The sequence below is a fragment of the Paenibacillus sp. OV219 genome (genome assembly GCF_900110075.1).
GTDB lineage: Bacteria > Bacillota > Bacilli > Paenibacillales > Paenibacillaceae > Paenibacillus_Z.
Genome location: NZ_FOCJ01000004.1, coordinates 1 through 230,686 on the forward strand (window position 1 = coordinate 1; position 230,686 = coordinate 230,686).

General features: G+C 52.2%; 188 protein-coding genes and 3 pseudogenes (1 of these 191 cut by a window edge). 35 read left to right on the forward strand and 156 right to left on the reverse strand.

The window, feature by feature from the left end:
* Positions 1–187 precede the first annotated feature (187 nt).
* The 19 genes and pseudogenes from BMY11_RS11865 to BMY11_RS11955 all read right to left on the reverse strand — a co-directional run bounded on the left by BMY11_RS11865 (position 188) and on the right by BMY11_RS11955 (position 25,224).
* Positions 188–439: pseudogene (locus BMY11_RS11865) on the reverse strand (CPCC family cysteine-rich protein).
* Positions 440–539: 100 nt separating this feature from the next.
* Positions 540–1,067 (reverse strand): GNAT family N-acetyltransferase, encoded by a 528-nt coding sequence (locus BMY11_RS11870; protein WP_090575759.1) that lies wholly within the window; start codon positions 1,065–1,067, stop codon positions 540–542.
* Positions 1,068–1,174: 107 nt separating this feature from the next.
* On the reverse strand, positions 1,175–1,831 hold the full coding sequence (locus BMY11_RS11875; protein WP_090575762.1) for an alpha/beta hydrolase: 657 nt from the start codon (positions 1,829–1,831) through the stop codon (positions 1,175–1,177).
* 572 nt (positions 1,832–2,403) lie between these two features.
* Positions 2,404–3,159 carry an alpha/beta fold hydrolase gene (locus BMY11_RS11880; RefSeq protein ID WP_090575764.1) on the reverse strand — a complete coding sequence of 252 codons (756 nt, stop codon included), beginning with the start codon at positions 3,157–3,159 and terminating at the stop codon, positions 2,404–2,406.
* Between the two features lie 931 nt (positions 3,160–4,090).
* Positions 4,091–4,900, reverse strand: coding sequence for a CPBP family intramembrane glutamic endopeptidase (locus BMY11_RS11885; protein WP_090575767.1), 810 nt, complete (start codon positions 4,898–4,900; stop codon positions 4,091–4,093).
* 142 nt (positions 4,901–5,042) lie between these two features.
* Complete coding sequence (locus tag BMY11_RS11890; protein ID WP_090575770.1) at positions 5,043–6,524, reverse strand: DHA2 family efflux MFS transporter permease subunit; 1,482 nt, start codon at positions 6,522–6,524, stop codon at positions 5,043–5,045.
* A gap of 210 nt (positions 6,525–6,734) precedes the next feature.
* On the reverse strand, positions 6,735–7,322 hold the full coding sequence (locus BMY11_RS11895) for a TetR/AcrR family transcriptional regulator (protein WP_090575773.1): 588 nt from the start codon (positions 7,320–7,322) through the stop codon (positions 6,735–6,737).
* Between the two features lie 190 nt (positions 7,323–7,512).
* On the reverse strand, positions 7,513–9,126 hold the full coding sequence (locus BMY11_RS11900; protein WP_090575775.1) for a glycoside hydrolase family 3 protein: 1,614 nt from the start codon (positions 9,124–9,126) through the stop codon (positions 7,513–7,515).
* Positions 9,127–9,165: 39 nt separating this feature from the next.
* Positions 9,166–10,839: a response regulator transcription factor gene (locus BMY11_RS11905; protein ID WP_090575778.1), complete on the reverse strand. Its 1,674-nt coding sequence runs from the start codon at positions 10,837–10,839 to the stop codon at positions 9,166–9,168.
* A gap of 2 nt (positions 10,840–10,841) precedes the next feature.
* Complete coding sequence (locus tag BMY11_RS11910; RefSeq protein ID WP_090575781.1) at positions 10,842–12,656, reverse strand: cache domain-containing sensor histidine kinase; 1,815 nt, start codon at positions 12,654–12,656, stop codon at positions 10,842–10,844.
* Positions 12,657–13,007: 351 nt separating this feature from the next.
* On the reverse strand, positions 13,008–13,904 hold the full coding sequence (locus tag BMY11_RS11915; protein WP_256217422.1) for a carbohydrate ABC transporter permease: 897 nt from the start codon (positions 13,902–13,904) through the stop codon (positions 13,008–13,010).
* A complete protein-coding gene (locus tag BMY11_RS11920; protein WP_090575785.1) occupies positions 13,904–14,785 on the reverse strand; it encodes a carbohydrate ABC transporter permease in 882 nt (293 codons plus the stop codon). The genes BMY11_RS11915 and BMY11_RS11920 overlap by 1 nt, the downstream gene beginning before the upstream one ends.
* A gap of 94 nt (positions 14,786–14,879) precedes the next feature.
* Positions 14,880–16,253, reverse strand: a complete 1,374-nt coding sequence (locus BMY11_RS11925) for an extracellular solute-binding protein (RefSeq protein WP_090575788.1) — start codon at positions 16,251–16,253, stop codon at positions 14,880–14,882.
* Positions 16,254–16,484: 231 nt separating this feature from the next.
* Positions 16,485–17,462: an aldo/keto reductase gene (locus BMY11_RS11930; protein ID WP_090575791.1), complete on the reverse strand. Its 978-nt coding sequence runs from the start codon at positions 17,460–17,462 to the stop codon at positions 16,485–16,487.
* Positions 17,463–17,755: 293 nt separating this feature from the next.
* Complete coding sequence (locus BMY11_RS11935; protein WP_090575794.1) at positions 17,756–17,953, reverse strand: hypothetical protein; 198 nt, start codon at positions 17,951–17,953, stop codon at positions 17,756–17,758.
* Between the two features lie 22 nt (positions 17,954–17,975).
* Entirely contained in the window at positions 17,976–20,912 is a 2,937-nt protein-coding gene (locus BMY11_RS11940) for a DEAD/DEAH box helicase (RefSeq protein WP_090575797.1), read from the reverse strand.
* Complete coding sequence (locus BMY11_RS11945) at positions 20,909–22,510, reverse strand: SWIM zinc finger family protein (protein WP_090575799.1); 1,602 nt, start codon at positions 22,508–22,510, stop codon at positions 20,909–20,911. The genes BMY11_RS11940 and BMY11_RS11945 overlap by 4 nt, the downstream gene beginning before the upstream one ends.
* 144 nt (positions 22,511–22,654) lie before the next feature.
* Complete coding sequence (locus BMY11_RS11950; RefSeq protein ID WP_090575802.1) at positions 22,655–24,403, reverse strand: sensor histidine kinase; 1,749 nt, start codon at positions 24,401–24,403, stop codon at positions 22,655–22,657.
* 146 nt (positions 24,404–24,549) lie between these two features.
* On the reverse strand, positions 24,550–25,224 hold the full coding sequence (locus BMY11_RS11955; protein ID WP_090575804.1) for a tetratricopeptide repeat protein: 675 nt from the start codon (positions 25,222–25,224) through the stop codon (positions 24,550–24,552).
* A 195-nt stretch (positions 25,225–25,419) separates the two neighbouring features.
* On the opposite strand from BMY11_RS11955, the gene glsA reads away from it, so the two are divergent.
* A complete protein-coding gene (gene glsA / locus BMY11_RS11960; protein WP_090575806.1) occupies positions 25,420–26,358 on the forward strand; it encodes a glutaminase A in 939 nt (312 codons plus the stop codon).
* A 61-nt stretch (positions 26,359–26,419) separates the two neighbouring features.
* Here the strand turns inward: glsA and BMY11_RS11965 are convergent, their stop codons facing one another.
* On the reverse strand, positions 26,420–27,889 hold the full coding sequence (locus BMY11_RS11965) for a DHA2 family efflux MFS transporter permease subunit (RefSeq protein WP_090575809.1): 1,470 nt from the start codon (positions 27,887–27,889) through the stop codon (positions 26,420–26,422).
* 233 nt (positions 27,890–28,122) lie between these two features.
* Here BMY11_RS11965 and BMY11_RS11970 point away from each other — a divergent pair, with 233 nt between their 5' ends.
* Positions 28,123–28,725 carry a TetR/AcrR family transcriptional regulator gene (locus BMY11_RS11970; protein ID WP_090575811.1) on the forward strand — a complete coding sequence of 201 codons (603 nt, stop codon included), beginning with the start codon at positions 28,123–28,125 and terminating at the stop codon, positions 28,723–28,725.
* 68 nt (positions 28,726–28,793) lie between these two features.
* Here the strand turns inward: BMY11_RS11970 and glpX are convergent, their stop codons facing one another.
* The 3 genes from glpX to BMY11_RS11985 all read right to left on the reverse strand — a co-directional run bounded on the left by glpX (position 28,794) and on the right by BMY11_RS11985 (position 31,304).
* Positions 28,794–29,783 (reverse strand): class II fructose-bisphosphatase, encoded by a 990-nt coding sequence (gene glpX / locus BMY11_RS11975; RefSeq protein WP_090575813.1) that lies wholly within the window; start codon positions 29,781–29,783, stop codon positions 28,794–28,796.
* 166 nt (positions 29,784–29,949) lie between these two features.
* The gene (locus BMY11_RS11980; protein WP_090575815.1) at positions 29,950–30,171 is read right to left on the reverse strand and encodes a helix-turn-helix domain-containing protein; all 222 of its coding nucleotides are present in this window, start codon (positions 30,169–30,171) and stop codon (positions 29,950–29,952) included.
* Positions 30,172–30,386: 215 nt separating this feature from the next.
* Complete coding sequence (locus tag BMY11_RS11985) at positions 30,387–31,304, reverse strand: phytanoyl-CoA dioxygenase family protein (protein ID WP_256217423.1); 918 nt, start codon at positions 31,302–31,304, stop codon at positions 30,387–30,389.
* A 141-nt stretch (positions 31,305–31,445) separates the two neighbouring features.
* Here BMY11_RS11985 and BMY11_RS11990 point away from each other — a divergent pair, with 141 nt between their 5' ends.
* Entirely contained in the window at positions 31,446–32,324 is an 879-nt protein-coding gene (locus BMY11_RS11990; protein WP_256217424.1) for an AraC family transcriptional regulator, read from the forward strand.
* A gap of 65 nt (positions 32,325–32,389) precedes the next feature.
* Here the strand turns inward: BMY11_RS11990 and BMY11_RS11995 are convergent, their stop codons facing one another.
* Positions 32,390–33,256, reverse strand: coding sequence for a YhcN/YlaJ family sporulation lipoprotein (locus tag BMY11_RS11995; protein WP_177182606.1), 867 nt, complete (start codon positions 33,254–33,256; stop codon positions 32,390–32,392).
* Between the two features lie 126 nt (positions 33,257–33,382).
* Positions 33,383–34,363 carry an aldo/keto reductase gene (locus BMY11_RS12000; protein ID WP_090575823.1) on the reverse strand — a complete coding sequence of 327 codons (981 nt, stop codon included), beginning with the start codon at positions 34,361–34,363 and terminating at the stop codon, positions 33,383–33,385.
* A gap of 601 nt (positions 34,364–34,964) precedes the next feature.
* On the opposite strand from BMY11_RS12000, the gene BMY11_RS12005 reads away from it, so the two are divergent.
* From BMY11_RS12005 to BMY11_RS12025, 4 genes are all read left to right on the forward strand, one after another.
* The gene (locus tag BMY11_RS12005; protein WP_090575825.1) at positions 34,965–35,957 is read left to right on the forward strand and encodes a ketoacyl-ACP synthase III; all 993 of its coding nucleotides are present in this window, start codon (positions 34,965–34,967) and stop codon (positions 35,955–35,957) included.
* Positions 35,958–36,092: 135 nt separating this feature from the next.
* On the forward strand, positions 36,093–37,013 hold the full coding sequence (locus tag BMY11_RS12010) for a hypothetical protein (RefSeq protein ID WP_090575828.1): 921 nt from the start codon (positions 36,093–36,095) through the stop codon (positions 37,011–37,013).
* A gap of 401 nt (positions 37,014–37,414) precedes the next feature.
* On the forward strand, positions 37,415–38,509 hold the full coding sequence (locus tag BMY11_RS12020; protein WP_090575834.1) for a glycosyltransferase family 4 protein: 1,095 nt from the start codon (positions 37,415–37,417) through the stop codon (positions 38,507–38,509).
* 106 nt (positions 38,510–38,615) lie between these two features.
* Entirely contained in the window at positions 38,616–39,332 is a 717-nt protein-coding gene (locus BMY11_RS12025) for a glycosyltransferase (RefSeq protein ID WP_090575837.1), read from the forward strand.
* A gap of 53 nt (positions 39,333–39,385) precedes the next feature.
* On the opposite strand, the gene BMY11_RS12030 is transcribed toward BMY11_RS12025, so the two are convergent.
* The 6 genes from BMY11_RS12030 to BMY11_RS12055 form a co-directional block, all read right to left on the reverse strand.
* The gene (locus BMY11_RS12030) at positions 39,386–40,177 is read right to left on the reverse strand and encodes a lipid II flippase Amj family protein (protein WP_090575840.1); all 792 of its coding nucleotides are present in this window, start codon (positions 40,175–40,177) and stop codon (positions 39,386–39,388) included.
* A gap of 33 nt (positions 40,178–40,210) precedes the next feature.
* Positions 40,211–40,681, reverse strand: a complete 471-nt coding sequence (locus BMY11_RS12035) for a GNAT family N-acetyltransferase (protein WP_090575843.1) — start codon at positions 40,679–40,681, stop codon at positions 40,211–40,213.
* Between the two features lie 130 nt (positions 40,682–40,811).
* Positions 40,812–43,292, reverse strand: a complete 2,481-nt coding sequence (locus BMY11_RS29595; protein WP_090575846.1) for a carbohydrate-binding protein — start codon at positions 43,290–43,292, stop codon at positions 40,812–40,814.
* A gap of 77 nt (positions 43,293–43,369) precedes the next feature.
* Entirely contained in the window at positions 43,370–45,400 is a 2,031-nt protein-coding gene (locus tag BMY11_RS12045) for a D-apionate lactonase family protein (RefSeq protein ID WP_143069252.1), read from the reverse strand.
* 42 nt (positions 45,401–45,442) lie between these two features.
* Positions 45,443–46,495 carry a Gfo/Idh/MocA family protein gene (locus BMY11_RS12050; protein WP_256217425.1) on the reverse strand — a complete coding sequence of 351 codons (1,053 nt, stop codon included), beginning with the start codon at positions 46,493–46,495 and terminating at the stop codon, positions 45,443–45,445.
* 131 nt (positions 46,496–46,626) lie between these two features.
* Positions 46,627–48,714, reverse strand: coding sequence for a helix-turn-helix transcriptional regulator (locus tag BMY11_RS12055; protein ID WP_090575853.1), 2,088 nt, complete (start codon positions 48,712–48,714; stop codon positions 46,627–46,629).
* Between the two features lie 191 nt (positions 48,715–48,905).
* Between BMY11_RS12055 and BMY11_RS12060 the strand changes: the two genes are divergently transcribed.
* Together BMY11_RS12060 and BMY11_RS12065 are read left to right on the forward strand one after the other, a co-directional pair.
* Positions 48,906–49,727, forward strand: a complete 822-nt coding sequence (locus tag BMY11_RS12060; RefSeq protein WP_090575856.1) for a stalk domain-containing protein — start codon at positions 48,906–48,908, stop codon at positions 49,725–49,727.
* Between the two features lie 78 nt (positions 49,728–49,805).
* On the forward strand, positions 49,806–51,008 hold the full coding sequence (locus tag BMY11_RS12065) for an outer membrane protein assembly factor BamB family protein (RefSeq protein ID WP_177182607.1): 1,203 nt from the start codon (positions 49,806–49,808) through the stop codon (positions 51,006–51,008).
* A 70-nt stretch (positions 51,009–51,078) separates the two neighbouring features.
* Here the strand turns inward: BMY11_RS12065 and BMY11_RS12070 are convergent, their stop codons facing one another.
* The 18 genes from BMY11_RS12070 to BMY11_RS12155 form a co-directional block, all read right to left on the reverse strand.
* Positions 51,079–52,533 carry a leucyl aminopeptidase family protein gene (locus tag BMY11_RS12070; RefSeq protein ID WP_090575861.1) on the reverse strand — a complete coding sequence of 485 codons (1,455 nt, stop codon included), beginning with the start codon at positions 52,531–52,533 and terminating at the stop codon, positions 51,079–51,081.
* A gap of 32 nt (positions 52,534–52,565) precedes the next feature.
* Positions 52,566–53,288 carry a glycerophosphodiester phosphodiesterase gene (locus BMY11_RS12075; RefSeq protein WP_090575863.1) on the reverse strand — a complete coding sequence of 241 codons (723 nt, stop codon included), beginning with the start codon at positions 53,286–53,288 and terminating at the stop codon, positions 52,566–52,568.
* 44 nt (positions 53,289–53,332) lie between these two features.
* A complete protein-coding gene (locus tag BMY11_RS12080) occupies positions 53,333–54,343 on the reverse strand; it encodes a LacI family DNA-binding transcriptional regulator (protein WP_090576710.1) in 1,011 nt (336 codons plus the stop codon).
* A 37-nt stretch (positions 54,344–54,380) separates the two neighbouring features.
* A complete protein-coding gene (iolB, locus tag BMY11_RS12085) occupies positions 54,381–55,199 on the reverse strand; it encodes a 5-deoxy-glucuronate isomerase (protein WP_090575865.1) in 819 nt (272 codons plus the stop codon).
* Between the two features lie 24 nt (positions 55,200–55,223).
* The gene (gene iolG / locus BMY11_RS12090) at positions 55,224–56,267 is read right to left on the reverse strand and encodes an inositol 2-dehydrogenase (protein WP_090575868.1); all 1,044 of its coding nucleotides are present in this window, start codon (positions 56,265–56,267) and stop codon (positions 55,224–55,226) included.
* Between the two features lie 28 nt (positions 56,268–56,295).
* Positions 56,296–57,759 (reverse strand): CoA-acylating methylmalonate-semialdehyde dehydrogenase, encoded by a 1,464-nt coding sequence (locus tag BMY11_RS12095; RefSeq protein ID WP_090575871.1) that lies wholly within the window; start codon positions 57,757–57,759, stop codon positions 56,296–56,298.
* Between the two features lie 26 nt (positions 57,760–57,785).
* The gene (gene iolC / locus BMY11_RS12100) at positions 57,786–58,799 is read right to left on the reverse strand and encodes a 5-dehydro-2-deoxygluconokinase (RefSeq protein ID WP_090575874.1); all 1,014 of its coding nucleotides are present in this window, start codon (positions 58,797–58,799) and stop codon (positions 57,786–57,788) included.
* 3 nt (positions 58,800–58,802) lie between these two features.
* Positions 58,803–59,708: a myo-inosose-2 dehydratase gene (gene iolE, locus BMY11_RS12105; protein WP_090575877.1), complete on the reverse strand. Its 906-nt coding sequence runs from the start codon at positions 59,706–59,708 to the stop codon at positions 58,803–58,805.
* 17 nt (positions 59,709–59,725) lie between these two features.
* The gene (iolD, locus tag BMY11_RS12110) at positions 59,726–61,591 is read right to left on the reverse strand and encodes a 3D-(3,5/4)-trihydroxycyclohexane-1,2-dione acylhydrolase (decyclizing) (RefSeq protein ID WP_090575879.1); all 1,866 of its coding nucleotides are present in this window, start codon (positions 61,589–61,591) and stop codon (positions 59,726–59,728) included.
* Between the two features lie 204 nt (positions 61,592–61,795).
* Complete coding sequence (locus BMY11_RS12115) at positions 61,796–62,011, reverse strand: hypothetical protein (RefSeq protein WP_090575882.1); 216 nt, start codon at positions 62,009–62,011, stop codon at positions 61,796–61,798.
* A gap of 632 nt (positions 62,012–62,643) precedes the next feature.
* Entirely contained in the window at positions 62,644–63,447 is an 804-nt protein-coding gene (locus tag BMY11_RS12120) for a glycosyltransferase family 2 protein (protein ID WP_090575885.1), read from the reverse strand.
* A 40-nt stretch (positions 63,448–63,487) separates the two neighbouring features.
* Positions 63,488–64,687: an NAD-dependent epimerase/dehydratase family protein gene (locus BMY11_RS12125; protein WP_177182608.1), complete on the reverse strand. Its 1,200-nt coding sequence runs from the start codon at positions 64,685–64,687 to the stop codon at positions 63,488–63,490.
* Positions 64,669–65,532, reverse strand: coding sequence for a dTDP-4-dehydrorhamnose reductase family protein (locus BMY11_RS12130; protein ID WP_090575891.1), 864 nt, complete (start codon positions 65,530–65,532; stop codon positions 64,669–64,671). Before BMY11_RS12130 ends, BMY11_RS12125 begins: the two co-directional genes overlap by 19 nt.
* Positions 65,529–66,512 carry a polysaccharide biosynthesis protein gene (locus BMY11_RS12135; protein WP_090575893.1) on the reverse strand — a complete coding sequence of 328 codons (984 nt, stop codon included), beginning with the start codon at positions 66,510–66,512 and terminating at the stop codon, positions 65,529–65,531. The genes BMY11_RS12130 and BMY11_RS12135 overlap by 4 nt, the downstream gene beginning before the upstream one ends.
* Positions 66,502–67,599 carry a non-hydrolyzing UDP-N-acetylglucosamine 2-epimerase gene (gene wecB, locus BMY11_RS12140; RefSeq protein ID WP_090576713.1) on the reverse strand — a complete coding sequence of 366 codons (1,098 nt, stop codon included), beginning with the start codon at positions 67,597–67,599 and terminating at the stop codon, positions 66,502–66,504. The genes BMY11_RS12135 and wecB overlap by 11 nt, the downstream gene beginning before the upstream one ends.
* Positions 67,600–67,642: 43 nt before the next feature.
* Positions 67,643–69,175, reverse strand: a complete 1,533-nt coding sequence (locus tag BMY11_RS12145; protein ID WP_256217450.1) for a glycosyltransferase family 4 protein — start codon at positions 69,173–69,175, stop codon at positions 67,643–67,645.
* Positions 69,176–69,413: 238 nt separating this feature from the next.
* Complete coding sequence (locus BMY11_RS12150) at positions 69,414–70,565, reverse strand: CgeB family protein (RefSeq protein WP_371262815.1); 1,152 nt, start codon at positions 70,563–70,565, stop codon at positions 69,414–69,416.
* A 41-nt stretch (positions 70,566–70,606) separates the two neighbouring features.
* Positions 70,607–71,698 (reverse strand): CgeB family protein, encoded by a 1,092-nt coding sequence (locus BMY11_RS12155; RefSeq protein WP_256217427.1) that lies wholly within the window; start codon positions 71,696–71,698, stop codon positions 70,607–70,609.
* A 241-nt stretch (positions 71,699–71,939) separates the two neighbouring features.
* Between BMY11_RS12155 and BMY11_RS12160 the strand changes: the two genes are divergently transcribed.
* A complete protein-coding gene (locus BMY11_RS12160; protein WP_090576719.1) occupies positions 71,940–72,146 on the forward strand; it encodes a cold-shock protein in 207 nt (68 codons plus the stop codon).
* Between the two features lie 412 nt (positions 72,147–72,558).
* Here BMY11_RS12160 and BMY11_RS12165 read toward each other — a convergent pair whose 3' ends face one another.
* The 15 genes from BMY11_RS12165 to BMY11_RS12235 form a co-directional block, all read right to left on the reverse strand.
* On the reverse strand, positions 72,559–72,861 hold the full coding sequence (locus BMY11_RS12165; RefSeq protein WP_090575903.1) for a hypothetical protein: 303 nt from the start codon (positions 72,859–72,861) through the stop codon (positions 72,559–72,561).
* On the reverse strand, positions 72,861–73,214 hold the full coding sequence (locus BMY11_RS12170; protein ID WP_090575907.1) for a hypothetical protein: 354 nt from the start codon (positions 73,212–73,214) through the stop codon (positions 72,861–72,863). The genes BMY11_RS12165 and BMY11_RS12170 overlap by 1 nt, the downstream gene beginning before the upstream one ends.
* A complete protein-coding gene (locus tag BMY11_RS12175) occupies positions 73,211–73,558 on the reverse strand; it encodes an alpha-helical endospore appendage domain-containing protein (RefSeq protein ID WP_090575910.1) in 348 nt (115 codons plus the stop codon). The genes BMY11_RS12170 and BMY11_RS12175 overlap by 4 nt, the downstream gene beginning before the upstream one ends.
* A 21-nt stretch (positions 73,559–73,579) precedes the next feature.
* Positions 73,580–73,867 (reverse strand): nucleoside-diphosphate sugar epimerase, encoded by a 288-nt coding sequence (locus BMY11_RS12180; RefSeq protein ID WP_090575913.1) that lies wholly within the window; start codon positions 73,865–73,867, stop codon positions 73,580–73,582.
* 111 nt (positions 73,868–73,978) lie between these two features.
* The gene (locus BMY11_RS12185; protein WP_256217428.1) at positions 73,979–75,340 is read right to left on the reverse strand and encodes a glycosyltransferase family 2 protein; all 1,362 of its coding nucleotides are present in this window, start codon (positions 75,338–75,340) and stop codon (positions 73,979–73,981) included.
* 30 nt (positions 75,341–75,370) lie between these two features.
* The gene (locus tag BMY11_RS12190; RefSeq protein ID WP_256217429.1) at positions 75,371–76,534 is read right to left on the reverse strand and encodes a GT-D fold domain-containing protein; all 1,164 of its coding nucleotides are present in this window, start codon (positions 76,532–76,534) and stop codon (positions 75,371–75,373) included.
* Positions 76,531–77,253, reverse strand: a complete 723-nt coding sequence (locus BMY11_RS12195) for a sugar phosphate nucleotidyltransferase (protein WP_090575916.1) — start codon at positions 77,251–77,253, stop codon at positions 76,531–76,533. The genes BMY11_RS12190 and BMY11_RS12195 overlap by 4 nt, the downstream gene beginning before the upstream one ends.
* 24 nt (positions 77,254–77,277) lie before the next feature.
* The gene (locus BMY11_RS12200) at positions 77,278–78,027 is read right to left on the reverse strand and encodes a glycosyltransferase family 2 protein (RefSeq protein WP_090575919.1); all 750 of its coding nucleotides are present in this window, start codon (positions 78,025–78,027) and stop codon (positions 77,278–77,280) included.
* Positions 78,027–79,094: a glycosyltransferase gene (locus tag BMY11_RS12205; RefSeq protein ID WP_090575921.1), complete on the reverse strand. Its 1,068-nt coding sequence runs from the start codon at positions 79,092–79,094 to the stop codon at positions 78,027–78,029. The genes BMY11_RS12200 and BMY11_RS12205 overlap by 1 nt, the downstream gene beginning before the upstream one ends.
* Before the next feature lie 8 nt (positions 79,095–79,102).
* Positions 79,103–80,242, reverse strand: coding sequence for a glycosyltransferase family 2 protein (locus BMY11_RS12210; RefSeq protein WP_256217430.1), 1,140 nt, complete (start codon positions 80,240–80,242; stop codon positions 79,103–79,105).
* Positions 80,243–80,480: 238 nt separating this feature from the next.
* Positions 80,481–86,609 carry a WIAG-tail domain gene (locus BMY11_RS12215; RefSeq protein ID WP_177182609.1) on the reverse strand — a complete coding sequence of 2,043 codons (6,129 nt, stop codon included), beginning with the start codon at positions 86,607–86,609 and terminating at the stop codon, positions 80,481–80,483.
* 142 nt (positions 86,610–86,751) lie between these two features.
* Positions 86,752–93,405, reverse strand: coding sequence for a LamG domain-containing protein (locus tag BMY11_RS12220; RefSeq protein ID WP_143069254.1), 6,654 nt, complete (start codon positions 93,403–93,405; stop codon positions 86,752–86,754).
* A gap of 120 nt (positions 93,406–93,525) precedes the next feature.
* A complete protein-coding gene (locus BMY11_RS12225; protein ID WP_090575930.1) occupies positions 93,526–94,770 on the reverse strand; it encodes an S-layer homology domain-containing protein in 1,245 nt (414 codons plus the stop codon).
* A gap of 308 nt (positions 94,771–95,078) precedes the next feature.
* Entirely contained in the window at positions 95,079–96,257 is a 1,179-nt protein-coding gene (locus BMY11_RS12230) for a glycosyltransferase family 4 protein (RefSeq protein ID WP_090575932.1), read from the reverse strand.
* A 112-nt stretch (positions 96,258–96,369) separates the two neighbouring features.
* Positions 96,370–96,663: a hypothetical protein gene (locus BMY11_RS12235; RefSeq protein ID WP_143069255.1), complete on the reverse strand. Its 294-nt coding sequence runs from the start codon at positions 96,661–96,663 to the stop codon at positions 96,370–96,372.
* A gap of 153 nt (positions 96,664–96,816) precedes the next feature.
* On the opposite strand from BMY11_RS12235, the gene asd reads away from it, so the two are divergent.
* Entirely contained in the window at positions 96,817–97,602 is a 786-nt protein-coding gene (asd, locus tag BMY11_RS12240; protein WP_090575938.1) for an archaetidylserine decarboxylase, read from the forward strand.
* A 65-nt stretch (positions 97,603–97,667) separates the two neighbouring features.
* Here the strand turns inward: asd and BMY11_RS12245 are convergent, their stop codons facing one another.
* Positions 97,668–98,453, reverse strand: a complete 786-nt coding sequence (locus tag BMY11_RS12245) for a helix-turn-helix domain-containing protein (RefSeq protein ID WP_090575941.1) — start codon at positions 98,451–98,453, stop codon at positions 97,668–97,670.
* A 230-nt stretch (positions 98,454–98,683) separates the two neighbouring features.
* On the opposite strand from BMY11_RS12245, the gene BMY11_RS12250 reads away from it, so the two are divergent.
* Positions 98,684–99,988 carry an aminotransferase class I/II-fold pyridoxal phosphate-dependent enzyme gene (locus BMY11_RS12250; protein WP_090575943.1) on the forward strand — a complete coding sequence of 435 codons (1,305 nt, stop codon included), beginning with the start codon at positions 98,684–98,686 and terminating at the stop codon, positions 99,986–99,988.
* Between the two features lie 143 nt (positions 99,989–100,131).
* Here BMY11_RS12250 and BMY11_RS12255 read toward each other — a convergent pair whose 3' ends face one another.
* The 9 genes from BMY11_RS12255 to BMY11_RS12295 all read right to left on the reverse strand — a co-directional run bounded on the left by BMY11_RS12255 (position 100,132) and on the right by BMY11_RS12295 (position 108,477).
* Positions 100,132–101,499: an LLM class flavin-dependent oxidoreductase gene (locus BMY11_RS12255; RefSeq protein WP_090575946.1), complete on the reverse strand. Its 1,368-nt coding sequence runs from the start codon at positions 101,497–101,499 to the stop codon at positions 100,132–100,134.
* Positions 101,500–101,532: 33 nt separating this feature from the next.
* The gene (locus BMY11_RS12260; RefSeq protein ID WP_090575949.1) at positions 101,533–102,012 is read right to left on the reverse strand and encodes a DinB family protein; all 480 of its coding nucleotides are present in this window, start codon (positions 102,010–102,012) and stop codon (positions 101,533–101,535) included.
* A 23-nt stretch (positions 102,013–102,035) separates the two neighbouring features.
* Positions 102,036–103,187 carry an amidohydrolase gene (locus tag BMY11_RS12265; protein ID WP_090575951.1) on the reverse strand — a complete coding sequence of 384 codons (1,152 nt, stop codon included), beginning with the start codon at positions 103,185–103,187 and terminating at the stop codon, positions 102,036–102,038.
* A gap of 16 nt (positions 103,188–103,203) precedes the next feature.
* On the reverse strand, positions 103,204–104,220 hold the full coding sequence (locus BMY11_RS12270; protein WP_090575954.1) for an LLM class flavin-dependent oxidoreductase: 1,017 nt from the start codon (positions 104,218–104,220) through the stop codon (positions 103,204–103,206).
* Positions 104,221–104,240: 20 nt separating this feature from the next.
* Entirely contained in the window at positions 104,241–104,993 is a 753-nt protein-coding gene (locus tag BMY11_RS12275) for an amino acid ABC transporter ATP-binding protein (RefSeq protein WP_090575957.1), read from the reverse strand.
* Positions 104,990–105,700, reverse strand: a complete 711-nt coding sequence (locus tag BMY11_RS12280) for an amino acid ABC transporter permease (protein ID WP_090576731.1) — start codon at positions 105,698–105,700, stop codon at positions 104,990–104,992. The genes BMY11_RS12275 and BMY11_RS12280 overlap by 4 nt, the downstream gene beginning before the upstream one ends.
* Positions 105,697–106,485: an amino acid ABC transporter permease gene (locus BMY11_RS12285; RefSeq protein WP_143069256.1), complete on the reverse strand. Its 789-nt coding sequence runs from the start codon at positions 106,483–106,485 to the stop codon at positions 105,697–105,699. The genes BMY11_RS12280 and BMY11_RS12285 overlap by 4 nt, the downstream gene beginning before the upstream one ends.
* Before the next feature lie 19 nt (positions 106,486–106,504).
* Positions 106,505–107,380 carry a transporter substrate-binding domain-containing protein gene (locus BMY11_RS12290; RefSeq protein WP_090575960.1) on the reverse strand — a complete coding sequence of 292 codons (876 nt, stop codon included), beginning with the start codon at positions 107,378–107,380 and terminating at the stop codon, positions 106,505–106,507.
* Between the two features lie 197 nt (positions 107,381–107,577).
* Positions 107,578–108,477, reverse strand: coding sequence for a LysR family transcriptional regulator (locus BMY11_RS12295; RefSeq protein ID WP_090575963.1), 900 nt, complete (start codon positions 108,475–108,477; stop codon positions 107,578–107,580).
* A 238-nt stretch (positions 108,478–108,715) separates the two neighbouring features.
* On the opposite strand from BMY11_RS12295, the gene BMY11_RS12300 reads away from it, so the two are divergent.
* Positions 108,716–109,252: a GNAT family N-acetyltransferase gene (locus tag BMY11_RS12300; protein ID WP_090575965.1), complete on the forward strand. Its 537-nt coding sequence runs from the start codon at positions 108,716–108,718 to the stop codon at positions 109,250–109,252.
* A gap of 86 nt (positions 109,253–109,338) precedes the next feature.
* On the opposite strand, the gene BMY11_RS12305 is transcribed toward BMY11_RS12300, so the two are convergent.
* The 4 genes from BMY11_RS12305 to BMY11_RS12320 form a co-directional block, all read right to left on the reverse strand.
* Positions 109,339–110,574: an ABC transporter permease gene (locus BMY11_RS12305; RefSeq protein ID WP_177182610.1), complete on the reverse strand. Its 1,236-nt coding sequence runs from the start codon at positions 110,572–110,574 to the stop codon at positions 109,339–109,341.
* Positions 110,558–111,367, reverse strand: coding sequence for an ABC transporter ATP-binding protein (locus tag BMY11_RS12310; protein ID WP_090575971.1), 810 nt, complete (start codon positions 111,365–111,367; stop codon positions 110,558–110,560). Before BMY11_RS12310 ends, BMY11_RS12305 begins: the two co-directional genes overlap by 17 nt.
* A 136-nt stretch (positions 111,368–111,503) precedes the next feature.
* On the reverse strand, positions 111,504–112,691 hold the full coding sequence (locus BMY11_RS12315) for an S-layer homology domain-containing protein (RefSeq protein WP_090575974.1): 1,188 nt from the start codon (positions 112,689–112,691) through the stop codon (positions 111,504–111,506).
* 176 nt (positions 112,692–112,867) lie between these two features.
* Positions 112,868–113,710, reverse strand: coding sequence for a phytanoyl-CoA dioxygenase family protein (locus BMY11_RS12320; RefSeq protein WP_256217431.1), 843 nt, complete (start codon positions 113,708–113,710; stop codon positions 112,868–112,870).
* A 127-nt stretch (positions 113,711–113,837) separates the two neighbouring features.
* On the opposite strand from BMY11_RS12320, the gene BMY11_RS12325 reads away from it, so the two are divergent.
* Together BMY11_RS12325 and BMY11_RS12330 are read left to right on the forward strand one after the other, a co-directional pair.
* Positions 113,838–114,677 carry a helix-turn-helix transcriptional regulator gene (locus BMY11_RS12325; protein WP_090575977.1) on the forward strand — a complete coding sequence of 280 codons (840 nt, stop codon included), beginning with the start codon at positions 113,838–113,840 and terminating at the stop codon, positions 114,675–114,677.
* 92 nt (positions 114,678–114,769) lie between these two features.
* Positions 114,770–115,213: a hypothetical protein gene (locus tag BMY11_RS12330; protein WP_090575980.1), complete on the forward strand. Its 444-nt coding sequence runs from the start codon at positions 114,770–114,772 to the stop codon at positions 115,211–115,213.
* A 306-nt stretch (positions 115,214–115,519) separates the two neighbouring features.
* On the opposite strand, the gene BMY11_RS12335 is transcribed toward BMY11_RS12330, so the two are convergent.
* From BMY11_RS12335 to BMY11_RS12345, 3 genes are all read right to left on the reverse strand, one after another.
* Positions 115,520–117,046 (reverse strand): DEAD/DEAH box helicase, encoded by a 1,527-nt coding sequence (locus BMY11_RS12335; RefSeq protein ID WP_256217432.1) that lies wholly within the window; start codon positions 117,044–117,046, stop codon positions 115,520–115,522.
* 30 nt (positions 117,047–117,076) lie between these two features.
* Complete coding sequence (locus BMY11_RS12340) at positions 117,077–117,850, reverse strand: SDR family NAD(P)-dependent oxidoreductase (protein WP_090575982.1); 774 nt, start codon at positions 117,848–117,850, stop codon at positions 117,077–117,079.
* Between the two features lie 94 nt (positions 117,851–117,944).
* The gene (locus BMY11_RS12345) at positions 117,945–118,406 is read right to left on the reverse strand and encodes a chemotaxis protein CheX (protein WP_090575985.1); all 462 of its coding nucleotides are present in this window, start codon (positions 118,404–118,406) and stop codon (positions 117,945–117,947) included.
* Positions 118,407–118,559: 153 nt separating this feature from the next.
* Between BMY11_RS12345 and BMY11_RS12350 the strand changes: the two genes are divergently transcribed.
* Positions 118,560–119,561, forward strand: a complete 1,002-nt coding sequence (locus BMY11_RS12350) for a zinc dependent phospholipase C family protein (protein ID WP_090575988.1) — start codon at positions 118,560–118,562, stop codon at positions 119,559–119,561.
* Here the strand turns inward: BMY11_RS12350 and BMY11_RS12355 are convergent.
* Positions 119,556–120,554, reverse strand: a complete 999-nt coding sequence (locus BMY11_RS12355; protein ID WP_090575990.1) for an HRDC domain-containing protein — start codon at positions 120,552–120,554, stop codon at positions 119,556–119,558. The genes BMY11_RS12350 and BMY11_RS12355 overlap by 6 nt on opposite strands.
* A gap of 275 nt (positions 120,555–120,829) precedes the next feature.
* On the opposite strand from BMY11_RS12355, the gene BMY11_RS12360 reads away from it, so the two are divergent.
* Positions 120,830–121,126 carry a DUF3055 domain-containing protein gene (locus BMY11_RS12360; protein ID WP_177182611.1) on the forward strand — a complete coding sequence of 99 codons (297 nt, stop codon included), beginning with the start codon at positions 120,830–120,832 and terminating at the stop codon, positions 121,124–121,126.
* A gap of 50 nt (positions 121,127–121,176) precedes the next feature.
* Entirely contained in the window at positions 121,177–121,437 is a 261-nt protein-coding gene (locus BMY11_RS12365; protein ID WP_090575993.1) for a hypothetical protein, read from the forward strand.
* 302 nt (positions 121,438–121,739) lie between these two features.
* Here the strand turns inward: BMY11_RS12365 and BMY11_RS12370 are convergent, their stop codons facing one another.
* The 19 genes and pseudogenes from BMY11_RS12370 to BMY11_RS28865 all read right to left on the reverse strand — a co-directional run bounded on the left by BMY11_RS12370 (position 121,740) and on the right by BMY11_RS28865 (position 139,212).
* Complete coding sequence (locus BMY11_RS12370; protein WP_090575996.1) at positions 121,740–124,223, reverse strand: glycoside hydrolase family 38 N-terminal domain-containing protein; 2,484 nt, start codon at positions 124,221–124,223, stop codon at positions 121,740–121,742.
* A gap of 169 nt (positions 124,224–124,392) precedes the next feature.
* Positions 124,393–126,384, reverse strand: coding sequence for a right-handed parallel beta-helix repeat-containing protein (locus BMY11_RS12375; protein ID WP_177182612.1), 1,992 nt, complete (start codon positions 126,382–126,384; stop codon positions 124,393–124,395).
* A gap of 88 nt (positions 126,385–126,472) precedes the next feature.
* Positions 126,473–127,459, reverse strand: coding sequence for a LacI family DNA-binding transcriptional regulator (locus tag BMY11_RS12380; RefSeq protein ID WP_090576003.1), 987 nt, complete (start codon positions 127,457–127,459; stop codon positions 126,473–126,475).
* Positions 127,459–127,860, reverse strand: coding sequence for a D-ribose pyranase (gene rbsD, locus BMY11_RS12385; RefSeq protein WP_090576006.1), 402 nt, complete (start codon positions 127,858–127,860; stop codon positions 127,459–127,461). The genes BMY11_RS12380 and rbsD overlap by 1 nt, the downstream gene beginning before the upstream one ends.
* Positions 127,861–128,071: 211 nt before the next feature.
* Positions 128,072–128,986 carry a 5'-3' exonuclease gene (locus BMY11_RS12390; RefSeq protein WP_090576009.1) on the reverse strand — a complete coding sequence of 305 codons (915 nt, stop codon included), beginning with the start codon at positions 128,984–128,986 and terminating at the stop codon, positions 128,072–128,074.
* Between the two features lie 37 nt (positions 128,987–129,023).
* Positions 129,024–130,238, reverse strand: coding sequence for an aminotransferase class I/II-fold pyridoxal phosphate-dependent enzyme (locus BMY11_RS12395; RefSeq protein ID WP_371262818.1), 1,215 nt, complete (start codon positions 130,236–130,238; stop codon positions 129,024–129,026).
* Positions 130,239–130,272: 34 nt separating this feature from the next.
* Positions 130,273–130,635: a Spx/MgsR family RNA polymerase-binding regulatory protein gene (locus BMY11_RS12400; protein WP_090576015.1), complete on the reverse strand. Its 363-nt coding sequence runs from the start codon at positions 130,633–130,635 to the stop codon at positions 130,273–130,275.
* Positions 130,636–131,268: 633 nt separating this feature from the next.
* Positions 131,269–132,324, reverse strand: a complete 1,056-nt coding sequence (locus tag BMY11_RS12405; RefSeq protein WP_371262819.1) for an RluA family pseudouridine synthase — start codon at positions 132,322–132,324, stop codon at positions 131,269–131,271.
* 19 nt (positions 132,325–132,343) lie between these two features.
* Positions 132,344–132,904 (reverse strand): annotated as a pseudogene (locus tag BMY11_RS12410) (cob(I)yrinic acid a,c-diamide adenosyltransferase); the annotation flags it as partial.
* A gap of 68 nt (positions 132,905–132,972) precedes the next feature.
* The gene (locus BMY11_RS12415) at positions 132,973–134,145 is read right to left on the reverse strand and encodes an MFS transporter (RefSeq protein ID WP_090576021.1); all 1,173 of its coding nucleotides are present in this window, start codon (positions 134,143–134,145) and stop codon (positions 132,973–132,975) included.
* Positions 134,146–134,344: 199 nt separating this feature from the next.
* Positions 134,345–134,557, reverse strand: a complete 213-nt coding sequence (locus BMY11_RS12420) for an aspartyl-phosphate phosphatase Spo0E family protein (RefSeq protein WP_256217433.1) — start codon at positions 134,555–134,557, stop codon at positions 134,345–134,347.
* 135 nt (positions 134,558–134,692) lie between these two features.
* A complete protein-coding gene (locus tag BMY11_RS12425) occupies positions 134,693–135,910 on the reverse strand; it encodes an aminotransferase class I/II-fold pyridoxal phosphate-dependent enzyme (RefSeq protein ID WP_177182613.1) in 1,218 nt (405 codons plus the stop codon).
* A gap of 16 nt (positions 135,911–135,926) precedes the next feature.
* On the reverse strand, positions 135,927–136,418 hold the full coding sequence (locus tag BMY11_RS12430; protein ID WP_090576028.1) for an Lrp/AsnC family transcriptional regulator: 492 nt from the start codon (positions 136,416–136,418) through the stop codon (positions 135,927–135,929).
* A 169-nt stretch (positions 136,419–136,587) separates the two neighbouring features.
* A complete protein-coding gene (locus BMY11_RS12435) occupies positions 136,588–137,058 on the reverse strand; it encodes a spore coat protein (RefSeq protein WP_256217434.1) in 471 nt (156 codons plus the stop codon).
* Between the two features lie 31 nt (positions 137,059–137,089).
* Positions 137,090–137,314 (reverse strand): hypothetical protein, encoded by a 225-nt coding sequence (locus tag BMY11_RS12440; RefSeq protein WP_090576031.1) that lies wholly within the window; start codon positions 137,312–137,314, stop codon positions 137,090–137,092.
* Positions 137,315–137,433: 119 nt separating this feature from the next.
* On the reverse strand, positions 137,434–138,102 hold the full coding sequence (locus BMY11_RS12445) for a DUF2642 domain-containing protein (RefSeq protein WP_090576034.1): 669 nt from the start codon (positions 138,100–138,102) through the stop codon (positions 137,434–137,436).
* A 20-nt stretch (positions 138,103–138,122) separates the two neighbouring features.
* Positions 138,123–138,425, reverse strand: a complete 303-nt coding sequence (locus BMY11_RS12450) for a hypothetical protein (protein ID WP_090576037.1) — start codon at positions 138,423–138,425, stop codon at positions 138,123–138,125.
* Positions 138,426–138,520: 95 nt separating this feature from the next.
* Positions 138,521–139,075: a hypothetical protein gene (locus BMY11_RS12455; RefSeq protein ID WP_143069258.1), complete on the reverse strand. Its 555-nt coding sequence runs from the start codon at positions 139,073–139,075 to the stop codon at positions 138,521–138,523.
* On the reverse strand, positions 139,054–139,212 hold the full coding sequence (locus BMY11_RS28865; RefSeq protein WP_177182614.1) for a hypothetical protein: 159 nt from the start codon (positions 139,210–139,212) through the stop codon (positions 139,054–139,056). The genes BMY11_RS12455 and BMY11_RS28865 overlap by 22 nt, the downstream gene beginning before the upstream one ends.
* A 301-nt stretch (positions 139,213–139,513) precedes the next feature.
* Between BMY11_RS28865 and BMY11_RS12460 the strand changes: the two genes are divergently transcribed.
* Together BMY11_RS12460 and BMY11_RS12465 are read left to right on the forward strand one after the other, a co-directional pair.
* A complete protein-coding gene (locus tag BMY11_RS12460; protein WP_090576043.1) occupies positions 139,514–140,191 on the forward strand; it encodes a dermokine domain-containing protein in 678 nt (225 codons plus the stop codon).
* Positions 140,192–140,295: 104 nt separating this feature from the next.
* Entirely contained in the window at positions 140,296–141,369 is a 1,074-nt protein-coding gene (locus BMY11_RS12465; RefSeq protein ID WP_090576046.1) for a CotH kinase family protein, read from the forward strand.
* 8 nt (positions 141,370–141,377) lie between these two features.
* On the opposite strand, the gene cysK is transcribed toward BMY11_RS12465, so the two are convergent.
* The 5 genes from cysK to BMY11_RS12490 all read right to left on the reverse strand — a co-directional run bounded on the left by cysK (position 141,378) and on the right by BMY11_RS12490 (position 147,258).
* Positions 141,378–142,298, reverse strand: a complete 921-nt coding sequence (gene cysK / locus BMY11_RS12470) for a cysteine synthase A (protein ID WP_090576049.1) — start codon at positions 142,296–142,298, stop codon at positions 141,378–141,380.
* Positions 142,299–142,319: 21 nt separating this feature from the next.
* Complete coding sequence (locus BMY11_RS12475; RefSeq protein ID WP_256217435.1) at positions 142,320–143,651, reverse strand: MFS transporter; 1,332 nt, start codon at positions 143,649–143,651, stop codon at positions 142,320–142,322.
* A gap of 93 nt (positions 143,652–143,744) precedes the next feature.
* A complete protein-coding gene (locus BMY11_RS12480; RefSeq protein ID WP_090576052.1) occupies positions 143,745–144,323 on the reverse strand; it encodes a hypothetical protein in 579 nt (192 codons plus the stop codon).
* Between the two features lie 136 nt (positions 144,324–144,459).
* Complete coding sequence (locus tag BMY11_RS12485) at positions 144,460–144,879, reverse strand: DUF350 domain-containing protein (protein ID WP_090576055.1); 420 nt, start codon at positions 144,877–144,879, stop codon at positions 144,460–144,462.
* An 18-nt stretch (positions 144,880–144,897) separates the two neighbouring features.
* A complete protein-coding gene (locus BMY11_RS12490; protein ID WP_090576058.1) occupies positions 144,898–147,258 on the reverse strand; it encodes an endonuclease MutS2 in 2,361 nt (786 codons plus the stop codon).
* Positions 147,259–147,434: 176 nt separating this feature from the next.
* On the opposite strand from BMY11_RS12490, the gene BMY11_RS12495 reads away from it, so the two are divergent.
* From BMY11_RS12495 to BMY11_RS12505, 3 genes are all read left to right on the forward strand, one after another.
* Positions 147,435–147,785 (forward strand): phage holin family protein, encoded by a 351-nt coding sequence (locus tag BMY11_RS12495; RefSeq protein ID WP_090576060.1) that lies wholly within the window; start codon positions 147,435–147,437, stop codon positions 147,783–147,785.
* A gap of 121 nt (positions 147,786–147,906) precedes the next feature.
* Positions 147,907–148,302, forward strand: a complete 396-nt coding sequence (locus BMY11_RS12500) for a cupredoxin domain-containing protein (RefSeq protein WP_177182615.1) — start codon at positions 147,907–147,909, stop codon at positions 148,300–148,302.
* A gap of 194 nt (positions 148,303–148,496) precedes the next feature.
* Positions 148,497–149,201, forward strand: a complete 705-nt coding sequence (locus tag BMY11_RS12505) for an SDR family NAD(P)-dependent oxidoreductase (protein WP_256217436.1) — start codon at positions 148,497–148,499, stop codon at positions 149,199–149,201.
* A 118-nt stretch (positions 149,202–149,319) separates the two neighbouring features.
* On the opposite strand, the gene BMY11_RS12510 is transcribed toward BMY11_RS12505, so the two are convergent.
* The 7 genes from BMY11_RS12510 to BMY11_RS12540 form a co-directional block, all read right to left on the reverse strand.
* A complete protein-coding gene (locus BMY11_RS12510; protein ID WP_090576067.1) occupies positions 149,320–153,621 on the reverse strand; it encodes a hypothetical protein in 4,302 nt (1,433 codons plus the stop codon).
* A gap of 255 nt (positions 153,622–153,876) precedes the next feature.
* On the reverse strand, positions 153,877–156,324 hold the full coding sequence (gene pheT, locus BMY11_RS12515; protein WP_090576070.1) for a phenylalanine--tRNA ligase subunit beta: 2,448 nt from the start codon (positions 156,322–156,324) through the stop codon (positions 153,877–153,879).
* An 18-nt stretch (positions 156,325–156,342) separates the two neighbouring features.
* Entirely contained in the window at positions 156,343–157,374 is a 1,032-nt protein-coding gene (gene pheS / locus BMY11_RS12520; protein ID WP_090576073.1) for a phenylalanine--tRNA ligase subunit alpha, read from the reverse strand.
* 374 nt (positions 157,375–157,748) lie between these two features.
* A complete protein-coding gene (locus tag BMY11_RS12525) occupies positions 157,749–158,498 on the reverse strand; it encodes a YcnI family copper-binding membrane protein (protein WP_090576076.1) in 750 nt (249 codons plus the stop codon).
* Between the two features lie 109 nt (positions 158,499–158,607).
* The gene (locus BMY11_RS12530) at positions 158,608–159,312 is read right to left on the reverse strand and encodes a response regulator (protein ID WP_090576079.1); all 705 of its coding nucleotides are present in this window, start codon (positions 159,310–159,312) and stop codon (positions 158,608–158,610) included.
* Entirely contained in the window at positions 159,309–160,166 is an 858-nt protein-coding gene (locus BMY11_RS12535; RefSeq protein WP_090576083.1) for a sensor histidine kinase, read from the reverse strand. Before BMY11_RS12535 ends, BMY11_RS12530 begins: the two co-directional genes overlap by 4 nt.
* A 45-nt stretch (positions 160,167–160,211) precedes the next feature.
* On the reverse strand, positions 160,212–161,858 hold the full coding sequence (locus BMY11_RS12540) for a copper resistance CopC/CopD family protein (protein ID WP_090576085.1): 1,647 nt from the start codon (positions 161,856–161,858) through the stop codon (positions 160,212–160,214).
* A gap of 451 nt (positions 161,859–162,309) precedes the next feature.
* Between BMY11_RS12540 and BMY11_RS12545 the strand changes: the two genes are divergently transcribed.
* The 3 genes from BMY11_RS12545 (at position 162,310) to BMY11_RS12555 (ending at position 166,858) form a co-directional block, all read left to right on the forward strand.
* The gene (locus tag BMY11_RS12545; RefSeq protein ID WP_090576088.1) at positions 162,310–164,535 is read left to right on the forward strand and encodes a ribonucleoside-diphosphate reductase subunit alpha; all 2,226 of its coding nucleotides are present in this window, start codon (positions 162,310–162,312) and stop codon (positions 164,533–164,535) included.
* A 211-nt stretch (positions 164,536–164,746) separates the two neighbouring features.
* Positions 164,747–165,784, forward strand: a complete 1,038-nt coding sequence (locus BMY11_RS12550; protein WP_090576091.1) for a ribonucleotide-diphosphate reductase subunit beta — start codon at positions 164,747–164,749, stop codon at positions 165,782–165,784.
* A 333-nt stretch (positions 165,785–166,117) separates the two neighbouring features.
* Entirely contained in the window at positions 166,118–166,858 is a 741-nt protein-coding gene (locus tag BMY11_RS12555; RefSeq protein WP_090576094.1) for a hypothetical protein, read from the forward strand.
* 15 nt (positions 166,859–166,873) lie between these two features.
* Here BMY11_RS12555 and BMY11_RS12560 read toward each other — a convergent pair whose 3' ends face one another.
* The 6 genes from BMY11_RS12560 to BMY11_RS12585 form a co-directional block, all read right to left on the reverse strand.
* On the reverse strand, positions 166,874–167,287 hold the full coding sequence (locus BMY11_RS12560; protein WP_090576098.1) for a gamma-glutamylcyclotransferase family protein: 414 nt from the start codon (positions 167,285–167,287) through the stop codon (positions 166,874–166,876).
* Between the two features lie 25 nt (positions 167,288–167,312).
* The gene (locus tag BMY11_RS12565; protein WP_090576100.1) at positions 167,313–169,439 is read right to left on the reverse strand and encodes a putative bifunctional diguanylate cyclase/phosphodiesterase; all 2,127 of its coding nucleotides are present in this window, start codon (positions 169,437–169,439) and stop codon (positions 167,313–167,315) included.
* 62 nt (positions 169,440–169,501) lie between these two features.
* Positions 169,502–170,299, reverse strand: coding sequence for a LamB/YcsF family protein (locus BMY11_RS12570; RefSeq protein ID WP_256217437.1), 798 nt, complete (start codon positions 170,297–170,299; stop codon positions 169,502–169,504).
* A 28-nt stretch (positions 170,300–170,327) separates the two neighbouring features.
* Positions 170,328–171,401, reverse strand: coding sequence for a 5-oxoprolinase subunit C family protein (locus BMY11_RS12575; RefSeq protein ID WP_090576105.1), 1,074 nt, complete (start codon positions 171,399–171,401; stop codon positions 170,328–170,330).
* Positions 171,398–172,090 (reverse strand): 5-oxoprolinase subunit PxpB, encoded by a 693-nt coding sequence (pxpB, locus tag BMY11_RS12580; protein ID WP_090576757.1) that lies wholly within the window; start codon positions 172,088–172,090, stop codon positions 171,398–171,400. The genes BMY11_RS12575 and pxpB overlap by 4 nt, the downstream gene beginning before the upstream one ends.
* 178 nt (positions 172,091–172,268) lie before the next feature.
* Positions 172,269–173,678, reverse strand: a complete 1,410-nt coding sequence (locus BMY11_RS12585) for a vWA domain-containing protein (protein ID WP_090576107.1) — start codon at positions 173,676–173,678, stop codon at positions 172,269–172,271.
* Positions 173,679–173,836: 158 nt separating this feature from the next.
* Here BMY11_RS12585 and BMY11_RS12590 point away from each other — a divergent pair, with 158 nt between their 5' ends.
* The gene (locus BMY11_RS12590; RefSeq protein WP_090576109.1) at positions 173,837–174,139 is read left to right on the forward strand and encodes a hypothetical protein; all 303 of its coding nucleotides are present in this window, start codon (positions 173,837–173,839) and stop codon (positions 174,137–174,139) included.
* Between the two features lie 1,193 nt (positions 174,140–175,332).
* On the opposite strand, the gene BMY11_RS12600 is transcribed toward BMY11_RS12590, so the two are convergent.
* The gene (locus tag BMY11_RS12600) at positions 175,333–175,929 is read right to left on the reverse strand and encodes a TetR/AcrR family transcriptional regulator (protein WP_090576115.1); all 597 of its coding nucleotides are present in this window, start codon (positions 175,927–175,929) and stop codon (positions 175,333–175,335) included.
* 245 nt (positions 175,930–176,174) lie between these two features.
* Here BMY11_RS12600 and BMY11_RS12605 point away from each other — a divergent pair, with 245 nt between their 5' ends.
* Positions 176,175–179,108 (forward strand): efflux RND transporter permease subunit, encoded by a 2,934-nt coding sequence (locus tag BMY11_RS12605; protein WP_090576118.1) that lies wholly within the window; start codon positions 176,175–176,177, stop codon positions 179,106–179,108.
* An 81-nt stretch (positions 179,109–179,189) separates the two neighbouring features.
* Here BMY11_RS12605 and BMY11_RS12610 read toward each other — a convergent pair whose 3' ends face one another.
* The 11 genes and pseudogenes from BMY11_RS12610 to BMY11_RS12660 form a co-directional block, all read right to left on the reverse strand.
* A complete protein-coding gene (locus tag BMY11_RS12610) occupies positions 179,190–179,795 on the reverse strand; it encodes a hypothetical protein (protein WP_090576121.1) in 606 nt (201 codons plus the stop codon).
* A gap of 156 nt (positions 179,796–179,951) precedes the next feature.
* The gene (locus BMY11_RS12615) at positions 179,952–180,749 is read right to left on the reverse strand and encodes a phytanoyl-CoA dioxygenase family protein (RefSeq protein WP_090576126.1); all 798 of its coding nucleotides are present in this window, start codon (positions 180,747–180,749) and stop codon (positions 179,952–179,954) included.
* A gap of 168 nt (positions 180,750–180,917) precedes the next feature.
* Positions 180,918–181,883: an aldolase catalytic domain-containing protein gene (locus BMY11_RS12620; RefSeq protein WP_090576130.1), complete on the reverse strand. Its 966-nt coding sequence runs from the start codon at positions 181,881–181,883 to the stop codon at positions 180,918–180,920.
* A gap of 146 nt (positions 181,884–182,029) precedes the next feature.
* The gene (fumC, locus tag BMY11_RS12625; protein ID WP_090576134.1) at positions 182,030–183,409 is read right to left on the reverse strand and encodes a class II fumarate hydratase; all 1,380 of its coding nucleotides are present in this window, start codon (positions 183,407–183,409) and stop codon (positions 182,030–182,032) included.
* A 285-nt stretch (positions 183,410–183,694) separates the two neighbouring features.
* Positions 183,695–184,426: pseudogene (locus tag BMY11_RS12630) on the reverse strand (ATP-binding cassette domain-containing protein); the annotation flags it as partial.
* A gap of 195 nt (positions 184,427–184,621) precedes the next feature.
* Entirely contained in the window at positions 184,622–185,026 is a 405-nt protein-coding gene (locus tag BMY11_RS12635; protein WP_371262823.1) for an acyl-CoA thioesterase, read from the reverse strand.
* A gap of 901 nt (positions 185,027–185,927) precedes the next feature.
* A complete protein-coding gene (dgoD, locus tag BMY11_RS12640) occupies positions 185,928–187,061 on the reverse strand; it encodes a galactonate dehydratase (protein WP_090576139.1) in 1,134 nt (377 codons plus the stop codon).
* 50 nt (positions 187,062–187,111) lie between these two features.
* Positions 187,112–187,888: an SDR family NAD(P)-dependent oxidoreductase gene (locus BMY11_RS12645; protein ID WP_177182616.1), complete on the reverse strand. Its 777-nt coding sequence runs from the start codon at positions 187,886–187,888 to the stop codon at positions 187,112–187,114.
* A 9-nt stretch (positions 187,889–187,897) separates the two neighbouring features.
* Positions 187,898–189,226, reverse strand: coding sequence for a carbohydrate ABC transporter permease (locus BMY11_RS12650; protein WP_177182617.1), 1,329 nt, complete (start codon positions 189,224–189,226; stop codon positions 187,898–187,900).
* Between the two features lie 75 nt (positions 189,227–189,301).
* A complete protein-coding gene (locus tag BMY11_RS12655) occupies positions 189,302–190,213 on the reverse strand; it encodes a carbohydrate ABC transporter permease (protein WP_090576148.1) in 912 nt (303 codons plus the stop codon).
* Positions 190,214–190,304: 91 nt separating this feature from the next.
* Positions 190,305–191,795: an extracellular solute-binding protein gene (locus tag BMY11_RS12660; protein WP_090576152.1), complete on the reverse strand. Its 1,491-nt coding sequence runs from the start codon at positions 191,793–191,795 to the stop codon at positions 190,305–190,307.
* A gap of 313 nt (positions 191,796–192,108) precedes the next feature.
* On the opposite strand from BMY11_RS12660, the gene BMY11_RS12665 reads away from it, so the two are divergent.
* Both BMY11_RS12665 and BMY11_RS12670 read left to right on the forward strand, forming a co-directional pair.
* Complete coding sequence (locus BMY11_RS12665; RefSeq protein WP_090576154.1) at positions 192,109–193,920, forward strand: cache domain-containing sensor histidine kinase; 1,812 nt, start codon at positions 192,109–192,111, stop codon at positions 193,918–193,920.
* A complete protein-coding gene (locus tag BMY11_RS12670) occupies positions 193,901–195,589 on the forward strand; it encodes a response regulator (RefSeq protein ID WP_177182618.1) in 1,689 nt (562 codons plus the stop codon). Before BMY11_RS12665 ends, BMY11_RS12670 begins: the two co-directional genes overlap by 20 nt.
* A 128-nt stretch (positions 195,590–195,717) precedes the next feature.
* Here the strand turns inward: BMY11_RS12670 and BMY11_RS12675 are convergent, their stop codons facing one another.
* The 6 genes from BMY11_RS12675 to BMY11_RS12705 all read right to left on the reverse strand — a co-directional run bounded on the left by BMY11_RS12675 (position 195,718) and on the right by BMY11_RS12705 (position 200,886).
* The gene (locus BMY11_RS12675; RefSeq protein WP_090576160.1) at positions 195,718–196,458 is read right to left on the reverse strand and encodes a Bax inhibitor-1/YccA family protein; all 741 of its coding nucleotides are present in this window, start codon (positions 196,456–196,458) and stop codon (positions 195,718–195,720) included.
* Positions 196,459–196,497: 39 nt separating this feature from the next.
* Positions 196,498–197,022 carry an imm11 family protein gene (locus tag BMY11_RS12680; RefSeq protein WP_090576163.1) on the reverse strand — a complete coding sequence of 175 codons (525 nt, stop codon included), beginning with the start codon at positions 197,020–197,022 and terminating at the stop codon, positions 196,498–196,500.
* Positions 197,023–197,290: 268 nt separating this feature from the next.
* Positions 197,291–198,133, reverse strand: a complete 843-nt coding sequence (locus BMY11_RS12690; protein WP_090576166.1) for an NAD-dependent epimerase/dehydratase family protein — start codon at positions 198,131–198,133, stop codon at positions 197,291–197,293.
* 18 nt (positions 198,134–198,151) lie between these two features.
* Entirely contained in the window at positions 198,152–199,375 is a 1,224-nt protein-coding gene (locus BMY11_RS12695) for an enolase C-terminal domain-like protein (protein WP_090576169.1), read from the reverse strand.
* 236 nt (positions 199,376–199,611) lie between these two features.
* Positions 199,612–199,986, reverse strand: a complete 375-nt coding sequence (locus BMY11_RS12700; RefSeq protein WP_090576171.1) for a VOC family protein — start codon at positions 199,984–199,986, stop codon at positions 199,612–199,614.
* Between the two features lie 18 nt (positions 199,987–200,004).
* A complete protein-coding gene (locus BMY11_RS12705; RefSeq protein WP_090576174.1) occupies positions 200,005–200,886 on the reverse strand; it encodes a VOC family protein in 882 nt (293 codons plus the stop codon).
* A gap of 153 nt (positions 200,887–201,039) precedes the next feature.
* Here BMY11_RS12705 and BMY11_RS12710 point away from each other — a divergent pair, with 153 nt between their 5' ends.
* The 3 genes from BMY11_RS12710 to BMY11_RS12720 all read left to right on the forward strand — a co-directional run bounded on the left by BMY11_RS12710 (position 201,040) and on the right by BMY11_RS12720 (position 206,156).
* Positions 201,040–203,601 carry a sigma-70 family RNA polymerase sigma factor gene (locus tag BMY11_RS12710; RefSeq protein ID WP_090576177.1) on the forward strand — a complete coding sequence of 854 codons (2,562 nt, stop codon included), beginning with the start codon at positions 201,040–201,042 and terminating at the stop codon, positions 203,599–203,601.
* 107 nt (positions 203,602–203,708) lie between these two features.
* Positions 203,709–204,782 carry a M42 family metallopeptidase gene (locus tag BMY11_RS12715; RefSeq protein WP_090576180.1) on the forward strand — a complete coding sequence of 358 codons (1,074 nt, stop codon included), beginning with the start codon at positions 203,709–203,711 and terminating at the stop codon, positions 204,780–204,782.
* Between the two features lie 828 nt (positions 204,783–205,610).
* The gene (locus BMY11_RS12720; protein WP_090576183.1) at positions 205,611–206,156 is read left to right on the forward strand and encodes a hypothetical protein; all 546 of its coding nucleotides are present in this window, start codon (positions 205,611–205,613) and stop codon (positions 206,154–206,156) included.
* Here the strand turns inward: BMY11_RS12720 and gntK are convergent.
* The 3 genes from gntK to BMY11_RS12735 all read right to left on the reverse strand — a co-directional run bounded on the left by gntK (position 206,153) and on the right by BMY11_RS12735 (position 209,992).
* Positions 206,153–207,688: a gluconokinase gene (gene gntK, locus BMY11_RS12725; protein ID WP_090576186.1), complete on the reverse strand. Its 1,536-nt coding sequence runs from the start codon at positions 207,686–207,688 to the stop codon at positions 206,153–206,155. The genes BMY11_RS12720 and gntK overlap by 4 nt on opposite strands.
* Before the next feature lie 22 nt (positions 207,689–207,710).
* Positions 207,711–208,418 (reverse strand): DNA alkylation repair protein, encoded by a 708-nt coding sequence (locus tag BMY11_RS12730; protein ID WP_090576763.1) that lies wholly within the window; start codon positions 208,416–208,418, stop codon positions 207,711–207,713.
* Positions 208,419–208,555: 137 nt separating this feature from the next.
* Positions 208,556–209,992 carry a serine hydrolase domain-containing protein gene (locus BMY11_RS12735; RefSeq protein WP_256217438.1) on the reverse strand — a complete coding sequence of 479 codons (1,437 nt, stop codon included), beginning with the start codon at positions 209,990–209,992 and terminating at the stop codon, positions 208,556–208,558.
* Positions 209,993–210,182: 190 nt separating this feature from the next.
* Here BMY11_RS12735 and BMY11_RS12740 point away from each other — a divergent pair, with 190 nt between their 5' ends.
* Positions 210,183–210,470, forward strand: coding sequence for a hypothetical protein (locus BMY11_RS12740; protein ID WP_090576188.1), 288 nt, complete (start codon positions 210,183–210,185; stop codon positions 210,468–210,470).
* A gap of 332 nt (positions 210,471–210,802) precedes the next feature.
* Here BMY11_RS12740 and BMY11_RS12750 read toward each other — a convergent pair whose 3' ends face one another.
* The 5 genes from BMY11_RS12750 to BMY11_RS12770 form a co-directional block, all read right to left on the reverse strand.
* Positions 210,803–211,549 (reverse strand): phytanoyl-CoA dioxygenase family protein, encoded by a 747-nt coding sequence (locus BMY11_RS12750; RefSeq protein ID WP_090576194.1) that lies wholly within the window; start codon positions 211,547–211,549, stop codon positions 210,803–210,805.
* 296 nt (positions 211,550–211,845) lie between these two features.
* Entirely contained in the window at positions 211,846–212,940 is a 1,095-nt protein-coding gene (locus BMY11_RS12755) for a Gfo/Idh/MocA family oxidoreductase (RefSeq protein ID WP_090576197.1), read from the reverse strand.
* A 13-nt stretch (positions 212,941–212,953) separates the two neighbouring features.
* On the reverse strand, positions 212,954–213,904 hold the full coding sequence (locus BMY11_RS12760; protein ID WP_177182619.1) for an aldo/keto reductase: 951 nt from the start codon (positions 213,902–213,904) through the stop codon (positions 212,954–212,956).
* 16 nt (positions 213,905–213,920) lie between these two features.
* Positions 213,921–215,834: a DUF8034 domain-containing protein gene (locus BMY11_RS12765; protein ID WP_090576203.1), complete on the reverse strand. Its 1,914-nt coding sequence runs from the start codon at positions 215,832–215,834 to the stop codon at positions 213,921–213,923.
* A gap of 2 nt (positions 215,835–215,836) precedes the next feature.
* On the reverse strand, positions 215,837–216,580 hold the full coding sequence (locus BMY11_RS12770) for a creatininase family protein (protein ID WP_090576205.1): 744 nt from the start codon (positions 216,578–216,580) through the stop codon (positions 215,837–215,839).
* 275 nt (positions 216,581–216,855) lie between these two features.
* Here BMY11_RS12770 and BMY11_RS12775 point away from each other — a divergent pair, with 275 nt between their 5' ends.
* Complete coding sequence (locus BMY11_RS12775; protein ID WP_177182620.1) at positions 216,856–218,793, forward strand: glycoside hydrolase family 36 protein; 1,938 nt, start codon at positions 216,856–216,858, stop codon at positions 218,791–218,793.
* 181 nt (positions 218,794–218,974) lie between these two features.
* On the opposite strand, the gene BMY11_RS12780 is transcribed toward BMY11_RS12775, so the two are convergent.
* The 11 genes from BMY11_RS12780 to BMY11_RS12830 all read right to left on the reverse strand — a co-directional run.
* The gene (locus BMY11_RS12780) at positions 218,975–220,114 is read right to left on the reverse strand and encodes a Ger(x)C family spore germination protein (protein WP_090576210.1); all 1,140 of its coding nucleotides are present in this window, start codon (positions 220,112–220,114) and stop codon (positions 218,975–218,977) included.
* Positions 220,115–221,206 carry a GerAB/ArcD/ProY family transporter gene (locus BMY11_RS12785; protein ID WP_090576213.1) on the reverse strand — a complete coding sequence of 364 codons (1,092 nt, stop codon included), beginning with the start codon at positions 221,204–221,206 and terminating at the stop codon, positions 220,115–220,117.
* A complete protein-coding gene (locus BMY11_RS12790) occupies positions 221,203–222,735 on the reverse strand; it encodes a spore germination protein (protein WP_090576769.1) in 1,533 nt (510 codons plus the stop codon). Before BMY11_RS12790 ends, BMY11_RS12785 begins: the two co-directional genes overlap by 4 nt.
* A 140-nt stretch (positions 222,736–222,875) precedes the next feature.
* Positions 222,876–223,736 carry an MBL fold metallo-hydrolase gene (locus BMY11_RS12795; protein WP_256217455.1) on the reverse strand — a complete coding sequence of 287 codons (861 nt, stop codon included), beginning with the start codon at positions 223,734–223,736 and terminating at the stop codon, positions 222,876–222,878.
* Between the two features lie 94 nt (positions 223,737–223,830).
* Entirely contained in the window at positions 223,831–224,532 is a 702-nt protein-coding gene (locus tag BMY11_RS12800) for an MgtC/SapB family protein (protein ID WP_371262824.1), read from the reverse strand.
* 28 nt (positions 224,533–224,560) lie between these two features.
* Positions 224,561–225,562: a metallophosphoesterase family protein gene (locus BMY11_RS12805; protein WP_090576222.1), complete on the reverse strand. Its 1,002-nt coding sequence runs from the start codon at positions 225,560–225,562 to the stop codon at positions 224,561–224,563.
* Positions 225,563–225,592: 30 nt separating this feature from the next.
* On the reverse strand, positions 225,593–227,140 hold the full coding sequence (locus BMY11_RS12810) for an FGGY family carbohydrate kinase (protein ID WP_090576225.1): 1,548 nt from the start codon (positions 227,138–227,140) through the stop codon (positions 225,593–225,595).
* Positions 227,137–227,916: a DeoR/GlpR family DNA-binding transcription regulator gene (locus BMY11_RS12815; protein ID WP_090576772.1), complete on the reverse strand. Its 780-nt coding sequence runs from the start codon at positions 227,914–227,916 to the stop codon at positions 227,137–227,139. Before BMY11_RS12815 ends, BMY11_RS12810 begins: the two co-directional genes overlap by 4 nt.
* Positions 227,917–227,953: 37 nt before the next feature.
* Entirely contained in the window at positions 227,954–228,397 is a 444-nt protein-coding gene (locus BMY11_RS12820; protein WP_090576228.1) for an SRPBCC family protein, read from the reverse strand.
* Between the two features lie 20 nt (positions 228,398–228,417).
* Positions 228,418–229,263, reverse strand: a complete 846-nt coding sequence (locus BMY11_RS12825; RefSeq protein WP_090576231.1) for an NAD(P)/FAD-dependent oxidoreductase — start codon at positions 229,261–229,263, stop codon at positions 228,418–228,420.
* Positions 229,264–230,686, reverse strand: the 3' portion of a protein-coding gene (locus tag BMY11_RS12830; RefSeq protein ID WP_090576234.1) for an NAD(P)/FAD-dependent oxidoreductase. The gene runs 8 nt beyond the window's last position; only the last 1,423 of its 1,431 coding nucleotides appear in the window; its start codon lies beyond the right edge, outside the window; the stop codon is at positions 229,264–229,266.

The following is a 230,686-nucleotide window of genomic DNA, read 5'->3' on the forward strand; positions in this document are numbered from 1 at the left end:
AATTATTGCAAGTATAATCGAACCTGCCATTCCCACTACTATTCCCAGAATACTGATAAGCTTCATTAGTCACTCACCTTCTTCTTCATTTTAGACGACTCTAGTTGCGCATAACTGCCCCGTTAGCGCAACAGGCTGCCGATAGGCAGCCTGTTGTAATTTTTGCTATTCATACTTCTTAGCTAAACTATTTTACGTTGTTTGTCGGAAGCTCATCTTCTAGAGGTTCTCTTACTGTCCCTTTGAATTGTTCCTCACAGACTCCAAATTTATTGTAGTTTATTCTAGCTTGGTTCAATGAAAAATGATTTGCACCTATGTTTCATTCAGGCTTGTCATGGGCCACTACATCATACTGCCAAAAGCATACTTCACAGATTTCAAAGAAGGCTTCTTCCATGCTACCGAAAGTAAAATAGTCGCAACAAGGACATTGCACTCTCAATATTCTGCCCCCTTTCCTTATTCAGTACAACTCTGACTTAATTACAACTTTCGTTCACACTGAGCTCTAGTACCCGTTAGTAGTACCCGGTAGTTCAAACGAATTCTGTTGCAAGGATGGAATAAACTAATGAATTGTGCCATCTTTCCTTGAAAAATATATGTTCCCTTAATGTGCCTTCCTTGGTCATTCCGATTTTCTCCATAACTCTTGACGAGGCAATATTTTCAGGTCTGCAAGTTGCGAAAATCCTGTGCAGTTTGATATCAAAAAATCCAAACCTACACATTGCATGTGCAGCCTCCGAAGTATATCCCTTTCCCCAGAATTTACGATTTAGGCAGTATCCTAGTGCAGCTTGTGAATGTTTCTCAATATGCAAGCCGCACCCTCCGATTAAGGTCCCATTTTCTTTAAGAGTTATCGCTAATTCATATTGCTCTCTAGGGTACTGTTTTTGAGACATTAACATCCTCTCTATATAATCTTTTGTTGCAATCTCCCGATTCGGACCCCATTCCATATGTTGTACTAAGTCAGCATCAGAAGCATATACATGAACCGCTTTCCAATCATCGAGGATAAAATCCCGCAAAATCAGTCGTTCTGTCTCAAAAATCATGATATGCTAATCCCCCCATATCTTACAAATTATAAGATTATTCACGTTTCGTCGGAGTAGGCGGGGCGGATGCGAGTCAAACCCACTTGACCCGGGCTCGGCGGATTTTATCGTGCAAACGCCCACGCCACCATCAGCGGGAACTCTTCTCGCCACATCACATCGTCGTGCGACGCGACCCGCTCTCTCATTTCAACGTCCGCACCTGCATCGCGCAGCGCAGTCGCCCACCGGGTCGCGTTCTCGAGGAAGAACGGCTCCAGTGTACCGGCTACGAGGTAGGTGCTCGGTAGCGGGCTTGGCATCTCGGCAGGCGGTCGGTAGCCCCCGCCTGGCGACGCGGAGAAGACCGTACCGTAGATGCCCGGATGGCGAAGCCCTATGGCGAGTGAGAGCTCTCCACTCGCCGACACGCCGCACACCGCGGTGCGTTTGGCGGGCAGCGCGACGTTGAAGCGCGATCGCACCCATCGGCGGACGTCTTCGACGAAGAACCTCTCGTGTGCCGCGAACCGTTCCTGGTCGAACGGCGGTGAGTACTCATGGATGCGCACCATCTCATCCTCATCGGACGTCCGGTATGCACCGACGATCATCGTGGGCGGTACGTCGGCGGCCTCTAGGTACCCGCCCCACTGCGAGATCAGCTGACCGTCACCGGCGAACACGATTGCCTGGGGTGGATCCGGAGGGAGGTACACCGTAACCTGCCGACCACCATCATACTCGAGCGTCTCTGTAACGAGCTCTCCCGCGATCTTCATATCTCACATCTCCTATGTTCATAATTTTAGAGTTGCTCCTTGGGGAGCCTCCTCCGTTTACGAATAACTTCAGACAAATAATTGAATAGAAGTCATTTTCACTAGTTAAACCAAAAGTTATAAAATTCTTCCGCAAACCAAAAGAGATATATTCCAAAAAGAAACAAGATCAATCCAATTATTTTTATTATTCGTAAAGTTAATTTACCTGGTTCTTTGTATTGAATATTCTCTTCAAATTCATAATTTGGTTTTATTGATCTATAGGTACTAAAATTCAAATATTTGCAAACTAAGTCGGGGGAAAAAAATAAAAAGACACCTATTAATGAAAGTGGTATCGAAAACAATCCAATAGTCGTCGGATCCAATTCAATTCCAGATCCTTTATTTAGTGAAGCTCTAAGAAGCATAAATGATCACCAAGATTCCGTAGTTTTAACGATGTATACGAGTCATTTTATATAAAGTTGCTCATTCTTTAATCTGTTACGATTTCGCCCGCTAGTTGAACAGGCAGCCTTTCTTGCCGGTTGCCTGGTGTCGTTGTACTATTTCGTTACTGGTTCGGGTCACTTGTCATGATTCAATATAAAATCCACAATCGGCTTGGGATCCTGCAGTCCATGCGGGTGGTGCCCGCCCCCTTCCTTGCCGAACACGGTGATTATGTCGCTCTTTCCGTGTTTTTCGTAGAAGTCGGCCAGGAGTTTACCGTTTTCCTCATATGGGACGATGGTGTCGCTGTCGCCGTAGAGCAGCACCACTGGAATGTTGTGCTCGGCAAGCGTGCCCATCTTGTCCATGGGATGGCCTCGGAAGCTGAGCATCTCCGACGCGGTAAGGCCGAGCGCATCCAGAACTTCCTTTACCAACTCCTCGCTCTTAGACGGCTTGTTGTAGCCGAGTGGGGCGCTCAACAGATTCATGGCCGGCGCGTCGAGGTAAAGCACCGACACGTAGTCAGGGTATAGGTGGGCAAAATTTACCGAAGTCACGCCACCCGCGCTCATCCCAATTGTCACGAACCGACGGGACAAGCCATATTCCTCAGCCAGGAAATCCACAAAATCCCGGCGCATGTGCTGATCATCATCGGTGCCCCACCGATTGCTGTTCTTTATGTATGAGAGGTGGTATCCGTGCTCGAGGAGCGAAATCGCGGTGTTGGGGAAAGCGCCGAAATACTCCATGTACATGACCATTTTGCCGCCATCGGACTTGTCTGAACGCATTTCAGGCTGTATAAGAATGCACTCGCGGCCCTTAAACGTGAAATCCAGCCGGGTCAGGCCCTCCCAATCGGATGTTTTAACCACTGCAGCCATATGAACCGTCCTTTCTGTCGTGAGGTGTTGATTGTTAAAATCAGTAGGCTTCTTTCAGGATCTCATGAAGCTTTTCTGTAATTTGTCCCCTAAGCTTTGCATGTTTTTCGTCGGAGTATTGTAACTCCTTCCAATTCCACAAATCTCCATTAGCTCGTTGAGTGAATTAGCCTTTGGATATGCTAGAAGAACGCAGTAACCGGGCAGAAACTGAGTATCACCGCTCTATCGCACCAAAGCGATCCTTTCTCCATCCCTTGTTCACTGTATCCCTCATTTCTAATCAATCACTCAACACAAATATACCATCAAAAAATAAATTCTGAATGGATTTATGAGGCTAACAACAAAAGGTACCCGATCGCTTCTATACGACTTTAAGTTCAAGAACATCTTTGTTCAACATTCACGATTTCATTGCTAATCGTCACCGTTGAATTTCCCGACAAATATTCTGTATAGCCGCAAATCGTTTTCTTATGGGTTTCTCCTCTTGAATCCGTATATTTAAAATATATCGCTCCCTCTCCAGTCAAGTTGAGGGTTGGCTTAATTTTCACGGTTCGCCCGCTTTTTATTTTCATTGTATGAATGTCTTATAACGCCTAGTAATACTAGACATATCGTTCTTTCCGTTTCATATTCATACCTCTCTACAACTTTCGCATCGGATTACTCTCTGTAAGTAATTAGACGAAGTCAGCTTCGTATTGTTGCGCTATTCTACCCAGTAACAACGGATAATCCTTTACGACGACGAAAAGAGTCACTAGGAGGTGAGGGTTATCATGAAATTAAAGAAAATGAGCATCCAAACCATAAACCGCCGAACAAATAGAGGGATGAAGCGCGGCCAAGCCGGCCGACTTCATCCCTCCTTCTGTTTGCTAAGATCGAATACTGAGCCCCCATGCTCGGCAGAGCTTTGTACTTACAAGTTACTCATGCTCTTGGTACTAGCGTAATTCATCACGCTCGCTGACATGTACACCGCTGCAACAACAATGATGACGATAAGCCAGCCATCATGAAGCTCGTCGAACCAGTCGAATGCTGTCGTTTTGACAAAAGAGAAGAACAACACATTAAAGGAGCATCCAATGAGGATGACCGACCAAATCGATCGCAGTCGGATATACATATAGCCATACAGGAGACCAAGTGGAATACCAAGCAGCTGCATGGCGAGTCCACCCGGCTGGAGGGCGGCGATAATAATGGAAACGAGGATCACCGCCCAGAGGACGGAACCATTTCGACGTACTTCATTAAAGAGAATACCCATGAACAAGATGATCTCCAGAGAGGTGTTGATGACGGCGGAGACTATAAGATAACCGGCCGGAACGTCGGAATATTGATCAGTGAAGCTTGCCAGCTCGTTAACCCCTAGATGGAGAAGGAGTTTGAGGGCAGCGGTGAAGAAGAAGGCAAACCCGATGCCGACGGTTACCATATGTACCGTTTGTAGTGTAGAGATAGGGAGGTACCGCTGCATCCGTATGAAGCCGGGTGGTGTCTGCGAAACCATCCATTTGTATTTCAGCTTATAAGCTAGATAGCACAACACAATGGACAGAACCAGTACGATAAAAGCTTGCGCGGGCAGTAGCTCGCCTTCCCCGAATGTTCCCCAGCCAACCAGCGGGTTTACTGCCACATTGTAGATCACAATCGCGGCTATAATCATAGCCACATACAGCACCACATTTGCAAGCATACCAAAGTATTGTCTCATCATCTCAGTTCGCCCCCTTAACTGGGTTCCTACACATCAGAGGATCAAGACAACATATTCGTGGAATGGAGTATCTATGCCATCATTCGGCACATACAAAAAGGTTGCCCTGAGGAATCAGGACAACCTTTTTCTTTGCTTGTATTTAGCTTGCTAGTTCCGGTTCGGGAACGATAGCTTTCTCATCTTCCGGACGACCGGTTCGTTTGATGAAGAACGCAAGGACTAAGCCGATCAGACCGATTCCAACAATGACCAGGTATGCATCATTGATTCCCTGAATCGACGCTTCCATGATCATATGCTCCTGCGTATCGCTTCCACCTGCTGCCATCATGTCCGTCATATGCGTCTTCGTTCTAGTCGACATAATCGTGACGAGCAAGGAAGTACCAACGCCTCCGGCAACCTGCTTGATTGTGTTTGAGATCGCCGTACCGTGCGCATTCAATCTTGCAGGCAATTGATTCAAGCCTGCTGTCGTGATCGGCATGAGGAACAGAGCCATACCTAAACGACGTCCTGTAGACATCAGAACCAAATAGGTGTAGCTAGTAGAATCCGTCAAATTCACGAAGCCAAGTGTCGTAATGATTGTAATGGCCATTCCAATAATGGATAACCATTTTGCTCCGAATCGGTCAAATAATCTGCCTGCTACTGGCATCATAAGACCCATAAGCAGCGCTCCAGGCAACATGAGCACACCGGATTCAAGAGCCGTGAAGCCACGTGCGTTTTGCAAATACAGAGGCAGCAACATCATATCGGCGTACATCACCATAGTAACCGCGATATTGATGATGGTCGTTAGCGTGAACATGTTGTACTTGAAAGACCGCAGGTCAAGCAGCGGACTCTTGGATCTGAGCTGCAATAATGTAAATACAATCAAAGAAGCAACGCCTACGATAATGGATAAGATGACCTCTGAACTCGACCATCCCAATTTACCTGCACGGCTAAAGCCATAGAGAAGAGCACCAAAACCGATCGTCGAGAGAATGACGCCGCCAATATTAAGCTTCGGATACGTACGCTCAGCCACGTTTTTCAAATAGAAATAACCAACGACGATGACGAGCATAGCAAACGGTATCATGCCATAGAACAACCAGCGCCAGGAGTAATCTCGCAAGACGTATCCAGCGATTGTCGGTCCGATTGCTGGTGCGAAGATGATGGATAGTCCAACCATTCCCATCGCAGCGCCTCGCTTTTCAGGAGGAAACACCGTGAGGATAACGTTCATTAACAACGGCATAATAATGCCCGCTCCGGCGGCTTGAATCAATCGCCCTGTTAACAAAAGATCGAAGCCCGGCGCGACCGCCGAGACAATGGTTCCGATTAGAAAAATAATCATGGAAGCCTGGAAAAGCTCCCGGGTCGTAAATCGTTGCATGAGATAAGCCGTAATCGGTATCAGAACCCCGTTTACCAACATGTAACCGGTTGTCAGCCATTGCGCTGTAGATGCCTCGATTTTAAAGTCGATCATCAGCTCGGGAAGCGCGACGCTCATAATGGTCTGATTCAGTATGGCAATAAATGCACCGAGAATCATGACGAATAAGAGCGGACCTTTCTTAATGGCGTTTGTGTCCGCCAATGCGTGGGTACTCATTTCTACTATCCCTCCAAAACAAAATAACTTAATTAACAACGTGTTGTATAACATACTCACTGTAATGAATTATAGGGACCGTCTCCACGTTATACAAGCAACATATTATCAAATACTGTATATTAATAAACAATCACTTTTAATATGTAAATAAACCATCACATAATATACATATCGGAATCATTTGTCATGTTTAGTTTGCATTTTCAACTATTCCAAGGGGAGTGTACGCATTAATGCGTATTGTTCGGCAAGATACCGCGGGGTGTATGGCAGGTCTTGGCGGAGCCAGCCTACGATCGTGCCAATCAAGGCTGATGAACTATACCAGATGGCGATATCCTTCTGAATTCCTGATTTTGAAAGAAAATGATCTGTCCTTCTTTCGAATTTTTCAGTGAGCATTTCCGTTAACAGCTTCAATAGTCGATCCGTAAAAATAGTCGTTCGTCTCGAGGCAAGTACAACCTTATACCATTTCGCATTTGCGGCGATATGCTCAAGCAGCATGACCAGTATGGGCCAGTATTCCTCGGCGGAGCTTTGATTCTCAGGAGCAGGAAGCAGAATCTGTTGAATATTCCCGGTCATTTCATCTGCCAGCTTTTCCAACATGTCTGGAATGTCTCGATAATGCAGATAAAAGGTGACACGATTAATCGTCGCACGTTCGGCGATTCGATTCACTGATATTTTCTCGAGTTCCATCTCTTGAAGCAAATCGACAAAAGCATCTCGAATCAATTGCCGTGTTCGGATGACGCGAGGATCTGTACTCGGCTTCTCTTTCACACTCATAGTTGTACTCCACCCCCTTAGTATTGCCACAGTAAGTAAATAGCACTTGTCCATCTTTGCTGTGTTATTATGCAACATATTGTAAATTTAGTCTAGAAAGCGGAGATACGACTAACCAAAATAAACCGCCGAATGAATTCTCCACAAAAAAACCGCACAGGCTCTATCGCCTATGCAGCTCTCTATCAACCTATTCTTCTTCGCCGTTTCCCCAACGCCAGCCGAACGGGTATTGTTCCGACAGCGTGAGCGGCAGCTTGCCCTGCGGCTCGAACTCGCCGAGCAGCGCGCGAGCTGCGGATTCGAGTGCGAGTGGACGGCATTCGTATACGGCGAGGAACACGGGCACCTCCGGGTAAACGAGCAGGTCAAGCGGATTGCGCACCGATACCGCAACGGTACGGTCAGCCGCCCTAGCGAGCAGCTGCGCCGCTGCTTCGCGCTCGTCCGCATGCTTGGCCGCATCGTAGCTGACGAAGATGATCTGCTCGAATGCGTCCAAACCTTCAAGCGCATCCGCTTCCCCAATGCGCCGCTCGGTCACTTCAGGCATCCGCGCAGCGAGTCGCCCGCCGAGCGTTCCGTCATCGGTCAGCAGCTCGTCTGCATCCGATACCGCGACAATCGCGGGCCATAACACAAGCGTGCGCGCCTCCCGCTTCAGCGGCAGCAGTCCCGCTTCATTCTTCACAAGCGTCACCGACGCTTCACTCCAGCTGCGGGCAGCCTCTTGCTGCTCCTGCGTATTGAGCTTCGGCTCAAGCGATTCCCACGACTCCAGCGCCTTGCCGACTTCCCGCTTCGCTTTCAGCTTCATGATGCGCGCTAGCGATTCGTCGATCCGCGCCTCAGTCAGCTCGCCGTTCTCAACCGCTGCGACTACCGCTTCAAGCGCAGCCCGCTGCTTCGAAGCGGTATGGCAGATCAGCACCATATCTGCGCCAGCCTGCAACGCCATCACCGCTCCGCGCGCTGGTCCGTAGAAGGTATCGATTGCATTCATCTCAAGGCAATCCGTGACGATAACGCCTTCATAGCCAATCTCTGCGCGTAGCAGACCGCTAAGCACCGGCTTCGATAAAGTAGAAGGTACACCTGACGGATCAAGCGACGGCAAGCAAACATGCGCCGTCATAATCATATCCGTCTCAGGCGCTGCCTTGCGGAACGGCACTAGCTCAATCTCCTCGAGACGCTCACGGTCATGATGCAGGACAGGCAGATCCCGGTGCGAATCGACGCTCGTATCGCCATGACCTGGGAAATGCTTAATCGTCGCTGAGACGCCAGCCCGCTGATAACCGCGAACCGCAGCAAGACCAAGCTCGCCGACAACTTCTGGTCGGTCACTGTACGAACGGACATTAATAACCGGATTGTCCGGGTTATTGTTGACATCCACACATGGCGCATAGTTCAAATTAATGCCCACTGCGCGCAGCTGCTCGCCGGCAATCGAAGCCGTCTCGAACACGCCGCCAGCTGAAGCAGTAGCGCCAAGCGCCATGTTGCCAGGCATTAGCGTAACCCCGCGAACAAGACGCGACACCATGCCGCCCTCTTGGTCGACGGCAATGAACATCGGTGTTTTGCCCGATCGCTCTGCCGTATCCATTAAACGACCCGACAGCTCGTGCACCTGCTTCGCATCAACAATGTTGCGTGTGAAGTAGATGATGCCGCCGACACCGTACTCCTCAATCAATGCTTCGATATCTGATGACGGACGCTGCCCATGAAATCCGAATACGAACAGCTGCCCGATTTTTTCCCGTAAACTAAACTGCCGCCAATGCTCTCCCATCACCAGCACCTCTTCTCCTCTATTTAACTCCTACCTATCCTAACGCCAATCGCCCGGCTCTTCATCCAGAGAGATCGAACCTGTTTCCCCTTGCAGCGCCATCCGGTACTCCGTTGGAATTTGCCCGGTGTACTTCATAAACACTTTCGTAAAATACCGCCGTTCCGCATACCCGACTTCCTTCGCAATTTGCGCGACGCTCTTCGGTGTCTCAAGCAGCAGCGCTTTCGCGGTTTCCATTCGCTGGCGCGTTATGTACTCGATGAACGTTTCCCCGAAAGTCTGCTTGAACAACAAGCTAAAATGAGATGTGGACAGCCCTACATGCGTCGCCGCATCTTCGACACTGAGGTCCCGATACAGATAGCGGTCAATGAACTGCTTCGCATCAACCATTTGGCGCTCGGAATGCTTGCGCTTATCTGTGGATCGCGCAACACCTTCATCGGATGCCTGCCGAATCGCTGCGAACAAATCTTTGACGCTGAAATGCAAATCCATCTTCCGCCACAGCGCCTCTTCCAGCTCACGCGGCAGCAGATCCGCTTCCTTCAGCTCTCGCATCAGATGAAGCGCAAGGAAATGCAGCAGCGGCTTCAATCGGCCCTCTGCACTTCCGCCTGCTTTTTGCAGCTGATCGGCAATTCTCTTCTGCTCCTCGTCGACACCTGTTGCGTCTCCGCGCTTCATCGCGCCGATTAGCCGCTCCGCAATGTCCCACAGCGTCCGGCCCGTATCGAAACCACTAGCAGATTCGCTGCTATAGAATGCAATCGTCACCGTTTCCGTCGATAGCTGCATCCCGCGCTGAACAGCCTTATATGCGGTAGAGAGCTCGGTCATCGCCACCACTTTATCATAGATGCCCGCATGGAGCTGCAGCTTCGCGTTATGCTTGACGGAAGTGAGCAGCATCTCTGCCCACTGCTTCATCTGCACCGCATCCTGCTCCCGAGAGCTATCCGATTCGGTTGTGCCGCCTGCACTGCCTTGAATAAGGACACACCACTCGCCATCGCGCATCTGGATGACGGAATGATGCAAGTGAGCGACCTGAAGCGTCTCGCGGAGCACATTACATACAGCAAAATTCCATATTTTTCGCTCTTTATCTGGCCATTCGCGCCAATCCTTCGCATCCGCGGAACCTACGTCAATGTCCAGTACGATTACGGTGTACTGCGGATTGCCGAGCTGCTGCTCCTGCCCTGCCATCAGCCAATTGTCTGGCGTAATATCTGTGTAGTCAAGCAGAACGTCATAGAGGATCTTCTCATTGGCAATATCAATGATCTTGCTAAGCTTTCGCTGATCTTCCTTAAGCTGCATCCTCTTGTTACGTTGCTCTGACATGACCCTGGCAATGACGCCAGTCAGTTCGTCATATGGAATCGGCTTCAGAATATAATCCTTCACGCCATATTGAATCGCTGCGCGCGTATAAGAAAAATCCTGATAGCCGGTCAGCATAATAATGTCGCACGGAATGGCCCGCTCCCGAATATGGCGAACAAGCTCCAGTCCATCCATGACAGGCATCCGAATATCGCACAGCACCAAATCAGCGGGCTCCGACTGCAAAAGCTCAAGCGCCTCAACGCCGTTCTTCGCTGTACCTATTATCTCAAGTCCAAGCATACTCCACGGAATAACTTTCTCCAAGTTCCGCGTAATATGCTGTTCATCATCTACGAGCAGCACTTTACCGTTCATGTTCACAGACCACCTCTGCTTCGCGGTATCTTAATTCGGATCATCGTTCCAAATCCTTCATAGCTGCACATCATGAGGCCGAACCTTGGACCATAATGAATGCGCAGCCGGTCTGCAACGTTGCGCAGTCCAAGTCCCCGCCGCTCACCTTGCTCTGCCACACTGAGATCCAAATCGCGCAAAGGCGCAGGATCAAGCCCATTGACCCGCTTCAGTGCCGCTTCATCCATGCCAATACCATTATCCGTAATCGTGAAGATGACGTAAGCAGCCTCATGTGTCACAGCAATGTGGATCAAACCGGCATAATGAATACCTTCGAAGCCATGCTGAATGCTGTTCTCGACAAGCGGCTGAAGCGTCAGCTTCAATATCGTATCTTCCAGCGCCTCATCCGGAATGTCCAGCTCATAGCTGAACAACTCCTCGAAGCGATATTTTTGAATTTCCAGGTAGCTGCGTACATGTTCAATCTCTTGTCGTACCGTGATCATTTCGGAGTGATGCATGCTCGTTCGGAGCAAAATGCTGAGGCGACGCACCATCTGCATGATCTTGCCGCCTTCGTTCTGAGCTGCGAGCGCATTAATGGACTCGAGCGTGTTGAACAGAAAATGAGGCTTAATCTGTGCCTGCATCAGCATCATCTCGGCGTGCTGCTTGCGCTCCTGCTCCGTCCGCACCTCACCGAGGAGCCGGCCGATGCGATCAATCATGCTGTTAAAGCTGCGAGCGAGCAGCAGCGTCTCATCCTTGCCGGTTGTTGGCACACGAATGTCCATCATCCCTTGCTCAACGAGGCGCATTTTGCGAACGACGCGAATAATCGCTTTGGCCACGGGACTCACGAAGAAGATGTTAAACAGGATCGCAAAAATCAAACAGAGCAGCGTAATGCCGCCAATCCACTGGACGAATCGAACGTTCTCGCTCGTCAGCGATTGCCACGATTTGATGGACACAAGGACCCACCCGCTCCGGTCAAGATTGTACGCAGAGACGAGTGAATCCTCATGGTTGAATATGGCGCGATAGCTGTCATAGCGGTCGGTATGCTGTAGTGGGAGCGCGACCTGGGTGTTTGCAAGCTGACCTTCAAGCTGATGCTGGCTGTCAATCATGACTAGCCCGTCCTTATTCAGGATCAGATAGCGTGTCTGCGTCTGCTTCTCGCCGGTCAAGGTAAAATCCTGCAGCATGTTGTCTACTTCGTCCGACTTCACTTGGATGACCATGACACCGGAATCGTTAAAGGAATACATATCCTTCACCATCCGAATTTGCGTAAACAGCGTTGCCTCCGAGCCCGTCAGCCCCGGCTGCTCGTAAGGACCAATCCATTTCTGACGGCCGCCAAGCTTGACCACTTCCGGATAAATCGCATGGCTCTGCAGCATATCTAGCGTGATGTTCTTGAACGTTGTACGGTCATTCCGAAAGGAGCGGAACATCGTGCCGTCCTTCCCGTACAGTACCAGCATGCTGAGCGCCGGATTCTGAGACAGAACGGTATCTCTAAGCGACTTCTCATATTGGCTAATCGCAATTAGCCTGCTCGCGTCATTCACCGAATTTCGGGAGCTGCGCAGCGCATCCTGTACGGTCGCGTTCGTCACGGTTGCATCCGTGAGCTGGTCGAGCTCTTTGAAGAAATAGCGGATATTGCCGCCTACCGCCTTGAGCGTAATTTCCGTCTGCTCACTGTACTTCTTCTCCAGCAGCTGCTCCGAGTTCAGGAAGGACACGATGCCGAGGCATATAAGCGGAGCAACGATCAGCGCGAGAAAAGCAAGCAGCAGCTTCGGACGAAGGTTCATAGGGGAGACGGCTCCTTTGGGTCAAAATAATCGCGGCAGGCGGGCTGGCAGAGGGCTAAAATCCGTGAGCATATGGAAACTGTGAGGCAAACGCTGCGCGTGCGGATCATTGTTCCGATCGCTGTTGTCCTCGTATTCCTCTGAAATAATACAATCAGAAGTTGTAGGAATTCGGGGACAAAGGCGCAAATGATATGGCGTAGTTTAGACAACGCATATCATTTCGCCTAGGCGACCGCTGAGCCCGAACCGTAATGCTGGAGTGCTAACCAAGCATGAGGTTCTGGGCAGGTTTCTCCACAACGATTCCGCCCTCTCCGCTGCCTTCACAGATCCCAATTCGTTCACCAATCAGCCCTTCACGCTACCCGCCGTCATGCCGTCGATAATTTGACGCTGCAGGAACATATAGACGAGCAGAACCGGGATAATGCTGATGATAACCGCAGCCGACAAGGACGCGAAGTTCGTTCGATAGCCATCATTGAAGGTGGCCATGCCCGTCGGCAATGTGCGTAGCGACTCTGTCGTAACAAACAGCTGTGAGAAAATATATTCGTTCCAGTTGCCGATGAAGGCAAGGATAAACACCGTTACAAGCGCCGGCATCGTGACTGGGATGATCACTTTCGCGAACAATCCCGCAGCGCCGAGCCCGTCCATAATGCCCGCTTCTTCAAGCTCGGACGGAATGGACTGCATGAACGCATGCAGAATAAAGATCGTTATCGGCAGCGCATATGTGCAGTATACCAGAATGAGCGCACGATGCGTATCATAGAGGTGCAGCTCGTTCACGAGACGGTAAAGCGGGATGAACAGTGCGCCCGGTGGTACGAGCAGACCGAGTAAGATAAAGCTATACACACGCTTGCTAAGCACTTTGTACTTCATCCGCGACAATGCGTAGGCCGTTGCTGCAGAGAAGAGAAGCGTGAAGAAGCAAGCAATAACCGTTACGTAGAGACTGTTCCAAGCATAAAGGCCGATATTAGCGCTTTCCCAAGCCGCCCGATAATTCTCGAAGTTCAACGTGGATGGTAAAGCCCATGTATTCACCGTAATTTCACGATTCGTCTTGAACGAAGACAATAGCAGCCACACAAGCGGGAAAAGAGAGATGGTGACGTAAACAGCAAGCAGCAGATGCATCGGCAGCTGACCTGCTCCGAGTCGGTTCTTGGTGCGCAGACTGCCGTTCATCGCACGGGACACTGTTACTTGATCTGCTGTAGCTGTGCGATCCATTAGTACTGCACCTCCTCGGATTTAGAAACGCGCTGCAATGCAGCTGTCATAATGAGAATAATAACGAACATCGCAACGCCGATCGCGCTGCCATAGCCGAGCTGAAGCGAACGGAAGCCGATTTTCAACGCATACGTGGACATAACTTCGGTCGATTGGAACGGACCGCCGTTCGTCATAATTTGAACGATATCAAGTACCTTGAGCGTACCGGATACCGTTAGAAGCAGCATAACGAACATGACCGGACGGACGAGCGGCAGCGTAATGCGCCATGTTTCGTTCCAGCCGTTCACGCCATCAATCTTTGCAGCTTCGCCGATTTCCTTCGGAATGTTCAGAATGGCTGCCAGGCAGAGCACGATGAAGAAGCCGATATTTTGCCAAGCGTTTGCAATTAGGATCGAGAGCATCGCAAGATGCGGATCCGACAGCCACTCTCTCGCCCAGCTCTCGCCGCCAATGAGGCGCAGCATCTGGTTAATCAAGCCGGAATCGTAGTTGTACAGCACGCCGAACAAGATAGCAACCGTCGTCGTCGAGATGACGACGGGCACGAATACGGCTGATTTATAAAATCCGCGTAAGCGTCTTACTTTGCTGATCAGAATGGCAATCAGAAACACAAGCGGAATATTGACGACAAGTGAGAAGACCATGAAATAGAAGTTGTTTCCGAGCGACTTCAGGAAGACAGCGTCGCGCAGCAGGCTTTTGAAATTATCAATGCCGATGAATACTTTATCTGTTACCCCATTCCACTGGTAGAGACCGTAGATGAATGAAACAATGACCGGATAAATAAAGAACAGCCCATAGAGAAGCAAGGTTGGAATGACGAATATGGCATAGACCCATGGATTACGAAGAGTATGGTTCATGGTGATCCTCCTAAATCAGCGCTTATCATGCAAAGAGGGCGCCTGTTACGGCAGGCACCCTCCTCGACATCATTACATGGTGTAACGCTTCGTATTATTTTTGCGCGTTCGCTTTGTCTTGCGATGCTTGGGCTGCCTTCGCTACATCTTCCGGCTTCTTCACTTTGCCGATTAGCTCTTGCAAACCTACACCGACATCTGCGCCTACGCTAGGTTGAACGATAGCGTCGAATGCTTTCCAGGAGGTAGATGCGCCACCCATTACGCTCAGCACATCAGAGATCAATGGATCTACGCCGGACATATCGGACAGCTTCATGGAAGGGAGAACTTTGTCTTCAAGAAGCGTACGTTTTTGGACTTCTTCGTTAAAGAAATTTTTGATGAACGCAGTTACAGCTGCTTTTTGATCTTCGTCAAGGTTAGCCGAGAAGCCGAAGCCATTCGAGTAGCTCGCGTTGATCGATGTTTGATCGCCTTTACCGCTTGCGATGGACGGGAAGTTGAAGTAACCGATGTTGCCTTTCAAGTCACCTGCTTCATCGCTTGTGAAGCGGTTTGCATCCCAGCTGCCTGTGAAGACCATTGCTGCGTCGCCCTTGAGGAATTGTGCGCCTTGATCTGCATATGGTAACCCGAGTGCGCCCTTCGTGAAGTAGTCATTGTTCACGAGTTTCGCATAGTCTGCGAAGCCTGCTACGAAGTCTGGATCCGTCCATTTCGCTTCGCCGGACAGAAGCTTGTCGAAGCTTGCGATACCGACGTGGCGCTCCATGATCGTGTTCCAGAGCATGCCATTAACCCAAGCGTCTTTCGCAGCGAGTGCAAAAGGTGTTTTGCCTTTCGATTTAACCGTGTCAGCGAGCGTAATTAGCTCGTCGAATGTCTTCGGTACTTGAAGGCCAAGGTCAGTGAACATCTTCTTGTTGTAGAACACGCCTTCGCTGTAGCCGCCGAACGGCAAGCCGTACACTTTGCCATCAATTGTGAATTCATCAAGGCTTGCAAATTTATCTTTAATGCCGAGCTCGTCAAGGATTGGCGTCAGATCGAGCATACGGCCAGCTTTTACATACAGGTTCAGGTCCGCGCCGCCGAATACTTCGAAGATGTCTGGTGGATTGCCTGCAGCCATTTCGGCTTTCAGCTTCTGATCGCGGTTAACGACTTCGTCGATGCCCTCCATGCTGATTTTCAAGCCAGCATTCTCCGTTTCGGTCTTTGCGACAACATCTTGCAGGATCTTCAAACGAACCTTGCTCGTTTCTTTAATTTGCGTGTGACGGAGCGAGAGCTTTACATCTTTGGCAACCGGTGCATTATCTGTCGTTGTATTGTCCGTGGTAGCCGTGTTTGTGCTTTCATTCGTCGTTGTATTATTCTTGCTATCATCCTTGGATCCGCAAGCGGAAAGTACAAGAGATGCGCTCATTAGCGTCACTGCAGCAACTGTTAATCCTTTTTTCATTACAAAGCCCCCTTAAATGAGTGAATGATTACCGCTTTCCCTTACACTTTGAATTATAGAGCGCCTTCCAAAAACACAGGAGGTCGAAATTACAACGGGTTTGGGATACTTTTGGGCGGTCATGTCAAGAAGGGGGAATAATAAACGACCCACAGGAGGTAAAAATCCTGTGGGCAGCGTTTTCATTCAGAGAAAAGTATCCTTCGTGTCAGGTTCGGTTACAAGAACAGCTTACCACGCGTATGCGCGAGGAGCGTCTCCGCCTGGACCTGGGAAGATTTCATCAATACGCGCAAGCGTCGCTTCATTAAGCTCAAGCTCTACTGCACGCAGCGAGCGTTCGAATTGTTCTACCGTGCGCACGCCGATAATCGGAGCGGTAACGGCAGGGTTCGCGATCAGCCAAGCCAGCGAAACGACGTCTTCGCGCTCGCCGAGCTCATCGCATAATTCTCCGTACGCAGCGAGCTGCGCGGCATGCTTCTCAAGACGCTCCGAGTTACCGCTACGCTTACCTCCGCCGCCATGACGTGCATTGCCTGCAAGCAATCCGCCGTCGAGCGGGCTCCAAGGAATGACGCCGATGCCAAGGCCCTTCGCCGCAGGCAGTACTTCAAGCTCCGGCAAACGGCAAAGCAGGTTATATTTATGTTGTTCCGATACGAGTCCAAGTATGCCGCGCGCTTTCGCTTCGCCTTGCGCAACTGCGAGATCCCAGCCAGCGAAGTTGCTTGCGCCGACATAGCCGATCTTGCCCTGTGCCTGTGCGGAACTGAATCCGTTCCACAGCTCGTCCCAGCTCACATTGCGGTCCACATGGTGCATTTGGTACAGCTCGATGTGGTCGGTTTGCAAACGCTGCAAGGAAGCTTCCAGATGGCGGCGAAGTTTATAAGAAGACAATCCGCCATCACGGTTCGGACCGTCATGCTTATCACTCATATCTCCGTAAAATTTCGTAGCAAGCACGGTACGCTCGCGGCGTCCGCCGCCCTGCTTAAACCAGCGACCGATAATTTCTTCCGTGCGGCCGGCATTTTCGCCCCAACCATAGATGTTCGCCGTGTCAAAGAAGTTAATGCCCGCGTCCAAAGCGGCATCCATAATGCGGAATGATTCCTGCTCGTCCGTATCGACCCCGAAGTTCATCGTGCCAAGGCAAAGTCTGCTTACCTTCAAACCAGAACGTCCCAAATAGGTGTACTTCATCTCGATTTCCACAGCTCCTCTATCATAGATAATGGTATAGCGTCTCTAGCAGGAAAAGTCTCCCTTCTCTATTATAGAGATTTAGCCTGTGAATACCAAACGCGAAAGTACTATATTTGCAAAATAAAAAAGGCGATGTCTCTCCCGCGTTGTTACCCCGGGAATACGGCATCCTTTTCACTCTGGAAAAAATAGAAAAAGCACCAACCAAGCCGTAGAAATCTACGTCTTGGCGGTGCTTCCGCTGCTTTGATTATATCTGTTGTATGCTTGCTCGTAAACGAGCCAGCTAATTAGCTCGATCGCATCGCATCTACGGCATTACGAATCGCTTGATAGAATTCTCGCCAGTGTGGAGCGGCTCCTTCTGGTCCGACCTGCGCCTGTGCAGGTCCGCTTTGTTCAGGCTCTTCCGGCTGCTCCGCTTGTCGCAATGCCGAGGCTGCTTCCTCGTTCGTCACTGTTGGCGTTTGCGCTTCCTTCTCCATCATCGACTTACGCTGCCACCCTTCGTTAACCTTTCAGACGATGCTTACGCAGCGTGAACAGCTCGCGCAGCTCGTCGGTCGACATCTCGGTAATCCAATTCTCCGATTGACTGACCACCTGATCGTTCAGCATTTGCTTGCGTGCTATCATATCGTCGATCCGCTCCTCGAGCGTACCAAGCGTCACATACTTGTGCACCTGCACGTTGCGGGTTTGGCCGATCCGGAAAGCGCGGTCCGTCGCCTGATTCTCCACTGCCGGGTTCCACCATCGGTCGAAGTGGATGACGTGGTTCGCCGCCGTCAAGTTCAAGCCTGTTCCGCCAGCCTTGAGCGAAAGAACGAACGCACAGCCCGGCTCCTGTTCGTTCTGGAACGTCTCAATCATACGGTCACGCTCTGCCTTAGGCACACCGCCGTGCAGATATGGCGTCGGTAGACCTAACCGCTCATTGAGCAGTCTCTGCAGCGTAAGGCCCATATCCACATACTGCGTAAAGATTAAGCAGCGCTCGCCCTCGGCAGCAATTTCCTCCACCATTTCAAGTACGCGCAGCACTTTGTTGGAGCGCTCCGGGTCCCAAGCGTTCTTCAGCACAGCGGCATCCTCCTTGAGCAGTAAGCTCGGATGATCGCACACTTGCTTCAGCCTTGTCAGCGCCGATAGAATGATGCCGCGCCGCTGGAAGTCACCTGCAGATTCAAGCTGGTTCATCAGCGTCGATACCATATTCTCATACAGCGCACCTTGCTCCACCGTGAGCGAAAGGTAAGTACGCATCTCATTCTTCTCCGGCAGCGCCAGCTGGATGGACGGATCCTTCTTCAAACGCCGCAGCATAAACGGCTTCACCCAGCGCTGCAGCTCAGCGATGAGCTTCTCATCGCGTTCCTTCTCGATCGGCAGCACAACCGCCTTGCGGAATTCATTCAGCGAACCGAGATAGCCCGGATTTGTAAAATCATACAGCGACCACAACTCCGTCAGCCTATTCTCCATCGGTGTACCTGTCAGCGCAATGCGATGCTGCGCCGAGAAGCCGCGAATGGCCGCCGACTGCTTCGTGTAGTAGTTCTTAATATTTTGCGCTTCATCTAAGCAAACGACGTCCCACGATACGTTCCCGAGCTCTTCTTCATCGATCGGCGCAAGCGTGTAGGAGGTGATAACAAGATCAACTTCCGCCGCTTCGAGCGCGAACTGCTCGCCTCTCGCCCGCTTCGGGCCGTAATGCACAAGAACGCGCAGACCTGGCGCGAACCGTTCCAGCTCCTTCTCCCAGTTGCCGATAACCGACGTCGGGCAGATGAGAAGCGAGGGGCCGAGCCCGCCATTCTCTTGCACATGCTGCAAGTAGGCGGTGAACTGAATCGTCTTGCCAAGACCCATATCATCGGCAAGACAGGCGCCAAGCCCGAACTTGCGTAAGAACACTAGCCAGGATACCCCTTGCAGCTGATAATGGCGAAGCTCACCCTGGAATGCTTCCGGCTTCTCAACAAGCGGCAGATCCGATGCTTCACCAAGCTGCGCAATCCAAGCAATCAAATGCTCATTCAGCTCTACCTCAGCTACCAGCGCATCCTCAAGCTCGTTCTCCGCTTCCAGCTCCGCACCGCCGCGCAAATGCATCTCGAACACATCGCGCATTGACAGCCCGCGCTTGCCGCCGTTCTTCTTCAGCCACTTGCGCAGCCGTTCCATATCGCCGGGATCGAGATGCACCCACTCGCCGCCGATCTGCATGAGACGGCGATTCTCCGATGCGAGCTTCATGAATTCCGCTTCGCTCATATCGACATTACCAACGGCAAGCTTCCAGTCAAAATCAACGATCTGCTGCAGCCCGAACATCGACTGCTCGCCGGAGCCGACCGATGAGCGGACCTTCGCTTTCAGCTTCATCCTCCGATTACGCGCCGCTTCCCACCAAGCCGGCAGCAGTACGGAGCAGCCGGCAGCCAGCAGCTTGACGCTCTCATGCTCCAGAAACTGAAACGCCAGCTCGTCGGTAATCTCTGTCCGAATGAGCCCTGCCGGAGCGCCTATGCGGCTCAAGGATTCGGGCAACACCCATTCCGGCAGCGCAGTCGCCCACTTCTGTTCTTCCTTGCGCAGCCGATCAGCAAAGTACTCTTGCCACTCGGATGGCGCATCCTCCGGCAGCACGAAGCGAGGTGCTGTGCCATCTTCTTCGTATGGCGCGACGGCCGGCGCAAGCGTCAACCATTGGCCGCCCTCCGCCCGCTCCTGCACCGCAGGACGCAGCCGCCAGCCCTGCTGCTCATTCGGCTCAAGCAGCTGAAGTGCCGTCCGAAACGGCACTTGATCCTGCTTCATACCGATCGAGACAAGCCAGTCATCCTCATCGGCGGCCTTCATCATAAGCGCGCCTTCACCTGCTAGCGCAGCAGCTTTACGCCAAGCGACTCCTGCTGTTTCATCGGTAGCGATTAGCTCTTCCACGATGCCGCTCAGCCATCCTTGCACAGCATCGAGGTCGCCTTCCTTCTCAAGCTGAGGCACAAGCCCGCGCCATGCTTCGAGCGTCTCCTGCTCGCTGCGCGGAATTTCGAGCCGCCATGCTCTTGCCTCTGCACGCCAGTGCGACCAATCCGGCGCATACCAGCCGTTTCTCAGCGCTTGCCGGAGCAGCACCGCCAGCTTCGACAGCGCCTGCACACGATCCGTCCATTCTACACGCAGCAGCCGGGCCGGCTTCGGAGATGACAAGTAATCCATCGCAAGCGACGGCGATACGGTCAGTTCGATGCGCTTCAGCCGCTCATCCGATCGCTCCTCAATATCCGCGCCATACCACGAAGCTTCATGCCAAGCAAAGAGCAGCTTTCGCATTCGAATCGTAAGTCCAGCCGTATGCGCGGTGGACAGCACGATGCCTTCGTCTGCTTTCCAGAACCCGTCTACGACGATAATATCTGCAATTGAATAGCCTCTCATGTGATGATTTTACCCCTCCACAGCTCTTCCTGCAGTGCGCGCAGCCGTCCGTGCTTACGCACGATGCCGTCCACGTACCGGTTCCATTTATCTGCCTTCATCTCCGCTTTATATAGCTTCTCCAGCTTCTTCATCAGCTTGACTGCTTGCCTGTAACCCTGCCGGTTCCGTGACCGAATCGAGCCGTCGATCGCTTGATGATAGAGCGGATACAGCGCATCAGGCGCGAGCTTGCTCATCTCCCGAATAAGCTGGACATCCATCTCATCCGGCTCTATGCCGAAGAGCAGCTGCAGATCGGCCCACTGCTCATACTGCTTCCGATCCAGCCAATGCTCCGACAATGCGGAGTAGGAGTGCGGCAGGAATGAGACTAGATACTGCTGCCACTTCGGATTGTCCTGCTGCTGCATATCAGCTAATCTGCACATCGACAGAAAAGGCCCGAATGCTTTTGACTTACGCTGTGTGACAAGACCGCTATGCAAATAGCCGATCCAGCCTTCCAGCTTGGCATAGTTGCGTTCTTCCAGCCGCTGCAAAGCACAATCGCAGGCGAGCAGAGCCGTCCGATTAAACACCGTCTTGCCGAGCAGGTCGATCGCATCAGCGTCACGATTATCGGCAAAAGCTAGAAAAGCGAGCGCCATCGGCGCAAAGAAGCCTCCCATGCCCGCCGAATCCGGCGTGCTCAGCGAAGATTCCAGATTGCTTTTCAGCCAATCCTCTTCCGCCCGCGTCCACGCCTCATCATGTACGAGCTGGCCCCACAGTGCGAAATAGAGTGATTCCCATCGATGCAGCTGATGTTCCCGATCCATCTCCCGCTCATGGAACAGCTCAATCAAGTGAACGACAGCTGCCCGCTCCGGCTCAGTCATCTCGGCAGGCTTCAGCTCTGCCGTCAATTCGAAATATTGATTCATCCACGGCTCTGTCATCCGTGCGAAAGCCATTTCATAATAATAGCGGCTGTAGGTATCCGTAATGGAATACGCCCGCTCAGCCTGCTCGAGTACATAAAGAATGCCATGCATCCAATGCAAGCGGCGAAGTCGGTCATCCCATAACTTGGATACTGCTTTTATATTTAACAATACCGCCTGTAGCGGATGAAGCGAGTGCCGGCACTGACGCCACACTTCTCCATGCTTGCGGTCCATCTCCTCGATCCATTGCTTAGGGTCCGTCTCTGTTCCGGGAACTGACATATCACTTGATTTCATTGTTACAGGCCCGCTCGATTCTACGTCGACCAGCGAATTCCCAATTAGCATTCGGTTATGAATCTCATCCGCGCTTCTGCCGGCATACGCATAATACCCATAGAACACTGCGGCCATATGCTTGCAGTAGCCCGTGTTCGGACATGTGCAGGTGCTGAAGCCAAAATCATCGGTATCTAGAGTCACCGCATAAATAACGGTTCCTTTTACCGCACCGTATATGGAACCGCCTTCCATCACTTGTACGGATAGCACTTTCTCACGGCGGTAGTAATCGAAGCCGCGTTCCAGCACCTCAAGGGGGATGCTGCTTGCTATTGCCTTCTCAAGCGCCTGCAGTCTATGCTCATCCAGCTGAAAAAACGTGCTCACTTTACTCCCCCCTTGTCTTTGCAACCATTCCAACCATTATATCACATTCACCAAGCAGTTTCGCTGTTCACCCGAACAACCTTGTTTATGAAAGCAAAAACCCCCTGCCTCGGAGCCTCCTCCAAAGCAAGGGATAACATTTGATTAATACGGGATTTTGACGATAAAGGATACAACGTTTGGTTCGTTAATCACGAGGCGAATGGTACCTTTATACTGCTCGACGATGGACTTCACGATATGCAGTCCGAGGCCGGAATGCGTACTGCCCTTGGACGAGTAGCCAGCTTGGAACAGCGGCTTGTCCGCCAGTTCTTCGGCATTGTGACAAGTGTTGCTCAATATAAACTCGTAATAGCCATCCTTCTGGCTAGCGGCCAATCGAACCAACCGCTGCGATTCCGCATACTTCACAGCTTCGTCGAATGCATTATCAATCAGGTTGCCGAGCAGACGCGTCATATCAAGCGACTTCATGCCTAGCTCAAGCTTGTTCAAATTTTCGAAATCCGTCTGAAAATCTACCTTCAACAGCTCCGCGAGCAGCAGCTTCGACCTTACGACTGCAGCAATAGCCGGACTTCCGATATTAATAATATCGTTCAGCTGCCGAATTTCTCCTGTCAATTCAGAGGCATATACTTTCAGCTCATCCATGCGGCCAAGACTTGCAAGCGACTGAATCGTCTGCACATGGTTTACAAAATCATGCCGTTGAGAGCGGATGGACTGGAACAGGCTGTTCATCTCTTCTAGATACGTCTCCTGCGCTCTGCGCGCCAGCTCATCCTTCGACTTGCGATAGGCGGTGACGACCCAGAAAACGGCAAGCAAGCTAAGTACAGTAACAATCGCAATTATAATGGCAATATTCACGAACTGCTTATCCAGCGTATTCTGAATAATGCCATAATCCGCCACGAGCGACAGCACATAGCGGCTGATCGGATTGCCCTTCTCATCCAGCATGCTCGCTACCTGCTCATGGACATCAACCGGAATAAATACCTTCATAACATGTTCGCCGTTAATGACGGCATCTTCGGTAACCTTCTCGTTCTTCTCATAAGCGAGCTTTACATTCGCCTGATCGTCCTGATGCTTGAAGGTGTACGCGCCGCTAATGATCGGATTCTGTGTCATATGCTTCACAACTTCGCCGTTATTCGAAATCGTGTTCTTCTGGCCGAGCGGGAACGTCTCTGGATTAATGACCGTAATTTCTTCGAGCGTCTTGTTCTCCTTCAATGTTTCGGAGATCAGCTTGCCTACGCCAGTCGCCTTGTCATATTCAAGCTGCCTGCCGTCATAGCTGACGTACGGATCGAGAATATAGTTGGTCGTACCGTCGTAGTAGTAGCCCCATTTCTGAACGGACTTCGTCTCTGTCGAGGAGAATTCAAACGGGCCTGTCCAGAAATTCGGCAGCCGCTGGCCCCAAGCAATAGATACTTCTTTCTTGTCGAACAGCTCATTAAATGCTTGATACCAAGGCTTCCACGTGTTTGTCTTATAGCCAAGCTCCTTGGGATTCGAGGATTTATAAAGCACGATATTGTCAGCAGTCCGCTTGAGCAGCGTAATATCAACCATATCCAGCTTCTTCGCGAGTTCGACGAGCTGGGCATTCGATACATCCTCGACGTTCGGGCTTAACGCGAACTGGGTTGCAATCGAGGCGGCACGCAGCTCCCGGCCGATTTGCTCTTGATATTCTTCTGCACCGTTTCTAGATAGCTCAATAGATATTTCAATTTGCTTCGCAACTGACTCCAGCTCATGCTGCAAACTGTCTTCCAGCGAATTCTTAGTTGTGAAATAATAGATGGTGTTGTTCACACCAAGTAAGACAGCAATCATAATTATTGCCAAAAGCCATACGTTACGGCGCATGAAACAAAATCTCCGATCAATAAATATAATAGAAATCTCTCCAATTATGAAGCATTTCGCGCATTGTGACAATGAAAGAAATGCCCAATAAGCAGCTTGCAAAGAGAAAGCCGCCCGCTTGCGGACGGCTTGAACCCTTCTATGACTTACCCTCTTAGTCGCTTCAAAAAAGCGAGCAATGCCCATTTGCGTTCTTGGCGCTTCTTGTAACGCGGCAGCGAGCGGTAGATGGCACCGCATTCCGTTAACGTCTGCTTCGCTTCGCCTGTACGACCAAGCTGCTCATAGAGGTTCGCCAACTTGTAATACGCTTCAATCGACGAGGAGTGAATGGAACGGAACGACTCCAGATGATGGATTGCTTTCAGCGGATCTTTCTTCGCTTCAATAGTAGCTAAGCGCAAGTAAGGTGTTCCGTATTTCACCCGCGGATTGATGGAGAGCGCATTGCGAAGAGCCGCTTCTGCTGCGTCCGTTTCTTGCAAATGCATCAGGCACGCACCAAGGTCATCCCAGAACTCCGCGGAATGCTCGAGCGCATCCTGGAGTGGCATGAGCCATTCTCTCGCTTCCTTGTACTTCTTGCGTTCGATAAGTAAACGAGCTAGCTCATGCTTTGCTGGAATGTCATTCGGGTTCATTGCCACTTGCTGGCGCAGCCGTCTGATCGTGCCGAGCCTTCGCATCGGCTTCACAAAGCTTGGCGTCAAGCCAATATAGCGACGATCCAGTACATACAGGATGCCGAGTAGCACGATTACCGCCAGAAACGGGCTGCCTGTGAGCCACCATAGAAAGCCGAAAAGAACTAATTTAATCATAATGCCTCCTGCCTGCCCTTGTGACAAGCGCTGAATGGAAATCTGTTTCCATTATTGTACACGATGATTGCTTGGTGCGGTAGATACAAAATCGCCCGCAGATTATGCTTGCCGAGCCTCTTCGGAGGAACGTACACTTATAGTAAATGAAAGTAAGTACAGCACAGCATAGTCATCAAGAAAGTAGGCGCCTTTATGAACATGGATCAGCTGCGAGCGGCACTGCCGCAATGGGTGGAGGCAAGTCGCAAATACACAACCGAGGGTAGGGTCGCCTCGTATATTCCTGAGCTGGCGAAGGCTCCAGCGCATGCACTCGGGGTAACCGTCATGGGACGGAGCGGCGAAATGATTCGTGCCGGAGAAACGGATTTCCCGTTCACGATGCAGAGCATCTCGAAGGTGTTCACGCTACTGCTCGCGCTCATGGATAATGGCGAGGACGGCGTGTTCGCCAAGGTAGGCATGGAGCCGACGGGCGATGATTTCAATTCGATGCTGAAGCTTGAGCTTGTTGAGCCAGGCAAACCATTCAACCCGTTGATTAACGCTGGAGCGATTGCCATATCGTCACTCATCCATGGCGTTACGCCTGCAGCGAAGACAGAGCGAATTCTCGCTTTCTTCAGCGAGGCGGCAGGCGGGGCGAACCTCACGGTGAACGAGGACGTCTTCCGTTCGGAGTCCGCAACGGCGCACCGCAATCGTTCGCTCGCCTACTTCCTTAAAGATAATGAAGTGCTTGGCGAGGACATCGATGTCGAGGATGTGTTGCAGGTTTACTTCAAGCACTGCTCGGTCGATGTAACGTGCGAACAGTTGGCGCACATGGCGCTCCTGCTTGCTTTCGACGGCACTGATCCACTGACTGGCCGCGAAATCGTCCCCCGCCGTTACGTACAGATCGCGAAGACCTTTATGATTATGTGTGGCATGTACAACGCCTCCGGCGAGTTCGCCATTAAAGTCGGCATCCCCGCGAAGAGCGGCGTATCCGGCGGCATCCTGGCCCTTGTGCCCGGACAATATGGCATCGGGGTGATCGGCCCCGCATTCGGCAGCAAAGGCAACAGCACCGCCGGCGTTCATCTGCTGGAGACGATGTCTACTGCGCTGGATTGGCGGATATTTTAACGGTTCAAAAAAAGCTGCCCAACAAGTCAATCTCATGACCTGCTGGGCAGCTTTTGTATCATTAACCGACGTGCATCATCATTTCAGGACGATTGCCCTCTTCACCCTCGACCGGCTCAGGTTTGCGAAGCACGAGACCAAGCACTGCACCGAATGCTGCGATGAATGTGAGCACGAGGAACGTGTCACCGAACGAGCTCGAAAATGCTGCGAGCTGGCTCTTCGCATTTGGAGCATACACGGTCATACGCTTCGCAAGAATCGTTGCAAGACCTGCTACAGCGAATGACGTCATTACTTGCTGCGCAGCGTTCGTCAGCGATGTTACACGGCTAACGAGATCACGAGGAGCGGATTGCATTAGATGCGTGTTGAGCGGCATCATCGACAGACCCATTCCAGCGCCAAGCAACGACAACGGACCCATGATCATCATTAGCCCGGACGCTTCATCTACTCTGGACAGAATGAACGAAGCGACTGTAACGAGCAGCATACCTGTGAACACAAGCGGTCTTGCGCCGACTTTGTCAAACAGCTTACCGCCGATTGGCATGAACAGACCGGCTGCGATTGCTTGCGGCAGCATGATAAGGCCTGTTTTGAATGCTGAGTAGCCTAGAGCTTGCTGAAGCAGCATGGGAACGAGGAACATCGTGCCGAATAGCGCGATTTGGGAAATCCATTGTACCACGATGCCACGAGAGAAGTCTGAAGAGCGGAATACGCGCAGCTCGAGCAGTGGCTCTTTGCGGGTAAGCTCAACGATTACGAATAGTATAAGTGCGATTGCGCCAACTACGATACCTACGATTGTTTTTGCAGCCGTCCAGCTTACCGCACCTTCACTTACGCCATAAGACAAGCCTGCGAAAGCGATTGGAGCCAAGATAAAGCCTAGTTTATCAAGCGCAGCAACAGCTTGACGCTCAATACGCGGAAGCGTGCGAATACCAAGAAGAATACCAACTGCACCGATTGGCAGATTAATCAGGAACAACCATTTCCAGCTCACATAGTCAACGAGGTAACCGGCAAGTACCGGTCCAAGTGCCGGAGCAAGCAGAATCGGAATACCCATCATCCCCATAACCGCGCCGACTTTATCAGGCGGGCTAAGACGATACGTGAACGCCATTGCAATCGGAAGCACCATACCGCCGCCGATACCTTGAATAATACGGAACATAATGAGCATTTCTACCGAAGAAGCAAGTGCGCAGAGCAGCGATCCGACCGTAAACAGAAACACCGAGATCAGAAAAACCTGCTTCGCCCCGAATCGGTCAGACAGCCAGCCTGCGAGCGGAATAACCGCCGCTTGAGCAAGCGCGTAGCCTGTTACCGTCCACGACACGACTTGTGTTGTCGTGTGAAATTCTTCAACGAGGCCTGGAATGGCTACGTTAACTGCTGTACCATCAAGGACAACCATAAAAATACCGATAATAATTGCTGCGAGCGGGCCTAAAATTTTCCGAATGGAAAACGGCTCTTCGCTTCTTGCAGCTGATGCTGCTTGTGCAGACATAGTTTAACCCTCCAGCTCCCTTAATTTTCCGTCTCTCCAGCTTCTTCCGCTATATGCTGCATTGACCCCCATTTAACAGAGGAGTACAATGTAGGCACAATAGCCTAACGAAACTTGACGGTTTTTTAGTAAATGGACAATTGTCCGCTTACTGTTCAGCTTACATGAACCGTCTCCGCATTGTCAATGAACGACAATGTGAATTTTTTTCAAAATCAGGAGGTTCATGGTTCATGATGCAACGGAGCGAACGAAAGGATGCCGCCAGCAATCGCGAACTTATCCTTGATACAGCGTCCCAGCTGTTCCAGGAGCATGGTATCGACAGCGTCAGCATGCACCAGATTGCCAAAGCAGCCGGTGTCGGACAAGGCACGCTGTATAGGCGCTATTCCTCGAAAGCGGAACTGTGCCTGGATCTGTTCACGGAACGCTTCGGACGATTCGCGGGTGACATGAAGTCTGAATTCACCCCGGCTTTGAAGCAGCCTGTCCGCGAGAAGCTGGCTCATTTCTTAGCTTGCTGGATCGATTTTGTCGGGACAGAATTACAATGGTTTAATGCGATCAAGCCGGATGCATGGTGCATTGACGACAACATCAATGTTTTTCAGTCGGAGCCATTCAGCTTCGTCATTGGCTCGATAAAGCAATTGCTAGATGAAGCTGTAGCTAACGGTGAAATCCGATCGCTGGATGCCGAATTTGCCGCCTTTCAGATCGCAACCTCGATGAGTCCAATCGCCTTCGCGTATTTCACTGAAGAACGCGGTCAATCGGCGGAGCAGCTGAAAGAGCAGTATTTGCGCTATTATGACCGGTTATTTTTCGGATAACCATTAAAAAGGACGTTCCCCTCGCTAGTTTGCGCCGTGGGAGCGTCCTTCTTACATGTAAATATCGGTTACGCTTTCGTTCCGAGCAGACTAATCTGGCCGAGCAGCGGCTTATTTGGCAAGTAATGCTGTGATTTGATGTAACGAATCGTACGCGTCTTCGCTCGCATGACTATCGAATGAGTCTCAGCGCGCTGTCCCGGCAGCATCGTTACCCCGCCAAGAAACTCCCCAGGCGTCACCCCTGTAGCAGCAAAAATCACATCCGTGTCGCCAACCATATCATCCATTCGCAGCAGCTTGCGCGGATTCGTTAAACCCATCGCGATGCAGCGTTTCTCCTGCTCTTCATTCTCAGGCATAAGTCTTCCTTGAATCTCGCCGCCTAAGCACTTGAGCGCCGCGGCCGCGAGCACGCCTTCTGGTGCGCCGCCGGAGCCGACATACAGGTCGATACCCGCCTCCGGGAATGCCGGAGCGATCGCGCCTGCGACATCGCCATCAGAGAGAAACTTGATGCGAACACCTACCTCGCGCAGCGTGCGTATGATGTCTGCATGGCGTTTACGATCGAGCAGCATGACTGTCAGATCAGACACCTGCTTGTTCAGCACAAGTGCAGCCTTCTCGACCGTCGTGCGAATCGGGTCTTCGATACTGAGCTTGCCGGCAAGCGCCGGTCCGACTGCGAGCTTCTCCATATACATATCTGGAGCATGCAGCAGCTTGCCCTTCGGGGCAACGGCAATGACCGCCATTGCATTGTTGAGTCCGCGCGCAACAAGCTCCGTCCCTTCAAGCGGATCAACGGCCACGTCGACCTCTGGGCCTTGAAGGTTGCCTACTTCCTCGCCGATATAGAGCATCGGCGCCTCATCCATCTCACCTTCGCCGATGACAACAGTGCCCCGCATCGACACGGAATCGAGCATGCCACGCATCGCATTCGTCGCCGCTTCATCAGCATGGTGCTTGTCGCCCCGCCCCATCCACGGTGCGGCGGCCAGCGCCGCCAGTTCAGTGACGCGGACAATTTCTAGTGCAAGTTCACGTTCCACGTGCAGCCACACTCCCATTGATTAAATCAAGTGAAATTTTCTGAAGCTGGGCTACTAAACAGAGCTAATGAAATATAATTCCAGTGAGTCAAAAAGCCTTCTTGCTTCGTCCCCGGAGAACCGGAGTCGATGCTAGAAGGCTGAGCAAGGTATGCGGTGGACTGCGTCAAATCTTTAACTCCCCAAGCTTTATTAGCTCGACAACCGCTTGTGAACGACCTTTAACGTTCAACTTTTGCATGACGTTGGAAATGTGGTTTCGAACAGTTTTCTCGCTGATAAACAACTGCTGTGCAATATCTCTCGTTGTTTTATCCTGTACTAGCAGCTCGAAAACCTCGCGTTCACGATGTGTTAACAGAAACTTGCTCTTCTGGTCGTTACCCATTAATTTTGTCACCCCTCCTTGCTCGGGTTTTTATGTTTTACAAGGTTAAGGGATACAGTCAAAGTATATTATGATCAGGCGCCTGTAGTGGTGCGGTATGTCTCGAAAAATGGGCGGGTATTTGTCGTATTGCAATTGTCCCTGTAAAGTCAGCCTATACATGCAAAAAACAAACAGCCATCCCAGACTCGGGATGGCTGTTTGTGATTCTCACTCTATCTGCGCCAGTAATTATTATGCGCATACCGGTACTGCTCCGGCTGCTTCGGCTCATTAATCGCGAAGCCACCTTGCGGCTTATAGACAAAAGACGTTTCGCCTTGTGTATACGAAGCCTGCTTACGGCGTTCGATGCAGTCGTACAGCAAATGCTGCTTGAGTGCGAGATACTCTAGCGTGTGCGGGCCGAATTCGGCTTCGATCTCACCAGGGCGGAACTCATAATAGACGGTACGGCGCAGCGGGTTGCCGTCGCCGGCTGGGGAGCCGTGCAGCACTTCGATATTGTGCAGGATCACATCGCCCGGCTGCATAGGCACCGGAATCGCATCATCTGTTGTAAAACCTGGCTGCTTAATGCGTTTATCCGCATCTTCTGCAGTCCAGCGGTTCGTGCCCGGAATAACCCAGAGGCAGGTCTGCAGATCGGCTTCATCCAGATAGAAATCGACGTTGAAGATCGGCCTCGGATCAATACAGCCATCCGGAACGGCAGCGTCGCGGTGCCATGGCACGATTACGCCTTCATTCGGAGCTTTCAGCACCATCGAGTCCCAAGTCGGGATGAAGTTCACGCCCTGCAGCTTCTCGACCGTCCTTAATATAAAAGGATGCGCGAGCAACACCTTCATCGGGTCGCTCTTCTCAATAACATACTCAATGCGGCGCAGAATGGGCTGGCCTGATTTCACACCAACACCATACATGAAATCGGGATGATCCACTTCCTCCGCTGTCCCTTGGTCAACGAGCTGCTGCATCTCAGCTTGCACGAGGCTCAACTCTTCGCCGCGAAGGACATTTCGTATAACAAGAAAACCATTATCAAGGAAAAATTGCGCTTGGCCTTCGGTAATTACATCTTGAACAGCTGCATCAACATGAGGTAGTTTGATATCAATCGCGCCCATCATCTATCGCTCCCAACCGTGTAATAACTGCTTCACACTTGTAGTATAAGGGAACGCATCGCCCAAGTAAGTAGTTAAAAGTAACAAAGAGGTTGCCCAAATCACACGAATCTGCCATCGTAAGAGATGAAGAGGTGATTACACTTGACCAAGGTTCCTCTGCACCATCATCCGTTGCCCGAGCATGCGGCAGGACTTTATTTTCACCCGCCCTATATTACGTTAGCCCATCTGTTCCATGCACCCAAGCAATGGGATATTCAGAGCCGAATGTTGAGCAGCTATCAGCTGCAATACGTCGTCGAAGGAGCCGCTTCGTATACCATTGAAGGCCAGACCTTTATTACAAGGCGCGGCGATCTCATCTATCACTCTCCGCAGCAAGTCCATGAAGTCCATACGATTCCGAATGAAAAATACATATGTATTTCGATTTTGTTCGATTTTGGCGAGATCCCCTACCCTGTTGAGCAGCTGCTCGGAACAAAGCGCTATCTCGGTAATTTTGCCGGTCATACGATCGAGACGATGCTTACGCAGCTCATTACGCATTATCAGCAGCCTGGACTTGCCCATCATACTCAGTGCCAAGGCCTACTGATGCGCATTCTGGGCGAATTGTCCGGCTGGAAGCAAGATCAGGAGACTAGAACAGAGCCTCAGCATAAAATTAAAACGAAAATGGTCCTCATCCGAAACTTTATCGCGAACAACTACAATCAGGACATTCAGCATCATGAGCTGGAACAGTTGTCTGGCCTTAGCCGCAATTATATTATCGTTAAGTTTCGCAACGCCTTCGGAATCACACCATTCGATTATTTAACTCGAGTGCGCATTGAACGAGCCAAGGAGCTTGCGATTCAGACGAACATGTCCTTCAGCGAAATCGCGAATGCGGTCGGCTACTCGGATGTGCATACGTTTGGCCGTATGTTCAAAAAGAAGCTAGGCACTAGCTTTAGCCAATTCTGCTCGTCGATTGTAACGGATCGAATCGGGCGAATAAACGAAAACAACTGATTCGCGATCTCGCGAATCAGTTGTTTTCTATTTGCGAATAGTAAGGAAGAACGCGGTAATTATAGCTATTTACGTGCTGGGAAGATACGGTCGACCATCGCGTTGAATTCCGCTATGAAGCCTTGGATTGGATGACCAAGCTTCACGTCATTCATATACGAAGTCATGCGGTCGACGAAGTCTGGATTAGCAGACACGTAAACTTCTTTAATTTGCGGAGCCATCGATCTCACTTCACTTGCGATCCGGTCTTTAACGTCACTTGTTACAGTAGACGCATTGTTATTACTCCTCATGAGCGGCGCCGAATTTGGGCTTGAATATGGACGATTAATCGTTGGAGGCATTGTCCGTGTTGGCGTCGAGAGCGGCACGCTGCGCATACTGAAGTTTTTGGTCGTCATATTCGGAGACGAGATTGAGCTTGCGCGCGTTTTGCCTTTGCTGCTCATACTCATGCTCGTACCGGACGACATAATCTTCATGTAAGGGCGCTGGTAAGCTTGTTGCGTACGGCTAAGCGGTGTTGGCGTTGGCACGTAGTTCATCGCCCTTGTCCCCTTAGCCGAAACGTTATGATCTTTGAACGAAACCGCAACATAGGCATTGTCATCGGTCAGCATGACATACGCTTTGTTCACCTCAGGCATCGCTTCGAGCCGTTTGGCAATGGAATCGCTCATCTCAAGACGGTAATTCTTGTGCAGTCCAACAATGTTGTTGCTGTTCAGACGATGGCCGTCTACCCGGTTCATCTCATTCATCTGGTCATTCGCAAATCTTGAATGAATGATTCGGTTGCCATTCATATCATAAGCTACACTATTGCCCCGGATATTACGGTTACCTAAGTCACCCTGCTTCTCCATACACCCTGTCAACATCGTCGTCAACATGGCGCCGGCTGCGAGCATTGCAAATTTCCGCTGCATATGTCTCATCCTCCGTTTCATAAGGAACCGACTTTAGGCGGCCCAGTTATAGCGTTAACCGGACGGAGACACGCTATGCTGACAAGTTTTTAGGTTAAGTTGCGCCTTTTTGCCTGATGGCTGTCCTTACAGCGCACCTACGACTCGATGAGGAACATAAAGCTCTTCAAGGGATGCAATTTCATCTGGTGTTAACTTTAAGGTAAGCGAGCCAATCGATTCCTCAAGCTGGGCGATGCTAGTCACACCGATAATGGGAGCTGTCACAGGTTCCTTCTGCAGCAGCCAGGCAAGCGCGATCTGTACACGAGGAACGCCGCGTTTCTCAGCGATTGCAGCAACCCGGTCGGCGATAAAACGATCCGTCGCTGCAGTTGCGTCATATTTCATTTTCTGCGCTTGATCGGTCTCTGAACGGTATGTTGTTACAGACGCATCGCGAACCAATCGGCCAGAAGCAAGCGGGCTGTATGGGATCACGCCAATCTTCTCTGCCTTACACAGAGGCATCATTTCCCGCTCCTCTTCACGGTAGATGAGGTTCATATGATTCTGCATCGCTACAAACCGCGTCCAACCATGCTGCTGTGCGACATGCAGCGCCTTCTGAAACTGCCATGCATACATAGCGGATGCCCCAATATATCTAGCTTTTCCCGCCTTCACGACGTCATGTAAAGCTTCCATCGTTTCTTCGATGGGCGTATTGTAATCCCAGCGGTGAATTTGGTACAAATCCACATAATCTGTCCCGAGCCGCTTCAAACTTGAATCGATTTGACTCATAATCGCTTTACGCGAAAGACCTGCACCATTGGGACCTTCATTCATGCGGAAGAACACCTTCGTAGCGATGACAATCTCATCCCGATTGGCGTAGTCCTTCAGCGCTCGTCCTACAATTTCCTCACTTGAGCCGCCGCCATACACATTCGCCGTGTCAAAAAAATTAATGCCAAGGTCGAGTGCCCTTTTAATGACCGGACGGCTGTTCTCCTCATTAAGCACCCACGGATGCGTCCATTGTTCTGCTACGCCAAAGCTCATACAGCCAAGGCATAGACGGGAAACGTCCAAGCCAGTATGACCGAGTTTTACATATTCCATTCGATTTGTCCCTACTTTCTCCAAAGGTATAACAAGAGTGTACAGTCTGGAGTTAACTCCAAGTCAATATGCTGTTTCGGCTGTTTACCTTTTCCTTGATAGCCATCCATGACCCTTACTCGTTTTCCAATTGCCCAAATTAGACTTAACATCCACGTTATTATTTCGATTGGAATCTCTCTGTCCTTGGTTTATATACTCAACATAAGTCATTAACTTCGCATAATCCTGTTCATCTCTAAGAAAAAACACGCCAATTACATCCGTTTCATCATTCTCATTCGCCTTAACAATATGAGAAACAATACGGTATGAGTTAATCGTGTTATCAATTCTTCCTTCCTAAACTCCTACAACACCATTTATCGGTAAAATTCTGTTGTAATTGAGGCATAAAATGATTCTATAGATAGGATATAGACATCAGCATTAAAGTAGTGTAATCTATAATTAGTACCAAGTACTAGTACCTGATATTAAATTGGTATCGCCAATGCAGCTATCTAAATCAGCCAATGCCGTTTTTTTTGCAGCCTTACAGCTAATACTGACAAAACAGGCACCACTATGAATGACTACTCTTTAAAGGAGTTGACGAACGATGCCTCACTCATCACTACGATCTCTTACTGCAATTACAGCCTTTGGTGCCTATGTGCCTGAACGCGTGCTGACGAATCATGATTTGGAACAGATGGTGGATACGAATGATGAATGGATCTTTCAACGTACGGGGATAAAGGAGCGCCGAATTGCCGCAGACGACCAGTTCTGCAGCGATATGTGCTTCGGTGCCGTCCGCGATTTGCAGCTGCGCTATGGCGTCGTGCTTGAGGACGTCGACTATATCATCGTGGCAACGACGACGCCGGATACGTTCTTCCCGAGCATGTCTGCTCGCGTGCAAGCCGAGTTCGGTATCGCATCATGCGGAGCTGTCGACATTCAAGCTGCGTGTGCGGGCTTCGTTGCTGCACTTCAGATGGCGAATGGCCTCCTACTCTCCGGCGTTTATCATAAAATATTAGTAATCGGCGCAGAGACACTGTCCAAAGCGACCGACTATACAGACCGCACCACCTGCATCCTCTTCGGTGACGGTGCGGGTGCAGCGCTGCTTGAGCGCGATGACGAAGGCGCCTTTCTCGCTTCCTACTCGGCAACGAACGGTGAAGACGGCCGTCATCTGTACCGTTCCAGCCTCGCAACTACGATTAACGGGCAGCCGATTCAAGCGAACGGGCTCATCGTGCAAAATGGCCGCGAAGTGTACAAATGGGCGGTAACTACGGTACCGAAGGGCATTAAGATGCTGCTCGAGAACAGCGGCTACAGTGTCGACGAAGTCGACTGGTTCGTGCCTCATAGCGCGAACATGCGGATCGTGGAATCGATCTGCGAGCGCACTGGCATTCCGTTGGAGCGTACGTTAACGAGTATGGCGCAGTATGGCAATACGTCTGCGGCCTCCATTCCGCTCGCGCTTGATCTAGCGATTAAGGATGGACGGATTGCTAACGGCGATACCGTTCTGCTCTACGGCTTCGGCGGCGGATTGACCGAGTCGGCGCTGCTGCTGCGTTGGACGCTATGAAGACGCGTATGAAACAGTCCCTTTTGACTTGAGCAATGAGGGGCTGTTTTGTTTTATTTTGTCGATTGGGGGCAAAGGAAGTATACTAGTACTAATGCGTTTACAAGTTTAATAGAAAGAGAAGGTAGCCCCGCCATGAATGATCTCAAACAAGCCTATGAATTGCTCGGCCTGACTGAAGGTGCATCGAGGGAAGAAGTGGAGAAACGGTATTTCATATTGCTCCGGCGTGATCGCTCCAACAAGCAGCGCGAAGGAGATGAGCAAGATGATTTCCCTAGCCTGGAGGAGATCAACCGTGCGTACCGGCTTATCGTCGGCCATGAAGACGAGAAGACCATGGAGAAGTACAATGAGGCGTCTTATGGAAAATATAAATCGATGGGACCCACGTTTCAGAAAATCGACCATTTCGTCAGCTATTATAAGTTCCACGTTCTCGGTGTAATTGCTGTAATTGCCATTCTGATCTATGGGATTCACGCTTATGATGTTCACCGCAAGGAGAAAGCGGAGCTTGCGAAGCTGCCTCCGGTTAATGTGAGCGTCTCCTTCTTCGGTGAGTATTTCAACGTGGACGGCACGTTCCAGAATTCCGATATGAAGCCGTTTGAGACGAAGTTTACTTCGCAATTCCCGCAGTGGAAGCGCGTCGTTACTTACTTCACTTTTGTCCCTCAAGAGATGACGAGTCAGCAGGACTCCGCTTTGATGCAGAAGAGCATCATCGACCTAATGATGAACAAAGCCGATGTGTACATTTTGGATAAGCCGAATTTCATTAAGCTGGCACAAGACGGATCGCTGCTCCCGCTGGACGGCGATGCTGCCAGCAAAATGAGCTTCTCCTACAAGCCTGAGTCGGCGTTCAAGACTGTCACTCAGGACGATCCGACACTGCATGTCTACGGCGTGGACATCGGCGGCAGCTCGCTGCTCAAAGACTTGCCGGTCATCGGCAAGGAATACATCGCCGCAATCCGCATCAACGGCGAGCATCATGACAATGCGTTCACGTTTATCCAGAAGTATGTGAATAACGTGAAGACGAAATAGTTGGTTTGATTGATGAACCTCTGCTGCCTTTGGCGGCGGAGGTTTTTGTGTTTGGTTGGATAGGATTAGGAGATGTAGATCCCTGGGGGATTCTCTTTGGGAACCGGAGTATGGCTCGCGCGCCAAGTCTACCTTAACATCAGCCCATGTAGCTGGTCTGCTGGACCTCTTCCACGTTTCCGCCGCCATTTCCGCCTATGTAGCTGGTCTGCTGGACCTCTTCCACGTTTCCGCCGCCATTTCCTCCCATGTAGCTGGTCTGCTGGACCTCTTCCACGTTTCCGCCGCCATTTCCGCCAATGTAGCTGGTCTGCTGGGAGCAGTAACCCAAGCTTCTCCCATTCCACCGACATACACTAGCAATGAGTGTCTATGTAAGCGTGTGAGAGAGGAAGATTGCGATGAAGCTGCTAGTTACCTATTTTATTCCGAGCGGCGGGATTGAGACGTTGAACCGGCTGCGCTTCCATGCCCTTCGCGCGGTAGGCATTGAGGTGCATGCGCTGTACCTGTGGAATGGCGCGGGGAGGCAGAACATGGCGGACATCCCCCATTTTGTGACGAATAACGATCACGAAATCCAGACTGTCCTCCAAGCAGGCCGTTACGACGCCATCATCGTCACCTGCGATCACCTGATGCTCCAGCGGCTGCGCGGACTTGGCTACACCGGCGCGCTAATCTACGAGGCGCAAGGGCTCGGAACGAAAGAGCAAGCAACTGGCACGCTCGCATTCGGCTCAACGTTTATCCGTGCTTTTGCAAATGCAGCCATTAGTACGCCGACCTCGCACCTCATGGAGCTGTTCCAAACCTACCTCGGCGACCTGCCCCGTTTCTACGTCCAAAATATGATCGACACGAACCAGTTCATCCATCTAGGTCCCGCAGCTGCTGCACTTAATCCGTCAGGCGCACCGATCATCGGCTGGATCGGACGGCTGGAGCGCAACAAGAACTGGCCCCTCTTCCTCGATATTTGCAGCGTGCTTGCATCCGTAAGGCCGGAGCTGCAAATCTGGATGTTCGAGGACGCCACTATCTCAGAGCCCGGCGAACGGGAGCGATTCCATGCCCGCATTCACGAGCTGAACCTGACACAACGGCTGACGGTCCGCTCCAACCTCCCGCACAGCCATATGCCGCTCTACTTAACCGCCATCGGCGATTCCGGCGGCCTCCTCATGTCTACCTCCATAACCGAGGGCTTCGGCTATGCGGTTGCAGAGGCAATGAGCTGCCGCTGCCCAGTGCTGTCCACTGACTCCGACGGCGTCCGCTGCTTCATTGACCATAATCGAACAGGCAAATTTTTCTACTCCAGCACGGTTCCTGAAGCGGTGCAGGCCGCAAGCGAGCTTATGGATAATTTGCCGCTGCGCAGCGCCATTCGCGATGCAGCTGACCAGCACATTCGAACGCATTTCTCGCCAAGCCGCTATGCCGCGGATATCGTCAATATCCTCGTCGCCCTCAGACTCCGTCCCTACGTCTAGCAGCTGCTGCCAAAAATAGTCTTTTAACTAAGAACACCTGCTGTGTCTGCATCCGCCCTGTCCCCATATAGTGAAGATAGAATGAACTATCGCGAGGTGAACGATCATGCTGCCAAAAGTGTCTATCATCATCCCGTTCTACAACGATCCCTATGTCGATCAAGCGATCGTCAGCGCACTCTATCAGACGTATCCGAACATTGAGATTCTCGTCATCGACGATGGCTCGACGAAACATCAGGATGTGATTGCACCTTATCGATCCCGGATCATTTATCTTGGCAAAGCGAACGGGGGGACCGGCAGCGCACTCAATTACGGCATCGCGATGGCTACTGGCAAATACGTCGCTTGGCTGAGCTCTGATGATCGGTTTCTTCCTGACAAAGTCGAGCGGCAAGTGGCGTATATGGAACGGACTGGAGCACGCATCTGCCATACCGACTATCACGTCATGAACGAGCATGGCACCATTACGCAGTATGCAGCAGCAATTAAATTCCCATCGGCAAAAGCATTCATTAACGGCATTCGCCACGGTTGTCCGGTCAACGGCTGTACCATCATGATGACGAAGGAGCTGTTTCAAGACATCGGCGGCTTCAATGAGTCGCTCCCGTACACGCATGACTATGATTTATGGATTCGCGTGCTGTTGTCGAGGGTTGATTTTCACTACTTGAACGAGGTACTGACAGTCTATCGCCGCCATCAGCAAATGGGAACCGTCCGTAACTTCAACACGGTCATGCAAGAAGCGAATATGGTGAATGCGACTTATGGGGCGCTGCTCGATTCCCTGCTCGCACAGCTTCCTGGATAATGAGAAAGCCTGCCGGCACCTTGTGAAGTGCGCCTAGCAGGCTTTTTGCTTGTTTAGATCATTTTCACAATATAACCGATAAAATAAGCCGCAGGGATTAGCACGAACTGCGCAAGCATCGTTCCGAAGAAGCGGGCGGTCATGAGCACGACGTAGATTTTGCCCAGCCGGTCACGATGGGTTTCGTCGCTGAGCGCTTTGTCTGTAATAAGCCCGAGCTGCGGGTCAATGAAGATGGTGAGCAGGATGGTCGCGATGCCATTGATGAGGCCGGATGCCTGTGAGGCGGTGGTGCTGAATTGTGGGTATATATGCGCGGCATACAGGGAAGCCAGGACGCCGACGGTATAGAAGGAAGTCACGATCATACTGAGCAAAATAAACTTTTTCGGAATGCCGAGGTAGCGGAAACGTTTGAGGTTAAGCTTGGGTGCTTTGAGGTAATATTTCGTATTCTTCAACTGGCCGATCGTGACGCTCGTGATAAGCTTCGGGAGTGAGCCCGCGATCTCAAGCTTGGCAATCAATCTGCCGAACAGGTTCACGAAAGTGGGAAAAAGAATGATCGCAAACAGTGTCCCAATCGACGAGGCGAGCAAAATAAATCGCAAATACGTAAGCAACTGGAACGTCGCATGATGCTTCGCGTAATCGACGAACTTGGCGGTCAGCGGTGCTTGGATAAGGTTTGCCGTACGTGAGACAAGGACGATGATCCCGGTCAGCGACAGCGCGACAGCGATTTTGTTCAGCCGGACGCCGGCGAGCCGTACCGCATAGGACAGTGTTTCTGTTGTATGGATAATCATTGTCATAATGAATACGATAATGAGATTGTTCGTCAACGGCGCTTCAACTCCATAGCGTTCAAAATGGGGCTACCAGTGTTTCTCCAGCGCTTCCTCACTCGGGCGAAATCCGCTTCGTTCATAGAATTGGACGCTGGTGCTGCTTGGCCATAGAATGAGAAACTCGACCGCTTGCTCCTTCGCCCACAGCTCCATCGACTGATGAATTTGAGTTCCGATCCCGCGGCCTCGATAATCGGGTCTTGTGTATACATTTGTGACATAGCCGAAGTACGGGTCCCGGACTCTACCTGGTCTAGGCACCTTATGAATGAGTTGCAAGTACATATGTGCGACGATACGCTCGTCCTCTTCAGCGACCCAGATGAACCAGTCTCCGCCCGTGATCGCCTGTTCGAGAAACGCCGAGCACGTTCTGTAGAACTGTTCTTCTCCTTCAGCTCCCTGCCGCAGCTCTGGATAATCCTCCACCGTGAACGTATAACGTATTTGGGCAAGCTCGCTAATATCATTTACTGTTGCGAGTCGAATAGTTGTCAATAGTCCCCCTCCTTGTCTGTTCAACTCTACTATACTAAACCTACTCTACGAATGGAAAATCTATGATATCTATACAGAAAAAGGCGCGGCCACTTTCATGCCACGCCCAACACCTCACCACTCCAACACCCTAAAACCCGCTATTACCGTTCAACGTCGGCACGACCAAGCTGCTCGCATTCGTATAGCTTGCCAAAGTGTTGCCGCTGGCGATGTTGAAACTGAACTGTGTGCGGCCGCCGCTGTCACCGTAGGCAGTGTTATCGATATGGATCCCCTCGGTCTCACCGTTTGTGATCGTATTTAACTCAATCCTCACATTTTGCATCGGATTCACATCCAGCCAGAAATGAAGGCTCGCATGATTGTGCCCCGTATGCCCGGCGTTATTGATCGTGTTGCGCTGGAACTTGAGTCCATTGATGGTATACGAAGGCTTTGTCGGTTCAACCGGCTCCGTCGTCACGATCATGCCAGCATTGTAGGTGCTGTCGATCACATTGTCGCGATAGATCAAGCTGCTGCCACCAACGTCAGACATTCCTCTACCCCAATAGCTCGCAATAATGGTATTAAACTGCGCGGTATTATTGTGGGCGACGGTCTCAAAGTTCATCAGGTTTACTTGCGCAACGCCGTCATCACCTAAGCCGCGCATGAAGTTGTTCTGCGCCAGGTTGTTCGCGTCGCCGCCATCTCCCCAGTGGATCGCGTCAAAATACGTATTCATAATCCGGTTGTTCTGAATGACCGAATTCGACCAGTCATTCCAGCCCTCGAAGCAGCCGACATGCTCGCCCCATAGATTTTGCAGCACATTGTTCGAGCCTGCGCCTGCCGTTGTTGTAATGATGATCCCATAGCGCGAGTCACGCTGTGTATCGACGCCGCTGATGCGAAGATCGGAGATTGTCGTATTGTCGTTAATCTGGAAACCGACATCGCCTCCCCAATCACTATTCGTAATCGTGCTATGCAGATGCGAATACCAAATACCCGCGCCTTTGATCGTCATCCCTGATGGTACTTGAAGTTTGTCACTCTGGTTATACGTGCCCGGTGGAAACCAAACGGCTTTGCCTGCAGTTGCTGCGGCATTAACGGCATCCTGAATCGCTGTCGTATCATCGGCTACTCCATCGCCGACTGCATTGTACGGAGCCGACTTGACCGAGATGAAGTTCGCTGGCATCGCAAGCGGCGCTCCCGCCGTCTCCAAATCGATTAGATCAATACCGTACCATGCCAAGCTGTTCCCGGAATCCTTCTGGATTTTGACCGTATCACCCGCATTCAGCTCCACCACAAAATCCTTATCATCAAAGCTGCGCACATACGTCGATCCCGGCGCAGTATCATAGTTAAACGTCGAAGTCAGCGCTAGATCTTGACGCTTCACACCGTTGACATAGAGAGCAATGGAGCCGCTCGTATTCTGTGGGATGCTGTAACGCAGCACGAGCCGGTTCGCATCACGGACATTCGTCCACATAACGGATTCGCCGGTCGCATCGAGGTGGACGTAGCTTTTGCCAGATGAGGCTTCTTTCTTCACGGCCGTATCGTTGTTCAAAGTCGCACCGCCGCCCAGCGTACTGCCCTCCGCCTCATACGTGGTAAAAGGAACCGTCGCTCCCCTTGTATTGTTATTCGTCAATCGGAACCAGTTGAAGTTGGCAATTCCTGAACCGATGACGCCTTTGAAGTACAAGTTGTGCACGCCTGTAGCCGACCCAACAATCGGCCAAACTTGCGTCTCGAACGTCGACCAACTGTCCGTATTTGCTACTGTGAACGTACTGATAACGGGACCGGTCAAGCTGTCCAGCCGCACCTCAAACTTGTTGCCAGTTGCAATGGCAGCGACACGTGCCTCCAGTGTTTTGTAGCCGCCGCTTAGATTCACGTCTTTAAAAATGAGGTAATCATCCGCATCAAAGCTGCCCACCTGCGAGCCGCCGCCTGTATCTGTAGTCATCGAAGCCGTCACGCCTGACATCGCGTCGTACCCTTCCGCTTCAAGTTTGACAGCCGTCGTCATCTTAATGACCGGCGACCAATTCGTCTCGTCAAAACTCATATTGCCGTTCGCGCCAATCGTAAAATAAATCGCGTCCCCCGCTTCCACATGAATATCGGAGACGCCGCTTGGCGTCACATCCGCCGACGATGTGACTGTGGCACTCCACAGCTGCGCCGTGTTTTTGTAAATGCGCGCAATGACGCCATTGCTGCTCGCATTAACTTTCGTAATCGTTCCTGTAATCTCGATGTTTCCGGCTTGCGGAGCGACCCACTTCTTCACCGCATCGAGAGTCGTTTCCGGATGGAAGAACGAATCACGGACGTAGGGATAACCGGAAGCTTCCTTCCATTTGGCCGGGGCTGTCGCGTCATATTGGCTAAGATACGAATACGTCGTACCTGACTTTTTCATGTTGAACCAGTTGTTTACGCCTTGAACGGAACCGAAGGAAGATTGCGCGCCGTACGTGATCGTCTCCAGAACTGGGGCTGCCTCCGACTTCTTCGCGTCTGTTACGAAACAGCTTGCGATTAGAGCTGCAGCTAGAACGCCGCAGATCCCATACTTCAGCATGTTTCTTAACATGCATGCATTTCTCCTTTATGGATCGGTTGGATGGTACGCGAGCTGAGAGACGGATTCTACGACTCTCAGCCTCCACATCAATCTACGATGGCGAAAGCGAACGGCTTCAGCATCAGCTCAAGCGTGTCCGCAGCCACCGGCTGCGATGGCAGCGGGCGCTCCTCCAGCCGCAGCGACGAGGCATCAGCTGCTGCGAAGCTGCGCTCGTCAAGAACGCGCAGCCGCGACGGCAACAACCCGCCGCTAAGCTTCACTTGCAGCGTGACCGCTTCATTCGTATAGTTAGCAAGCAGCAGCGCGAGCCGCCCATCACGTCCACGCACCGCCGCTGCTTCGCAGATTAATGGATCGGATACGCGGCAATCCAACAGCTCCGCGCCTTGAAGCTCGCCAGCCGCAGCGAAGGCATGGAATAGCGGATACACCGAATCCGCACCTTCCCCCATCACCCCAAGCGGACCGACTGTCTCGTAATAGCACGCACGATCCACGCCTGCTTCCGCCAAATGACGCAAGCTGCCGAGTGTCCAGCCTGCCCCGAACAAGGACCACTGGCGCGCATCAATATGATTGGCGCGCTCCTCCGCTCTGAGCCTGCCCTCTTCGCTAACTGCAACCGGATTCATGCGCGGCTTGAACGTGATCGGTCCGACGCTGAGCGCAAGCCCCGGCGCAAGCTCTCGAGCGCTGCGCACCGTATCTCCATGCGCGGAGACGGTCTCCGCTATGGATGCCGTATCGAAGGCATGCACCTGAGGATTGATCGTATACATCACCGCTTCAAGCTGCGGCGCGAGCGGACGTTCAACTCGATTTAGCTCCGCGAAATAAGCCCGCGTTCCGCCTCCGACCTTGAACTGCAGTCCCGCCTCGCCTTGCAGCCTGCGAAGCTCGACCAGCAGCTCTCCCGAGCTTACAACGCTGTCCTCTTCGTAAATAAATATCGTGTCCACTAGCGAGCCATCGCCTGCAACAGCAATCGCCATAACCAACGCCCGCAGCTGTCCCTGCTGCAACATAGCATCACCGCTGCTAACGACCGCTTCCAGCTCCAAACTCATGCCAAGCCTAGTCGCAGCATCCGATGCACAAGCGAGCGTCGACTCCCAATCTGGCCCAGACAGCTTCAATAACGATCTCACAAACGAAAGCTTCAACCGCTGAAGCACTTCGATTTCCCGCTCATTATGCATATGACCAGGCGTTACGGACAAGCCAACCTCTGGCATTCGTCCAATAACTGCTTCTGCAAGCTCGACTGTAACCGCTTCAGCAATATCGTCCGCTAAAGCAAGCCCTCCCGCCACACCACCAACATACGTTTCCGCGCCAATCAGCCGAAGCGTTACTTGCTGCTGCACACGCTGCCCTTGCAAGATTTCAACCGGATAAGGCAGGCGCAGCGGCGTACAGTAGGTTTTGAAGGAGGCATCCGTCCAGTTGCGCTGATCCTCCATCTCGAACAGGTCACCTGCAAAGCGCAGCTCTGCTGACACGCTCTCCGTAACAAGATGACGAATGGCTGTCATATCGGAGAAAGGCTGATGCGGCGAGATCCGTTCCGGGAACACCCCCGCGAGCTTTCCGCCATCGGCAGTCTCTACCTGGACAGGGCATCCCGCCAGAGAAGACGGATGCAGGACGCAGAAGCCGATGCGATTGCAAAGGAAGCTGCTCCCTGCAATCCCGTCGAACGAGAACGTAATTGTGCCGTCCGCTTCGCCCACAATCAAACCCTTCCATTCAAAATCCACCTCGCCCTGGCGATGCTCCGCGACAAATGCGACCTCGAACGAATCGGCGCGCCGCGTCACTTGCTGCTCGCGAAACACCGGCTTAATCGTGCCCCAGTTCTGGTCACGAACAGCCGCATAGATGCCGCGGACAACTTCCTGTCCCCGGTATCGGATATACCGCAGCCCGCCTTCCTCCAATATGGCGGTAAGCGGTCCAGCCTGCAGCCTGCGCCGCTCAGGCAATGGCGCAGGTGAGCCGTAACGCAGCTGCCTTACATCGCGCTCGCTGCGGCTTACCATCCTGACATCACCAGACGCTTTAACGCGTCCGCCACTCGCTTTTTCATCGACCTCATTGCTCCCTCTTCGCACCTGATCGCTTTCCAGTTCAATCGTTCCTCTATCTTCCGTATGCTAGTATTCAAAGCTTATCGCTTGATGCGTGCGCGCGCTTTCGTATGTGGAGAAGGTTAATCTCAGCGTCCGCAAATTGTCTTCACCGCTCGTTTGGAACGGCTCGCCCGACTCCAAGCAATGGACAAAATGTGATGACAGCCGATAGTGGCTCTCATCGTGATCAAGCTCGGTCGGTCCAGTCAGCACACGCTTGCCACCGTTATTGTCGATGATTGCAATGCTGCCATCGCCATATAGCTTCAGTGTTGCTTTGTCGCCGTCAATGACGAACTGCTCGATATGATGCGCCAGCACGATGTCCGGTTCAAGCGCTCCATGCAGCTCTCGGCGCGTCGCCCAGCTCATATCCAGCATGCCATAGAAACCGTCGTGTCCGAGCGTTACGAGACCCGAATCCTCCCCAATCACATGTGGGCTGCTGTACTGGAATTCCGCATAGAGCCGCTTCGGCTCGCCAAGCAGAAATCGCCATGTATCGAACCAGTGAACCCCCATCTCGTAGAAGAGAAGGCGCGGCATCTTCCTGAAGAACGGCTGCGGCAGCTTCATGTCCTGCGACATCCGCATCGTAAAATAATCCGAGTGCATATACCGCGCAGCCAGCACGCGGCCAAGCTCGCCCTCATCGAGCACCTGCTTCATCTTCTGAAAGATCGATAGCCAGCGCCAATTCTCCGTCACCATCAACCGCACTCCTGCATCAGAGGCTGCCTTCACCATTCGCTCAGCTTCCTCATAGGACTCGGCGAAGGGCTTCTGACACAGCACATGTTTCCCTGCCTTTGCTGCCATCTCGACGAAGGCCGGATGTGTCTCCGGACCGGTTACGATATCAACAATATCGATATCCGCCTTCTCCAGCATCTCCTCAAGCGATCCGTAGAGCTGTTCTGCAGGAACCCCGTAACGGCGCGCTTTTTCGATCATTTTGTCCCGGCTCCGATTACATAGCGCGGTAATTTGTACATTCGGAATGCGGCTCCAAGCCTGTAGATGCTTCTCCGACCAGAACCCTGTCCCAACAAGCCCAATTCTCCAAACCACCATCATTCGCCCCTCATTCGATCGTTTTGATGTCGAAAATACAAAAAGTATGTATATTGTATACATTCATTGCCGAACTCGATATTCCTCCAACGGATTGGGGCTTATTTTATAAAATATATGACTAGGTTCGGTTGCTATGCTTTGCGGGAAACTGCCGGGAGCTTGTTCAGCAGCTGCACGCGATTCTTTACGCCCGCCTTCTTGAAAATATTCGAAATATGCTTCTTCACCGTCGCTTCGCTGAGGCAAAGCTCGCTTGCGATTTCTTTGTTTGAGCGTCCCGCGACGAGAAGCCGGGCTACCTCTTGCTCACGGAACGAGAGCAGCACCTCCGGCGCCCCAGACACTTCCGCGGCTTCTTGCTTCTGCTCCTCCGCACGTCTGCTCTGCACCGCGTCCTCTTCGGGCAGATCGAAGGAAGCAATCATTTTGCTCATATAGCTGTGAAGCTTGCTGCCTCTCGTATCCATGAAATAATAGCGGTTCATCGTCACCCCGTCGTAATCAGAATGCGTGACTCCTTCCACAACCTCAAGTCCGAGGCTCGTGCAGATCGCATAGGAGATTGGGTTCTCCGTTGGCGCTGCGACCACGAATCCGGCAGTTAGAATATGGGAGATAAACGTAAATAAGGACGCCTGCATCATGGAAATATCGGAGAAATCGTACACATCAAGGATTTTCACAAAATAGCCGGCTTTCGTATGTCCAGGTACCATGAGCTCGCTTCGTTCAGAATGAGAAAGATGATTGAAATATGCTGCCGAGATTGGACTCGACTGTAAGTAATTCATCGTCTTCGTGTTGATCGGTATAATCTCCATCAAGCCATAGATGGTGCCTTCGGCGTTGCGAATGAGCTTCACACAGGTCGGATCAAGCTCATATAGCTCTTTCATGCGGATTTGATTCAGAATCCCGAGACTCTCATTCGCCGTCAGTATGTATTCTTCCTGCAGACCGGTTTCCCGGTTGATAAAGTGGAGAAATGCATCGCGTGCCGTCTGCCTTCTGTGTTCAATATACCGCTCAGCCTCCGCCCAATTCGACGGATGAAGCGGCTCTGCGCTGAAGGAGATCGACTGCTGATAGAGCAAGAATTGAAGAAACTGGTTGCCGATGTAGAATAAAATCTCGCCGTTCTCCCATGCCGCTGTCTTCTGCTTGGCGGATTGCTTCATCTTGTCGCAATAGAAGAGGACGCAGCGCTTCCATATCCGGTGGTAATATTCTGGCCTGCGAAGCCGCAGATCCGCGCCGATCGCGTCCCTGAGCAAATCATGCAGCAGCCAACCCCTCTCTACGCGTTGCACGAAGGAGTAACCGGTGAGCTTCAGAAACTGCTCGTTCGTCACCGGCTTCTCCAGCACTCGGCTAAGCAGCTCCTGATTGAAGCTGCGAAGTACCGCCGACGCCTCTACCAATTCCCGCATATCCGGGTCAGGTACTTCACGCAGCCATGTGCTGACGACCTGCATAAACACTTCGCTGTCTGCGAATGCCTCCTTTGGCAGCGCGCCTGCGAGCGTCGTCGAGACGAGCAGTGAAAGCGTTAGCGGATGTCCCTTCGTTCTGCTCCAAATCTGCTTGATATTGTCTGCCTTCACGATACCGAAGCGCTCCAGATAGAGCTGCGCGGCATCATAATTGAGGTCGCCGAGCGGCAACTGGTGGATGAGCTGTCGCCAGCCTGGCGATGACAGCCACGCCCCCTGAAGCCTGAACCTGCCGGCAAGGATGACGAGAATGCCAGGATGCAGCTGTGCGAGAAACTGCTCCCGCAGCCAATATTCCATCTCGCCGAACGATTCGAAGGAATCGAGTGCCAGCACCATTTTGCCGTGAAGCGCCATATCGGCCAAGGCTTGCAAGCAGCTCTCGATCAGCTGCAAGGCGTCACTGCTTTGAAGAATCGACTGCATCGGGTAACGGATCGCACGCAGCACATGATGGCAGAAGTCTACCGGATTGCCGGGAAAGACGCGGCAGTCCAGCAGTAGAAATTGAATGTTCCGCTGACTTGCTAACCGCCGGAACTCGTGCAGCAGATAGCTTTTGCCAATTCCTCCGGTCCCGTACACATTGATAATACCGCCTTGATCTGACGCCCCTTGAAGCCGATCGACAAAGAACTCAATCTCTTGATCCCGTCCAACAAGGTAGTGCTGTTCCATCAAATCGAGTGTCCGCGCTACCCGCTCATTACCGCTGCCTCTCTCCATGTCCACGCCCCTCTTATCTAAGCATCAGGTTCCGTGAATACCACTCGAGGTACTCCTTTTTTACAACTTTCGGATAATGTTTATTTTACAGCCGCTATGCTATTTTTGAAATATCTGTAAGTGAGCCTGTTGGCCTAATTTTGCTGCATTTATTGGGGAACATATAAAATTTATTTGGGAGGTTTATAGTAATGAAGAAAAAAAGCATGATTGCCTTGCTATCCGCCACAGCGCTGCTCTCAATGACTACGGGAGCGTTTGCAGCCACGACGTCAACGACGATTAAGGCTGTGCTCGACGGGACGCTTCACTTCAAGAAAGACGGCAAAGACTGGCAGCCTACCGATGCGAATGGCAAGAAGCAGCTCCCGATTACGTACAATGGCACCACCTATCTTCCGCTTCGCTCGACTGCAGACGCGCTCGGCGTACCGCTGAAGTATGATGCGGCAACGAAGACGGTCAGCCTCGGCGAATCGGGCACGACAGCTTCCAATAAGCAGGTCACCTTTTATGACAAACATATTAAGATGGTCAAAGACTTTACCATAAAATATTACGATGTTATCAACAAAGCGCAGCTTGTGTTTGATGGCAAGCAGTACAATGGCGCGTACTCTTTCGCGGTAGCTCATACGGAAGATTATTATTTGTCCTTCGATTTCGGTGCGAAGTATAACACGCTTCACCTTGTGGTTGTCCCTGAAGTCGATATGAAGATGAAAGTGTATAACGGTGACAAACAGCAGATCTCCGAGGAGATCTCGCTCTACAAGGGCGAAGTGAAGGAGGTCGACGTCGATTTACAGGGAAGCCAATCCGCGATGATCTACGGCTACGGCGTTGACTACGGCAAGGATGTCTTCCTCAATATTCTGAAAGACAGCTACGTGACGAATGTGCCCATTCCGGGTCCTGGCCTACAGCCCCCTGATGATATCGGCTCAACTATCCACTACACGAACACCTTCAAGAGTCGCATCCCGCTTATGACAAGGGGGACTTCTTCTTGAAGGTGTTTCTTTATGCACTATTTTGCAGCATCTTCCAATATATATGGAGCACAGGCAAGTTATGAAAGGAGGAGCTATGTGATTCCGAAACGTAGAAGGTGGCTGCTCGTTTGGTCGCTCTGCATCTGCGCGCTTATTTGGATGCCAATGACAGCAGATGCATTCACGCCTATTAAGCTTAAACCTGGCATCCCTGTTAAACCGATTCGCCTCATTCCATTCGGTGAGCAGCTTTGGTCCAAACAAGTTGGCCAAGGGAATGAGACAGCACCTGCCATTGGACCGGACGGTACCGTCTATATGCATGTCGTTCTAGGCTTCCTTGTCGCCTATAACCCGGATGGTACGGTCAAATGGACGCAAAGCGGTTTTTCATATATTACGTCCATTACGGTTAGACCTGATGATGGTACGGTGTATGTGACCGACGACTATAAGCTGTACGCCTATACGCCTGCCCGCAGCCTGAAGTGGAGCATCTCGCTCCCTTACTCGACACCGCCTTTGCTTGGCAGAGACGGCACGATTTACGTCGTTACGAATCTGGGAGAGCGATCAACGCTGCAGGCAGTCACGCCTTCGGGGAAAATCAAAGGGCATTTGGACCTCGATCAGACGAGTTCTACAGTAGGAGGCGCAATCGGAACGGACGGCACGATCTATCTCGGCGGGAATCATGGTACGCTGTATGCCGTGTCACCGCAAACCACAGTTACCATCACCGTTCCGTCAATTGGACATCTTCCGGCAAAAATCATAACAAGGCTTACGCCGATTCCACATCTAAAGTGGAAGACAATTCTAGGGGGCGGCTATGCGAGCCTGGCATTCGATCCGAACGGGACGCTCTATGCCGTTTCAAACGATCATCATCTCTATAAAGTAAACCCTTCAACCGGGGCGGCGGCCGTGTTGTTTACCGGAAACGGGATGTTCACCAATACGCCGGCCATTGGAGCCGATCATACGATCTATGCAGCTGCCTCAGACCGCTTTTATGCGCTAAATCCGAACGGCGCGGTCAAATGGTCCTATCAAACGCACGGAACCGTTACGACTTCAGCGACACTTGACGCGATGGGCAAGGTCTACTTTGGTTCGAATGACAACTACCTGTATGTTCTTTATACGGATGGAACTGTGCTCTGGAAATACAAGACAGGCGGCACGATCCTTCATACGCCTGTTATCGATCCGGTGCGGCCTGTTGATTGGCAGCCGATTTATATCGTATCTGACGACGGCAAGCTGTATGCCGTGAGGGCTCCGGGCTCTGCCTAGCTGCTTGCTTTAACAAGAAGTCCCCACGGGATTGTTCCCGTGGGGACTTCTTGTTAAGCTCTATATTAGCTTAGTGCGTCATCAAATACTCGGCTAATAGCCGGACACCCCAGCCGGTAGCTCCGGCGGTAAGCTGACCCTTGGCCGAAGAACAATCCTTCGGTCCGTTCATATCGATATGCGCCCATTCCAGCGACGGATGGACGAATTTGCGCAGAAACAGCGCCGCCATGATCGCTCCACCGCCATTGCCGCTGCTGATGTTGGATGCATCCGCATAATCGCTCGAGAGATATCGCTCATACTCATCGACCAGCGGCAGCTGCCACACTTTTTCACCAAATGGCTCGCCTGCAGCCGTAAGTGCCTTCACAAACGAATCATGACCGAAGATTCCCGCAACGCTTGTTCCAAGAGCGCCGACGACCGAATACGTGAGTGTCGCCATATCGACGACTTTCTTTGCCCCTAGACTATGCGCATAGACTAGAGCGTCCGCCAATATAAGCCTGCCCTCCGAGTCGGTATTGCCAACCTGGATCGTAACGCCATTCGCATAACGGATCACTTCGCCTGGAAGCATCGAGCGGTCAGATGGATTATTCTCTGCTGACGGGACGAGCACAACGACATTCGCTGCAGCGGAGCTGCGTACGAGCACATCAAGTGCTCCGAGCACGCCAGCAGCGCCAGCCATATCCATGCGCATGTCGCTAATATCGTTATCGCGCTTCAAGCTGATGCCGCCCGTATCAAAAGTGATGCCTTTGCCAATTAGCGCAACAAGCGGCTTCGACGCATCGGAGCAATACCGAAGCTCCATGAATACCGGCGGATGAATGCTTCCTTTGCCGACCGCCGCAACGCCAGTGAAGCCTCTCTTCCTAAGCTCCTCGCCTTCGTATATCGATACTTGAACGGCTGTGCCGGCAAAGCGCTGAACCGTTCTTTCCGCCAAGTCGCGAGGTCGTAAATAGTTGGGAGGTTCGTTCGTCAAGTCGCGTGCCCACATCGTGCTTTCCGCGCGAATCTGTCCGAGACTAATCGCATCCTCGAGCTCTTCCGAGCTCTCGCAATCGAAATAGATGTCGAGATCTAACCGTTCCGATTTCACGGACTTATAAAGATCGAATGTATATGTACCCAGACGCGAGCCTTCGACCCAAGCTGCAAGCATATCAGGCAGCAAGGCAGGCATTGCAGCGAAAGGCGGACATTGCAGCGCTTCAAACGATACAAGAGCCGTCATCCGCTTGTCCTTAAGCAAGGCGCGTCCGGCATTCCCAGCTCCGTCCCGCAAGCTCGCTAGTTGGAATTGCTCTGCACCACCAAGCCCGACAAGCATCAGATCTGGCTGACCATTCGTACTGTAAAACCACGTCACCGCTCCTCTTTCCCCCATGTAGGGTTGAAGCGTTGCATGCCGCAGCACCTCGATCGTTTGCGCCAGCTCCGGGAAGCTTTGCGAGAAGCATGGCACAATAATAGTCTGAACCGCCGCGCTGCGGCTAACTTCGAATTTCATCGCACGATCCCTCCATAGCAACTCTTCCATAACTAGAGCTCAAGAATATCTTTACAAAGATTATGAAGCCGCTCTGGTCTCCGGGTTGTAATCGCGTCCACATCCATACGAATCAGCGCTTCCATCGCTTCAAGCTCATTCACCGTATACACCCATACGAGCAGTCCAGATGCATGAGCGAGGTCTACAACCTGCCGTCTGCACGTCGAGAAATGCATGTTTAATCCTACGTAGCCACCTTGAAGCGCTTGCTGGCATATTCGCTCAGCGAATTCATCATACTGCTCTGATTCTGCCTCAGTCAGGTTGGTGGGCGTATTCAGCATCACTTTTATAGTCGGAAAATGCTCTGCGAGCAAATCGTGTCCTGTAATAAATACCCGGCTTTGTGCTTCCCGTTCGCGCACGAGCCTTACTGTAGGCTCGATCGCCTCTTCTGACTTGATGTCCAGGTTGAGTAGTAGACGTTCACTATCCGATGCACGAAGCACCTGCTCAAGCGTAGCCAGCTCAAAGTCCGCATAGATCGGGTCTAGCAGTACTCTCATTTCCGGTTCCTTCAGCTGCTCATAGCTGTATTCCCGCAAGTATGGCGAGTCATCGTGAAGCAGAATTGCGGTACCGTCCATAGAGGCATGCACGTCCACCTCGGCGATATGAGCGCCGACTGCTATCGCTTCATAAAAGGAAGCCATTGTATTATCAGGATGAACGCCGCAGCCTGTATGGGCTGCTATCAATGTTCTGCACATCATATCGCCTCTTTTCGCGGGAAAAGGATTCGGCCGTCTAACGTAAGTTAGATCGGCCGTCCTGTTGATTGCCTGACGATAAGCTCTGGCTCCAGCACGATCCGCTTCGATGTAACCGGCTGATCAGGCTCACGCTTGCCGATGATTAGATCGACAGCAAGCTGACCAAGCTTGTCGGTTGGCTGAGCAATTGTCGTCAGCGCAGGATCGGTTACCGTAGCAAGTATCGTATTGTCAAAGCCGATGATTGAAACTTCAGCTGGTACGCGAAGACCTAGCTCCTTTGCCGCTTGCAGCGCACCGATGGCGAGCAAGTCATTGCAGCAGAACAAGGCGGTTGGCCCTTCCTCGGCTTCCAGCAGCGCGAATGCATTGCGTTTGCCGTCCTTCACCAAATCGCGTTCACTCGCCTTCACTGACGCCTGGGGCAGCTCTAGTCCCGCTTCTGCCAGTTCATCGCGGAAGCCGCGAATCCGCTCCTGCGAGCTCGGGATCTTCGCGCTCTCCGAGAGAACCGCCATGCGCGTGTGCCCAAGCTGGGTGAGATGCCTGGCCGCCAGCCGTCCGCCTTCGTAATCGTCGATGACAACCGTATCGACATCAAGCCCGGGCATCTCACGGGCAATTGCGGCAATCGGCACTGATTTGGCGAGCAGCTTCTCAAGCATTTCTTTGCCGCCCATACCCGTTCCAATAATGATGCCGTCCACGTGCTTCTGCGCAAGCAGCGACAAGTAATTCTCACCGCGTTCATCACGGTTATCCGTACTGCAGATCACGATGCTATAGCCGTGAATGTTGCCCTGATCCTCCACGGCACGAGCAATCTCGGCGAAGAAAGGATTGGAAATGTCCGGAACGAGCAGTCCGAGTGTATATGTCTTTTTGCCGGTTAATGCGGCGGCGATAACGCTCGGCTTGTAGCTCAGCTCCTCCATTACGCTGATAATGGCGGCGCGACGCTCCTCACTTATTTTACCTTTGCCGTTGATCACTTGTGATACTGCTGCTATGGAAACACCGGCAACACGCGCTACGTCGTATATCGTCGCTTTCATCATCCATTCCTTTCTTGGCCGTGTCTCTCACAGAGCTTTACTTCAAGCTCGGATTGACCATGATCCATGCATGATCCGGGTCGTTATGGAACTTCCATGTACGAACCGGACCGGCCATTACATTCAAATAATAACAATCATATCCTGGCGGTGCGCACACCGGATGAAAGCCCTCGGGAACGAGGACCGCTTGACCGTCCTTCACGACGAGCGTCTCATCGAGCGACCTGTCATCGGTGTATACACGCTGAATGGCAAAGCCATTTTCTTGTTCGATCTTGAAATAATACGTTTCTTCCAGCAACGATTCATCCGGCAGCGCATTGCGATCATGCTTATGCGGCGGATAGCTCGACCAATGCCCATTAGGTGTGAACACCTCTACGACAAGAAGGCTATCGGCTGACTGCTGTTCAGGCAAAATATTATGAATTTGCCGCTCAATATTGCCGTATCCGCGCGTTTCGCGGCCTACGTCCTCCGGCCCAATGAGCCGTGCTTCATAACTCCCGCTGCCCGGCGCTGTGCAAATCGCAGCTTCAAGCACGGTTAACGCTACGAGCTCGAACTCATCCTCATTCGGAACGTACACCGAATAAGGCGGCGTGCGCTCGAATACGCTCATTCGGCTGCCGATGTCGCGCCATTCCTTCGCTTTCGTCTTCACATCCGCTTTGCCGCTTAACAGCACAATGCATGCTTCTTGGTCTCCTGTAGTGCGCCGAAGCGATTGCCCAGCCTCAAGGCGAACAACCTCAAAGCCTACATACTGCCATCCCGCCGACTCTGGCGTTATAGCGAGCAAGCGTCCGTGCTCATCCGGCAGCTCCGCCGGTTTAACGATTAGTTTCGACATATTCGCCTTTGCTCCCTTACTCCATTATGCGAAATGCAAATGCTGTTCTGCAAGCTGAACCGCTTCATCCGTTTTAACTGGCCGCTGAAGCTGAAGCGACAGCTTCGCCGCAAGCGCTGCCCGCTCCGCCCCGAGTGCGTCATTACCGCTGACCGGAACTGGCTTGTCATATACGATGCAGTCGATAAACATACGCGTCTCTTCTTCATAAGCAGCTTGGTAGCGTTCCAGGAAGAAGTGAAGCGGCTTATCGCGATACACCGCTTCAGCCGTGCTAATCTCTGCGGTATTCGGGTAATCGTTCGTCACCGAAACCGAGCCTTTGGAGCCGAACACCTCTACCCGCTGATCGTAGCCGTACACGGCTTGGCGGCTGTTATCAATGACGCCAATCGCGCCGTTCGCGAATTTCAGCGAAACGACTGCCGTATCGACATCGCCGTATTCGGAGAATGCCGGATCAATTAGCACGGCGCCTTGTGCATAGACCTCAGTAATTTCGCTGCCCGAAACGAAGCGAGCCATATCGAAATCGTGAATCATCATGTCCATGAACATGCCGCCGGACACGCGGATATAGTCTTTATGCGGCGGATTCGGATCGCGTGAAGTGATCTTCACAATATGCGTGGAGCCAATCGTCCCACCTTGAACATGCTCGGCAATCCGCTTGAAGTTGTGGTCGAATCGGCGGTTAAACCCGATTTGCAGCTTAACTCCCGCTTCTTCAACTGCTTGTGTCGCTTCCATTGTCTGCTTGATGTCCATACTGACAGGCTTCTCGCAGAAAATATGCTTACCTGCCGCCGCCGCTTGCTGAATAAGCGGTACATGCGTATCGGTGGAAGAGCAGATGAAGATTGCATCAATATCCGGGTTTGCAATAATCGCGCTGCTATCCTTCGTTACAGAAGCGATTCCACGCGCAGCCGCCCATGCTTCGAGCTCCGGTCCAGCGAACAGATCACTTACCGCCGCCACCTCGACCTGCGGCAGGCGGAGCAGATTATCCACATGGATTTTGCCGATTCGGCCCGCACCGATAATGCCAACTCTAACCTTTTGCATGTGTAAAATGCCTCCTCTATGTGTCTCTCTACCAGCGTGCCGTCACCATTTTTTTACGAGTGTAGAACTCTACGCCGTCGCTGCCATTGGCATGCAGATCGCCGTAGAACGACTTCTTCCAGCCCGAGAACGGGAAGAACGCCATTGGAGCCGGAACGCCAAGATTAACGCCAAGCATACCCGCGTCGATCGTCTCTCTGAATTGACGTACATTCGAACCGTTCTGCGTAAACAAGCATGCGCCGTTAGCGAAGTCCGAACGGTTAGACAGCTCAATCGCTTCCTCAAGCGTTGCCGCACGAACGATGGATAACACGGGAGCGAAGATTTCGTCCTCCCAAATTTTCATGCCGCCTTGCACTTCGTCGAAGATTGTCGGTCCTACAAAATAACCCTCGCCTGCGCAAGCAGCGTCTTTGCGTCCGTCACGAACGAGCAGCGCCCCTTCGTTCTCACCGATCTCGATGTACTTGAGCGTCCGTTCCTTATGCGGTCCGCGAATAACAGGTCCAAGGAATATGCCTTCCTCCATGCCGTTGCCGATCGTAAGGCGGTCAGCCGCTTCGACCAGTCTGTTCACAAGAGCATCGCCGACTTCGCCGACAGCGACAACGACGGAGCAAGCCATGCAGCGCTCTCCAGCTGAGCCGAAGGCAGCGCTTATGATTTCTTTCACGGTCAGATCCAGGTCCGCGTCTGGCATGACGATGGAATGATTCTTCGCTCCTGCCAGCGCTTGAACGCGCTTGCCATTTGCAGATGCGGTTTTGTACACGTATTCAGCTACCGGCTGCGAACCGACGAAGGACACAGCGCCGATACCTGGATGCTCCAATATTCCGTTCACGACATCATGCGCACCATGCACGATATTGAGCACGCCGCTTGGCAGTCCGGCCTCGTGGAACAGCTCTGCCAGACGATTAGCGAGGAGCGGTGTACGCTCGGATGGCTTCAGTACAAAAGCGTTACCACAAGCTATGGCGAGCGGGAACATCCAGCAAGGCACCATCATCGGGAAATTGAACGGCGTAATGCCTGCTACGACACCAACCGGATAGCGGTACATGCCCGACTCTAGATTCGAGGCGATATCCGGCAGCTGCTTGCCCATCATGAGCGTTGGCGCTCCTGCAGCGAACTCGACGCATTCAATGCCGCGCAGCACTTCACCGTAAGCTTCGGTGTAGCTCTTGCCATTCTCAAGCGTAACGAGGCGAGCGAGCGACTCCCAATTGTCGATCAGCAGCTGCTGGTATTTGAACAATACGCGTGCGCGGCGCGGAACCGGTGTGCGGCTCCAGCCTGCCGCCGCTTCCTTCGCAGAACGAACGGCAGCGTCTACATCCTCTCGTGTGGAGAGCGGAACCTGCGCCAGCACCTCCTCGGTTGCAGGATTAAAGACGTTCTCGTAGCTCGTAGCAGCGGAAGCGATCCATTGCCCGCCGATCCAATTTTGCAGCACTTGTGGTTCTGAATGTGATTGTGTCATGCTTCATAGCCCCTTTCCTTATTGAATTAATTCGCCTTAATGAGTCCATTGTTGCAGTCTTCGATATATTGCAGGACTTGGTTTTCCGAAGGCATCGCATCCGAGCAGCTGTGGCTCGAAATGACGATACATGCCGCCGCACTGCCAAACTCCATACATTGCTCGAGTGTCCAACCGTGCATAATGCCGTGCAGGAAGCCTGCCGCATAGGAATCGCCAGCGCCGAACGTCTTGATTACTTTTGCCGGGAAGCTCTTCGCGCGATGGCTCTTGTTGTCCGCTGTATAAGCAATGGAACCGTCCTTGCCATGCTTGATAATGACGATCTTGGCAGCATGATGGAACCATTTTGCAGCGGTCACCTGGTCGCTGTGCTCCGGATTCTGTTCGAATACTTCCATCATGTCGAACTCTTCTCTTGTGCCGAGAATAATATCGCATTGCGCTGCGGCCAAGTTATAATAAACAGCTGTTTCTTCTTTAGAAGTCCATGTATAAGGGCGGTAATCCAGATCAAAGGCGATCACAGTGCCATGCTTCTTCGCGTACTCCAAAGCCTGAAAAACAGCTTCTCTCGAAGGGCTCTTCGCAAGCGCCGTGCCTGAGATAAGAAGCATCTTCGACCTTGCAATAAGTTCTTCGCTCACCTCGCTAGCTGTAAGCAGCAGGTCAGCGGCGTTGTCACGATACATCAGAATGCTGCAGTCCGACGGACTCTTGATTTCGGTAAAAGCAAGCCCCGTTACCGCACCGCTGTGATCTGTAACAACATTCGACGTTTCAATGTCGCAGCGTTCCAAATAGCTATGAATGAAGCGCCCCATCTGATCATTCGCGATTTTGCCGATAAAGGCCGTCTTGCGAGAAAGCCGCGACATGCCAATCGTAATATTGGCAGGCGATCCGCCTACGTATTTCGTGAACGTCATCGTCTCTTCCATCGGACGATTGATCTCATTGGCATTAAGGTCGATGCAGAGCCGTCCGATTGCGGTAAAGTCAACCGATTTCTCCTGCGAAAAGGTTACATATGTCGCCATCGTTTACTGCTCTCCTTCCTCTGCAACGAGGGAATCGAGATAACGGAGCGCTTTTGCTGCATATTCATAGGCGGGGTGAAGCCCTGGATCCTGCTCGCCTTCAAGCAGCGCCCAGCCTTCATAATTACGTCCTACCAGCTCATTGATAATCGGAGCAAAATCAATGCAGCCATCGCCTGGAACCGTAAACACGCCTTTGCGGATACAAGTGATGAAGTCGGCTTTCTCAGCGCGAGCCTCTGCCAGCACCTCGGGGCGAATATCCTTCAAGTGCACGTAGGCAATACGGTCGTAGTGCTTCTGTAGAACGGACAGCGGGTTCGCGCCGCCGTAGTAGGCATGGCCTGTATCGAACAACAGATACACAAGGCTTGGATCGGTCAGCTCCATCAGCTTGTCGATCTCCTCTGGCCGCTCGACGACCGTTCCGCCATGATGATGATACGTAAGCTTCAGCCCGTATTCCTGCGCAATTGCGCCTGCAGCATTCAGCCCTTTCGCCAGCGCTTCCCACTGCTCCTCATTCAGACGCTGTACTTCGCTTGGCGATTGCCGCGGATCGAAGTGCAGCGAGCCTCCTGCCTCACAGGTGCTGATTACAGTGCTTCCCATTTCCTTAAGGAACTTGGCATGTGCTCTGTAAGCTTCAAGCTCCGTCTCATGATAAGCCGGATCAGAGAATAGCACGGACTTCCACTGTGACGTCAGGCTGATGCCGCGACTTGCAAGCTCTTGCTTCAATACTTGCTGATCTGTTGGGAATTTGCGTCCCATCTCCGTGCCGGTAAGCCCAAGCTTCTGGATTTCGTCCACGATTTGCTCGAACTTCGTTGCGTCGCCGTGCTCTTTCACATCCTCGCCCACCCAGTTAATGGGATGAATGCCGAGTCGAAATGGTATGTTTTTCATTGTGAATGCCTCCTCGTCTACAAAAGGGTAATGGACCGTATCTTCTCGTTCATTGCTTGACCTGCTTTAGTAACATTGTCGCTAGCCGAGACTTCTGGTACGCCGACGTTCCACCAGGACTCGTAGCCGCCAGTACCTGTGCCTGGCACGACTGGAATCTCAATCAGCGTCGATATTTTCTCCTGCTTGGCTTGCTGGAGCGCTTCTCTCAATTCCTCTACATTATTAGCTTTGTAAGATTTAGCTCCAAGTGCCCTAGCATGTGCGGCAAAATCAATCTGCATATACTCCCCTGTAAGTCGGCCCGTCTCTTCGGAACGGTAGCGGAACTCGTTGCCGAAGCCTGCGCTGCCTTGGCTCTTCTGCAAGCCGTGAATACATTGGAAGCCGTGATTGTCGAGCAGCAATACCGTAATTTTGCGACCTTCCTGCAAGCTTGTAACAAGCTCCGAATGCAGCATCAGATAGCCGCCGTCGCCGACAAGCGCATATACCTCTCGATCAGGCTCTGCGAGTGCGACGCCGAACGCGCCTGCGATCTCGTATCCCATACAGGAGAAGCCGTATTCCATGTGATATGTCTTCGGCTCAACCGGTCTCCATACCCGGTGCAAATCGCCTGGCATGCTGCCTGCTGCGCATACGATTACCGAGCTCGGGTCAATGGTTTCTTGAATGACACCGAGAGCGCGGGTTTGAGCGAGTCCGAGCTCGTGTTCAACCGCGAACAAGCGGTCGACCTCGCCATCCCACTCTCGTTTCAGCGCGGCAATCGCTTCTTCGCTGTAGCTGCTTGCGTAGTTTGAGTCTTCAAGTGCGGTATGAAGTGCGAGAAGCCCTTCCTTCGCATCGGCGGTAATTGCGACGCCGTTCAGCTTGGAGGAGTCAAAGCTACTAACGTTTATATTAATGAACTGGACATCTGGATTCGTGAAGGCTGATTTGGAAGCTGTTGTGAAGTCCGAGTATCTCGTACCAATACCGATAATGAGATCTGCTTCCTGCGCCAGCTTGTTGGCTGCGAGTGTTCCTGTTACCCCGACTCCGCCGACATTCAGCTGATGATTCCATGGCAGTACGCTTTTGCCTGCTTGCGTCTCAGACACTGGGATGTGATAGGCTTCTGCAAAAGCCGCCAACTCGCGCGTCGCTTCGGCATATAGCACGCCACCGCCTGCAACGATTAGGGGCTTCTTCTTCTGCGCCATTAGCGCTGCCGCGCGTTTGATTGCCTCCGGAGCCGGAGGACGGCGGTCGATATAATGAACTTTGCGCTCGAAGAAGGAGAGCGGATAGTCATAGGCTTCCGCCTGTACATCTTGAGGGAGTGCAAGTGTAACGGCTCCCGTCTCAGCCGGATCAGTAAGGACCCGCATCGCTTGAGCCGCCGCCGTTATGAGCTGCTCCGGTCTTACGATTCGATCCCAGTATTTGCTGATCGCCTTGAACGGCTCATTCGCCGAGATCGTGTAATCGCTTACAACTTCGAGCTGCTGGAGCACCGGATCCGGCTGTCTACTTGCGAAGTTGTCTCCTGGCAGCAGCAGTACCGGAATTCGATTCACAGTCGCAGTAGCTGCTGCTGTAATCATGTTCAGCGCACCGGGACCAATCGAAGAGGTACATGCATAGATCTGCTTGCGATTCTTCTGCTTGGCAAAAGCAGCTGCGGCATGAACCATCCCCTGCTCGTTCTTGCCTTGTACATAGACCAGCTCGCCTGCTGCATTTTCCAGCGCTTCGCCGAGTCCAGTCACATTGCCATGTCCGAAGATGCCCATGACACCTTTCACAAACTTAATTTCTTCACCGTCCACCGATATGTACTGCTGATCTAGAAACTTTAAAAGTGCCTGCGCCATCGTTAATCGAATCGTACTCATGAATGCTCTGTTCCTCCTATTATTTTATTAGGTTAAGCGCTTTACCTAATCCTAAAATAATAGCGCCAATCACAATTTGGAGTTGCAGATTAAGCGCTTAATCTCATCATACTTATTTTATCAGCGGTACTCAAGTACCTTCTGTAAAAAAATAATAGACCGTCCCCTATCATCTATATTGAATGATCGGGACAGTCTCTCCGGTTACCTCTTCACTTTAAACGCTGAGATGGACTCGTTCATCGTCTCCGCTGTATGCGCCAGCGACTGTGTCGCGCTAGCCGTTTCAACCGCCGATGCCGCTCCTTCTTCACTAGATGCTGCAATCGACTCAATCATCAGCTTAAATTCCGATGCGCCGGATTGCTGCGATACGCTTGCTTCCGCAATCTCATACACTTTATGCGACGTTTCGCCCACCTTCAGCTCGATGTCCTCGAACGCCCTCTGAGCGAGGTTTTTTCCGCTCTCACTTCGACTTTCTACTACTTTGGCACTCTGAGAGTGGTTTTACCGCTTTTCAGAGCACGGAATCATGTGAGTTGGTTAGTTTGTCGTGCTGGGAGTTGGATTTACCGCTTTTCGATGCTAATTTGGAGGAGGTTGGGGGCTTGAGAGTGGGTTTTCTCGCTGTTCAGTCTGTCAGGAAGCAGGGAGCGGACAATGAGCGGTTGCTGAGAGAGCATATGTGATCTCTCAGCTTCCTAATTCGCGGTTTTCTCCGCTGAGAGAACGGATTTGTGCTCTCGTGGGACGAACGGTCGGGATTTCCACGATTGCACAGGCTGAGAGAACATATGTGTGCTCTCAGCTCCCTAATTCGCGATATTCTCCGCTGAGAGAACGTATTTGTGCTCTCGTGGGACGAACGGTCGGGATTTCCACGATTGCACAGGCTGAGAGAGCATATGTGTGCTCTCAGCTTCCGCCACAACCACAACCACAACCACAACCACAACCACAACCACAACCACAACCACAACCACAACCACAACCACAACACAGCAAAGAAGCCGCGCATGAACACGAGCGGCTTCTTTGCATATTCCAAATCAGCCTCGCACCGACTTGCGAGGCCTGCCGTTTTGCGCTGCGCGGCCTGACTGCTTGCTGCGTGGGAGAAAGCCGAGCTCGCGCACGTAAGCGTGCCAGCGCTTCTCATAGAGCGCGAATGTCTCTTTCACTTCCTGTGCGATGGCGCCTTGATGGCGGATCGTCCCCATCGCGTCGTGCTTGCGGTATGCGCAGAGCGGCTCAGGAATGAGCAGGAACGGCGTCCCTGCGAGAAGGACCCGAAACCAGTAATCAAGGTCATGCGTATACCTGCGTCCCTCGTGGAACGGTCCCGTTCTGCGGTACAGCTGCTTCGTCATCATAACTGTGCATCCGTTAACCGGATTGCTGCTCAGAAACGCCCGGTAGAACTCCCCCAATTGCTTGCCAGGCGGGATCAGATCAAGCTCTTTCATCCGGCCCGTACCGTCGATGATGTCAAAGCCGCTGTGGCTGATCTGCGCTTGCTGGCGCTCCATCGCCTCGACTTGACGTTTGATTTTGTCCGGGTAGTATCGGTCGTCGGAGCTCAACCATGCGATATACTTGCCGCTCGCCAGCCGAAAGCCGTAGTTGAGCGCGCTAGCCGTACCGCCGTTCTCCTTACCCACATAGTGGATGCGGCCCTCGTATGGACTCAGCTTGTCGGCATGCACCGTGGAGCCATCGTCGATCACGAGAATTTCAATATTGGGGTAGGTTTGGGCCAGGGCGCTCTCCACCGCTTCAGTTACATAAGGGTCATTGTAAAAAGGAATAATGATTGACACTTTCGGCTTCGCGGACTCATTGATCCCTTCCATCGTTCACGCTTCCTCTCTCCATCAGCCCAAGAATATCGCTTCACTGCTTCCGAGCCGCTTCCAGCGTATCCCGAAGCGACTCCGTAAGCGAAATACGTACGCTCCAGCCGAGCGAGGCCAGCCCCTCGCAGCTCACAGGTACCGGCGATGGCGCATTGGAATCGCCGACCTCCCAGAGCAGCGGCTGCGCCGCCAATGCGCTGAACGCGTCCGCAATCTCGCCAAGTGAGCGCATATGCCCGGACGCGACCGGATAGACGCGCCCGCTCTCTCCGCCGCGCAGCAGCAGCTCGTATGCGCGAATCGCATCGCGCACGTCTAACAGATCGCGCAGCTCGGTGCGCGAGGATAACCGGAACGGCTCTGGCGTTGGCTCTCCAAGCGCCCCGGCACGCTCCACCTGCGCGGCATACCTCGCGAGCAGCGCGCATAGTCCGCCGGATCGGCCCGGTCCAATGAGATTGGACGGCTCTGCTACGATGACGTCCATGCCATAGAGCGACGTCCAGCTCTGCGCGACGAGCACCTGCATCGTTTTGCTTAAGCTGTACGGATGCGGCGGTGTGGGTCGGTACTCCCCAACACCTAGCGCGACTAGCGGGAAGCGAAGCATCGACCCCGCAACAACGACACGGCACTTAGCGGTTTTCGTTGCCTCATTGGTACTGGCTAGTTGCAACGAGGGAGACCGCGAGGCGGTTGGTGTTGCTGGGACGGTTGGGACGGTTGAAGTTCTTGGTGTGGTTGGTGTGGCTGATGTGGTTGATGTGGATGATGTGGTTGATGTGGATGATGTGGTTGATGTGGATGATGTGGTTGATGTGGTTGAAGTACTTGGTGTGGTTGAGGCGGTTGACGTGGGCATTACCTCACCACCCCCGCCAAGCCTCCGCACCGCTTCCAGCACGTGCACGGTCCCCATCACGTTGCTTTGCAGCACCGCGGCAGGATCGCGCCATGACGTGCCGACGGCATTGGCGCCGGCCAGATGCAGCACATAATCCGGTGCTGCCCGCTCCACCAGAGCCTCAACCTCGGCGCGAGAGCCGAGATCGCATGCCGAGACAGCATCAATCAAACTGAGCCATGCCCACTCTGGCGCGCCATCTACCGGCAGCCGGCGGACGACGCCGGTTACGGCCCAGCCCTGCTCGCTGAAATAGCGGCAAGCATGCTCGCCGCAGAAACCTCCCGCCCCCGTCACAAGCAGGCGCGGGCGGCTCACCCTTGCTTCATCCAAGCTGCGAGCTCCGCCAGCATTGGGACGTAGCCCTGCGATTGATAGCCCCAATCGCTGCGCGTCGACACGAGTGTCCGATCCAGGATGATGCGATCATCGGATACGATCGACACGCCATCAAGCTTGAATGCGTCCTGGAACAGCCGAAGCAGCTCCAGCTTGCTCACCGTCTCAGCAGCGGTCAAGTTGACCAGACCGCCAATCTCCGGATGCGACATGGCATAAGCAGCGGCCTTCGCAAGCTCCAATGTCGTCACGCCATTCCAGTACACCCTTGCGTACCCGCTCACAGTCCCTTGCTGCTCGAGGAACCATTTTAACAACCCGATACCACCCTGCCGAATTTCCGGTCCAATGATAGAAGTGCGAATCGTTAAATGCCCGCCGCCACCGCCAACACCACCATCGCCTCGATGTTCGCCAAGCGCCTTCGATTTCGCATACACGCTCGTGCCATCCGGTACATCGTCCTCCGTATACTTGCCCCGCATACCGCTGAACACACAGTCCGAGCTGACATGGATGACGCGTGCACCGATCGAATCCGCGACATGGCGCAGCCAATGCGGCAGCAGACCGTTCACCTGGTACGCCGTCAGCGGATGCGACTCGGCATCCTGATTAAGGACGCCGACCGCATTCAGAATGACATCCGGCTTTACCTGCCGGACCAACGCTGCAACCGCCGAGGCATCAGTCGCATCGAGCTTCAAACTTCGTCCCGCCGCATCACCAGTCCGCGTCGTGTTGACGACCTCCATACCATCCGTTCCAGCCGCCTGCTGGAAGTAACGAACGAACAGATGACCCGCCATTCCATTGCCGCCGATGATGAGCAGCTTCATGACAGAAACCCGCCGCGAACCAGCATAGATCGAATTTCATCCTTTGTAAGCAGCGATTGGCTCGAGCTATAGCTGTCGAAATCTACCTTCGGATATCTGTTGTAATGCTGGCGAAGTCCCGGAATCTCGATCGTCGGCAGGATAACCAGATATTCCTGGTCATACACCACCGTCGTCATGCTCTCATGGTCGGTCAGCAGAATCTCATGTATTTTCTCACCTGGTCTAATTCCAGTTTCAACCATCTTCGCAGGCATTCCGATCGACTCGATAAGCACTTCCGCAAGCTCCACAATCCGGCACGTCGGCATCGTCATAACGAAGATTTCGCCGCCGATGCTCTCGGCTGACGCTTTGAAGAGCAGCGTAATCGCATCTTGCAAGGTCAGGAAGAACCGCGTCATCCGCATATCGGTAATGCGAACTTGGCCCTTCGTCTTAATCTGATTCGTAAACAGATGGACCACGCTGCCGTTCGTACCTAGCACATTGCCCCCGCGCACGCATACAAACGTCGTATCGGAGTTAAGCAGGTTCGCATAAACGATCAACTTCTCGCCAATCGCCTTCGTCATGCCGTAGAAGTTCGACGGATTCGCCGCCTTGTCGGTTGAGATGTAGATGACGCGCTTGACGCGGTTTGCGATTGCGGCTTCGATGACATTTTGCGTGCCGATGACATTCGACTTTAACGCTTCATAAGGCTGGTCTTCACATACGGGAACATGCTTCAGCGCTGCCAAATGAAAGACATAATCGACCCGCTCGCACGCGCGCATCAAAGCTTCCTTATCGCGAATGTCGCCGATGCAGAAGGTAAGGCGTGGATCCTCGAACGTGCGGCTCATCGCCACCTGGCTGGACTCGTTACGGGAAAACACAATAATTTGCTCGGGCTGCTGAGGCAGCAGCTGGCGAATCAATTCGTAGCCCCAGGACCCGGTTCCCCCGGTGACCAGTATGCGCTGATTAGTAAACATTCCATTTCCCTCCAAGGACAAATTTAACCACTTTATCCGACACATCCTCTGCCAAATACCCGTCCGGACATTGCCATACCGGAGGCAGCTTCGTCATAACGACCGACGCTTCCTCAATCCGTGCCGCATTCAAGCCGCATACGACGTTGCTGCCGCAATCAATCGTCTCCGGTCGCTCCGTCGTCATCCGAATCGTCACGGTCGGCACATGGAACAGGCAGCATTCCTCCTGCACCGTACCGCTGTCCGTAATCGCGAGATACGCGCTCTTCTCCAGCTTCACGAAGTCGAAGAAGCCCATCGGCTCGTAGAACTCGACCCTCGGATCCATCGTCACCTGTACGGAGCCGCTATCAATCCGCGATCGCGTACGGGGATGAACACTGCAGATGATCCGCTTGTCAAACCGAGCTGCGACACGATTCAACCCCTCAAGAATGCCGCCAAGACGCTCCGGCACATCCACATTCTCCGCGCGGTGCGCCGTGACGAGCACGTAGCCGCCTGGCTGCAACCCCATTCTAATGAGCACATCGCTCGCATCAATTTGCGGCGTGTAATGCTGAATCACTTCATAGATCGGATTGCCTGTCAGCACGATCCGATTGCTCGGGAAGCCTTCGCGCAGCAAATTCCCTTTACTGTAGGACGTATACGGCATGTTGATGGACGATACGGCGTCGATAATCCGCCTATTCTTCTCTTCAGGCACCGACAGGTCGTAGCAGCGGTTGCCCGCTTCCATATGCACGACCGGGATGCCCATCCGCTCTGCGATAATGGCGCACAGCGCACTGTTCGTGTCGCCGAGCAGTAGGACGACATCCGGCTTATGCGTCGTCAAGATCCGCTCGATCTCCGCAAACATGACCGATAACTGGCCGCCAAGCGTCTGCCGCGCACCTTCGAACAAATAATCCGGCGGGCGTAACCCGAGGTCCTCGAAGAACACATCGCTGAGCGTCCGGGTGAAGTTCTGTCCGGTATGCACGAGCACATGTTTGTCGGCCAGCGCATCCAGCTTCCGAATGATGAGACTGAGCCGAATAATTTCCGGACGCGTGCCCAATATCGTTACAACTCGCATTCCATCCATTCCCTCCCCTCATCTGTTCAAAAAGTTCCCGTGGCTATCGGCGCGAGCGCTTCCGCCGCCCTGCGCCTCCAGCCGCGTTTCTCCGGCGGCTCCGCTGCCTGCCGCCCCGCAACCTTCTCCTTGCAGATCCGCCGGACTTGCGGCGGCGTCTGCGGCCAATCGAGCCACCGATCCGCCCCCGCCGGCGCCTTCTTCTTAGTGCCGTGCCAATCGGCGCGCCTTTCGGCCATGCGGCAATGACGGCGTCCGGGAGGACACGCGCCTCTTCCATGCTGTACCCCATGCGAAGCAGTAGCTTCATCGATCGGAACTGACGAAGCACGCCGTCCTCGTACAAGTAAACGGATGGCGATCCCGTGCTTCGCACAAGCGTCAGAGGAATGTAACCCCGAACGCTAAGCTGCTCCACGAACATGCGCAGCCGCTCGCGGTAAGCGGTGATGCCGTATACGGCATGCGCGGCCTGCGCATTGCGCGCGCTAACCGCTTGCAGCGCGACATCGTCGGCGAGCAGCGAGGAGACCGCGCCAGTCAGCATCGCCGAGTCGCCGGTCGGCACCGTGAAGACCTCGTTGCCCGTAGCTCGGCCTATTTCAGAGAGTCCGCCAGAGCCATAAGCGACAACTGCCTTGCCGAATACCATTCCTTCAAGCGCCGTCATGCCGAAGCCTTCGATGGTTAAACTAGGAACAACAAGCAGATCCATTGCGGGGTACACACTCTCTACCTGCTCCTCGAAGCGGATCCACCGGAACCGCTCCATCAGCCCCCGTTCCCTCGCAATGTCGAGGCAGCGATTGAAATAGCCGGGATCGACGGGGTTGCCGACGATGAGATACATGGCATGCGGATACTGCACCGCGGTGTTTACCGCCATCTGCATGAAGTGCTCGAGCCCTTTCGCTTCGAAGATCGACGAAGAGATATAGCCAACGAAGCGGTGGTGATCCTCGATACCTAGCTGCCTTCTTCGATTCACCCTCTGCATGCTCCAGCTGCCCGGCGATAGCACCTCCTGGTCCCAGGAAGGCAATATGAGCGTCGACTTCGCACTTAAGCCCGGCGTGCTAAGCGGGGACAGCGTCGATTCGGAGATGCCGATGACATAGTCGGAATACTGCTCGATAATCGAGGCTGCCATGCCGGAGTGCGTCGTATCGCGGAGCGTCTCCATCACCGACCAGATGACTGGAATGCCAAGCGCCTTGCCGACGATAGCAGGCAGCGGATGGACGCAGGTATTCGCGAGGATGATATTCGGCCGTTCTCCGTCAATGAGCTTCACAAGGTCGCGCCATGCCGATTCCCTTTCACTAGCGGCGATCTCATCTTGCATAAGCGGCAATGCAAGATAGAGAGGGACGACAAGCGGAATGTGGTGCACAATGACCGTAATGCCGAGCTTCCTCGCATTCGCGGCAATGACGCCTTCGTTCGGCACGACGAGCGTGCATTGGAAGGATGGTAGCAGCTCTCGCACCATAAACAGTAAAAGCTTCTCTGCGCCGGTCACATACTGCGGACTGCAAATATGCGAGAATACCAGCATTTTCGGTTTCACACTCACACGCTTCAATCGGCCTGCCTCACTCGTTTGTTCGAAACGAGCAGGCGCTCACCTCCGCCCGTTAACTTTGCAGCTTCCTACTGGCTACTTATAAACTCTAAATCTCCCAGTTGTATAATATATTGAGCAGGCCTTCTAATTGGCACGACACTTGAACCCTATTCAAACGTACAAAATACCGCTTCTCGCGCTCCGCCTTCTGCATGGATGGACAAACGCACAAGTCTGTTCTAGCCTCTTAACCTGGAAAAAGAATCGCTAGCATCGCTTCAATCCGATTGTTGTACGTATGCTCCGTCAACGTCCGGTGCATGCCTTTCATGGCAATCGCTCTTCGCTCATCTTCATGCGCGAGATAATATTGGATCTTCTCTACCATCTCTGCAGGTGTTGCATAAGTGACAATATCAACGCCAGGGGTATAAAAAGAGACCAGATCGCTGCGCACATCCGTCAGTTGCAACGTGGCGCAGGCGGAGATTTCAAACGTGCGCGGATTCGGCGATACAGCCGGAATACCTGCGCTATTGTTGTTGAACGTCTCATCATCATGGGCGCGATGCATGTTAATGGCGATTCTGGCTCCGTTGTACATGTTCGCCGTCTCTTCTGGTCCCATCCAGCGGCCAAGACCGATCTTGCTCGCCATCTGTTTGAAGTCGCGTAGCCGCTCCCACCAGATGCCAGAAATATGCGTGTCCTTCGTTTCTAAGTAACGCGTCACCTGATTAAAGAACTCGACACGTTTCCAATAGGCAGAACCGATGAAGCAGATGTCATGACGCTGTGAGCGAAGCGGATTGCGCGGCCTGAAGTACGCCGGATCCGCGCCGAGCGGCAAATAATGGACGCGCGGACAGCCGAGCTGGCGGTAGTAGTCGACACAAGTGAGCTCCAGTGTGAAGACATCGTCGAAGAAAGGCGCGATCCCCTTCGTAATGTCCGTATAGTAGGGGTCGTCGGTAAACCAGATCGCCGTCCGAATGCCGGCTTCGCGCATCCGCGCCGCGTGGATGACGTTGAACTGCAAACCGTCCAAGACGATAACAATGTCAGGCCTGATCCGCAATGCAATATCGGCGACAGGCTGCTGCGAATCGGTAATCGTCAGCTGGGTCACTTGTCCGCGCAGCGCATTCGCGACAGACTCGTCAATCGGGGAATAAGGAAATCCTTTACCCGTCGCCACGAACATGACATGCGCTTGTCTTAGGCCGAAGGGGCGGATCGTACGCTGCAGCACCGACTCGCATTGTCCAAACCAATGACCGTGCTGCCAGCCGAGCCGGTGCCCATCCGCTCTTCCTCTGGCTATACCCGGAAACTTAACTAGCTTGCGACCACCTCTACTTTGCCGTCTGCGTAGCGATTTTCTTCTCAATGCAGCCACTCCTCTCTTGCTTCTCGCACTTGCGTGAAGACTCGCACGCACTACCATTTCAGCACCTCAGCTACCGTATGAAGCCGCTGTACGAAGGAGTGATCGGCAAGTGCGCGCTTCAAGCCACTCAGCGCGATTCGGCGGCGCTGGTCTTCATGAGTTAAGTAATAATTCAGCTTAGCAACCAGCTCACTCGGCGAAGTAAAGGTTTCAAGCTCAATACCTGGCCGAAAATAACTCGTCAAATCTTCACGCTCATCCGTCAGTTGAAGCGTGCCGCAAGCGGCGATTTCAAACGTGCGCGGATTAATGGAGCGGCCTGGCAAATTGAGACTGTTCTTATTGTCCTTGCCTGCTTCAGTCGTGCGGTGCATATTGATTACAATCTTCGCTCCATTGTAGTAGCGGATAGATTCCTCAACCGGCAGCCAGCCGTGACGAATGAACGGCTTCAGCTGTTTGTAGCTGCGCAGCCGATCCCATAGTCCACCGGCGATAAATACTTTGCGCCCTTGCAAGTACGGGGCGATTGCATCGAAGAGCTCGACGCGGTTCCAGAATGCTTGCCCGATAAAACAAATATCACTGCGGTATTTGGCCTCCACCTTCATCGGCTTGAACAGCTGCGGATGAACGGCGAGCGGCATATAGATGACCTGCTGGCAGCCGAGCTCCCGGTATAGCTCGACCGTGCTCAGCTCATGGGTCAGCACGACATCATAGCGAGGAGCAATGTGTACCGTATCTGCCGTCACATACGGATCGTCGGCAAACCAAATTGCCGTCCGTATTCCTAGCGCACGCACAGCATCGACCTGTTCTAAATGATTGCTTGGAAATACATGCAGCCCGTTAAGCACGAGCATCCAGTCCGGTCGTATGAAGGAGGCCTGCTCCGCCATAATCGAAGGATCAGCTACATGCACCTCGCGCACCGTCTGGCGAAGCGCTTCAACAATGCCCGTATCAATCGCCTCAAAGCCTTGCGGGATGTATAGAATGCACACATTCAGCTTCTTCGGCGCCGGAAGAAGGATGTGCTGGCTAATCGAATCGCAGCCGCCGTCCCTTTGGCCGCTCGCATACCCCGCCGCGAACCCTGCCCTTGCCGCTTGAGCAATTCCTTTTCGCTTTAATCGCACTCACACACACCTGCCCCATCATGTTCTGCACCATATATATATGCGAGTGACAGGCAAGGCTCTTGGTCACTTGTCCGCGTAAGCGGCTAAAATTGGCGTTTGACCCTCTGCAGTATTAAAAAAAAGTAGTATAATTATGGGAGTACAGACACATATTAAAAGAGGTTAAGCAAGCAGAGACGGTGTCGCTCGAATTGCGGGTGAGGCCGATTTTGCGTGAAATACGAGGGGGGTCTTGATTATTCATTTCTCAAAGAAGCACGTTGAACCGATTCCGGAAGAACAGACAGCCATTTGGACATGCAGTAATGAAGATTGCTCCTGTTGGATGAGAAACGATTTCTCATTCGGAGAATTTCCAAGCTGTCCGATTTGCCATTCCAGCATGACAAGCGATACGAAGAGCTTGCCTGTGCTGACGAACGGCACGAAACGTAGCTTCCAGTAAGCACATCGTGACTTGCCGCGAAAACGACAAATAAAGCCTCTCCATGCCGCGCGCAGGGGAGGCTTTATTGAGGTTATAGAAGTTAATCCAACATGAAAACGACAGGTTTTCAGATCCTCAGACTTATCCGTGAAGGCAGGATATTATAGAAAATAGAAGCAAGCATATCCACTACAAACGCGATCAACGATTCCACCCGTTCGTTCTAACGACCTATCTTCCCGTAAGGATGTGATGACTTGGCGACGCAGTACGAGAGGCTTAGCTCGAAGCTTCTGACTTATACATTGATATTTCTCAGCTGCTACAACAATAAAGCCAAGAGTCGCCTAGGCCGACTCTTGGCTTTAAGTGTGTTTCCGGCATTCCGCCGCCTGAGCGAGCACGGACTGCCGCTTCCGCTCCTTCTCCATCAAGGCTGCTGCTCGTATGCGAGCTGATGCCCATCCTCGAACCCTTTGGCAAAGCCGAGGTTGTAGCCTTGGTTGTACGCTTGATCGAAAGCGCGATTATAGCCGCTTTGCCCTCTATACAGGCGCTTGCGACCACGCTGCAGCCTGCGCTGCCTTGACGCGCCGCTCTTGCTGCCGCTTCCAGTCTTCACCGTACGTTTGCGCTGCTTTCCCGTGGCTTTAACTGCTGGACTTATACTCTGCCTGCGTGCTCCTGCCGCTTTGCTAATCTTCATACTTCCTTTGCCTGCAGCTGCTGGCATCACACTGAATTCCTCCTCTTCCGTCTTGGCGGGGATTGGTGCCTGCTTGCCTTGCGCTGCTCATCCCACTCGTTGCTGAACCAAGGCCCCGCAGGAACTCGTTTGCAAGCCGGTCTGCGTTTGGATGCACGTGGAGCGCGATCCGGTTCTGCCGCCACCTGCGACATCGCCTTGAACGTCTGTTGCAGGTCGGCTAGCGACTTCATATTGCTGGATATCACTTCCGCAAGGCCAGGCGATTGCTGCGCCGAATCCGCGATCGATTCCAAAATGCGGGCAACCGCCTGCTGGCTGCGGGTTAACGAAGCGATCAGCTCAAGCCGAATCTGCCGCTCCTTCTCATTCCAGTTCATTCAAATTTCTCTCCCAGGTCGAAGGTGCCGCCGCCCATCATGCCCCCCGTCCCATTTCCCATATTCATTTCGTCTACATGGCGAAGTGCGGCCTTCAGCACACTGGTCATGCCTTGATTCAGCCTCGCGAGGCCATAGATAACCTCAACGAGCTGCTCATGTACGTTCTGCGACGATTTGAAACGGTCCTGCTCTTCTACGAACGCATCGGCCGTCACATGATTGCACAGCCACGAGCGCACCTTCTCGGCTTCGACTGCTTTCGCTTCAAGGATCATGGCGACATTCCATTGCACCTTGGCGGAAGCGTCCAGCATTCTTGCATAAGATGTTTCCCGGCTCATTCCCGCACACGCTCCTTGCCGCTATTCCTCGTCCTCAATGATAAGCTCTTTCATGACCGCTGTAATGGTGAGTGCCAACGATTCCTGGAGCTCGGCAATGCTGTTCAAATAAGCGACGACGTTCTTCGTCACCGCCTGCGAATTATCCATCAAACCGCCGAAGCCGCCAAAATTCGGATGCTGATCCGGCAGCCCATGCACGAGCTGCGACATGCGCACAGCAACATGGCGCTCTGCCTCCAGCACGCGCGCCAGCTGTTCATGAGAATGGGACATATGCTCAATGATTTCAGTTACAATATGCTGCATCAGGAGAGGCTCCCTTCTCTTTACGTTCACATCTCAGGCGGTTTAAGTCTCTACACTAGCATATGCGCGGCGTCTGCCGCATGGCACACGCCTTTTGTTATGCTTCCTGGATTACAAGTGCTCAGCCGTTCGAATTGGCGCAATAATTGGCAGCCCTTCGGGAAGCGCAGCGACCTGCTCGGCTAACAACGGACTGCTCGGCTTCCAGACCAAGTGCCAGCCTTCCGCCGCCTTGCTACTAACCACTCTGCGCCTAAGGCCATTTTCCAACATATACAACATACCGTCCGTCCCTCTTCCCATCAGCCCCTCTGACCACGGCAAGCCTTCCACCGTGACGCCATGCCACTTGGCCACCGCTTCCTCAGAGGAGATTGGCTCGCCAACCGGCCAGCGCCGCAGCTCGACACGCGACAGCCGTGTTGCCGGTACTGCAACTGGACCGACAATCGGACGTCTGATGCCCTCTTCAATCCAATAGAATGTCTCGTGTCCGCCTCGAACGATGACATGCTGCGGGAAGAAGGCTGTCTCGCCTGCAGCTGATGACTCATGCCCCATCCCTTTTACGACATGAACGAGATCATGGGGATTGCCCCATTTGTCCATATATACGTGCATATTGTGATCGTTGACGACAGGTAGCCGCTCACCTAGCGCCTTCATGCTCACGCTGCCAAAATGATGGATAAACGTATCGCGCGCAATAATAAGCGAGTAACCCTGCAAGCGAACACGAATGTTGTAATCGTCGTCCTCATAATTGCCGACAGTGAACCCTTCGTCCATAAAGCCCGTTTTCTCCCACACCTCGCGGCGCATAAGCAAACAGAAGCCTGTCAGTCGGTCCGTCCGCTGCCATCTCGCCGGATTCGGCGCATTGTGCTGCCTCGCGAAGTTCGGCATCCCTTTCACCGTCTTATAAGGGACTTCAATGCGTTGGTCGCCACTGATGTAGTTGGTGACAGGACCGACCATGCCGATTGCAGGTGAGCTGTTCAAGCATGCGAGCATATTGCTCAGCCAGTTCTCCGCGACAATCGTATCGTTATTGAGCAGCAGCAAATAGGAGCCTCTCGCCATCATCATACCGACATTGATTGCCCCTGCGAAGCCGCGGTTTGTCTCCAGCACGCGGTAGCGAACCGCGCTTCCGAGCGTTGCCAGATAGGCTGCCGCGCCGTCGGTGGATGCATTATCGACGACGATGATTTCGTAAGGTGGATGCGTAAATTTACTGATGCTTGTTATGCACAGCTTTAAGTATTCGACTTGATTGTAATTTGGAATAATAATGCTCGTGCCTTCAAAATACGTGCCGAAGCTGTTTTGTCCCGTTCGCAGCCCTTCCTGATAGCCAAAATCCATCCCGGTCCGATACCGGCCGGACCAGGTAGGAATCGCCACCCGCCCCCGCCCCCGCCGCTGCATGGGGCGGCGCTTCGGACGACGCGATTCCGCTTGCTTCCTCATCGGTTCATCACGCTCCTGTTCTTTCGCCGGTTACAAGGTCAGCTGTCCTTTCACGATAGAGTCCGCCATATGGCCAAAATCAAGCGCGACCCTGCCGAGCTCATTCGCAATACGCGTACATATGATGACTGCCGGAATGCCTGCAGATACGAGTGCAAGGTCGAAATGTACCCCGTGTGCCTCTTGCACGACGCGATCCACATCTTTGACGCCTCGCACCGGTGTAATCATGCCGGAGATGGTGCACCCGTGCTGAGCCAGCACATGCACAAGCGCCGGCGCGGTGTTGCCGATAACGAGCAGATTCTTGCCTGCGAGCAGACGGCTAAGCAGACCGGATTGCTGCAGCGCATAGTTCACGGTCGAGCTCGTGAGTCTGAGTTGGCCAAGGTCGATATGGTTCGCGCGTAACACAGCATGCAGCAGCGGGTGAAAATGCTTCCTCCGCGACTGGGGCACACCGACGATTCCTGCTCCTCGAATCGCTTGCACGAGCTGTTCGCGCGCCTCAAGATCCGGTGGAACGACGCCAGCGTAAGGAAGAAAGGTACCTTCGCGGCTAATCGTGTCAGCATCGTAAACAACGTCCTGCGCGAGTGTGAGCAGCTCACCATCGCCAAGCCGAACGATCGAACATGGTCTGCGTTCATGGATTGCCTGCTCCATCTCCCCGTACACCTCATGCACGCCGAGCAGCGGCAAGCACCTCGGAACTAGTTGGGAGGCACCTAGCGCAATGACCTCCTGCAGGCTGATTTCCGGCAGCAGTAGCTGAAGGGGCAGCGCTTGTTCGAGCATATGCTCGCCGCCTTCATACTTGCCAAGCTCATAGCCAGCCGAGAACGCATTGTCGTGATATTGCCGATGTTCAGCAGGCGGATGCGTAATCGTTGGCGTCTTCCGTCTGCGCCTGTTCAGTCTTCCACCAAGGGGACGCTTCCTGCCGCCTATTCTTCGCTTCGCGCCTTGCAGGCGAGGCCTTGTAATCGGGCGAGTTACGGATGAAGTGGGCTTTCGTTTGAATATCGGTTTCTGCACGGCTCCTACTCCTGCTCCTGAGGTGGATTTTATCGGTGTATCTGTCGATTGAGATTGGGCTTTGCTTGTCGTTACAGACGGCTGCCTGACTTTGGTCAGCAGCACGCGGTTCGCGCTTATCGTCATGCCGGAGCCTACACGCGAGCCTCTGCTCATGGCTCATCCCCCATCATTTTGATCGCTGCTTCATGGAGCGACTGGAATGTACCGGCATCTGTCCACCAGCCGGTCAAATGGCGGTATTCGAGCTTTCCTTTGCTGGCGTACACATTGTTCACATCGGTTATTTCCAGCTCGCCACGCTGCGATGGCGACTGTGTCGCAATGAATGCAAACACGCTGCTGTCATACATATAAATGCCTGTCACACAGCTGTTTGTCTGCGGGTTTGGCGGCTTCTCTTCGATGTACGTAATGCGCCCGCTCTCGTCAAACACCGGAACTCCATAGCGCTCCGGGTCTGGTACCTGCTTGAGCAGCACCATTGCACCGTCTTGCTGCTGCGTGAACGCATCCAAATGCGATCGCAGCGATTCCTCATACAAATTGTCGCCGAGCAGCACGACGAATTTGGATTCATCCCCAATATACGACTGAGAGAGCGTCAGCGCTTGTGCGATTCCGCCCGCTTCTTCTTGAATTCGATAAGTAAGGGACACGCCGTACTCCTGGCCGCTTCCGAGGAAAGCCGTAAACATTCCCGCTGCATGACGGCTCGTAACGAGCATGATGTCTGTTATTCCTGCTTCCTTGAGGCTGTTAATGCTGTAACAAATCATGGGAAGCTTCCCGACCGGAAGCAAATGTTTGTTGAGCAGCCTCGTCAGCGGCAACAGTCTGGTTCCCGTTCCGCCTGCCAAGATGACAGCTTTCAAATCCATGACCTCCTTAAGTAACTGTTACAAGAACGTCGCAGGGTCCACCTGCCATTTTGCAATAAACAGGCTCCGGTTCCGCTCAACGAGCTGCTGCAGCTCCTTCGGATCCTTCCGCTTGAAGCTGACGCTTCCTTTGTGATGAACGAACACATCCTTGCACATGAGCAAATTGTAGCCGTGCATCCGTGCTCGCAAGCTGTAGTCGTCGTCCTCGTAGTGGCCTGGCGAGAACCGTTCGTCCAGCTCGCCAATCCGCTCGTATAGGCTGCGTTTGAACAGCAAGCAGAAGCCGACAAGCCGGTACATCGGATCCGCCATCCCCGCTTCCCTGACTAACGCCTCCGCAGCTGCAAGGTGGAACTCCTCCATTGTCGTGAATGGGTACTCGACCTGCTGCCTGCCGCTCACGTAATTCGTCACAGGACCGACTATTCCGATATCTTCGCGCGCGTTCAGCGTCCGCAGCAAAGCCGGCAGCCAGCCCGCCGATACGGTGACATCGTTGTTGAGCAGCATGAGGAACTCGCCGCTCGCAATACGCAGCCCCATATTGCACGCAGCCGGAAAGCCGATGTTCCTAGGCAATGACAGGCAGAGGACACCTACCTCCATGCACCAGCTGCATGTGCCGTCACTTGATCCGTTATCGACCACGATCACTTCATAAGGTGTGAGCGTTCGGTCGGTATACTGCCAAATGGCGTAGATCGCTTCCTTCAGCAGTGCAAGGCCGTTGAAGGTAGGAATGATGATGCTCGTTACTCCATTCATCACTGAGCGCCTCCTGCCGCGCTGCGGCACCTGGAATGATCCGGCATCGTAAGCCTTGCGCCTTTCAGCTTCATTGCAGCTCGCAGCGCTTCAATGTGGTCTCCGAATACAACCTGCTTCGACTCCTGTGTGTGGCTGAGACTCAATGGCGACCATGCTGGCGAGCTCTTGCCGTTTGTACGCTTCATAATGGAGCAGGCTTGAACCCGAAGTCTCTGCTGAAGGGCGATTACATGAGCAAGCGGCGGGACGGCGAGTGTCTTCACTCCGACTGACTCTATCGCGGCTCTCGACCATGCGTGCGGCAGTAGCCCCACGGAGCTTACACCTAGCTCTTGACGACCCAGCGACCAATTTACGAAAGCTCTCACGCGCATGAGATCATCCCACTCCCGGAACGGGCCAAGCCGCGATGCGTAGCTGACCAGCGCGACATCCGCCCCCGCCTGGGCAGCCGCCAGCAGCTGCGCCAGCTTCTCTGCTTCAATAAGCTGCGCGGCGTCGGCGAACAGCACGATATCCGCTCGCGTCATTCTTGCTCCGACAGCGCGCCAAACATCAGCTCCAATCGCTTCCCCAGGATTCAAAATCTTAATCTCCGGAAGCGCCCTGAGTTCCGCAAACTGTGTCTCGCTCGCGCCTTCCTGCACGACAATGATCTCCGTGAGCGGCAGCCGCAGCAGCTGCTTGATGCTGGCCGGAATTGCATCCGCCCCTGCGCGCACGACTGCCGCAGCGCTCCTCGTAAGCGGTGCTGGCTGCCACCCTCCGTTTGCGTTTGGCAGCCCGAGTGCGGCGGCGAATCCGCTGGCGAACGCGCGGCCCTCCTGCATTCTTTTGCCCGACGTCGCAGCTGTAAGCTCCTTCGCCATACATCTTCTCGTCCAACGCTCGTTCATGCGGAGCTTCGCTTCATGATTGCTTAGGCCTCCGCCTTCGTTTTGCTTCAGCGCTATGCCTTCTCCATAACCGGCAGTGTACGCAGCATGATGCGAGCCGCCCGAAGACTTGCCTGGTCGTCTCCCTCTTCCGCTGCTAATCGCGCGTTTGCTCTTACCAGATCGCATCAATGCCATCACCTCGCCAGTTCACGTTTTCGCATTGCATCCACATAGCCGCCGCGCTCATCCGTTTGCTTCGCGAGCCAATCAATGGCCTCCAGATGATCGCCGACGATGAGAAACTCCAGCGGATTCAACCGTTCCCGTTTCGCCCGCGGCAGGTTCAGCTTCCCTACGTTGATTCGTTTGACCGGAATCACCGCTAGTCCCTGCTGCACCGCTTTCGTATGGGCAAGCGGCGGAATTGCCAGCGCGTCCGTTCCGATAGCGGCAAGCGCACGGCGACTCAGCGCATGGGGCACAGCCGTCATGGACGTTCCCTTCAGATCTGGCCTGCCTAGCATCGCGTTCAATGCATGCTTGGCGAGAACAACGCTGTGTACGTTCGCCTTGTTCGTCGGACCTGAATAGTTGTTGAGCGCCACATCGACCCCATCCCGCAAAATCGCATTCATATAAGGCCGCAGCTCCGAAGCGCGGATGACCATGTCGCCGTCAATAAACAGCAGCACCTGACCTCTTGCTGCCGCTGCGCCTACACTTCGTCCCACATCGTGGCCGAGCGGCTTCTCGAACTGGATGACCCGGGCTCCTTTGCGTTTGGCAACCGCAGCCGACCCGTCAGTAGATCCGTTAATGACGACGATCACTTCGCTGCTCGGATGAACTAGCTTTGCTTGTTCGATTACGCGGCTAATGGTACGGCGCTCGTTCATGACAGGAATGATAACCGACACGACAGGTAAATCAGCTGCTCGAGCTTCGATTGGCAGCAACACTGGCATTTCCATCGCAGGCGGCGTATTAAATGCTGCTCGCATCGTGTCTTTAACGAGCGACTTGCGGGAGTTAGTGCGAACTGATACTGAAGCTTGCAACTTATGCGATCGTTTTTTCGAGGCAGATGTTGATGCTAGTGCCGGTGCGGTTTTGGCAGCGGCCCGTGCGGTCTTACTGCTCGTGCGGCGAAGAGCGGTTTTCCGCTGCATGCTCTTCACGCTCGCTCTGCTGGCAGCTTGTGCAGGTGATGATGGCGATGAAGCTTTCCGGCTTCCCGTCAGGTTAGCTGGATCAGTGCCAATCGGAAGTGGCCGCTTTGGCGAGAGGAACATCCCTTTATGAGTGTGCAAGCCGGCTTTTACGATAGGCTTCATGGACACCTTCACCTCTTGTTAAACTGTCTTTTTACCACATAGTGTATGGCTAGTTGAGAGTAAGAGGAACGGCTGTTGTACGTCAAGGCGTACGCCTCGCTTCTTGTTTGTTCATATAAATCGACATGGAATCTAGTAATTATTCTATTGATGGCAGGTAGCATTGCGCGAAAATCAAAAAGCCGGAGCAGCTCTTTTTGAGAGCTCTCCGGCTTGTTATTATGCGGTATTCAGTTGTCTAGTGGCCGATAGCAATCCAGTTCACGAGACCGATTGGTTCCGGGGTAATCCGCGTACGCACAATCGTTATTTGTACGGCTGCGGCTGTTTTGGTCTTAATGACCGCAAAGCAGGAAGGCTGATCCGTCGTAGCGACAAACACGTATGAAGGGCTGCTAAACGGCTGATCGAAGCCGATCGTAATATCGAGCAGCTCTCCCATGCTGCCTTGGAAATTGTACGGTGCAAGGCCAAACTGCTGGATGACCGGCGCTTGGCGCTTCACCGTCGTCACAGGTGTAAAGCCGAGCTTCTCTGCACCGATGCTGCCATCCTTCAAAGCCGAGGTGTCGAATCCAGTGCTTGCGGGAGCAACAGGAGCAGGAATTGCATTTGGCGCCAGATGTGCTGCTGTAATGGAGCCTAGCGCAATCTTATCTCCAGTGACTGCTCCGTTAGCGAGCTTGCTCGCGGTTACTGAGTTGTCAGCGAGCTTCTCCGTGCTGACTGAACCCTCGAGCAGCTTATCCTTGCCGACCGAGCCATATGCCAGTTTACTTCCGGTTACCTCGCCGTCGCCGAGCTTGCTTGCCGTTACCGAGCCGTCGATCAGCTTCTCGCTGCCGACTGAACCATCTGCCAGCTTGCTTGCTCCTACCACTCCGTCGCTAAGTTTGCTCGCTGTCACCGATCCGTCGATTAGCTTTTCACTGCCGACTGAACCATCAGCCAACTTGCTTGCTCCTACCACTCCGTCGCTAAGTTTGCTTGCCGTTACCGAGCCGTCGATCAGCTTCTCGCTGCCGACTGAACCATCAGCCAGTTTACTTGCTCCTACCACTCCGTCGCCGAGCTTGCTTGCCGTTACCGAGCCGTCGACCAACTTCTCGCTGCCGACTGAACCATCTGCCAGCTTGCTTGCTCCTACCACTCCGTCGCTAAGCTTGCTCGCTGTCACCGATCCGTCGAGCAGTTTTTCGCTGCCTACCGAACCGTCTGCCAGCTTACTTGCTCCTATCACGCCTTCGCCGAGCTTGCTCGCTGATACCGATCCGTCGATCAGCTTCTCGCTGCTCACCGAGCCATCCGCTAGCTTGCTTGCATCTACTACTCCGTCGCCGAGCTTGCTCGCTGTTATCGATCCGTCGATCAGCTTCTCGCTGCCCACCGAACCATCCGCTAGCTTGCTTGCTCCTACTACGAAGTCGCCGAGCTTGCTCGCTGTTATCGATCCGTCGATCAGCTTCTCGCTGCCCACCGAACCATCCGCTAGCTTGCTTGCTCCTACTACGCAGTCACCGAGCTTGCTCGCTGTTACCGAGCCGTCGATCAGCTTCGCGCTACCGACCGATCCATCTGCCAGCTTGCTTGCTCCTACTACGAAGTCGCCGAGCTTGCTCGCTGTTACCGAGCCGTCGATCAGCTTCGCACTACCGACCGATCCATCTGCCAGCTTGCTTGCTCCTACTACGCCTTCGCCGAGCTTGCTCGCTGTTACCGATCCGTCGATCAGCTTCGCGCTACCGACCGATCCATCTGCCAGCTTGCTTGCTCCTACTACACCTTCGCCGAGCTTGCTCGCTGTTACCGAGCCGTCGATCAGCTTCGCGCTACTGACCGATCCATCTGCCAGCTTGCTTGCTCCTACTACGCCTTCGCCCAGCTTGCTCGCTGTTACCGAGCCGTCGATCAGCTTCGCGCTACCGACCGATCCATCTGCCAGCTTGCTTGCTCCTACTACGCCTTCGCCGAGCTTGCTCGCTGTTACCGAGCCGTCGATCAATTTGTCGCTGCTAATTGAACAGTCGACCAGCTTCGCGCTGTCAACAGAACCATCTGCCAGCTTGCTTGCCACGACTGCGCCGTCCGCAATTTTGCTGGACTGCACTGCGCTTTCCGCGAGCTTGCTCGCCTGTACCGCACCGTTTGCCAGCTTACTCTCCGTTACGCTGCCGTCGACCAGTTCTAGCTGCTCTTGCTCGAGCAGTCCCGGTGCCAGCTTATCTGCTGTAATAGCTCCGTCTGCCAAAGCTTCCGTACCTACTGCGCCAAAAGCCAGCTTCTCTCCGGTTATTGCACCGTTACACAATACGATGCTTTCGATCGATCCCGGTATAAAATGTGCTGTCGTCAACGAACGAGCAGCGATCTTGCTAAGCGTAACCGCACCGTTCTGCAAGCTGTTCTCGCCAACGGCTCCAGGTGCCAGCTTCGTACCAGTAATAACACCGTCGCCCAGCTTATTCGTTATAATCGCGCCATCGCCGATTGCTTCGCTGCCCACCGAGCCCGGAAGGATATGGCCCGCCCCGATCGCTCTTGCAGCTAATTTCACAGCTGTCACTGCGCCATCTTGCAGATGCTGCTCGCCAATTGCTCCGCCTGCCAGCTTCGCACCGTCAACGACGCCATCGCGCAATGCTTCTGCACCTACAGCGCCAACCGCCAGCTTCGCGCTCACAACCGAACCATCGCGCAGTGCTTCCTTGCCAACCGCACCTGCTGCCAGCTTCGAGCTGTCCACCGCGCCGCCCCGCAGCGCGTCGGTTCCGACAGCTCCGCTTGCCAGCTTCGTGCCAATGACCGCGCCATCGCGCAGCGCTTCTTTGCCGACCGCTCCATCCGCCAGCTTCGCGCTGACGACTGAGCCATCGCGCAGCGCTTCGGCCCCAACTGCTCCGCTCGCTAGCTTCGCACTTACAACCGCGCCGTCGCGCAGCGCTTCCGCGCCAACCGCGCCTGCCGCCAGCTTCGCGCTGACAACTGCGCCGTCGCCGAGCGCTTCTGCGCCAACAGCTCCGCTTGCCAGCTTCGCACTGCCAACAACGCCTTCACCGAGTGCTTCTGCGCCAACCGCTCCTGCCGCCAGCTTCGAGCTGACGACAACGCCATCGCCAAGCGCTTCAACGCCAACGGCTCCGTTTGCCAGCTTGCTGTTCGTAACTGCTCCATCTGCAATCGCTTCGCTGCCAACGGAACTGGAAGTCAGGTGCGCTGCCGTAATGGACTTCGATGCGATTTTGCCAAGAGTGACCGCACCGTTCTGCAGATGCTTCTCGCCGACAGCGCCTGTGCCAAGCGCTTCCGATCCGACTGCACCGCTCGCCAGCTTCGCGCTGTTAACCCCTCCATCACTCAGCAGGTCGCTGCCCACGGTACCCCGTTTGATTTTGCTGCCATGAATGATGCTGTCCGGCGCTTTCTCAAACGTATAGAACTCCGATGCCAGATGCGCCTGCGTAATGGAGCCTTTGCGAATGTGATAGCCTTGGATCGACTCTGCCTTCATATGTTTGCCCGCAATGGTCTCGAGCTGAATATGGTCGCCATTGATCGCCAGCTGCGCAAGCTTGCCGCTCGTTACCGCTTCATTGGTCAACTGATCGGTGCCAACCGACTCGTCGGTCAAATGAATCTGCATCACGCTGTCGACTTTCAAATGATTGCTGCCCACTGACGACTCAGCCAAATGATTCGTGTCGATCGAAGCTGCCGCTACATGCTGGCTGCGAATCGCAGATGGCTCAATAACTCGTGAACCGACGGATTCATTTTGCAAATGATAGCTTGCTACACTGCCTTCAGCCAGCTTCGAGGAGGTCACCGAATCATTGCCAAGATGCACCTCATGCACGCTCACCGGCGCTAAATGCACGCCGTAGATCGACTGCTCTGCCAAATGCTGGCTGCCAACCGCTTCGTTCGCCAAATGACTGCCGTTCACCGAGCCTGCTGCTAGCTTCTCACTCGTCACAGAACCGGAGGCAAGCGAATTGCTACCGATAACGCTGCCAGCCAGATGCCTCTCGCCAACTGCGCCGCTCGCGATATGATCGCCATCCACAACACCTTTCGTCAGGTGCTTGCGTGTAATCGTCCCAGGAGCAAGCTGATCACTTGTTACTGAACCATTCACGATCTTCGCCGTTGTTACGCTGCTGTCAGCCAGCTTGCTCGAAGTAACTGCACAATCGGTCAGCTTATCCGTCGACACGCTCTCTGGAGACAGCTTCACCGAGTTGACAATATGGTCTGCCAAGTGGTGAGAATAGATCGCACCTGCTGCCAAATGCCGCTCCGTGACTGAGCCGCTCGCGAGCTTGATGGATTTGACCGCCCCGTCTTGCAGCGCACTCGTTTCGATAGCCCCTTCGCTCAGGTGCGAAGCGTCGATAAGGCCCGGCTGCAAATGCACAGCCCCTACTGCTTCCGGCGAAATCGCTTCCTCCGTCACTGCTCCTGGTGACAAGTGGAAAGCACGAATCGCTTCAGGTGAGATTTTGTCAAAGGTGATGGACTCATCAGCGATATGCTTCGTCTGAATCGCCAGCTCGCCAATCTTCGTGCTGCTTACACTTCCATCGGCGAGCTTGCGCTCGATTACCGATGCGTCAGCCAGCTGCACTTGCCCTACCGCCGCGCCGCTAATATGAACTTGCTTTACGGCTTGCGGAGCAATCTTCTGGTCCGTGACGGCATTCGCAGAAAGATGGGCGACTTCAATACTATCTGCAATCAGCTGTCTGGAGCCGACCGAATTCTCTTTCATGTGGCGCTCTTCGATCACATCGCTAATGATTTTGTCGCCGCTAATTGTCAGCCTGCTGAGATGCTTGCCATGAACCGCATCATCGGTCAGCTTGCTTGTTGTAATGCTTTGATCTGCTATCTTGGAGGATGTTACCGCCTGGTCGATGAGTTTAATTGTCGAGATCGAGAAGTCGGACAGCTTTGGCGTCGTAATCGCTTGATCACGCAAATGCGTCGTTACGATTTCTCCATCTGTAACATGCTGTGTTCTAACGGCTCCGGCCTTTATTTCCGCCGATCCGACCGCCCCTTGCGCGAGAATTTCCGTTGTTACGCTTCCGGCCTGGAGCTCCCTCGTTCCTACCGCGCCCTCGACTAGATGCTCTGCTGTTATTTCGCCGAGTGCCAGATGCTTTCCCCGCAGCACGCCAGAAGAGACATGCTCTGCGAGCAGCAACCCTGGCTGCAGATGGCCGGATTCAATCGCGCCGCTGCTAATTTTCTCGCTAGTTATGGAGCCATCTCTCAGCTTGGATCGTGTTACGGAGCCTTCGGCAAGCTTCGAAGTCGAAACCGCTTCATTGGCAATGTTCTCCGTACGAATTGCAGCGCTTCTCAGTTTACCTGACGTAATGGATTGATCATCTAGCAGTTCTGTTGTCACGATCATCGGCTTAAGATGCTTCGTTTCAATCGAACCCTCGGCAAGCTTATCCGCGCTAATGGTACGGTCTGCCAGCTTCTCGGATGTAATGCTGTTATCGCGCAGCTTCTCGCTGGTAATGGAGCGGTCGCGGATCTTCGCACCAGATATCGCATTCTTCACGAGGTGATCGCTCGTAACGGATTCCGAAGCGAGCTTCGAGGAGGTGATTGCGCCATCGGCTATTTTAATGCTTTCGACGGCAAAATCAGCAATCGTCTGTGTGATTACATTGCCAGGCTTAATGCGCGAGGAATCTACTGCGCTATGAGCCAGCTTCTCAGTCGTAATCGCATCATCCGCGATATCATCGGTGTGTATGAACGGTAGTGGTGAATCTGGCATGCGCTTCTCTTCGAGCATGACTTCTTTCTTGATGAGCTCCTGCTGAAGCAGCTCTTCCATGTATACCGTGTGGAGCTCTTCTTCCTGTTTCTTGGCTTCAAGGACCGTTGTATCTTCTGGAGTTTCTTGAGCTGCTTGAGTTACTTGATTTGCTTCAGTTGCGTCAGCTGCTTCTGCTTGCTTTGGTGCTTGCTTTGGTGCTTGCTTAGGTGCTTGCTGTGGCGCTTGTTCCACCACAGCTTCTGCAGCTGGCTCTGGTTTCGCTTCCACTGCTTCTACCGTTGACGTGCTAACCGCCTCAAAAGAGACTGTCGCCGCTTCAGCTGCCGGCTGCTGCACAACTTCTGTTTCTTGATTGTGCTGTTCTTCTACAGACACTTCTTGCTCCAATGCCGACGCTGCCCCATTCACCTGCACCGGCTTCTTGTCAGCTGTACCCGCTTTCGCCGGTGTAGCTGGTTTCTTCTTCTTCAATTCCTCGAGCCATTTTAACTCCGATGCGTTCGGATTATCCACGTAAAATAACGGCTTACGCCCTTTGGGGCCTTTTCCTTTGCTGCTCTTCGCCATAGCCCTCTCCTTCTTCCACCTCAATGTCATAGACATCATATGCATTCACCCATGGGCAGGTCACACAACCGCTATGTCAAAATATGTCCGCAAACAGAAAAACTGCCCCAACAGGAGGCAGTTTACTAATATTTATCCTTTTTTATTGCCTGCGATGAACACCGACCGTCTGCTGAATATTTCCAGCGATGACAATCGTCACAGGCGTCAGCTTCACCATGCCGTTACTGTAAATGGCTTTGAACATAAAAGTTAGCGGACCTTCAGGCAGCTTCTCAAAATCCGCCTCCCACATCTCCCCGCTCCAGCTCGTATGCGCGGAGTTCGCAGCAGTCAGGTTTACCGTTACTCCATTCATCGTCACCTTCACTTCATCGGCAACCGTAGCTGTGCCCGCGTCCGTTGTACTGGCGCTCAGCATGAACCGCTCCCCCGCCCAGAAGACCTGATAAGCTCGCGGATTGTTCTCATCTCCGGAAGCTTTCTTGTTGCTCTCCTTGCGGCGTTGATCCCATTGCTCCGTGTGCTTGACTTGCCCGCTAACGGAAAGGGGCAGCACAATAAGGAGCTTGTTCACTGTAACTAGCGGCGCTTTTCCATCAGTGACAGTCATCTGGACGGTATACGAGCCTACGAGTTGCCCTTTGAAGGTTGGACCAGTTGTTGTATAGGGATAACTGTCCGCAAAAGCAAAGCTTTGCTTGGCCCCAGATTGGTCCGTGACTAGATAGGTAACTGTCAGTGGATCATGATCAGGATCATCAATTGACGGTAGCAATGTAATATTGTCGCCTTCATAGATCGGCTTCGGCTTCCAATCGAGTTCAGCTGTCGGAGGCCGGTTCGTCTCGATATAGAAATACTTCGGATCGCTATACTCGCTCCAGTCGTAGCCGTCGAATACGCGGACAATGGCATACATATTGACCTTCTCCGGCAGATCAGCACCAGGCGTCCAGAACTGATCGTCCAAGTATTTGGTGCCGGACTGATACTCCAGCACGCCCCCGTAGCGGTAAATCTTCATCTCATACTGAGTTTGTCGATCGCCATCGCTATCAGCGTAGTTCCACTTAAATGTTGGCCGAAGCAAGGTCAGCTTCGTCGGATTGCCCTGGTCCGTGCTATCCGGAATGTAAAAGTCCGAGCTTGGGATCTGGTTTACGATGCTCACTTGCTGACTGTACGGTGCCGTAGCGCCTTCCGAGTCTTGAACGACTTGCCGGATCGTGAACAACCCCATTGTGTTAAAGGCTTTATCCCAGCTCGTGCGTGAATTGCTAGCAAACACTTCGGCGCTGCCGGTTGTTTCGTTTATAATGTAATACTCATGCGCCAGGTTCGTCCGATCGCCGTCTTCTTTATCGTAAGCTTCCGAATCAATGGTAATGACCTCGCCACGGTAAGCACTCTCAGCGCTCATCGTGAAGCCTGGCACTGGTGGTGTATTCGGAGCTGGGAGCGCAGCGATAGTCAGATTCACGACCGTGTACTCCGACCATGCGCCGTATTCGTCGCGCACAGCCATACCTACCTCGTACGTACCTACTTCCTTCGGATTGACGAGCTTCTTATCTACATAGTCGCCGCTAGGGGTAATATAGTAGAATCGCTTCTCCATGATTCCTTTTGTGGCCTTGTAATCAATTCCCGTATCCTCCGTCGAGTAATCGGTCGAGGTCACATAACGGTCTGGATCACGACTGCGATCCGTCCAAATAACGGTATTGTCCGAGCTAATCGCAAGATTAAAGTCCGAAATCGGCCTACGATGAACGGTGATCTTCTTCGTAAACGTATTGGACAATTTGCGGTAATCATCAAACGTGTCATCAGGCGATAAGTAATCCGGATTTGGATCATCCTTCGCCCGTAGCCCTACGACATAATCCCCGACTTTATCAAATTTCAGCTGCGCGTTGCTGAACGTCTTTCCATTCAGATCGGATACACCTTGGTTATGAATAAAGCGCGGTGTATGCTTCACGCTCCACGTATACTTTCCGTCAGTCGGCGGGTCGCCTTCCGGATCATTAAACACGATATTGCTGTATTCCGCCTCTGCTGAAGCATAGGTTCCTGATTCATCTAAGATCGCGTACTGATCTGACCAGATGTTCATTTCGCTCGCCTGCTTCACAGAGATCCCCCAAAAGTTTACGTTCGCTTTATCGGAATACGGGCCGAAGCGTCCGGAAGCAAATGAACTGTCCTGAACCTCAATAATTGGAACTTTATTCAGGAATACCGTTAGCTCTTTCCCGATGGCCTTGATCTTAAAGACCGCGTTAGTGTCCGCCTTGAACGGATACGCCGCGCTGCCGAGTACGGTTCGAGTACCACCCACGTATTTAACGAGCTTAACATCAATGGCTGAACCCTCTACTGCGTACCGATTGTCCAGATCCTGCACGCGGAATGAAAATCCATAGTCCTGATTGTCATAGGTCGTTGACGCCATCTTCATGGAGAAGTTCAACTCCGCATCCGCGTACTCGTCCTTGGAAACAAAGTGGCCTAAGCGGAATCGCTCCGGAATCGTTTCCGTAGAAGGCGTCGCCATCTGTAGGAGCCACATATCCAGCTCGCTCTCAATTGAGTATCCGTTGTTAACTATATGTCGCAAGGATACATAGAGTCCGTCACCAATATACATCACATATTGATTATTCGTTGTGTTTATGTAAACCGAATAACTATTGGCCTCATCGTAAGAAGTAAAACTACTGCCTCCTAAATAAGGATAAACTCTCGTTTTATTTGTATTACCTAATGAAGTGCGATAGCCATCGATTGTCATCACTTCCGACTTCCTCGTCGCTTTTCGAGGAACGACAGACCCGTCGGGAAGAATCGAGAAATCGGCAGACGTTGAATTAAGTGAATATTGCCCCGTAACATTTAGCACGCTTCCTGAATCTAAATTTACGGTTTCCTGAAACACTTTACATGTACTAGAGTCTTTCTTATCGTAACTTCTTGCAATCAACTCTCCTGCAGCCGAATTTACTATGAGTACAGGAAATGAATCTATCTTAGAGGATAATGCACTACAGAATGTTTCTACGGGTTGTTTACCGCTAAGATCCGCCCTCCAAACCAAATCCAAATTGGAATTGTACTTCAGAATGGATGTGTTTTGATTTCCAGTTGTGCATGTTTCATACCCATAGAAGTTCCCTTGCCCGTCCGAATAGATGGAAGATGAATCGAGTGTACAAGTCGGATAGTTCGGTCTCGCAGCAATTGGTTTGCTCTGCACGAGTTCCGCGTTCCGATTAAACTCATATGCTTTTCCCTTCGCAAAGACGACTACATTATCATTCTTTTTAAAACTAGCATAGTAGGTTGTGCTCCGCCCACTTACACTTAAAGTCGTCTTCTTATCCCATCCATGAAGAGTAGCCTTGCTGACTAGCTCACCAGTAAATGCATCGTACGTATACACATCATTGGATAAGAAAACATACAGCGTTCGATCTCCGAGCTCAAAGCTGGATATTTTGCTATCGCTCAAAATGAAGTCGTACGGCGATCCCCCCGTATAGGACCAGGTGGTAGATAAAAGTTCGTCCGTTCTTTTTGCTTTAGTGATTTTAGACTTGTTCATCGCATAAATATCACTGCCGTTTTTGAAGTAGAAATAAGTTCCGTTTGTACGCAAGACGGGAACAGTGGTTGTTACTGCCATGTTATATCTTTTATCGAGTACCGGCTGAGACATAGTTTGTCCTTTTCCTGAGCGATAAGGGGAGAATCCATTCGCACCATATCCAAAGTCAAAGCCAGGCTCGACCATTAATTGATCGTACTCCACGTTATAATAGGTTTCTTCGTAACTGTGTACATACTGATGCTCGGATTGCTTTCCAAGTCCACCTTCCAGCGTCCCATTTCGGATGGTCCAGTTTACCTTGGGATTCCAAATTCTGTTCTTGGAATTCATGTCGAACAGGTCCCACGTATCGAGAATGTCCTGAGCAGGATAGCTCTTCGGTAAATTCAGATCCGGCTGCGGATTTTTTCCTTCAAGATCAAATGATACCTCCGGTGCAAGATTCGAAACGTTCAGCGTATTGGATAACGCCGTCCATCCGGACGTATCTCCGGTCATCCCATAGTCTTCAGTCACTTTTACATAGAAGAGATATCTGCCGACCTTGTTCGGAATGAATGTCAGCTCATCAAGTGTACCCGTAAGGTCTTGCCAATCATTATCATAGAAGCCATTTTGGTTCGCATCGTACTTGTACTTGTACTCGGCTTTGACAATTTTATCGCCGTCCGGGCTCGTGGAGAGATTCGGAATGGTCACCGTTTCGCCCCGCAGCCCCACACTTGGTACAAGAAGTTTCGCAATTGGCGGCAGATCCGGCTTCACGACGATTGTACAGCGATCAGAATCAACTGATTTAAGTCCCTTATTGTCATAGACATCCAAGCTCACGATCGCATTTATGTTTGCATTCGTGAAATTCTCGTAGGTCGTGTTCTTATTGGACCACTCGTCTCTGCTGTGATCAATCGTACGACCCGACACAGGACTACGGCTGCGACTCGCACTAAACTTCGTCATATCGACCGGGTGATTCGCTGTAACCACCGTAGGACAATCAATAACCGGAATGGGGTTTAACGGAACAACTTTGATATAGGTACAGGCTGTAGCCGTTGCACCAAATGTATCCCTCATCATCCCACATACCGAGTGATAGCCAAGCGTGTCCATCACAAAAGCGTGCTGACCATCCGCGTACTCAGAACTCTTCGAAGGAATAGACTGGACGAAATCATTGCCGTTCATAAAATCAAAGCCCATGAACGTAATCGTATCCCCGTCCGGATCGGTAGGCGTAGGAACATCTGGATCGTTAATATAAATCAAATCGAGCATCGTATTCACAAGAACCTCATGTATTGGGTTCTTGTTATCATAGGGATACACAAACCCGATCTGAAACTCTGGCGGGTTATTATTTGTCGGTCCGGTTACATTGAGCCCCTTTGGCCCGATCCACTCTGATGTGCCGCAATTCGTGACGATTTTCATCGAGACATCATGGCTGCCGATGCCGATATTCCACGGATAGTCACTATAGGGATAATTCGAATCCGTGTTCATACCTGTTATAGCGCCACTTTGCCACGATGTCCCATCACGCTCGATTTTGTAGTAATGGTACTGATAGACACAGCCATTCAACGAAAAATCTTTAGGATGTAGTTTAAAAGAGTCCTTGTAGGCAATATTCGACGGAACGACATCAAAGTCTCCCGTAAATTTGGCCGGTTTCTCATAGAAAAAGGAGACAAAGCCTTTATCATTATTGGTTGCACTCAGATAAACCGATTGACTCTGATTCGGAGTCTGCAAATCAGAAAAGTTCACATAAGACAAGTTACTGCCCGTAAAGTTACCATACTGGCTATCATAGCTGTAAGGCTTGTTAAACGGCAACGCGCTAACATCTTCTACGATGAGATTCACTTGCTTATACACGCCTGATGGACCTTCCCTTACCATATGCCGGATCTGCACCTGGCCAGCGACATTCTTTTCATAATAGAAGGTGATGTAGGCTTCCTTCTGTGAAGTCGTAAGGTTGACCGTCTGTTGATCTCCAGATCCTTGATAGTCAATATAAGTGACGTACGATAGATTGCTACCATTAATTTTCCCGTACTGACTGTCAGCCTTGTATGGCGTTGTATTTGTAAAAGGTAAAGTAGCTATTGGTAATAGTTCTTCATTGGCCTGTGTGTACGTGCCAGTCGGTCCGTTCCTCACCATATGCCGGACGTGGACTTCACCCTTATGAGCAAGCATATAATAGAAGTTCAGATAAACGATATTCCCATAGGTTTCGACGCTATACGTGCCGAAGTTGTATTCCGAAGGAGGCGAAACCTTGGGATTCGATGTAGGATCTCCCGCGTTAGTTGCCTTCTTATAGCCGGTGTATGTATAATCTGAACCCGCGTTTGGTTCATCGTGCGTAAAGGACTGATAGGATTGACCGTCGTTGAGCACTTGTTCCCGATCGAGTAGACCGGCTACTTTATTCAGCGATTTACCATCCTCGTCGTAATGCTTAATGACGATCTTCCCAATTCGTGTGTAGTAGTAATTCACGCGGTATGTATCGAACGAACCATCATACGTGATACTCGGTGTTCCGATCTGATAAGCGGTTGAGGTCGGATCCGTACCGTTGGTTGTCTTTTTATATTTTCCTGCATAGACGTAGTTTGAGTTTGTTCCAGGTACCGGCGGATAGGTGGAGCCTACAGTCATCGTGCCAGTCTTGCTCGGGATAATATCATCAATAGAATTGCCATCGGTCGTGAAGTTGTGGACTTCGTAGGTTGGTGGGACCTCGATGGTTGCCTGGAATGTTACAGTAACTGGAACGGGATAAATCATAGATGGACTAGTTCCGCATTTATTAGAGGCAAATCCGTAGACGCCTTTACCTGAAAATCCAGAAATCGTTACCTCATTGTACTCAATTTTTGGAGCGCCTTTGATTGCAGGATCAGCTGATTGCTGCATAGAAACAGAAATGGGCACAGGATTATTTACTTGACTGTATGTGTAAACATTACCGTTCATATCTTCCCATTTCGTATCTGTTGGAACCGATATGCCAGCCGACGTGTGAACAAACTTTTTAGCAGGCTCGCCACCATTATCAGGAGAAGTTTGAACACCATCAATTGTGCTATCTGTACTCCAATGACCATCTAAATGTTGGCACCAATAGTAACCTGGGTCAACGTTTTTGGTCGTTGTCACCTTCCGAGTTGATGCTTCAGCGATTTGATTCAAATATGGAAAAGAAAAATAAGATATCAGCATTGCGAAAGTTAAGGTTAAAGAAATTATAATGTTCTTAATTTTTTTCATTACATCGACCTACTTTCCAATTGGTTCCATCAGAATCGTGTGCCAGCCACTTGATTTAGCATTATTAGCATTAAAAGCAACCGAATGAAAATTCGCTAAAGCTCCATAGCCACCATAAAGTGTTACTTCAACGGTCTTTCCTTTCTCAACTAAGTAGAGTGGTTTCATGTAAGGGAAAACAAATCCATAGTGCTCGTATGGTTCTTGATAGAAAAATGCAGATGCTGGCGTCATAAAAAGATTTTGGGAATATAAGGTTCTATCCCCTGATTTCTTGAAAGTAACATCCGCAACAGCTACAGCAAATCCAGAAGCTTGCTCCAGATAACCTTTCGGATAAATAGCCCGATCCCAAATATACTTCCGCTCATACATACTCTTGGTTGCTCCCTTAATTGGAACAACATACACTCGCTTCAATTTAGCCGTAAAGTTCGCATGTTCGATCACGATCGGCTTGTCCTTCACAATGTTAACTTGGGGAATGAGCTTCGACACGGCTTCCGCATTCATCCCCGTCTCCGCAACTTCTTTCAACTCTATCAAATATGGATAGCTCTCCGGCTTCTTCCCTCTCACGCCGCTCAACGTCTGGAACATAGCAGCCGCTTCGGCTCGAGTCGCTTGCTTATAGAGACCAAACGAGGCATCTGCGTAGCCGGTCATTATTCGGCTGCCGAACGTAATAGCGAGATACGGCACGTCCGCCTTCTTCATCTCGCGATAATCTACTAACGGCAAGTCAGCGTTATACAATCCGCCGAAGGCTCTCAAATAAACACTATAGGCAGGCACTTTAGCCAGCGCCCTCGCGATCATCCGAGCCATTTCCAAACGAGTAATCGCTTGGTTCGGATGGAATGCCGAGCCATACTCAGCTTTTGTCACGATGCCTGCTGCAGCTGCACTTTGGATCGCTCCAGACGCCCAATGTTCCGAGATATCACTGAACATGCCGGACTTCGCAGCCTTCAATCCCGAAATACGAACAATAACAGCTGCAAATTCAGCTCGTGTTATGGTTTCGGAAGGAAGGAATAAATTTCCAGCATAACCGGCCATGTAACCCTTCTCACCTACGTATTTAATCGCATCTTTCGCCCAGTGATTACTTGGTACATCCTTGAATGTGGTAATCGTTATTCCTGCGATACCTGCTGCGACAGCTTCGATAGGCTGTACCTCAGCCGCAACTGGGATACTAATTACTGCTAAACAAGCAAATCCTAAAGACAAGTTTTTTACACGTTTCATCCATCATGTCTCCTCTAAGTAGCATATGAAATATGTTAATTCCACACCAAATCCCCTAATAGCAAACAAAAAAGCACCGCCTGCAAGCCAAATAATCAGCCCGCAAGCAGGTGCTTCCCGCTTCGTCCATCTCTAAACATACGTTACTATTAATTCCCATATTACCTAGTAAACCGACAAATTTCAACCATATTTTTCTTTATTCTCAATCTATCTCTGCACTTTTTTCTACCTTTGCTCATACTTTACTCTCTTTACTCTCTTTACTTACTTTACTCCCATTACTCTCTTTACTCTGTTCGCTATCTTTACTTCTCTCTCATCCCCGCCTCAAGCTGGGCCTCATCGAACAGCTGTAGCCACCTCGCTGCGGAATGCTGCCACGTAAAATGCTGTTCCACCCGCTCTCGGCTACGCAGCCCCATCTCATGCCGCAACCTTTCGCTCTGCAGCAGCTCAAGCAGACGCGCTCTCATCTCCGGCACAACCTGGTCGGGATCGACGAGATACCCGGTCACACCGTCCTCGATGATTTCCTTCATCCCTCCGGCTCGTGTGGCAACGACCGGCAAGCCGCAGGCCATCGCCTCCACGTTTACCAGACCGAAAGCCTCCCTCTTCCCGGACGGCACCACAGCGACATCTGCGCCGAGAAACCAGCCCGGCACTTCGCCATAGGGCACATAGGGTACGAACTGCACATACCCCTTCATCTTCCTGCCAAGCCGGTGCAGCTCGTTCACATAAGCCGTCGTCCGACGAGACCCATAGAACGCCCCGCCTACAATAACTAGCAGAACTGACGGATGCTCCTCAATAAGCCGCGGCATAAGCTGTAATAGATGATGCACCCCTTTGATCGACAACAGCCTTCCCATAAAAAGCACTACGCTGCGGCCAGCCCAGCCCCGCTCCGAACGCAGCTGCATTCGCCTCCGAGCACCTTCTTGCGTATACTGCGAGACGAAACGCTCTGTGTCTACACCGGGATACACGACCCTCAGCTTATGCGCACACGCAGGAACGCGAGCAGCCGCATCCTCGCGCAAGTATTCGCTGTTCACGATAACGCGATCTGCAGCGCGAAAACTCCGCTCAAGCTCAGCTTCACTTATAACCCCTTTACGTATAAACGTAGAAGAGTGCAGATTGAGCCATATTTTCCCGGAAGGTGCAAGCCGGCGAAGCTTCAACACATAACGCGGCCGATTCTCCACCTGCGTCAGATCAGGCTGAAACCGAAGCAGCGCTCGGCCCACCCGCTTCAAGTAAAGTCGTTTATTCGCAGCCGGAAACCGCTCCACAGCCGATCCGCTTAACTTCCCCCTGCGCCCCAGAGCCCGGCTGCTTCTGCCATAAATGCACGGTTCGATGCGAGGAGCGAGCAGCGGAACCAGCTTCTCCACCACCCGTTCGACAGAGCTGCTGTTTTGTGAAGGGAGCGGGAACGTACCCGGCGTTACAAAAGCGATTCTCGGTCTAGCCATTCATAAAGCCCGCCTCTCATCCGATTAAGCTTGTTAAAGTAGCATACGTTAAGCGGATGAGCTTGGACCCGCGCGAAATGCCCGTATTTCTTGTACCACTGCCCCTTCTGTTCTAGCCTCTCCTGTCTATTAGCTGCTGCACCAGCAAGGCCAAGCCATACGGCCCTAAATAAGCCCCGCTCGCGAGAAAAATCGGACTCTGCAGCACCTCATGCACCTGTGTCATAAACACCGTATCATCCCATATCGTCCTCGCAACACTAGTTGCAGCTACAACGAAAAAGCCCAGATAAGCCAGCACCGCCAGGCCATCGAGCAGCATTTTGACTCCATCCGACTTTCCTCTCAGCCATATGAGCAGCGCAGCCCCTAGCAACGCACCTACAAGTACAAATCCTGCCATCATCTTCACCTCATTGTCAGTATTCGCGCAAGCAGGGTGCCGATAAACGTACTGGAAATGAACTCTATTGCTAATTAAGTCGCGATATGTCACACTAGTTCACAGATAACGACGTATGGCTCCACCGTAAACCTAGAGAGGACGTGAATTACCGGCATGACCAAATGGCTGCTCCGATCAATGACCGAGCTTAGCTCTCGCAAATGGATTTCGCGAATAACCGGTCGATTTGCCCAGTCGCCCGCTAGCCGGCGCTTCATCCCGAAATTTGCCCGTATGTATGGGATTGCTATAGAGGAAGCCGAGAAGCAGTTGCATGAATATGGAAATTTGAACGAGTTTTTCACGCGTCGGCTGAAGCCTGGCGCACGAACGATAGATCAGGACGCTGCTGCACTCGTAAGTCCGGTTGACGCCCTCATTACCGGCTGCGGACCGATCGAGCAAGGCACGATTCTTAATGTAAAAGGCCAGGATTACACGATTGAGGAGCTGCTCAACCGCTCGCCTCGCATGGAGAATTACAAGAACGGCTACTACATGGTGCTCTACCTGAGCCCGACAGATTACCATCGTATACATACGCCAATTGCAGGTACGGTCGTGGAACGTGAGCATGTGCTTGGGAAAGTATATCCGGTTAACGATTTCGGCCTCCGGCATATGCGCCGAGTGCTGAGCCGCAATGAGCGATTGATTACTTATATGAGGCATTCGAATGCAGAGACAGCGATTGTCAAAGTAGGCGCGATGAACGTCAGCAGCATCAAGTACGCACTCCCGCTCCGTGAAAAAATGGACAAGGGCGATGATCTCGCATACTTCGAGTTCGGTTCCACAGTTGTGCTCTTGACCGAAGATGACAGCTTCCTCCCGCGTCCGGACTTGAAGACAGGTCTCAAGGTGCGCATGGGTGAACGTCTAGGCACGCTAACTCCTTGATTAAACGCAGCAAAGCGACAGGATCTCTACACGATCCTGCCGCTTTTTTTTTATTTTCCAATATCCTATCGAATTTCCGACGGACTCTTGCCCGTATACTGCTTGAACTGCCTGCTGAAGAAGAAAATATCCCGATAGCCAAGCGCGTCGGCGACCTCCGTCACATTCATTCCCGCATGCATGAGTAGATGCTGCGCCCGTTCGATGCGTGTCCGAATCATATACGTTTGCACGGACGTGCCGATCATTTCCTTAAACTTGATGGAGAAATATCTCGGCGACAGCTGCGCGCGCAGCGCCAAATCCTCGACACGATGCACAATGCCGGGATTTTGCCGAATATAGTTCGCCACCTCATGAATCGCCTCGGTCAGCTGATTGCTTCCTTTACGCTCAATCGGACTTTCCATATCCTCTCGCAATAAGTAGATCATGAGCTGCTTCAAGATCAACTGCGCTTCCTCTTCGGCCGCATACGTCTTCACCAGGAACAACCGCACATAACGAGAGAGCAAATGCTCGAAATCTACCGTCTCGTTCAGCATCCGATACGACTGAGGTACAATATCCACCTGCTCGTCTATGTCAAAATGAATATAGGTCAGCACAAGCGGCTTTTGCGGATTATGGGTTGCACTCGTATGATCTCCAGGCCTGAACAAGAAACAGCTGCCTTTACTGACCTGGTAAGGCATACCGTTTAATATGACTTCGCCGCTGCCGCTCCATACGTAGAACAGATCGTAATTAGCCAGTGGCTTCTCACGCTTCTGCCACTTCCATCCGGGCTCGCAGACGATTTTGGCTAAGGCAGGCTTCAAAATAAAGGATGTCGGCGAACTGTGCAGCATTACAGCTTCCTCCTCTTGCATCGTACAACTTCGTCGATGTCATCATACAATACTGCGATTCCTTTGCCAATATTGATACCAACCGTCTATGCATGCACTCCCGAAAAAAGTGTAAAAAATAATGAGATAACATGGTCTTCCACTCCGAATAAGTGTTATAATATCAGCTAACGGTTTCCAATGGAATCCAGGTAATGAGAATGAATCGTCGGAAGGATGAATTGAAGTCCATGAACCCACTTGCTGAAGCATTGAACGCTACGATTGAGCGCGAGAACAGCCATGTTTTCGCCATGTTGTCCTCACTCGGTAAAGCGATCTATTTTCCGAAGGAAGGCATTTTGAGCCAATCGGCCGAAGCAAAAGCAAAGGCAAAGAAGTACAATGCAACGATCGGAATCGCAACTGAGAATGGCCAGCCGATGCATTTGAAGGTCATCCAAGACACACTCTCCGCTTATAATCCGAAGGATCTCTATGAATATGCACCGCCTGCAGGCAAGCCTGAGCTGCGGACTGCATGGCGCAGCAAGATGCTGAAAGAGAACCCGTCGCTAGCGAATAAAAATTACGGCAACCCTGTCGTAACGAATGCACTTACACACGGTCTTAGCATCGTAGCGGATCTATTCGCAGATGCTGGTGACGCCGTCATTATTCCGAATAAAAACTGGGAGAACTACGAGCTTACCTTCGGCATCCGCCGCGGCGCAGTAATGGTAGAATACCCGCTATATAACAGCGAGAACCGCTTCAACGCTCAAGGTCTTCGCGAAGCTCTGTTCGCTCAGAAGGACAAAGGCAAAGCGATTGTCGTGCTGAACTTCCCGAACAATCCGACTGGCTACACGCCAGGCGCTGAAGAAGGCCGGGAAATCGTTGCTGCATTGAATGATGCAGCTGAAGCTGGCATCAATGTCGTTGCCGTTACAGACGATGCGTACTTCGGTCTCTTCTTCGAAGGCTCGATGCATGAATCGCTTTTCGGTCAATTAGCCGGTCTGCACCCTCGTGTGCTGCCGATCAAGGTCGACGGCGCAACGAAGGAAGAGTACGTATGGGGCTTCCGCGTAGGCTTCATCACTTATGCAGATCCATCGGACGCAGTACTTAGCGCACTGGAACAAAAGACGCTCGGCATTATCCGCGCGACGATCTCCAGCGGACCGCATCCATCGCAAACCTTCGTGCTGAAAGCACTGCAAGCGCCTGAATTCGAAGCGCAGAAGGAAGAGAAATTCGCTATCATGAAAGCCCGCGCGAACCGCGTGAAAGACTTGCTCGACAGCGGCCGCTTTGGCGATGTATGGTCCTACTATCCGTTCAACTCTGGCTACTTCATGTGCCTGAAGCTGAACTCGGTCGAAGCGGAGACGGTACGCACACGCCTGCTCGACGAGTATCAGATCGGCACAATCGCACTTGGTAAGTCAGACCTGCGCGTCGCGTTCTCTTGCATCGAAGAAGAGAACCTGGAAGAGCTGTTCGATACGATCTATAAAGCAGTGCGGGATGTTACGGTAGCTAGTAAATAAAGCTCCGGGATTTGCGACTGGCACTCCCGTGGTGCTCCACCAAAGTCGTTCCAGTTCGCAAACCCTCCGCCAGCAGCAAAAAAAGGCAGTTATTCGTTTGAGGTTAGAAGACCTCTCCCGAACAACTGCTTTTTTACGATTTTTTAAATTTGTTGCGCCGCCTGCTCTTGCCCCTGCTCCTGCCCTTCCTCCTGCGCTTTCGCATACCGATTCACTGGAATCTGCAGTCCCAAATTGCCGCGAAGCGTATCCGCTTCGTACTCTGTGCGGAACAAACCGCGTTGCTGCAACAGAGGCACCACATGGTCGACAAAGTCTACAAGACCATTCGGAACTGCCTCAGCGAGCATGAACCCATCTGCCGCACCGCGCACGAACCATTCCTCGATCCGATCAGCCACCTGCTCAGGCGTGCCGATGAACTTACCGCGTGGCGTCGCTGCTTGCAGCGCAACTTGGCGAAGCGTAAGGCCGCGTTCTTTCGCATCCTTCTTGATTTTGTCCGTACCGCTCTGGAAGCTGTTCTTGCCGAGGTCGCCGAGCTCGGGGAACGGCTCATCCAGTGGATACTGGGAGAAATCATGATGCTCGAAGAAACGGCCCAAGTAGTTGAGCGCATTCTCGATCGTTATGAGGCTCGCAACCTCTTGATATTTGCGTTCCGCCTCCTCTTCCGTCGCACCGATTATTGGCCCGATGCCTGGGAAGACGAGCACATCATCCGCCGAACGTCCGAAGCCTACAGCACGCGATTTAATATCTTGATAGAATGCGATTGCATCCTCAACCGTCTCATGCCCAGTGAAGATCGCATCTGCTTCATTCGCCGCATAGTTTTTACCGACTTCCGAAGCGCCCGCCTGGAAGATTACCGGGCGCCCTTGCCTCGACCGCGCTATGTTGAGCGGACCTTTGACGGAGAAGAACTCCCCTTCATGATTCAGCGTGTGCAGCTTCTCCGGATCGAAGAAGACACCTGCCTCTTTATCCCGTACGAATGCGTCATCCTCCCACGAATCCCACAAGCCGCGCGTCACTTCCAAGTATTCAGTCGCGATGCGGTAGCGCAAATCATGCTCCGGATGCTCCTTCTTGCTATAATTCAGCGCCGAACCTTCTAGCGGGGAAGTGACGACATTCCAGCCCGCACGCCCGCCGCTCAGCACATCAAGCGAACCGAATTGGCGCGCAACGGTAAACGGCTCACTGTACGATGTCGACAAAGTCCCGACAAGACCAATATTCTTACTGACGGAAGCAAGCGCGCTTAGGAGCGAGATCGGCTCGAACCGGTTCAAGAAGTGAGGAATGGATTTCTCATTGATATATAAGCCATCGGCAATAAAGATCAAGTCCAGCTTGCCTGCTTCAGCCTTCTGCACCCAGCTCTTATAGAGTTCAAAGTTCACGCTCGCATCCCCTTGGGTATCCGGGTGCCGCCACATTGCAGGATTGCCGCCCACACCGTGAAGCAGTGCGCCAAGCTTCAGTTGTTTCTTAAGGTTACTCATTCTAGTTCCTCCTCTACCTATCTCTGAATGGGATTAAACAACAACATAGGCGGATGCGATCCGCTCGATTTGACCAATATGAAGATGTACGTGTTTAATGAATCCCCAAATCACATTACGAACCGATACCGTCTCGCCTTTGAAATTAACGCCAGTCCGTTCCCATTCGGAAGGATCAAGCCGCTTCAGCAGCTGCAGGTTATAGGCCACATACGCCCCATAGAACGCCAAGATATCCTGTGACGTGCCTTCGTTTGCCCTCGACGAGGAGACCCACTCATCCTGGTTGAACGCTGGAAGCTGAGCAGTAGATCCTGCCAAAATCTCACGAATGCGGAAGCCTACCACGATATGATGGTCCGCCAAATGCGAGAGTACCTCCGTCGCACTCCATACCCCAGGCGCCGCCTGCCAATTCAGTTGATCTTCATTCAAGCCTGCAATTGCCTGCTCCAGTTGATCACGCAGTGAAGAATAATCAAGAAGAAGCGTATCGATTTGGTTCTGTGTCATTGTCATTTCCTCCTATCGCGATGTTATATCTCATTCAAAGCCAGCTCCGCCAAGCTCGCAAGAAACCGAGCGCTCGGCAGCAAAGCTTCTTCATTCACATCAAACTTCGGATGATGCCACTCCTGGCTGCCACCAACACCCATAAAGACGAACAATCCGGGCACCTCTTGCTGATAAAAGGCAAAGTCTTCCCCAGCCGGCGATGGCACTGGCACAATCGGATCAAGCCCTGCCTCCCGCGCAGCCCTTACGCCAATCTCCGCAAGCGCCGCGTCATTCACAACTGGCGGCGGGCCCTCAATCCAGCGCACATGTGCCTTCGTTCCAAGTGCTGCGGCAATCCCGGCAACCACTTCATCGAATCGCGCCAGCACGCGCTTACGCACCTCTGCACCGAATGAGCGTACAGTACCTTCAAGCACAGCCAGCTGCGGAATGACATTCCATGCTGTTCCGCTATTGAGCTTCGTCACACTAATGACGGCGCTCTCGAGCGGACCTACGTTACGGCTCACGACCGTTTGCAACGCCGTAATGATATGCGCGGCCGTGACGATTGGATCAAGCCCTGCCTCCGGAACGGCGGCATGAGAGCCGCGCCCTTCGACTTCGATAACGAAGCCATCGGCCGCCGCCATCATCGCACCGTCTTTAATGCCAACGGTGCCGACCGGCAGATCCGGCTTGTTATGCATGCCGAATATGGCGCTGACGCCTTCCAGCGCACCTGCGGCAATAAGCTGCTGCGCGCCTTTCGCCTTCTCTTCGGCGGGTTGGAACAAGAAGCGAACCGTCCCGCGCAGCTCATGCTCATGCTCCTTCAAGAGCAGCGCTGCTCCGATAGCTGCAGCGGTATGGAAATCATGCCCGCAAGCATGCATCCTGCCGGGATAGCGCGAGGCGAACGGTAAGCCCGTTTCCTCCTCAATCGGGAGTGCATCAATATCCGCACGAATGGCAACCACCGGGCCGGGATGCCGCCCTCCAATCTCAGCGATCAGCCCCGTCCGCAGTGCATAACCTTCGGCAACTGAGATCCCTGCATCCTCCAGCCAGCCGCGAATAGATGCTGTCGTCTCGAACTCCTCATGAGATAGCTCGGGATGCGCATGCAGGTGACGTCGTGCCGCAATAAGCCTCTCTGCTAAAGCCGTGTTTTCAACCACAAGACTCATGCCATTTCCCTCCCAATCAGCCAGCAACGGATACTTCAGCGAAAGCTTCCTTCAATAGTTCGAACGACCGGATGCGCTTCTCGATATCAGGCACTGCCGCCGTCACAATGAATTCGTCGACGCCAAACTTCTGCTGCAATTCAAGCAACCGATTCCGCACCGTTTCCTTGCTTCCCTTCGTCACTTCGGGCTTCGTTATTTCAATGCGGTACTTCTCATTCGACTGCCGCCCATATTCTTCCGCTTGTTCCACGGTACCAACAGTGAGCGTTCTTCCGCTCTCCAAATGAATTTTCACCTGGGTGTGATCGCCAGCGAGGGCAACAGCTTCCTCGTCTGTCTCCGCCACAATGGCAGCTAAAGCAAAGATCGGCAGCGGCTCCCGTCCTCCGGAACAATCGAATTGCAGCCGGTATGTCTCGAACGCCTCAAGCGCAACCAACTCATCGCTATTAATAAATTGCGAGAATACATAGGGTAACCCTAAGCTCGCGGCAATTTCAGCGCTGCCGACACTCGTGCCGAGTACGTACAGCTCAGCAGGCAGCTCCGGCTTCGGCGAAGCGGTCAATCCGTAGAGCGGATGATCTTCCGCTAACGTGCCATGAATGAACGCGCCAAGCTCCTCGATTTTCTCCGTTAACGATGGCGCATCCTTCACACCACGTTGCAGCGCCTGTGTCGAACGTGGAAGTCCACCTGGCGCACGCCCGATGCCAAGATCAACACGACCCGGTGCCAGCGCAGAGAGTACATTGAAATTCTCCGCAACTTTATAAGGACTATAATGCTGCAGCATGACACCGCCCGAACCGACGCGAATACTCGACGTCTTCGCTAGCAAATGTGAGATCAACACCTCTGGTGATGATCCGCCGACAAAGCCGGAATCATGATGCTCCGACACCCAGAATCGGTGATAACCAATCACTTCGGCGCGCTGTGCCAGCGCAATTGTATGCTGAAAGGCGGCTGTCGCGGTCTCGCCCGGATAAACGATCGTTTGGTCTAAAATGCTCAATTTAATTGCCATTGTAAATTCCCCCTGCTCACTTAGATGGAATAAGCCGGCTCTGGCATAATCCGTTTCAAAAATTGTTTTGTTCGCTCTTCTTTCGGCAAGCGGAAAATTTCTTTCGGCGTGCCTTCTTCCACAATGACGCCTTCATCCATAAACACAACATGGCTGGCGACATCTCTTGCAAAGCTCATCTCATGCGTAACAACAATCATCGTAATGCCTTCTGACGCTATTTTGCGGATAACCGCCAGCACCTCGCCGACTAGCTCGGGATCGAGCGCGGACGTCGGTTCGTCGAACAGAATGACTTCCGGATTCAATGCTAACGCACGGGCGATGCCTACACGCTGCTGCTGCCCGCCGGACAGCTGGCTTGGATATGCATCCAGCTTGCTCCCGAGTCCCACCTTCTCCAGCACCTCGATGCTGCGGCGGCGCGCTTCTTCCTTCGGAACCTTTTGTACGATGACAAGACCTTCCATCACGTTCTCGAGTGCTGTCTTATGACGGAACAAGTTATAATGCTGGAATACCATCGCACTCTTCTGACGCAGCTCGTAGATTTCACGCTTATGAGCATGCTTGCAATCGACTGCGAAGTCGCCAATGGCGATGTGCCCGTCATTTGGCCGCTCCAGATAATTGATGCATCGCAGCAAAGTCGTTTTGCCCGAGCCACTTGGACCGAGAATGACGACAACCTCGCCTTTATTCACTTGCAGGTCGATGCCCTTCAGCACCTGCTGCTTGCCAAACGACTTGGCTATACCTGTCAGCTTAATCATGCGACCCCACCTCGGTTGTACAGATTGATGCGTTTCTCAAGAATAGCGGCGAACCGCTCGATCAGTACGGTCATGCCCCAGAACAATATCGCTGCAGCCAAGTAAGCCTCGAAGAATTTCCAGTTCGTCGATGCGACGATCTGCGCCCTGGCATTGATATCAACAACCGATACGGTAAAAGCAAGCGTAGACGCATGCAGCATGCCAATGACGGAGTTAGCGAGGTTCGGCACGCTGGCAGCCAGCGCTTGCGGGAAAACAATCCGCCGCAGCGCTTGCGGTGTCGTCATCCCGACGGAATAAGCAGCTTCGATCTGTCCGCGATTGACCACGAGCAGGCCGGAACGAACCACCTCCGACATGTATGCGCCTGCTGTAATCGAGAAGGAGAGGAAGGCAAAATCAATCATCGGAATCGAAGCAGACCGAAAGCCAATCCCAAACTGCTCACACAGTCCATCAACGATCATCGGAAGGCCAAAATAAATAATGAGCAGATGCGTCAGCATCGGTGTGCCGCGAATGAATGTCACATAAGAGACCGCAATCGGATAGAGCACAGGCACTTTATAGATGCGAATGAGCGCAACTGCCGTTCCGATGATAAAGCCGCAAAGTACGGATACGGCTGTAATGAGCAATGTCGTAGGAATGGCGGACAGCAGCTGAACAAGCGCCGTCCATATAAATGCAGGATCCAGCTTCATGGCTTCTGCGCCTCCTCTCTCAAACGAATGCTGCGTAGCCTCCAGCGCAGCGGCAGCCGAATTTTACGGTGAAACGCGCTATAATCAGCCGCATCTTCACGTTTCTCATGCCGCATCAGCCTGCGCTCTGCCACAAGCAGCAGCCGCTCCAGAATAATGCTGATGATGAGATAAACAAAGGCGAGTGCGATATAGCTCTCGATAAAATGCCTCGTCACCGATGCGAGTGTCTGCGACTTCCCTGTCAACTCCATGACGCCGAGCGTAAATGCGAGCGACGTATCCTTGAGCAGCCCAATCAGCACATTCGATAGCACCGGCACCGCAATCGCGAGCGCTTGTGGCATGACGATACGGGTAAAAGCTTGATAGCCCGTCATGCCGATCGCATAAGCAGCTTCAACCTGCCCTCGATCCACCGAAGTGACCGCCGAACGAATCGTCTCTGAAACATAAGAACCGATGTGCAGCCCGTAGGTCAGTATGACGAAGAAGAGCACCGGCGCTTTACTAAGATCGAGACCGATCAGCTTTAACACTTCAGGCAGTCCGTAATAAAACAAGAAGAGCTGAATGAGGATTGGCGTCCCTCGGAAGAAGGACGCGTACACCTGTGATATCCGCTGCACTACTGGCACCTTATAGAGCCTTGGCAATGCAGCGATAAATCCGAATAGTAGTCCTAGCAGCATCGCCCCGAATACGATGAAGAGCGTTGTGCCAAGTGTGTGCAGCAGCTTCGGGATAAACTGGAACACATAGCTGATATCAAACGTTGCGCCCATACTTCTCCCGCCCTTTCAATTACTTCGTATAGTCGGCTCCCAGCCACGTTGTGCTCAGCTTGCTAAGCGTGCCGTCTGACTTAATTTCGTTCAGTGCACCATCGACAGCGTCTGCCAGCTTCTGCTCCTTCGGATCGTCCTTGCGGAAGACGAACAGTACATCCGCTTCTTCCAGCGCATCGCCGACAGCTTTCAGCTCGCTCTTCGGATCAATGAGGGATAGCGTGAAGTCTGCGCCAAGCGTCGCTTGCACACGGCCGCTTGTCAGCTGGCTGACCGTATCGTTCGCTGCTCCATTGGTATAGACAATATTAATCGCATTGTCGTGGTCTTTATTGTAATTCTCCGCCAGCGTCGCTTCCGCGCTAGTAGCGGTAGTCAATAGTTTCTTGCCCTTCAAGTCATCTAATGAAGCAACCTCACTGTTGTCCTTCGCTACGATCAGCTTTGTTTTCCAATGTGCATAAGGCACAGTGTTAAACAAATATTTCTCCGACCGTTCTGCATTCTTCTCCATCTCATGAGCGACAAAATCAATCTTCTTCGTCTCAAGACTGAGCAGCAGGTTCGTGAAATCTAGCGTTTGGAACTCAAACTCATAACCTGGCAAGCGCTTGTCGATCTCCTTCACTAGCTCGACGTCGAACCCGGTCAGCTTGCCATTCTCGTCGATGAAGCATACTTTCGGGAACTGCGTCCCTGTACCGACAACGATTTTTTCCACTTCTCCTGTTGCTGCTCCATCGGTATTCCCGCTTACTGCATTATTCGTTGCTTTATTCGCATTGCTCGTATTAGCTGCTGTATTTGCATTGTTATTTGAGGAGCACCCTGCTGCCACCAGCGTCAGTGCAACGAGTGCAATTCCAGTCGGTCCAATAAGTGTCTTTTTCATTATCCTTCTACCTCCACTGTGTTTGAGTTTTACGAACCGCCACAAGTATGGTAGATTCGACCGTTTATTAAACTGCATAATTCCAATTGATTTAATCGGAATTGTTGTTGCACCTAATTTAGCACCCAATGCTTCGTTCAGTCAATGGACTCATCAATAGAGATTTTCTATATACACCTCTGCAAAATTTATCGAATCTATGTCGCCTCTATTTCAATCGGCCCAAACAATGATTTGCCCAGTTCCATGAATGCATCGACAAAATAGGAGTGCTCGTTGCCGCGCGTAATTAGATTCGTTTGCAGCGTAATACCGCTAACCTCCGGAATTTCGATCGGGAACAACTGTCTGCTTGCAACCTCCTGCCTGACGCATAGCTGTGGCAGAAAGCAGATGCCGGCGCGACCGAGGACAAGCTTCTTCGCCGTCTCGGAATTATCGACTAAGAATTCAATATTCGGCTGCTCGGCGAGATTGTCGAATGCGCGGTGCACCCGCATCCAGTCGAGAGACCCGCATTCGAAGAAAACTAGCGGATGGACGCCAATGTCTGCGATAGACACTTCCTGCTTCCTCGTGAATGGATGGCCTTCATATACATAAAGCCGAATCGGATCCTCGTAAAATTTGACCGAAAGCAAAGTAGGATGGACGATTTTGCGTACGAAAGCAAGGTCCAGCTCCTTATTATGCAGCTTGGTTACAAGCTCATCCGACGTTGCGGTAACGAGCTTAATATGAATATCCGGATAGCGCTGCTTCAGCCGCGGCAGCAGCTCCGGGAGCATATAGTTGGAGACGGAGACCGTAGCGCCGACCCGAATTTCGTGAGGAATCGACTTACGCTGCTGAATCTGAAGCTTACCTTTCTGGAAGGTTTGCATAATTTGCTGCGCATAGGGGAGAAACTGTTTTCCCTTCTCGGTCAGCACAATTTGCTTGCCCAACCGATCGAACAGCTTACAGTCCAGCTCGCGCTCCAAAGACTGAATCCGTGCCGTCACGGAAGGCTGAGATAGATAGAGCACGTCAGCCGCCTTATTGAAGCTGCCGTAATGATTGACGTATACGAAAGCTTCCAAGTTCTCTATATTCATCGTTGCACCGCCTTATCATTCTATAGTTGATTATTCTGATTGATTAACTTGGAATTATAATACAAATTCTATAGCACGCTTTCTCATTCGTCAACGAAAAGGTAAGCTCTCCTTTCAATCCCGGGCTTATAGCAACTTTCTATCGACGAATTGAAGTTTTTAATATCCTATTTAAACGGTCGGAATTATAGGTTAAAGTGGAAACATGACGAAGGGAAGATGAAGGAGGCTACTGATTATGAGTGCAATTGAATCGATAACGATACGCGATGTGACAAATGAGGATCGGGAGCAGGTACTGAAGGTGCTGTTAGCTGCCTATGTACAATATGAGCAAGTGCTGCCCGCTGACAAATGGGAGCTTTATCGGCAATCCATTATCGCGTCCTTCGATCAAGAAGGACCTGAAGCGCGAATTGTAGCCGAGGCGGATAATACGATCGTTGGTACGGTCCAACTGTTTGTTTCCTCTGCCGCTGCTTATGGCGCTCCCGAGCTTGGCATTACAGGACCTATCATTCGGTACTTGGCCGTCTCGCCAGATCAGCGGGGACGTGGGGTTGCGACTGCCCTCATTCGCGAGTCGATTAATCGTTCCCTCAGCCTCGGTGCGGAGTGGCTGCATCTGCATACCTCGGATATGATGGCTTCAGCAGTGAGCTTGTACGAACGGCTCGGCTTTGAGCGCGCGTTTAACACCGATGTTCAGAACGGGGAAATTCTCGTGAAGGGCTACCGGATTGATCTGAAGAACGAACAGGCGCTTCAGCTCTAATAGATAGATTTAGCTGAAATAAAAAAGTGGCATAAGCAGCTGTGGAGCATTCCTCCCCATCCTGCCTTTGCCACTTTTTCATTCGATTAATCTTCCTCAGGATCTGCAGACATCTTCTTCTTCACGCTTGCAGGACGCAGTACCAGTACATAGAGCAGCGCAATAACAAGCGAAGCTCCCGCTTGTACTGTATGTCCATTCGGCAGCAGCCAGATGCCTTGCGGCAGCCAAATAATTAAGGTGCACAGCAGCGATGCCCTGCGATCCACGCGAAGTACAGCCGTTTGGCGAGTTGCTTCCGGCAGCGGATAGACATGCCTCCACACGGAATGCCGATGCGCCTGCGCAATTGCTCTTAGCTGAACGCCTGTCAGCCAAACGAACAACAGACAGACGCTGGCGGAGCCCCAGCCCGCCCATAATGCAGAATAGGCGGACAGCCAGCCTGTGAACAGGCCAAGTGCCGTTAACCGTAGCAGAATGCCGCCGAGCTCTGTACGAATAAGCGTCTGCGTATACAGATAGAAGAATGCGTTAGACTTGCGGTACGCAATCAGCTTAGCCACCCAAGCCGCATACTTGCGAGCTTTGACCCCTGCCGATTCGGTCGCTACATCGGCGAAAGCGCTGAAGAACACCGTGTATCTTCGGCGCGTGCGCTTCTCTTCCTCGATCAGCGTCAGCCAAGGGATCGGATAACGCGGCAGTCGGTTGTAGATGATGGAGATCAGCGTAATCGCTCCTATAATATATACGATTAGGAATCCCTTCAGCAGCGCGACAATCGCCAGTGCTGTCGCAGCCCAGCGTAACAATCGCAGCAATCTGCGGCTACCGACGCTAACGACCTGCCGTTCCCGCCACGCCGCTTGGAGTTGCAGCAGCTTAGAGAGTAAGACGCCAAGCACCACTACGACGGCGCTTGTCCGTCCATCGCCAGCAAGATATAGCGGCAAATACACGGCGCAGCCAATGAGCACAGCCGCTATGCCAGCCATTCCATTGTATCGCATCGAGCGCCGGATATACGCGGGCATCTCTGCTTCGCGTGGAACGAGAAAGACGATGTCCGCTTCACGAAGCCAAGTGCGAAGCGGACTCCAGCATAGGAGAGGCATCAACACAAGAACGCCGACAAGCACGACCGGGAAGTTCGCCGGCAGATTGCGAAGCAGCATTCCATACCCGGTAATGCCGGCGAGCAGCGCCATTATGGTCACACCGGGCAGCCCGCTCTGCGCCATATAGCGGAAGTAGGGCATCGATTCCCGCCAGAACGCAGCTGAACGGGATCGCCACAGCGTCTCAACCGAACGTTCCATGATGAGTGCCTCCGCCTCTGCCTCCGACCTCGCCGTTGCCATCTCCCTTGCTTGTCACCAGCCGATAGAACGCCTCTTCCAGCACACCTGAACTACGATCCTCCCGCATTCCAGCTGCCCTGCACACATCTTGCAGCGTGCCTTGCGCCACAATAACACCTTGATGAAGCACAATGAACCGGCTGCAATAGGACTCCACCGTCGCCAAAATATGCGAGCTCATGAACACCGCCGAGCCTTCTTTTGTCACCTCAACGAGTTTATCAAGCAATGACCGGATCGCGAGTGGGTCAAGCCCAAGGAACGGCTCGTCAATGACGTAAAGCGACGGCCTTGCGAGCAGCGCGTTCATAATCATCACCTTTTGCCGCATCCCCTTCGACAGATGAGCCGCGAACGCCCCGCGCTTCGGCGTCATGTAGAACTCGTCTAACAAGCTCTCACTCCGCTGCCCATACACCGACTCCGGCACATCATATGCCATACCGGTTAGCCGCAAATGCTCCTCAACCGTAAGCTCATCGAACAAGAGCGGCGACTCCGGCACATAAGCGAGCGAGCTTCGATACTTGTCCGGCTGTTCAGCCAGCGTATGACCACCGATCCGAATTTCTCCTTTATGCGGCTGCATGAGACCGAGTATATGTTTTATCGCGGTACTTTTGCCTGCTCCATTAAGGCCAATCAGTCCAACCATCTCGCCTGCCCCGACCTCGAAAGACAGATCATGCAGCACCGGTCTGCGCGGACTGTAACCGCCAGTCAATCCTTTTACCTTTAGTACGGATTCCACCTTGGGGCGCACCTCCTCTTCTCTCACCGATACTACCAAATTTTACGCAAAATGAAAAATGAACCTAAATGCAAAAAAAACCTCACGCCTGCTATTCCAGCAGAGCGCGAGGTTTTCAGGCGTGCATAGTCTGAGACTAAGCCAGCACTTTAATAGAAGTTACGATGTTATTAATGACGACAAGCTCAACCGCATGGCCGTTCACAAGCAAGGAAGTATCTCCAACAAAGGCAACGTCAGGAGCAACATTCAGTACGAGAGCTGTAGTTGTGCCATTAACCGTTTGCGTAATCGATACCGTTGCGACTCTGCCTTGCGCGTTCAGCGAGAAGGAATTGAATAGACCTGCTTGCATTACAACTACAGGCTGCTGAGCTGCCAGCTTCGTTACTTCTACGAACACGACTTTGTTGTTGTATGTGCGCACAAGCACTTCATCGCCAGCTTTCAGCGCAGTTGCCGCTACCTTCACGTTATCACGGAAGATAAAGACGTTCGGGTCAAGTGTCAACGCGACTTCTTTATTGTCTGACTTTACAACAACGATGGAGCCATTAGAAGCTGCTGCTTTCAGCTTGCCTGTAATTGCTGTTGCATCATTATCATTCTCCGGCAGCTGCTCATCCGTACGGCCAAGCAAGGCAGCCAGCTCAGCGCGAGAAACCTGTTGGTTCGGACGGAATGTGCCATCCTCGTAACCAGTGATCAGACCCTTCTCGATTGCAACGGCAACATAACCAACGGAGCCTGCCGGAATTTTGTCCGCATCTTTGAAGTCGAGGTGGGAGTTCACTTTTGCCTTCGCTTCTGCATCAAGACCCATCGCCTTCACGAGAAGCGTTGCTGCGAACAGACGGCTTGCAGGCTTGTCCGCTTGGATAATCGTATCCGTCTCTGTGAACAGATCCTTCTCAAGCGCGACTGCTACATAGCCAACTGCCCAAGGATACCTCTTCACAAGCTGATCAGCGTCCTTGAAGTTGAGCTTCGTGCTCATCTCCGCTTGCGATTCCGCTTGATCCTTCAGCCCCATCAGACGAACAGCTGCAACGATGGATTCAATGCGCGTAATCTTCTGTTGCGGCTTGAACGTACCGTCTTCGTAACCGTTGAATACACCTTTGGATGCAAGGCGGATGATGTATTCAAGCGCCCATTTCAGATCCTTCTCGTCCTTGAACTGAAGGTTGATCTCGTGTTTATTTTTATCTTTCTTGTCATCATGTTTGTCGTTACCGTTAGCAAAAGCGCTTCCTGCGCCTCCTGCCAGGGTTAGTAACGCCACGGACGTAATTGCTGCCTTTTTCAAAATGGCCTTCTTCATGGTGTTGCCACTCTCCTCGCGAATGCGGTCGTTGCCGCTTTTTTACTTTCGCTCATATCGTTCGGGGAGCAGCAACCTTTTTCAGGGGGTCTTCACCAAAATAAAACGATTTCATTCGTCAAAATATGCAAATTCCATTCACCGAAAAACCGGTCAAAAGCCAGCTAGAAAGCGTATTACAGCTGCTCGGAAGCCGAGTAAGCTAGTGGGAAATATTCATTGTTGAATAGGTCGCCTTGTTTCGGACGAGGACCGAGCAGACGGATATTATCGACGTTCTGTTTCTTCTCGTAAGCCATGTTCTTAGGGAAATAATGGCCAACGACGCACAGACGCGGATCATTGGAGAAATTCTGACGTGATCCGTGAATCGTAAGCGAATGGTGGAAGCTCACTTGTCCTGCTTTCAGAATGAGCGGCTCTTCACGCCATGGCTTCGCTTCTACCTCCATTTGTTTCTTCACTGCTTCCAATTCCTCGTTGAAGAAACCGTCCGAGTTCAACAGCCCCCACTTGTGCGAGCCAGGAATAACCGACATGCAGCCATTGTTCAAATCCGTATCTTGCAGCGCTACCCAAGCGGTAACGAGGTTCGTCGTATCTGTACACTGCCAGTACGTATAGTCTTGGTGCCAACCTACATTACCGGCCGTCGTTTGCTCGCCTTTGCCTGTACCCGGCTTATAGATCACTTGATCGTACCAGAGGCGTGCCTCTTCGGAGTTCATCAGGTTCGCTGCCAGCTTGCCAAGCTTCGGACTCGTAACCGCGTTCTTCACGACATCGTTAATCCACCAAGCGTTATCGACTTTGCGAAGGCGTCCTGGCTTGTCGTCCGGTTTCCACTCCCAGAGCGGGAATCCGTCACCGTCATAATCGAGTACCCAGATACGGTCATGTGCTGCACGCATTTCGGCAACTTCCTCCGGCGTAAACACAATATCGCTCACCCAATATCCATTCTCCTCGTAAAATTCCTGTGCTGCTTTCTCTTGCTCTTGCGTCATGCTATTCAACATAAGTTTTTCTCGCTCCTTCACCTTGTGTTTGTATATCCTTGCATTCACTATATCGCGTATAGCTTGATGTTGATTGTAAAAGAATGAATCCATTTGTATAATTGTAAGATGATTGGAGGATGAGAATATGGGAGACAGCCTTCTTCTTCCAAAGCTTGAAGCATTGATTCAGCTGGCAGACACCAATTGGAGCCATATCCGTATTCACTCTTGCGGCTTCTGGGAGAAGCGCGGCTGGAACGGGCCTGGGCGTATGTTTGAGTTCACTTATTTGGTTAGCGGCAGTATTCGCTTGCAGCAGGACCGGCATATGGTCGATGTCAGGCAGGGCGACCTGCTGTTTGTACGGGACACGCTTCGCAACAGTTCATGCTCGGACGGCGACTTCCAGCTTTACTATATCGGCTTCTATGCGGATAAGCCGGAGCTTGCAGGGGCGATCCGTGATCTGTTTACTCAGCTAGAGCTTGATACGAAGCCTCTTCAGCTGCAAGGGCTGCAGCAGGATTTTCGCTCCATTATGTCGGATCTCAGCTTCGGACGGCATGATTCCGTGCTAGTGAAGCAGCATTTTTTGCATGTGCTTGTCCGGATCTATCACGGCATCGTGCAAACCGGGCGAAGCGCGCATGAACGGCTCATTCACGCCGTTATTAATGATCTGCACGAGCTATGTCGCTCTGAGCAGAAGATTAAACTCGCCGATGTGGCGGCACGTTATTCGCTTAATGAGCGCTACCTCAATCACCGCTTCAAGCAGGAAACCGGCGTTACCATCGGCAACTACATTACGGCAATCCGCGTCGAACACGCCAAGCGGCTGCTCGAAACGACTGCGATGCCGATCACAACGATCGCGCATGCGACAGGCTTCTACGACGGCGCGCACTTCAGCCGCACATTCAAGAGCAAGGAAGGCATTTCGCCGCAGGAATATCGCGCACTGCAGCAGGGGATTCCGCTGTAATCGGAGGCAACAAGGGACACTTTGCAACCTTTGCAGTTCAAATCCGTCTAGGAAAAGATACCATTCCAAGCGATTGAGCCACGGAGGTTATTATGAATAAAATCATGCTCGCTCTATGCACCCTTGCTGCGTTCTTAGCTTCATGTTCCTCGGGGGATCCGCAAGCGCAAAAGCCGCTATTGATCGTTGATCGTACTGATCCGCTGCATAATTTGGCTGATGCGCCGTTTCATGCTGTCATCTCAGATGCCGAAGAAATCGATAAACTTATGGATCGGATCAAGCAGTTGCCGTCATTCCCAAAGGAAATTGTGCATTGTCCCATGGATATTGGAGTTAGCTATATGCTGACATTCAAAAACATCGACGGCAGGAATCAGGAAGCAATAATCACTGCGACAGGCTGCCAACAGGTAAAAATGGACGGCAAGGTTTACTGGGCAATGGAACCGAAGGGGAATGGTTTTCGTGCTTATTTCATGCAGGTGCTGGGCATGACGGAGCAGCAGTTTGATGGGATAATGAAATCAGGGTGAGAGTGCGGGTTTCGCGATAAAAGAAGGCTGAGAGATCGTATGTGTTCTCTCGGCGGCGCGGGAGCTTGGATTTCGCGATAAAAGAAGGCTGAGAGATCATATGTGTTCTCTCAGCCTGTTTGTTACGCGATTTGGTCGCTGAGAGATCGTATGTGTTCTCTCGGCGGCGCGGGAGCTTGGATTTCGCGAGTAGCAAAACCCGACTCTCAGCCGCTACTTCCGCCCCTTCAATACCTTTCCCACCAAGAACGTATAGCTAAAAAGGCCGAGAGCGCATACTCGCACTCTCGGCCTTTTTGCTTGCAGTTACTGCTGCTCGCCCTGCTTCTTCGCTTTCAGCCACTTCGGCGCGCCTTTGTTCTTGCGCTCGCGTTCCTGCTCGCGCTTCGACTTTGTCGGCTTCGCCGCTCCAGCGCCTCCGCTGCTCGGCCTGCCGCCAGCACGCGCACCTTCACTGCCCGCGCCAGCGCTGCTCGGCTTGCTGCTACCGCGAGCGCCTTCGCTGCTGCCTGCGCCGCCGGCGCTCTTAGCGCCAAAGCGTGCCGCGCTTCCGCTCGTACCTTCCGCTCCGCCGCCAACGCGCGCCGCGCCGCCGCTGCGCGAACTCGCTGGCGCCGCAGCGCGAGCCGCCGCCGGGCGATCGCTGCCGCTGCCCGGCCTACGCGCGCCATCGCCGCGGCCAAAATCGCGGCCTTGCTGCTCTTCGCCGGGATTCCACAGCTTCCCAGCGTACAATGTCTTCTCCTGCAGGTCGATTCCAAGCTGCTTGCGGAATTTATCCATAATGAACAGCTGATTGCGCGTCACAATGGAAATAACCGTGCCTGCTTTGCCCATCCGCCCTGTACGGCCGGAACGGTGCACATAATGATCCGCATCGAGTGCCGGATCAAGATGCACAACGAGCGGCAAATCGACGATATCAAGCCCGCGTGCAGCAACATCCGTTGCCACTAACAGCTGGCAGCGTCCATCGCGGAACCGTGCTAGCGTCGCAGCACGCCGCTGCTTGTCTGCATCGCCATATAGCGTTTCAACGGTGAAGCCCTCATAGCTTAGCTTCGCTTCATAATTCGCGATCTCATCGGTTTCGTTAATGAACAACAACGCAGATTTCGGCTTCAGCATCCGAATAAGCTTTCTTGCCATATCCACCTTGTCGCGCCGCTCGCTTACGACAAAATAATGCAGAACCTGTTTGCCCGCCTGCTGATCCGGCGACACATCAACTCGCTGCGGATCACGCATCCACCGCTCTTCCACTTCCGCCATCGCTTGCGGACGCGTCGCGGAGAAGAAAGCGATCTGACGATCTCGCAACATCCCTCGCAGCAGATTTTCCACTTCTGTCGTGGAGCCGAGGTTAAACACCTGATCCGCCTCGTCGATAATGACGAGCCGGATTTGGTGAAGCTTCAGCTTGCCGGAGTTCACAAGCTCGTGAATGCGACCTGGCGTACCAACGACGACATGCGGATGCAGCCGCAGCTTCTCCACCTGCCGCTGCATCGACGCGCCGCCGATCAGCTGCTGCGTCTTTACTCCGATTGGTTCGCCGTAAATTTCGGCAACTCGAAAGATTTGCATCGCCAGCTCCTGCGTCGGAGCGAGCACCATTACCTGCACGGCCTGGTTAGTTATATCCACACGCTCAAGTGCAGGCAGCATGTAAGCTAATGTTTTGCCCGTACCCGTCTGCGACTTCGCGGACACATCATGACCTTCCATTAGTACTGGAATCGTAGCCGCCTGAACCGGGGTCGGCGAATCAATCTGGTTATTTTTCAACGTTTCGATCAGCTGCGGCTGCAGCTTCAATGTTTCCCATGTCACTCTTATCAAATCTCCTCATGTTTCAGCGTCCTATTTGCGGTTTAACCAGCGGCCTGCAATCCGATCCGCAAGCCTTGGAAACAACCCGTAAAGCTTTATTCCTACAGAAGCCGACAAGGGCAAATCCACCTCCGGCGTCCTGCGCTTTATCATTTGTACAATCGCTCCGGCTACCCGTTCAGGCGTCAGCATGTATCCGCGAACATTGTTCGCATACGTACCCTCTGGGTCAGCCGTATGTAGGAAAGGCGTATCTATCGGTCCTGGATTAATCGCCGATACTGCGATATTCATCGGTGCCAGCTCCGCCCGCATCGCATTGGTCAAGCCAAGAACGGCATGTTTCGTTGCCGCATAGCCCGATGACTTCACTGTGCTCAGCTTGCCTGCCATAGAAGCGACATTAATAATATGGCCGCCACCCTGCTTCTGCATAATCGGCAGCACTGCTTTGCTGCAGCGAACGATACCCATATAATTCGTATCCATCATTTCGGCGAAACGCTCAATCGGAGCATCTGCAAAATGTTCAAACACACCATAGCCGGCATTGTTCAGCAGCACATCAATTTTTCCGAAATCCTGGACCACCTGATTCATAACCAGAACGATTTCATCATAATTCGTTACATCCAGCTTGTAGCAGCCATACGTACCTCTAATAGAAGACGCCATCTGCTCGAGCTTGTCCGGCTTACGCCCAGTTATAATTGGAACTGCGCCTGAAGCAGCAAGCAGTCGGGCCGTTTCTGCGCCGATGCCACTCGCCGCGCCGGTAACCAGTACAATTTTCCCATGCAACAATCGAATCACCTAGCTTTCAGTTTACTGCAATGGGTGCAAATAGGCAAAATATGCCCGAATACGAAAAAAAGCTCCTACAGGAGCTTGACTCGTGTTACGATGCAATTAGTACTTGAATATCAAACTGGCCAATGCCTTCCATAATGAGCGGTATCGTTAACGCCTTGGATGGGTTGATTCCGGCGGATTGTGCGGAGTGAAGCACCTTCGGAGGTGTAATGTCGACCCGTACGCCTTGGTTAAATAGCATCGTGCTGGCATTGCCGCTGATCATGTTGCCAAGCTCGGAAATGGCACTCTTGCCCATTTCATCCATTTCAGAAATTTCGTAGCCGCCCATCATTGCGGATACCATCTTGAGCGCTACTTCCTCGCTTAGGCCAAATACGATATCGCCATTCATTTGACCGTTAATGCCGATTTGAATCCATATGTAGTTTTCGACAAATTTAACTTCCTTTACGCCGAGCTTTCCAGTTGAAGGTTTGATTTGAATTAATTGCTCTATAACAATCTTAGCGGACTCTAGAAAGGGATTAATATATTCGGCCTGCATCGGGTGTAGCGCCCCTTTTCGACTTAATTCGATTGCTTTCTTCGTTACAACTGATTATACAAGATATGCTAGGTCAAGTATACTACTCAATTCGGTCAATATTTTAAACTTTTAAAGTAGATCGTGAACAAAAGAGTCCTTAGGAGGATTGACGTGCCGAATATTTGGACGCATTTCTTATTCGGGCAGAAGTGCCTGCAGGAGCTTGGAGAAGCGAATTTAATCGCAGCTCCGCACCTTGAACGAATGTTTAATATGGGCTGTCAAGGTCCTGACTTTCTGTTCTACCACAACTTCCTGCCATGGAAGAAAGATACCCGCATGAGCTTATTAGGATCGGAGATGCATCAGCATCACTGCGGGGAAGTCATTATGGATATGCTGGATACACTCGAAGGACAAGCAGCGCCACGATCGAAACAGGAACCTGCTCTCGTCTATGCGCTTGGCTTCCTGCTGCATCATCTGCTGGACCGCGTGATGCATCCGTATGTGTTCAGCCGCTCTGGCTCACGCAAATGGGATCACCAACGGTTCGAAATCATGATGGACACCTTGATCGTGCAGAAGCTGCTTGGTGTAGAAACGTGGCAAACCGAGGTTTGGAAAGAAATTGATATTCGTGGAGATCTGCCAACATTAATTGTGAATGCGTTCGAACAAATCGCAGCCGTTCATTATCCTGCGCTCGCGACGCGAATAAGGCGTGAAGATTGGCGTGCTGCAATGCGTGACATGATCGCGGCACAAAAGCTATTTTACGATCCTACAGGCCTTAAACGCCTGTTCACATTCGGTCAGATCAATCCGTTCGTCTTTAAGCGCGAGCTCCCGACGCTTGATATATTGAACGAAAGTAATCGTCCATGGCTCGATCCGACTGATGGGAAAACTTTACATACGGAGGGTGTCTGGGATTTGTGGGACATCGCCATGGAAGAAGCACTTCCGGTCGTGCGCGCCGTCCTTCTTTGGCTTCGGGCTGACGATTCCTCGCAGCCGGAACCAAGCCGTGAAGCCCCTTCCCGCAATCAGCTGCGAGAAGAGGCAGTCCAGCTGATCGGTAATCGATCCTACGAAACGGGGCTGCCTTGTGAGAGCATGGCCACCATTCAATACGAAGACCCGATCTGGCCGTCGTCGTTATCGCTATGATACTTGGTTACTCTTCGTGCGGCGGTAACGCAACCGCAGGAGCCGCAGCCGATCATAGAGCAGGTCGATCGGTTTGCCCCTTCCCTGCATCGTTTCTTCGCCATAAACCTGATGAAGCACAGGCTTCAAATAACGGTCCCCAATCGTGAGCAGCGCATCCCACAATTGCTGTTGCTCCACTGGAGGGATTTGGCTCAGCTCTCTCTCAATCAACGGTTCCATATCATAGCCCTCTGTCTCCAGCTTCTCAATCCGATCCATGAGGTCCCTTCTGGGCAGCTCCACCTCGGCTAGCAGTTCCTCAATCGTTTTGCCTTCAGCAATAGCCTGAAGCAATGCGCGCTTCTGGTGCTGACGGTCCATCAGAGTCTTATACTTGTTCTCCTTCTGCTTGTAGATCCAACCCGTATACTGCTTTGGGTCCAGCGCTTCTGCCACCCAATCTAGCGGAAAATGCGTCTGGCGCTCGAATTTCTGCGTAATGGCCAGTACTTCCTCACCGTATGCCGCCTGCCGAGTTTCACCCCAGCCTGGAATTTGCAGTAGCTCCTCCGCTTGCTGCGGAACATAACTGCTGATCATCCAGAGCATCCGGTTCGTGGCCACAAGATAAGCGGATTTCTTGGCTGCAACCGCTGCCCGCCTGCGCCATTCCCGCAGCGCTTCGAAGATCGCTTCATTCTGATTCGTCTCGCCATAGCACTGAATCATTGAATAGAGACTGCCATTATCATCCAAGCTTCGGCGATCCTCGAGCATGCCGTCAATGATTGGCGTATATCCTTTTCCCATACGAACTGCAACGCCGTGACGAAATGCCGTAATCATCTCCTCCCATGATCCCCCCTCGAACCAGACCGATTGCTCCTCAGGAGCCGACCCTGTCCAAATGACGGACCAAACACCATTTTGCTCACAGATAGACAACTGCGCTTGCTCTACCCCACGATCTGTTCCAACTTTCTCAAACGTGTTCAAAAATACGACCTGCATGCAGGCACACCTCCGTATTATGTTAGTATCTTGTCGGGTCGCGTAAGGTGTATCGCACGGCAGGTCGCCGCACAACAAAAAAAAAGCACCCCTAACGCCAATAAACTGGCGAAAGAGGTGCTTCCTCACGTTCAACGATTTGATTGCTCACATCATAGCACAGCAGCACATGCAAGGCAATATCCAATTTTGCCAAAAGGTACCTATTCATGTCGTTGCCCCATTCCGAAGAGTGATGCTATGATAGAGCGAGAATAGAAGAGGAGCGAAGTTTGATGCAAATGAATGATTATGATTTTATGTCCGATACTACGGAAGACACTTCGACCCGCTTCGTCACGTTCATCACGCCGAACCTGAAGCGATTCGATCTTGCGATCACATCGACGAACCGATTCTACGGCAAGAAGCTCATCATTGATTTGCAGGGCGGCCGTACCGCAATTGTCGGTCAAGATGACCTGGACGAGGAAGGCTACCTGGAATTCACTTTCAAGCTAACAGAGGAAGAAGCAACGGATCTTCGCCAGTTTTTAGAATTAGTGGTTGGAACGGTGAATTTTACCGACTAATCCCGGGTACACTGTGACGGTACACCATTAGCCGCCATCAGGAGGTACCCATGTTTAAAGATAATCGCCAGCCCTATGCTGACTTGAAAACGGTCGAATCCCAGCGCAATGATCTTGCCGCCGAAGAGTTTCCCGATGGCCCATACGGTTCTAATCGGATCCTCGCGGAGTCACTTAGTACGAACAGACCTTGGCGGATCGAGCAGCGCTCACCGAATCGGTTCGATTATGAAAATCATGAGCTGCATGCAGGTATAGATCGTGATTATCCCGGTGAAGATGCTTACCCGGATGCAATGGATGAACCGTGATATAGACCTTGCTGTGTGAAAAAGAAAACCGTTTGGCATTTGCCAAATAGTAAGGATTCATCACTACCCTGACCGTTTGGCATTTGCCAAACGGTTTTTCTATTACCACTTCAACTGCTGACCGAACAAAAGCGTATTACTGAGCGATCTTCCAGGCGCGGTGACGGTTTGACCTTGGAACCATAGCCCAGAGGAAGCGCGCGACTAAGCAGATGAATTGAAGTATTCGGCATAAAAAAGAGACCAGAAGCACTGTTTCTGGTCTCTCCTCTTTAGCACGTTCGCTCACGCTGGCGGTCAGACTACTCCTCCATAAGCACCGTCTCCGTCATCGACCGATCGCCTATGGAAACGCGGAACGTCTTCACTTCGAACGGCGCAAGCGCGACACGGCTCGAAATGCCCAGTATTGGGATCTCCACTGTCGTCTCCCGCGCGCTGCCTGTCGGCTCAAACAGTCGCAGCACATAGTCGTCGCCGCGCTCCATCTGCTTGAAAGCGCCGAGTTGCACAATCGAATCCTTCAACACGACGAGCGGCTCGACCTGCTCCCCGCGTCCCGAAGGGAAGAAGGACAACGCGTACGGCACTTCATTATGCAGCGTCGCTTCGCGGTCCACTGCACTTAGCCGCTCGTCAGCACAGCCGCCGTTCAGCCAATAGGTGAACTCGCGTTCGCCTTGGTCGATCCGCGGCGAGAAGCGGTCCTGCACGATGAGCGGCCGATCCATAATCGGATGCGCCGTGTAGCTCGGGCTGCGCAGCAGCGTCGGCCGGATCGCGCCATCCTTGAAGTCCGAGCCATACGTGCCATTATTGATTAGTGTCAGCGCTACTCCTGCCGATCCGGAGAAAGCCGCGGTCCATTTCTGCGCGACAGCCTCTTGCCCGGTCGCATCCAGCTGCTGCACACCATACATCGTCTGGCCGATGTACGAGGTATCACCAATTGCAGTCGGAATGGACAGCTTCAGCAGCTTATTCTTCTCGTTCCAGAAGACGCGAACATGCACTTCAAGCTCGGTGCCCTGCTTCGCCAGCTTATAAGTAAGCACAAGCTTCGACTCGTTATACGCGAGCATCGCTTCTATTACCGTGCGAACTGCGCCGTCCTCAATGACGCGAACCGACGGCAGAAGCTCGTGACGCAAGCCGGAGAAATCAGAGCCGGCGCCGCGGTCCATCAGCTGGAACGAGCCAATGTCCGGCTCGAACCGGTTCGTATCCATCCGCCAAGGGTCTACATTATCTGCAACGACTATCGGCTGGAACGCCCGCTCCTTCACATACGAGACGCCGTCAACTGTATAAGCATCGAGTAGTCCCGTATGCGCGTTAATGACCGCAGTCATTCGATCGTTCGAGAAGCGAATAACCCCGCCTTCGACGACAACTTGTGGCAACGGCTTCGCTGGCAGCATCTCAATACGGCAATCGAACCGGTTCATTGAAGATGGTGCGAGCTCCGCCCCAAAGACGACACGTTTACGCCAGTCCAAGTTAATATTGCTGTGCTCTTTCTCCGGCTGCGACTCTATCCGTTTGCCATCCTGATATACGATCGGCATGGAGAACTCATCCTTCCAATTCTGGTCAGCAAGCATAAATTCACATGCAAACACGCCACGAACCGGATAAGGATGCGGATTGTAGATCAGAATCGGATACTCGCCATCGTCCGCTTTGCGCTGTCCCGAGGCAAGCGCAAAGAAAGCTCGCGCCTTCAGCCTGGAGACGATTTCAAGGCCATGTCCAAGCAAGCGCAGCGATGCATCCTCTGCAGGCTGCACCGACGAGCCTGGCAAAATATCATGAAACTGTGCGGTCATCAAATCCTCCGTCGCTTGCCTCAAATCTTCGCGAGGGTATACGAGCTTGCCTGCAACTGCGGCGGCTGATAACATTTTCTCCGTTAAATAAAGCTCGTTCTCCAGCAAGCGGTGCTTCTGCTTAATCCGAATCATCGACGTATAACAGCCGACGAAACGCGGATTTAAGTCCCCTTCATGCGTTGGCAGCTCAGCACGATTCTCCGCCAGATCGGCAAAATACTGCTCCGGCGTTGAATGCGCAAGCTCTACTTCCGAATTCCCATTCGCCATCAGATCGCCGATCTCGTCCAAATCCACCCGAGAAGGTCCGCCGCCATGGTTGCCTACTCCCCACAGCATTAAGCCAAGCGATTTGCCCTCATGCTCAATAAGCTCCAGACGCTGTTCAATCGCGCCGCGCGCCTGCCCCATGAGCGTGTTGTACTGATAAGTCTGATGTGCCATCATCTCGGAGCCGTCGAAGCCGATCCAGCGAAATTCGCGGTCAGGTCCTACCGTATGATCATCCGGGCGCATGAACAGATAAGAATCAAAGCCAGCTTGGCTCATTAGCTGCACCAAGCCTCGGGAATGTCCGAAGGAGTCGAAGTTAATCGCCGTCGTAGGCCGGGCACCGAACTTCTCTGCGAAATACGCGCGTCCATGCAGCATTTGTCGCACGATCGACTCACCAGAGGGCATATTGCAATCAGGCTGCAAATACCATCCGCCCATGATATGCCACTTGCCGAGCCGCACTAGCTCCTGAATTTCCGTGAACAGCTCCGGCTCATATTCCTCAATCCATTTGTACAGAATGACCTCATTATGATTGAAAACATACCCTTCATATTCCCTGCAAAATTCAGCCGCAGCTCTGAACGTCGACACTGCTGCCGCAGCTCCTTCCTCCCATTCCCACTGCCATACAGGGTCCAAATGCGCATTGCTTAACAAGTGAAGCTTCGCCGCCATTCGTTCATCCTCCTGGAATCATTTTCTCCCATCAAACATGTTCGTTATTAACATTAAATGTTTCTATCAAACATACAATACCTCACATTCCATGCGCTGTCGATAGAAAAGAAAGAAGGCGATTCTACCGCTCACCCTAGCCAAGTAGATTCGCCTTCCCCTCTTACATCTATTCTTGTACAAACGCGATCTCGTCGAACGATATGGTGAAGTCTCCTCCGATAGATGTAATCTGAAGCTCCAATAGGTTCAGCTGGTTCAGATCAGGATTGCCTGTCATGCTCCGCATCCATCCGTTCACTTCGCGGGTCAGGGGGATGCATTGATGCGACCATCCGTTTCGCGCTTCCGAAGCGATCTGCGTCCACTCGAAGAGCGGACATGCGGCAACCCACTGCACGTACCGGTTGTCTGTTTGTTTCATACGGACGGTGAAGGCAGACGGCGGGAAGCCTCCCCATGTCTCATGCGAGAATTTGATCCAGAAGTGAAGCTCACAGCCGAACGCTAGAGCATCATCCGCCGCTGTATTCGGTATATCAAACTGCAGCTTGACGAGTGAGGATGTGGCTTGCAGCTGCACAGAAGGTCCGGCATCAACGGTCTCTTGCTCATTTAGCTCAAGATGAGCGCTTCGGCTCGGAAAGGCTTCCTTTATGACCGCCGAAACCATATCGAAGCGGTACTTCACTTGCTCGTCAGCTGGCAGCACATGAAGGTCGATCCAATCGAGATCCACTGTGCCTAATGCGCTTATGACCGTAAGCCCCACTCGATAAAATCCTGGCTCCGCGTATATATGTTCGACTACTGAATCCGCGCTTCTTGTTCCATCCCCCAAGTCCCATTGATAGGTCAGGCTGCTACCTCCGTCAATATCCTGGCTGTACGATCCGTCGAATTCCACCACGCCCCCTGCTCGCGGGCTTACAGTCGCGAGTGTTGCCACAGCTACCGGCGACGGGCCATCCGCAACACAAACGGCAACTTGCGAGACGTTCACTTCGTGATGGAAATCTCCGCTGCCATTGCCAGTTATGGTGTTGCCGGCAAAATACAGCTGCTTCGCATGTTTGATATAAACACCATACGTGTCGTTATCTGTAATCTCGTTCTGCTCGACGATCCAATGGTTCGCTTCATAGCCTTCCTTATAGCCGATCGCGAGCCCTACGCTCTTATTGTGATGAATCCGATTGCGCCGCATCGTGAAATGGCTGCTCGAGCCGTTCACGACCGCGATTCCCGCGTTGCCGAATTTCTCCGGTGCGTTCGCGATTCGGAGACCATTATAAGCGGCTTCGTTCTCAATCAGCACCGCACGGCACGAGCCTCCGAGCCAGAAGCCGTAGCTGGAATGGTTGCCCTTATTGCGCACAAACACGTTGCCTGGATCCCATACTTCCCATGCATTGTTGTTCGCATAGGATGCATCGTTATTTTCAAAATAGTTGCCTGTGCTTACATAGCCATTCAGCGAGCGAATAAACACGCCATCCCCGCCGTATGTAAAGTCGTTATTCCGAATCCGGTTGTCATTCGATCCGCTCTCGATGAGCACGGAGGTTGAATCTCTCGCATGGACCTCCCCCGGATCGATTCGAATGCCATAATTCATGACGTTGCTATCGATCTCGTTGCCAGAAGAACCCCATAGCTTCAAGCAAACATTCGTGCAATTGGCAAATGTGTTGCTGACTACCTTATTGCGGTTTGCGTATCTCAAATAAAGCCCGTTCCAGACACGATTGCCAATATTACGGGAGATGATGCTCGCTGAGACACGCTCGAGAAACAGCGCGCCGTACGGTTCTCCATCACCCCAGCCGTAATCAGGATCCGTATAGTTGTCGGAGAAGTCATTGCAGTCGATAACCCAATCTGAGCCATTCGACACCTTCATGCCGGTCTTGAAGCCATATACACTTAGATTCTTAACTGTAACACCACAATATCCATTGCAGGAAACACCTGTACCGTCGTAGGTGTGAATATTGCCGGGCTTTCCTCTGCCACGAATAACTGCACCGTTGCCATCAATCGTAATATGGTCGGCAGCGATAACGATGCCCTTGCTATTGCTGAACACATATTCACCTGGCTCAAAAATAACGTCCTCGGTAATAATCATACCAGCGTATGGCTTTACAGTTTGCAGCATGCTGTTGCTTGACCCCCGCTTCTGAATTAGCATCAGTCCGACTGATCGTGATGAGCGATGCTTGAGCTCTACAGCTCTTGCAGGTGGATTAAGTCGAGCTGCGTTCAATCAGCTGAACGTCAAGCTCGTAGAAGCGATTCTCTCCGCCGTTTGATTCGATCTTGCCAATTAGGATCTCAGCGGCCATCTTGCCCATCTCCGCAATCGGCTGTGCAATCGTTGTCAGCTCTGGCTCAGTCATGCGAGTCATTCCGATGCCGTCGAAGCCGCACAAGGCAATTTGCTCCGGTACTCGGATGCCCCGCCGGATTAGCCCCTTCAGCGCGCCAATTGCCATCATATCGTTGCCTGCGAAGATGCCGTCCACATCGGGATGGCGTTCTAAAAGCGATTGTACGGCTTCGATTCCGCTCTCAACGCGGAAGTTCCCAGGTATGAGCAGTGATGGCGAGTACCAGGAATACTGCTGCGCAACTTGCTCATAACCTTCCAGACGCTCGCGCGCGGTGACGATAGATTGCGGCCCGTAGATGTGCGCGATTTTGCGGCACCCCTTATCAAGTAGATGCTGAACCGCAAGTGTGCCGCCTTTTCGGTTGTCAGCACGAATGATACTGCAGTTGTCCGCATTGCCGCTCCGGTCGAGCACGACAATCGGTGTGCCGGATTGACGCAGCTCCTGCAGATCCTCTTGCAATAACGAATCCGTTGCAAAAATAAACCCGGCTACGCTGTTGCGATGGAGCGACTTAATATAGGCGAGCTCCTTCTCCCTCTCATTGTCCGAGTTGCACAGAATGAGCGTGTAGCCTCGGCTAAGGCAAATGTCTTCGACCGCTCGAGCGAGCTCCGGGAAGAACGGGTTTGAAATATCCGGCAGGACGAGTGCGACAACTTCCATCCGCTTCCCTGCGAGCCCACGGGCAATCGAGCTCGGCTGATAGTTCAGCACTTCGATGGCCTGTTTGACTTTGCGTTCAGTCTCCTTGTTCACGTAACCGTTTCGGTTAATAAAGCGGGATACTGTAGCGACGGAAACGCCGGCAAGTGCAGCCACGTCGCGAATCGTAGCCATTAGAATACAACTCCGCATACGAGAGATACATTCGCGTACGGCGTAAATTCACCTGTTCGGATGACCGCTCGCGCACCTTGCTTCACATGCGTCTTGAATGCCTGATGAGGCAAGTGGTGAATCGGCAATTGCGTGCCAGTCAGCGTAATCATTTGATGGTACAGCTCCGGACTTTTCTCGATCATTTCCTCAGCGATGATGAACTCTTGGACGCACAGCTCATTCAGAATGACTTGCAGCGTCTCGATAAATCCAGGCACGCCTTGCGTGAGCGCGAGGTCAATTCGCTTCATGTCCGCAGGAATCGGATACCCGCTATCACAAATAACAAGCTCATCCAAATGGCCGAGCTCAGCGATCAATTTTGAAATTTTCGGATGTAAAAGAGGTGACTTCTTCATAAATGACTCCTTTCAGCATTCAGATAGAATGAAGATATTGTGTGGTACCGGTTACATAAACGTTGAAAAAAATGGTTCAATCTGGAACCTCATACTCAGCGTTAGACTAGCATGGAAGCGTTTTCTTGTCAATTGTGAAATACATGGACAGCGTAAAAAGCCGAGAACGGATGTGAACCGTCTCGGCCTCTATTGATATGTGGCTATGTTGCTAAACAGTCGCGAATGGGTCCATCTCACGTAACGGATGGCCTTCGAGGATTTTAACCAGTGCGCCAAATTCAAGCTCTTCGAACTTTTGCTCAGCAGCTTCCTTCGTAATATGCCAGCTGCAGGCGGACAGCTCGCAGCTTACCGGCACATTGATGCGAATCGTTGCGAGGTCACGGGACAGATGCAGCATATCGAGATCGGCCTCGATTTTGGAACGAACGCCCTTCGGCAGCTTATCTAGATTCAGCAGTACGCCTTCGATTGACTGGTATTCCAAAATGAGCTTGAGCGCTGTTTTCTCACCAATGCCTTTGACGCCTGGGTAATTATCGCTCGTATCGCCCATAAAGCCCTTCAGATCAATAACTTGCGTCGGAGTCAGCTGCCTCTCTTCGAGCAGAACCGCCGGATCGTAGACCGCGTAATTCAGCTTGCCCTTCTTCATGATGACCACCTTCACCGTCTCGCTGACGAGTTGAAGCATATCATGGTCACCTGTTAGGATGTAAACTTCCGACTCCGAGCTCAGCTGTGTTGCGAGCGTGCCGAGACAGTCGTCTGCTTCAAAGCCGACGATACCGATATTCTGTATGCCCATCGATTCGACAACGTCTTTCACGAGATCGAACTGCGGAATAAGCTCCTCTGGCGCTTCTCCCCGATTGCCCTTGTAATCAGCGAACTGTTCGGTGCGGAACGTCTTGCTTCCCATATCCCAGCAGCAAATGACATGTGTCGGTTTGAATGTGTTGATCGCGTCAAAGAAATATTGGATAAAGCCATAGACCGCGTTCGTTGGCAGTCCTGCCTTCGTCTTGCGAATGTAACCGGTATAGGATGTTGCATAGAATGCGCGGAACAATATGGCCATCCCGTCGACAAGCAGCACTTTGCGGTTCGTGCTCTCAGACATGTAATCTCCCCCATGATGATCGTTATATGAGATAAATCTATGATTTCTTTTCGCCTCTTATGAATCTTCCGATTCGTTCTGCTGCTTCTACTAATCTAGCTTCGCTCTCTACGAGTGCGATTCGGACATAACCTTCCCCTTCAGCGCCAAAAGCATCGCCAGGGATGACTGCGACTCCAGCCCTTTCGAGCATTTCCCGGGAAATGCGACGAGAGTCCCATGGTTCCGACAGCTCCCACTGCATAACTGGAAGCTTCGCCCAAATAAACATGGTCGCTTTCGGATACGGCACTTCCCAGCCTTGATGGTGGAGAGCTTGGACGAATTGATCCCGGCGTTTCTCGTAAAGTGTCCCGACCGGCTTATGGGTGGTAGGCTCCATATCCTGCTGCAGCGCAATGATGCCTGCCTCCTGAACTGGGAGAAATACGCCATAGTCAATGTTCGCCTTCAGCTCGCGCAGCGCTGCAACGGCTTCACGATTCCCCGCGAGAAAGCCAATGCGGCAGCCGGCCATATTGAAGCTTTTGGACAAAGAATGAAACTCTACTGCAATGTCTAGCGCACCTTCTGCTTGCAAAATACTAGGAGGCCTGTAGCCGTCGAATGCCATCTCCGAGTAAGCGAGATCGTGAACGATGAGCACATTGTGCCGCTTAGCGTAAGTGATGGCTTTCTTGAAGAACTCCAGATCCGCCACTGCGGACACCGGATTGCTCGGATAGTTCAGCAGCATAAACTTCGTGCGCTGCCATACCTGCTCCGGAATGGCGTCGAAATCGGGCAAGAACTGATTCTCTTCCCGCAGTGGCATGAGATACGGCTCCACGCCTGCCAGTGCAAGCCCGGCGGCATATACGGGATAACCCGGGTCTGGGAGGAGGGCGATATCGCCCGGATTGCATAGTGAGAGTGCCAAGTGGCCGAGGCCATCTTGGGAGCCCATTAGGGAGACAAGCTCGTGCTCCGGATCAATCTGGACGCCGAAGCGGTAGGCGAGCCAGTCCGAGGCTTGCTTCAGGAAGCGAACGGATCCTTTGGATCCCGGGTATCCGTATGCATTGTCACGCAGCACCGCTTCGCTTAGTGCTGTTCGAATCGTCTGCGAGGGCGGCAGGTCCGGGCTGCCAATGCTCAAATCAATAACGTCGACGCCACTGGCGATCGCCGCTTTCTTCCACTCTGCTACTTCAGCAAAAATGGACGAGCCAAGATGCGACAGTCGCTCAGCGCGCCATCCTTTTGTAGTCACTGTATTCATGCCTCCCCATGTGTCGATCAGAACGTTATCCGCGCCAAACTTGCTCGAAATCTTCTTCTTTGAAGCCAACGGTTACAGTAGTGCCATCCGTGACGACAGGGCGCTTAATGAGGCGTCCGTTCGACGCAAGCAGCTCGATCTTCTCTTGATCGGACATGCTCGGCAGCTTGTCTTTCAAGCCGTGCTCTTTGTATGCATCACCGGATGTATTGAAAAATTTCTTCACTTCAAGACCGCTTAGCTTAATGAGCTCTGCAATCACGTTCGCAGGCGGTGCTGTCTCGAAGACATTGTGTGACTCTAGCTCGTAGCCGCTGCTCTTGAGCTTCTTAATCGCACTGCGGCATGTGCCGCATTTGGGATATTCATAAATGGTTAGTTTTTTCATATGATTGGAATCTCCTAAGATATTAAACCACCTCCTAAATCGAGGGCGATTGCCATCCCCTAAATCCAGGGCGATTGCCACCCCCTAAATCGAGGGCGATTGCCACCCCCTAAATCGAGGGCGATTGCCACCCCCTAAATCGAGGGCGATTGCCACCCCCTAAATCCCCCTAGAAGGGGGACCCCGAGGGCTCCCGCCCTCTGGACACCCAAAGGTATAACGTCGGGGTTAGAGAGGTGCTTTATTGGTGGTTTAGTGGGTTGATCGCTTTCGTCCCTTGCGGGACACGCTTAACGTTTGCGCTGATGGTTAGTTGAACTGCATGGGAAGAAGCTCCCATTCCGCGAATGTGTATCCCTGGGGATATTCTTTGGTTACTTTCTGCGGATTTCCGCAGATGTAGGGTACCTGCTACCCTTCTTTCACCATTTGGAGCTGATTTACATCAATGTAGGGTACCTGCTACCCTTCTTTCACCATTTGGGGCTGACTTCCGTCAATGAAAGGTATCTGCTCCCCTTCTTTCACCATCTCACGCGAATTTCCGCCAATGTAGCTGGGCTAGCCAGCTTCTTTACCCACTTCCGGCGGAAATTCCGCCGATGTAGCTGGCTTATCCAGCTACATCGCCCGCTACTCCAGAGCGCGGAGAGCCACTTCAAGCTGCTGAAGATCATCCGGCAGCTTCGCTTCGAACGTCATCTGCTCCCCGGTAATTGGGTGCTTGAACGAAAGAATCGCCGCATGAAGAGCTTGGCGCTGAACAGCTGCTTCAAGTGCTGAAGAGCCGCCTTCGGCTTCCTCTCCTGCAAAGCCGTATAGCTTATCGCCGATGAGCGGGCAGCCGATATGCTTCAGATGCACACGAATCTGGTGCGTCCGGCCTGTTTCCAGCTTAATTCGCACTTTCGCTGCAGCACCACCGCCATAGACGGCCTCGACCTCATAGTGCGTCACGGACGGATATCCGTCCGCCTTGACGACGCGCAAATGCGGATTGTCCGTATCGCGGTCGATCGGCTCATCGACTGTGCCCATAGCTTCCGCAGGGCAACCGTACAAATAGGCGCGGTACCGCTTATTCACTTCTCCTGCCTGTAGCTGCTCCGATAGCTGCTGATGAATATAAGGATTCTTTGCAATCGCAACGAGACCACTCGTCTCTTCATCTAACCGATGAATCGGACGAAACCGCACCCTCTCCCCGCGCGACTTCCAATGATACACAACACCATTTGCCAGCGTCCCCGTATAATGCCCGTGCGTCGGATGAACAATAAGGCCTGGCGGCTTGTTCACGATAAGCAGATCCTTATCCTCATATACAATATCAAGCGCCATCTGCTCAGGCAAAATATCATCGGACTCTTCTTGCTCCATCCGCAGCTCGACCACATCACCAACAGCGACGCGGTCATTCGTATACACTCGCTCACCGTTGACTGTAATGCCGCGCTCGGTCAGCTTCACCCGGGAAAGCAGCTTGCGGGACACACCGAGGCGGCGCTCCAGTACGTTACGAACCATTTTTCCATCGTCCTCAGGTTTTACGACAACAGTAAGAGCCTCATAGTACTTCACTACCGCTGCTGCATCTGCAGAAATGAACCTTCTAGTTTTCTCCGTCATTTCCGTCATTTCCGTCATTTCCGTCATTTCCGTCATTTCCATCATGTCCGCTTTTTCCATCTTTTCCATCATCACTCTTCTTGCGGAACACATCCGCACTCCGTATATATTCAGTATCCGGCACACCGAGCTTCGCATTCGCCGCGCGGGCAGCTGCGAAGAAATAATCGGACAACCGGTTCATATAAGTCTGCACCGGCTCATGCACCTGCAGCTCTGCAGCCAGCGTTACAATACGACGTTCCGCTCTGCGACATACTGTCCGGCACACATGCAGCAGCGCCGACACTTCACTCCCGCCTGGCAATATAAACTTCGTAATCGCCGGAGCCGCATCCGTATGCGCATCGATCCAGCCTTCAAGACGAGCAGCCGAAGCCGGCGCCATCTTCAACTCACGCCCATTCGGATCAGCAAAAGCAAGGTCCGAGCCACAGTCGAACAGCTCCTGCTGAATTTCCAGCAGCTCTTCCACAAGCTCTTGAAGTCCAGCCGCCGCAGCGACCGCTGCCGTCTGGCCGACAAAGCTGTTCAACTCATCCACTGTGCCGTAAGCCTCAACCCGGTTGTCGTCCTTGCGAACCCGGCCGCCTTTGACCGATGTATTGCCTTTATCGCCTGTACGAGTATACAGTTTCATCGCTCGCCACCATCCCGTCCTATCCAAAATACTACTCCCCATCATAGCACAAAAGCTCCCGCTAACGCCTAGGTGGAGCCAATTTCCTGAGCTGCCATACTGCCTCGTTTCCCATACACGGAAAGCAGAACGAGACTGAATAAGAGTGCACATAACGACAAGCTTGAAATAATTAAATAGAAATAATGCACGCCAGCCGATTCATACAGCACACCGCCCGCATACGAAGCAACGATTCCTGAGACGCCGAAGAACAGCAGCGCAAGAACAGTTTGTCCAGTCGCCTTCCACTCTTCCGGCACAATCCGGTACAGATACTGAATAGCAGCCGTGTAGAAGATTGGGAACGTGAACATTTGGATGCCTTGAATGTAAACGAGCGCGTGCGGGTCGGTCACCCATGCCGATATAAAGAACCGCAAGAAATAGAAGAAGCTTGCAAAAGCAATCATAGCCAGCTCCCGCCCTTTGCGCATCCACCAGAAGCTCAGCGCAAATACGAGAATTTCTGTGCCCGCCGCGAGGAACCACGCTTGCCCGACAAGCTCTGGACTGCCGCCTAGATCATGCAACGACACGCCTAAATACGTATCGTTCATCCGGGATGGCACGGCAGCGATGAAGATTAATACGAGAAACATAAGTGTCTCGCGATGGCTAAGAAACTGGGCTAAACTTTTCATCGAGACAGGCTTGCTCGCAGCAGGCACATCCGTCAACGTCAAACAGACGATGAAGCTTACCGCACACAGCGCAGCAAACAGCGGCGCCATGCCGCTCACACCGAAGTAAAGCATGACGTAACCGACCGCAAGCGACATAACGGCATAGCCGAGCGCACCGAATGTGCGGATCGAGCCATAGCTGACGCCGCGCAGCTCGGAGATCTGGAAGTTGAGGCTCTCCGTCAGCGGATCCATCGGCAGCAGGAAGCAGTAGAGCAGCATCGTGAATAGCACGAGCAAGAGGAAGCTCCCTGAGGCGTAGAGCAGGTAGCCGATTACTGCCGAGCACGCGATAAGCACAAGCAGCACCTTGCGGATCGTTTTGGCACGGTCGCTAATCATTCCCCAGAACGGCTGGGCGAAGATCGACACAAAGCCGCCCGTTCCGATAATGATGCCGATCTTCGTAGCAGATTGTCCTTGCGCATCCAGATAGACAGGCAAGAATGAGATAAACATCGCAAGTAACGCGAAAAATAAAAAGTTAAATAAGCGCAGATTTGCTGGGGATTTCATGTTGAATCGTTTACTCCTTCTTCTTTGCCAAGTGAAAACGGGCTATCGCCGTCTTCCGGTGGCGTATGCTAACGTTTCGCGGAGATATCTAAGCAAAGTGTGGTAAAAACTTATTCTTTCTTAGATTTACAAAAGAAAAGAAGTCCTTGATAAGGACCTCTTCCGCTCCCGAAGTCGACTGCCGCAGCGCCAACCCGTCTTACGAGTGCAACGCTGCGTAGCTTCTTCGAAATTGCATATATTCGTTTATTTTCATATCGAGAAGCCGACTTAGGTCAATAACCTTCTCCGAGCTAAATGTCGCTTCTTCAATATAGGATTGCTCCATTTTGATTCGCAGCGCATAGATCTCGTCTTCAAGAAGACGTATGGATGAGGACATAAGCTTACGACCCGTTTTTGCACAAGCCATTGCCATCCCTCCTGTCATCAGCTCAAACGAAGTAAACTTGCGCGCAATTATAAAGTTTTTTAAATTATAACAAAGTTTGGGAAAACTGAGTAGTATCCATTTTTAGTAAATTTGACCTATTGCGCACAAATGAAGCTAGTTGCCTTTAAGCTCTCTCACGTAAAGGCCGATTCGTTCGATCGCTTCGGTAATCAGATTCACTTGTGTCGCGTAGGAGCATCGCAGATGTCCTTCTCCGCCGAGACCGAATACATCGCCCGGCACAGCTGCTACTTTATGCTTATTCAAGAGGCCAGTCGCAAACTCCTCCGAAGTAAGTCCAAGGCCGGCAATGGAAGGGAAGGCGTAGAACGCGCCTTGCGGCTCGTGGCATTCAAGTCCGATCTCGCGGAAGCCCTTAACAACGATTCTACGACGCTGATTATACGATTCCACCATCCGATTCTTCTCTTCCATGCCGTTGCGAAGTGCTTCAAGCGCAGCAACCTGTGCCATATTGGAAGCACACATAACGGTATATTGGTGAATCTTCAGCATCGCCGAAATCAACTCAGGATGACCGCATGCGTAACCAATCCGCCAGCCCGTCATCGCGAACGCCTTGGAGAACCCGCTCACTAGAATCGTGCGGTCCTTCATGCCAGGCATCGCAGCGAAGCTGACATGCTTCGTGCCGTAAGTAAGCTCCGCATAGATTTCGTCAGAGATAACGATGAGATCATGCTCTTCCACAACCTTCGCAATCGGCAACCAGTCTTCATAGGTCATAATGCCGCCTGTCGGGTTGCTTGGGTAGCACAGAATAAGCAGCTTCGAGCGTGGTGTAATCACTGCTTTGAGCGATTCAGCCGTTAGCTTAAAGTTATCCTTCGCGAACGTCTCAACGCCGACTGGAACACCGCCGCTAAGCGCCGTAATCGGCGAATAAGAGATGTAACACGGCTCTGGCACGAGAATTTCGTCGCCCGGTTCAATCAAGGCACGCAGTGCAAGGTCAATCGCCTCGCTGCCGCCGACCGTAACTATGATTTCATTCGCCGGATCATAGGTCACGTCAAATTCACGATTCAAATAAATGCCGATTTCCTCACGCAGCTCAGGCGTTCCAGCATTCGAAGTATATTGCGTCTTGCCTGTTTCAAGCGCATACACGCTTGCCTCACGTACATGCCACGGCGTCACAAAATCCGGCTCACCTACGCCAAGAGTAATAATATCTTTACGTCCGCTTGCCAAATCGAAGAATCGGCGGATGCCCGACGGTTTAATGGACCGTACTTGCTCCGAGAGATAGTCCGACATGGATGCGCGGCGCGTCAATGTTCCTGTTTGCTTTTCCTCGTCCTTAATCATACGGAATTACACCCCTTTACGGCGAGACAAGAAGACGGTGATCGTCCTCATGCTCTTCGAATATAATGCCGTCCTGCTTATATTTCTTCAGAATAAAGAATGTTTTCGTAGAAAGTACAGCGTCGATTGGCGACAGTTTATTCGAAACGAAGGACGCGACGTCCTTAAGTGTCTTGCCTTGGACCTCAACGAGCAAATCGTAGGCTCCTGACATCAGATAAACCGATTTCACTTCCGGATATAAGTAAATCCGTTCAGCGATGCCTTCGAAACCACGGCCCCGCTCCGGTGTAATTTGAACTTCTATAAGTGCAGTGACTTTCTCGTCTTCAACCTTGCTCCAATTAACAACGGTCGCATATTTGACGATGATATGATCCTGCTCCAATTCCGCAATCGCCTGCTTTACCTCCGCGGCGGGCGCGTCAAGCATTGTCGCGATTATTTCCGCGCTGCGTCTTGCATCCTCTTTAAGCAGTTCAAGTATTTGCCTTTTTCGTTCATTCATCGTCAAACCCTCCTGTTTCCTTCACATTTACGAAGCTTCCAAGCCTCCAAAGTGAAATAGCTATAAAGATTATATTACAACGAATCAGGGCGTCCTGCAAAGCAGAAAACAAATGCATGGTTTCCACACTAAAAAAGACCCCGAAGGGTCTTGGATAGCGCCGCCATCCTTACATATAGTACGGATTCGGGTTATGCTGCTGCTGGGACTGGCCTGCATGCTGCTGATACTGCGTATTTTGCGGCTGCTGATATTGTACCGGCTGGTACTGCTGCTGTATGCGATAACCGCCTCCGCCAAGAGAGAGCTGCTGTAGAAACTGATCGGTCTTCTGCGCAGTCTGCTGATTCTGTTTCAGCTGTTTGTCGATCTCTTGCCGAAGAGCTGGCGAAGATGTGCTGTACATATTGTTCTGTTCCATGACCTTAAAGAGCTGCCCCTGCATTTGCAGCGTGCTGTTCAGCAGATTCGTAAAGAGCGCTCGTACTTGCTGGCAGCTGGATTCTGTAGCGGCCGTTGTATACTCGCTGACGACTCGCTTCAAGTCGGCAAGTACGGTATAGGCTAGATCTTCATCGGTGAGTATCGGCTGATGAAGGGTTTGTCCTTGTTGTTGTTGTTGATATGGTTGCTGGTACACTTTCGCTATCCCTCCCTTACTTGGCACAGCATTATTGCTGCGGCTGCATCGGCGCTAGCTGCTGATGCTGGCTAATGGATTGAAGCAGCATTTGCACATGCTGCTTGTGGGTTTGAATCATTTGCTGACCTAGCTGACGTAAGGCAATATTGGTTGCGGACTCCGCCATAACTGCATTTTGCTTAATGAGCAAATCTTCATTCGAGATCGAATCGACCAAATACTCAAGTTCCTTGCCTGTCAAAGCTTGAAGCAATGTTTTGTACCTCCTGGATGTAAAAAATGTCGTTTGCTTAGCTATTATGCCCTTTCTTTCCACTGCGTATGTAGCCGTTTCTCCCCGCAGAAAGGGAAGAAAGCGGTGAGTGCCTGCGATTATGGCAAATGAACGGTTTTGACATGATCAAAGTGCAGAAATACCGGGTTGCCGCCTGCTGTAGACAGTTCAATCATATTTTGGTCGAGGCCCTTGAGTACGCCGATCTTGTTCGGATTCTCCCCTAAGTCGAGGATGACAAATTCTCCAATCAGCTTGCGAAGCTGTTGATCAAAGGTTCTAGCGAGTGTAATAGGCGAGGGTTTGAGCGGAAATTGTTCTGGAGTCAGCGTATATGGCGTCACATTGGGGTTGTAAGGAATTAAATATTTCAGATGCTGTAATGAGACGATAACGGAATGGTACACGGGTGAGTAGAAGACGAAGAAATCGTTCATTACGCTGGTCAAGTAGCCATGGATCGATTGATTGCCGGTTATATACAGCTCGGAGAACATCCCTTTGGCATTCATAAGCACTTTGCGGTAAGAAATTGGATCATTCTGCGGTTCAAATGGGAGCTCAGGGACATCTATTTCTTGCTGCGTATCGTTCTTGGCCAGCCTAAGCTGCTGCAGATGGATCAAAGGAACATACAGAAACTGCGTACCGTTATGAAGCACGAGAATATCTTGACCTAGATCAATAAGCTTGCCGCGAATAGGCATCATCTTTCCTGAGATGTCAAGCTCGACATAACGGTCTAATAAAGGGTGACGATGTTTCATGAAATCGGCCTCCTTTCATCCTAATAAATGCGTCCATGCATAGAGACTGAGTAGACTTGCAAGCAGCGTTGCCCGCCGCCGGCGAGAATAGCGGACACTGATATATGAAAGCCAAGTTCCGAAGCGAGAAAGCGGATCAGACCAGTTTGCTGCAAGCCGTCCACAATCACATCAATACCGAACGCAAAGAAGAGGAGTTGCCGAGGAGTCTTTGCCGCCACATCTCGCACGCAAGCGACGACGATGATCATGCAAATCTGAAACAGCCGCCAATTGACAGGAAGACTTTCTGGAGATGGTGTATGTGTGCTGGAAGTTATCATGAATCTCTCCCCTTGTCAGCGTGTAAGGCTTAGCCGGGGCCGGCTTAATAGCCGTAGCCCCGACATGCACCTAGGCCTTATTAACCGTGGGAGAATTACTTCCCGGATCTGCAGCTTTTACCGCTTTTGCCGCCTTTAGCAGATGCATTGCGATTGCCGCGTGCGTTGCCGTTTGCGCCGCTGTTGCCGCCGCTTTTGTTTCCTCCGCTGCCGCCTGTGCCACGGCTGCCTTGGCTACCTTTGCTGCCGCCGCTTGCATAGATGCCAGCAGTTTTAACTGTTTTGATGTGGTAAAGCGGGATTTGGACCAATTCTTGACCTACAACCAGCATAAGTGCTTGGTTGCCAACTTGTGCGACAAAGCCCTCGATACGTTCTGGACCGCCCCAGTTGATTTGAACGAATTTGCGAGTCAGCTGGTGGAGTACGCCGTTGAAGCTGTCTGCGTTAATAAATTTGTAATGATCCATTCCACGGCTAGTTTGGCCTGGAAGGTCTGTAACGCTTTTAACATGAGATGCATTGATATACACGAAGCCTGTGCTAGACCGAAGCACGAGATAACCTGTTTTAACACCAATCATGCGGCCTTCAAGCGATTCAGGACCGCCGCGGTTAATGCGAACGTTCATACCCATTTGAGATTCCAAGAAGTTTTGCCCTCCCGATTCATGTTTTGGTGGTTGATTTCCACGACTTCCTTGCGTTCTTTGTGGTCTTTGACCGCTTCTGTTGCAGCAGCCGCCATTTCCCATTTGCCAATTGTTGCTCTTAACTTCCATACCAAAATCCCTCCGTAAAGTAATAGATTTTGACCTGTACCACGACGAAAGCACCGGTGCAAATACGTGACGATTCGACCTACCTAACATACGGTTCATCCATCTCGCTTCGGCATTCATCCCTCCATTACTTGCCCCGGTGAAATCTATCATGGGAGACAATTTATAATGTATTTATATGTATCCCGTATCTTAGAGGTACTAGTTTTATATCTATTTTCTAGAAGATTAGTCATTAGCCCGGTGCGATTGATAGATTCGAATCATAGCTTGTATTAGAAACTATTAAAGGAGGAATAACATACTTTGCAAAGAAAAATGACGATTTCGACACAAGGCAGCCAAGGTTCCCGTGGTTCCCAGGGCTCCAACGGTTCCCGTGGTTCCCAAGGCTCGCGCGGCAACCAACCATCTCAAGGTTCGCAGGGTTCCCGCGGTTCTCAAGGCTCGCGTGGCAACCAACCATCTCAAGGTTCGCAGGGTTCCCGCGGTTCTCAAGGTTCCCAAGGTTCGCGCGGATCTCAAGGCTCGCAAGGCTCCCGTGGTTCTCAAGGATCGAGTGGTTGGGAAGGCTACGAAGGAAATGGCGGCAATGAATATGACTGGGGGAACAGCAAATCTGATGGTTCCTTTGGTATGAGTGCTTATACGCGGGGACGCAACGGCAATAACCAAAGCGGTGGCAACAACAAAAGCGGCAATAACCAAGGCTCCAACGGCTCTCGCGGTTCCCAAGGCTCCAACGGCTCCCGCGGCAGCCAAGGCTCCCGTGGATCTCAAGGCTCTCGCGGCGATCAAGGCTCACGTGGATCTCAAGGCTCTCGCGGTTCCCAAGGTTCCCGTGGCTCCAATGGTTCTCGTGGTTCCCAAGGCTCGCAAGGCTCCCGTGGCTCCAATGGTTCTCGTGGTTCCCAAGGCTCGCAAGGTTCTCGTGGCTCCAACGGTTCTCGTGGCTCCAACGGTTCGAACGGATCCCGCTGCTAACCTGCAGTTAGCGCCGCACCATTAGACGAATATCCGCATAGTGTAAATAAGCTGAAGCCTATCGAATGCGATAGGCTTTATCTTTTGGCTAAGGAGATGGTCTAATGTCCGGGGAAGGACTGCCTACTCGTAAAATAACAATTGACCTCGAAGATTTGCGGAGGCTGGAATCGGACGTTTGGAGCAACGAGTTCGCTCCCGTCAAGCTGGAGATGAACGGCGTCGTGATGGATGCCCAGCTTCGGTTCCGCGGCGGTCACACACGCAACTATCCGAAGAAATCGTATGAGATCCATTATGGATACAATCAAATTCTGCACTGGAATGCCGAGTTTGACGATCCATCCATGATACGCAACGCGCTCTCTTTTCAATTTTTCAATCTGATGGGTGTCCCTTCGCCAAAGACGAAGCATATGTGGCTCGAATGGAACGGCAATCCTCATGGCTGTTACTTAGAGCTGGAATCCGTTGATTCGAGGTTCTTCCGCAAGCGGGGAATTGGCGCGAGATCACTGATCTATGCTGTTAATGACAAAGCAAACTTCAGCAACATCGACCCTTATACGGACGCGGAGAAGGAGACTATGTTCGAAGGATATCGGGTCATGAAAGGAACGGATTATACACGAACGAAGCTTGTTCGCTTCATAAGGCGTATTAACCGGCCGGCGAATTCATCGCTGCGGACTTATTTGGCGAACCGTCTTGACGTCTATTTATACTTGAAATGGCTCGCAGGCGCGGTATTGACCGGCAACTACGACGGGTTCGACCAGAACTACGCGCTGTATGAACATACAAGCACGGGCAGATACCGGATCATTCCGTGGGATTATGAAGGTACATGGGGGAGAAACTGCTACGGCAAATTATGCGGCAGTGATCTTGTCGATGTGAAGGGGTACAACACGCTTACATGGAAGGTGCTTTCTTATAAGTCTTGCAGGCAGGCTTATCGCAAAATCCTCTCGAATATGCTCGCAACCAAATTCACTGTCGAAACGATTGAGCCGATGATTGCGAACCTGTATGAGAAGCTCGGACCTGCGATTCGGGATGATTTTACGCGCAAATGGCCCTATTACGCCTTCGAACAGGAGCCGCAGACTTTCCTGGACTACATTGAAGAACGCAGGGCCATTGTGCAAGAAGTGCTCGATACGTGGAAAGATTAAGCTAATTATTATTCAAATAGTCCCATACTTAAATACCGCTCGCCGCTGTCCGGCGCGATACAAAGCACACGCCCGCCTTCTCCAATACGGCGGGCTTGCTCCATTGCCGCCCATACGGAAGCACCAGAGGACGGACCAAGCAGCAGCCCTTCCTCTCTGGCAAGACGACGCATCGTCACAATAGCATCATCATCGGACACTCGAACGATTTCGTCATACACCGATGTGTTCAGAATAGCCGGTACGAAGCCCGGACTTGTGCCAACGAGCTTATGCGGCCCTGGCTTACCTCCCGACAATACTGGAGAACCAAGCGGCTCAACGACAGCGACGTACAGTCCTGGCAGCGCATCCTTAAGCGTCTCGCCAGTTCCGGTAATTGTTCCTCCGGTACCTGCTGAAGCGACAAACACATCGAGCCTGCCTCCTGTTTGACGCAAAATCTCCTGCGCCGTCGTAACGCGATGAATGTCCGGATTCGCGTGATTCTCGAATTGGTTTGGGATATAGCTGCCCGGACGCTCTGCTTGCAGCTCGAATGCACGTTTGATCGCGCCTGGCATACGCTCGGAGGCAGGCGTCAGCTCGACCTCCGCTCCATATGCCTTGAGCAGGCCGATCCGTTCCTTGCTCATATTGTCCGGCATGACCAGAATTAGTTTATAGCCCTTGGCTGCAGCATTCATCGCTAGGCCGATGCCGGTGTTGCCGCTAGTCGGCTCGATAATCGTCGCTCCCGGAGCAAGAATGCCTTCCTGTTCTGCGGTGGCAATTAACGAGAACGCAGCACGGTCCTTCACGCTTCCGCTCGGGTTGAATCGCTCAAGCTTCACGAGCACTTCAGCCATACCAGGCAGCCTAAGCCTTCTTAATGCGACGACCGGCGTCTCGCCGATCAGTTCAGTTACGTCGTTTACAATACGGGGCATACACAGCCCTTCCCTTCCCCATCAGCCTCTCGAAGGAGAGGCACGTTCTTTATCAACAGGCTTCGTGCGAAGCAGCGGACGCATGAGCAGCCAGCCGAGAATCGGAAAAGCACCAACAGCCAGCATAAGCGAAGGCACGACATACGGAGAGCGGTCAATGAACGGCAGAACGATTAAATATGCCGTTACGCCGATCACTCGACCGACCGTCAGCCCTGCCTCCCTTAGAATGACGAACTCCTCCCGCTGCTTCGCGCTGTCTTCATCCCTTCCGATGAGATCGAATACAGCCGATGTCATCGGTATAATATAGAGCGGCATGAATAGTGCCGTTCCAAGACCAAAGATAAGCAGTGTCCGGTAATTCAGCGGCATGAAGAGCACGACTACGATTGCCGTTATCGCAATCGAGCCGATCATCATGGCGACACGTCTTCGATTCGGCTTCAGCATCCGGCCAATAAGCCAGAAGCTTACGAGCGCGACGAGCGACGTAATTAAGGAGAAATTGCCGAGCTTCCCTTCATTCTTCGTCGCAATGTAGACAAGCAGGCCGATGAAGAACATAAAGACGCCTTCTCGCACCCCTTGCGCAATGATCGCCGGGACCGCCAGTCGCCAATGGTTGCCGTGCTCACGCAACACGCGAAAACCGTGAAACCATTCATACGTACCGCTTGACTCCCGCTTCTTCAGCCAGAAGCTGAGCACAACCGCCACGGCAAAGATGACAGACGACACCGTAAAAATAATACTGTACCCGCGCTCGCCCTGATTGATTGTGATGAGCCAGCCCGAAATCCAAGGCGCGATAATGCCTGCACCTGACCCGAGCAATCCGGCCCATCCGTTGAACCGGTCGCGGTTGCCAGGCTCGGTAATCTCGAAATAGACAACGTTGAACGCAAGCCAGAAGCATCCATTGCCAATTCCAATCAGCAAGCCGAGCGGCACAATATAAGAAATAGCCGTTTTTCCAAGCAGCAGCACGACCAAATAGAAAACTCCGGACAGCGCAACGCCGAGCCGGAGGCTGTTCATTTTGTTATGCTCCTTCACCCATTTGCCAGCCAGCCAGAAAGTGAGGCCGCTTACGACGAACTGGGTTAAATTGAACCAGCCGATCAGCGCGAACGAACCGCTCGCTTTCCATAGATAGACTGGCAGAAACGTGCCGGACAGCGCGTTCGCTATACCGAGCAGCGCTTGAACCGCGAGCAACACAATCGCTTGGCTATCGAGCGCGCGGCTGTCCATATTTCGCTTGTTTCCTTCATTCGATACGATGCGTTGCTTTTCTCGCGTTTTACCTGCATGCCAGCGTGATTGCACGGAATGTTTGCCTTGCTCCAATCGTGAATCCCTCCCGCCTGCTGCATCCCTAAAGCTGCAGCCTTCTAGGCGTAAGTTTCCCCCATATGGGATGCGGCATGCCGGAAAATCCTTCTAGTCCTCCAAATTTGTAGCTTTGGATAACAAGCTGACCAGACGTTCTTGACCCTTCACGGACAATCGGTTCTGCGTGTGGAAGCAGGAAGGACATACATAGAGCACTAGCTCGAACGGCGCTTCTAGAATTGGCTCACCTAGAGCAGCAGACACTTTTGGCGTAAACCGTTTCTCCTTCACAGTCTGCGTGCCCGCTTCGATCATAAACTCACGGCAGGACGGACATTCAGGCGCTTCTAGCTGATCGTCCAATATGCGGTTCATCGTCTCTTCAAGCGCAAGCTGGTCACGGTTATACGGTCTCAGCTCGGATAAGTCATGCGAATGAGAATGCGAACCTTCACCTTCACCTTCATCTTCATATTCTTCTTCCCAATCGGTGTCGTCCTCTTGTTCATTCGAATCCACTGTGTCTGTTTCTTCATCTTCCAGCTCCATACCGATTTGAAGCGTACGGTAGCCGGACAGCTCATTCTCACAATGCGGGCAATTACGCTCTGGGCCAATTTCTTCATCCCATACGATCTCGGTATGACACCAAGGACAGATCGCGTGATCTTCGTGTTTCTCGTTCATTGTTGTTTCTCTCCCTATACAAATTATTGAAGCAAATATACGACGCCAAAAATAACGAAAAGTGCGGCAAGCGCAAACAACGTTCCCCATAAATATTTCATTTGTTTAGCAACAGCCTTTCAACAATTAATGAAAGCTACGCAATCGTAGCGCCAATGACGTAAGAAAGCGATATCGAAATGATCATGGCAATAAATCCGACAGCCTTATTGTCCTTCTGAATCTCATCGTCGATCCGGAATACAGGCGTCAGAAATTCGAATAAGAAATATGCAGCAATCAGCAGCGCGAAACCGAACGTCGCCCACACAATGCTCTGGTAGACGGTCTCGTTCGCCTCAATCGAGAAGCGGAACAAATTGCAGATGCCGAAGATTTTGCCTCCGGTCGCCATCGCAACAGCCATATTCCCGCGCTTGATCTCTTGCCAACACTTATATTTGGTTACAAATTCAAAGAAGAACAGAAACACCAGCAAGGCAAGCACCGCTACTGACACATAAGCTAGCGATGCCGCAAACGTATTGCTGAGCAATTGATCGATTTCTTGTTCCATCTATTTGCCCTCGCTTTGTTACTTCAATTCTGCAACCGTAACGCCCGCGCCGCCTTCGCCATATCTGCCGAGACGGTAGCTCTTCACATGCTTATGTCTGCGCAGAAAATCGCTGATTCCGGTCCGCAGTACGCCCGTGCCAATGCCGTGGATAATAAACACTTGCCCGAAGCCCGCCAAGAACGACTCGTCGAGGAACCGATCCACCTCAATCATCGCTTCCTCTAAGTTCGATCCGCGCAGATCCAGCTCGGAACGCACATTCTCATCGCGAGTACGCTTGAGGCTAGCGGAAATCTTCGGCTGCGCCTTGTTCGCTTCCGCACGTTTCACAAGCTCCAAGTCGCTAACCGCAACCTTCATCTTCATAATGCCGAGCTGCACAAAAGCATCGTTGCCTGACAGCTCCACAACATGTCCGCGCTGATTCAAGCTGTACACCATGACCTCGTCGCCGTTCTCAATCTGCTGCGGCTTTGCAGTCTTCTGCTTCGTACCAGCCGCTTTGCGCTTCTCTGGCATCGCTTCATCTAGCTTACGGCGTGCTTCGATCAGCTTGTGATCCTTCACCGCCGCGCCTTCCTCTTGCGCGAGCTTGCGCAGATCCGCGATGATGTCTTCCGCTTCGCGCCTCGCCTTCAGTAGCACTTCGCGCGCATCATCCTGCGCCTTCGCGAGCAACCGCTCGCGCTGCTCCTCAAACTTCTGCAGCTCCGCTTCATGCCGCGTACGCTCCGCCTCCAGCTGCTTGCGCAGCGCTTCGGCTGTGTTGCGCTCAGCCTCGGCACCGATTCGATTCTCCTCCAAGGAGGCGATCATCGACTCGACGCGCATATCTTCTTCGCTCACTTCGCCGCGCGCGTGATCTATAATGGTCCGCGTAAGGCCAAGCCGCTCCGCAATCGCGAACGCGTTGCTTCGGCCAGGAACTCCGATGAGCAAGCGGTAGGTTGGGCTCAGCGTCGCAATATCAAACTCCATGCTCGCATTGATTACGCCTTTGCGGTTGTAAGCATAAGCTTTCAATTCACTGTAGTGCGTTGTCGCTATGATACGGCATCCGAGCTTATGCATATGCTCGAGAATCGCAATCGCTAGTGCAGAGCCTTCCGCCGGATCGGTTCCTGCACCAAGCTCATCGAGCAGAACAAGACTCTTCGGCGTCATATTGCTCAAGATTCGGATAATATTCGTTAAGTGGCTGGAGAACGTACTTAGGCTCTGCTCGATGCTTTGCTCATCGCCAATATCGGCATAGATCGCATCAAATACGCATAGCTGGCTGCCGTCTTCAGCCGGTACGAACAAGCCGGACATCGCCATCAGGCTGAGCAATCCGATCGTCTTCAGTGAGACCGTCTTACCGCCCGTGTTCGGACCTGTTACGATAATCGCCGTGTAGTTGTTGCCAAGCTCGACATCAATCGGCACCACATGCTCGCGAGCAATAAGCGGATGGCGACCGCGGCGCAGCTTCAGGAAGCCTCTGTCATTCATGAGTGGCAGCGTTGCCCCCATCGTATGTGCAAGACGCGCTTTGGCAAAGGCAAAATCAAGCTGTCCGAGCACATCCATATCCAGCATCAACTCATCCGCATATTCCGCTGTCAGTGCAGTCAGCTTTTGCAGGATTTTCTCAATTTCCCGCTCCTCCGCAAGCCGCAGCTCACGCAGTTTATTGTTCATGACAACAATCGCTTCCGGCTCGATGAACAGCGTCGCACCAGAGCCCGATTGATCGTGGACGATGCCTCCGAAATTCGAACGGTATTCCTGCTTCACTGGAATGACATAGCGGTCGTTCCGGATCGTAATAATGGCATCCTGCAGCATCTTCTGCACAGATGAAGAACGAATCATGCCCTCAAGCTTCTCGCGTACGCGAGATTCACCGCTGCGCAGCTCTCTACGGATATTAGCGAGCTCGGCGCTTGCGCTATCCATCACTTCCGCCTGATCATCAATACAGAAGAAGATTGCGTCTTCCAAAGCTTTATGCTCGGTCAACTGCTCAACCATGGCCGCAAGAAGCGGAACCGAATGGTCATCATGAAGCTGCTCAACATGGCGTTTCACCCGGCGCGAACCGCGAACGGTCTCCGCAATTTCCAGTAGCTCCCCGGGGTTTAGCGTACCGCCGATCTTCGAACGAAGCAGGGACGGCTTAATATCGACAACACCGCCGAATGGCGCACTGCCTTTGAGCCGATCGGCTTTATAGGATTCATCCGTAATGGCTAGGGAATGCTTCACCATCTCCAAATCGGAGTTTGGTTGGAGCGCCTGAACAGCTGCTTTTCCAAGTGATGTCGCAGCATGCTGCTCTAATTTATTTACAATTTTGGCATAATCGAGTGTGTGTAATATTTTGTTGTCCAAGCGGGCACAACTCCTCTCGTTTCTTATTATAGCGGAAGGAAGCAGTCTATGCCATGACAAGCGATGCACCCATGAATGACAGTTACAAAAAAGGTAACACTACATGTACACGAGGAGTAACACCATCTCCGAGTAAGGAAGCTCTTCCAAAAAATAGGTACAGGAGGTTTTCCGTAATGCATTTTCTGGGTCATGTAGTTAGATTCGTTGTATCAGCGATTGTATTAATGATCGTCGGTTATATTGTGCCACAATTCAGTGTCGGCGGATTCTGGAGCGCTTTATTCCTCGCTCTTGTCATCGCAGCGCTAGGCTGGATTATTGAAGGTATTTTTGGCAAAAGAGTTACGCCATTCGGACGCGGTATCGTTGGCTTCCTATGCAGCGTACTCGTCATCTGGCTTGCACAGTTTATCGTCGGCGGTGTTCATGCGACATGGCTCGGCGCGATACTGGCAGCGCTTGTTATCGGGATCATCGACCTATTCATCCCCGTCAGCACGCCTTACGAGGCTGGACGCGAGTAAATAGAACGTTTCAAGCTACAGGCACTGCGCCTTCCCGTATTCAACAGATCGTCACAGTAATTTTACCCATGGCAAGGTATACTGGATACATTATTGATTCCAAGCTATGGAGGGTTATCTAGTGAAGAAATTACTGCTTATCGCTTTCATGATGGTTGCAGCGGTTCTTGTTCTGGCGGCTTGCGGCGAGAACAAATCTGACAATACGAATACAGGCGCAGGCGCCGGTGTAGAAGAAACAGGCACTGCGGCTTCGACCAAAATTACGATTAAAGCGAAACGTTACGAGTTCGAAAAGCCAGTCTATACGATCAAAAAAGGCGAGCCAACCGAAATTACGCTGAAATCGGAAGATGGCATTCACGGCATCGAAGTATCCGATTTGAACGGTCTGAAGATCGACAGCGACAAGCCGAAGGTTGTAACGATTAACGAACCAGGCGAATATGAATTCCACTGCGATATCATGTGCGGAAGCGGTCACTCTAAGATGATTGCGAAGCTGGTTGTTGAATAACACCTATAAACACCCATGAAACCGCCCTTCCGGGGCGGTTTTTATTATACCGATTCGTAATGCTGTCCATCAGAAAAGCTGATGAAGCGCCTCAATTGTCATCTATATTGGTTTTACCAGCAGTAACGTATAAGAAATCCTTATAGCCGTACTATTTCTTTCGATTGCCTGTTACTGCTACGATGTTGTCAACAATGATGCAAAGGGTGGTCTTCATGGGCAAGCTGAGTGGACAAGTAGCGGTAATTACAGGTGCGGGCACGGGACTCGGCAGGGCAACGGCAATTGATTTTGCACGGGAAGGCGCTCATGTCGCTCTGCTCGGCAGACGGTCCCACAAGCTCGAAGAAACAGCTGAACGGATCAGAAACGATGCAGCCGGCGAAGGTAAAGTACTTGTACTGGCATGTGATATTACGATTGAAGAGCAAGTAGAAGCTGCTATTGCACGGGTCATGGCCGAGCTAGGCAAGATTGATATTCTCGCGAACAACGCAGCAGTACTGGAGCCTGGCAAAGTCATTGAACTGACGGCTGCAGAGTGGGCGCTTCAGCTTAGCGTGAATTTGACGGGACCTTTCCTCATGACGCGAGGTGTCCTGCCAACTATGCGCGAGGCACGCTATGGCCGGATTATCAACATTACTTCCGGTCTTGCATGGAACGGTGCCGGTGGTTATGCCGCATACAGCGCATCCAAAGCAGGCCTCGAATCACTAACGCGGACGACGGCCGATGAAGAGCATGATTTCGGCATTCTCGTGAACGCGTTCAATCCGGGCACAGTTCGCAGCGAAATGCATGCAACAGGCAAGGATCCGCATCAAGTGACGTCTGAGCTTGTTCGCCTAGCCTCGCTTCCGCAGAACGGCGTGACGGGCTCGATCGTTACCCATTAATGAAGCATTAAAGTGAGGTAGTCGCGAAAATAAGGGCTATGTCCGTATGAGCAGGTTCCAGTAGAAACCTTCATACGTCCATAGCCCTTATTATGTTGGTACGGATGGAGCTTTTCTCTTAGTTGTCCGAGATAAGCTCAATCCACTCATTATACTCCGTTTGCAGCTTCGAGTATTCAATCTGCAGCTTGCTGTGCTCCGTTTGCAGCTTCGCATGTGACTCACGTTGCTGTTGCTCGGCTTGACCCGCTTCATGCAGCGCCGATTCTAGCTCCGCGAGACGTTCGCTAATTTGCTGCGCCTCCTGCTTCACTTTCATCGCATCCTCTTCGGTTAGCAGTAGCTGCTCAAGCAACCCTGCTTCCGCTTCCGCATGCGCTGCGGCTTCCCGCTTCGCAAGCTGAATCTCCGAATCAGCCGCCTGTACCTGATCATTCAGCTTCGAGGACGCTTCATCTGCGATCCGCTCGGCTTCCGCCATGTGCTGACGAGCTTCGCGCATCCATTCGAATGCGCGATCTTCAGCAGCTTGCAATCTGCTTGCAAGCTCTTCCTTCTGCTCAGCGAGCTGCTTCAGTTCCTGCTGCAGCGTATCACGATGTTCCACCAGCAGTTGGTGCTCATAATTGCTGCTTTCAGTTACCTGATGCGTTTCTTTCAGCTGTGCGCGTAGCTCTGCGAGCTGTTCTTCAAGCTCTTGCATCGCTTCAAGGCGGTGCTGGTCTTCCTGCTGGAAGGAGGCAAGCGCCTGTTCTATCTTAGATACTGCGTTCTCTCGCTCGTGAAGCTCTTGTTCAAGACGCTTTACTGTTTTGCGCAGTGAATCGTCCTGCTCAGCTGCTTCCAAGACGAACAGCTCTGCCTGCTCTTCTGCTTCCTTAAGCTTGGCTTGCAGCACGCTCAGCTCTCGTCCCGTTTCATCAAGCAATGAGGAGAGCGCTTCACGTTCGTTCTGCCACAAAGTCTTTGAACTCTCCGCAGCTTCTTCAAGCGTCGCATAACGAAGCGTTAGCTCCGCACGGACCGCGTCTAGCTCTTGCTTATATCTAGTGGCAACAGCTTCCGCCTCTTGCGATCCTTCTTGCAGTGCTTCCTCAAACAGCGCTTGACCAGTACTGCGCTCCTGCTCGAGCACAGTTGCAGCCTGTTTACGCTCTTTCTCAAGCTCAGCCTGATGCTTCTCGCGCATTTGTGCAATCGTTGCAGCTGCGTCTTCATTCGCCTCTGCTAGCGCTGCTGCAGCTTCTTCTCGCTCGGTTTCTAGTAAGCTTTGCAAGGCTACACGCAGCTCCGACAGCTGCTCCTCTGCCGCCGCGGCTGCTTGCGAAGCCTCACCGCGAATGCGGTCGAACCGCTCGCGCGCCGCTTGGCGAATACGCTCCACTTCCACCTCTGCATTCACGCGCGCTTGCTCCGCTTGCTGCTGCAGCTCTGCTCGCGTTTCCTCGAACATCTCCACTGCTGCAGCTGCTGCCGTCTCATGCATCAGACGTTCTTTGCTGAGCTCCTCGTCAAACGCGGCGAGCGCATCCGCTAGCTGCGCTTCTGCTGCTTGGCGTTCACTTGCAAGCTGCGCTTGAAGTACCGCACGTTCGCTCTCATGTTCTTCGCGAGCTGTGCGAAGTGCAATAGCTTGCTCTTCGAGCTCTAGCTCCTGCTCAAAGCGCTGCTCCGCCATCACTGCTCCCAGCTGCTCACGTAGCTGGGCAAGCTCCGCTGCTGCTGCATCGCGGAGTTCTGCCAGCTGCGCGGTAGCAGCTACTCGCTCGCGAGCCAGCTGTGCCCGGCCCGCTTCGAGCGCTTGCTCATGCTGTGCTTCAAGTGCCGCGCACTCGCGATCATGCTCTTCGCGAGCTGTGCGCAATGCGATGACTTGCACTTCGAGCTCGAGTTCCAGCTCGAAGCGCTGCTCCGCCATCGCCGCATCCAGCTGCTCACGCAGCTGCACAAGCTCTGCAGCTGCCAGTTCGCGCTCACTTGCCGCCTCGATTGCTGCCGATTCTATCGCTTGCTCAAGCCGTCCTTGCAATTCCGAACGGACCTGCTCTAGCTCAACGCGAGCCGACTCTTGCTCGCTCGCCAGTTGCTTCTGCAGCTCCGACTTTACTTGCTCAAGCAGGACGCGAGCAGTTTCCTGCTCATTCTCCCGCTCCGCCGTAAGCTCTACCCACACGCGCTCCAGCTCCGCTTGGGAGGCCGCAGCCGCATCACGCTCACTCGCGAGCTGCGCCTCAAGCTCGCCTTGCACCTGCGAGAGCTCCTCTGCCGCGGCTATAACCGCTGCGTTCATGCGCTCTTGCAGTTCGGCGCTTGTTCGCTCCAGTTCTACGCGCGCTGCCACGCGCTCGCTCTCTAGCTGAGCACGAACTCGCTCTTGCTCCGCCGCTACAGCTTCGCGTTCACTCGCGAGCTGCGCCTCAAGCTCACTGCGTACTCGCTCCTGCTCTTCACGCGCGACTTCACGCTCGAATCCAAGCGTCTCCTCTGCGTTCTTACGCTCGATGAGCAGCTTCACCTCAAGCTCGGTACGCACCTTCGCTTGCTCCGCTACCGTCTTACGCTCGCTCTCAACCTGTGCTAACAGCTCTTTTCGCACGCGTTCAAGCTCTTCACTCGCGACTTCACGCTCGAACTCGAGCGTCTCCTCTGCGTTCTCACGCACATTCACGAGCTGTGCTTCCAGCTCGACTCGTACTCGCTCTTGCTCCGCTGCCGCTGCTTCACGCTCGCTCGTGAGCTGTGCTTCCAGCTCAACTCGTACTCGCTCTTGCTCCGCTGCCGCTGCTTCACGCTCGCTCGTGAGCTGCGCTTCCAGCTCGACTCGTACTCGCTCCTGCTCCGCTGCCGCTGCTTCACGCTCGCTCGTGAGCTGTGCCTCAAGCTCGACTTGCACTCGCTCAAGCTCAGCCGCTGCTGACTCGCGCTCACTTGCAAGCTCCGCTGCCGCGGTGCGTGCCGCTTCTTCCAGGCGCCCTTGCAAAGCTGCGCTTGTCCGCTCCAGCACTTTACGCGCTGCCTCTCGCTCGCTCTCAAACTCGCCGAGTACTCGCTCTTGCTCTGCAGCTGCTGACTCGCGCTCACTTGCAAGCAGCTTCTCCAGCTCGACTCGTACTCGCTCCTGCTCTTCACGCGCGACTTCACGCTCGAATTCGAGCGTCTCGTCCGCTTTCAGACGCTCACTTGCCAGCTTCGCCTCCAGCTCGGCTCGTACTCGCTCTTGCTCCGCTGCCGCTGCTTCACGCTCGCTCGTGAGCTGTGCCTCAAGCTCGACTTGCACTCGCTCAAGCTCAGCTACTGCTGACTCGCGCTCACTCGCTAGCTTTACCTCAAGCTCAAAGCGTACTCGCTCTTGCGCCGCCGCAGCCTCGCGCTCGCTAGCTAGCAACGCCTCCAGCTCGCCGCGAACCCGCGCCAGCTCCGCTGATGCCGCCTCACGCTCGCTTGCAAGTACATCGGCCGCTACGCGGACCGCTTCTTCCATGCGCCCTTGCAGAGCAGCGCTTGTCCGCTCTAGCTCTTCGAGCGAAGACTCACGCTCGCTCTCAAGCTGCGCTTCCAATTCGCTTCGTAATCGCTCTTGTTCTTCTCGCGCTACTTCACGCTCGAACTCGAGCGTTTCTTCCGCGTTCTCGCGTTCACTCGCCAGCTTCACTTCCAGCTCGTCGCGAATCCGCGCCAGTTCCGCCGCTGCGGCATCACTTTCACTCGCGAGCTTTGCCTCCAGCTCACTTCGTACTCGTTCCTGCTCTCCCACAGCCGCCTCGCGTTCACTCGCCAGCTGCGCTTCCAATTCACTTCGTACTCGCTCTTGTGCTTCTCGTGCTACTTCACGCTCGAACTCGAGCGTCTCTTCAGCATTCACACGCTCGCTCGCGAGCAACGCCTCCAGCTCGCTTCGTACTCGTTCCTGCTCTCCCGCAGCCGCCTCGCGCTCGCTCGCCAGCTTCACTTCCAGCTCGTCGCGAACCCGCGCCAGTTCCGCCGCTGCGGCATCATTTTCACTCGCGAGTTTTGCCTCCAGCTCAGTTCGTACTCGCACTTGCTCATTACGCGCTGCTTGGCGCTCCGAAGCAAGCGTCTCCTCAGCATCCGCGCGTTCTGCATCGAACTGCTTCTGCAGTTCATCAAGCAGCAGCTTCAACTGCTCAAGCTCAGCAACCGCTACCTTGCGGCGCTGTTCGATCTCATGCATGTGCTCGTTCTCGCCGCGCAGCCGGAAAACATCTTCAGCCATATGTACGGCAGCAAGCATGGAAATTTTCGGTAAATCCAGCATGGGATATCCCTTTGCCAGCTTATGCATATTCTCATCAACAAGCGCGGCAATGCGCTTGATGTATTCGGGATTTGTATGTCCTGCTAGTTTAAATTGGTTACCGTATATATCAACCGTTACTCGTGTCCGATCGGCAGCGTTCATAGGGGTGATCCTCCTATAGGTTCATAAGTCAAAACTACAGTTCTATGCGACAATCGTTGCCATCATCCACATTCAATCAAGCAAAAAACGACGACTATTTTGCCTCCGATTCATACAAGGTCTTACAAATAGGATAAAGCCGCATCGAATATTCGTTCAGAGGCCGCACAGCACGTATCGCCTATTACTAAAATAGACAATATCCGTTTTTGCTTGGCAAAGAACTAATTCGATACGGCTTCCCGCATCTCCTGCCTATTTACGCAATTCTGCTGCAAAAGATTGTTCCAAGTTTGCTACAACCTTGCCGTGTAGCTCCGTTACTTCTTCATCAGTCAACGTACGCTCAGCATGGCGGTAAACGAGCGACAATGCGACACTCTTCTTGTCTGCGCCGAGCTTCTCGCCCATGTAGATGTCGAAGATGCGAACCGACTCAAGCAGCTCGCCAGCGGTCTCGCGAACAGCGCCAACCAGCTTGCCTGCTTCAACCTCAAGACTCAATACGACTGCAATGTCCCGCTCCATCGCTGGGTAGCGAGGCAACGCTTTGTATACAATATCGAAGCTCGTCGCATCATACAGCGGCGCCAGCTCTACTTCAAGCACATACGTATCGCCAAGATCGTGATCGTTCTGTGTCGTTGGGTGCAGTTGACCCATGTAGCCGATTGTCACAGGACCGCGTTCGCTATCGAACACAATGGCAGCCGTACGGCCCGGATGCATATGCTCCGGCTGTGCCGCCTCATAGCTGATGTCGCCACTTACGCCAAGCAGATCGACAATTGTTTCCATGATGCCTTTCAAATCGTAGAAGTCATACGCTTCTGCTTTGCGGTTCCAAGATGCCACATTTTTATTACCTGTAAGCAAAATCGCCAAACGATGCTTCTCATGCGGCAAGCGAGTAAGCTCCGCCTCATCTGTATGGAAGACGCTGCCGATCTCGAAGATCGCGGCATCATCATTCTTCCGGTTGCGATTGTACGTCGCCGTCTCAAGCAGTTGCGGCAGCAGACTTGTGCGAAGCACACTGCGGTCCTCGCTCATCGGCAGTGCCAGTCGAACAGGGAACAGATCTGCGCCAGTCAAAGCCGGGAACAGCTTCGTGCGGTCTGGATGCGTGAACGAATAGCTGATCACTTCATGAAGGCCTGCATCTGTCAGACGCTTACGCAGCTCGCGGCGGATTGCCTGCGGCTTCGTCAGCGCACCAGTTGTTGCTGAGCCTTCAATTGCAGTAGTTGGAATGTTATCGTATCCGAACAGACGGGCTACCTCTTCAATCAGATCGACGTCGCGCGTAATGTCGCCGCGGCGCGAAGGTGTCTGAACGGTAAATACCCCATCCGCCGACAATTCAAACGGGAATTGCAAACGACCGAAGATTGTCTCGACTTCAAGCTTCGACAGCTCCGTGCCGAGGTAACGGTTGATTTTATGGAGAGATACGCTGACAACGGTTTGCTTCGGTTGCTCTGTAAGCTCTTCGACGATGCCTTCAAGCACAAGACCGTCCGCATACTTCTCCATCAGTGCCGCTGCGCGATTAAGCGCAGGCACGACACGCGCCGGGTCTACGCCTTTCTCGAAACGAACGCTCGATTCCGAGCGAAGACCGACTTGGCGGGATGTCTTGCGGATCGTTCCGCCGTCGAAGCGAGCCGATTCCAGCAGAATATTGACCGTGCCGTCAGTAACTTCCGTTGTCGCACCGCCCATTACGCCTGCGAGCGCAATCGGCTCGCTGCCATTCGTAATGACGAGCATGCTCGAATCCAGCTTGCGCTCCCCGCCGTCAAGTGTTTCCAGCACTTCGCCGTCATGCGCCATACGGACAACGATACGTCCACCTGCTACTTTATCTGCATCGAATGCGTGTAGCGGTTGACCGTATTCGAGCAGAACGTAGTTCGTAATATCAACGACGTTGCTGATTGGGCGAATGCCTGCAGCCATAAGGCGGTTCTGCATCCATTGCGGTGAAGGACCGATCTTAACGCCTTTAATATAACGTGCGGAATAGTGCGAGCACTGCTCCTTCGCTTCAATGCGGACGGACACATGCGCAGAAGTCAGCTCTGCCGCATCGCTTACGCGATTGTCCGGCAGCTTAACTTCACGGCCTGTCAGCGCGCCTACTTCATAAGCAACGCCAAGCATGCTCAGGCAGTCCGAACGGTTCGGTGTCAGATCAAGCTCCAGCACTTCATCATCAATAGCCAGCACATCAAGAATCGACGCGCCTACTTTAGTACCTTCAGGCAGAACGAGAATGCCTTCCTGCTGCTCCTTAGGAAGCAGCTTCTCGTTAAGGCCAAGCTCCTTCGCTGAACAGATCATCCCCTGGGATTCAACACCGCGCAGCTTAGCGCGCTTAATTGCAAAGTCGCCAGGAAGCACTGCGCCGATTGTTGCTACCGGAACGAGCTGGCCTGCCGCAACGTTCTTCGCGCCGCACACGATTTGCAGCACTTCCGGGCCGCCAACATCAAGTGTACATACGCTCAGCTTATCTGCATCCGGATGCTTTTCACGAGTTAGCACATGACCAACTACGACGCCGGCTTTAACGCCTTTGTTACGGTTTTCAACGACGTCAATCTCAATACCGCCGCTTGTCATCAGTTCCGCCAGCTGCTCGCCGGTGTAACCGTTCAGATCTATATATTCACTTAGCCATTTATAAGAAACATTCATCTTTAGTTAGCCTCCTTCTCACATTCGGACAAACTGGCTCAGGAAGCGCAGATCGTTCGTATAGAAATGACGAATATCGTCGATGCCGTACTTGAGGAGCGCGATACGCTCTACGCCCATACCGAATGCGAAGCCGCTGACTTCGTTCGGATCGTAGCCGCCCATCTCGAGCACACGTGGGTGAACCATGCCGCAGCCGAGAATTTCGAGCCAACCGGTCTGCTTACACATCCGGCAGCCATGACCGCCGCATTGTACGCAAGTGACATCCACTTCAGCGCTTGGCTCTGTGAATGGGAAGAAGCTCGGACGCAGACGAATTTGCGCCTGCTTGCCGAACATTTGCTGCACGAATTGCAGCAATGTGCCTTTCAAGTCGCTCATACGGATGTTCGGCCCGATTACGAGGCCTTCAATCTGATTGAACTGGAACGAATGCGTCGCATCGTCATCGTCTCGACGATAAACTTTGCCCGGGCAAATCACTTTAACTGGCTTGCCGTTCATCGCTTTCATCGTGCGAACTTGCACCGGCGATGTGTGCGTACGCATCAGAATATCTTCCGTTACGTAGAACGAATCCTGCATATCGCGCGCAGGGTGGTTCTTCGGCAGGTTTAGCGCCTCGAAGTTATAGTAGTCGGACTCAACCTCAGGACCTTCCGCAATGGTATAGCCCATGCCGATAAAAGCATCCTCGATCTCCTGCGCCACCTTGTTAAGCGGGTGGATCGCGCCTGCGCCAAGCTTCTTGCCTGGCAGCGTGACATCAATGGTTTCCTCGCGAAGGCGATTCTCTGTCTCTGCTTGCTGGAATGCAGCCTGCTTCGTCTCGATGACTTCTTCGATTGCCGCGCGGACTTCGTTGCCGACTTGCCCGATAATCGGACGCTCTTCAGCGCTCAGAGCACCCATACCGCGAAGAATTTCGGTGAGCGCACCTTTTTTGCCTAAATATTTGACCCGCAAATCATTCAATTGCTGCGGCCCGGCTACTTGCTGCAGCTCCTGCAGCGCCTCGGCGCGCAATGCTTCCAAACGCTCTTTCATCTTCTGACCATTCCTCTCTTAAACAAATAAAAAACGGTCCTCTCTCCCCGTAAGGGACGAAAGAACCGTGTTACCACCCTAGTTCGAACTCCTCCGCTATCAATCCTCGCGGAAAAATTCCTCAAACTCCGGATATCGGCCGGAAAACCGGTACTCTCTACAAAGCTGTAGCTTTAGCAGCCACGCCCTTCAAGAGTCTGCTCGGAAGCGAACTTCGGCAGCCTGATTTCCTAAAGACGCTCTCAATCTGTGGCGTCTTCTCCCTGTTAAGAAAGCACTGCGTACTCTTCTTCCTCATCGCATTTAAGATATATAACTTCTATTATAAGTAATTATACTGTCACAGCGCAAGTCTTCTCCGCGAAAAGCTTGGATTAACGTTTCTTCCGTGTTGCCGCCACGACAAGCGCTGCCGCTGCAAGCACCACTGCTGCAATTGCAAGACCAAGCGTGACATTCGCTTTCGTACTGTCATCATCTGCTGTCATTGGCTGAGCTGTCTCTTGTGCCGAAGCAGATGCATCGTTCGTTGCTGCATTGCCAGTGGAGGTGTTGCTCGATCCCGCAGAAGCATTCGACGTTGCTGCGTTCTTGTCGCCAGCCGGCTCTGCCGATGTGCCGTTGCCGTGACTGTCCCCTTCTCCTGCAGCCGCCGCTGTAACCTTCGTTACGGAAGCTGGGTATTCCGCATCTTCGCCGCCAACCCATTCCACTAACGCTTTGTCGCTATACGTTTGGTACGCTTTCCATACGAGCTGTGTCGCGTCCTGTGCAACTTTGCCGGATACGCGGAAATCCGTAAACTCCGTCTGCGACAAGCCTGCGCCTTCCGCAGTCCACGTAATCGCGGTGATCGCCTTCGTATCTGCGTTGCGCTCAAGCTCGTATTTCCAGCCTGTTTTTGGCTCCACGCGGCTTACTTTTACACCGTCAGGCACTTTTACTTTAATAACCGTTGTTGTTACGTTCTCTTTCTCGCTCGGTACGCGAACCGAGAAGACTTGATAGCTGTTCTGCTCCGCTGTAGGAGGCTGCACCGTAACGTGCGCGCTTGCGATGCCTGCGAACAGGAATAGGGATAGTGCTGTTAGTGTAAGTACGGACCATTTTTTCAACTTATTCATTGTGGATTGCTCCTCCTCTTTATTCTCTACAGAGGAGTATAGCCCAGATTAATTTGGAGGGCATGACTCGATAGGGCTATATGATTGTTACAATAAATTGTCGGCTTGTTCATTTCTTCGGAATTAAACCCTTCTCAATCGCATAACGCGTAAGCTGAACCCTGTTATCCAAGTGAAGCTTCTGCAAAATGTTCTTCAGATGGTTCTTCACTGTATGCTCCGAAATGCCGAAGCTCTCCGCAATCTGCCGGTTGGAGCTGCCTGATGCGACCCCTTCAAGCACTTCGCGCTCGCGATGCGTCAGTGCGGTATGGTACGCTTCCTCCTCGGATGATCCTGCGCTGCTTCCCCCGCTTAGCGGTGTCCCGATTCCCTTGCTCCCGCCGTTAAACTCCTGCAGCATCCGAAACGCCAGCTCTTTGGACAGCGGCGCCTCGTCAATCGCTACGGCGCGAAGGTATTCTAGCCACGCCGAAGGCGACAAGTTCTTAAGCAGGTAGCCTTGCGCCCCGCGCTTGATTGCTTCGAACAAATCGCTAATATCATCAGATACAGTCACCATAATGATCTTTATCCGAGGATCGATCGCTTTGATATGCTGCGTCGCTTCCATCCCGTTCATCACAGGCATATTTATATCCATCAAGACAAGATCCGGAACGAGCTCGGCAGCTAGCCTGACCGCCTCTTCACCGTTTACCGCTTCCCCTATAATGAAGAAATCCGCATCCCCGCTGACAATATCCCGCATTCCTTCACGACCATGCGGATGATCGTCCGCCAGCAGGACTGTAATCTGCTTCTGCTCGCTCATCGATTGGACGCCTCCTTGATGACTTCTACTGTTGTGCCATGCGTGAGCTCATCTCGGCTTCGCACATGAAATTGCCAGCCCATTGCTTCTGCGCGGTCACGCATCATACGAATGCCGTATCGTCCTTTAGCGCCGAGCTGCTCAGGAAGCGCGCCAATGCCGTCATCCGTAATTGTGCAGTGGAAGTCAGCTCCATTAGACTCGCTTTCAGGCACGGCGCGCACAATCAGCTGCGTCGCATGCGCATGCTTCTGCACGTTCAGCATCGCCTCGCGGACGATTGCGAGCAGCTCCACCTTCTCTTTGCCGCTGAGCCGACTGTCTCCCAGTCGCCAATCCAGCTGCGCATCCAGTCCGCCGAGCCGCAGCTCCTCCGCCATCTCCCGGACTGCCTGCATCCACTGCACGTCCGTTCGGGATGGCTCACTTCGCAGACTTGCAATAGATTGGCGCACATCTTCATAAACATGGCGGACGGTGCGCCGCAGCTGCTGCGCCGTCTCCATGACCTGCTCATTGTCCTTCGCCTGCTCAAGCTTGTCGAGCTTCACTGACAAGAGGAAGAGCGACTGCGATATGCCGTCATGCAGCTCGCGCGCCAGCTGCTCGCGTTCCATGAACGCCGCTTTGGCAGATTTGGCCTGCTGCAGCGACTCGTTCGTTTCTTCCAGCATTCGAAACAGCTTGATGACGAGCGTCGCCGTTACTGTCATAACGAGGACAGGCGTTAACCAATTGCCAAGCTCCATCGATACATATGGCAACAGGATCGTATGCCTAAGGTATTCCCACAGCGCAATCGTCAACGTCGGCGTCCACAATATAAACCATTTGATCCGTTTATACGACGACATTCGCGCTTTCTCCCCCTTCCTCGAATTAGTTACTAGCCATCTAAATTAGTAGTTGCGGAACTCCGTCTTCTCAACCGTTTCATTATCGTCTTTATCCATGACGCGGATTTCGGCTTGCCAACGACCTGCGAAAGGAACGAATGGGCCTTCCGACGTAAACGCCGCCTTCACGAAGCCGTCGAACGAAGTTATTTCTGGATCTTCAAAAGCTTTAATTGGCACATCAATCGGTCCTATATCTTTGCGATCGAGCGAAAACAGTCGCAGCTTCACCGACTTCGGCGCGCCTGTCGCATCCGGCAGCCATACTTTGACGATGAACGTGTTGTCTCCTGGCTTGTTAGGCGTTACTCGGAGCGAGAGGTGCATCTTGTCACCCATCTTGTGGTACAGCACCGGCTCATTCGCCGGCAATGGACTTATATAGGTAAAGAGCGCCGCGCACACGATAATAAGTGCCATTAGCGCTGCATCTACACGAAGCAGTACGGTTGTCGGCAGGTCGCCTCTGCGCACGCGCAGCTGAAGCAATCCTCCAACGACAAGCACAAGTACTACGAGGCCTGTCTTCACAAGTAGAATCGTTCCCCATGCGGTATAGAACAGGTAATGAAGCGACGGCAGGAAGAGCAGCGTGAGTCCAATCCCTGTCAGCACGAGCAGCGTAATAGACAGTAGGGCTGCCCGCGAGAATACAACAGCAAAGCGCCCAGCTTCCTTACGATCTGCGATCCACAGCACCAGAAGCAGCAACAAGCCTCCTACCCACACGGATGCCGCCGCAAGGTGTACGAAATCGAACAGCACCGACGATATTTTCGGCGTGAATACGACAGCGTGACCACTGAGGCTTTCCAGTACAAGAATGCCAACCGCCCACAACGCCTTCATTATTGGCCCGAATCGGACGATAATAAATCCGATGAGAGCGAGTACTAGCAGCGCTACCCATTCATGGCCAATTGTCGTGCGCAGGAACAGCTTGCTGTATTCCGAGCTGGGATAGCCGGTAAGAATCTCACGCGCGTGTACGAATATATAAAGAAGCGAAGCGACGAGAAGCGTCTGAAGAGCGATCATCTCCCATTTCTTCTGAAGCAGCCGCAGCTGTTCACCGCGTCCTCTTGTGAGCAGCGGCCATAGCATGAGGCCAGCCGTGAGCAATAGCGATGCGTAATAGACTGCGCGCACTGCATAAATAATGAATTGATTAATGGTTAGCTGTGTGGATACACTATGTCCCTCATGACCAAGTTCTTTGTGCGGATCGAAGGTTGCAGCATCAACTCCTTCGGTCACATTACCGACAACAAATACGTACGATCCGCTAACGGGATGTCCGTCTTCGGAAATGACCGCATAAGAAACGGTGTATACGCCTTCTGTTAGCTTGGGGAGCGGCAGTGTAAGCGACTGTCCGTCCTTGCTGGCAGTAGGCGCTTTGTCTGTTACAGGGCGAGATTTAGAATCCAACACTTTAATGGCACCGACCTCAGGTTCGATCGGTTCGTTGAAGGCTAGCTCGACAGCCGTTGGACTTTGCTCATATTTCGCATTCGGCTCTGGTACGGTACGTTCAAGCTCCGCATGTGCGGCGGCGGCTCCCGGCATGCTAAGAAGCATCAGGCACATCCAGATGGAGATGGCTGCTGCTTGAATAAGAGATAGGTATTTGTTCGATTTACGGCTCATAGCGGATTAGAAGTCACGTCCTCTCATTTACAATAGGTTCAGTCGATTAACAACTCAGCCTTAGTGTACTAAAGGAAGACGACCAACACCAATGTCAATTTCGCAAACTGCTCTATTTCGAGCTGATTGATTCGACATGATTTATCCCTATTATTGTCACCACATGGACCGGGCAGTTAGTGCTATAATTAGTTTTCGTTGTTTGGATGTAGCTAACTTTTTTATAGGAGCGCTGTCTTGATTAGTAGAGTTTTGTAAGACTTCAGAAGGTGCGTCACTGCACGTTTTCAACCTGTTTTCATGCCAAAAAACAGCTGTAACGGACTCGCTGGATGTCGAATACTATAACTTGACAGACACTATATATTGGTGTAATTTAGAAAAGCAATAACAACATATTGTGTATCAGGGGTTGTCGGAAGACAATCTTCGACAAGGAGAGGCTCCGCTCGTGGATATAATTAAGAGGAACGGTCAGAAAGAAGAACTTATCTTTTCAAAGCTAAAAAAAGTCATCGATTTTTCGTGTGTGGGCTACAACGATTGTGACCCGCTAGAGCTTGAGACAGCTTTGCTTCCATATTTCCGCAACAACATTACAACTAAGGAAATTCAACGCACACTCACACAAGTTGCAGTGGAGAAAACAAGCATCGAGCAGCCGAACTGGCAGTACGTTGCAGCTAAACTTCTTGTGTATGACCTCTATAAAGAATCTGCAATCAACCGCAAATACGGCTATTTTGGCTATGGCGATTTCTACTCTCTCATTACGTACCTGACAGACAAAGGGCTCTATGGCAGCTACATACTAGAGCATTACACTCGCGAAGAAATCCGTGAGCTCGGCAACTACATCGTGCCTGATCGCGACTACTTGTTCAACTACATCGGCCTTAAGACGCTTGCCGACCGTTACTTGATCAAGAGCTTCAGCGGCGATGTGCTTGAGCTTCCGCAAGAGCTGTTCATGGGCGTAGCGATGCACCTAGCAATGAAGGAGACGGACAAGCTGGGCTGGGCTCGCAAGTTCTACGACGTGCTAAGCCGCCTGCAAATGACAGTGGCGACGCCTACGCTCGCAAATGCGCGCAAGCCGTTCCATCAATTGTCCAGCTGCTTCATCGACACAGTGCCTGATAACCTGTGGGGCATCTACAATGTAGACTCCAGCTTCGCGCAAGTGTCCAAATTCGGCGGCGGCATGGGTATCTACATCGGTAAAGTGCGCAGCCGCGGTTCCAACATCCGTGGTTTCAAAGGTGTTGCTGGCGGCGTTGTGCCTTGGATCAAGAACTACAACAATACGGCGGTTGCGGTTGACCAGCTAGGCGTTCGTTCCGGCGCGGTTGCGGTATACCTGGACGTATGGCATAAAGATATTTTCGACTTCCTGAACCTCAAGACGAACAATGGCGACGACCGGATGAAGGCGCACGACATCTTCCCTGGCGTATGTATTCCAGACCTCTTCATGCGTAAAGTGAAAGAGCGTGAATCCTGGTGCCTGTTCGATCCGCACGAAGTTCGCAGCTACATGGGCTGGGCGCTTGAAGATGCATGGGGCGAAGAGTGGGAACGCCGCTATGAGGAGTGCGTGAACCATCCTGAGCTCTCCCGTGATGAAGTGCCAGCTATCGAGATTATGAAGAAGATTCTTGCGAGCTCCTTCGAGACAGGTACGCCTTTCATTTTCTACCGCGATACGGTTAACCGGGCGAACCCGAACAAGCACAAAGGCATCGTCTACTGCTCGAACCTCTGCACAGAGATCTGCCAGAACATGAGCGCGACTGAGTACTTGACGACGACGCATGAAGACGGCATTATCTCGACACAAGTGAAGAGCGGCGACTATGTCGTATGTAACCTCTCCTCTTTGAACCTCGGCCGTACGAGGACGCTTGAGGAAATTGAAGAGGTTGTATCCTGCCAAATGCGGATGATGGATAATGTTATTGACTTGAACCATTACCCGATCCCGCAAGCGGAAATAACAAACCAGAAGTACCGCGCAGTTGGCCTTGGCACAAGTGGTTACCACCAATGGCTTGCGCTCAACGGTATCGCATGGGAATCCGAAGAGCATCTGGACCGTGCTGATGAGCTGTACGAATGGATCAACTACTATGCCATCAAAGCGTCCATGGAAATTGCCAAGGAAAAAGGCTCTTACCGCGTATTTGAAGGCAGTGAATGGCATACGGGCGAATTTTTCGAGCGCCGCGGTTACGATGCCCCACACTGGCAGAAACTGAAGAAGGATGTAGCCGAGAACGGCGTCCGCAACGCGTGGATGTTCGCAATCGCACCTACAGCGTCCACTTCACTTATCGCTGGTTCGACGGCTGGTATCGACCCGATCTTCAACAAGTTCTTCGTCGAAGAGAAGAAGAACGCGGTCATCCCGCAAACAGCGCCTAACCTGAACGAAGAAACGTTCTGGTTCTACAAAGAAGCACATCATATCGATCAGCACTGGAGCATCCGCGCAGCGGGTCGTCGTCAGCGCCACATCGATCAAGCGCAATCGTTTAACTTGTATATTACGCCGAACTATACGGCGAAGGAATTTATGGAACTCTACATGGCAGCATGGGAGAACGGGCTGAAAACCGTTTACTACTGCCGCAATAAGAGCCTTGAAGTCGAAGATTGTGTAAGCTGCAGCGCTTAATATGAGAATATAAGCCCGGAGGGCCGGATTGAAGTCGGAAAAGCGTAAGCGGTCGCCTTTGTAGTCGGATTCATACCTCTATATGTTTTATTGAATCAGTTGAATCCGAACTACAACAGCGATTGGAGACTCAATCCGGACCGCAGGGCTCCCTTTCTCAAATAATAAACTAAGCAGCTACATGAGGAAGCAGAAGGAGGCAGCCCATTTTATGGATCTGCAGAAGAAGAAGCTATTCAACGAGGATGGCGACCGGGATTGGGGTAAACGCCGCATCATTGGCGGAAACACGACGAACCTAATCGAGCTTAACAACGTAAAATATGACTGGGCATCGAAAATGTACCGCACGATGATGAATAACTTCTGGATTCCAGAAGAAATTCCACTTGCTCAGGATGCAAAGGATTATAGAAACCTGTCGCTCTCCGAGCGTAACAGCTACGATAAAATTATTAGCTTCCTAATCTTCCTTGATTCGCTTCAAACGGCGAATCTGCCGAACATTAATGAATATATTACAGCGCCTGAGGTAAACCTGTGCTTAACCGTACAAGCGTTCCAAGAAGCTGTTCATAGCCAATCCTACTCGTACATTCTGGACAGCGTCGTCTCTCCTGAAGTACGTGACCAAATCTACAACTTGTGGCGTGAAGATAAAAACCTGCTCAAACGGAACCGTTTCATTACGGACCTGTACGAGAACTTTATCGCGAACCCATCGTCGCAAAACCTTCTTAAGACAATTATGGCGAACTACATTCTCGAAGGCATTTACTTTTACAGCGGCTTCAGCTTCTTCTATGCGCTTGGTCGTCAAGGTAAAATGCTCGGGACTGTGTCCGAAATCAAATATATACAGCGCGATGAGCTGACTCATCTTGCATTGTTCCAAGGTATCTTCCGTGAAGTGCGTAAGGAGAACCCAGAGCTGTTCACACCGGTTCTGATCGAAGAGCTGCGCCAAATGATGCGTACAGCTGTTGAGCATGAAATCGAGTGGGGAAAATACATTACGAACAACCAAATTCCTGGTCTGACAGACGAAATTATCGAGAACTACATCAAGTTCCTCTCCAACGAGCGTCTGCGCAAGCTGAACCTGGATATCCTGTATCCAGAAATCGTGGAGCATCCAATGAAGTGGGTTGAAAGCTTCAGCAACATGAACGGCATGAAAACCGACTTCTTCGAACAAAAAGTAACCAACTACAGCAAATCGTCCAACCTCAACTGGGGCGACCTGTAAAGCATACGAAGACTGCCGATTCCACTTGGCAGTCTTTTTGATTTTTATGTGTACAACATACTTGATTTGGCTTCTTCGTGATACAATAAGAATAAGAGATTTTTTGGACGTGCGGGTATGTAATCGATCAGTAATTGGACGATTATTCAATTCATCAATTGTCGAAACAATTTACATCCTATAATGGAGATTACAACTAACGCGGTAGAACAACCGCCCAACATACTGGACTAACGTCCAGCAGAGAAACTAGACCAGAGCCAATTCACGGTAATAATGACTTCCTTGTACACTGAATAATGGAAGAACACGTGAAGAAGGAGGAAAATCATCATGTCCGAGAAAGTTTATGTGACCAATGCTGTTCTTGTAATTGTACTGCTCCTGTTAGCTCTGTTCGCCGGACTGGCCTCTGGCAGTCTTGCTTTCCGCAAGACGATGGAAAGTTTGAAACGCACCGCCCTTGTTACGCTTATTCTGCTCGCAACCATGACACTTCTATCGATCGGCAAAATGATACTTCTCATCGCGACATATTCCTACCGTGAATGGTTCGTGCTAGATAATTTGTTGCTATTCGTCACTTTAATTGCACTACCGTCAGCGGCTATGGCCTTCTTCTCAGTCCCACGCCTGCTGGAATTGATCCATCTGCAGCCTAAACACCGTGAAGAGATGGCCAATCGCACGAAACGTCGGGCCGCTTCAGAAGTGGCGCTCGTTGTTCCTATTCAAGCATTAGTGGTAGAAGCGTTGATCTATGCCGCGATTAACGTGTTTCCGCTCGGTATGGAATACCGCAAACTGACCTTGCTCGTCGGACTGCTCATTCTGTCTTCACCGGCACTGCTAATCTGGCGTCAATCCATCCGCCGCAGAACCATTCATCGCGATGATGGAACAGCGCTAATTCATACGATAAAACGTGTCATCATCTATACGATGGCTTGTATGCTGCTCGCCTTCGGGATCATCCATACGATGAACAACGTAAAAACGCTCAGCACGACGGCTGAGCGTAATTCAACAATACGTATAACGATGACATCGACTTCGCCATCTCTCAATGAATAAGGAGCTACGCTTACGTCAGATCCGCCCTATCTTACGGGCAAAGTAATCAGGCCAATAAGGCTCCTCAATTGCAGGGTAGCCTCGCGGCGACTCCCATACATACACCCACCCGCTCATAGCAGGCGAATCCACATCCTGTACCCAGATCCGATCATAATCATTATCCTCTTCAATACCTAGAAACTGCTCCAATTCATCCATTCGTTTCAACCCTAATTCATTCACATCCACCCACAAACCGCGTACGACCATACTACATTCACGCGCTTTGTCATCACGGAGCAATGCCGGATACGGCCCGTAATCAACGAGCCGTCCCTGAATGACGCCAGACCGCGAGGCGCGGATATAATCCGCCGCCACATGATGATTGCTATGCCCCGGCAGTAATGAACCATAAATAAATACCGATGTAAACCGCTCCTGCATGATCTACAAGCTCCTTGGGACTAAGTTACGCGGACTGACTGCGATGCCTGAACCAATTCTCGAACAAGTTCGCCGGAATCGGCTTCGTAAAGTAAAATCCTTGCGCTTCCTCACAATTGCTCTCACGTAAGAACTTGATTTGCTCGTCATTCTCGACGCCTTCAGCGGTCACCTTCAGCTTCAGATTCTTCGCCATCGTCGTAATGGTTGATACGATTGCTGCGTCACTTCCGCCCTGCGATAAATCACCGACAAACGAACGATCGATCTTCAGCTTATCAATTGGGAACCGCTTCAAGGAGACAAGCGAGCTGTAGCCTGTACCGAAGTCATCAATACTAATCTGCACACCAAGCTCCTTCAAGCTTGTTAGCGTCTCAGCAGCAAACTCGACATCACTCGTCATACTCTCGGTGATCTCTAGCTCGAGAAACTGCGGCGGCATGCCGGTTTGCTCCAAAATCTCTTTAATCCGTTCCGCGAGCTGATGCTGCCTGAACTGGCGCATCGACAAGTTGACAGACATCATCATCTGCGGCAATCCTGCTTGCTGCCAAGCAACATTTTGCTTACATGCCGCCCTCAGTACCCACTCGCCGAGCTGGAGAATTAGTCCGTTCTCCTCAGTAAGCGGAATAAATTCGCCTGGCGGCAGCAGTCCACGCTTGGGATGATTCCAGCGGACAAGCGCTTCAACGCCGACTACTTTGCCAGTAGTTAAATTAACGAGCGGTTGGTAAGCCAATGAGAATTGCTCCTGTTCGATTGCCTTGCGCAAATCGCTCTCCAGACGTAGCCGGTCATGCGATTTCTGGTTCATCTCCGGCTCGTAGCTGCTATATTCGTTACGGTGCGCTTTAGCACTGTACATAGCAGTATCTGCGTTCTTCAGCAGCACTTCGACACTCTCGCCATCCCTCGGGAAGAAGGAAATACCAAGACTGATCGTAATATGATATTCCGCATCGCCAAGCACGAACGGTGCATCAAACAGCCCCATAATCGCCTTTGCCTGCTTCTCGACACGTTCGTCCTCCGCTTCCTGAATGTCCGGCATCAGCATAACAAACTCGTCCCCACCCATTCGGAACAGATGATTCCCATTACCCGCCGCATAGCGCAACCGATCGGATACAGCGAGCAGCATCTGATCGCCAAATGAATGGCCTAGCGCGTCGTTGACGTTCTTAAACCGGTCGATATCAAATAGGAAAACAGCCAATCTGCTATCATTCAACCTGGCGCGCGTAAGCTCTTCGTCAAGCTTATCTTTGAGCAACCGGCGGTTGGACAAGCCTGTCAATTCATCATGGTAAGCCAAATAATTAATGCGAGATTCTGACCGTTTCTCTTGCTTGAACGGCTCGTAGATCGTTACGTAATAGATCCCCTTCATTAGAAAATAGTAGCCAGCAAGCTTATAAAGATGTCCGAATAACAAATCGCTGCCATGATCATTAGAGCCCAAGATGAATTGCAGACTCGCGATCGTAAAGAATACGAGCGACTGTATAATCGTTAGAAGAGCTTGCGGACGCTCCGTACGATTCAAATACAAAACCATCGTAATTGTGCTTATGTAGGCAAAAATAATGACGAAATGTACAAGCCAGCGCAGCAATTCAAGCGGCTTGCCAACTAACACAGGTACCGATGACTGTTCGGCAATCATGTAATAGAGTATAGCAACTGTTGCAGCAAGGCCTAGCGACAAGGCGAAGGCTGGCAACCGTCTTGATGCTCGAATAGGTGCATCGTTCTTGCGGAAAATCACAAACAAGCCGACAGCGCCGACTACCTGAGCAGTATCGGAGAACAGCGCCGATAGCGATGTCTCCCCTGCCGTCATATAGTAGGGCATCCCTCTCGAGGTCAGCGCGTGCAACAGATCAAACAAGCCGATTGCACTAAATAAGGCGGCGGTGTATAGCCGATGTTTCGATAATGATTTGGCGAAAAATAACCAGCCGAGTACTAGCATTGTGAAACTGATGGCAAAGCCGATAAATTCCATGCCAGAATGAACGAATAGATACATCCGTTCTGGAATTGCCATATAGAGTTCACTATGGAAGCAACGCACAAGAATAAAGCTGAAGATGGCGACCAATGCCGTCCACATCGTTATTTTTTCCGCCCGGTTTATTGACATGATGTCCTCCTTCAACAAATGCCACTGCTGTCTGCATGTCTGTCGCGAATGAATAGATATTCTTAATAGGCATGCGGGGGACGAAGTTCAACACCAGCGCCCTCCAAGCCTTGACGCAGCAGCGCGGCAAACTCGGCGGCATGCGGACCGTCACCGTGCAGGCAGACGGTATCTCCCTGTACGGTCGTCTCCAGACCTGATGTTGTCTTGACCTTGCCATGGGTAAGAATGGCGAGCGTCTGCGCCAGCGCAGCGTCTGGTGTTGTAAGCAACGCGCCTGGCATATCTCGCGGCGTCAGCTTGCCATCTTGCTGATAGGTGCGGTCGGCAAACACTTCCGATACACGAAGCATCCCCTGCTTATCCGCAGCTGTCAGCAGCTCACTTCCCCATTGCCCGAATATCAAAACGCGTGCATCGAATGATTTCACGGCGCGCACGAATGCCTCCGCAAGGGCAGGGTTGCGGCCGGCCATATGATAGAGTGCGCCATGCGGCTTCACGTGTCGCAGCGTGCCGCCGGTGATGCTTTGAACGAAAGCTTGCAGCGCTCCGATTTGGTAGAGCGTCAAATCGTAGACCTCCTGCGGGCTGACTGCCATCTCCCGACGGCCGAAGCCGAGCCGGTCAGGCAAGCCCGGATGCGCACCGATGGCAACGCCCGCTCCTGCGGCCCGTTCCACTGCTTCTCGCATCGTGTGCGGGTCGCCGGCATGGAAGCCGCAGGCGATATTCACGGAGGTCACATGCTTTAGGAGCGCTGCATCTTGACCAAACGAATATGCTCCATATCCTTCGCCAAAATCACAATTCAAATCAATGCTTCTCTTCGCTTGAATCATACCTGTATCAATAGTCATATCGGCAATTGGCGCTCCATTCTTTACCTCAAATTAAGTGGATGCGGCTACGCAGCCGAATCGCTGCGGAAAGCAGCCGCATCTCGCGTTCTTGGTCAAGTAGAATACGCTGCGCCTCGCCTAATGTAACTTCTGTAAATGTCAGCCAATCACCAGGCCTGCACTGCGCAAGCACAGGCAAATCGGCGCTAATGACGTGCGCGATCTTCGGATAACCGCCGGTCGTCTGACAATCGGCGGCTAATATAATCGGCGTCCCGCCATGCGGCACTTGCACCGTGCCGGCGATGACGCCATGGGACAGCAGTTCTGCGCTGTCCGAGATTTCAAGAGGGGGGCCATCTAGGCGGACCCCCATTCGATCCGAGGCGGGAGCAACGCGGTAGCGCTCCCGCATAAACGCCGTACGGGCCGCTTCGCGGAATTGCCCGTACTCGGCGCCAGGCACCACGCGAAGCACCGTGGTGCTACGTTTGCCGCTGCTGCTAGGCGAAGCCAGCAGCGGCGTTCGCGGCGGAGCCGCGAACCAGGCCGGGGCCGCCCAGTTCGGGCGGCGGCCCTCGGCCCCGGCGGCGGCACGCGCGGCGAGCGAAGCGTGCCACGCGGCCGCGCGTGCGCGCCCTGCGGCGTCGGCGTCGCTGCCGCAGGGGAGCACGTCGCCGCCGCGAAGCGCGCGGCCCGCGATGCCGCCGATGCCGGCGCGCGTGTCCGTGCTGCGGCTGCCGAGTACGGGCACCGCGTCAATGCCGCCGGCGACGGCGACGTAGGCCCGGCAGCCGCTGACCGCTTGGCCGAAGGCGATAACCGCGCCTGCGGCAGCCCATACCGGCCGCCACTGAGGCAATGGCTCGCCGTCGATTGTCGGCGCCATCTGCGCACCGGTCACAGCGAGCAGCACATCCTGCTCGAGCCGCAGCTGCGGCCCGTTTAGCGTCAATTCAAGCGCTGCTGCGCCTTCGGCATTGCCGACAAGCATATTGGCTATCCGCAGCGCGATGCGATCCATCGCGCCGCCCTCCGGTATGCCGCCTTGGCGCCAGCCGGGACGTCCCAAATCTTGCACCGTCGTATGAAAGCCCGGTTTCATAACGATTATAGTCATCGCGATTCTCCCAGAGCATACGAGCCTTCATCGATAGGGACGAATCGAACGACATCGCCCGTCCGCAGCAAAATCGGCTCAGCTCGCTTCGGATCAAACAAACTTAGCGGCGTGCGGCCAATTAACTGCCAGCCACCTGGCGTAGCCAACGGGTAAACGCCGGTCTGCCCGCCTGCGATGCCAACTGCCCCTGCCGGAACGACGCTTCGCGGCGAGGACCGGCGCGGTTGGCTAAGCTCCGGCGGCAATCCTGTCAAATACGGAAATCCCGGCATAAAGCCGATCATTGCCACCCGGTACACCGCTTCGGCATGCCGCTTAATAAACTCTTTCTCGCTCATCCCAGCCCGCTCCGCGCACTGCGGCAGATCAGGCCCATCCATTTTGCCATAATAAACGGGAATTTCGATGACGCGTGGTTCGGGGAGCAATGTTGGATCAGGCTGTATATGGCCCTGTAGAAGCGTCCACACCTCGGCAGCCGCCTCTTCATACAAGAGCTGCAAAGGATCATAAACGACGGTTACCGTCGTATATGCCGGAACAACATCTAGGATCCAACTGCGTCCCGCTGATCGAAGCACTTCCGCCATCCCCGCACTTTGCTGCCCTACGGGCTGATTCTCATGCTGAAGCGGCAGCTGAATGACCAGCGCGCGGTCGCCAAGCGGTATAATGTTCCTATTCATTCCATCCGCCGCGGTCACAAAATTCACCATTTTTCTCAAATTTTCTACATTGCAAATAGAAGTTGGAAGTTAATTCCGTTTATGTTGTTACCCTCTAGTTTGTACCATTACAGCCCTTTTTGTCTAGCATCTTCTTAACACTTTCCTAAAACATTTTCCGACAAAAGAAGCCTTTCTTCTACGAAGTATAACGATTGATTACATCGACGAGCAGATCGTTCAGCGCTTTCACTTCAAATTCGCCGACCGCTGGCTTCAAATGGTCGTTTCCAATGCCGCTGTGATCGGTCAAGAACAAGTAAGTACCGCCTGTGGCAGCCGCAATAAACCGCATCAAATACTCCGTGCTGACATCCACGCCGCTTGATGCGACCGGGATGATCCGAATGGCTTCGGCAGATGCTGTCTCGATCAGCTCATGCATGTGTTTCGTCACTTTGCGATCATGGTGCGGCGGGGCATCCATGACGAGGAACAAAAGGCGTGCTCTAGCGTCATTGCTCCATTTGTGCTCATTGATCGCATTGTCCAGCGCTTGGTCCACTGCCTCCGGAAAATCTCCACCGCCTGCTGCTTTCTGCTCTCCAAGCTGTTTCACGACATCATCAATATCGCCCGTAAACGGAAAATCACGCACGACATAGGCATCGTTCTTATCCCGGTAAAAGTTCGCGCTCACCCGGATATCTAGCTGTTGTCCGTTGTCCTGGCCGACTCGCTCGACAACGTCCTTCAGCTCTGTTTTGAGATAGTTCAACTCATCCTCCATCGAACCCGTCGTATCTACGACTAGCATCAGATCAAGCGCACTAGGGATTTTGGCAGAAGCGTCGAGATCTATCTTCAAGGCAGAGTCTCTTGGGATCGGCACATTCTCGTACCGTTTCTCGCTGTTGCCAGATTGCACAACCACGCCGTACGTGTCGTCCGTCCCTTGCTCATCGAACAAGCCTGCAAAAGCATACGCTTCTCCGTCCATATTGGTGTGCGCTTCCCAGATTGTCTCTCCGTCTTCATCCACGATGCTGACATCAGCGTCAGGTACCGGCTTGCCGCCTCCCGTCACGATCACCTCTAGCCGATTCTCCGGAAACATCGACCAGTACGACTCGTTATCTGCCCCTTCATTACCCTGAAGCAGCTTCTTCCACCTCTTCCACTCCCCGAGGTCATCCCATTCTCCCGCTGTCAATTGGCCCGGTTGCGAGCTGTCGTATTGCGAGTTGCCAGTTTCATCATGAGAATCCTTAGTGTCAGTCCGATCTGTGTCGTCTGCCGCGGGTTTGTCTGGAGCGGCTGTGCTGTCTGATGTGCTGGAATTGGAGTTACTGCTGGAGCTGTTGTCCGCTTTGTTTGCAGAGCTGCTGTTGTCTGCGGCATCCGAGCTTGCTGCGTTCCCCGTATCATTCGTCGCCGTATTCGAAGCATTTTCCGAAGAACTGTTATTGCCTTGATTGTTGTTGCCGGAAGAACATCCCGTCATAAGCGTAATGAGTGCGGTTGCCAGTAATAGGCCTACTTTGAGCTTTGCTGCGCGTTTCTGAATTCTTTCTCTCTTTAGTTTGAATCGCTTCATTGGTTGTTGCATTCCTATTCCCCCTTGAGTCGCAAGTTCAGACTCCAATATTTGTAAAAGGCGTCTTATCACTTTCGACGTGTGGGCCGGAGCAATTGTTGCAATATGAGAGGTGGGACATTACAATCGGGAGAAGATTATTTTTGCGAGAAGGAAGGAGGCTTATTGCCTTGGAAACGTATCATTTGGCGGAGCTTAGTATTACATATAACGAGAACACCACGCGGCTTGCTTTCACGGCTGCCCAGCTCGTAGTTGTCACGGAGACGGGCTTTAAGCTGTGGTACATTGAGATTGACGGGATGACGCAGACGTCGCTGCTTCGTATGTTCAACGAATCCGAGCAGATCGGCGTTACACTTGCGGGGATCACTGCCGGTGGCAAACCGTTCAACGCATATGGCTACTTCCATCCGAACGTCCAGCACCACGCAGCAGCAATCCGCGGCGATGGGGAGTTGGCAGGGTTTTAAAAGAGAGCTCAGCAGAGAGACGCGTCGAGGTGAGGACCTCTCCTCGCGTTTTTTCCGTTGGTATGCAGCGTAGGAGAGGGCAGGAAAGCACTCTTGCGTGATTTTGTTTGGTTTTCTGAGTAAGAGGGGTACGGGGTACTCCTCTTGGGCTATTTTTGCTGATCTTCTGCTCAAGAGGGGTACCTGCTACCCCTCTTGGGCTGTTTTTGCTGGTTTTCTGCTCAAGTGGGGTACTGGTTACTCCTCTTGAGCTGTTTTTGCTGGTTATCTGCTCGAGTGGGGTACTGGTTACTCCTCTTGCACCTGAGGAATTTCGGTCGCAGTGAGGTATCTCGCACATTGATAGAGTAACTAGTTAGTCAACTAGACCTGCTACATTCTCCCATCCCTACTATGTAGTCCACCTAACCAGCTACTTTCCTACTTTCCTCATTCCACCAAATTCCCACCAATGTAGTCCACCAGAGCAGCTTCTTTCACTCATCCCACCGGATTTACACCAATGTAGTCCACCAGACCAGCTACTTGCCTTCATTCCGCTAGATTTCCACCAATGTAGTCCACCAGACCAGCTACTTTCTCTCATTCCGCAAGATTTTCCACCAATGTAGTCCACCAGACCAGCTACTTTCGCTCATTTCGCCAAATTTCCTCCAATGTAGTCCACCAGACCAGCTACATTCTCAAATTCCACCGATTTTCCACCAATGTAGTCCATCTAACCAGCTACTTTCTCTCATGACACCTGAATTCCGCCGATGTAGTCCACCAGACCAGCTACATTCTCAAATTCCATCGAAATTCCACCAATGTAGTCCAACAATCCAGCTACTTTCCCTCATTCCACCGAATTTCCACCAATGTAGTCTACCAGGCCCCAGCTACTTGACTCCAAAGAAGAGCACTACGTGATACTACTCTGTCGGCATCCCGACCCATTTCCCCCCAATGTGTATCCCTGGGGATACTCTTTCAGCTTTCCGGTCCATTTCCCGCCAATGTGCATCGCTACGGGATACTCTTTCGGCATTCCGACCCATTTCCCCCCAATGTGTATCCCTAGATGACTCTCTTTCACACCATTCACCGTTGTTCCCCTCCAAGGACCCTCACTCCCCACTCCAACCAAAAAAAACACCGACCTCATCCCCATTCGGATGAAGCCGATGCCCATAAACACATCATCACTGCCTTTACACCGTAATGCCTCTAAAAAACAACTCGAATGCCATCGCCATCCGACTATCGAGCGGCTCGTCGTTCTCCTCCATCGACCAGATGATGAGTGTTCCAAAGTAAGATTGGAACGCCTGCTGGGCAATCATCTCGGCTGGCATGTCGCGGCGAAGCTCGCCGTTGTCCTGGCCTTGTCGGATGAGCGGGAGGAGCACCTCCTTGAGCGAGTCGAGCAAACGATTGTGCGACCCCAGCTGACGCTGGCTGCCGAACATCGCTTGGAAGAGCGCTCGCGTGAGCGTCTTGCTCAGCTCAAACTCCTTCACGAGCTGGAAGATCAATAACTGAAACCGCGGTACGAGCGGTCCCGGCTGGTCCTTTAGCTTCGCGACCTCATTCATGGCGAATACTGCCTGCAAATCACATATAAGCTCATCCTTCGATGAGAAATAGTTAAAAAAAGTCCCCTTCGCAACACCAGCCTGCTTCGCGATCTCTTCGATCGTCGTCGCTTCATAGCCATGATCGGCGATCAAATCAAGCGCCGCTTCCTTGATGCGCAGGCGCGTCTGTTCCTTCTTGAGCTCGCGCTTCATCGCTCGTTCCTCCGTCATTTCTGCGTTTTACTCTCTTTTATTGTAGCATAGCCCCTACTTAACGTAAACATTACTTGACCGTCGGTATAAGTTTCTTATAATTCATGATACAACACATTCACATAAAAACTCTTATATGCCTGATATATCTGTGAAATACAATGTAAAATAATTATGACCGACAGTCCAAAATATTGACTTCTGTTCTTCCGTTACGCTATAACTAAACTTAGAGAATACGAAGTTTAGGGAGGAATTCAGAAATGACAGAACGTTTAATCCGCGGACTTGCCAAAGCAAGGTGGGCGATTATTATCGGCTGGCTCGTCATTACATTCGTTTCCGTACTAACGCTGCCGAATTTACAGTCCATCGTCCGCCAAACGGAGCAGAAGTTTATCCCGGCAGATTCCGAATCAGTCGTTGCGAAACAGCTGCTTGAGCGGATCAATCCGGAGACAACGGTGAAATCAAGCGCCATTATCGTCTTTTCACGGGAAAATGGCCTTACAGAGCAGGATCGCAGCTGGCTGAAAGCCAAAGTCGATGAGCTCTCCTCGCTGAAGGAGGATCAGGGCTTCAAATCCGTGCAATCGGCGTATGAAACGCCTGAGCTTGCATCCAAGTTCCGAAGCAAGGACGGTACGACGGAGCTCGTCATCGTCGGCTTCACGAACGCGGATAACGACATGCTCACGCAAGAAGCGGTCGATATTTTAGCCTCCAAGGTCAAAGACGCCCCAAATGGCACCAAGGTTGAGCTGACAGGCAGCGCGCCGATCGGGAAAGATTTTCAGAGCAGCTCAGAGGAGGGATTGAAGAAGACGGAGCTCCTTACCGTCGTTCTTGTCCTTGTTATTCTGCTCATTGTCTTCCGTTCCCCGGTTGCACCGTTCATCCCGCTCATTACGATCGGTCTATCGCTCGTCATTACGACAGGCCTTGTAGCGGCGGCGACGCATCTCGGCATGCCAGTCTCCTCCTTCACCCAATCGTTCCTGATTGCGGTCATGTTCGGAGCTGGTACGGACTACTGTATTCTGCTCATTCAGCGGTTCCGCGAGGAGTTCAGCCATGATGGCGATAAAGTAGAAGCACTAGTCAGAACGATGAGGACAGTCGGCAAGACAGTCGCTTTCTCGGCTAGCACCGTGTTCGTCGCGTTCTTCCTGATCGGCTTCGCACAGTTCGGACTGTACCAGTCAGCTGTAGGTGTAGCGATCGGCGTGGCAGTTACGCTTATTGCAGGTTTAACGCTGACACCTGCGCTCTTGATGGTGTTTGGCAAAGCAACATTTTGGCCTTCCAAAACTGCGGGCCAAGGTCATGGCGAATCGAAGCTGTGGAAAGGAATGGCGTCCCTGGCTGCACGCAGGCCGGTTGCCATCCTGGTAGTAACCGTCTTGCTGTTGACTCCACTGACGCTGCTCTACCATAACAAGCGTTCTTTCGACGATCTCGCCGAAATCGATCCGAAGCTCGGCTCCGTTCAAGGGTTCCGTCAAGTCGAGCATTCCTTCGGCTCCGGCGAAGTGTTCCCGCTGTCCGTCGCGCTGACATCCTCTGAGTCCATGCGAACGTCGTCTGCACTTGCCGCACTTGAAACCGCAAGCGCAAGCGTCGCGAAGCTAAGCGGCGTCAAAGAAGTACGCAGCGCCGTCCGCCCACTCGGCGAGCAGCTGAAGGATCTAACCGTATCAGACCAGCTGACTAAAACCTCTGATGCGCTTCAGCAGATGAAAAACGGTGTTAACAAAGTAGCCGGCGGCCTTCAAGATGCCAGTGGTTCGCTTGACAGCGGTCAAGGTGACGTTCAGAAGCTGACGGATGGACTTCGTACGATGGCATCCAAGACGGCCGAGGCACAGAAAGGGCTGCAGCAAATTTATGGCGGACTGGAGCAAGCTTCCAAAGGAGCAGGCAGCCTGTCCGGTGGACTGAAGCAAAGCACAGACGTCTCGGATTCGATGAGTGGCAACTTTCAGGCGCTGCTGAAGAAATATCCTGAGCTTGCCAAAGAACCTGAGATGCAGCAGCTGCTCGGCAAGCAAAAAGGGCTCTCCGGCGGCTTGCATCAGCTGCAGAGCGGCGCAAGCCAGCTCGCCACAAGCTTCACGAAGCTGAATCCCGGTGTGCAATCGGTCACGAACGGTCTCGGCCAGCTCGCAGCCGGACAGAACGATGCAGCCGACGGAACAGCGAAGCTCGGCGGCGGCCTCAAAGAGCTAACGAGCGGTCTTAAAGATGGCGCGAAAGGCCTTGCTGATGTTTCCAGTGGTCTCACAACCGTAAGCGACGCTCAGAAGTCCATCGGTGACAGCCAAATTCCAGGCTGGAACCTGCCGCAGGCAGCACTTGATACGCCAGAAATGCAGCAAGCTCTTGATTACTACATCTCGACGGACGGCAAGACCGCGAAGCTTGATATCGTGCTGTCCGTGAACCCTTATTCGCCGGAGGCGCTAACGACGGTGGAACAAATCCGCGATGCGCTGCACAGCAGCCTCGATGGCGGCTCCATTAAAGAGGCTAAACTGTATATTTCCGGTACATCGGCTCAGATCAATGAGCTGAAGGACATCTCGAAGACAGACTTTATGAGAACTGGCTCCTACGTGCTGATCGGTATTTTCATCGTGCTCATGATTCTACTCCGCTCGATTATCGCGCCGCTCTATGTACTGCTGTCGCTCGGCTTTAACTTCCTCGTGACGATGGGTATCGTCGAATTTATCTTCGTCGATCTGCTAGGCAAGGAAGGGCTGTCGTGGAGCGCATCGTTCTTCGTCTTCCTCATCATCGTTGCGCTTGGTGTTGACTACAGCATCTTCCTGATGGCAAGGTTCAAGGAAGAATACCGACCGCGCGGCATTACGTATGCGATGACGAAGGCGATGTCGACGACCGGTGGCGTTATTATTTCGGCAGCTGTCATCATGGGCGGCACATTCGCTGCACTGATGCTCTCGGGCGTCAATACGCTGCTGCAGATCGGTGCGGGCATCGTAATCGGTCTGATCCTGTACGCAACTGTGTTCATGGGACTCGTTGTTCCAGCTCTCGCCAACTTGTTCGGTGAAGCAAACTGGTGGCCGTTCCGCAAGCTGGCTGCACAATCACAGCCACAAGCAGAAGCCGATGGTGAATTAGACACAGCGGTAAAAGCAAAGTCGAAGCAAGCCCCTAAATTAACTTAGTCTGTAACAGGAATGAAGAAGGACCTCATGATCACGTAATACACGTGGTCATGAGGTCCTTCTTCTCTGAGATCTGAATGATTAAGTTTCCAATACGCGCTTAGCCGCTTCACACGTATAGTCGAACAGCTCTATCAGCTCCATATGCTGCACATATTCAATCGCGCTTCTGGTCTCCTCCGAAAGTGCTCCGCTCTCCTGCAGCGCAACCATGCTCGTAAATGCATTTGGGTTCCAGCGAACCTGCTGTTTCATATGTAGCAGTGCATCACGGATCTGGCCGTCTGGCAGATCTCCAAGAACGACGCTGTTCTGAATCCAGTCAGCTACCCGCACCTGCAGCTTCTCCATCGCTGGATGAGCGCCTGCTTGGCTGAACCAATAGTTCGCGTTCGAGTAATCGCCTTCCATGCGGTGCATAATGCCGTGCCAGTAAGCGCCTGTCGCGTCATCCTCAATCTCCTGCGACTGCGAATGTGAAGCATCCAAATTATCATTGAGCAGATACATCCCTGCCCGGAGCGCAATAAGCGCAGCCTCGGCAGCCCTTGTCCTTAATGTTGTTTCAAGTGGCAAGTCCGCAATTTGATCATCGAGCGACGAGTCCCACGCAAGCTTCGGCGACAATGCCGGCAAAGTAGGGCGTGCTTCCAAACGCCTCTTGATTAGCGCTAATGTATTCTCCATGTCACAGCCACTCCCTCTCAAGTTCAGTAACGCCAATCATGGTATAGAATGGACTTTATTGTAATGGAAGCCTTACCAAATTTCAATATGGACTAGTAAAAGAGTCGAATCATATAAAAACAGCACGGAATTGCTCCGTGCTGTGCTTCGATAAGTTCACCCGTACGGCCCGCGCGGATGAAAGCCCATCAGCCGCTTCAGCCTCGGATTTCCCTCCATAAGATTAATCACTTCCTGCGGCATCACATAGTTGATAAAAGGATAAAATCGCTGCGACACCCAACGTCTGCCGTATGTGACTTGCTGGACTTGCCGGACTCGGTCGCTTTCATTTTTGGCGCCACGATGCCAGGTTTGGCCGTTGAAGTATAGCACATCGCCCTTACGTGCCAGAATCGATACCGGTCCTTGGTCGTTATAATATGGCGTCTCCTTCGGAGAAGCCGGATGCCGGCCGCTGCGGTGGCTGCCCGGTACAAGCTGTGTCGGTCCCATATCTTCTGTCACATCCGTAAGGTAGTACATGGCGCTGAACATGAAGCACGGCATCGTAATGCGCGGATCCAACTCGGCTTCCTCTGGGATGGGGAAGAACAAATCTTCATCCACATGCCAGAAATCAATGCCTGTGCCCGGCGTCGTATAGAGCGCATTGTTCGAGAACATGTGGCAGTTCGCGCCAAGCACCGCTTCCGCAAACTCCACGGTCGGCGACTTATTGATGAGCTGGAGGAAGATATCCCCTCGCTCGAACATTTTGGTTCGCAGATTGGCGCCATACCCGTCCGGCTCGGTCGTCTCGAAGATATGCCGATGCTGCCGCTGAAGCTCATCCGCTTCCTCTTCACTTAGTACGTTCCGTACCAGCGTGAAGCCGTCCCGGTAAAACTGCTCGATATGCTGCTGCAAATCCACCGAGTCAACGCTTGTCCCCCGCTTGGTTTCATCATTCATTTGTAACCCAACCTCCAGATAAGGTTCGCTTGATTCGCTTGGTTCGCTTGATTCGCACGGAGTCTCTATTACGTGTATGTGGGAAATCAACGAAGCATGACCGTACACGAAAAAGACGACAAAAGGTCTAAAGCCTTCTGCCGTCTCTTGCCCTGGTATGTGATTAGATTATTTGCTATGCAGTACTTCCGGTGTCGTCAGCTTGTCATAGAAATCGACCGCTTTATCTTTGTCCTCGGAGTCGCGAAGCGCCATCGCCGAGCGAGGGTGCTCATCCAGCATACCTGTAATCATGTAAGGAATAATGTAGCCCCATTCTTCTTTCTCACGGAGCGTAATCATATATTTCTCGATCATGTCCAGAACTGGACGCACGTTGTACTTCGTATTCTTCAAGTGAGCAACAAGCAGCTCAGTTGGGCAGTTACCCGCTGCGCGGCCCATGCCGTATACGGAAGCGTCGAGGAACTCTACGCCCTTCTCAACAGAGATAAGCGTGTTCGCGAATGCCAGTTGCATGTTGTTGTGCGTGTGCACACCAAGACGCTTGCTTGGCAGGTACTTCTGGAATTTGCTAACTAGGTAGTTGAAGTCGTTCGGATCCAAGCTGCCGTACGAGTCTACAACATAAACCACGTCTACGACACTTGCTTCGATCAGTTCAAACGCTTCAAGCAGCTGGTTCTCCATAACGTTGGAGAGCGCCATAATGTTGAGAGTGGTTTCATAACCACGCTCGTGGAATACGTTAACAAGCTCAAGTGCCTTCGGCACGTCTTGAATGTAGCACGCAACACGGATCAGATCAAGCATACTCTCTTCACGCGGCAAAATATCATTCTCATCTACACGGCCGATATCGACGAGCGCAGACAGCTTCGTGTTCAGCTTCTGCGGAATGACTTTACGCAAGAAGTCATCATCTAGGAAACGCCAAGGACCTGCGCCTTCAGCACCTTTGAGCAGCTTCGGCGAGTTCTTGTAGCCGATTTCCATATACTCAACGCCAGCTTCATTCAACGAATGATATAAGTGCTGAACGAACTCTACGCTGAAATCCCAGTTATTGACGAGTCCGCCATCGCGGATCGTACAGTCGACGATTTTGCAGTTACTTTTCTTCGAAGCATTCATAGCACGATAGTCTCCTTTGCAGCCAGATCTTTTCTAACCATAATACTTGATATTGGCTATGAACGCAAAGTCAATTTGTCAGATTTGCACGAATTATTAGCATAACCCAATTAGAAAATTTTGTTTCATGCTGGCAGTAGAGAACGCTAAACCATATCCTCCGCACGAACGACTTCATCGAACTTCTCAGCTGTTAGCAGTCCGCTTCGAATAGCTGCCTCCCGCAGCGTTAGCCCTTCCTTGTGCGCCGCCTTGGCAATCGCAGCCGCATTCTCGTAGCCGATGTGCGGATTCAGCGCAGTTACGAGCATAAGCGACTCGCTAAGATGGCGGGCAATGGCCTCGCGGTTCGGTTCAATGCCGCGCGCACAATGCTCATCGAAGGAGCGCATCGCGTCGCTCAGCAGCCTCGCCGACTGCAGGAAATTGTGAATAATGACCGGCTTGAATACGTTCAGCTCGAAATTGCCTTGGCTTGCTGCGAACCCGATCGTCGCATCGTTGCCCATTATTTGACAAGCAACCATTGTTATTGCTTCACATTGTGTCGGATTAATTTTCCCCGGCATGATGGAGCTGCCAGGCTCATTCTCTGGAATCCGAATTTCCCCAATGCCGCAGCGCGGGCCGCTCGACAGCCAGCGGACGTCGTTGGCGATCTTCATCAGATCCGCCGCCAGTGCCTTAAAGGCGCCGTGCACGAAGACGATCTCGTCATGGCTCGTTAGCGCTTGGAACTTGTTCGGTGCACTGATGAAGCCTTTGCCTGTGAGATCGCTGATCGCCGCTGCGACTTTCTCGCTGAATCCCGGCGGGGCGTTCAGCCCTGTGCCTACAGCCGTACCGCCAATCGCAAGCTCGCGCAGCTCCTCGAGACTATGCTTTACGTTGCGCTCACCTTTCTCGAGCATGCGAACCCAGCCGCTAATCTCCTGCCCCAACGTGAGCGGAGTCGCATCTTGCAGATGCGTGCGCCCAATCTTGATAATATCGGCGAACGCTTTGCTCTTCTCCGCGAGTGTTGCCTTCAGCTGTGCAATTGCCGGAAGTACGGTGTCTTCGACCGCAATAAGCGCTGCGATATGCATCGCCGTCGGAAAGGTGTCGTTCGAGCTCTGGGAGCGGTTCACGTCATCGTTCGGATGTACAGCCGCGTCCGTCGCGCCTTGCTCCTGGAGCAGCTGCGCCGCTCGGCGGGCAATGACTTCATTCACATTCATATTGGACTGCGTGCCGCTGCCTGTCTGCCATACGGAGAGCGGGAATTCCTCCAACCACTTCCCGGCGATTACTTCATCAGCCGCAGCCGCAATCGCCTCTGCCTTCTTCGCATCCAGCTTGCCAAGTCCACTGTTGACGGTTGCTGCCGCTTTCTTCAAGAATGCGAATGCTGTGATGAGCTCCCGCGGCATCTTCTCTGTGCCAATCTTAAAATGGTGCAGGCTCCGCTCGGTCTGAGCGCCCCACATCCGGTTCGCCTCTACCGCAATTTCACCCATGGAGTCTCGCTCCATCCGATAGTTCATCGTTAATGCCTCCCTCGGTCTTCGATCTTCTTATGATTGACCCATCTCTATAGCCTATGAAAAAGGCGATGCTGCTTAGCATCGCCTTCTGTTCCATGATTTCCTATTTCATTATGCCCGATACAGCCATTTAACGTTTCTGATCCAGGAAAGGGAACAGCAGCTTCTGATTTTCTTTGCCGTACATCGTCTTTTTCCAAATTACCTGCGAGCCAGTATCCATACGAGGGGCAGCTTTCTTACCTTGATGCAGCTGCACAGCCGTTTTGACGGCGAGATAGCCCATATTGAACGGCTTCTGCACGACGATTTAATCCGATCAATCGACGTATCTGCCGTCGGTACCGTTCCGATGTACTGACCGTCGCGCATGACCGTGATCCGGTCGCTGATCTGCTTCAGCTCCTCCATCCGGTGAGAAATATAGACGATGCCAACGCCTTCCGCCCGCAGCTGCCGCACCATGCGGAACAGCTCCTTGATTTCCGTATCGGTCAGCGCCGCCGTCGGCTCGTCCATGATGAGCACTTCGGCGTTATAGGAAAGCGCTTTGGCAATTTCCACCATCTGCTGCTTGGCGACCGACAAATCGGAAGCCTTCAAGCGCGGATCCAGCGTCAGGCCGAGCCTGCCGAGCCATTCGGCCGTCCGTTCGTTAATTGTTCTGTCGTCGAGGGCAAGGCCGAAATATTTGCGGGATTCCCTGCCGATGTACAAGTTCTGTGCGAGCGTCAAGTCGGGAATTAAATTCAATTCCTGATGGATAATGCTGATTCCCAGCTGCTGCGCGGCCTTCGTGCCTAAGATCGCTGTTTGTTTGTCGCTCAGCCAGATCGTACCGGCATCTTGCTGATAGATGCCCGCTAATATTTTCATGAGCGTGGATTTACCAGCGCCATTCTCGCCAACCAGTGCGTGCACCTCGCCCGGCATCAGCTCGAAACGGCCTTCTGAGAGCGCTTGCACACCAGGGAACTGCTTCATGATCCCTTCCATTCGTACGAGTGGATGCGTCATCGTCATCGTGCTTCACCTCAATATCCGAAATCTGATCTTATTGTAAAAAGAATGCGCGGTTTTGAGAGTGGAGTTTTTTATTGGAAAAGTCGAAAAAATTACGATTAGTTAATAAAGGCAATAAAAAAGACACACGCGAACATTTCTAACAATAGAAATGTTCATGTGTGTCATTGGATTTAGCTGTTTTTGTTATTAACTCTTCTCATGTTCAAAAAACTTCCGCAGCTGCTCCGGTACTTCGCGGCTCTTGCGCGTCTCCACATCCATCGTGACACTTGTCACAAGCGCATCGGCGCACAGCTCCCCGCGGTTATTCACGATTTGCTGCTTCAGCACGTAGCTTGTGCGCCCTACCTGCTCCGGCGCTGTCGTGACGGTCAGCTTGTCGCCTTGCTTGCACTCTTTGCGGTAACTAATGTTAATGTTCACTGTCACCGTTTGAATGCCCATCCCAAGGAAGACGTTGTAGTGCAGCCCTGCCTGCTCGTACCACTCTTCTCTCCCCCACTCCAAGTATTCGAGATACTTGGCGTTATTCACATGCCCGTTCACATCAATCTCCGTGGAACGGACGATTATATCCAGCTTCGCTTCCATTGCACACGTTCGCTCCTTTGCCCGCCGCTTGCGTTGGCTCGATACCCGGCAGCGGTGCTTCGTTGCCTTCATGGTAGCGAGTTGTGGGGTGGTTGTCAAAATTTTCAATGTTGAGAGCTGAGAGAACGTATACGATCTCTCAGCTCTCAACTCACCGCTTTTTCCGCGTGAGAGAACGTATATGATCTCTCAGCCTTGGATTCCGCCCGATCCAGGCTATTCTCTGCTCTGAGAGATCCATATCTGCACTCTCAGCTATATAATCGTTCCTTTTTCCGCGTGAGAGAACGTATATGATCTCTCAGCCTTGGATTCCGCCCGATCCAGGCTATTCTCTGCTCTGAGAGATCCATATCTGCACTCTCAGCTATAATCGTTCCTTTTTCCGCGTGAGAGAACGTATATGATCTCTCAGCCTTGGATTCCGCCCGATCCAGGCTATTCTCTGCTCTGAGAGATCCATATCTGCACTCTCAGCTATAATCGTTCCTTTTTCCGCGTGAGAGAACGTATATGATCTCTCAGCCTTGGATTCCGCTTCAGGTACACTAAATGAGGAATTGTAGCGTGAATGAGGTTGGCAAGCGAGGTTTTAGCCTCTCTCGGAAGAAGAACCGCTGCCCGATGCAGGCAGGCCTTAAACAAGTTGAGAGAGGATTATTCCTCTCTCCGGGTGCATACGACGAGAAATTGGTCGTAGAGAGGGGAATAGCCCCTCTCTAGGGGCGTTTTAGGCGTGCGAAGCAGTTTCGCTGTTAGAAAGAGAATTTACCTCTACCTGTTTCAACCGATGAATTACAGCCTCCCAAAAAAAGCCCCCTCTCTAAGTACTAAGTAGAGAGGGGGCTTTTTTTGGGGGGGGGGCGGGCTTAGAGAGGGGGGCCGGCCCTATTCTACTCGATTACCATTCCGCGAACGATCCGTCATCGTACGCGAGGCGAGGCGTGTCCCAGTCCCCGCCGAAGCTGCGTTCGATGAGCGCTTCTTCGTTGATTTCGATGCCAAGCCCCGGACCTTGCGGGATCGCGACATGACCGTCGATGACTTCGAACGGCTTCTTCAGATAGCCTTCGCCAAGGTCCCACTTCTCCGCCATCGACGGATGCTCTTGAATGAGGAAGTTCGGCGTGCACGCATCAAGCTGCAGGCAGGACGCGAGCGAGATCGGTCCGAGCGGATTGTGCGGTGCGATGGACGCGTAGTAAGTCTCTGCCATGGCGGCGATTTTGCGGCCTTCGAAGATGCCGCCGGCATGGCACAGATCCGGCTGCACGATCGCGACCGCGCCTTTCTCCAGCGCTTCGCGGAAGCCCCAGCGCGTGAACAGCCGCTCGCCTGTCGCGATCGGAATGCTCGTCGATTGCGCGACGCGCAGCAATTGATCGACATTCTCCGGCAAGCACGGCTCTTCGATGAACATCGGATAGTACGGCTCCAGCGCAGCCGCCAATCGAATTGCCATCGCCGGGCTGACGCGCCCGTGGAAGTCAATTGCAATATCGACACCGCTGCCAACCGCTTCGCGAGCAGCCGCGAACTTGTTCACTTGGCTCTCCACGAAGGCGAGCGAATCCACGTTGCGTACAGGCGCATCTACGCCGGTCTTGATCGCGTCAAAGCCCGCCGCGACCCGCTTCTTCGCGTTCTCCGCGAACTCCTCAGGCGTTGCGCCTCCGCAGTGGCAGTACATGCGGATCTTATCGCGCACGCGGCCGCCGAGCATCTCATAGACAGGCAAGTTGTAGAACTTGCCTTTAATATCCCACAATGCTTGCTCAATGCCGCTAATCGCGCTGACGAGCACAGGACCGCCGCGGTAGAACGTTCCACGGTACATGACCTGCCAGTGATGCTCAATGCGAAGCGGATCTTCGCCAATCAGATAGCGCTTCAGCTCTTCAATAGCCGTCGCAACCGTCAAGGCTCGGCCTTCCACAATCGGCTCGCCCCAGCCCACAATCCCCTCGTCGGTCTCAATCTTCAGGAACAGCCAGCGAGGCTTGACATGGTAGAGCTTCATATCTGTTATTTTCACAATTCGAATCTCCTTTGCTTCGTAGACTTGGCCACCCAAACCTTCGCCGTCTAGCCGTTATTCCCCTTCTCCGCCCATACCGGAAGCAGAGCGCCGCCATCCATATAGATCGTCGTTCCCGTCATATAGCCCGCGCTGCCCGAAGCTAGAAACACTGCCGCTTCGCCAACCTCCTGCGGTGTGCAGAACCGTCCCATCGGAATGCGCGAAGAGATATTCTCGATCATTTTCTGCACACGTTCACTTCCATCCGCCCAGCTATTCTTCGTGTAGCCAGGGGCAATACCGACGACCCGAATGCCGTGCGGAGCAAGGTCCAGCGCCATGTTCTTCGCCAGCTTGTTCACCGCAGCCTTCGATGCCGCGTACACGGTCGAGTTCGCCCAGTTGCCCTCCGCATGATTCGAGCTGATATGAATGATGACGCCCTGCGTACCCTGCTTCACCATCAAGCGAGCCGCATGCTGCGAGCAGAAATACAAGCCGCGAAAGTCGGTGTGAACCACCTCGTCGAACAGCTCTGGAGACGTCTCGAGGAACGGCTTCATTCGCGTAATACCCGAATTGTTCACGAGGACGTCGAGCCGACCGAACCGGCTCTCCACCTGCTCGATAAGCGAAGCCACGTTGTCGAGGTCGGCAATGTTCGCTTGCACCGCTTCTGCCTTCACGCCAAGCCCACGCAGCTGCTGAACGACTTCCTCCGCCTGCTTGGCGCTCTTATTATAGTTGACACACACGTCGTAGCCCGCGTTGGCAAAAGCATGCGCAATCCCTTTGCCAATGCCGCGCCCCGAACCGGTTACTAAAGCCACTTTACGTTCCAAAGCGATCTCCTACCCTTTGAGCCCTGTGAAAGAAACGCCTTTCTCAATCAGCTTCTGACAGGACGTAATGATGAGCATAAGCGGAATCGTAGCGATAACGAGACTTGACATAATAACGTTCGACCCTAGACTTCTCCGCTGCTGGAAGTCGTTCAGAGCAACGGTAAACGTCCATACGTCCTGCGTCCGAGCAACGACGAGCGGCCACAAGAATTCATTCCATACCGCGATGAATGTCATAACCGCAACAACGGTGAAGATCGGCGCTGACATCGGCACAACGATGCGGTAGAAGATTTTGATCTCGCTTGCACCGTCAATTCGACCTGCCTGCAAAAGTTCGCCGGGCAGCTGCTCGAAGAAGCCTTTGAACAGGAAGATGACGATTCCCCAAGCGGTATGCGGCAAAATAATGCCCCACAGCGAATTGACCAAATGCAGCTTATCCATCGTGAGATAGAGCGGAACGAGAATCGCAATCTCCGGGATCATGATCGTCGCGACGAAGAAGAGCGTCAGCCAGCCGCTGAGGCTTTTGCGAACAAGATGTGCAAGTGCATAGCCCGCTGTGCCCCCTATAATGAGCTGCAATATAATCGTTACACCAGTAACGATGACGCTGTTCAGCAAGAAGTGCGGGAAGCCGTACGAAGCTGTACTCGTCTTGCTTTCCGAGCCGCCGGTCATCTCCCATAGCACGATATAGTTGTCGAACAGCCGCTTCCAGTCGCTTACTTCACCGATAGTCAGCACCTTGCCCTTGACCACTTTGGACTCGGACAGCCATTTCAATGCATTGGTCGCCTGCTCAGGCAGCTCTGCGGCAACCGTCGTATCCCCGCTGTACTTGCCGCCGTCACCCTTGTAATCGAAGGTCGTTAGCTTGAGGTTATGAATTTTCTGCAGCTTGTTCTTCATAATCGCATGAGTAGCGATCATCGTCGGGACAATCTCAGATCGTCCCACCGTAAACTTATATGCAGGCATGGATGCTTTATAGACGACGACGCCATCCTTAACGCCAGTAATCTTCATCGCACCGACAGCTTCGTTCTGCATTCGTTTCCAGGTGAACCAGATCGCTTCCATCGCATCTAGCTCATAATCTGCTTTTTTCAAATCCGTGCCGTCATAATTCAGCGTTACACTGACCGTCTTCGGCACCTCGGGAAGCCATGTCGGAGGAAACTTATAGATGGATATGTTGTCCTTCATCGACGAACTGATCATCCAGACCAGCGGCACAATCGACGATAGGATGAAAATAATAGCAACCGTGTAAGAGACGATCTTGACGGAGAGTCCGCCTTTCTCCTTAATACGTCCGCGTCCAGCCATGAGCTGCTCCTTCCTGCTTCGCAAATCTCGCATATCTCGTAATTCTCGCAAATCTTCTCGCATTTCACGCACACGCTAATCCCGATTCGATATCTTAATCTGCACAAACGTAATAATTGCAATAATGGCGAACATGACGAATGAGATCGCGCCTGCCACCCCAAAGCGGAACTCTTTGAAGGAGCTGTTGAAGACGAGCATGGAGAGCGTCCGCGTGCTGTTCGCCGGACCGCCGCCTGTCATGATGTACATCGGGTCGAACGTTAAGAAGACGCCGGATATAAACGAAATAAATTGAATGCCAATAATGAATTTCAGGCTTGGGAATACGATCGAACGCATCCGGCGCCATGGACCTGCACCATCAATCTTTGCTGCTTCGATATTCTCGCTTGGAATGCCTTGCAGCGCAGAATAGTAGATGAGCATACCCATTCCTGTCGCGAATACGCCTGGCAGTACGATTGACCACTTTGCCGTAGCAGGATCATTCAACCATCCATAAGGACCAAGACCGATGAAGTGAAGCAGATAGTTCAGCAGGCCGTAATCCGGATTATAGAGCCACTTCCACAGCAAGTAGCCGGCAACCGCTGGAACCGCCGTCGGCAGCAAATACAAGGAGCGGAGCGTCTTGCTCGCGAACTTGATCTCGTTCAGCAGCACCGCCTGTACAATCGGCACCCAGAACGTAAGGACGAAATAAATAAAGAAGAACGCGAACGTGTTCTTGAGTGCATTCCAGAACTCGGTCGAATGAATCAAATACTTATAGTTATCCAGCCAGACGAACTTGCCTGGCGGGTTGATGACTTTGTAATCGAAGAAACCCATATAGACGGCTTGAATGAGCGGGTAGTACTTGAACAGCAAAAAACAAACAATCGCCGGAGTCAGGAAAGCGATCGATGTCCAGGAAATCTTAAACCTTGAACGGGTTCTGACCCGCACTTGCACCTGAGGCTGCTGCTCTATAGCTGTTTTCAACGTATTGACGCCTCCCTTCGAAATGGCAGGCGGAGCAGCGCAGCTAGCACCTAAAGTGCCCGCCGATCGACTCCGCCTTTGTTACGCTGCCTTATTTCTTCACGGATGCGTTATACGCATCGACAACTTCTTTTTGCGCTGCATCTTGCGCTTCTTGGAGGAGCTGCTTAGGATCTGATTTCTCATCTGTCAGCGCTTTTTGAACCGCTTTAACGACATATGGAGTCAGACGCTCTTTCAGGAAGTACTCGAGGTGCGTGTCGGAAGCCGCTTTGTTCACGGCTGCTACAAGCTCAGGCGAGATGTCTTTCGCGAATTGCGAAGGATCAACGTCGCTGCGAACGGACAGCAGATTCGGGAACATACCGTTGTCTTGCTGGAATGTCAAAAATTTCTCAGCTACTTCTTTGGAATTCATGTAAGTGATGTATTTCCATGCTGCGTCCTGCTTCTCTTTGGAAGTCTTCGGATTGATGATCCAGTAAGCGCCGCCGATTTGGCCTGGGCCTTTGCCGCCAGGACCTACCGGATATGGAGCAAAGCCTACATCGTTCAAATCCATACCTTGCGCAACATAGTCGCCGAAGCCGCCGGATGCTGCATTCGACATGGCCGCTCGACCTTGGAAAATATCGTTCATATTATCCTGGTAGCTTTGGAGCACGTTGTTTTGTACGATTTTGTACTTCCACTTGAGATCTTTATAAAATTGCAGTGCTTGAACCGAAGGATCTTCTGTGAACGCCAATTGTACAGTACCGTCGTCATTCACATGCGTCAGGTCACCGCCTGCTTGCCATACATAATACTCAAACCACCAGTCCGCCCATTCCATACCAAGCAGCGTAATTCCGTACTGCTTCTTGGACGTATTCGTCAGCTTCTGGCCGAATTCAACCAGCTGATCCCAGGTCGCAGGAGGTGTATCACGGTCAAGTCCTGCTGCTTCGAACATCTTCTTGTTCCAGAACAAGCCGGTTACGTACATATCGTGCGGAATGCCGTATACCTTGCCATCGATTGTACCTGCTTGCATCGAAGAAGCAATAAATTGATCTTTGTCCGCATAGCTATCCCAGTAAGGCGTCAAGTCAAGCGCAAGACCTTGGCCTACCCAGTCACCAATGATCGGGAAGTGAGCCGCGTGGTACGCATCCGGGCCGTTGCCGCCCGCCATCGCCGTTACGAATACTTCACGGTCGTTCGTGCCTTGCGGCATCAACTCGTGCTTGACTTTAATGCCCGGATTCGCCGTTTCAAAATCAGCAAACACTTCTTCTTTCACGGATTTCATCGTATCGTCCGGATTCGGCTGATCCCATACTGTAATATCGACGTTACCACCGCTTGCAGCTGCGTTATCTGTAGTTGCTGTATTATCTGTTGTGTTGTTTGTCGTCGCATTCGTGTTCGAAGTGTCGTTCGTAGTTGCAGTATTGTCTGTCGTGCTGGTGTTGTTGCTTGTATTCGAGCTAGTATTGTTGTTACCGCTATTGCTGCCCCCACAAGCTGAAACGATGAGCATTAAGACGAGAACAATTGCCAAGCTTGACCATGTTCTGAACTTCAACTTGTTCTTCAATTGACTGCCTCCCTCGAATGATTATCTGATTTACAACTCAAGTATAGGCTCAGTTGGTAGCGCTTTCTATGTAATATCTTAACATTCGATTAGCAATAATTTAAGCAACTTCTAGAATAAAGAACGCCTAAAGCGTAAACGGCTGGCACCGTCCTTCGGCGGTAAAGCTAACGTTTCGCGGTGAAATATAAGACAGACGTATAAGGTGAGACTTATACGTTCTTATATTTTAAAAAAAGGAAACCATCTGAATTTGTCGAATACAATCGCAAAGCAAAGGAAAGCGGTTACAGATGTTAGGGGGTTCCTTATCATGCAGTTCCGCAATAAAATGATTCTCTCCTTCTTCATCGTCATCAGCCTCACGGCCATCATCATGGGCTACTCCTATTACCGCATCATGAGCCGCGAGCTTGAAGCTTCTACCCTGCAAGGCCTTGAGAAGATGACCGAGCAAACGGTCGATACGCTGAATCTCCATTTCAAGACGATCTCGAATACGGGCTACAGCTATTTCAGCGATACCTCGCTGCAGAAATTCCTCGACGGTCCCCCGAACTTCGACAATGAACAATATTTCCGCAATAAGCTTGTTTCCCAGAAGGTACAAAATCCGCTCATTTCCTTCATTTCGATTACCCGTTTGGACGGGACGCAATTATCCAGCTACTACTATTACAACCCGAGTGTCAAACAACTGCTGGATCAGGAACAGGCGAAGCTAAATCAAAAGGCACTTCAAATGGATGGCTTCCCGTTCTGGTCCGTCTCGTATACGACCATCAGCACAACCGTGACTCCAGTCCAATCCGTCAGCTATATTCAACTGCTCAAACGCATTATGATGAATGCGCAGCGTCCGATCGGCTATATCAAGATTGATATGGACCCCGGCGTGCTTGACAAAATATTACTAGGCCTGCAAACCGACAACGGCAGCAAGTATTACATTGCAGACCGCGCCGGACGCATCATCTACACGCAAAATAAAGCGGATATTGGCAAGACCCTTGCAAGAAGTCCGCTGTTCGCTGCCTATAAGCAGGCGCAGAAGTCGAATGATTACGTTAATTTCCGATTTGAAAATGAGAGTAAAACGTTCATCGGCTATTATGAAAGACTGAACGCCGGCGACTGGATCATTATCGGCAGTGTTCCTCTGGGGCAAGTGCTGCAGAAGGTGGATACCTTTCGCAATACGCTCATCATCGTCGCCATGATCAGCTTCCTCTCTGCGATGCTGCTCGCTTCGCTCATTGCCGCTGGTGTAACCCGCCCGCTGAAGGAGCTCAACAAGAAGATGAAGCAGGTGGAAATGGGCGACTTCGGAGCTACGATTGAAGTGAAGGGCAATGACGAGCTGTCAACCATCCAGCATAGCTTTAACAAGATGACATCCGAGATCAGTACGCTCATCTCCAAAGTCTATGAGACGGAGCTGCTCAAGAAAGAGGCTGAGATCAAGGCGCTGCAAACGCAGATTAACCCGCATTTTCTCTACAATACATTAAGCACAATCGACAGCATCTCCTCAATTGATGGGGATGAGCGAGTCTCGTATATTTGTATCGCGCTCGGGAGCATGCTTCGCTATAACCTGAACGGCGGCAGCCTCGCAACGGTGCAGGAAGAAGTTACGCATCTGGACCAGTATCTGTCCATCTATCGGATCCGTTTCGCCAAGCTGTTTGCCTATGAGATTGATGTGGAGCCCGGCATTGAAGAGTTGATTTTGCCCAAGTTTCTTATTCAGCCTCTGGTTGAGAATGCGATTATTCATGGCCTGGAGCAGAAGGTCGGCTTCAAGTCGGTGCATGTCACGATTGGCAGTCTCGATGAAACTAGGCTGAAAATTATCGTGGAGGATAACGGAGTCGGTATGGACCCCGCCATGATCGAGCTCTTCCACCGCAAGCTGAGCAATACGAGCGATATCGTGTCCAGACAGTCCTCCTCCCGCACCATGATCGGACTTGCGAATGTATTTAGGCGGATTCAAATGTACTACGACAGCGACCCGCGGGTTGAAATTGACAGTCAGCCGGGCGTTGGCACACGGATTTATTTTGTGCTGCCGAAGCAGACTGCAGGAGGGGATGAAGCGGATGAAGGTTCTCATCGTTGAAGACGAGCCGCTGCTGCGGGAAGGTCTGATACGCAAGATCGATTGGAAGACACTCGGTCTTGAGCTTGCCGGAGAGGCTGGCGACGGATTCGAAGCGATGTTCCAGCTTGTGAACTGCCAGCCGGATATCGTCCTTACCGACGTCAGAATGCCAGGCCTGGACGGACTGCAGTTCATCAACCAGGCGCGGGTCAACTTTCCGAACGTGAAGTTTGTCATCATCAGCGGCTTCAATGAGTTCGAATATGTGCGTGAAGCGCTGCTCTATAATGTGAAAGATTATTTGCTGAAGCCAATCGACAAACAGAAGCTGCATGTTTTGCTGGCGGGACTCGTAGAGGAACTGCATGCGGAGCGGCAGCAGGAGGCTGATCGTTCCAAGCTAAGTGAGTTGAACGAGATGATTCGCCAGAGCAACTTGCAGCCGCTAGATTTTCAGCTGACGCATCTGATCTCGGAGCAGGATGCCCGCTGGGATGGGCTGCCGATTGGCTTGGTGCGCAGCCACTCGTTCACAGGCGCATCGGTGCGAATCGTCTACCGTAACGAGACATCGCGCTTTGGCGAGAATGAAGAACCGCTCGCCCGCTTCGCGGTGCAGAACAGCATCGAAAATGCGCTAGTCGCGCTTCCGATTGAAGTCATCGCGTTCAAGCATGCCTATCACTCGGAAGAGATTGTCGTCTTCCTCGGCTCTCAGGCGGATGCGCTCGACCTTGGACGCATTGGGGAGACGCTCACGCAGACGGTTAGCTGGATTCGCCAGCATCTCGGCCTCATCGTCTCCATCGGCGTCGGCGGCGTGAAGGAAGAGCTGACGCAGCTGCGGCTCTCCTGCATGGAAGCAAGGAAGGCGCTGCAGAACCGGCTGCTGTTCGGCAATGGGAATGTTTATGTGGACTCGGGCGGTGGAGTGGTTGGCGGGAGTGGCGCTGGTGGCGCGAACGGAGTGAACGGCGGGAGTGGAGTGAAAGTTGGGAATGGCGGGAACGGAGCTGCCGGCGCAGGGGCTGGCGTATCGGGTTATACACAGCTGATGAATCAGGCAGAGCGAGGGTTGACCGCCATGCTGGAGGAGGGGCGGCACCGGGAGTTTCTCGACTATGCGGCGCAGCTGTTCCACTCTCTCGCGGAGTCGCCGGACGCGCGGTATGAACAGGTGGAGTACCTGTACACCGAGATCATTCATATGCTCCGCAAGCATGCCGCCAAGACGGCCATCGACCTGCCGAACTGGAGTCTCGGCACGCCAATTGCCAGCCTCGAGAGCCTCACGGATTGGCACGATATTATTGCGATTATCGAACAGCAGCTAGAGCGGCTGAGCAGCATGCTCGACCGCGGCGCCGAGCGCTCCTGCGACGAGATCATCGAGCACGTGCAGCACTATGTGCAGCAGCATTATGAGGAGGACTTGTCGTTGCAATGGGTGAGCGACAACTACTACATTCACCCGAATTATTTCTCCAAGCGGTTCAAGAGCGTCGTCGGCATCAGCTTTAACGACTATGTCACGCGCGCGCGCATCGAACGGTCGAAGGAGCTGCTCCGTACAACGACGCTGAAGATCGCGCGCATCTCGCAGCTGGTCGGGTATGAGGACCAAAACTACTTCTGTAATGTGTTCAAGAAGGTGACGGGTGTTAGTCCGTCGGCTTACCGGGTGTAAGACGTAAGCATCGAAAGCAAAAAAGCCTCGCACCTTCTTCGAAGGGGCGAGGCTTTCAATTTGATGCAGCTTTTTTTGCTAATGTAGATCCCTGAAGTACTCTCTTTCACTCATTGGCTACTTTACTGTTAGTCGCGGCTGCGCAGCTTCGCTAGCAAACGAAGAATTTCAATATACAGCCACACAAGCGTCACCATGAGGCCGAAAGCGCCGTACCATTCCATGTACTTCGGTGCGCCTTGGTCTGCTCCTTGCTCGATGAAATCGAAATCCAGCACGAGGTTCAGTGCCGCGATAACGACAATGACAAGTGAGATGCCAATACCAAGTGGCGTACTGTCATGCAAGTAAGGCACTGAGACACCGAACATGCCAAGAACCATGCTCACGAGGTAGACGAGCGCAATGCCGCCGGTTGCTGCGAATACGCCAAGCTTGAAGTTCTCCGTCGCTCGAATCAGCCTCGTCTTGTATGCAACTAGTAGCGCGAAGAACACGCACATCGTTATGAGCGCGGCTTGCAGCGTAATGCCGTGGTACTTGCTCTCGTAGCCCGCTGACAATGCCCCGAGGAAGCAGCCTTCGAGCGCAGCATAGATTGGTACGAGAAACGGCGCAGTCGTTGGTTTGAAGCTAATGACTAGCGCAAGAATGAACCCGCCTATGGCCCCTGCCACGACGAACGGCAGCACATTCCTGCCATCGAAGTACATCGACCAAGTGGCAAAAGCGCCGCCAAGGAGGATCGCCAGCGTAATGAACGCTTTGTTGACCGTCCCGTTAATGGTCATCCGGTTCGTGCTGGAGTAATTACCTGTTTTCTCAAAAGTTTTGTCATTCAACGTTGGATTCCCGCTGCGACCTATCATGATTCCATCACCTCTTCGAAAGTTGTAAGCTTGTCACCATTATAGCATTGTCTTCTCTATTTCATGCCAATTCAATTCTAACAATACTGGCGGGATATAAAATGGCTCTACCCAGGAGTAGCTCCCATCCATGGCTAGTTGCCCTATAAGCATATTTCCATTAACGTCTGCTTGCAATTTCCACTTTCCACTTGCCACTGCTTTCCCTGACTCCATTAACTTAGCAGCAGTGTTCCAATCAAACTCTTCGCCTTTATTCTTCTCTATGTTAGCAAGCATATCAGCATACTTCTGCTCTTTCTGACGTGCCATATCTTCCGTTATTTCAGAGTCCCAAACTTCATTAAAGTCTAGTCCCTTTAGTTTTGAGTCTAGTACCGCATTACGAAATGCATCAGAGACGTAGATTCTAGTTACTGTATGTTCTGGAACTTTAAATATTGGAATATCTTTAATCTTTTCGGGGACAAAAGCAATCTTTTTGAACCCAGAGAGTCTACCACTACTTTTAAAATATGTTGGTATTGACCTCTCATAATCAATGCAATCAATAACTCTTATCACATTACAAATTGTGATTTTCGGCTCTATAAAGCAATCATAATTCTGTCATCATCATCATCAACAGTTACAACCATACATTCTTCGCTTGAACTTATTTCCCAAATTTTCATTTGAACCACACCTCGAGTTTCTTTTCTATAGTACAAATTATTACAAAATCTCTCTTCAATGAGAAGGGCTATGTCATCCAAGTTACTATAAAGCAAAATAAAAAGCCCCGCCCGCTCCATCCGGAGCAGGCGAGGCATTCACTCACAATTGCAAACTACTATTCCACATCCGCCCACGAACGCACCGGGCTCCAGTTCAGCAAACGCCCGGCTAGCTCGTTGCTCACAATCGCTTCGCGCCCTTCAAAGCGCTTCCTGCGGTCGCGCACTTCGGGGTAAAACTCCGCGAGCAGCCGCTCCGTTTCCCAATCGCTAAGCGTATCGCTGCTCGTAATGCCGAGCGACACATAGCCGAGGCCTTCGGCGGTGAGCGCCGCAATCGTTGCGGAGACGGCATCATCTACATGAATGTAGCTCCACAGAATATTCTTGAAGCGAGAAGGGTCGGCGAAGCTTTGCCGATGCCACTTCAGCTCCTCCTCCGTTGTGATCATCGAATAGCGCATCGCCACGACCTGCATGCCATTCCGAAGATTGAACATCTCCGCCGTCTGCTCATTCACGATCTTTGAGAGCCCATAGCACTCCTGCGGCAGCTGCGGATGCGCTTCATCGACTGGCAAATAGTGCGGATCGAACGGAGTCGGTGCCCAGCAGAAGCCGTATGATGATTCACTTGAGCCGAATACCGCCTTCTTAATGCCCAGAAGAGAAGCAGCCTCGAGCACATTGTATGTAGAGGTCACATTGTTCGCAAAAATATGCTCATTGGTATAGCCTGTCGGCGACGGAATCGCTGCTAAGTGGACGATCGCATCCGCACCATGAATGCCGCTGACCACTTGCCCTAGTTCAGATAGATTCACCGTTATCTGCTTGCAACGCAGCTTGTCGCTGCGGCGGGTATCCAGCGCAACGACCTCATAGCCTTGCCGCTGTAGCTCCTCTACGACACGTACCCCAAGCTTGCCGCTTGCTCCCGTCACTGCGATGGTCTTCATAGCAATCGCCTCCATTTCTTATGGACGAACTAGCGTCCCATCCGCTTTACGATCTGTTGGGTATGGGAAGTGGTATGCCTTGCGATTCCAGTTCTCGTCGACCAGCAGCGCTGCCTTCTCCTCGTCGATATCAACACCAAGCCCCGGCTTCTCCGATGAGTACAGATAGCCGCCCTTGCGCACGACATGCCCTGGGAACGCCTCGCATTCCGCATCTTTGAAATGATTAATCTCTTGAATGCCAAAATTCCAGACCGCGCGGTCTAGATGAACAGCCGCCGCTTGGTTCACCGGATCGTTCTCGCCGCCCTCCTGCCAAGCAGTGCGGACGCCGAAGTTCTCCCCGAGCGCCGCGATTTTGCGGCATGCGCTGATGCCTCCCGCTTTGGAGACGCGCACGCGGATGAAATCAATGAGCCGCTCGACGATGAGATCCGTCCACTCGTGCGGATTGGCGAACAGCTCGCCGACGGCCTGCGGTGTCGTTGACTGCTGGCGCAGATGGCGATACCAGCCGATCTGCTCCGGCGGCAGCACATCCTCAAGGAAGAACAGGCTGTACGGCTCCAGCCTCTTCGCTAGCTGAACTGCGCCAATCGGGGTCAAATGCTCATGCACGTCATGCGTGAATTGCATATCGTTCCCGAACTTCACGCGCAGCTTCTCGAACATGTCCGGAATAGCGTTCAAGTACGTCGTTTCATTAAATGTAGCGCCAGTCGACCAATGCGGGTCCGGCAAATTCGCCTCGTTATCCTTCAGGAATCCGCCTCCGCCGTAAGAGCCGAGCTGACAGCGAATGACTGTATAGCCTTCCTCTTTATACTTGTGTACCGCTTCCTCTAGCTCCGATTGATCTCGACCGTCCGCATGACCATAGCATGGTACTGCCGCTCTACATGCACCGCCAAGCAGCTGATATACGGGCAGGTTCGCTTCTTTGCCCTTAATATCCCACAGCGCCATATCAATGCCGCCGATTGCGGTCTGCGTAATGGAGCCATGCCGCCAATAACCGCTCTGATGCAGCGTCTGCCAAATATCTTCGATCCGGCTCGGGTCTCTGCCAATCAAGAGGGGGGCAAAGAGCTGCTCCACCACCTGAACGACCGCCTCCGGATTGAAAATATCGGTCGCAGAGCCGATTCCATAGAGACCGTCCTGGTCCGTCGTCACCTTCACTATCGTCCAGCTGCCGTCATGCCGTGTGCGAATACATTTTACGCCTGTAATTTTGGCCACGTTCGCTACCTCCGAATCTTATTAGGAAAGATTGTAAGTGCATCTCGTTGCAAAAGGGTCTGGTCCATTCGATGTCGTCGTGCCGCTGCCAGCTGTATAAAACCGCTTACATTATAGAAGAGAAGCCAATGATGTCAAGGAAAGTACCTTCCCCTATTGTAATCAATTCCAAAACTTGTATAAAGGGGGTAATCCGCATTCTGTACGAGTATTTGTTTTAGGATATTTGGCGTTACCTATCCTCCAAAAGCAATACGATACCCATCTACATCTTCAACCGTAATTTCACTGAAGAAATCATTCAAATCCGGTCCTCTTACAATCGAGACATTCTTCTCCCTTATCTCTTCTAGCAATTGCCGTACATCGGTATAACAGAATGCATCGAAGTACAGCCCGCCTTGAACGGATGAGAGAGGCCGTACATCCCCCGGATTAACGGCTTGGTGAAGAATAAACGTCACTTGATCCCGGTTCATATGTACATGCTGAACATCCGGTCCGCCAATTCGTTCATACTTAAACCCTAGCTCTGTATAAAACTGAACCGAACGCTCCAAATCTCGCACCAGCAATACCATCGTCGGTCCTGTAATAACGGCTCTGCTCATCTTCTGGAATGCCTCCTCTTAGTCATAGTCATGCGTCTCGTCCAGCCCGGTTGCATAAGGGATGAAAGCATCAATGCGATCTTCGAGCATCATCTCCAAATGATATGCCCCAGCCGCCCCCGGCTCTGTCTTCAGGAAGCCGAATTGCTGACCCAGCCACCGATAAATATCGGAATATTGACTGCGAAAATCCTTCTGATCACGCTTGAACGAGAATACAGCATAATTTTGCTCCGGGATAACAAGCTCATCTAGTCCGCCCGGAACAGCAGCATCTATCGACAGCTCGCTGCATACCCACAGTCGATGCTGCTTGACGCCGGCGTACCGCTCGAGAATCGGATTGACGATCACCAATCGCTCCCCTAACTTTAATCGCTCTGCTGCTGTGGCAATAGCCGCTTGCGGATGATTCACATCTACGGTCACAGGGATACCAACGCAGCGCTTGGACGGCATTTTCTCGAACCGATATGACCGCAATTCCGGAAAGTCTGGCCGGTTCACGTTATCTGTCTCGTTCAAACCAAACAACCCGTTCCACACCCCGAAGGAATTGCCATCCGGATCCCGCAGCATGTACCAATGCGTATCCGCCACACCGATCTCAAGCGGATCTACGTCAGCACCCTCCCGCTCCAAGTGGTCATGCAAGGCAGCCGCGTCTCTCACGTGGAAGTTGATTTGTCCCTGTCCTTTCCTCGCCGCATCCTGGTGGATCCAGCAAATTCGCCCAGGCGACATCTCAAGCGTCGCGAAATGAGGGTTATAGGCGAGCACTCTAAAATTCAGACAACGGCAATACCATTCCAGTGCATCCTGCAGATTCGTTACGAAAATAGTCGGGATTACAGAAGCTACAACCGGCATATGCGCTACGTTCAATGGCTTCGTGATCATCGTGACAACCTCCTCTTTTTTATCCCACACCTTTATAGATGCCACACGACTCTATGAACCTGACCTACTAAAAAATTTTTTTACAGGAAAATAAATCCTTTTATCGAAATTCTTTTAAAGACCACCGACCATACCTAACAGGAGACTCTACACATGGATGTTCAAAACATAGACAGCGCCTCGGATGAAATGCTTATTGAGCGTGCTCGGCTCGGCAGTACCGAAGCCTATCAGGAACTACTGGCAAGGCACCGCGGGCGCGCATTCCAATGGGCCAAACAAATGACGCCGGATACTCATCTAGCCGAGGATATTGTGCAAGAAGCGCTTATTCGGGCATTTTTGAAGTTGGGCACCGTGACGGATTTGTCTAAATTCCTTCCCTGGTTTCGAACGATCGTCCGCAATCAGGCTTTGATGAAGCTGCGCCGCGGCGGACCGCATGCCCAGGAGAGCACTTTTACATCGCTGCTTGCCCCGAGAACGCTGGAATCCAGAGACCAACCGCCAGACTGGGGCGATCTGGATACCGTGCTTCACCATTACGCGAAACGCAAAGCAGTAAGCGGTACGAATTCCACCTCCACTTCTATTGCGGACTCCCCGCTCGCCGAGTGGCTGCCGGAAGTGATCCGCGCTTTGGGACCGAGAGAACGCAATGTATTCGTCAAACATTTCTACGAACAGCTATCCCCGCAGGAAATCGCGGAAAGTCTCGATACGAACGTCAACACGATTCACAAGACACTGTCCCGCATCCGGCGCAAAGCAGAGGATAGCCGAATTGAACTAGATATTCGAACGCAAATCCGTGTCCATACGAGTGCAAGGGGAGGCAGCCGGACGGTTGTATTAAACAAGCCAACCATCCAAGATGAACCCCTGCCTCACCAAGGCGTCGCTTTTGCGAATGCCTTTTATCACCTGCTCCGAGCAGTTGGCTCCAAGGTGTCGATGGCGGAGGTAATGGGTTATTCCGGTTATGCTTTCAACCTCAACGTGCTAAGGCATACGATTGGCGCTGAAAGTCCGATGCTGTGGGATTGGGACACGTTTATCTCTAATGCACTGCTTAATCTCGGCTATCACTCGAACTACGTGGATTATCAGCATTTCAAGAACGCTGCGGCAAGCGCCCACAAAACAAGAAATTTCCTCTATACGCTAGACATGATTCGCGACTCCATCGACCGAGGATATCCGGCGCTGTTATCGAGCGCCATGTCCTATGATTTGGCGATTGTCTACGGGTACGACGATGAGAATCAAATGCTGCTCGCAGCTGATCCGCAGAGAAGCGGTGAGGTTCCGTATCGGACCTTGTATTATGGAAATCCGAAGATCGATCACGCGATTTCACGTGAGCTGTATGCTTATGTGCTGGATGGCGAACTCGGCGATGAATATCAGCGGCCTGAGCATAAACTGATTCGCTTGCTTGAACGGGTCATTCGGCATGCAGATGGAGGCGATTATACGTTCATGCCTTGCCTGAACGGTCTGGCTGCCTATGACGAATGGATTGCCGCGTTCGAGAACAGTACGATAGATCCTCTAGGGAACGCCTCCAATATTGCGTTGTACGTATGGACTCGCAAGCAAGCTGCGACGTTCTGGGCAGAACGGCGAGAAGATCCGATTTGGTCGGAAAATCATAGCGAGATTATTAGATTGCTTCGTCAAGCCGAACTCGCATATGAAACGGTTCAGCACTCATTCGCAGCTCTCGCACAATTATTCCCATTCCCACACGGCGGATTTCCCCGCCAGCCGGAGCTTCGTAAGCAAGCCTTACAGTGGCTTTGTGAGGCTAAGAGTCAAGAAACAGTAGCAATTGGCATCCTCCGCGAGCTGCTGACCGAGCTTCGAAGCATAAGCTTAACCTTATGCGCTGACCAGACGCCCGTGCATCATATCCCGCTCAGTCCTTTCTATTCGTTCGGCGGAAACCGGCCAAAGCCAGCTCTCCCTTCGCATGCGGATGGCAGGTTTGAAGGCATCGTGTACATGTGCGGTAATTTGAAAGCAAGCATGCAGTTCTATGGATCGCTGCTCGGAGTCGAAGTGAAGCCGGATCAGCTGAACGATCCAATAGGCCTGCTTCCCCTCGGGGCAGATACATGGCTCGTCTTAATGGACAGGCGGCTCGATCTTAACCATGCCGATTGGAAGCCCTCCTACTATGTGCGCGTGCCCGATATGGATCAAACCTATGAACGTGCGCTACGGCAAAAATGGACCATCATCAATTTTCTCGATAAAGGCGGTCCCTTCACCGATATTTTTATTGCTGCAGATGCGGAAGGCCACCAGTTAATGATGGGCAGCCACTCGCTCGCGGAATCTTTTCCCGCTGCTAAGCGGACTTGCGACACCCACGCTCTACGTGCTGGTGCTGCCAAAGCCCCCTTCGCACTTGCTGTGAAAAGCGTAGCGGCGGCGGCCAGCGCTTACAGCGAGCTTCTCGGTGAGGATATTGTCACGCGCAGCATACGATTCATAGACAAGTTCAGCTCCTCGGATGCAGCCGCGCGATTACAGCTGGAAGTTAAGGATGCTTCATCGTTCTACTCATGGCTGAGCGATTCAGGCATTAACGTCTCGCGTACAATCGGTGATGCAGACGATGGCTTGCATAAATGGGTACTTGCCGACCCGGATGGACATGAAATTGTCATTCAGTTGATGAGTCCCGAAGCTGCTGCTCGGACCTGAAAAGCTTCTAATTCGCTCAGTTCCTTTGCCTAAAGTTTACCCGTGCTGCCAAAAGGTTTAAAATAATAAAGATCAATAGATTAAATGAATAGCGAGGAATGTTAGCCATGAATCAAGATACGATGGAACTAATGAAGACACTGACCGATTTTCAAGCGGCATCCGGATTCGAGCGAGAGCTTAGAGGCTTTGTACGCGGAGAAATTGAGAAATATACGAGCGAGATTGTAACTGACAGACTTGGCAGTATTTTTGGCGTGATGCGGGGCAATGAGAGCGGTCCGGTCATTATGGCGGCTGGCCATCTAGACGAAGTTGGCTTCATGATTACGGGCATTACCGAGAACGGCATGCTCCGTTTCCAGACGCTTGGCGGCTGGTTCAGCCAAGTGCTGCCAGCGCAGCGCATCCAAGTGATGACCGACAACGGCCCCATCGTCGGCATTATTGGCACGACGCCAGTCCATCTGCTCGACGAATCAGCGCGCGGCAAGCCGCTTGATGTGAAAGGCATGTACATCGACATCGGCGCAGACAGTCGCTCGCATGCCGAAGAGGTTGGCGTGCGCATCGGCCAGCAAGCTGTGCCATATTGCCCGTTCACCCCGCTGGCGAACCCGAAGAAGATTATGGCAAAAGCATGGGATAACCGCTATGGCGTCGGCCTTGCCATTGAGCTGCTGAAGGAGCTGAAGGGCAAAAAGTTACCGAACGTGCTTTACTCCGGCGCAACGGTACAGGAAGAACTCGGCCTTCGAGGCGCGAAGACAGCATCCTTTCTTATTAAGCCGGACCTGTTCTTCGCGATGGATGCGAGCGCGGCGAACGATATGAACGGCGACAAGTCGCAGTTCGGCCAGCTTGGCAAAGGAGCGCTGCTGCGCATTTACGATCCAACCATGCTGACTCATCGCGGTATGGTCGAGTATGTGCTCGATATGGCGCAGACGCACAAAATTCCTTACCAATACTTCGTTTCGCAAGGCGGTACGGACGCAGGCGCGGTGCATACACAAGGCATCGGCATCCCGTCGACTGTTATTGGCGTATGCGCAAGATATATTCACACTTCCGCATCCGTTCTCCACACGGACGACTACGACGCAGCGAAGGAGCTGCTCGTGAAGCTGGTTGAGAACTGTGACCGGTCGACTTACGAAACGATTGTTGAGCGTGCTTAGAAAAAGAAGTCGCCACTAGCAACTAGTGGCGGCTTTTTTTGTTGCAGGGAGACCGGCTGCGGCGACGAGACCGGCTGTCTACTAACTTTGAAACGTTCGCCCCCTCGTCTGCCTTCCCTCCTAACGAACTCAGAAAGCGTTATTCGCCCGTTTTCGCCGAATCTGAAATTCTAACGAACCCAGGAAGCGCTATTCGGGGCAAATCGCATGCTTCACACTTGTTTTAGGCCCAATAACGTCGCTGGGATTCGTTAGAATTTAATAATGAGCGATTTGGGGCGAATAACGCTTCTGAGATTCGTTAGCGATGTTAGTGCGCAGCGCCACGTCGGGTTCGCGGGTTCGTGGGGTTGCGGGGTTGCGGGGTTGCGGGGTTGCGGGGTTGCGGGGTTGCGGGGTTGCGGATTTTCGGATTTGCGGGGTTGCGGGGTTGCGGATTTGCGGGTCTGCAGGTCTGCTTGTTTGGAGATTCACGGGTTTGCAGATTCGCGCGTTCGACTGTTAGCAGGTTCGAGGATATGCAGATTCGATGGTTCACAGGTTTGCATAGCTGCTTGTTTGCAGTTCTGCTTGTTCGCGAGTTCCCAAATTCGCGAGTTCACAGGTTCAACGTTCCAGTTCCCAGGTCACCGAGCTGCGGTGACCAAGCTACAACCCGCTACAACAAACAAGAGTGCCCAAGAATCCTGGCACACAGGAACTTCTTGGGCACTCTACGTTGCCACTACTTTACCGCCATGTTGCCACCATTATTTTCTAGCTGCAACCTCGTAACATTACGCTGTATCCTTTCGTCCAATAAGTGAAAGTATAAGGAGGAAAGGGTGTATGGAAATGAACAACAATGTTGGTAATCGTCTACATGTCTGGTTCCGGCTCTCGGCAGCCGTTCTTATAACCGCTTCAATGCTCGTGCTGGCTGCTGGTTGCGGTCACGCTGACACTAACGACGCGAATACGTCTGCGCCGCTCAGATCAGCGGATCCGACGACAGTCTCTGATCGCATCGAGTCAGGGACGAATCCTTTTGAAGTGGCGGGCATTCGCGATCCTAAAAACTTCCTCACCGTATTTAATACGGTCAAGGACGCCATCGCGTCAGGCGATCAAGCCGAAGTTGCCAGCCATATTCTGTATCCGCTAAGGGTGAACAGCAAGTCCGGCACGGAGCTCTATCAGACACGGGCTGATTTCGTGCAGCATTACGACGAGATCATAACCGAGCCTGTGAAAAAAGCAATTGCGAATCAATCCGTCGATCAGCTATTCGTCAATTATCAAGGCGTCATGGTCGGCAACGGTGATATTTGGTTCGGCGGCAGCTCCGACAAGGAGCAGGTCATTGGGATTATCGCCATCAACCACGATTTCTAGAGAAACAATCGGCGCTGATACTCAGCAATGCTCGCATATTCCTCTTCCAGCTTGCCAGCAAGGCGCATGTAAATCGGCAGCAGCTCCCTATATTGGGCTGCTGCTTCTTTATTTGGCGTGTGCGAGTAATTCGAGCCCGTCATCTGCGAGACGATGTTAAGCGAATCCGCTCTGCCTGTCGCCACAAGTCCCAGAACAACCGCCCCGAGGCAGGAGCTCTCGAAGCTCTCCGGTATAATCACTTCCTGACCGAGCACATCCGCCATCATTTGGCGCCACAACGCCGAACGAGCGAAGCCGCCAGTCGCATGAATCCGAACCGGCTTCCCGATCGTCTCCTCCAGTGCTGCGAGTACAGAGTACAAATTGTAATTGATGCCTTCAAGCACCGCCCGCATCATATGCTCCTTACGATGATGCAGTGTCAATCCGAAGAAGGAGCCGCGCGCATCGGGATTCCACAGCGGCGCTCTCTCCCCTGTCAGATAAGGATGGAAAATAAGCCCGTCCGAGCCGGGGCGAACGCCTTCCATAATACGAGTGAGCATATCATACGGATCAATGCCGAGACGCTTCGCTGTCTCCACTTCAGCAGCCGCAAGCTCATCCCGGAGCCAGCGGAATATAATGCCGCCATTGTTGACCGGCCCGCCGATGACCCATTTCTGCTCCGTCAGCGCATAGCAGAAATAACGGCCTTGCGGATCGGTCACCGGCTTATCGACAAGCGTCCGAATGGCACCGCTCGTCCCGATTGTAACGGCGACAACGCCGGGGTCAACCGCGCCGACACCTAGGTTCGAGAGCGGGCCGTCGCTTGCTCCGACGACGAACGGCGTATCCACATGCAGTCCCATCGCAGCAGCATACTCGCCCCTAAGTCCCCGCTGCACATGCGTTGTTGGCACGAGTGCGGACAGCCGGTCTGTCGTTATGCCAGCAATACGGAGCGCTTCGTCATCCCAATCGAGTTTCTCCAGATTGAGCATTCCTGTTGCCGAAGCGATAGAGTGGTCGACAATATAGACGCCAAACAGCTTCACGAATATGTATTCTTTAATCGAGATGAACTTCGCAGCGCGTGCGAAGACATCAGGCTCATCATGACGCAGCCAGAGCAGCTTCGTAATCGGCGACATCGGATGAATCGGCGTACCTGTGCGCAAGTAGATCGCATGTCCGCCCATCTCCTCCTTCAGCCGCTTCGTCCATGCCGCGCTACGGTTGTCCGCCCAAGTGATGCCGTTCATAATCGGCATGCCATCTGCATCCACCGGAATGACGCTGTGCATCGCCGAGCTGAACGAGACGAACAGCACTTGCCCTGCATCGATGCCTTGCATCACTTGCCTAACGGTTGACACTACCGCGGCAAAAATCTCCTCCGGATTCTGCTCGGCAACCGCCGGCGTCGGCGTAAATAGTGGATATTCCACATGCGCCGAGGTGACGACTGTACCCTTTTCCTCGAACAGCACTGCTTTCGTGCTCGTCGTTCCGATATCGACACCTATCATATAGCCCATCGTCATGTTCCTTAACCTTCTCCCTCTGCTAGCAAATGCAGGTTTTGCGTTTAATACCGATTTTGCCCATTCCCGCCATCTTCGAAATATATGCAGTGGCAAGGGGCACTTTGCAGGCCGTATTGCCAACGTTGACATGCACTTTACCGACGGCTTCGGCGATTTCAATCGCTTCCTCGTGCAGTTCTCTCACATACGCCGCTGTCGATATGAGGAAACCGTTCATCGTATAGCGGACGCGGTTCTGCTCCTCATGAATGCGATCTCGTACCTCGTGAAGCAGGCTACGAATTTCTTCCATGTTGAGCTGCTCATCCGGCGTTATCGACAAGTAGTTCGCATACGTGCTCCAGCCGCATGCAGCAATCATTTCCTCCGGTGACCGAATCCATTCCATCGCTAGCTCACGGGCAAAAGAACTCTCCGCCGCCACACTCGCTACCGTATATTCAGCAAGCGAATACCAATACGCACCGCGCACCCAGCTCTGCAGCTGCTCCTTCGTGATCGTCTTCGGATTCACAGTTAGTCCAGCGAGATACATGGCATCACTGACACCAGAATCGTACAGCGAAAGCGCGAGTGCTTGATCCTTCTTAACTGGCTTTACTAACTTCTTCAAATCGCCAACTTTCACTCCGTAAAAGGGCTCTCGAGCGCCGTGATTCACAAGCGTTTTCTTCGTCTGCTCCGATCCCATCTCAGCTAAATGCTGCATTACTTCTTCGTACGTAATTGTCCTCACCCGCTTGTCCTCTTAATGAAACATATCTCCAACTATAGCATGGCTCCCCTGAACGGTACAAACGTACATCATAACGAAGAAACCCTTCACCGTCCGGCTGCAACCAGGTCGATAAAGGGGTTCTATAATTAGCTTCTGCCGTGAAGCGTTGGCGGCTCCGGCGGCATGAATGAGACGTTCACTTTCTGCTGCACAACGAGCTCATCCTCATTAAATTGAAACTCTGAAGCTAAATAAAAAGGCGTCTCGATATATCGAGCTGTAATCAAGAGCTTATCCGGTTCCTGCCAAGTAAAGCTCGACATCATGCGCAGGTTATGACCACGCTGGAACGGAGCACCTTGCGGCAGAATGCCTCGGCCTTCCGCCCATTCGCCACGACCACATCGGAGAACGAATTCGCCTTCACTACTCTCGTATGTGACGAGCGCTGCATCCGCTTCGAACCGAACGGTAATTGCGGTCAACTGCATCGAATTCTCCTCAAGCGTATATCTTTTGCCATTCACCTTCGACTCTGTGGAGGCTTCATCAGGATTCAACCGTGGAGGCTCGAGCGTGAGCGATGCAAGCTTGGCGATCAAAGCCTCGGCATCTTCTGCCGTCGCAGCCGAGCTCTCATCTGTCAAAGCCGGCAGCAAATGCGTCCAAATCCCGTCCAGCACACCCTGCATATCGTTCGTACCGCTTGTCAGCGCAATGACTGTATCCTGCTCCGGGAGGACGATGCAGAACTGACCAAAAGCACCGTCGCCCCGATAAGCGCCATGACGGCAGCGCCAGAACTGGTAACCGTAGCCCTGCGCCCAGTCGCTCGCTTCATCATCGCCATTGTTGATATGCTTCGAGGTTGCTTCATCCACCCAAGCTTCCGAGAGAATGCGCTTACCATCCCACACTCCACGCTGCAAGTACAGCTGCCCGAACTTGGCGATCGACTCCGTCGTCAGTGTCATGCCCCAGCCGCCAGTATGGATGCCGCGCGGGCAGGCTTCCCAAGTCGCTTCAGTAATGCCGAGCGGATCAAGCAGACGCGGCTGCAAGTAATCGAGAAGCTTCTGCCCACTTACCTTCTGAATGATTGCCGAGAGCATATACGTAGCCCCGCTGTTATATACAAAATGCGTACCTGGCTCACGTTCCACCGGTGCCTGCACAAAAGCGCGAACCCAATCCCCGTCTTCCGCAAAGGCAAGATACTGCATCGTATCGACCTCATGCCCGGTGCCCATCATGAGAAGATGGCGGACGCGCATCGCGCTTAAGTTAGCGGAAGGCTCCTGCGGTGTCACTTCGGGGAAGAACGAGATAACTGCATCGTCCAAAGACAGTAGCCCTTCGGCTGCGGCGAGGCCAATCGCGGTTGACGTGAAGCTTTTGCTAAAAGAGAACATCATATGCGACAGCTCAGGCGAGTATGGAGCCCACCAGCCTTCAGCCGCCACTTGGCCGTGGCGTACAATCATCATACTGTGCAGCTCGAGATGCGATTTGCGCCATGCATCAAGCAGTGAAGCAATTACAGCGGATGGAATACCGACCGCCTCAGGGGTTGTTCGGGGCAAACGCAGTTCCGTACGTGTGATGATAATCGCCTCCAATGATTTTGATTGAACATTCGTTACACATAAGATGACTGATAGCTCTATTCTAGCACTCAGCTGGTAGCAGATTCCATGTGGATTCTTTACTTAAATGACTTCGTTTGGGCATACTGATTGGTTAAGTAGAGCGGAAGGCAGGCCTTAACTTAACATGAAAGACTACATCATTTCTTGGATTATTGGCATTGGAATGCTGCTAGCTGGCATTATCATTATTCGCTGGTATTGGCTAGACATCGCTACCCATGTACGGCAGTACAAAAAGGAAAAGCACGACGGGCAGCTGCGGTGGTGGTGGCTCGATTGGGGCTTCATTGTCTGGGATGTGTTTCTAGGCGGCTTTCGTCCGAGCTTGATCATCGCGCTCATCCTGCTGCTGTGCGGTATTGGCATCGTCGTGGTGCAGGTTCGCGAGACGGTGGAGATGGTGATGGGTTAAGGCTTCGCCATGCTAGTGAGGTCTCATCTTGCCCACTTTCGTTTTTTTTGCTCTATCTTTATCAAAAAGTATTGTGATTACAAAACCGAAGAGCATCATTCCAATCGAATACGGAATTCCATTCACCTGATTCAGAAATTCAATCTCAAACATTCTGGATAGTACGGAAACACTGAAGCAAACCGCTCCCAAATAAAATAGTATAATTCCGAGATTACAAATTAACGGAAGTTTTTTGAATTCATTCATTGTCTTAATTTCATATGATATCTTCATTGATGTCCTCCATGAACTTACGATGAAACTATTATTGGTTACACACTTCTATCAAATTACAGCTTAGCCAGCCAATCATCCGAACCTACTGGACAAGAGCTGAAATACTTGAGCGATTCCCCCTGCAGCACGGGATTGCTTGTCGCGTTATAGCAGGTAATAAAAGTGCGGCGATGGCGATCTGACATGTTCGGAGCGGAGGCGTGCAAAAGATTGCTATGGAAGAACAGCGCCGTTCCCGGTTCCATCTCGCAATGCACAAGCTCAAACATGTTTTGTACCTGATGAATACGGCTCGGGTCAGCTCCTGTCTGAGAACCTACTCTGCCATGCTCCAATCGTCCGAGTTTATGGGATCCCCGAAGCACCTGCAGGCATCCATTCTCCACAGTTGCGTGGTCAAGCGCGATAAAGACACTCATCATATTCGGATATAAAAATCCCTGATCGTACCAGTAACCGTAATCCTGATGCCACTCCCAAGCTCCGCCGGATTTGGCCTCTTTGAGCATGACTTTGCCGTGGAAAAAGGCCGCATCCTCCCCCATTAAAATACGCACATTGTTGATGATACGCGGGCAAATCGAAACACTCGACCATACGTCTGATCCGAGCTCAAACCAGATGGCAAGCTTGGCTTTAAGGCCGGAACTATCGTCGGTGCTGTATGTCGTCCCCGCAACGCGATCCCCGCCTTCAATCTCGCGGATCAACAAGTCCACTTCTACTTTAGAGAACAGGTTCTTCATTAGCACGAATCCATCTCGGTTATATTGCTCCACTTCTTTATGCGTCACAATCATGTTCGTTCCCCCAGTCTACGAGTTAAAATGCAAAGACAAGCTCACAACTTCCGGCTCCCGCGGGATTCGCTGTCACACACTCCGAGAGTCGTCTTTTCGTACTCTCAGCTCGCTACTCGCCTCTTTTCACACGTGAGAGTCCATTTCCCCGCCTCTCACCTTCAACTTCGGGCGTGTTCTCCTATCCTATCTACTTCGTGGAAACATTTAACTTTCCTTCTCGATCTCTCACATAACTGCATCAAGCAAAAATGCCCTCCCGCACACTCCGTGCGAGAAGGCATACCTAAACTCACTTACAGCAGCACCGCTTCTCCCGTCTCCGCAGACCGTACGGCGCTGTACATCGTCCGCAGCACAGGCTCGAACTGCTCAATCGTATAAGGACTTCCGTCAATGTGAGTATCCTTCCCTTGCCATACATCATGCAGATGGTCAAAAATACCGAAGAATCCTTCGTACCGCGCAGGCAGCAGCTCTGCTTCACGTATGACGCCGTTACTCCCCGTAATGGAAACACGTCCGCCCTTCAGCTCAATCGTGCCTCTCTCACCTTCTATGCGAATATCGCCTAGATAGTCCGTCGGCTCCGCCCGAGAACCCCATGTCGTCAAATAATGAAGCCGGTACCCTTCCGATGTCTTCGCTTGCATCGCGGCAATCGGCAGCGTTCCTACTTTTGCCCAGGATGGCTTATAGGACTGCGCGTAGAGCGTCACCGGATGAAAGCCGAGCAAATAATGAAGTGTGCCAAAATGGTGATAAGACAAGTCTTCTAACGTCACATGCTTGTAGCTCGACATCCATCTGTTATGCACATTCGAAGTGAGCGGCAGCGTGCAGTTCCAGACGACATACTCGATTTTGCCCACAACAGAATGGTCCTGCAGCAGCGACTTTATCGTCCGAATGCTCGCCAGGTAGCGGTAAAATTCACCGACGATAAATTTGCCACCTCCACCTCCACTACTGCTGCGGCGGCTAAGCTGAACAAGCTCCCACATATCCTCAGCGCTATCGAGCCGAAGCTTCTGCACGATCAAATCAAGCCCCCGCTCCAGCACCTTTCGCTCCGCATCGATCGTATTCTTGCAATCATTCGGCACGATGATAACCGCAAGCTCTGCCGAAGACTGTACCAGCGCCGTGTCCACATCCGGATAGACCGGATAACGGTCCAGCCAGACTCGATCTTCAGCAGGAAGCCGCTCACTCTCGTCGTACAGATCAACGACACCAGCTACCTCCAAGTAGGGCCGCTTGCTCCATTCCCCAAGCTTCTCCGCGCCGAGCACAAGTATTCGTTTCGGTGGCGACGCGGCTTCCTTGCCGTGCTGTGTTTGCTCTTTTTGCTCTATTTGCTCTGTTTGCGCATCCCTCTCCATGGCCACTCCTCACAACCTCCTACTCTTGCGGCAGCTGATCGTACCACTGCCCGACCTGCTGCCAGAACGACTCCGGTATCGGTCGCTCCAGAGATGCAATCGTATTCGTCACGTCCGCAGCGATGCTCGGTCCCGACAGTGTAATATCAATCTGCGGCTGCCGCACCGGGAATTGCAGCGCTGCGTCCGTGATGGATACACCATTCGCTGCGCATAGGTCATACAACTCGCTCGCCCACCTCTGCCGCAGTTCAAGCTCAGGAACGCCGCGTGGAATATCTACTTCCATCGGCGGCAGCCCACAGAGCAAGCCCGTCAAGAGCGGACTTGCATTAATGACGCCTCGCTTAAGGCCGCTTGCCTCGGCAATTAATGACGATGCGCTCGGATCAACCGGCGTATAGTCCGAATAAGTCAAGATCGTATCGAACTGGCCGTGATTTGCAGCAATCGCGAGCAGCTCATGCTGCCTTGTCGCAAGACCGATGTTCCGGATCACGCCGCGCTCCTTCGCTTCAAGCAGCATGTGCAGCACGCCGCCCTCTGCGAGCACATTCGTTAACACATTCGGATCATGTACTTGAAAGAGGTCAATATATTCCGTCCGCAGTCGAAGCAGGCTTTGCTCCAGACTAAGCTTTGCAAGCGCGGCCGCTTCCTTCACTGTCACATCCTCGCGCACACGCACCTTCGAGGCGAGAAACAACGACTCCCGCGGCACCTGTGCGAGAAAATGGCCGACAATGCGCTCGCTCTCGCCGTAGGCGACCGAGGTATCGAAATAGCGGACGCCGCTGTCATACGCAAGCCTCAGCACCGCTGCTTCGCTGTCCATCGTCGCCGTATCCATCGCGCCTCGACCAAGCCATGCGCAGCCGACGCCATATGGAATCCGGTTGCCGGCTGCTGTTTGCAGCAAGTACCGGTTTATTGTCTGTTTGAACTGGCCTGTTTCTGCTGCCATGTCCATATTGCTCTCAACTCCTCTACCGACTGCCCACCGTATAGGCCGGGTCATGAGCAAACCGCTTCATGCCGAGATGCAGCGTAATTTCGCTGCCGGGCAGAAGCGTCACCTCAAGCACGTTATCTTCAATAACGGCTTCCTCCATACCGTCGCCATCCGTGCTCCGCGTCCGGTACGCAGCGGTTGTGAACTGGTGCTCCCCGAACGCCCCGGCATAGATCGCCAGCTCCCGCTTCTGCGACACACTGAGGTTGACCAGCTTGACGGTCAGCCCTTCCGCATCCATATGCTCGACGAGGGCGCCGACATCGGCCGGTAAGCCCGGTCGCCCGCGCTCTAAGTCCGCGTATCTGATGCTTGCCATCAGCAGGCCTCCGTTATAATCCGGCTGCGGCGCGCCTAGCGTCAGCTGAGTCAGCCCTTCCGCCGTTACGGGATTACGCGCCTGTAAATACCAATCTCCGTACGTGGACGGGTCCTGTGTATCGTCGCGCATGAACTGCAGCCGTCCGTAGACCTGCTCCAGATTGTGCATCAGAATCTCCTCCGGATAAGCCGGATAATCGCCTTGCAAGTAGCTGATCCACGCTTGCTCATGCCCGCCTTGATCCTTCTTGCGGAGCATGTTCACCTGCTCCCATTCCCGCGTCTTGCTATTACGAATCGTCACGAGCCGTGCAAGATCCGCCTCATCACGCGACATGTTCCACAGATGAGCAATATAGCGTGAGTCCATCGGCAAGTACTCGAACCAGCCGTCATGGCGGTATATCTCGCCCTGCTCATTCTTCAGCGCAGGCTCGCAGTTGTACGGCGGCTTCTCGAACGGATCACCCTTCTTATGCGGCACGTATAGCGTTCCATTGTCTCGGACGCCAAGCTTGATCAAATGGTCGATTTGCGAGCGAGGCAGATCGAGATAGCTGGCATCCTGGAACAACAGCATCGCATTCTGGCCCGCGATAACTGCCGCATCGCCGACGGTCTCCCAGCCATGAGGCCACGTCCAGCCGTAGTAGCCGCCGTACCATTTCCCCCCGTTATGTTCGCCTACTATGCCGGATAGCCCAACGTTATCAGGCAGAATGCCGCCGTTCTGCGCGGTCCGCTCTACCCAGCCGTCCACATAGGTGCGAATCCAAGCTTTATACTTCTCCTCGCCGGTCAGCAGATAGGCGTTCGCAAGCATCGTCGTCACCGCCAAATTGACCGCAACATCGCCGTAAGCCTGCCGCTCCTTCATCGCCGTACCCATGAGCGCCGCCTTGTCATGGTCCTTCAAATCATCGACGGTCTCCACGCCTGGCACATCAAGGAACGGGAGGCCATACCATTTCTTCCAGTCCTCGTAATGCCAAGGCTCGCCGGAGAAGTTCCGATGGCCTGGCCCTTTGCTGCCGGTATGCGCGCTCCGCAAAATATTGTGCTTCTCGTCATAGTTCGGCGCATCCGGGTCCTCGTTCATATAGAAGCCGGCGAACCGCTTCGCTCTATCCATGTTCCTCTCATTCGAAGGATCTGCGAGACAGAGCAGATAGAAGAACAGATAGCCTTCGCCTTGATGGAACCAGTCATAGCCTTGCTCATATTCCTTAACGACCATCGGATGACCGTGTCCGCTATCGTATCTCGTGAACTGCTCGGTGATCGCGTCGAACTCCTTATGCGACAGATCCAGAAACCGGTCAGCCCCGCCGAGCAAATAGAACAGCGGCCAATTGTGGAAGCTCTCGTACGCATCATCCAGCGCGTCGACTCCGACGTGATCCTCCTTCGTCGGCCACATGATCGTACCGTCCGAATAAACATACTTTTCCAGTAGCGGGTCGATCGCCGCATTCATGAGATCAATCAACTGACGCTCCAGGAGCGCCCACTTCGGCGGTTGGCCGAATGGCAAATCAGCTACAATTGTTTGTGCGCGTCTTTCCATCCTTATCCTCCTGCTCTAGTGATATGGCGAATCCAGCCTTCTACACAGAGATCGAGCCAGAACCTCGCCTCATCCGCATCCGCTTCCTTCGCATCCATCAGCCATTCCGGCAACCGCGATTGTTCGATCGTATCAAGCGCCTCCATGCGAACCGTCTCGGGATCGATATGCTGAATGAGCTGCGTTTCTCCTTTTCCGGCATGGCCGATCGGCATCGGTCCCAGATTGTCCGAAGGATAGCGCAAATACGTATCAATGCCTGCAACCTGAATGGCCCCGAAAATATTCGGGTTCGGCAGCGTGCTCGGATCCCGCCAGCCCCAAGAGTGGCCGTAGCCTTGTGCCTCTTCGCGCGTAAGCTCCGCAGCCGCATGCCTCAGGCTCAGCGCCTGCAATCCATCCATACCTTGGTGATGCTGGACAATATAGATCTGCTTAAAGCCGATCATCCGCAGCCGCTTCAGCAGCTCCTTCGCATAGGCTTCAAAAGGCGCCGGGTCGAAGTCGATCTCCCCGTCCTCCGGTCCTGCTGCCCACGACATCGTCGGGCCGAACGCAATCGGTGGAGCCACGACGCATGGGATTCGCTTCTCCACCTCTGTGCAAATATGGCTCGCAATCATTGCATCCGTCCCAATTGGCAAATGCGGTCCATGATATTCCACAACGCCCGAGCCCATAATGAGCGGCAGGTTATCTCGCACCGCTTCCCGAACTTGCTCTGGCCGCATACGCGTCAAATACATCGCCTGCTCCCCTTTCACCTCGTAATCATGCTACCTCGCGATTACACTATAGCTCCGGCCTATGGCGCGGCGATAGTCACTCTTTGTTAGATAAGTGTCTTTAGCGCACATTCGTAAGCAGCAGCCCGATACAAGTGCGATTAAGCCACTTACCGCCATAGCCCATAGCGATAATAATGTTTACAATATAATAAAACAGTTAACAAAATATCTTGTTTATGCAAATGATTGCGTTTACACTAGTGGTGAAAGCTACATACATGGGGGGTTATGGCGTGAAGCTAGAGCTAGGCAGTCCGCTCACCGATTATCTCAGCGGCGGCAAGCTGCCGTTCTCATTCGTTTACGGCGGAGAGTCGTCGGAGAACATGATAAGTCGGTTTATGATGAGCGAGAAGGCATCAAGCGACAACGGGGTCAGTCAGATTGAACGTTTGTACGAGGATGAAATGACGGGGCTGCAATGCAAATTGGTATGCAAAAGCTACTCCGGAGGCATTAGCGAATGGGTCGTAACCTTCCGCAATCGCTCCGAGCAGAATCTGCCGATTCTCGAGCATGTGAAGGCGATTGACCTACAATATGAGCTGCCGCAATCCAAAGACGCTATTCTTCATTATTCCAAAGGCTCCAGCAATCAATATGATGACTTCATGCCGCAGCGCATCCAGATGAAGGACCGCGAGCTCCACCGCTTCACGCCAGTAGGAGGCCGCTCATCGAATGGTGTCCTGCCTTTCTTTAACTTGCAGCAGGAGGAACTTGGACTTATCATCGCGGTCGGCTGGTCAGGGCAATGGTCGGCAGAGCTGACATGTCCCACTCAGAACCGGTTCGCGGTTCGCGCCGGCCAAGCGAATCTTCGCCTCTCGCTGCTGCCTGGGGAAGAGATTCGCACCCCGAGCATCGTTCTCGTGCCTTGGACGGGCAGCAACCGAATGGACGGACAGAACAAGCTGCGCCGCTTTATTATCGAGCACAAAACACCGAAGGTAGAAGGCGAAACGATTACCGGACCGATCACAGTCGGCTCGTGGGGAGGAACGGAGACGGCCGTTCATCTGAACCGGATTCGCGCCGTGAAGGAGCTGGAATTGCCTTATAACTACTATTGGGTCGATGCAGGCTGGTATGGCGATTCGAACGCCGATACCTCCGACGAGTTTACCGGAGAATGGTATCGTCAAGCCGGTGACTGGAACTATCACCGCAAGTATTACCCGGATGGCGTGAGAGTCGTGAGCGACGCGGCTCGCGAATCGGGCCTGAAGTTCCTGCTCTGGATGGAGCCGGAGCGCGCCATCTACGGCAAACCGATTACGCTCGAGCATCCGGAGTGGTATGTCGGTAACAAGGTAGAGGGCGAGAGTCTGCTGCTCAATCTCGGGCAACCGGAAGCGTTGGAATGGCTGATTGGAATGATTTCGGGGATCATCGCAGAACACGGCATCGATCTGTTCCGCCAAGACTTCAATTTCAACCCACTTCCTTACTGGGAAAGCATCGACACGCCGGATCGCATCGGCGCTGCCGAAGCGCATTATGTACAAGGGTTGTACACGTTCTGGGACGAGCTTCTTCGAAGGCACCCCGGTCTCATCATCGATAACTGCGCAAGCGGCGGACGCCGAATCGATATCGAGACGACATCGCGCAGCATCCCGCTATGGCGAAGCGATGTGCAGTGCGTTCCTTCCGACCCGATTGCCGCGCAAACGCATGGCTTTGGCTTATCGTATTGGATTCCGCTCAGCGGAACAGCAGCGCGATCTTCGGCGCCCTATGACGCGCGAAGCATTCTCTCAGCCGCCGCTGGCCTATCACCGTACTTCCAGACCGATGGAACAGTCGTCCCGGACTTCCCCGTCGATGAGCTTCGCGATCGACTACAAGAATATAGCCGGGCAAGAGCGTTCTTCGCGGGCGATTTCTATCCGCTCACGGATTGCTCGATCTCTCCACAGGTATGGCTGGCGTATCAGATGGACCGCCCGGACCTCGGCCAAGGCATTGTAGCCGCTTTCCGCAGACAAGAGAGCCCTTTTGTAACCGCGATCTTCCAGCTGCAAGGCATTGATACGGAGGAGAATTACGAGTTGGAGGACGCGGATACGAAAGAAATCCAAGTCATTCGCGGGTCAGCGCTGCAATCGCTGCAGGTCGAGATTGGGCAATGCAGGCAGAGCAAGCTGTATTTTTATCGTAAGCAATAATGTTTGCGCGGCGAGCGGGTTTGACTCGCTCTGAGAGAACGTATAAGTTCTCTCGGCGGTTTGATGGGTTGATTTTGGTGCTGAGAGAGCATATTGGTTCTCTCAGCACCATTTTTTTCGCGGCGAGCGCGTTTATCCTGCGTGAGAGAGTGGATTTGGGCTCTCTTGTTCTAGTCTTGCATCATTCCGTGACGCCCATGCTTTTAATATTGGTTTTCACATGAATACGGACATCTGCATCTGCGAACGCAGTCCCCCATTCATTCTGAATGTTCTTCCAACTTTTATATTGATATGCCCGGGCGTAGAGGCCGAATCCGAACGGATCGACCGACTTTGTCTGGCATTTACGGATTAACGCTTCCATTTGCTTCGTAAGCTCAGCTGCGGTGATTTTCTCAATTTCGGTTTTGTTGTTCCTAGTAAGATTGAGATCCACCATCTGCAATGTAGTGATGACAATGTTGAGTTTTAAATCAATATCAAACTGGAACCTTCCGTTCACTACCGCGGTACGCACTTTTCTCTTGTACGTGGCCACATCGAATGCAATAGCGTCCTTAATCGTAGCTTCTTTGTCGCTGTCCTCCTCATCCTTCGTAGAACCCAAAACGATGACCATTGAAGGTACGCCATGGATTTGACCTTGTAAAATCAACAGAAGCGTACTTTCCTGAAGAGAAAGCTGACCCACCATCGCATCCTTCTTATTTAAGAGCGCTGTTCCCGTTACGAAGATATTATCCTTCTCTTTCTTTATGAGCGATAAGGAAGGGGTCATGCCCTTCTCTTTCATCTGCCGACGCAGCTCCTGCAAGTTTGTTAATACGGTGATATTCGTCTGGTTCGATGTATCGATCAGCTTGCTCATATGCAAAGAGAGACGCGGCTTATCCGCAGGCTTAAATTCAAAAATCTCCTTTACAGGTCCATCAACGATGATTGCTCTCGACGTTTCCGTCAGCCTCGGAACGCGATAGAATATATCGAATAAGGTAAACCAGTCCTTCTGCTGAAGCAGCCGCTTGCCGATTAAGATCGTTTGCAGCTTCCCTCCGGTCGTAATCCCGGTTAGTACCGCATCGAATTTGGTGCGTGAAAGCCGTATCGTATCGGCGGTTACAGCTACCGTCTCCGACTTTTCCTTTGCCTCTCGGGAGAAAACAGGACTTTGCAAATAAACCAATAGCTGGCCGTTATCATCCACGTCGAGCCCTAACATGAGGGAAATCGAGGCGTCCTCCAAATTCATCTGATCATAGCAGCCGGGCAGCAGCAGCGTACATAACAGGACAAGTGCGATTTGGTAGAGCCGATTCATCTAGAGCGCCCCCTTACGGCCGAAAATGCTTGTATAACCGAGCAGGAAGAACGGAAAAGCAAAAGCGATGATCCAGCCCGATGTGCCAAACCAATCCAACATCAGCTTCATCGCTTGAAACGATGGCTTGTAGAACGTGAAGAGCAGGAGCATCCCGATGGAGATGAGCTTCACGAATGGCACATGGTCTTCCCTCCCGGCCAGTCTGCTGAGCCCGAATGTCGCTGCGAACAAATAATGGGTCCATACTCTAATCGCCAAGAAGACGTAAGCCACTAGAACAACAACCTCGACGCGTTCCAGAAAGCGGAACTCCATTACTTTCAGCACTTTCAACGTCGGATATTGATACGAAATAATATCATCGGGCGAGAAGAATAAAAAGGAAATGATGGTGACGATTAAATAAAGGAGCAGCGTAATGCTGTTCCCGATGATAATACCTAAAGCTGCCCTTTCTTTATGCTTCAAGAAGGGATAGAGAACGAAGCTCATCTCAAAGCCAAGGAAAGAAAGCCCTGTCGTATCGACGCCTTGCAGCACAGGTTCCCAACCCTCTTTAAGCATCGGCAGCATATGCAGCCAGTGGGAATTCTTCAATGGATACAAATAGACAAGCAGCAGCCACAAGAAGCCCCAGAAGCTTATTTCCGCGTATCTGCCGAGTATGCGCACTTGATTGCGGGCAAGGTTGTACGTTGGCACTAAGAACAGCAGCACCATCAAGAAGTTGGGCGTATTCGCGAGCAGCTCGACTTTGAAAAAACCGACCAATGCCATAAAAGCAATTAAAAAACCGAACAGGAAGTACGCAATGATTACCGCATTCATGATGGAGCCGAGCACTTTGCCGAAGTAGCGGGGGATCAGATCATACACGGTTTGATCGGGATGCTTCTTCATGACATGAGTGATGACCAAGCTGGCAAGCACGGCAAGCGCCCATCCAAACAGGAGGGAAATCCACCCGTCCGTTCCGGCACGCTTAGCTAAATCCGTCGGAAGCGACATCAGGCCGAACCCCACTTGCGAGCCATGGATCATAAAGATGTATTGAAATAGCGTAATATCATTCAATGCGTACTTCTTCAACCGTTTCCACCTCGATTATTGCCATGCTTGCGCCTCTGAATCGCTCTCGAGCTGAGTGGCCGATTCACCATTTTCCACATCGGCAGCCGAATGAGCGTATCCTTCATATCCGCGAATCGGAGCGGACTGAAAGGAGCAAAATAAGGGGTGCCAAGCGACTCCAATGCGATTAAATGTCCGAGCACCACGAGCATGCCTATGCCGACGCCTAGCATCCCATATACGAATGCGGCTAGCATCATCGGGAAGCGGATTAAGCGGATCGCCGCAGACATATCATTATTCGGAATAATAAAAGAGGACAGCGCTGTTAGTGACACGACGATAACCATGATATTGCTGACAACTCCCGCCTGCACAGTCGCTTGTCCGATAACGATCGCGCCAACGATGCCCACCGTCTGCCCGATTGGCGCCGGAAGCCTAATCCCGGCCTCCTTTAGCATTTCGAGCGTTAGCTCCATAATCAAAGCCTCTATTATAGGCGGAAACGGAACGCCTTGCCTTGATTGACCTACTGACAACAGCAGCTTAAGAGGGATGACTTCGAAATTGTATGAAATGACTGCGATATAGAAGGCGGGCAGGAATATGGTGACAAAGAACGCACCAAACCGAAGGAGCCGAATAAACGATGAAACCTGCCACCGGATGCTGTAATCATCGATGCTTTGGAAGAACATTGCAAAATTAGCCGGACCGATCAGCACCTCAGGCGACTTATCCACGACCACTGCCAGCCTGCCCTGCAAAATTTGCGAAGCGACGGAATCGGGACGCTCGGTTGTCGTGAATTGAGGAAACGGTGAGTACGGATTATCTTCGATGTATTCTTCCAGCTCGCCGGTAGACAGGATGGCGTCGATATCGACTTGCTTAATTCGGTCGACCAATTCCTGCAGCACTTCGGGATTCGCCACGTCTGCTAGATATAAGATGCTGACAGTGGTCAATCCTCGTTCGCCGACTTGAATTTCGATTATTTTCATTTCCCGGTTCTGGATATATCGCCTGATAAGCGCGATATTTTGACTGCTGGTTTCAATGAAGCCTTGGTGAGCGCCTTTGAGCGAAGCCTCCAATTGCGGATCTTCAATCGCCCTCTGCGGCCATCCATGCGTGTCTAATAGATAAGCAGTGCCCGTATTCTCAACGAACAAGACACTCCCACCTTGCAGAACGCCCTTCTCGATTTGATAGAGATCAGTTACAGTCTTAATCCGGCCAACGGTGACGATATTCTCGATTTGAGGGTCAGCCGCCGTTTCATGCATAAGAGGCCGGAGCACATCATGATTGACGGCTACCTTGTCCGATAAACTATCCAGATAGATGAGCGCGGCCCGTTCACCGGTTGCTCTGATCGGAAAACGACGCGTAACTAAATCAGGCGACTGGCTGAGGCATGCCTGCAGTTCCGTAATATTGCTTTCCATATCCGCGCTGAGCGGCTGGGCCCCATGCGTATCTTGCGTACGGGCAGGCGACGGTGATGACGGCTTATGCTGCCGGCGCTTACCTCTTAGCATGCTGCGAAAGAATCCCACTAGCGTATCACCTCCTCGAAAAATAGTCTGCGCTGCAATTATTGTGCATTTGGAATGGATAATTTATGCAATAAAAAAAACGATCGCTCCCTGCTGCGTGCAGGGAAACGATCGCCTATTAATTATATTTCCAAACCGTCATACGCGACCTGAACGTTGAAGCCGCTCTGATCGAATACCAATTGCATGTCATCATGCAGCAGATCGTGCTTGTGATTAATATGCGTCGCATAAATGGGAGTTTGTGCATCAATAAGCCCGATGGCCTGCATACGTTCCAGCATAAGGAGAAAATTCGGAATGTCGAGATGGCCTTCCACGTGCATCCCGCGGTCTTGTCTGCCGCCAAACGTACACTCCATGATGAGCATGTCGAGCTTCTTGCCCTCTAGATAGCCCCAAGTTTCCTCACTGTACCAGCCGGTATCGCTTGCATACAATATCCTCTTCCCACTCTGCAAAACAATCAAATAATTATTGGCCAGCTCACCTTCACCGAATGCACGATGGCTTCCTTTGACAGGTGTTACGAGCAGCTCCCCAATCGAATACGTTTCGTAGTATTCAAGCGGTACCAAGACGTATCTGCTCTTTAGTTCCGATCTTTGTTCCTTGGATAGATGTGTTGAATAGCCATCCATTAACCGTTCAGCCCATGAGAGCGCAGGCTTGCTTAAATAGATGTTCAGCGGCCTCGGGTGTGGATCAACCGCGCATTCCTTGGCAATAATTTCGGCAAGATCGAAATGGTCCTCGTGCGTATGCGTAATCAGTAGATGCTCCAGATCAAACACATCCAGACCCAGCGTATTCATCTGAGAAAAAATATCCGGACTAAAGTCAATCTGATGCTTCCCGTCAATGCGGAAGGACGATCTTGTGCGAATGTCCTTGCCCCTTCGCTTCCTTACTTCGTTGCAGTAATCACAGCGGCAATAGTAACATGGAAGTCCTTCGGCAGCGCCAGTACCTAAAAATATCATATTCAAGATACGGTTCCTCCTGGGAGTTTAACTTCTAATCGGTCTTTTTTAAAGGATACCTTACGGCAGGTGCTATTAAAAGCCCCTTCATCCATCATGCTTTAACCTGGGAACTCATTTCAAAAGATGCAGATGGTTGAGATACTGGAAGCATCCCAACGGTATCCATATCCAATACAAATTCAAAAGAAACGATTTGATTCAATGCCATCATAAGCTGATCGTGACCTGGGGTTTTCAGGCTAAAGCATAGCTGCACGGTCTCTTTACGATTATCAGTGCCTTCATGATCCAATTTCATTCTGATATTGCTAATTTGAATCTTGTATTCGCCTAGCTTCGAAGAAATCAAGCCGAGCACGCCGGGGTAATCCAATGCGTTGATGTTAACTTCAACGTTTCTGCGGCGTCTCATAATATACCGTTCTAATTTGTTAAACAACAGCAGGCTGATCAGAACAATGAGCGTTGAGAAAATGGCAGCATACAAATAACCAGCGCCGACACATAAACCAATCGCTGCGACTACCCACACCGATGCGGCGGTGGTCAGACCGCTTATCATAGATCCGTTTCTCATGATGGCGCCGGCACCAAGAAAGCCTATCCCGCTAATAACCTGTGCCGCTAATCTGGCCGGGTCCATACTTACATGCGGCTCGCCTACAAAGTCTGAAAAACCATACATAGATAGAAGCATAATGGTCGTCGATCCGAGACAAACGAGGATATGGGTGCGGAATCCAGCAGCGTGATTATTCCATTCCCGCTCAATCCCGATTAATCCGCCTAACAAGACTGCAATCCCCAACCGCATTAAAAGCTCAACATGTATAATCGGTGAGCCACCACTCGGAGGAATCGCCTAATGAGAAAGCATCCATCAGTTCAGGCTGATTCTGTGACGGGACGTGAATCGGCTGCTCAAGCTCCACCTTATTTCCTTCCAGACGGATCCAGGTCTCGAAGTCGCGAGCTCCCTCGCGGAGCTGGATGATCCTAGCCCCTCTTGCAAATCCCGCCATGCCGTAAGCATTGTATCCTGACCCCCTGCCGTAACAAAGGCGGACGCCGTACCAGTCACCGTAAAAATCATTGATATGATCGTGTCCGGCGAATGTTCCTAGCATATCCTGCTGTTCCACCATCGCTGCGCCAAACCCAGAGTTGATGATCGGAGGGATGAAATCCTCATATTTGACACCGTAGCAAATCTCGTTATCCCAGACCTGCTTGTATTCAGGGATAGGAATATGGAAGAATGCCAAGGATGGCATCGGTCCGCCGTATTCTGCGGATAGCTTCTTGGATTGCTCTATATACCAGTTAATTTGACTTGGACGAATCCAATCATAGCCCCCCACCGAAGCAGGCGCATTGCTTCCGGAGTCAAGGAAATATAAGGCGAAAGCAGCTTGGCCATCGGCTCCATTAACGGGAAGAATGAAATTCCCAAACCCGAAGATGTCTTCCGGTCCCGGTTCGGAGAGGCAATTCGCACAACCTAGCTGAAGCTCCATAAGCTCCTCACGGGTAACAATTCTCTCTGTATCATGATTACCGAAAACAGCTGCCCAAGGAATACCGGACGCTTCGACACAGGAGACAGCTTCAAGAAACGAGCGTTTTGGATCATCGCTGTAATTGGCATAAACAATATCGCCCGTGAAGACGACGAGATCTGGCTTCTCTTCGCGCAAAACTTCTTGCATCAAGGATTGAGTACGCAAATCCAGCAATCCGCCGCTAGACCAATGAAGATCGGTAAATTGAACGATTTTAAACGTGCCGTCTTGCCTAAAGAACAGACTCTTCTTCAGTGCCATAAGGGATCTTCCTCTCCTTGTTTCACTTCTTCAAATCGTTTTGCTCTTGAAGCTTACCAAGAATTGCATCGCCTGCTGCCAGCGATAGCGGATTTCCCCACGATAATCGGAAGACCAACGTGGTTCAAACACGTTCTTTAAGACCGAGCTGCTCGTTATCTCTTCATATGTCCACCAACCACAAGCCTCGCCAAGCAGGTAAGCTATGCCCAGCGCCGTCGTATCGCTTAGTTCTTTCCGTTCTACCGGAATACCGCTAATGTCAGCCTGAAACTGCATTAAGTAATCGCTTTGAGAGAGTCCCCCATCCGTGCAGAGAACGGAGATCTGCCGGCCGGACGCATCTTTCATCACATCCATAACATCGGTAACCGAATGAGCAATTCCTTCCAGTATCGCGCGCGTCAGTGTTTCTTTGTCAGAATGGAGCGTTAATCCAAGAAACATGCCTGCAGCCGCGGGATTCCAATGAGGAGCCGCCAAGCCGCTAAGTGCCGGGATAAACATGACCTCGTGATTCAATGTAGCGGTATTCCGCTCCGATAACGCGTTATACCATCGATCCGACCAGCTGTTCAGTTCACCTAAATCCCCGTATAATCCGAGCTCATCCCGAGCCCAATCCAGTGCGGAGCCAGCAGATAGCACGCCTCCATCTAATGCATAGGTGACCTCGTTATCGTTCTTCTCCCAAGCAATTGTCGATAATAAACCTTTCGTTCGATTCGTTGGCGTTATAACGCTGCCTGTATTCATATAGACAAAACAGCCCGTTCCATAGGTGCACTTCGTCATTCCGGGCTCCAGACAGCGATGTCCATAGAGAGATGCCGGTTGATCTACCATGCTGACTAGAACGGGCGCTTGAATGCCGCAGAAGTTAACCGGATCGGTGACGCCATAGGAATGGACGGAAGGCAATACTTCCGGCAGCCACTCTATATCAATCTCGAGGTAGCCGGTAATATCCGGATCCCATTGTTTCTTCTGAATATCGAATAATAATGTCCTTGCCGCTGTCGAGCTGTCTGTCACATAACAACCTTTGTTTCCGGTCATCTGATTGATCAGCCATGAATCCAATGTGCTGCAGCGCGCCCTCCCCTGACGGATCGCTTCACGTACTTCCGGTATTTCATCCATCATCCAACGGATTTTCGTAGCGCTAAAATACGGGTCAATGTTCAGTCCTGTTCGTTCTCCAACTAGCTCCGGCCATCGGCCGTCCCTCGACCATCGCTCCGCGATTGCTAACGAACGCTTGCACGACCACAAGATCGCGGGACTAATTGGTTCCCCAGTCTGATTATCCCAAAACAGCGATGTCTCACCTTGGTTTGACAACCCTACCGCTTCAATCTGACCGGCATGTGCCGAGACTGACTTTAAAGCCTCACTTACACATTGCTGTAACCGACTCCATATCTCTTTTGAATCATGCTGAGCCCATCCGGGCAACGGGTAGTATTGTGTATGGCGCTGATAGCTCTGCGAGATGATACGACCTTCCGCATTAAGAAGCAGCACCTTGGTCCCTGTTGTCCCTTGATCTATGGCTAACAGCAGCTTCTGGGTCATGAGTCTATGACGCCTCCATCCGCAATGACTACCTCCACACCACTTTCGCGTAGTTGACCAATCAGCGCTTCCGGCGCTTTCGAATCCGTAATGACCAAATCCATATCTTTTATCGACGCAACTTTTGTGAATGCAACCACACTAAATTTGGAATGATCGGCAAGTGTAATCTTCATTCCCGCTCTCTGAAGAACGAGGCTCCTAATTTCCGCTTCCCCGATGTGGAAGTCGGTAAATCCATTTTCCTTGGAAATGCCGCCAACACCAATGAAAGCCTTGTCTACGAAGAAATCTTCAATTGTTTTGCGAGCAATAGGCCCGGATAATGACAGCTCTCCTGGTCGTAATTCGCCTCCGCAAAGAATAACCTTAGCACTGGGATGTTTGGACATTTCCAATGCTACGAGTAAAGCGGACGTGATCACCGTAATATTGCGTTTCTGCATGAGCTCTTCGGCGAAAAGCAGTGTGGTCGTGCCAAGATCGATGTAAATGGCATCGCCATCCTCGACAAAGCTAGCCGCTTTGCGCGCAATGGCTTGCTTCTCTTGGACATTCCAGATGGCTCTCTTGGAATACACCGGCTCTTCGTTCGCTTTATTGAGCATGGCCCCCCCATGTACTTTTGTAATCAATCCTTGTTTCTCCAGCTCATACAAATCCCGTCGAATGGTCTCCCGCGTTACTCCATAGTGAGAAGCAATCTCCGCGATTTTCACTGTCTGATTGTTCTTAAGTCTTTGTACAATCTGCTCTTGCCTTACATTCTGGAACACGATGCGCACCATACCTTTCGGACTGATCGATTTCGGTCTAATTGAATATTTTCTTTACGTTATCGGCGAATTCAATTGCCGACTTCTCCACTGTTTTGCGTATCAATATTTCACCGAGTGATGCGAGCCTTCCGGTCATTTGAACATCCATCTCATAAGTGACGATCGTTTCATCGGGTACCGGAGAATCGAAGTGTACATTGAGGCGATTCCGGAACACCCCAGCCAACGCCACGGGCTTACCGCTCATCTCTACTTGAATGGATTCGTTCTCTACTGACTCTTGCAATTCGCCAACAGCTTTGAAAGCAAGCGTCATAAACTGAATTTTAACTTCCATCTCCGCTTCATATTGGGTTGGTGAGAGGACTTTTATATTTTTGACTCCAGATACACATCCAGCCAATTTCTCTGCATCCATAAAGACGGCAAACACATGACTTCTATCCGACGGTACACGAAATGAACCATGAAAGATCATCGCGGGCAATCCCTTCTATATCAAATTAGCAGCTTTTCCATCACCTGTTGGGCAAGTTCTATGGAGTTCAAATGATTGTCATCCCCAACTGTTGTGCAACTGCCGGCTGCGAATACACCTGTTATGTTCGTCCGGCCGTATTGATCAATCTTCACGGCCATTGCCGAATCCCGTTCGATAACGCCACCTTTAAGGAAAAAGGTACCCGGCAGCCGGCCTTCGTTATAGATTAGCGTATCGCAATGAAGAAACTCTTCAGTCCCGGTCACTCGGTTGCGAACGACTATTCCCTCGACGCGCGACGAACCTTTAATATGGATTACGTCGTACTGCTGCTCATCCAACATTGTAAGCTGACAATTGCGCGAACGAAGCATCTGTGCGAGACTCATTGCGATCCGCCCAGAATTGAACTGAATGATGCGTTCCCCTGGCTTAAAACCACGTTCCAACAGTTGGGCAGCCATTATCGGTGTCATGACGCCTGCCGGACGATCACCGGCAATTCGGTGGGCTTCGCGCGGCTTCTCAAGCGCCCCTGAAGCAATTAGTACTTTGCGTGCTTTCAGAGTGAGATTCTGATTGGGAGTCTGCACAATGACTTTGTTGCTTTTGTCCTTGTTATTCGCGAACAACCCAATTGCGGTAGACTGGGTCCAAATCGGATAAGGTAGGTTACGAGCGCGGTCCAGCAGTTTGCGCTCCTTCTCGAAGTCTGATGAATCCATATAAAAACGGGTAAAGCCTCCAATTTCCTTCTGATAGTCGATAAGCAATACCTGCTCATAGCCTTTATTATGAGCTTCGATTGCAGCCGTAAGACCAGATATACCCGCGCCGATAATCAACAGCTGCCACTCATCCACTTAGTTTCCCTCCTTCAACGCGACATAAGAACGCCTAATCCCCTTTAGAGGCTGCCATGGGTGCTGATCGTTCTTATGCTCAACGAACATATCCATAATCTTCGGTATGCAGCAATTTCCCTGGCATTCTCCGAGCATTGCGCCAGTTCGGCGTTTAATGCCATCTATTGTCAGAGCTTCGACTGGTCTATGGAGCGCATTGGCAATTTCGCCGCGTGTCACTGATCGGCAGTAGCATACGATCTCGCCCGATCCACTCTCATTATCTTCCACAAACAGGTCCGGTAATTCTTGCCCGGCTTCCGAGTTTGGTTGCAGGGATAACCCCGACAGGCTGAGCTGTTCCAGAACAAGCTGGGCAATTCCAGGAGATGAGGAAATGCCTGTTGAACGGATGCCCGCTGCGTGAATCATCGCCTTGCTCTTGCTGGATGGACGAATGACGAAGTCTCCTTCGCTGCATGCAGCCCGTACTCCAGCGAACTGCCGAATACTACTATAGGATCTGGAATCCGGCAGCAGCTTCTCGCAGCCGGCCAGCACACTTTCGAGCCCTTCATTGCTTGTCGAGCGATCCCACTTATCCTCTTGATCTTCAGCGGTCGGTCCCAGCAGGAACCCTCCAAATACAACGGGAGCGACCAAAATCCCCTTGGATTTAGCATTTGGCACAGGCAGTACAATTTGTGAGATCGGCAAGGGGTCTTCCGTCAAGATGAACTGGCCTTTTCGCGGAGTGATCGTGAAGCTGTCATCGCCAATCATTCGCGCAATCTCATCGGACCAAAGTCCAGCTGCATTGACAATATAGCTTGCATCTATGAAGCTACCATCCTCCAAGTGAACTCGGAACCGAGACACATCAAGCGATTGTGTCGAATCTCGCATCTCAATGCTTACTACACCGTTGCTTAATGTCAGCTCCGCCCCATTGAGAACTGCCCTTTCGGCAAAAGCACGAGTCGTCCAAAACGGATCGCATATCCCCTCGTTCATAACAAGCAATCCGCCAATTGCTTCCCCAGTCAGTCCCGGATTTGCTTCCAGCAGTTCTTCTTTGCCCAGCCACTGAACCTCTACTCCATTAGCCGCCGCATTTGGTATGTACTTTTGGACAATGACTTCTTTCTCTTCTTCATTTCTCGCCACCATCACAGCACCGCAAGGCAAGAAGGGTATTCGTAAGTTTGCGATTAAATCCGGCCATAGCTCCTGCGAGCGCCTGAGACAATCGGCTTCAATCGTCCCTGGTTTTGCATCGAATCCGGTGTGGATGATTCCACTGTTCGCTTTACTTGTTCCCTCGCAAATATCAGGCTGCTTTTCAATAAGCAGAAGATCGAGCTGGTAGAACGAAAGAGCATGTAAAATTGCACTCCCGACTACTCCGCCTCCTATTACGACTACATCCTTGACCAAATGT

Excerpts from the sequence above, each read along its gene's own strand:
- BMY11_RS12635 (WP_371262823.1), bottom strand. The coding sequence starts at position 185,026 with ATGGAAGCGAAGCTGGATATAATCGTCCGTTCCACGGAGATTGATGTG.
- glsA (WP_090575806.1), top strand. The coding sequence starts at position 25,420 with ATGAACATGGATCAGCTGCGAGCGGCACTGCCGCAATGGGTGGAGGCA.
- BMY11_RS12430 (WP_090576028.1), bottom strand. The coding sequence starts at position 136,418 with ATGAATGAACGAAAAAGGCAAATACTTGAACTGCTTAAAGAGGATGCA.
- BMY11_RS12530 (WP_090576079.1), bottom strand. The coding sequence starts at position 159,312 with ATGAGCGAGCAGAAGCAGATTACAGTCCTGCTGGCGGACGATCATCCG.
- BMY11_RS11930 (WP_090575791.1), bottom strand. The coding sequence starts at position 17,462 with ATGAAGTACACCTATTTGGGACGTTCTGGTTTGAAGGTAAGCAGACTT.
- BMY11_RS12070 (WP_090575861.1), bottom strand. The coding sequence starts at position 52,533 with ATGAAATTCGAAGTTAGCCGCAGCGCGGCGGTTCAGACTATTATTGTG.
- BMY11_RS12025 (WP_090575837.1), top strand. The coding sequence starts at position 38,616 with ATGCTGCCAAAAGTGTCTATCATCATCCCGTTCTACAACGATCCCTAT.
- BMY11_RS12360 (WP_177182611.1), top strand. The coding sequence starts at position 120,830 with ATGCAAATGAATGATTATGATTTTATGTCCGATACTACGGAAGACACT.
- iolC (WP_090575874.1), bottom strand. The coding sequence starts at position 58,799 with ATGGCGACATATGTAACCTTTTCGCAGGAGAAATCGGTTGACTTTACC.
- BMY11_RS12300 (WP_090575965.1), top strand. The coding sequence starts at position 108,716 with ATGAGTGCAATTGAATCGATAACGATACGCGATGTGACAAATGAGGAT.
- BMY11_RS11995 (WP_177182606.1), bottom strand. The coding sequence starts at position 33,256 with ATGCAGCGGAAATTTGCAATGCTCGCAGCCGGCGCCATGTTGACGACG.
- BMY11_RS12505 (WP_256217436.1), top strand. The coding sequence starts at position 148,497 with ATGATGCAAAGGGTGGTCTTCATGGGCAAGCTGAGTGGACAAGTAGCG.
- BMY11_RS12175 (WP_090575910.1), bottom strand. The coding sequence starts at position 73,558 with ATGAGCCGGGAAACATCTTATGCAAGAATGCTGGACGCTTCCGCCAAG.
- BMY11_RS12650 (WP_177182617.1), bottom strand. The coding sequence starts at position 189,226 with ATGGCTGGACGCGGACGTATTAAGGAGAAAGGCGGACTCTCCGTCAAG.
- BMY11_RS12610 (WP_090576121.1), bottom strand. The coding sequence starts at position 179,795 with ATGGAGAATACATTAGCGCTAATCAAGAGGCGTTTGGAAGCACGCCCT.
- BMY11_RS12805 (WP_090576222.1), bottom strand. The coding sequence starts at position 225,562 with ATGGCACTGAAGAAGAGTCTGTTCTTTAGGCAAGACGGCACGTTTAAA.
- BMY11_RS12305 (WP_177182610.1), bottom strand. The coding sequence starts at position 110,574 with ATGGAACGTTCGGTTGAGACGCTGTGGCGATCCCGTTCAGCTGCGTTC.
- BMY11_RS12255 (WP_090575946.1), bottom strand. The coding sequence starts at position 101,499 with ATGAGTAACCTTAAGAAACAACTGAAGCTTGGCGCACTGCTTCACGGT.
- BMY11_RS12120 (WP_090575885.1), bottom strand. The coding sequence starts at position 63,447 with ATGGAAGGGATCAATGAGTCCGCGAAGCCGAAAGTGTCAATCATTATT.
- BMY11_RS12000 (WP_090575823.1), bottom strand. The coding sequence starts at position 34,363 with ATGGAATATGTAAAACTCGGTCATACTGGCTTGGACGTTTCCCGTCTA.
- BMY11_RS12705 (WP_090576174.1), bottom strand. The coding sequence starts at position 200,886 with ATGATCACGAAGCCATTGAACGTAGCGCATATGCCGGTTGTAGCTTCT.
- BMY11_RS12190 (WP_256217429.1), bottom strand. The coding sequence starts at position 76,534 with ATGAGCAGAGGCTCGCGTGTAGGCTCCGGCATGACGATAAGCGCGAAC.
- BMY11_RS11905 (WP_090575778.1), bottom strand. The coding sequence starts at position 10,839 with ATGAACGGTAAAGTGCTGCTCGTAGATGATGAACAGCATATTACGCGG.
- BMY11_RS12375 (WP_177182612.1), bottom strand. The coding sequence starts at position 126,384 with ATGCTGCAAACTGTAAAGCCATACGCTGGTATGATTATTACCGAGGAC.
- BMY11_RS12285 (WP_143069256.1), bottom strand. The coding sequence starts at position 106,485 with ATGGGCGCAACGTTTGATATCAGCTATGTGTTCCAGTTTATCCCGAAG.
- BMY11_RS11955 (WP_090575804.1), bottom strand. The coding sequence starts at position 25,224 with ATGATTAAATTAGTTCTTTTCGGCTTTCTATGGTGGCTCACAGGCAGC.
- BMY11_RS12495 (WP_090576060.1), top strand. The coding sequence starts at position 147,435 with ATGCATTTTCTGGGTCATGTAGTTAGATTCGTTGTATCAGCGATTGTA.
- BMY11_RS12715 (WP_090576180.1), top strand. The coding sequence starts at position 203,709 with ATGAATCAAGATACGATGGAACTAATGAAGACACTGACCGATTTTCAA.
- BMY11_RS12250 (WP_090575943.1), top strand. The coding sequence starts at position 98,684 with ATGAACCCACTTGCTGAAGCATTGAACGCTACGATTGAGCGCGAGAAC.
- BMY11_RS12770 (WP_090576205.1), bottom strand. The coding sequence starts at position 216,580 with ATGTATTTGACGCGTATGCGGCCAGAGCAAGTTCGGGAAGCGGTGCGA.
- cysK (WP_090576049.1), bottom strand. The coding sequence starts at position 142,298 with ATGCCCCGTATTGTAAACGACGTAACTGAACTGATCGGCGAGACGCCG.
- BMY11_RS12225 (WP_090575930.1), bottom strand. The coding sequence starts at position 94,770 with ATGAAACGTGTAAAAAACTTGTCTTTAGGATTTGCTTGTTTAGCAGTA.
- BMY11_RS12535 (WP_090576083.1), bottom strand. The coding sequence starts at position 160,166 with ATGTCGTCGTATAAACGGATCAAATGGTTTATATTGTGGACGCCGACG.
- BMY11_RS12605 (WP_090576118.1), top strand. The coding sequence starts at position 176,175 with ATGACAGAACGTTTAATCCGCGGACTTGCCAAAGCAAGGTGGGCGATT.
- BMY11_RS12510 (WP_090576067.1), bottom strand. The coding sequence starts at position 153,621 with ATGAACGCTGCCGATCGGACACGAGTAACGGTTGATATATACGGTAAC.
- BMY11_RS12185 (WP_256217428.1), bottom strand. The coding sequence starts at position 75,340 with ATGAGGAAGCAAGCGGAATCGCGTCGTCCGAAGCGCCGCCCCATGCAG.
- BMY11_RS12390 (WP_090576009.1), bottom strand. The coding sequence starts at position 128,986 with ATGTCTGAGAGCACGAACCGCAAAGTGCTGCTTGTCGACGGGATGGCC.
- BMY11_RS12290 (WP_090575960.1), bottom strand. The coding sequence starts at position 107,380 with ATGAAAAAGACACTTATTGGACCGACTGGAATTGCACTCGTTGCACTG.
- BMY11_RS12700 (WP_090576171.1), bottom strand. The coding sequence starts at position 199,986 with ATGAGCAGAGCCGTTATTACAGGACCGACGATGGTATTGCTGGTGCGA.
- BMY11_RS12345 (WP_090575985.1), bottom strand. The coding sequence starts at position 118,406 with ATGCAGGCCGAATATATTAATCCCTTTCTAGAGTCCGCTAAGATTGTT.
- BMY11_RS11965 (WP_090575809.1), bottom strand. The coding sequence starts at position 27,889 with ATGTCTGCACAAGCAGCATCAGCTGCAAGAAGCGAAGAGCCGTTTTCC.
- BMY11_RS12560 (WP_090576098.1), bottom strand. The coding sequence starts at position 167,287 with ATGCAGGAGCGGTTTACATCGGTATTTATTTATGGTTCATTACTGCCG.
- BMY11_RS11920 (WP_090575785.1), bottom strand. The coding sequence starts at position 14,785 with ATGAACCATACTCTTCGTAATCCATGGGTCTATGCCATATTCGTCATT.
- BMY11_RS11940 (WP_090575797.1), bottom strand. The coding sequence starts at position 20,912 with ATGAGAGGCTATTCAATTGCAGATATTATCGTCGTAGACGGGTTCTGG.
- BMY11_RS11885 (WP_090575767.1), bottom strand. The coding sequence starts at position 4,900 with ATGATGAGACAATACTTTGGTATGCTTGCAAATGTGGTGCTGTATGTG.
- BMY11_RS11895 (WP_090575773.1), bottom strand. The coding sequence starts at position 7,322 with ATGAGTGTGAAAGAGAAGCCGAGTACAGATCCTCGCGTCATCCGAACA.
- BMY11_RS12740 (WP_090576188.1), top strand. The coding sequence starts at position 210,183 with ATGAAAGACTACATCATTTCTTGGATTATTGGCATTGGAATGCTGCTA.
- BMY11_RS12380 (WP_090576003.1), bottom strand. The coding sequence starts at position 127,459 with ATGGCTACGATTCGCGACGTGGCTGCACTTGCCGGCGTTTCCGTCGCT.
- BMY11_RS12265 (WP_090575951.1), bottom strand. The coding sequence starts at position 103,187 with ATGAGTCTTGTGGTTGAAAACACGGCTTTAGCAGAGAGGCTTATTGCG.
- BMY11_RS11900 (WP_090575775.1), bottom strand. The coding sequence starts at position 9,126 with ATGGGAGAGCATTGGCGGCAGTTTAGTTTACGGGAAAAAATCGGGCAG.
- BMY11_RS12670 (WP_177182618.1), top strand. The coding sequence starts at position 193,901 with ATGAAGGTTCTCATCGTTGAAGACGAGCCGCTGCTGCGGGAAGGTCTG.
- BMY11_RS11970 (WP_090575811.1), top strand. The coding sequence starts at position 28,123 with ATGATGCAACGGAGCGAACGAAAGGATGCCGCCAGCAATCGCGAACTT.
- BMY11_RS12720 (WP_090576183.1), top strand. The coding sequence starts at position 205,611 with ATGGAAATGAACAACAATGTTGGTAATCGTCTACATGTCTGGTTCCGG.
- BMY11_RS12575 (WP_090576105.1), bottom strand. The coding sequence starts at position 171,401 with ATGACTATAATCGTTATGAAACCGGGCTTTCATACGACGGTGCAAGAT.
- iolB (WP_090575865.1), bottom strand. The coding sequence starts at position 55,199 with ATGTCGAAACTAATCGTTAAACCGGCGGAGCTGCCGGATGAGCACGGA.
- BMY11_RS11890 (WP_090575770.1), bottom strand. The coding sequence starts at position 6,524 with ATGAGTACCCACGCATTGGCGGACACAAACGCCATTAAGAAAGGTCCG.
- BMY11_RS12170 (WP_090575907.1), bottom strand. The coding sequence starts at position 73,214 with ATGAACTGGAATGAGAAGGAGCGGCAGATTCGGCTTGAGCTGATCGCT.
- BMY11_RS12615 (WP_090576126.1), bottom strand. The coding sequence starts at position 180,749 with ATGAATGATGAAACCAAGCGGGGGACAAGCGTTGACTCGGTGGATTTG.
- BMY11_RS12425 (WP_177182613.1), bottom strand. The coding sequence starts at position 135,910 with ATGATTAAGGACGAGGAAAAGCAAACAGGAACATTGACGCGCCGCGCA.
- BMY11_RS11880 (WP_090575764.1), bottom strand. The coding sequence starts at position 3,159 with ATGGCTGCAGTGGTTAAAACATCCGATTGGGAGGGCCTGACCCGGCTG.
- BMY11_RS12760 (WP_177182619.1), bottom strand. The coding sequence starts at position 213,904 with ATGGACATGGCAGCAGAAACAGGCCAGTTCAAACAGACAATAAACCGG.
- BMY11_RS12525 (WP_090576076.1), bottom strand. The coding sequence starts at position 158,498 with ATGAATAAGTTGAAAAAATGGTCCGTACTTACACTAACAGCACTATCC.
- BMY11_RS12450 (WP_090576037.1), bottom strand. The coding sequence starts at position 138,425 with ATGATAACTTCCAGCACACATACACCATCTCCAGAAAGTCTTCCTGTC.
- fumC (WP_090576134.1), bottom strand. The coding sequence starts at position 183,409 with ATGAACTATCGGATGGAGCGAGACTCCATGGGTGAAATTGCGGTAGAG.
- BMY11_RS12780 (WP_090576210.1), bottom strand. The coding sequence starts at position 220,114 with ATGAATCGGCTCTACCAAATCGCACTTGTCCTGTTATGTACGCTGCTG.
- BMY11_RS12055 (WP_090575853.1), bottom strand. The coding sequence starts at position 48,714 with ATGGAGAGAGGCAGCGGTAATGAGCGGGTAGCGCGGACACTCGATTTG.
- BMY11_RS12550 (WP_090576091.1), top strand. The coding sequence starts at position 164,747 with ATGGATCTGCAGAAGAAGAAGCTATTCAACGAGGATGGCGACCGGGAT.
- gntK (WP_090576186.1), bottom strand. The coding sequence starts at position 207,688 with ATGACGATGGGCTATATGATAGGTGTCGATATCGGAACGACGAGCACG.
- BMY11_RS12270 (WP_090575954.1), bottom strand. The coding sequence starts at position 104,220 with ATGGCAATTAAATTGAGCATTTTAGACCAAACGATCGTTTATCCGGGC.
- BMY11_RS12010 (WP_090575828.1), top strand. The coding sequence starts at position 36,093 with ATGAATGATCTCAAACAAGCCTATGAATTGCTCGGCCTGACTGAAGGT.
- BMY11_RS12230 (WP_090575932.1), bottom strand. The coding sequence starts at position 96,257 with ATGGCTAGACCGAGAATCGCTTTTGTAACGCCGGGTACGTTCCCGCTC.
- BMY11_RS12210 (WP_256217430.1), bottom strand. The coding sequence starts at position 80,242 with ATGAAGCCTATCGTAAAAGCCGGCTTGCACACTCATAAAGGGATGTTC.
- BMY11_RS12165 (WP_090575903.1), bottom strand. The coding sequence starts at position 72,861 with ATGCCAGCAGCTGCAGGCAAAGGAAGTATGAAGATTAGCAAAGCGGCA.
- asd (WP_090575938.1), top strand. The coding sequence starts at position 96,817 with ATGACCAAATGGCTGCTCCGATCAATGACCGAGCTTAGCTCTCGCAAA.
- BMY11_RS12585 (WP_090576107.1), bottom strand. The coding sequence starts at position 173,678 with ATGCAACAACCAATGAAGCGATTCAAACTAAAGAGAGAAAGAATTCAG.
- BMY11_RS12555 (WP_090576094.1), top strand. The coding sequence starts at position 166,118 with ATGTCCGAGAAAGTTTATGTGACCAATGCTGTTCTTGTAATTGTACTG.
- BMY11_RS29595 (WP_090575846.1), bottom strand. The coding sequence starts at position 43,292 with ATGTTAAGAAACATGCTGAAGTATGGGATCTGCGGCGTTCTAGCTGCA.
- pheT (WP_090576070.1), bottom strand. The coding sequence starts at position 156,324 with ATGAATGTTTCTTATAAATGGCTAAGTGAATATATAGATCTGAACGGT.
- BMY11_RS12020 (WP_090575834.1), top strand. The coding sequence starts at position 37,415 with ATGAAGCTGCTAGTTACCTATTTTATTCCGAGCGGCGGGATTGAGACG.
- pxpB (WP_090576757.1), bottom strand. The coding sequence starts at position 172,090 with ATGAATAGGAACATTATACCGCTTGGCGACCGCGCGCTGGTCATTCAG.
- BMY11_RS12260 (WP_090575949.1), bottom strand. The coding sequence starts at position 102,012 with ATGACACAGAACCAAATCGATACGCTTCTTCTTGATTATTCTTCACTG.
- BMY11_RS12675 (WP_090576160.1), bottom strand. The coding sequence starts at position 196,458 with ATGATAGGTCGCAGCGGGAATCCAACGTTGAATGACAAAACTTTTGAG.
- iolE (WP_090575877.1), bottom strand. The coding sequence starts at position 59,708 with ATGAAAAACATACCATTTCGACTCGGCATTCATCCCATTAACTGGGTG.
- BMY11_RS12320 (WP_256217431.1), bottom strand. The coding sequence starts at position 113,710 with ATGTTGAATAGCATGACGCAAGAGCAAGAGAAAGCAGCACAGGAATTT.
- BMY11_RS12810 (WP_090576225.1), bottom strand. The coding sequence starts at position 227,140 with ATGACCCAGAAGCTGCTGTTAGCCATAGATCAAGGGACAACAGGGACC.
- BMY11_RS12710 (WP_090576177.1), top strand. The coding sequence starts at position 201,040 with ATGGATGTTCAAAACATAGACAGCGCCTCGGATGAAATGCTTATTGAG.
- BMY11_RS11985 (WP_256217423.1), bottom strand. The coding sequence starts at position 31,304 with ATGATGGGCGCGATTGATATCAAACTACCTCATGTTGATGCAGCTGTT.
- BMY11_RS12215 (WP_177182609.1), bottom strand. The coding sequence starts at position 86,609 with ATGGCGAAGAGCAGCAAAGGAAAAGGCCCCAAAGGGCGTAAGCCGTTA.
- BMY11_RS11915 (WP_256217422.1), bottom strand. The coding sequence starts at position 13,904 with ATGGATCGCACAGCTACAGCAGATCAAGTAACAGTGTCCCGTGCGATG.
- BMY11_RS12200 (WP_090575919.1), bottom strand. The coding sequence starts at position 78,027 with ATGAATGGAGTAACGAGCATCATCATTCCTACCTTCAACGGCCTTGCA.
- BMY11_RS12420 (WP_256217433.1), bottom strand. The coding sequence starts at position 134,557 with ATGGCTTGTGCAAAAACGGGTCGTAAGCTTATGTCCTCATCCATACGT.
- BMY11_RS11935 (WP_090575794.1), bottom strand. The coding sequence starts at position 17,953 with ATGATGGAGAAGGAAGCGCAAACGCCAACAGTGACGAACGAGGAAGCA.
- BMY11_RS12485 (WP_090576055.1), bottom strand. The coding sequence starts at position 144,879 with ATGGAACAAGAAATCGATCAATTGCTCAGCAATACGTTTGCGGCATCG.
- BMY11_RS12690 (WP_090576166.1), bottom strand. The coding sequence starts at position 198,133 with ATGAAGACCATCGCAGTGACGGGAGCAAGCGGCAAGCTTGGGGTACGT.
- BMY11_RS12600 (WP_090576115.1), bottom strand. The coding sequence starts at position 175,929 with ATGACGGAGGAACGAGCGATGAAGCGCGAGCTCAAGAAGGAACAGACG.
- BMY11_RS12415 (WP_090576021.1), bottom strand. The coding sequence starts at position 134,145 with ATGAAATCCCCAGCAAATCTGCGCTTATTTAACTTTTTATTTTTCGCG.
- BMY11_RS12365 (WP_090575993.1), top strand. The coding sequence starts at position 121,177 with ATGTTTAAAGATAATCGCCAGCCCTATGCTGACTTGAAAACGGTCGAA.
- BMY11_RS12370 (WP_090575996.1), bottom strand. The coding sequence starts at position 124,223 with ATGGCGGCGAAGCTTCACTTGTTAAGCAATGCGCATTTGGACCCTGTA.
- BMY11_RS12540 (WP_090576085.1), bottom strand. The coding sequence starts at position 161,858 with ATGAGCCGTAAATCGAACAAATACCTATCTCTTATTCAAGCAGCAGCC.
- BMY11_RS11925 (WP_090575788.1), bottom strand. The coding sequence starts at position 16,253 with ATGAAAAAAGGATTAACAGTTGCTGCAGTGACGCTAATGAGCGCATCT.
- BMY11_RS12750 (WP_090576194.1), bottom strand. The coding sequence starts at position 211,549 with ATGATTGTGACGCATAAAGAAGTGGAGCAATATAACCGAGATGGATTC.
- pheS (WP_090576073.1), bottom strand. The coding sequence starts at position 157,374 with ATGAAAGAGCGTTTGGAAGCATTGCGCGCCGAGGCGCTGCAGGAGCTG.
- BMY11_RS12330 (WP_090575980.1), top strand. The coding sequence starts at position 114,770 with ATGAATAAAATCATGCTCGCTCTATGCACCCTTGCTGCGTTCTTAGCT.
- BMY11_RS12820 (WP_090576228.1), bottom strand. The coding sequence starts at position 228,397 with ATGATCTTTCATGGTTCATTTCGTGTACCGTCGGATAGAAGTCATGTG.
- BMY11_RS12295 (WP_090575963.1), bottom strand. The coding sequence starts at position 108,477 with ATGAATATAGAGAACTTGGAAGCTTTCGTATACGTCAATCATTACGGC.
- BMY11_RS12325 (WP_090575977.1), top strand. The coding sequence starts at position 113,838 with ATGGGAGACAGCCTTCTTCTTCCAAAGCTTGAAGCATTGATTCAGCTG.
- BMY11_RS11950 (WP_090575802.1), bottom strand. The coding sequence starts at position 24,403 with ATGCGCCGTAACGTATGGCTTTTGGCAATAATTATGATTGCTGTCTTA.
- BMY11_RS12465 (WP_090576046.1), top strand. The coding sequence starts at position 140,296 with ATGTCCGGGGAAGGACTGCCTACTCGTAAAATAACAATTGACCTCGAA.
- iolD (WP_090575879.1), bottom strand. The coding sequence starts at position 61,591 with ATGAGTACGATTCGATTAACGATGGCGCAGGCACTTTTAAAGTTTCTA.
- BMY11_RS12400 (WP_090576015.1), bottom strand. The coding sequence starts at position 130,635 with ATGAAAAAACTAACCATTTATGAATATCCCAAATGCGGCACATGCCGC.
- BMY11_RS12275 (WP_090575957.1), bottom strand. The coding sequence starts at position 104,993 with ATGATTAAGCTGACAGGTATAGCCAAGTCGTTTGGCAAGCAGCAGGTG.
- BMY11_RS12075 (WP_090575863.1), bottom strand. The coding sequence starts at position 53,288 with ATGATGTGCAGAACATTGATAGCAGCCCATACAGGCTGCGGCGTTCAT.
- BMY11_RS11870 (WP_090575759.1), bottom strand. The coding sequence starts at position 1,067 with ATGATTTTTGAGACAGAACGACTGATTTTGCGGGATTTTATCCTCGAT.
- BMY11_RS12765 (WP_090576203.1), bottom strand. The coding sequence starts at position 215,834 with ATGGAAAGACGCGCACAAACAATTGTAGCTGATTTGCCATTCGGCCAA.
- iolG (WP_090575868.1), bottom strand. The coding sequence starts at position 56,267 with ATGCAAAAGGTTAGAGTTGGCATTATCGGTGCGGGCCGAATCGGCAAA.
- BMY11_RS12405 (WP_371262819.1), bottom strand. The coding sequence starts at position 132,324 with ATGGAAAAAGCGGACATGATGGAAATGACGGAAATGACGGAAATGACG.
- wecB (WP_090576713.1), bottom strand. The coding sequence starts at position 67,599 with ATGCGAGTTGTAACGATATTGGGCACGCGTCCGGAAATTATTCGGCTC.
- BMY11_RS12050 (WP_256217425.1), bottom strand. The coding sequence starts at position 46,495 with ATGATGGTGGTTTGGAGAATTGGGCTTGTTGGGACAGGGTTCTGGTCG.
- BMY11_RS12005 (WP_090575825.1), top strand. The coding sequence starts at position 34,965 with ATGCCTCACTCATCACTACGATCTCTTACTGCAATTACAGCCTTTGGT.
- BMY11_RS12135 (WP_090575893.1), bottom strand. The coding sequence starts at position 66,512 with ATGTTTACTAATCAGCGCATACTGGTCACCGGGGGAACCGGGTCCTGG.
- rbsD (WP_090576006.1), bottom strand. The coding sequence starts at position 127,860 with ATGAAGAAGTCACCTCTTTTACATCCGAAAATTTCAAAATTGATCGCT.
- BMY11_RS12570 (WP_256217437.1), bottom strand. The coding sequence starts at position 170,299 with ATGACTATTGATACAGGTATGATTCAAGCGAAGAGAAGCATTGATTTG.
- BMY11_RS12130 (WP_090575891.1), bottom strand. The coding sequence starts at position 65,532 with ATGAAGCTGCTCATCATCGGCGGCAATGGAATGGCGGGTCATCTGTTC.
- BMY11_RS12565 (WP_090576100.1), bottom strand. The coding sequence starts at position 169,439 with ATGTCAATAAACCGGGCGGAAAAAATAACGATGTGGACGGCATTGGTC.
- BMY11_RS12480 (WP_090576052.1), bottom strand. The coding sequence starts at position 144,323 with ATGAACGAGAAACACGAAGATCACGCGATCTGTCCTTGGTGTCATACC.
- BMY11_RS11910 (WP_090575781.1), bottom strand. The coding sequence starts at position 12,656 with ATGAACCTTCGTCCGAAGCTGCTGCTTGCTTTTCTCGCGCTGATCGTT.
- BMY11_RS12665 (WP_090576154.1), top strand. The coding sequence starts at position 192,109 with ATGCAGTTCCGCAATAAAATGATTCTCTCCTTCTTCATCGTCATCAGC.
- BMY11_RS12245 (WP_090575941.1), bottom strand. The coding sequence starts at position 98,453 with ATGCTGCACAGTTCGCCGACATCCTTTATTTTGAAGCCTGCCTTAGCC.
- BMY11_RS12280 (WP_090576731.1), bottom strand. The coding sequence starts at position 105,700 with ATGAAGCTGGATCCTGCATTTATATGGACGGCGCTTGTTCAGCTGCTG.
- BMY11_RS12095 (WP_090575871.1), bottom strand. The coding sequence starts at position 57,759 with ATGACACAATCACATTCAGAACCACAAGTGCTGCAAAATTGGATCGGC.
- BMY11_RS11875 (WP_090575762.1), bottom strand. The coding sequence starts at position 1,831 with ATGAAGATCGCGGGAGAGCTCGTTACAGAGACGCTCGAGTATGATGGT.
- BMY11_RS12355 (WP_090575990.1), bottom strand. The coding sequence starts at position 120,554 with ATGCAGGTCGTATTTTTGAACACGTTTGAGAAAGTTGGAACAGATCGT.
- BMY11_RS12180 (WP_090575913.1), bottom strand. The coding sequence starts at position 73,867 with ATGCAGCATATTGTAACTGAAATCATTGAGCATATGTCCCATTCTCAT.
- BMY11_RS12235 (WP_143069255.1), bottom strand. The coding sequence starts at position 96,663 with ATGATGGCAGGATTTGTACTTGTAGGTGCGTTGCTAGGGGCTGCGCTG.
- BMY11_RS12205 (WP_090575921.1), bottom strand. The coding sequence starts at position 79,094 with ATGCGATCTGGTAAGAGCAAACGCGCGATTAGCAGCGGAAGAGGGAGA.
- BMY11_RS12620 (WP_090576130.1), bottom strand. The coding sequence starts at position 181,883 with ATGAATGCTTCGAAGAAAAGTAACTGCAAAATCGTCGACTGTACGATC.
- BMY11_RS12080 (WP_090576710.1), bottom strand. The coding sequence starts at position 54,343 with ATGAAAGCGACGATATACGACGTAGCGCGTGTTGCCGGTGTTTCCATA.
- BMY11_RS11980 (WP_090575815.1), bottom strand. The coding sequence starts at position 30,171 with ATGGGTAACGACCAGAAGAGCAAGTTTCTGTTAACACATCGTGAACGC.
- BMY11_RS12795 (WP_256217455.1), bottom strand. The coding sequence starts at position 223,736 with ATGATATTTTTAGGTACTGGCGCTGCCGAAGGACTTCCATGTTACTAT.
- BMY11_RS12060 (WP_090575856.1), top strand. The coding sequence starts at position 48,906 with ATGAAGAAAAAAAGCATGATTGCCTTGCTATCCGCCACAGCGCTGCTC.
- BMY11_RS12445 (WP_090576034.1), bottom strand. The coding sequence starts at position 138,102 with ATGAAACATCGTCACCCTTTATTAGACCGTTATGTCGAGCTTGACATC.
- BMY11_RS12790 (WP_090576769.1), bottom strand. The coding sequence starts at position 222,735 with ATGCTAAGAGGTAAGCGCCGGCAGCATAAGCCGTCATCACCGTCGCCT.
- BMY11_RS12315 (WP_090575974.1), bottom strand. The coding sequence starts at position 112,691 with ATGAAGAAGGCCATTTTGAAAAAGGCAGCAATTACGTCCGTGGCGTTA.